The organism is Corynebacterium sp. LaCa_205 (assembly GCF_057458085.1).
Genome location: NZ_CP190931.1, coordinates 2,223,990 through 2,452,300 on the forward strand (window position 1 = coordinate 2,223,990; position 228,311 = coordinate 2,452,300).

The following is a 228,311-nucleotide window of genomic DNA, read 5'->3' on the forward strand; positions in this document are numbered from 1 at the left end:
CGCCCTGGCTAGCTAGCTCCTTGAACTGCTCCGGGAAGCGAATGTCATAGCAGGTGGCCGCGCCCACTACAAGGTCATCAACATCAAAGGCAACCAGCGATTCGCCGGCCAAGACAGTATCCGATTCGTGGTAATCGAAGGCGTCATAGGTATGAATCTTGTCGTACCCACCTAACACGCCAGGCCCTGCAATAAGCGCTGTATTGCTAACCCGATTGATGGTCTTGCCATCGCGCTCAACGGTATCGGCGGGGCAAAACATGCCGGCTACGACGGTAACCTCGAGTTCTTCCGCCAGAGCTTGGATTGCCGTGGCAAACGGACCTTCGAGTGATTGCGCCTGCTCATCAAGACGCCCGGAGCGGAAATTCTGTGACGTGGCCTCTGGCAGCACGATAAGTCGCGCCCCATTTCCAGCGGCTTCACGGATCTTAGTTAGGGCTATCTCTTGGTTTTCGGTGATATTTCCGGTGGATGTTAACTGCACTGCTGCTACCTTCATGCCTCCCAAAGTAATGAAGCGGAACCGAGTTATCCACAGGCTGCCTCTGTGCCCATAGCGCCGAACTGCGATGTCCATCAGGCTAAAGGGCATGAACTATGTAGAAATTCCCACGCACTTACCCGATTATGTCCGTTCCCTGCTCTCACGGCCTCCGCTGCCATCGCCGACGGCCGCGCTCGATACCGCCTGCAGAACCGCGGACGCGCTGGGGCGAGCCCGGTCTGCTTGGTCCAGCGCCGTGTCCGCAACTGAGGATGCCACGGCCGAGCAATTGCGCTCTGTCGCGGACTTCCTCAGCACCGCCGCCGGGGTGGATTCCCGGCTAGGCCAAACCCTAGGAGCTGCTCGATGACCCTTTCTGCGGCTTTAAGAAATAGCGCTAGCCAACTGCGCACAGAACGCTCTGAACTGAATCTTCGTTTTATAGATTCGCACCATGATTGGCTTGATCTATCGCTGGGAGGGCCTGCTGGCGACGCCGCTCGGACCAGCTTGGCAGGCTATACCGACTGGCTGGCACCGTCGTTGCATCAGATGGAGCATGTTGCCGCCACCCTTGACCGCCACGCCAACCTGCAGGCCCGCCGTGAGGAACTAGAAGACCGCATCATCGCATTCCTAGGCCAGATAGACGAGCGCAATGTCGCGGCGGCCCGCGCCGCTGGGCTCCTATTAAATCAGGTACGAGCATTGGGCGATTCCCTCGATTGGCTCTGTTCCCAAGAAATTGATGCCCTGTGTACGCCTGCTGGTGTTTCTCCTCCCGTCCGGTTTGAAGAATTTTCCGATCTACCTGTGGACACCATTCACGAGATTAACCTAGCCCAAGCCAACGAGCACGTGGCTCAGCTGGCCACGAAAAACCCAGATATGAAGGTATTAGAAGCAAGTGACGGACGGCTGGTTGCCATGGTGGATCCAGGCGAATTCCGGACCACGCCGGCATCGCTCACCACATTTGTCGAAGGAGTTCACTCCTCCGATCCAGAAACCTGGCAGCGCGCGGTGGACCGGGGCCGCAACTTAGCTAAAGCCAGCGGTGGGCCGGCCGTGGTGTGGTTAGGCTACCAGGCGCCATCTTCCCTGCCTCGGGCGATTCATGCTGATCCCGCGCGCACCGCCGGCTCGGAGCTCGTCCGGTTTCAGCGCGCGCTTGGTGCGCGTTATCCGCAGGCCAAGCGCACCGTAGTGGGATATTCCTATGGTTCAGTAGTCACCGGGCACGCCGCTAAGGAGGACAAGATTGCTGATGACGTAGTGCTCGTCGGCAGCCCCGGAACCGGCGCTAGCCACTCCTCAGAACTCCATGGCCGCATCTGGGCAGCTACCAACGCGCACGACCCCATCGCCATTGCGACGGGGCCGCACGGCGGCATCCATGGCCCCGATCCCACCACGGATGCCTTTGGTGCCACTCCCCTTCCCGGCGCAGATGGCCTCCCTGGTGACCACGGCACCTATTGGGAGGACCCACGGTTCCTGCGCGGCCTAGGCCAAGTGGCACGGGCGCGCTAGGCCGCACGACATTGTGGAACCGCCTGCACAGATTTACCCGCGGGAGGTGTTTTAGAACAGGCCGGCCGGCTGTTCCGAGTAGGAGACCAACATATTCTTAGTCTCCTGATAGTGGCCCAGCATCATCAAGTGGTTCTCACGGCCAAGGCCGGATTCCTTGTAGCCGCCGAAGGCGCTGTGCGCCGGGTAGTCATGGTAGTGGTTTACCCATACGCGGCCGGCCTGAATATCGCGGCCGGCGCGGTAGCAAATGTTTTGACTACGCGACCATACGCCTGCACCGAGGCCAAAGTTAGTAGCGTTAGCGATGGCAATCGCGTCGTCATAATCTTTGAACGTGGCTACAGAGAGTACTGGGCCGAAGATCTCCTCCTGGAAGATGCGCATGTCATTATTGCCCTTAAACACGGTGGGCTCAATGTAGTAGCCCTTTTCCAAGCCTTCTACCTTGTTCACGTGGCCACCGATGAGGGTCTCCGCGCCTTCCTGCGGGCCGATCTCCAGGTATTGCTTAATCTTGTCCATCTGCTCCTCGGAAGCCTGCGCGCCCATCATGGTTTCCGTATCAAGTGGGTGACCGATCTTGATCTTCTTCACGCGCTCAATGGCCAGCTCCAAGAATTTATCCGCAATGTCCTCGTGCACCAGGGCGCGGGATGGACAGGTGCAGACCTCACCTTGGTTGAGGGCGAACATAACGAAGCCTTCAACGCACTTTTCCAGGTAGGAATCATCTTCATCCATGATGTCTTTGAAGAAGATAGATGGGGATTTACCACCCAGTTCCAGGGTGACGGGGATGACCTTGTCTGCGGCGGCTTTGTTGATGATCTTGCCCACTGGAGTAGAGCCGGTGAAGGCAATCTTGGCAATGCGGTCCGAGCCGGAGAGTGCCGCGCCTGCCTCCTCACCTAGTCCGTTGACGATATTGAGCACGCCAGCAGGAAGGAGGTCACCGATAATATCCATGAGAAGCAGGATTGAGGCAGGGGTTTGCTCCGCTGGCTTCATAACAATGCAGTTACCTGCAGCCAGTGCGGGCGCGATCTTCCAAGCGGCCATGAGCAACGGGAAGTTCCACGGGATAATCTGGCCCACTACTCCGAGCGGCTCATGGTAGTGGTAGGCCACGGTGTCCTGGTTGAGCTGGGATAGGCGGCCTTCTTGGGCGCGGATGGCGCCGGCGAAGTAGCGGAAGTGATCTACGGCGAGCGGAATATCGGCGGCAAGGGTTTCGCGCACAGCCTTACCGTTCTCCCAGGTTTCAGCGACCGCGATCTTTTCCAGATTTTCCTCGATGCGGTCCGCTATGCGGTGCAGGAGCAATGCGCGCTCGGCTGGAGTGGTTTTGCCGAAGGTCTCGAAGGCTTTTTCCGCGGCGTCGATAGCCAGGTTGATATCGGCTTCTTTGCCGCGAGCTACTTGGCAGAATACCTCGCCGTTGACCGGACTGATGTTGTCCATATATTCGCCGTCGACGGGTGCTACCCACTGGCCGCCAATGTAGTTGTCATAGCGTTCGCGGTAATCGACGATGGAGCCTTCGGTTCCCGGAGCTGCGTACAGGGTCATGGTGCGTGTCCTTTCCTGGAGAATACGAGGATCATCGGTGGTACATGACACTCGTTATAGTTTATGTGCCATAGGTCACCTTTGTGTTGAATATACTAACCCCAAACTTTGCAACGCGCACTGATTGCAGCTATCCCCTTTGCAAGCCTTAACATCACACCGTCACTGTGCAGGCAGAAGAAAACCCCGCAGCCAGCGGCGACGCTGGCTGCGGGGCGGGATGTACTCGTCTGCAGAGTAAGAATTAGTCCTGACCGTTACCACGGCCGCGGGCGCGTTTACGCTCGCGCGCGGTACGCGGACTCCACATCACCACGGAGGTAGACCGAGGGACATGGACAAGTTCGCCGCTGCGCTGCGGGCGGCGCCCGGCGGCCTGTTCGCGCAGGGTCCGAACCTCTTCAGCTAGGGCGTCGCGCTCGGCTTCAAGGCGATCGCGTTCCTCGGTCAGCTCGATGATGGACTTGATTCCGGCAAGATTGACGCCATCGTCTTGGGATAGCGCTTGAATCTTGCGCAGCAGCTCGATATCGCGGTCGGAGTAGCGGCGGCCGCCGCCACGGGTGCGAGCCGGGGAAACCAAGCCCATGCGGTCATAGGTTCGCAGGGTCTGGGCGTGCATTCCGGATAGTTCCGCGGCCACGGAAATCACATATACCGCGGTGCCGGAATCTTCTGCCTTTCCAGTGCTCATTCCTTAACACACCTCCTACCCTAAGCCTTCTCGGCGCCGGCCCAACCCGCACGCGGGTTGAAACCGGAGTCCTTTTCCGCTTGAGCATAGGTACGCAGGGCACTGGAGGCGGCGGCATCGAGCTTGGTGGGCACGGTGACCTGAACGGTAACCAAAAGGTCACCGGAGTTGCCCCCGCGCTTGGCGATGCCCCTTCCGCGCACCCTCAGCGTTCGCCCATCCGGCGTGCCGGCGGGGATCTTCACGCGTACCGGGTTATCCAAGGTAGGAACTGCGATGGTATCGCCCAAGGCCAGCTCCGTGAAGGAGACCGGGACGGTAACGTGCAGGTCATCGCCTTCTCGAGTGAAGACCTTGTCCGGTTTGACGGTTACCGCCACGAAGAGGTCACCGGCTGGAGTGCCGTTCGGGCCGGCTTCGCCCTGACCAGCAAGGCGAACCTTTTGGCCGTCAATGACGCCGGCAGGGATGCGCACGGTGATATTGCGGGTGCGATGAACCGTGCCGGTACCGTGGCAGTCCTTGCACGGGTCCGTGATGCGGCGGCCGGTGCCATCGCAATCCTTGCAGGGGGCGGAAAAGCCGAAGGCGCCGCGGTTTTCAGAGGTAAAACCGGTGCCACTGCAGGTGCCACAGGTAGAGGTCTTGCCGGATGCAGAACCCGAGCCGTGGCACGTGGTACACGGAGCATTTCCGCTCAGCGCTAGGGGGATGGTGGTTCCCTTGGCGGCCTCGCGGAACTCGAGGGTTATTTCCGTTTCGACGTCGGCCCCCCGCGACGGTTTAGCTGAGTGGCCAGCACCACCGCCGCGGTTGAAAACGCTACCGAAGATATCCCCAACACCGCCGCCCTGAGCCGCTCCTCCAGCGGATCCTCCGAAGAGGTCCGAGAGGTCGAATTCTTGCGCACCTTGTCCACCCATGCGCGTGGATCGAAACCCGCCGGGAAATCCGGCGCCTCCCATCCGTCCAAAGCCCCCACCGTTACGGAGCATGGCCTTGAACTGGTCGTATTCCTTGCGCTCAGAGGCATCGGAAAGCACGTCGTAGGCTTCCGCCACCTTTTTGAACCTTTCCGCTGCTGCGGGGTCGTCGGGGTGGGTATCGGGGTGGTTTTCGCGTGCTAGCTTGCGGTAGGCACGCTTAATTTCATTCTGTTCTGCGGACGAGGAGACCCCCAGATCCGCATAATAATCTTTGTCTGCCCATTCGGGTTTAGCGCTCACTGGGCATCTCCTCCTTTCAAAGAGAATCGATAAAGTTAAGTAAAAGGGCGCCGCGGGAAGGTCAATCGTCAGTTCCCAGGGCGCCCTTTATGTTATTTACTCGGAATCTTCCGAGCCGCTGGACTCATCGCTGGGGTCCGCGATGATGACCAGGGCATTGCGGACGAGCCTGTCGCCCACACGGTAGCCCTTGCGCAACACGGTGCCCAGCACCTGCTCATCGCCTGAAGACAAGTCCTGCACGGCCTCGTGAACCTCCGGGTCGAAGGCGTCGCCTTCTTCGCCAAAGGCGGCAAGCTCGTGCTTTTCCAGCGTGCTGTGGAGCTTATCCGCAAAAGCCTTGAGCGGGCCTTCCAAGTCACCGTGTTCATCGGCCAGTTCCAGGTCATCAAGGACAGGCAGAAAATCTGCGATGACCTTGGCCTTGGCGGTCTCGATTACGGCTTGGCGGTCGCGCTCGGTGCGGCGGCGGTAGTTGGTGTATTCCGCATTCAGACGCTGTAGGTCTTCCGTGCGTTCTGCCAACTGTGCTTCCACATCGCTGACGCCGTTGCCAGCGGGCTCTTCACCCGCGGCCTCGGCCTCTACCTCATCAGCGTTGACGTCTGCCAGCGCTTCTTCAAGGTCAGCATCGAGAGTGGGATCCAGCTCGGCTTCTTCGGTGGCATCAGCCTGCGCTTCCTGCGCGGCCTGGGCCTCCTCAGCCTGCTCGGCAGCAGCCTCAGCGCGGTCAGCCGAGGTAGCCTCCGGATCCGTGTTTTCCGGGTCGCCTGGGTTATGCGGCATTCCGCTGTCCTGAGTCATTACTTATTGCCATCCTTATTCTCATCCTCGTCAACTACCTCAGCGTCGACGACGTTCGGGTCACCCTGAGCAGCGCCAGCATCAGCCGCGCCCTCAGCACCAGCCTCAGCAGCCTGTGCTTCGTAGATCTGCTTGCCCATCTCCTGGGATTCGGTGGACAGCTTCTCCACTGCGGACTTGATGGCCTCGAGGTCATCGCCCTTCAGAGCCTCATCAACGGCGTCAGCAGCCTCGGTAACCTTGGTCTTAACATCCTCGGATACCTTGTCAGCATTGTCGTCCAAGAACTTGCGGGTCTGGTAGGAGGTGGACTCTGCGTTATTGCGCAGCTCCTGCTCCTCGCGGCGCTTCTTGTCCTCTTCGGCGTGCTGCTCAGCATCCTTGACCATGCGGTCGATTTCTTCCTGGGACAGGCCGGAACCATCCTGAATCTTGATGGTGTTTTCCTTGCCGGTGCCCTTGTCCTTTGCAGTCACGTGGACGATGCCGTTGGCATCGATATCGAAGGTGACCTCAATCTGCGGAACACCGCGCGGTGCCGGAGCAATGCCGCCGAGCTCGAAGGAGCCGAGGAGCTTATTGGCAGTAGCCATCTCGCGCTCACCCTGGAAGACCTGAATCTGCACGGAAGGCTGGTTGTCTTCTGCGGTGGTAAAGGTCTCGGACTTCTTGGTCGGAATGGTGGTGTTGCGCTCGATGAGCTTGGTCATCACTCCACCCTTGGTCTCAATGCCGAGGGACAACGGGGTGACGTCAAGAAGCAGCACGTCCTTGACCTCGCCGCGCAGAACGCCTGCCTGCAGGGCAGCGCCTACGGCAACAACCTCGTCCGGGTTAACGCCCTTGTTGGCATCCTTACCGGTGAGTTCCTTGACCAGGTCCGATACGGCCGGCATACGGGTGGAGCCACCAACGAGAACAACGTGGTCAATATCGCCGACGGAAAGGTCAGCATCCTTGATGACCTGGTTGAACGGAGCCTTGGTGCGATCCAGCAGATCCTGGGTGATCTTCTGGAACTCGGTGCGGGTCAGGGTCTCGTCCAAGAACAGTGGGTTCTTATCGGAGTCAACCGTGATGTACGGCAGGTTGATATTGGCCTGCTGGGAGGAGGACAGCTCAATCTTTGCCTTCTCTGCAGCCTCGCGCAGACGCTGCACGGCGCGCTTATCCTTGGTCAGGTCAACGCCCTGGGAGGTCTTGAAGCGGTCTACCAGCCAGTCAACGATGCGCTGATCCCAGTCATCGCCACCCAGCTCGTTATCGCCGGCAGTTGCCATAACCTCAACCACGCCATCGCCGATTTCCAGCAAGGAGACGTCGAAGGTGCCGCCACCCAGGTCAAATACCAGGATGGTCTGCTCCTGCTCGCCCTTTTCCAGGCCATAAGCCAAAGCGGCTGCGGTTGGCTCGTTGACAATACGGAGCACGTTCAGGCCTGCAATCTGGCCAGCTTCCTTGGTGGCCTGGCGCTGTGCGTCCTCGAAGTATGCAGGAACGGTGATAACGGCGTCAGTAACATCCTCGCCAAGGTAAGCCTCCGCGTCGCGCTTCAGCTTCATCAGTGTGCGGGCGGAGATCTCCTGGGAGGTGTAGTCCTTATCGTCAATGTTGATCTTCCAGTCAGAGCCGATGTGGCGCTTGACGGAACGAATGGTGCGATCAACGTTGGTTACCGCCTGGTTCTTGGCGGACTGGCCCACCAGAATTTCGCCGTTCTTTGCAAAGGCAACGACGGAAGGCGTGGTGCGAGAGCCCTCGGAGTTAGCGATAACGGTGGACTCGCCACCTTCCAGTACGGAAACGACGGAGTTCGTCGTACCAAGGTCAATACCTACTGCGCGTCCCATGATTTCTTCTCCTTTTATCTTGGGGTAATTAATAAAGTTGACTGTCAGTGACTCAACTTCTCGTTGTGTCCGAGCGCTACTGTAACAGAACTTTCACACCCAGTCACACAACCTTGAGCCTGTGTCACTCAATCTCTACAACGGGCAGCCTACAAAAGTTATTCCCCAAGACTCAACTTTTTCTCAAATGTCCCACTTTTACCAGCTCACCGCCGCTCTTTCCGACGCCCACTTTCCCACCCCTGCCCATTAACCCCCTCCCCCACACAGCCTCATACCCAAACGGAGATCCTTAAACATCTCTAAGAGGATCCAAAAGTTACCTCAGAAAAGATCCAAAAGAGGATTGGCGGCGCGCCCCCACTGCCGCATACTAGGAATCACAGCAGTTAAGAGCTGCTACCCCAGAGAGAGATTGTAGTTTTACTCCGCCTATCCGAAAGGAATGTATATGTTCGATTCCCTAGTAGACCTCAGCTCCGCCATCGACTTCGAGGCACTCGTCAAGGGCATCAAGGGCCTCGTCGAGGCTTCCTCCGAGTCCAACACCGACTCCGAGGGCCTGGCCTCCGTATTCGAGGGCCTGTCCTCCAAGGATGACGCAGAGGCTGCTGCAGAAGCTAAGTAATTAGCACTCTGCACTCCTTCATGAAGACCAGCTAAACCCCCTCACCTTCTACCTCCGCACGGAACCCACCACAAGGAACCGTGCACGAAGGTGCGGGGGTTTCGCTGTTTTCAATCGCTGTTTCACGTTCGCTGTACCTACACTAGGGAGATAAACCCCATTGAGCCTTAGCATCCAGGAAGCGTGGACAGCACCGTGTCGAAACCTTCACAGCCGCCCCTTCACCAACGCATCCGCGCGGCCATGACCCTGCAGCGAACAGCCGCCCTAACCGCGGTGATTTGTGTAGCACTGACACTACTTGGCGCATTCCTTACCTCCACTGAATATCAATTGTCCGCAGCAGTCTTGGGACTGGCCCTTACAGCCATTGCTACGTCTGCTTACCGCTGGCCGTTGAGCATGAGCGCCGCGTTCGTCATCACTTGGGCGATCGCCACGCTTCTCGCCAGAACCCCTCTTGTTAGCTCAATATTTCTCGCTCCTGTGTTTCTTGCAGTAGTGGCGTATCACGGAAAGCACATACGCACGATCGCAATAGGTTTGGTTCTGTGGCTTTGTGGACTAGTCGATCCTGTGGAGCTCACTTTAAGCTTGCACCCTGCACCAGCCCTTACGTGGGGAATGCTTATTGGAGTCGGCGGCGTTATTGGAGCAATATTCGCGCACTCAGCTGATCGCTACAGATCCGCAATGATGGAGTGGAACGATGACGTGAAGCGTCGTCAATCTGATCTCGCTGAAACCTTGCACAACTCGGTAGTTTCTAATCTGACCGTAAATACGATGCAGTTGGAGGCTCTCAGCCTTGAATACTCCAAACAGCCGGAGCTAGTCCGAAAGCTCGATGCACTCAGTGATTCCATGCGCTCATCAATGTCCGAGGTTCGCGCACTAACAAAGGTCCTGCGCAACAACATTGATGGGGTAAACGATGGCATGAGTTTTGGCACCACGACAAAACCCACGAGTTTTGCTCAACTCATCTCAGAGGAAGAAGAGCGCCTTCAGCGCCTCAACCGGGCGCCCGTAGTAGAAGTACGCGGTGAGGAGTTTGCGCCGGAATTCCCACAGGAGATCCTCGACCCCATCGCGGCTATCACTACGGAAGCATGCCTTAACGCCGTGAAGTATTCACCTCCGGGCGCAGAAATTACGATTTCTGTCCGCCCGCATGTGGGTTGGACTGTCGTAACCATTACAAATCCCATTGCAAAACCCACGAGCAAGACCACCGATATGTCCTCCGGTATTGGAATGTCCTCGATGACTCGGATCGCTGCTACGATCGACGCACGCTTAGAGACAAACTTGGAATCGGAAAGATGGGAGTTGACTCTTTCTCTGCCACCCAGTCTCCATAAGCGGCGTTAGTTCCACCACGTTGTATAGCAAGCGTTTAATTCTTGCACTAAGCTGTCGCTTGTTTCTGGCAAATACAAATCTTTAAAAAGGAGCGCCCTCATGCAGGCCGCACTCGCTAGCTTTCTCGCCCCACTGATGTTGTCTTCTTCCATCTTCGGCGCTGGCCTTACACCCGGCGAGCTGCCGCAAACTACGAAATACGAATCTCCTGTTGATATCGCTTTCGGCTGCCCTGCACCATGGTGCGGGAGGTAAAAACATCCCTCTTGGTCGTCGATGACGACCCACTTGTCCTTGAGGCCTTGGGGCGCTATTTTGCCTCGGCTGAGGACATGGAGGTGCGCGCCACCGCAGAAAATGGCAAGGTCGCCCTCGATATATTGCAAGAGCAAGACTTTGACGTCATTGTCGCGGACATCCATATGCCCGAGATGGATGGCACTACCCTCTTGCGCGAGGTCAACAAGATGGAAGCCCCGCCGGTCTTTGTCGCGATGACCGCGATGGACAATGATGAGACCCTCAAAGAGGTCATGTCCAATAAGGCTGCAGCCTATATTTTGAAAAGCTCCAAGCCGGTCTACATCTTGGATACCGTGCGCGAGGCTGTACGCGGCGGCACGGTTGTCACCCCGCAATCCCTCACCCGCTTATTTGAGCAACTTCCCGATTGGAACACTGAGGGAAGCGATGCTGATGTGGCCGCCGCAACCGCAAGAATTAAGGACAACCACCATATCTCGCCTGCTTTAGAGCAGGTTCTGGACCTGGTCTGCCAAGGCAAGTCCAATGAAGAAATTGCCAAGAGCACACACTACGCACCGGGCACGGTGAAGAAATATGTATCTACCCTGCTCAGTGAATTCCACGCCAAGTCCCGCCTCGAACTGGCGGTGAAGGCGCTCAAGGCTGGCTACGGTTCTTAGACCCCGATTGTTGGACAATCCGGGGGTGGAATACCCCCGGATGTGTCAATACCCCCTCTAAACCCCACATGCTGGGGTTTATTTTTTGTTTTTCTACCCCCGTCCGTCATTTCCCAAAGGAGACTAGCATCACGTTTGTCGCTTCCCTATAATTACGGCAACACCAAACTTCATAGTATTTCCTAGGCAACAATAGGAACCTGAACCTGCAGGGTTGCCGCACGTCAGAGCGCTATACCGCTCACGTTTCTTCCTCTGCCCCTATAGTCACGTCATAGAAAGCAGGTGAGTGTTGAACACCAACCTGGCGCGCGTTCGTCGCAGCAGCGATAGGCCTCCCGTCCGCATTCGGCCCGCATAAAGGCCCGCTGAACATCGCATTTCACCACGAATCTCTGCGACCCTCACATTGCGCCGCGCGCACCCGCGTGTTCGCTCCTCACCCAGCTGCACCCTGCAGCACCACATAGCTCACCGCTCACCATCCAGACGCCGTATCGCCCAGCAATTCCAGACCGGCGCAGATACATCTACCTTCACTCCCGTGTGAAGGGTGGTGTCTAGGATGTGACCCGTTTGAAATAGAGGTAGAACCCATATGACTTCTTCTGCTAACACCCGCTTGCCCATCTCTGATGATGTGGAAGCAGTCCTGCCCGCAGCGATTAGCCGCGCCCACGACTGGTTGAAGTCCACTGCGGACGAAGAAGATAAGGCCACCGAACAGCTCGCGGACCTACTGCGCGATGAGGACGGAGTGAAGTTCACCATGGACTTCGTCGACCGCGTCATGCGCCCAGAAGATGACAAGGTTGCCGCACACGCGCTGAAGGATATTTCCTCCCACTATGACCCGTCGTTCCTGGGCAGCATCAATGGTGCGCTCGTTGGTGCCGGTGGCTTCTTCGGCCCAATCCTGCCCAACCTGGTCATGCCGGTGGCCCGCCTGTACATGCGCAAGATGGTTGGCCACCTCGTTCTGGACGCCGAGTCTGATGCACTCAACAAGATTCTGGACAAGGCCGCCGAATCCGGCGAACAGCTCAACCTCAACCTGCTGGGTGAGGCCGTGCTCGGTGAGGAAGAGGCTAAGTCCCGCGCGCAGCGCACCCTCAAGCTCATCCAGAACCCACGCGTAACCTACGTTTCGGTCAAGGCTTCCTCCATGGTGGCCCAGCTCAATCACTGGGATATCGATGGCTCGGTAGAGCGCCTCAAGGAGCGCCTGCGCCCGCTGTATCAGGCTGCGGCCGACCGCACCGACAAGGTCTTTATCAACATGGACATGGAGGAGTACCACGATCTCCACCTGACCATCCGCCTGTTCAAGGAGCTGCTCAGCGAGCCGGAGTTCCTCACCCTAGATGCCGGCATCGTGCTGCAGGCTTACCTGCCAGATACCTTCGATGCGCTCAAGGATGTCGCTGACTTTGCCAAGGAGCGCGTGGCCAAGGGCGGCGGCAAGGTCAAGGTGCGCATTGTAAAGGGCGCGAACCTATCCATGGAAACCGTGCAGGGCGAGGTCCACGATTGGCCGCTGGCTACCTACACCAACAAGCTCGACGTAGACGCCAACTACTACCGCCTACTGGATTTCATCCTGCGCGAAGAGTACGCCGATAGCGTCCGCATCGGTGTAGCAACCCACAACCTCTACACCGCAGCTATGGCCTATGAGCTGGGCAAGAAGCGCGGCGTACTACACATGATGGATTCGGAGATGCTGCAGGGTATGTCCCCAGCGCAGCAGGCAGCGGTGCGCAAGGTCTTTGACGGCCGCCAGATCCTCTATACCCCGGTGGTTCATGCAGACGACTTCGACGTCGCCGTGTCCTACCTGGTGCGCCGACTAGAGGAGAACTCTGCGCCGCAGAACTTCCTCTACGCTCTCTTCGCCCCAGGCGAGGAGCCGCTTGCGGACCAGGAAGAGACGTTCCGTCGGGCCGTCGCCAAGCGCTGGGACACCTTCGCTGGCGCCCGCCGCACCCAGAACCGCCTCGAGGAGGATGGCCGCCAGGCACCGCGCACCGGCCGCTTTACCAACGAGGCTGATACTGACCCGGCTCTCGCCCCGAACCGCCAGTGGGCGCAGGAAGCGCTCAAGCGCAACCCAGGTGAGCACGGCATCGCGGAGGTCACCGACCCAGCCGCGGTAGAAAGCCACATCGCCCGTGCCAAGGAGCTCGGCACCGAGTGGGGTAAGCGTCCTGCCGCCGAGCGCGCCGCGGCCCTCGAGGCAGTCGCGGACGAGATTGCTTCCCAGCGCGGCAAGTTCATCTCCGTGGCCGCATATGAGGCTAATAAGACCGTTACTCAGACCGACCCTGAGGTCTCTGAGGCGATTGATTTCTGCACCTACTACGGCCAGTCCGCGCGCCTGCTGGAGGAGTCTTACTCCCAGTTCACCCCGCACACCGTCACCGTGGTAACTCCGCCATGGAACTTCCCCATCGCCATTCCCACCGGCGGCATTGCGGCATCCTTGGCGGCCGGCTCGGCGGTCATCGTCAAGCCAGCCCCGCAGGTGGTTCACTGTGGCAAGCTCGTGGTGGAAGCCTTCCGCACCGCCCTCGAGGCGCAGGGCCTCGACCCGGATCTGGTGCAGCTGGTGCTTACTGATGAAGCCGAGGCCGGCAAGGCGCTGCTCTCCCACGATGATGTAGACAATGTCATCCTCACCGGTGCGTCCGATACCGGTGCGCTCTTCCGTTCCTGGAAGCCCAAGATGAACATCATGGCAGAGACTTCCGGCAAGAACGCGCTCATCATCACCCCAGCGGCAGACCCCGACTTGGCCATCGATGACCTCTATAACTCCGCTTTCGGCCACTCCGGACAGAAGTGCTCGGCGGCCTCCCTGGTTATCTTCGTCGGCGCGGCCGGCAAGTCCGAGCGTCTGCGCACCCAGCTATTGGATGCCGTTAAGACCCTGAAGCCGGGCCCGGGCTTTGATATCACCACGACCATGAACGGCTTGGCCGAGGAACCGAGCGAGAAGCTCCTGCGCGGCCTCACCCAGCTCGAACCGGGTGAGAAGTGGCTACTCAAGCCGGAAAAGCTCAACCAGGAAGGCACCCTGTGGTCCCCAGGCATTCGCGATAATGTGCAGCCGGGCTCCTGGTACCACAAGAACGAGTGCTTCGGCCCCATCCTCGGCATCATGTATGCCGATACTTTGGAAGAGGCTATTGCCTGGCAAAACGACACCGGCTACGGCTTGACCGGTGGCATCCACTCGCTTGACGACGCCGAGATTGAGTACTGGATCGACAACGTTGAGGTGGGCAACGCCTACGTCAACCGCGGCATTACCGGTGCGATTGTGCAGCGCCAGTCCTTCGGCGGTTGGAAGAAGTCCGTCATGGGCCCGGGTGCTAAGGCCGGCGGCCCGAACTACGTGGCACAAATGGGTGAGTGGGCCGATGGCGAGCTCAAGCCGCGCAACGTGGATATCGCTCCAGCTAGCCTCGCCGCGCTGCACCGCCTGCGCGATAACCTCTCCGGCAAGCTCACCGAGGACGACATCACTTGGCTGTGGCGCGCCGCTGAGCTGGACCAGTTGGCTTGGCAGGAGGAGTTCGGCCGCAACCACGACCGCACCGGTTTGGTCTCTGAGGCCAATATCTTCCGCTACCGTCAGCTACTGACCAAACTGCGCGTGCGTGTGGGCGAGGGCTATGCGCTGCGCGAGGTTGCTCGCCAGGTGCTGGCCGCCGCCATCACCGGTACCGCAACGGAAATCTCCGCCACCCCGGAGGTTGCCACCCAGCTGCAGGACCTCGGTTTCGATGTCAAGGCCATTACCGACGAGGCTTTTGCCACCGACGTGGCCAATGACCCCTCCTCCCGCGTGCGCGCCTTGGGCACCGTGCCGGATTCCATCTACGAGGCCGCAGTGCGCTCCAACTCCGTGGTGCTGGACCAGCCCGTGCTTGCCGACGGCCGCCGTGAGCTCATTCCTTACCTCCTTGAGCAGGCAGTCTCTGTAACCATGCACCGCTTCGGCATCATCCGCAACGTAGGCAACCTGCGCGAGGAGTAATCTCCCGCCGCATTTAAGGCATTCCCTGGAGGTAGCGTCCCGCCCGTGGGCCGCTACCTCCTTTTTCGTATATGCGCTGCACGTTTTATGTGGCATAGTGGTAAGCAATGTCTACGTCACATAATTCATCTTCCCGCGACGAGGCCCAGCGCCCGTCTGCGCAGGAACAAGGCACCGCAACGCAAATCCAGAAGCCAGGCGAGGAAGATTCGCATACCCTCGTCGCTTATGATGATGCGCATCTCGGTGCAGAAGCCGCCAGCGAGCACCCCGCCGAGCGCGATGATAAATCTGCCATCCTGGCCAAGGACTTCCGCACCATGGCCAAGGTCTCGGTGGTCTTTATCCTCATCGTCGCCGGCCTGGCCCTGGCGGGCTATTTGCTCAAGTTCATCTGGGTAGGCCTGCTCCCTGTCCTGCTCGCCATCCTTGTCTCCACGGTGCTTTACCCAGTCAGCGCCTGGCTGCGCGGCAAGGGATTCCCGCGCTCACTCGCGGCCGTGAGCACCTTGCTCGGCCTCATCATCATCTTCTGCGGCGTCTTTGCCGCCATGGCCCCGGTTGTCACCAGCCAGAGCCAGACGCTCATTGACCAAGCCGAAGATGGCATTAACCAGCTGACAGAGATGGTGGAAAAATCCCCCATCGATATCCAAAGTGACCAGCTGCAATCCGTGCTCCAAGACGTGGTCAAGTTTGCCAAGGGCCAAGCCTCCACTATCGCCACCGGCGTTATCTCCGGCTTTTCCATGGCCAGCTCCATCGTTGTGGCCGCGCTGATTATGCTCTTTGTCACCTTCTTCATCATCAAAGACGGCGACAAGTTCCTGCCTTGGCTGCGCAAATACACCGGCAACTCCACCGGCTGGCACGTTACCGAGCTCGGCGCGCGCATCTGGAAGACCCTGTCCGGCTTTATCCAGGCGCAGGCCGCGGTGGCCATGGTGGACGCAGTTCTCATCGGCCTTGGCCTATGGGCTCTGCAAGTTCCGCTAGCACTCGTCATCGCGGTGGTGACTTTCTTCGCCAGCTTCATCCCCATCATCGGTGCCGTAACCGCCGGTGCTTTGGCAGTTATTATCGCTCTGGTATCCAATGGACTAACCAACGCGCTTCTTGCTTTGGCAGTTATCATCATCGTTCAGCAAGTAGAAGGCAACGTCCTCCAACCATTGCTGCAGTCCAAGGCCATGGGCCTGCACGCCACGGTCGTCCTACTCTCTGTGACCGTTGGTTCCACCCTGGCCGGCATTGTAGGCGCATTCCTCGCCGTCCCCGTGGCCGCAACCATTGCCGTTGTCGTGCGCTACCACGCCGAAATGGCTGCACTGCGCTCCGGGGAGGTCGATCCTTCAGATATAGACATCATCACCGGCTCCAAGGATGATCCTGAAGACTTCAGCGACGTCACCTACGAACACGACGAGACTCCACGCGATAAGGTAGAGCAGCTCTACCAGTCCATGAGCCCGCTGAGCTAAGACTCAGCCGCAAGCGCGCCGGCCCTCCGCCGGCGCGCTTTAGTATTTAGCGCAGAAAGCCTAGATCCGTAGCGGCCGAGGCGAGCTGGCGCGCGCCTCGGTCGAGGACGTTGGCCCACGTGCCCTTGGACTCCTCATTCGCGGAATCGGAGACCTGCTTGAGCAAGGTGCAGGGCACGTCGAAGCGCTGGCATACTGCGGCAATGGAATAGCCTTCCATGTCGCAGAGCTGGGATTTTTTGGCCAGCTCAGTGCGCAGGGCGGTATCGGAGACAAACATATCGCCCGTGGCCAAACCGCGAACCGGCAAGCGGCCGGAGGTTTCCAGCTCGATGACCTCTGGCAGCAGGTAGCGGTTGATATCGGTAAGCACCTCGAGCTTGAAGTCGTGTTTGGTGACCTTGCCTACTTCGAAGACGCCAGCCATGCCGTCGACAAGCGCGCCGGCCGTGCCGATATTGACCACGCGCTCGGGAAGGGCGCCATTAGCGCGGGCGTCGGCAAGAGCCTCCGTTAAGGCAATGGCCGCTGGAACCGTGCCGATTCCAGTAATGAGCAGGGGCTCGCCCTCCGGAATGTGCGCGGCCTCCGCATCGACAGCGGCGACGAAAAGGGTACGTCCGTTGAGATTCTCCATGCCTGTGAGAATACCTGCCCTCCCTAATCGAAGTTCAACGTGCGGTTCTTCTGGCGCAGGCGAATCGTAATATTCTTCTGGCCAGCACCGAGTGCGATAATTTTCCCGCTGAGCACGCGCGCGACCGCCAGGTCGGCCTCCGTGGGGGCTTCGGCGGCCACCTGTGCCGTGGGTAGCCAGGCGTCGTGCGGATCAGGCGCGCCAAGGTGAATGAGCCGCTCGCGCTCCACGTCAATCCAATAGCCTTCAGTGGCCATAAAGCGATCGTGGCTCCCGTCAAAGGAATCGCGGCGCCACCCGCCCTCGGCCACCCGAAAGACATACGGGCAATAGCCAAAGCGCGAGGGCACGATATAACGCGTCTGAGGGCTAACGCGCCAATGGCCGCGCGCGGAGCTCCAAACTTGCCGGTAGGTATCAGCCAGGCTCATACCCAGCCGCAGGCGCTGTTGTCTGTCCTCGTCTAGCCCCGCATCTTCTACCTGCGTATTTAGCTCACCCAGGCGCGTAGCATCTGCCACGTACATGCCCAGCCATGCCTCTTCCGGCGTCGTATACGGCCCGGTGATATCGCGGTGAAAGGACCCCGGAATTGCCTTGTGCGCGTCCTGGGGCAGGCGCTGGCGCGCGGCAAAAGCCCACAGCCGCGGATGCCCCATGCGGTAGAGCATCACCGTCGCCCGTGGCAGGCGGTCATGCACCTGTTGGCGCGTCAAGTAATCACCAGCACTGATGCGCCGCAGCAGCTGCTTGGCGACGTCCCCCTCCACCTTCTGCTCCACTCCCGGCGCGACCTCCATATCCGGCAGTTGGCTAAGCAGCATCAGATCGATGATGTCTCCCAAATCAAAGACCTGGTTCAATTCCGACTGTGCTTCGGAGCCGAAGGCCTCGATAGCGTCATAGCCTAGGGCACCACCCAAGCGACGGATGAGATCCGGGGACACACTCACCCGGTTGCGAGTTGCGTGCAATTCCGCGGCGTTGAGATTGCGGTCCAGCCCCACGAGGGCTCCTTCCTCCCCCTCATCGGGGATTTATTTCTTGGTCATGCTTGGGCTTAAGCCGGACATTGTCCACCGTGCAGGATGGACCCAACCGTTCTGTGTATAGCCTGAATGTTTCCTAGCAAGGTTGTGTAGGCATTTTCCATATCCCAAACTCGCCTCGGTGACTTTTATAGGTCATTTAGATTCATCCATTTATGTCTAGCTTAATCCATTCGGGTTACATTTACTACCATCCGAACTGACTAAACTTACCCCTTCAGGACACCTTTTAGAAGAATTTATGCAACTCCTGTGCCTATAGTATGACGCGGATTGATTCTTAGCTTTCCATTCTCTTTCACTTTCCTATTTCACCCAACGCACATAGGAGTCCAGCCCTTGACTGATAACAATGCTTGGGGCCGACCGGAACCTTCCTCCTCAAACCCTGGTTCCTCGGGCAACACTCAAACTTGGGGTACACCCTCCTCCCCTGCCTCCCCTACACAGGAGCCAGAGGCAAAATCCACCGGCAAAGGCAAGCGACTAACCATAATCGTGGTTGCGGTTCTCGCCGTACTCGCGCTTGTAGGCGCTGGTGCATGGGCCTTGCTAAATAAACAAGATTCCGGAGACGACCAAGGGGCCGCGACAATGGCCACAACGTCTTCACCTTCAGATTCAGCAACCTCTGAAAAGTCTTCTTCGACCGATTCCGATGAAGATGCGGAAAAGAAGACAGAGGGCAAGGCTAACAACGCCGCTTCGGCGAATGCTCCCACCAAATACGAAAAATGCAATGACTTCGCAGATGAGAAGCTCAGCTCGTGGACAAGACCAATTAAGCAGTACTGCGATGACTCATGGCTTTTTGTCGGTCAGGACGGAACTGCAAACTTCTCCTTGTACTATTGGACCGACAATGCTTGGCACAAATACGATACGGATGGAAGAGCATGGCCTTCCGATATCGGATGCTATGACCAAGACAAGCTTAAAGACGCAGGAGCACCGCTTCCCCTCCTTGACAAGGTCACGCTCTGCACCGATGAAGGCGACACTTCAACAGAAGCTGAAGAAGACGACGAGGAACCAGCAGCAGACGAGTTTGCTTGGGCCGGTAAGTGGAACGGCAAGTGCGATGGTCGCTATATCCTCATTGTCGAATCCGCGCTCATCAGCGGCCCAGAGCCTTATACTGAGACCTCTCGAATTCAAGATAAGTACCCCGGCTCCAAGATTCTTTATGGCGGGGCCTGCAGCTCCCTTCGCAATACGGTGGACGGAAAATCCGTCTACGCCATCTACTACGACGCTGGCTACAGCGTGGACAAAGTCTGTTCCCTCAAAGCACAATATGGCGGCAACGCTCGTTCCCTAAACGATGATGGGGACTTCTCCGACCCTTGCTAGTCCCCCAATATTCCTTCCCTATCACTCTCCTTCCCACATCTGTCACCTCCGATTTACACCTGAAAGGATTCCCTCGTGGCTCACTACAACCTCTACGATTCTCTCTCCCTCGACCCCACCGCAGACTCTTCTCAGCTGGTAGCTGATATCGACGCCAAGCTGGCACAACTAAGCCCAGAAAATGCGGCAGCTCACGACGAGCTCACCACCGCTCGAGAGATCTTCTCTGTTAAAAACCGCCGGACGAAGTACGACGAGGAAATCGCCAACCCCACCGGCCCAGAAGTAGATATCGCGCGCATTCGCAATATCGCTGCTCTACCTCCTGCAAGTGCTACTGATTCCACTAGCCCTGCAGCCAAGCACGAAGCACCATCCCCAGAAGCAACCGGCACCTACACTCCTGCACCCGGATACACCGCCGCACATACACGGCAACCACAACAGGGATGGCCTGCCCACACCGCTAGCCAGCAGGCTTCCTCCAACAACACCGGTTTCAGTAGCTCCAAAAAGCAATTCACCGTCGACTTCAGCAATATGGCCTTCCCGGTCGCCCCCGCCCGCCAACGCTGCCAGTCCATCATGTGGTGCGTAATTTGGGGAATCTTGCTGCTGATGTGGCTGATAGCCGGTATTCGCGGCCTTTCCTTAGCCAACACTGCTGGCGACGCCACCGCGATGAGCCTGCTTTTTGATTCTTCAAATCTCGAAGCGAGAACCGCTGACTTCGCTGCCTCGATAATTAAGACCCTTATCGCGACTCCGCTCCTACTCGTACTGGGCGAGTTCATTTGGTCTATTCGCAAAACCATGGGCCTTAAGGCAGCGGACGATGCCTAAGCGTCCGCTAACGGTATGCAGCTTGCTTGCAGGCCTTGTCCTCACCGCTTGTACTGCAGAATCTCCAGACTCCACGCCACAGGAGCCCTCGATGGCCACTGCGACGACGTCAACAACAAAAGAAGACACAGATGCCCAGCAGGAAGAAACATCCTCTCCCCCTGCTGCGAAGGAAGAAAACTCCACTCGCCCGGTGCCACCTAATGTCCTCTTAGACGACGAAGAACCCGCTTCCAAACCGGAAGCCGCACCAGAGTCCGACACGTCTTGCGGTTCTGGTGATGCACAGTCCGCCTTTTCTCAGGGCGTATCGCAGGTGCCCCTGTGGGGCACCATTGGCTGGGAGCTTTTCGACTCCTCCGGCTACGACCCCTGCGCTTCCCTATCGTGGGAGACTCTGATGATTGAAGGAGGAAGCAGTTCCTCACCTTTCCATATCATGCTGTTTAACCACGGCGAATACTTGGGCACAGCAACGGCTAAGCCCTATGGCTTCGCCCCCACCATTGAGCGGGTGAGTGATTCCGAAATCGCGGTGACCTACCACTGGCCGCGTGAGGGCGAAGGAAGTGCCAACCGCTCGGGGACTACCCAAGCGGGCTTCCGCTGGGATGAAGGTGCGCAAAAAGTGATTATGTCTGGAGATGTCCCGCCCACGGGATAGAAGGAAGCTCACAACGGCATTTCGGCGTTTCTTGATGGGAGCTGTTGCTACTCTCGGGAGTAACACAGCTCCCTACGATTAGCTCCGTGGAAGGAAGCCAGATCATGCTGAATACCCGCCCCCGCTTCATACGTCATTCGCGCTCCGCCGCAACATTAGCTAGCGTCGGCGTCCTCTGCCTTTCTTTAGCAGCTTGTGGAAGCGGTTCCGGAGATTCAGGGGATTCACCAACCTTCTCTGCCGCGAGGGAAGCCACTTCAGAAGCGGATGGAGCTACTTCTTCTGCTAACGAAAAGACCGAAGAAAAGCCCTCCCGAAAGACCACTACCGTCACGGAAGTTCCTCCAGAGGAGGAGCAGGAAGAGAGCACGCCGCGTCGAGGTAAGGGCAACGACGGGTCTTCTGAGTGCGGCTCAGATACTGCCGAGACCGCCTATGAAAAGGCTATACCGCAGGTAGAGCCTTATCCGGGACTTGATGCCCCGTGGGGTCCTTTTTCCTCTCAATACGATCCATGTGCAGCTCTTTCATGGATTACTGTAACGCTTGAAGGGGCAACTGTTTCCTCGCCGTATCACATCCTGCTTTTCCACAATGGTGAGTATCTGGGAACGGCAACAGCTAAGGCATATGGCTTTTCTCCGCGAATTAGCCGAGTAAATGATTCCGAAATTGCAGTTACCTACCGCTGGCCAAAAGATGGTGAGAGCAACGCTGCAGCATCAGGGAAGAGCCAAGCCGGTTTCCGCTGGGATGAAGGCGCGCAAAAGGTAATTATGTCTGGGGACGTACCACCGTACTAGGCCGAGGCGAAGCGTGCTTGTTTAAGTCCAAGAGCGGCCAGCGTTATGTTGATGCGAAGCCTCCACGGGTGTGCGAGCCCATTGAGTGGACACGTTATGGGCTTTCGCGGAAAGCTGGCGGTAGTTAGCGTGGCCGTTTTGTGGCGGAAGGAGAGGTAGGAATGAAGGAGATGACGTTTCAACAGAAATTTGGAGTCTTCGCGCTGGTGGCGGCGGTTCTTCTGCTGATCGTGAACCTAGTCGTAGTGGGGACTACGGTGTTCGGTATCTCCACGCCGCTACTGCTCGGAGTCACGGGCATCATTATGATGCGCGGTGACAGAAGTGAGAGCAGCAGCGGCACGAAGAACAACTAACGCAGGCGGTGGCCCACGAATCCGGCGGCGAGGGTGTTGCCGGAAGATTGGTCGATGAGCAGGAAGTTGCCCACCGCGCCGCGGGCGGCGTAGTCCTCGACGGGGAGCTCGGCTTGGGTCTGGATGGTGATGTGGGCGATGTCGTTCATGGCGACGGACTCGGGGTTCTCAAAATCGGAAACGCCATCGAGGTCCAGGGTGCGAGTGATGGCGGCGATGCGGGCTTTGACCAGGGAGGATCCGTAGCGCAGCTTGAGCATCTGTCCGGGCTTGATGTCCTTTTCGGTCAGGCCAACGACTGTGGCATCGAATTCGCGGGTGGCTGCGGGGCGTTGGGACCCGGCGATGAGATCGCCGCGGGCGAGATCGATGTCGTCGGCAAGCAGGAGCGTCACGGAGTCGCCGGTGGCGGCGGAGTCGGCGGGGCCGTCGGCAGTGTCAATCTGGGTGACGGTGCTGGTGCGGCCTTCGGGAAGGCCAATCTCATCGCCCACGGAGATGGAGCCTGCCTTCACGCGGCCGGCGTAGCCGCGGTAATCGGAGGCGTGCTCGCGGATGACGTACTGGATGGGGAAACGGAAATCCAGCTCATCGGCGCGGCCAGTGGCCACGGGGACGGTCTCGAGCACCTCGAGGACGGTCGGTCCGGTATACCAGGGCATATTAGAGGAACGCTCAACCACGTTATCGCCCTTGAGCGCGGAAATCGGCACCACGGTGGTATCGGTGATGTCTAAGCGCGCGGCGATCTGGTTGAACTCGGACTCAATATCGCGAAAGACCTGCTCGTCATAGTCCACGAGGTCAATCTTGTTCACCGCGAGGACCACGTGGCGCACACCAAGGAGGGCGGCGACGTTGAGGTGGCGGCGGGTTTGTTCGACGACGCCATGGCGGGCGTCGATAAGAAGCACCACTACCTGGGAGGTAGACATGCCGGTGACCGTATTGCGGGTGTACTGCACGTGCCCCGGGGTATCGGCGAGGATAAAGGTGCGCTTATCCGTAGCGAAGTAGCGATAAGCCACGTCGATGGTAATTCCCTGCTCACGCTCGGCCCGCAGGCCGTCGACAAGCAAGGAAAGGTCCATGCCGTCGAAACCGCGGTCAGTGGAGGTGCGCTCCATAGACTCGACCTGGTCCGCGAGCACGGACTTGGTGTCATAGAGCAGGCGGCCGACGAAGGTGGACTTGCCGTCATCGACGGAGCCGGCGGTGCACAGGCGCAGGGTATCGCGCTGCTTGAGGGCGCCGACATTCGGCGCGAGGGTAGTCGTCATCAGAAGTAGCCTTCCTTCTTGCGGTCCTCCATGGCGGACTCGGAGAGTTTGTCATCGGCGCGGGTGGCGCCGCGCTCAGAAAGGGTGGAAATGGAAATCTCCGCGAGCACCTCATCCGGCGTCGATGCGGTAGATTCCACGGCGCCGGTGCAGGACATATCGCCCACGGTGCGGTAGCGCACGGTGCGGGTTTCCAGCTCCTCCCCCTCGGCCGGGCCGCCCCATTCACCAGGGGCTAGCCACATACCATTGCGCTTGAATACCTCGCGCTCATGCGAATAGTAAATGGAGGGCAGCTCCAGTTCGCGGGCGCCGATGTATTCCCAAATATCGGACTCGGTCCAGTTGGAAATGGGGAATACGCGAACGTTTTCGCCGGCCATTTTGCCGCCGTTATACAGATCCCAGAGCTCGGGGCGCTGGCGGCGAGGATCCCAGCCGCCAAAGGAATCGCGGATGGAGAAGATGCGCTCCTTGGCGCGGGCGCGCTCCTCATCGCGGCGGGCGCCACCACATACGGCGTCATACTCGCGCTCGGCGATGGTCTCTACCAGCGGCACGGACTGCAGCGGGTTGCGGGTACCATCGGGACGCTCCTGGAGGTCGCCGCGGTCGATCCAATCCTGGACGCGGGCGACGTGCAGGCGGGCACCGGATTCTTCCACGAGGCGGTCGCGGAAATCAATAACCTCGGGGAAGTTATGCCCGGTATCGACGTGGAGGAGCTCGAACGGAACCGTGGCCGGAGCGAAGGCGCGGCGGACCAGCTCGAAGACAACGACGGAGTCCTTGCCTCCCGAAAAGAGGATGCCTACCTTGTCGAATTGGCCGGCCACCTCACGCAGGATGTGAATGGACTCGTTTTCAAGGTCTTTGAGGTGTGGGGAAAGTGTGCTCATTATTCGTGTAACCCGCATTCTGTCTTGCCGTCTGCAAATACGCGTCCGGATCGGGCATCTTCGCCTTCTCCAACTGGGAAGGTCAGCGGGGCGCAGCCGATGGAGCGGTATCCCTGCAGGGTCAGTGGGTGGATGATGAGGTCGTTGTCCTCGATATAGCGGTCCGTATCGTCTAGATCCCAGGTGATGATGGGCGAGATCTTCAACCGCCCGGTGCGATCCAAGCTCAGCGCCGGGGCGCTAGCGCGGTGCTCAGAGTCGGCGCGGCGCAGGCCGGTAACCCAGCCGGCATACGGGTCCATCGCCATATTTAGCGGTTCCACCTTGCGCATGCGGTTATAGGCCGCGGTATCGCGGGCATACAGGCGCGGGCCGTAGACCTCGTCTTGTTCTTCTGGGCTCAATAGCGGCAGCACCCGCACTAGGGGCAGGTCCGGGTAGCGCTTTTCTACCTCATCGGCCACCTGGAGGGTTTCCGGGAAGTGCCAGCCGGTATCGATGAACAGCAGATCCGCATCGAGCCCGGCGCGGTGGGCGAGCTCGGCCAAGACCGTATTTTCCATGGACATGGTCACCGCAAGGCGGCCGGGAGCGTGCTCGGCGGCCCATTCGGTGATGGTTTCGGCAGAGGCATCGTGCAGCTTATCCGCCCACTGGTCTACCAATTGCTGGTTGCGCGCGGCTACCTCGGCGTCCAGCGGCGCGGTATCCCGCGTGCCTTCCGGGGAGATGCTGGGGTCACGGTAGTTCTTGCCACCGTCCAGCAGGTTCGTTGTTGGGTTCATGCCGTCACACATTAGGCAAAACCCCAAGGCGGTGCAGGAGATTATGCGCGAAAAGCCGCTGAGCTTGGCGGGAGCTGCGAATAAAAAGTTTCCAATCCGTACCAAGCGGACTAGATTTACAGACAAGACAGTCTATTGCGGGCTATCCACGCCCCACACAAGGAGGCACTTCCATGCAGCGTATAGCCATCATCGGGGAAGGACCGGCCACCCTATCCACCCCGAAAAGCTTATCAGCGCTGGCATGTGTGTGGACCTCATTACTCAACGTACCGCACCATTCGGTCTACTTCGACGCTTTGCCGGCCTCGCAGGCGTGCTTGCCGACGCCGTCTCAGGATCCCACTGCGGCCCCGGCACCACTCCCCGGCTCCGTCTCATCGGCAACGTGCGCGTAGGGCCCGACGGCGATATCACCCATAACGAAATCCACCGCCTTTCTGCCGCCGGCGACCGCGATCTGCTCGTTCTCGAGCTCAAGGCCCGCGGCGTGGCCGTCACCACTTGGGAAGGTTTGTGCACTCCCCTCGAAGACTTCGAGGATTGGAACAGTGTCATCACCCGCGCCCAGCTGGCGCATGTGGGGATTTAAAGGAAGACTCAGACTAGCGCCCCGCTCACCCTGGATATAAACTTGCACGGCTACCCAGCCACGGCAAGGAAAGGGGCGCGAGTCTATGGATCTGGTTCGCATTCTCATTACACGGTCGGCGCCGTATACGCCGTATTTCATCGCGGTACTTGTCCTGCAGGCCTTGTCAACAGCTGCCACGCTGTACCTCCCATCGCTGAATGCCAAGATCATTGATGAAGGCGTGGCCCAAGGCGATGTGGATTTCATTTGGCACACCGGTGGGATCATGCTTGCCGTTGCTTTTGCCCAAGTCATCACCGCCATTGGCGCCGTATGGTGCGGCAGCCGCACCGCCATGGGCGTAGGCAGAGATTTACGCAGCCAAGTTTTTCGCCACGTTAATTCCCTATCTACTGAGGACATGAGCCGCTTTGGCACGCCTACGCTTATCACCCGTGGCACCAATGACGTCCAGCAGGTGCAAATGGTCTATATGATGATGCTCAACTTCATGGTGACCGCGCCTATCATGTCCATCGGCGGCATCATCATGGCCATGCGCGAAGACGCCGGGCTGTCCTGGCTGGTGTGGGTGTCCGTGGCAGTATTGCTCGGCACGATTTCCGTCATCATTGCCCGTCTCATGCCACTCTTTCGCATCATGCAGGACAAGCTGGATGCCATCAATGGCACCCTGCGCGAGCAAATTACCGGCATTCGCGTGGTGCGCGCCTTCGTGCGTGAGGCCTATGAAACCGAGCGATTTACCCAAGCCAATAAGGAAATTACCCGCCTGTCCCTGAACATTGGCCGCCTTTTCGTGGTGATGTTCCCGCTCATTACGGTGATCCTCAACGTGGCCACGGGCGCGGTGCTGTGGTTTGGCGGTCACCGCGTGGATGACGGGCTAGTCAACGTCGGCTCGCTCACGGCGTTCTTGCAATATTTGCTCCAGATCCTGGCCGCAGTCATGATGGGTACCTTCATGGCGATGATGCTGCCCCGCGCCATTATCTGTGCACGCCGCATTACCGAGGTCCTCAAACACGAACCATCCATTACTCCGCCTAGCACTACAACTACCCCGGACACGGCCACGGGCACGGTGGAATTCCGCAACGTGGGCTTTTCCTATTCTGGTGCGGATGCGCCAGTGCTAGAAAATATTTCCTTTACCGCCCAGCCCGGCACCACTACGGCCATCATCGGTTCGACCGGCTCGGGCAAAACCACCCTCATTTCCCTGATCCCGCGCCTATACGTTCCGACGGAAGGCCAGGTGCTTATCGACGCCACCCCTACCACCTCTCTGGCTCGCCAGGACATCGTCCAGCGCGTGTCCCTAGTCCCGCAAAAGGCCTACCTGTTTAGTGGGACGGTGGCCTCGAACCTGCGCCTTGGCCGCCCCGAAGCCACCGATGAGGAGCTCTGGGAGTCGCTGCGCGTAGCCCAGGCTGATTTCGTGGAGGACCTAGACATGCTTATCGCTCAAGGCGGCACCAATGTCTCCGGCGGCCAGCGCCAACGCCTATCCATCGCACGCATGTTAGTTGCCCGCCCGCTGGTTTACCTCTTTGATGATTCCTTTTCCGCGCTGGACGTGGCTACCGACGCCAAGGTACGCGCCGCAATGCAGGCTTCCTTCGCTAAGCGTGAGCAACCGGTGACCAGCATAATCGTCGCCCAGCGCGTGGCATCCATTCGCGATGCCGACCAAATCCTGGTACTCGATGCCGGCCGCATTGTTGACCGCGGCACGCACGAGGAGCTCCTTGGGCGTTGCGCCGTTTACCAAGAAATTGTTGATTCCCAAGAAACCGCCGCTGCTGCAGGAGGCGCGAACTAATGGCTGAAAATACCGCCTCCACCGCCGAGTCCACGGAGCACTCCACCGGCCCCATGGGCGAATCTGCTCCGCGCCAAGCCAAGAATTTTTGGCCCTCCATCAAGCGCCTTTTTTCCTTGCTTGCCCCATACAAGCGTCGCCTGTGGGCCGTAGCAGCGATGAATATTGTCTGTATCTTTTTGGCAGTTGTGGCACCCAAGGTCATGGGCAAGGCCATGGATGTCATCTTCGCCGGAGTTATCTCCCGTAACCTTCCCGCCGATATAACCGCCCAACAAGCTATCGATGGCATGCGTGCGCAAGGACAGGACCGCTTCGCAGACATGGCCTCCGCCATGGATTTCATCCCGGGCGAAGGCATTGACTTTCACCGCTTGGGTACGCTCATCATTGTCGTTATCGCAATGTATATCGTCTCTTCCGGCTTCCAATGGTGGCAGGGGGCCATTCTCAACAAAGTGAGCATGGATACCGTATTTGACCTGCGTGAGCGCGTTGAAGCGAAGGTGAACACGCTGCCGCTGAACTACTTTGATTCCCAGCAACGCGGCGATATCCTCTCGCGCACCACTAATGACATCGACAACGTACAGCAGGCCCTGCAGCAAGCACTCTCGCAACTGTTTTATAACGCGCTTTTGGTCATTGGCATCACCATCATGATGTTTAGTGTTTCCTGGCAGCTCGCGCTGGTTGCTCTCCTAGCTCTGCCGCTTACCGCACTAGTCATCGGGGTCATCGGCGGCCGCTCACAGCGCCAATTCAAAACGCAATGGCGCTCTACCGGACAGCTCAATGGCCAGGTAGAGGAATCCTTCTCCGGCCATGACCTTGCCATCGTCTTCGGCCGCACAGAAGCAATGACGGAGGAATTTGATAAGCGCAACGAAGAGCTTTACCGCTCCGCGGCAAAAGCACAATTCCTCTCCGGCAGCATGATGCCAATCATGCAGTTCCTGTCCTATCTGTCCTACGTTGCCATCGCGGTCTTGGGTGGCCTGCGCGTGGCTAATGGCCACATGACTTTGGGCGCAGCCACTGCTTTCATCCAGTATTCTCGCGAGTTCAACCAGCCGCTGGGCCAGCTTGGTGGCATGATGCAGCAGGTCCAATCCGGCGTGGCCTCGGCCGAACGCGTCTTTGAGCTTCTCGACGCCGAAGAACAAGCCCCTGACACCACCGACGAGGACCTCCCCGGCCGCGCCCACGGACTCGTTGAGTTCCAAGACGTTGATTTCTCCTACTCGGAGGATAAAGAACTCATCACCGGCCTCAACCTGCGCGTGGAGCCCGGCCAGACCGCGGCCATTGTCGGCCCCACCGGAGCCGGCAAAACAACCTTGGTCAACCTGCTGATGCGCTTTTATGAAGTAGACGGCGGTCAGATTCTCATTGACGGGCACGACATCGCCCGCATGCCCCGCCAGACGCTGCGCTCCCAGGTGGGCATGGTGCTCCAGGACGCCGTGCTTTTCAAAGGGTCGATCATGGACAACATTCGCTACGGCCGCTTGGACGCGACGGATGAGGAAGTCATCGCCGCAGCTAAAGCGACTTATGTGGACCGCTTCGTCCACGCGCTGCCCGAGGGCTACGACACCATTATCGATCAAGACGGCGGCGCCATCTCGGCCGGCGAGCGCCAGCTCATCACCATTGCCCGTGCGTTTTTGGCCCAGCCCGCGCTGCTCATTCTCGACGAAGCCACCTCTTCGGTCGATACCCGCACTGAGGTACTCGTCCAAGAAGCGATGAACGCACTGCGCGCAGATCGCACCTCCTTCGTCATCGCCCACCGCTTGTCTACTATTCGCGATGCCGATCTCATCCTCGTCATGGAAAACGGCACCATCGTTGAACAGGGCTCGCACGACGATCTGCTCAATGCCCAGGGGGCGTACTGGCGCCTGCATCAATCCCAGTTCGCCCAAGGCTAAAGGCTGCGAGCTGCTACCCGCCTATATTCAATTGAACTCGGGGAGCGTTGAACTTATGGCCGGTGAGGTTCACCAGCTCCATGGTGACGTCCTCGAGCGCAATGTGATCCATGAGGGGGTCAGGAATGTTAGCGTCCGGAACTGAGTGTGGCTTGGGCACCCCCAGTTGGTCGAGCACATCGTTGACGTTTTCGGCCCCTAGATCAATGTCCACCGGAATTGTTGGCGTATTTTCAACAGCAGGGGTGGCCCTCAGTCCCGAAGCGAGAACCGTGACCGGACCATCCGTCACGGTTGTCTCGGCGTCGCCAGTAGTCAATTTTCCCTGCCCCGTAGCGCCAGGAAGAGTCAAAGAAAGTCCGCGTGCCACCAACTTGTCACCCACGAGTTTCAAGGCTCGCTCTTCACCATTCACGGAAGGCACAGTCACAAGCGAAGCGCGTACGTTGCCAGTCAGTGTGACCTTGTCTGCGGTGACGATGCTGTGCTCCGACTGGGCTAAAGCCAAAGCTTCTTGGGCACTGGATTCCTCCGGGTCGCTTACGGCGCACACAACTGCTGCGGAGCACACCACAACGGCCGCGCTAGTCTTTAGAGCAAGCGACGAATGGGACAACAACTGTTTGAAAGATTGGGTGCCCATACTCAGCCCTTTACCCTTCCCCGTTCTCTAGGCTGCCAAGCAAAGGTGAGTGCGCCGCCGATTATCCCCAAGAGCGAGCCGATAACAAACCCTCCAATATTGGAGGTCGGCAAAGCAACGATTGCAACTAGAATTCCCAGCACGCCAACGTAGGTTGCCGTTTCCTGCCTAAACCAAGCCCCTAAACCAAACATGATAAGTAGGGCACCGATGAGCAGGGTAGAAACACCGGAAACGGTAGAGATCATCACCAGTAGATCCGAAATATGGATCGTTATATAGGCAGGGGCGGCGATAACTACCCCGGAAAGAATTAATAAAAGCCCGCCAGCGAAAGGACGTTTTTTCCGCCAAATTTTAAAGCGCTCCCACCTTCCACGCTTTTCCTCGCCAAGATTTCCTTCTTCCACGGTCTCTTCTTGCAATCCAGATTGGACATCACTGTCAGAGACCTTGTCTTTGTCCTCTACCACCGGCATGCTGAGGGTTTCTTCTTGCGAAGAACTAGCAGCCATTCTCGTGTCCTCTCTTTACATCCACGTTTACGCCCTTTGCAGAAAGCTTTTCAGCCCCCACGGAGGTGGTGCGGATGTCATCTGCGCTCAATACCACCTTTTCGGAGTTCAGTCCCCACGCGCCAGGTGCTGCGCGATCATTTACTTGGTGCGCATCAATACCCACGTTGGCATTGGTCAGATCTAGTTGACCCTTGATGTCCGTTGCCCCAACCAGCAGGTTTCGCACCTCAACACTGTTATCACCTTCGGCTCGCAACGCAAGAGTGGTCTCGCCGACGCCAGGAACGTCTGGAATCGTCGCCGACAAGCAAAGATTTGAAGCCAAGGCATGCTCGAACTTCAAACGCGCTGCAGGAACTGTTTCCTTAGCCATATCGTCCTTGTCCACAAAGATAGACAGCCCCTCGCCTTCCAAGTGACTCATGGAGACTTTAAAAAAAGTACCTGAAAGGGCCAGGTTTGCAGTCAAACCACCTTGCGCTACCGCAAATCCGGTTACACCAAAAGCCGCCAACCCAGCAGTCAGCGCCACCGCAAATTTTGGAATGCTTATTCTGCCCATGAAGGGACCTTTCTCTAACAAAAATAACCTATGCAGAGCTAAGGCTTCCCGCCGCTCTCGCTGCTCTGAAGATCTCCATTGTGCCAAGAAGCCACGTGACCATTAAGACAATCACACAGCTAGCTCAAAATTGCCTTTACTAGTAATTTTTCACATTCTAACACAAGCTGAGACGTGGGACACAATCTTGCGCTCCCAATTACATAATTCACCAAACCATCTAATAAATAAGCACGCCCCTTCGCTTTCGGAACTTTGAAACGGAAGCGAGATCGGTCGCAATAAACCCCCAGCTCGGAAGAGCACACCCCCACAGGTCTCGTCCACCCCAATAACATGCCCCTCGGTACCAGTTTGTGCTTCACGCAACATGGAACCCTCTGTGTGTGATACGCTACACAACATTCCATAGTTAACATTTAGAGAGGGCTTTCCAATGTCTAACTTGCCTGATTCCAAAAATTCTCCTGAAATTAGTCAATCTAGCCAGGACACTGCTAACAACGAATCTAAGCGCAAGCTGCGCCGTGCCCCATTAGGTCCTGACTCCCTGCTTTGGAAATGGGGCTCAGACAACCGCCTACAGCTCTTGCGCGGGTACACCGGAATTTTGCAGAATATGCACCCGGCCATCGGACAATCACTGCTCGACCACTCCAAGTTTTTTGACGAGCCCTTCGCACGCCTTCAACGCTCCACACCGCAAATCATTCAGTCCATCTACGACGATGGAGACTTAGCCGAGCGCATCCGCGATTATCACGTGACTATCAAAGGAACCCTGCAAAGCGGCGAGCGATACCACTCCCTCAATCCGGAAACTTACTGGTGGGCTCACGCCACCTTTGTCTATCGCGTTATTTATGCACAGGATCTATTTGGCACGCCTTTCACCAAGGCTGAGCGCGATCAACTGGTCCGCGAAGGCGTGACGTGGTGGGATAAGTACGGCATGTCTGAGCGCCCAGTCATTGACAACTATGACGATCTCGTCGCCTATATGGATGACATGGTTGAAAACGTGCTTGAGCGCAACGAGACGGTCGACTTCGCGCTGCGCACAGCTCGTGTAGAACCAGTCAAGGCCCCCGATGGTGTCCCGCCTCGGTTGTGGAAAATTATCTGGAAGCCGATCATGCGCAGCACTATCTGGCTCACTATTGGCACCCTGCCAGAAAAGTATCGCCGGATTCTAGATCTGGAATGGACCTCGCGAGACCAAAAGCGCTTCGATCGCATAGCTAAGGCTATTCGAAAGGTTTTCACTCTCCTCCCCGAGGACAAGCGCTTCATGGAACCGGGCCGCTCACTAATGATCAAAAACGGCATGATCGAGGGCAAATACAAGGAGCCTAAGACCATTCAGGCCTACCAGCCCAAGAATGAAGCCGCCGAGGCTTCCGATACGGCTAAACCGAATGCCGAAGGCGATTCTAATGACGCAGTTGCAGCGCGCCGCGCTGCAGGCTGCCCGTTCTAATTCATCCACACCGGGTTCGTGAGCAGACCAGCTCACGAACCTTTAGCTTTCTGGAGTAGCTTTTCATGCCATTACCACACCGCCTGGAAGAACGACCCTTACCTCAGGACCTTTTATCGGAGCTGCAGCAACTATCTACAAACTTCGCTACCGGCTCCTTAGATAGCAGTGAACACCATGCCGTTAACTCGCCGCTCTTTGATGAAGAACTTGGCTGGGTTGGAACGGGAACCGACGCAGATGTTGATGAAGCCTTTCTGCGTGCCCGCAAAGCTCAAAAAGGTTGGGCAGAACTTGACGTCAAAGACCGAGTGAAGATTTTCCGGCGATTCCACCGCCTTGTGGGAAAGCACCGAGAACTCCTTGCGGATTTCATCCAGCTAGAAACTGGCAAGGATCGCACCGCTGCATACGACGAGGTGCTCGACGTGCTTAACAATGCACGCTACTACGCCAACATTGCCCCTAAACTGCTACCGACCGTTAAGCGGCCGGGGGCGTTCCCCCTAATTACCAGCACTTCTCTACAAAGGCTCCCCAAGGGAGTCGTGGGCCAGATTAGCCCTTGGAACTATCCTCTCGCCCTAGGGATTTCTGATGCCATTGCAGCCCTAATTGCAGGAAACGCAGTGGTAGCGAAACCAGATTGGTCCACGCCCTTTTCAAATCTCATTTCTCTCCGCCTACTCCAAGAGGCGGGTCTTCCCCATGATGTTCTACAAATCGTCACGGGCTCTGGGGAAGTTGTAGGTGGTGCCATCTCACAGAAGTGCGATTACCTCATGTTCACAGGCTCTACCCAAACCGGCAAGATTTTAGGAAAAACGGTGGGTGAGCGGCTCGTAGGGTACTCCGCTGAACTTGGCGGTAAAAACCCGATGATTATTGCTCCCGATGCAGACATCGAAAAGCATATTGACACCATAGCCACGGCCTGCTTTTCCAATTCTGGACAACTCTGTGTATCCATCGAGCGAATATATGTTCCTGAGTCCATCTATGATGAATTCTTAAGAGCCTTTCAAAGAGCCACGGAATCCATCGTCTTAGGCAAGGGACTGAATTGGGGTTACACTATGGGCTCTTTGATCGGTCCGGAGCAACTGGACCGAGTGCAAGGATTGGTTGATGATGCAAGAGCAAAAGGAGCAACTGTCCTTACAGGCGGAAAGCCCCGACCAGACATCGGTCCATATCATTTCGAACCCACTGTTCTGACCAATGTGGGCGCGGACATCAAATTGGCAACCCAGGAAGTCTTTGGACCAGTAGTTTTTGTCCAACGAGTTCGTGACATCGATGAGGCAATTTTCCTGGCAAATGAAACCTCGTATGGACTAAACGCATCCGTGTTTGGCAAGCCGGAGACTGCGCGCGACATCGCAGAACGAATAGACGCCGGAGGTGTCACCATTAATGACGGTTACGCCGCGACGTGGGCATCAATTTCTACCCCACTGGGAGGAGTAAAAGAATCCGGTGTAGCTCGCCGCCATGGTGAAGAAGGCCTGACAAAGTACACAGAGGCCAAGAACATTTCCGCCCAGCGAATTATGCCGATGCGAGATCCGCGGTGGCTACCACGCCGGTTCTACGGCAGCCTTATGACCGCTGCCCTTCGCCTAGGTAGGTTTCTCCGTTTTCTTCCCTAGCATCCCAAGACATCACACAACTACACATTTTGTGTGCTGCGCTTCACATCAACAATAAATGTGTGTATCATCACATATCATCCCGCGATAGTTTAACCCCCCAAATCCACTACTCGATACGAAAGGTTCCGCACCCTACCGTTGCAACCTCGAAAGGAACAGTAATGTTCAAGCCCTACCGTCGACCAACCGTTGCCGTGATTGGAGCCGGGGTGACAGGATGCGCTGCCGCCTCTGAGTGCGCATTCGCCGGATTCGACACGACACTTTTTGATAAGAACTCGGAGATCGGAGGTCAGTTCACCTCGCCTAATGCGCCAAGGGTCTCTCGGTCTTTTCATTTTCGCACCCCGTACCTTCGACTGACCAGAACCGATGGGTCACCGGCGTCGATTTCGCAGCACCTCGAAGCTGCCGTCGAAGCGAGCGGTGCCATATTCCGCGGCTCAACAGAGGTAACGGCAGCAGAATTCGATGCTGAAGAAGGTCACTGGACCGTTTCCTACAGTGGAGAATCGGGACTTGAATCCCGATCTTTTGATGTTCTTATCCGAGCTACCGGAGAAAGTTCACCATGGATTTCAGTTCCAGGACGGCCGCATACCAAGATCGATGACTTATATCTTCATCACGGAATTGAGGTACTGGGGCTTCCCAATACTTTATTCGTTGATGGGCCAGTGCCACAGGATTCTTACTTGAAGCGGCATCCACTCGCAGCAGTAGAAGCGCGCGCTGATCACTGCCGTCGATACGTACGCCAATTGGAGATTCGCGGTCCAGGCGCACTGACTGTAAAGCACGATAAGTGGCTAGTTCAGCCGGGTACCGTCCGCGGCATACGAACTACCCTTGCAGGATTCGACGCCGGCGCGCACGCATTTACAACTGCTAGCAACTATGACGCCCAGACCGTCTCTTCCACTACCTAACAGCGCAATAAAGCTACCGCCCTCAAGGAGGCATGATGACTAACCTGAGCAATCCCACCAGCACTACTTTCGTTGACTCCACGGCCCATCCAAGCCAGCCGGAACTCCCAGAGCTTGGTCCAGATTCTTTACTGTGGCAGCGTTTTGGTGATTGGCGTTCCGCTTTCGTCGCTCTGTCCGCCGGACTTCTCCAAATTGCACACCGCGACATTAGCCGTTCCCTGGTCCAGCACTCCAATGTCTTTGACAATGAGGTAGCCCGCTTGGTCCGCTCTGCGTTCCCAATTATTCGAACAGTTTATGAGGGCCCAGAAGTTGGCATCATGATTCGTGATTTTCACAAAGACATTAAGGGAACTCACCCCGATGGAAGTCGCTACCACCCTCTAAACCCTGAGGTCTATTACTGGGCGCACGCCACTTTCGCTGCTATGCCATATGCCTTGGCGGGCAATTTCATGAACCCTCTGAGCAGCGAGGAGCGCGAGCGTTTATTCCAGGAGACTCGGACTTGGTACAGCTTCTATGGCGTCGCTGAACCCGATGATGCACCTAAGTCATATGCCGAGTATGAAAAATACATGGATCGCATGATCGATGAGCTCTCAATAAGCGAAACCATTGAGCGTTCTCGCATTATCAATGGGTTGACACTAGACAGCCCTGATCCCAAAGTCCCTAACTGGCTGTGGCGCCCTATTTCTCCATATGCTTCACGCCTCTTGTTGTGGGTAGCTATTGGTCTCATTCCTGACAAGCTGCGAAACAAACTGGGTTGGGAGTGGACTAAGAAGGACGCGCGCAGGCTCAAGCTTTTCTCTCGCAGCGTCAGAGTCGCATTCTCAGTACTGCCCCGAAAGCTGCGTATGGTGCCTATCGCTTCTCGTGCGTTCGATCGCGCAGAGGCTGAGGGCGGCTTTCGTTATTAGGACGTCACGCCTCCGCACTGAATGCAGACTCTCTGATTTCCAGCCCTAGGCTTTAAGGTAGAGAGAAACGTGGAGCATCAGTTTTAAAGGAGCACGCATGACCACCGTGTTCGGTTGGATCGCTATAGCCGCATCGATTCCGGTGTGGTTGTACTTTTTCACCCGCGTATGGGCCCTCTTCAAGTTCATCCGCTCGGGCGGGCCTACCCAGCTCAAACGCACCGATAATATAGGCAAGCGTTTATGGCGCGTGATTGCAGAGGTCTTTGGCCACTCCCATTTCAAGGGAAAACCTCTAGTCAATGCCGCCCACTGGCTGGTGATGGTGGGCTTCCTTTTCGGCATCCTGGTGTGGTTCGAGGCCTATATCCAAACCTTCGCACCGAATAAGGGCTGGCCGTGGCTCAGCCACTGGCCGGTCTACCACTTTGTGGAAGAAGTCTTGGGCATCGCGACGGTGCTCGGCATTGGCTTCCTCATCGGTGTGCGCCTCAAGCTCGGCGATACCGAGCGTGGCAGCCGCTTCTTCAACTCCCAGACCGCCTCCGCACGCTGGGTAGAGTTCATCGTCTTTTCCGAGGGCCTCGGCATGATCTTGGTGAAGTCCACCAAGATCGCCACCTACGGCGGCGGTTCCGCCTGGGCGGATTTCTTGAGTATCCACTTGGCCAAGCTCTTCCCCGAGTCACCGGCCCTGGTGAGCTTCTTCGCCCTGTTCAAGCTGCTGTCCGGCATGCTGTTTATCGTCTTTATCTCCCGCAATTTCCAGTGGGGCGTCATGTGGCACCGCTTCACCAGCTTTTTCAATATTTTCTTCCAACGCAATGCCACCGGTGAAAAGGCACTGCAGTCCTTGCCCACCCCGGATTTGGAAGAGGACATCACACCAGGCAGCTGGAAGATGCTGCTGGATTCCACTTCATGTACCGAGTGTGGTCGCTGCCAGGAGCTATGCCCAGCCTGGAATACCGAGAAGCCACTGAGCCCCAAAAAGCTCATGATGGACCTGCGCCAGGGAGCGCTGGATAACTACAACCCGCACGAGGGCTTGGATGTACTGTCCATGGCCGGCGTTATCGATGATGATGTGCTGTGGTCTTGTACCAACTGTGGTGCGTGCGTGGATCAGTGTCCTACCGATATTGAGCACATCGACCACATCGCAGACCTGCGCCGCTTCAAGGTGCTCGCTGAATCTGACTTCCCATCTGAGCTCACCGGCCTATTCAAGAACATGGAAAACAAGGGCAACCCGTGGGGCCGGAATAATTCTGAGCGCCGCGCCTGGATCGATGAGGCCCGCGCCGATGGCATCGACGTGCCCATCATCGGTGAGGACGAGGCCGATTTCTCCGATATGGAATACCTGCTCTGGGTGGGCTGCGCCGGCGCCTATGATGACGACGGCCGCCGCACCACCCGTGCGGTCGTAGACCTGCTGCATACCGCGGGCGTGAAGTTTGGTGTCCTCTCCACCGGCGAGACCTGTACGGGCGATCCTGCCCGCCGCGCTGGCAACGAGTTCCTTTTCCAGATGATGGCGCAGCAAAACGTGGAGACCCTCAACAACGCCTTCGACGGCGTACCGGAGGGCCAGCGCAAGATCATCACCACTTGCCCGCACTGCTTTAACACCATCCGCAACGAGTACCCAGACTTTGACGGGCATTTCGACGTCTTCCACCACACCCAGCTGCTCAACCGCCTGGTACGCGAAAGCCTGCTCAAGCCGGTGCCGCGTACGCCGGAAAACCGCAAGCCGATTACCTACCACGACCCTTGCTTCCTCGGCCGCCACAACAAGGTCTTCGATCCCCCACGCGAGCTGCTCGAGGCCACCGGCGTGGAACTGCGCGAGATGGACAAGAACCGCGACGAGGCCTTCTGCTGTGGCGCCGGCGGTGCCCGCATGTTCATGGAAGAAAAGCTTGGCACCCGCATCAATGACTTCCGCACCGAACAGGCTTTGGAAACCGGCGCGGAAGAAATTGCCACCGGCTGCCCCTTCTGTAATGTCATGATGACCGGCGGCGTGAAGTCCTTGGCGCAGGATTCTGCCCCCACCACCAAGGTCAATGACGTGGCAGTTATGCTGCGCAATTCCATTTCCCTCGACAAGACCGGCACCCTGCCTGAGCCCCACCCCAAGGCCTTCCTTGCCACTCCGGTGCGCCACCAGAAGTCCACCGGCACCAATGATGCCCCGCTTGCCGACGCTCCTAACGCTCCCGCCCCCTCCGCCTCGGCCCCGGCAGCTCCCAGCGCACCCGCGGCACCAAGCGCGCCCGCCGCCCCTGCGGCACCGGCTGCGCCTGCGCCAAGTGCACCTTCTACTCCATCAGCGCCAACGCCTCCAGCTGCACCGCAAACTCCCCAAGCACCGGCAGCTCCCGCAGCACCGACCGCGCCTACCCCACCGAGTGTCCCGGCAGCACCTGCACCACAAGCACCAGCCGCTCCAACACCACCAAGCGCTCCAACGCCGCCGAACGCACCCGCAGCGCCCGCGGCACCTGCTGCGCCTGCACCAAGTGCACCTTCTGCTCCATCAGCACCGACAACGCCAGCTGCACCGCAAGCTCCCCAAGCACCGGCAACTCCCGCAGCACCGACCGCGCCTACCCCACCGAGTGCCCCAGCAGCACCTGCACCGAAAGCACCAGCCGCTCCAACACCGCCGAACGCACCCGCGGCACCGGCAGCTCCAAGCGCACCGGCTGCGCCTGCACCAAGTGCACCTTCTGCTCCGTCGGCACCGACGCCACCTGCAGCCCCGAAGCCCACACAAGCTGCGCCGCCGGCTCCGCCTGCAGCTCCGGCACCGCCGGCGTCGGAAAGCGCGCCACAGCCGCCTGAATCTGAGTAGGCGCGCAGGGGCATGGGTGCGTACGCTGTAGTCCATGCATTTTAATGCGGGACTCCCCACCGATGCCCTACTGCTAGCAGCAGGCGCGACCGAAAATACACACTCCCTCGTCTCCTTCGCTTGGATCATGGCCGCGGCCCTGCTGGCGCCGCTGGTCTCCTATATGTTGGGCCACCGTCTTCCATCGGTAGCCCTCTTGCTGATTTTCGGCATGATTATTGGCCCTTCGGTGCTTGAACTAGCCGCCGAGGACGAAGGCATCGAAATGCTCAAGGAGCTCGGCGTGGGAGCGTTATTTCTCCTCGCGGGCTTTGAAATTCAAATCTCCACCCTCAAAACAAAGGAAGCCGGAACGGCGTTATCCACTTGGGCAATCTGTGCCCTCGCCTGTGGAGTGGGCGCCTACTTCCTAGTAGATAACGTGCCAGGAGCCATCGTGGTCGCCTTGGCACTGACCTCAACGGCGCTGGGCACGCTCACGCCGATGCTGAAGCAGGACCGCATTCTGGGCACCAAGGTGGGCAACTCTGTGATGATTCACGGTGCCATTGGTGAGGTCGCCCCCATTACCGCAATGGCACTATTGCTGGGTACTCGTTCCACGCTGACGACGATGATCATTTTGTTGTTCTTCATCATCATCGCCGTTGCCGTCGCCATCATGCCGGCGGCTATCGCATCAACGATCCCTTGGGTAAAGACCGCTTTTATCTCTGGTGCGGGCTCAACCAACCAAACGATTCTGCGTCTTATCATCCTTATTCTGGCCATTCTTATGGCCGTTACCGCAGTCTTTGAACTCGATATTGTGCTCGGTGCTTTTGCTGCCGGCATCATTTTGAACCGTATTATCCCGGATGAATTCCACCGCCGCCTAGAACACCGCCTCGATGTGGTGTTTTATTCGATGCTTATTCCGGTCTTCTTTGTGGTCTCTGGCATGAGCATTAGCTGGGATACCATCGCTCATAATCCGTGGAAGGTACTGGGCATTCCGGCTCTCATCTTAGTGACGCGTGGCCTGCCCGTCTTCTTGCGCGAAAATGTTGGGCATACCGGATCTGATATTGAAACCTTCCGCGAGCGCCTCCAAGTAGGTTTGTATTCCGCTACCGGTCTGCCAATCATCGTGGCGGTAACGTCCCTGGCGGTCAATTCCGGAATCATGGAGGCCGAGAATGCCTCGATCTTCGTCTCCGGTGGAGCGCTTACCGTCGCCATCTTCCCATTCTTGGCCAGCCTGGTGGGCGGAAACCAGCAAGAAAAGAAGGACGAGAAGACCCCTGACGCTGAATCCAAGGAACTATAGGCTGCGTTCGCTGAGAGCACGTCCCTGGAAGGGCAGAATTTTCCTAGACTGGAAAACGTGAGTAATAACTTTGGTTCTTCCCCTGTCAATCGGACTCTGCGCCTGTCCGATTCCGAGCGCAACGATGCCATCAATGACCTCGCCCGCGCCGTGGGTGAAGGCCGGTTAACCATGGAGGAGTTCGAGGACCGCTCGGACGATGTCATGCGCGCCAGCACCCACCAAGACCTCGTGCCCGTCTTCCAAGACATTCCGGCGCGTGGTTCCCACGAGGTCAAGATCTATTCTCGGGGAGAAGTCACGCGCGCCCATAATGCAGGCAAGAAACCGAAGTTTGCGACTGCTCTCTCCGGCTCTGTGGTGCTTGCAGTAGCAAGCCCCACGCTGATCTTCTTGAGCGCTACCATGAGCAACCCATGGCTACTGTTAGGTGGCGTCACGGCAGCCGCACTCATCCCTATCCTGTGGATCATGCTCTACGTCGCCAAGGTCGGCCCCTCCTCGTGGCACGCCCCATCCGTGCGCCAGGTTGAGCGGCAGCAGCTGCGCGAGATTCGCGCTCTCACGGCGCATGAGCGCGCGCAGCAAAAAATGATCGAGGAAAAGATGTGGGCCGATCGCCGTATGCAAGCTGGCGAAATTACCGGCCAAGCCATGGATCTGGCCAAGCGGAAGTTCAGCGAGTGGAGTAAAAAATAGTCATCGCCGGTGTTGAAGCATTTTGTGCAGCTGTGAATCGTGGCACAATATTCCCATGACTTCTCCCAAACACCGCATCTTTGACCAATCCGACAAACTCAAGGGCGTCGCGTATGACATCCGCGGCGAGGTCTCTGCGGAAGCGGAACGCATGGAGCTCGATGGTCACACCATCTTGAAACTCAACACCGGTAACCCGGCCGTCTTCGGCTTCGAAGCACCCGATGTCATCATGCGCGATATGATCGCCGCCCTGCCTACTTCCCAGGGCTATTCCACCTCCAAAGGAATCATTCCTGCCCGTCGATCCATCGTTACCCGCTACGAGCTGGAGGATTTCCCACCCTTCGATATCAACGATGTCTTCTTGGGCAATGGCGTCTCCGAGCTCATCAGCATGACCACTCAAGCGCTGCTTAATAACGGCGATGAGGTTCTCATCCCGGCACCGGATTATCCATTGTGGACCGCTGCTACGTCCCTGGCAGGTGGCACCCCAGTGCATTACCTGTGTGATGAGGAGGATGATTGGAATCCATCCATCGAGGACATCGAGTCCAAGATTACGGATAAGACCAAAGCCATCGTGGTCATTAACCCGAATAACCCAACGGGTGCGGTCTACTCGCGCGAAGTACTGCAGAAGATTGTCAGCATCGCCCGCGAGCATAACCTGCTCATCTTGGCCGATGAGATCTATGACCGCATTCTTTATGACGGCGCGCAGCACATCTCCATCGCTTCCCTAGCCCCTGACCTACTCACCATCACATTTAACGGTCTCTCCAAGGCCTACCGCGTGTGCGGCTACCGCGCCGGCTGGATGGTACTTACCGGCCCTAAGCACCACGCCCGTGGCTTCATCGAAGGCCTTGAGCTTCTGGCCGGAACTCGCCTGTGCCCGAACGTACCGGCGCAGCACGCTATCCAGGTGGCGCTGGGTGGCCGGCAGTCCATCTTTGAGCTCACCGGTACCGGCGGGCGTCTTTTACGCCAGCGCAATATCGCCTACGAGAAGCTCAATGAGATTCCCGGCGTTTCCGCGGTAAAACCCATGGGCTCGCTCTACCTCTTCCCGCGCCTGGATCCGAATGTGTATGAAATCCATGATGATGCCAAGCTCATGCTGGATATTTTGAAGGCGGAAAAGATCCTCATGGTTCAGGGAACCGGCTTCAACTGGCCGAACCCAGATCACTTCCGCGTAGTCACGCTGCCGTGGGCATCCCAGATCGAAAACGCCATTGAGCGCCTTGGCAACTTCCTGGTGAGCTATAAGCAGTAGCTTTCTTCCCCGCCAGTTGCTAATGATAGTAATAATCCATAACAATATGGTGCATGGGAAGACATTCTGCGGCACCTAAGCCTCAGCCGACTCGAAGTTCATGGGGTCGGCTCTCTACTTCGTTAGCTCACCATCCATGGCGGTTAGCCTTGCTCGGCGTGCTCGTCACAGCGCTTATAGCCACCATTGCGGGCATGGCATTGCTGTGGCCTCAGAGTCCAGCTTCCGAGCACACCTCCACCGATTTTCAGCAAACCTATGCCCTCAACCACCCACAGGTCGAGGGCACGGTCGACACGACAGATCACTCTGCTTGCCAATCGGAACTTACTGGACAGGCCTTTGATAAACCGCCGCTCATTCCTGGGTCTGAGGAAGTGCAGTGCGACCGCGCCTTAGTCAATATCACCTCCGGCGAGGACGAAGGACGCATGACCCAATTGGTCACCTACGGCAATGCCGGCGATCCGCAGCTTAAACCGGGCGACAAGATTGTTCTTTCTAAGGCAGATGACCCTTCCGGCGCTGTGTCCTATGCTTTTGCTGATTATCAGCGCACCGGAAGCCTAGCTCTGTGGGCGGTTATCGTCGCCGTCGTCATTATCGCTTTTGCGGCGTGGCATGGCGTACGCGCCCTTATCGGCTTAGCGCTCAGCCTAGGCGTGATCTTTGCGTTCCTCGTCCCCGCTCTTATCGACGCTCATAATCCCCTGTGGTCCGCCCTTGTAGCCTGCTCTGCCATCATTCTGCTGGCCGTTCCTCTCGTCCACGGCATGAATTGGAAATCGGCATCGGCGGTGGGTGGTTCCCTCACCGCTCTCATTCTCGCAGCGGTGCTGGCATGGGCCACTATCGATGGTTCGCAGTTGCAGGGCTACAGTTCTGAGGACAACCTCAAGCTACTTCTTTATATGCCTGATGTATCCATCGTGGGCGTGCTCTTGTGCGGCTTTGTAGTTGGCGCCTTGGGCAGCCTTGCCGACGCCGCCGTGGCCCAAGCATCCACCATTACCGAACTCCACGAAGCGGATCCTGATGCCCGCCCTACACAGCTTTTCCTCTCCGCAATGAAGGTGGGCCGCGACCATATTGCCTCCATGGTCTATACGCTGATTCTCACCTATACCGGCGCGACCTTGCCGCTGCTCATGCTGATTACCGCAGCAGAACGCCCTGCCGGACAGATTTTGAGCAGCGATCTCGTCGCTACTGAGCTGCTGCGTTCTGGAGTGGGCGCGATGGCATTGACCCTCGCGGTTCCCATCACTACGGCCATTGCGGCCTTCACGGTGCCAAAGCGTACAAAAGCTTAAGCCTAAGCGGAAGGCTGAGCCAGCATCGACGCTGCTCAGCCTTTCGTATCTAGGCAGTTGAGAACCTAGAGGGTGCGGCCTAGGGCCTCAACCTTCCAGCCTGCCTGCTGCCAATCCGCGACAGGCAGCACATTGCGGCCGTCGATAATGTGTTTATTGTCCACGAGCTGGCCCGCTTGCTGCGGATCCAATTCCTTGAATTGCTTCCACTCGGTAGCCAAAATCACCAGCTCGGCCTCGCTCAGGGCGTCATCAGTGTCTGCGGCGTAATCCAAGGTGGGGAATACCTTTTTGGCGTTGTCCATACCCTCTGGGTCATAGACGGTTACTGCCGCACCGGCCAAGGACAAGGAACCGGCCACGGAAAGGGCGGGCGAATCGCGCACGTCATCGGAATTTGGCTTAAACGCGCAGCCCAGCACGGTCACGCGGTGACCAAGCAGAGAACCATTGAAGGCTTCCTTGGCAAGGTCTACCACGCGGTCGCGGCGGCGCATATTGATAGCGTCTACCTCGCGCAGGAAGGTCAGCGCCTGGTCGGCGCCAAGTTCGCCGGCGCGGGCCATGAAGGCGCGAATATCCTTGGGCAAGCAACCGCCACCAAAGCCGAGACCGGCGCCTAAGAACTTGCGGCCGATGCGTTCGTCGAGCCCAATGGCGTCGGCAAGCGCGGTCACGTCCGCGCCCGCAATCTCGCAGATTTCGGAGACTGCGTTGATAAAGGAAATCTTGGTGGCTAGAAATGCGTTAGCGGAGACTTTGACCAGCTCCGCGGTCTGCCAGTCCGTGACAATAAATGGGGTGTCTTGCGAGAGCGGCTGGGCATAGACTTCACGCGCGACCTCTTCAGCTCGACTTTCATTGTTGGTTTCACCAACGCCGAGCACGATGCGGTCTGGGGTGATGGTGTCCTTGACGGCATAGCCCTCGCGCAGGAACTCCGGGTTCCAGGCAATTTCCACGGTGGTGCCTTCTGGGGCAAGCTCATTGGCTAGCTCTTGGAGCTCCGCGGCGGTGCCGACCGGGACGGTAGATTTACCGAAGATGATGTGATCGCCCTTGAGTTTGGGCACCAGGTCCGTAATAACGGCCTTAACGTAGGTCATATCCGCTGCATAGGAACCACGGCGCTGCGGAGTACCGACGCCCAAAAAGTGCAGGTTGCCGAACTCGGCTGCTTCTTCGTAGTCCGTGCTGAAATCGAGGCGGCCGGCCTCGATATTGCGCTCCAGAACCTCGGGCAAGCCCGGTTCATAGAATGGAACCTGGCCCGATTTGAGAGCGGAAATCTTATTTTCATCTACGTCCACGCCTAGTACTTCATGGCCGAGCTCGGCCATGCAGGCAGCATGGGTTGCACCCAGGTATCCGGTGCCGATTACAGTCATACGCATAAGGCCTTATCTTAAAGGCCTTATGTGAATACCGGTTTAAGCCTATCGAAAATTCAGGTAAGACTTCGATGGCGTCGGGCCACGCTGGCCTTGGTACTTCGACCCCAGCGAACCCGTGCCATAAGGGCTTTCAGCTGCTGAAGTCATCTTGAAAATCGCCAGCTGCCCCACCTTCATGCCCGGCCACAAGGCAATGGGTAGGTTGGCGGTATTAGAAAGCTCGAGCGTAATGTGACCGGAAAAGCCTGGGTCAATAAAGCCCGCGGTGGAGTGGGTCAACAATCCTAGGCGACCGAGGGAAGACTTGCCCTCCAAGCGGCCAGCCAAGTTCGCAGGCAGGGTGAACTTTTCCAACGTAGCACCGAGCACGAACTCGCCTGGGTGCAGGATGAAGGACTGATCTTCTTCTACCTCCACCAAGGTGGTGAGATCCGGCATTTCCTCTTTGGGGTCAATATGCGTATACCGCGAGTTATTGAATACACGGAAATATTTATCCAAGCGCACGTCTACCGAGGAGGGCTGGATAAGCTCGCTGTCGAAGGGCTCGATGCCCAACTCTTCGGCGTCGATGGCGGAACGGATATCACGATCTGAAAGAAGCACGGCCCCAATTCTACTCATGCCGAAGGCCAAGGTGTATAGTAGGCCGGAGCGCATCAACGCGCAGTGCCGACGTAGTTTAATGGTAGAACTGCAGCTTCCCAAGCTGCTAGCGCGGGTTCGATTCCCGTCGTCGGCTCCAATTTTCGGGGGGAATTTTCTTGCTAGTCTGTGGCGCTTAACCACTGGGCAAGTTCTTTTTGTGTCCGCTCTACCCCGCCTGGATAGTGCGCCTCTAGTTCTGCGGCGGCCGGCTTCAAGAATCTCTCCACAAGCTCGGCCATATCACGCTGAGGCACGGTGCCACGGATATTATCCAGCGGGGCACGGAACGTCACTCCCAGGTCAGTCCGGAGCTGATATCCGCGCCAATCTTCGCTGTAAACGCGCAGCTCTGCCCCGCGCAGGTTCGATTCGATAACCACATTGCCAAAGATGAGCGTTGTCAGAGTTCTCTCTTCCATGGCTCCGAGCCTACTAGCCGCAGCGGACGATGGGCTGCGGGTCGTAGACCGTGGTGGTGGTCTCGCGGGAGAGCTCTTTGCCGCCGAGGTCCTTGATGATGCGGGTATCAGACGTCGTAAAGCCTGGCGCACCAGAGGAAGGCGAGCAGTCGCTGCCTGGCACAGACATCGGCTGTGGGTCGGTATTGGCCCAGCGGCCATTGTTCACAGACTCAACGTCAACGGTCTTGGTGCCCTTCAAACGCACGGTAATCTTGCCGCCCCCGAAGTCGGTCTCAATGCGGACCGGGGTGTTGAAGGTATTGGTGAACTGCAGGTCGATGGCGCCTTCGTAAACGGTGGCCTCGCGGCCGGCGGGGTAGCGCGAAATATAGTACGAGTGCGGGGTGTGGGCGGTATCTTCCATGCCCGCAAAGTAGGCAGCGTTGTACAAGGTAGTGGCGAATTGGGAGATGCCACCGCCGACGGCGGAACCGGAGTGGCCATCAATAATGATGCCGGATTCCACATAGCCCTGGGCAGTGCCGCGCGGGCCGGTGTAGCCATTGAGGGAGAAGGTCTCGCCGGGGTTGACTACAGCGCCGTTGACCTCTTGGGCCACCAGCTCGATGTTCTTGCCCGAGGCAGCGGAATAGCCCTCGGTTGTGAACTCGCCAACGGTATCGTTAAAGGTCGCCTTCTTGGCGTCTTCGGTGGTGAACTCGGCAGGGTCCGGCTTATAAGTAGCGTCCCACTCGCGGTCGTCACCGGTCACACGCTTGTCAAAGTCCTTCATGGTCGGCTCCCAGTCGATGATTTCGCCATCTTCGGACGGGGTGACCTGCTTGTCGTTGCCGTTGAAGGAAATCTTGGCATTCACACCGGGCACATCGGCGCCCTCAGAGCGCTCCGCCAACAGCTCCTGCGCGCGGTTGGTATCCACGGCGAGCTTGAGCTTGCCGTCCTTCTTTTCAATGCTGGTGAATTGGGAGATTTCCGGCTTATTCAGGGTAGCCGTGACATTATTTTTAGCCTTCAAGGTAATCGGATTATCCAGCGCCTTAGCGGCGTCGCCGGTGCGCATGGCCTCGATGGCCGCATCATTGATGGCCGGTTCTACCTCTTCTGGGTCCACGTCCACGCCCTCGGAATCGAGCCAGTTTTCTGTGACCGCGTTGTGCAAGGAGCCGGCATCCACGGTTTGGCCAAGCTTCGGGTCGGTGACCTTGAGCTCGCCGTTGTTAAGCTCCAACATGCCATCGACAGGGTCGGTGGAAAGGTTTTTCTTCACCCGCTCCAAGGCAGGCTGCAGCTGGGCTTCATCTACGTTGGTCTCTACCGGAATATCCCGGGTGGAACGGAAGAAGCTATACAGGCGGGTGAAAGGGTTGAGGGAAGGCTCCTTAATATTGTCCACGGCCCGCTGGTTATCCAGGGCAAGGCCCGATTCGGAAGGGACGAGTTCTGTGTGAAGGTCACCGGAGGTGACGGAAACGGGTTCGGTCTCTACGCCCGCAAGCTCATCTTCGAGCTTCTCCACGGCGGCAGTGCGATCCATGGCGGAGATGTCCACGCCGTTGACGGAAACGGCGCGCGGAATCTTGTCCTGGTTTGCCGCGACATCCCAGGCATAAGCAATACCCGCGATCAGGACAAGGCCGACAAATACACCGAGCGCGATGAGCCAGCCTTTAGCACCGTTTTTTCCTTCTGCCTTTTTCACGCCTTAAAGGTTAACGGTTTTAGTGGTATTTTTCCTAGTCCTGTGCGGCCTCGGCTGCAACGTCGGCCGGTGGAACGCTGACATGGCGGGCCGCGTCCTCGAGACGCTCGCGCGGCAGGCGCCCCTCGTCCACGGCACCGACAACGGCATCGATTACCGCATTGATATCGCCCTCGGTGGACCACAGGGGCATATCGGCACCGGCATTGAGGGAGGTCACGACGGCGTCGGCAAGCGGGAGCGAATCCGCAATCGCCTTCATGCCACCGATGTCATCGGTATAAATAGGGCCGTCGTACTGCAGGGTCTCGCGAGCCAAGCCATAAGCCTCCGGCAGCATAGAAGCAGGAGTCTGGCCATCGCCCAAACCGGGCACGGCGAGGTGGCCCATCATGAGCGCGGCATTCGGCGCTTGAGGGAGGGCGGTTTTAAAAGGAATGAACTCGTGTCCCTCCAGCTCTTCCAGCGGCGGGGTAACGGCCTCGGCCAGGTGGGTATCGCCAGAAGCACGGCCGTGTCCCGGGAAATGCTTGAATACGGCCTTGACCCCAGCGGAATCCAACCCGCGGGCAAAGGCGGCGCCGTATTCACCCGCCTGTGCGGGGTCGGTGGAAAAGGACCGATCGCCCACCACCTCTAGGCCATTGCCATCGACGTCGAGCACCGGCGCAAAGTCCACGTTGATGCCATGAGCCTTGAGGCTCGTGCCAATCTCGTGGGCCAGCTGTTCCACCTCTTGCGGGGAACGCTCGGCTGCCATTTGTTGCGGTGCGGGATACTCGCCCAAGATCTCTGAGAAACGCTGCACGCGCCCGCCTTCAAAATCGATGGAGACTTCAAAGTCGCGGCCTACCTCTTGGCGCAGGGCATTAATATCGCGGCCCTCTTCCTGCAGCAGGTTGGGATCCGCCCAGCTGGGAATAAAGATTCCGCCCACGCCAGCATCCAGTTTGGCCTTAGCATCGTCGTAATTGGTGACCGGGGGCATCAACACAGAGGCGGCCATGGCGCGGATGTCCTGCTGCGGGGCTGCTTCCTGCGAAGTCTCTTCTTGCGTCTCTTGCGTCGCGGCCGGTGAGCTCGATGCCGCTGGGGTTGTGGAGTCCTGACTCTCGGCGTCCTCCTGAGGGGAGGTGGAGCAGGCGCCCAAGGCCGTCACGAGGGCAAGGCTGGCGAGAATGCGCGGAGTTTTCATGCCTTCCAGTGTGCAATATTCCTCGCCTTCTGTCTGAAACGGTGGGTAGACTAGCCACATGAGTAACGGCGAGACAATGCTAATTGCCTACGATGGCACCGAACGAGCCGGCCGCGCCCTCGAGCACGCGGCCCAGCTGCTGCGGCCCACCACGGTGGAAATCCTCACCGCTTGGGAACCCGTAGCCCGGCAGACCGCCCGCGCCGTCAGCCGCACTGGAATGCACCAGTCCACCGTCTCCCCGGACGGCGTCGAAGAGGATCCGGCCTACGAGGAAGCGTTGAAAATCTGCCGCCAGGGCATCGAACTAGCCGAAAGCCTGGGCTTGGCTGGCCGCGCCCACTTGGTGGAATCCGCCACCACTATTTCCTCCGCCATCATTGATGCAGCACACGAGCTGGACGTGGATGTCATCGTGACCGGCACCCGCGCCCTGACAGGTTTCCGCGCCTGGTGGACCAACTCCACCGCCGATCAGATTGTGCGCAATGCCGGCCTTCCCGTCTTTATCGTGCCGCAGGAAAACGAGGAAGACGCGGACGATGATGAGGCAGAATACTTCTAAATAGCTGCTAGTATTTTTAGCCATGGCTCTGGAAACCGATTCTTTGAACAAGCGCACCCTTGGCCCCGCCATCGGTAGCGCTGTTGTGGGCATCGCGCTCGGCGTCATCACCATCATCGGCATCGCGCAGTTCTCCGGCACCGATACCGTGCCAGAAGGCAATGCGGTTTCTGCTTCCGATGCGGTTTTGGGCGGCCCTGAGTACGGATCCCGCAACTAGGTGTGCGTACCCTCCGCGGGCGGCTTGCCCGCCCCTACCCGCTGGGGATCTTTGCCCTAGCGCTCATCCTCCTCGTGCAGCCGTGGGGGCTGACAGCTGCCGATACCAAGCATGATCTGGCCGCCAATCCGCTGCATTTTCTCCGCGGGGCACTGAGCGCCTATACGGATACCTTTACCCTGGGACAACTACAAAATCAGGCCTATGGCTATCTTTTTCCCCAAGGGCCCTTCTTCGTTTTAACCCAGCCACTGCCCGATTGGCTGGCCCAGCGCCTGTGGTGGCTGGTGGTCTTAAGCGTTGGCTTCATCGGCTTTCATAAGCTCGCCTGCAAGGTAGGCCTGCGCGGCGGGTGGGTCTGGGTGGCGGCGATGCTCTACGCACTTTCCCCTCGCGCGCTTTCTACCCTGACCGCCATTTCTTCCGAGACCTGGCCGGTCATGCTCGCCCCCTGGGTCATCCTGCCCTTCCTCAATGCCAAGCTCACGTGGCGCGACGCCGCCGCAGCCACCATCCCCGTAGCGCTCATGGGTGCGGTCAATGCCACCGCCACCATCGCCGCCTGCACCCCGGCCGCGGTAATTGTGCTTTACCGCCGCGCATTCAAACCCGGCGCGGCCTGGCTTCTAGGGTGCCTAACAGTATCGGCCTGGTGGATCGGCCCGCTTATCGTACTTGGCCGCTACGCCCCGCCGTTTACGGAATTCATCGAATCCGCTCGCGTGACCACGCGCTGGCTCAACCTGCCAGAAATCCTGCGCGGGACCACGAGCTGGACACCGTTTGTAGATACCGAGCGCGTGGCGGGCAATGCACTGGCTACCGAATCCTTCTTCGTGCTGGTCACCATGGGCATCGCGGCCGTGGGCATCTACGGGCTCACCAAACTGCCGCGTGTGTGGGCCGTTGTCCTAGTGGTGGGCATCGCGGTGCTGGGCTGCCAGGCGGGGTGGTACCTCGATGCTCTCGATGGCCCGCTGGCCGCGCTGCGCAACCTGCATAAATTCGATCCGCTGGTGCGCATCCCGCTGCTTTTAGGCGTCGCGCGCGCCTGCGCGCACCTGCCGCTACCGCACAGCTTGCGGCCTACCAAGAAGCAGACGGTAGGCGCGCTCACGCTACTGCTGTGCATCGCGGTCATCTCCCCGGCATGGTCACAGCGCTTGCTGCCACTGGGGGCGTATAAGGAGGTTCCCTCCTACTGGCACGAGGCCACGGACTTTATCAATACCCATGCCGCCGATACCCGCACCCTTATCTACCCAGAGGCGTCTTTTGCCCGGCAGACCTGGGGGTGGACGCGCGATGAGCCGGCCCAGCCGCTGCTCGATGTCCCTTGGGCCGTGCGCGATGCCATTCCGCTCGTGCCACCAGAGGCCATCCGCGGGCTCGACGGCGTCATGGCCGCACTGAAGGAGGACCCAGCCACCGGCGTGCGCTCCCTTCAGCGCCTGGGCATCGGCGCGGTCATGGTGCGCCACGATCTCTTCACCGGTGAGGACGAGGCCCTAGCCAGTAAATTTGGCGGCGAGGTCCACCGCTTCGGCGAGGTCGATGTCATCTTGCTCAACCACGCCGGCATGTCCTTAGGGCCCACAGACCCAGTCCGCGTGGCCGGCGGCGGGGAAGCCTTGGCGCTTCTCGACGCCCACCATGGCCCCACCACCCGCCAGCTCGTCGATCGCGACGCCGATATCGTCACCGATACCCCGACGCTCACGGACCGCAACTACGGCACCCTCGACGGCCCCATCTCCGCGCCCCTGGCTTCAGACGACCCCAGCCACGTAAATAACCGCCTGCGCGATTATCCCTCCGCGGGGCCTCTTAGCCAGGTCGAGACTCACGGCGGTTCCGTGGCGGTTTCTTCCTCTGCGGCCGATGCCACGGCCTTCGGTGGCGCCCAACCGCACAAGTCCGCCACGGCCGCGGTGGATGGGGAAAATTCCACCGCGTGGTGGCCCGCGCCGGGCGATGACTCCGGGTGGATTGAGCTGCGCGGTCATTTCACCCAACCGCGCCTAAAGCTCATGGCCACCAGCGCCACCACGGTTACGGTGCGCTCCGGCAGCGCCGCAGTAGACGTGGACTTACAGCCCTTCCGCTCACAGGAGGTACGCGTTCCCGGCGGCGATACCGAGGCCATTCGCGTGGAGCTGTCTCACCGCACCGGCATCGCGGAACTAGGGGTAGAGGGCCAGCCGGTCGAGCGCGTAGTGACCGTGCCGGATACCTCCCCCGATGTGCACCAATTCTTCTTCCAGCAGATGCTGCAAGATACCGGTGTGCTCATCCGCGACTTCACGGCGCCGCGCCCCATGCGGGTAAAGGTAGATTCCACCAAGCCGGTGCTTATCGACGCCCACCGCTACTCCCCCGGCGATTCCCTCACCCTGAGCCCCGGCACGCACCGTGTGCGCACCACTGGACCGTGGGTGAGCCTTCGCGAGGTGGGCTGGCGCCCGCCGGAGCCCTCGGAGCCCACTGGATACTCGATTAAAGCCAGCGAGGAAGACCGCCTCTTGGTCACCGGACGCGCCTTTAATAAGGGCCTGCGCGGGTATTTGGACAATGAAGAGCTCACCCCGCGCGAGATCGACGCCGCCACCCAGGCTTTTGTCATTCCGGCCGGCCGTTCCGGCGACTTCCATATGTCCTTCACCGCCCAGCCGGTTTATCGCGCCACCCTCCTCTTGGGCGGCTCCTTGGGATTGCTGACGCTCGGCCTGTGCCTCCTGGCGGCCGCGCGCCGCCCGTCCCAGCCCGCCTGGCACGCACCGCGTGGGGGCGCTGCCTCAGCCGCCGTGGCACTTGGTGCACTGGCCCTTACCGGCTGGCCGGCCGCAGTGGCGGCCGTGGCCGCGTGGTTGGTAGTGCGCTGGACCACCATCCCGCGCGCCTATCTCGCCCCCGGCGTAGTCGCTGCGGCTGGAGCCATCCTCGCCCGCGCGCCGTGGACGTCTGGTTCCTATGCGGGTGATTCGCTCTTGCTTAGCTGCTTGTGTGCCGCGGGCGTGGCCTGTCTTTTCGCCGCCGACCGAGGAGAAGATCCCGGCCGGGACGCTCGATGAGCGTATAGCTAGCGGCCGAAACCACCACGGTGCCCACCACAGTCACGGCCAGAATGACCCAAAAGTCCAGGGGTTTCCCGCTAAAAAGCGGCACCCCGGTAAGGGGAAAGGCCAGGCCCAAGATAGCCACATGCCACAAGAAGATGGAATAGGACCATGTACCCAGTGCCTGCATGAGTGGGCTGGTCAGCCAAGATTTCTCCCGCGGAGCTAGAGCCACCGGTACCACCACGACTGCGGCAAAGGCCGCTCCCGCCATGATCCGGCGGGAAAATTCCGCGGGTTCGGGATGGATAAGCCCCTGCGGCCCAAACCACTCGCGACTGGCACCCCACAGCACCACCGCCGCCGCAAGCCACCACGCCCAGCGCGGCCGCAGTACCCGCTGCACTCGCCGACTGATGCCGGCTTCTTCGAATTCGGCGGCCAGCATTCCCACGGCAAACCACGAGGCATACGCGGGCGGCCAGATCTGCGAGTTGACCTGGTCCTTGGCGTAATCGGCTACAAAGGGCACGAATCCCCACGCCCAGCTGAGCACTCCTGCCAAGATAATGGCGGCAATGCGCCAGCGCCGCGGCAGCGTTCCAAGCAGCCACACCAGCACAGGCAAGAAGAGATAAAAGAAGAACTCCACGCACAGCGACCACAGATGGGTAAGACCTGGGGCCAACCCGTCGACCACATAAATTTGCGTGGAAGTCAGGTTGCTCAGCAATTGGGTGAGGGTGAGTGAGTGGGCGTCGGGAAGCAGGAGCATCACCGCCACCACGCAGGCATAATAGGCCGGCAACAGACGTGCCACGCGCGAGCGCGCATAGCCGGCTAAGCTGTGCAAGCCGCGGCGGCGCCACAAGAGGAACGCGCTGAGTGCAAAGAAAACGGCGACGAAAAAATCGAAGCGCCCGGCAAACCCCCACCCAGTTCCGGTCTGAAAAGACACGTGGGTGACAATGATTCCAAGGGAGGCGACCGCGCGTAGACCGTCTAGCTCCGGCAGATGCTGGGGTACGCTTTTCACAGATGCCTGCGGCTGCACGCTTGCTCCTAACCCCGGATCGACCTGAAACTGATTGGACATATTACTGCAATGAAACGCTACCTTTGGCCACGCTCGCCACTGGCGTGGGTTGTCATTGCCGCCGTCATTTTCTTAGTGCTGGGCACTGTGGTGCCACCGCTATATAACAATCAGACCCGGCCCCTCGCCTTCGACCAAAACATCAACACTGTCACTGCACCGTCCGCCGGCGTGTGGATGGATGCGCCCGCCTTTATCGCCGGCGCCAAGGCCACAGGCGATAGCAAGAATCCGCAGTGCCAAGAAAAGAAGGCACCCATCTGGTGTTACCTGCACCATGACCTGCTGACCATCGAGCGCAACACCACGACCGCTGAGGTGGCAGAAGACGATGCGCTCGCTCACTCTGATTCTTTATCGCGCCTGCTAGCCGGCGAGACTCCGCTCGCCCAAATTACCGAGCACTCTGTGTTGAACCGAGAATCCACCTACCCGGTGGCTGCCCCTAAGGATAAATGGGAATTCCTCCTGCCGGCAGTGGATACGGGAATGGCCCGCACAGATTTCGAACGAGATGGCATCAACTACTTTTTCCCCTCCGGGACCGAGCAGCGCTCCTATCCCTTTTTCGATCTGGCCTCACAATCCTCCACGGCGGTGGACTTCACCACTACGGAAAAGCTAGATGGTATCCCTACCTATTCCTTCCACCACGATATTCAGCCCATTTCCCTGGCCGATATGCGCAGAAACATCACCACCGAGGCGGTCGATTCCGGCAGCGGCGAAAAGCAGCTGGCCGCTAAGGACTTCCGCATCTCTGGTCCGGCGAAGCGGTTCTATGACGAAGACTCGCGCAAGCTCCTCGGCCTAGATCCCACTGACCGGGTCACGGTGGAACCTTTTTATACCGTCGGCCGGGATATCTCCGTGGAACCCACCACCGGCACCATGGTGGATCTGCGGGAAAATATCAAGATTTTCTTCGCTGCCGACGAACAGCAAGCCGGCACCATGGTGGCCAATAACGATACGGAGGATCGCTCCATCTTCGCTGCCGATATGCGCTGGTCCGATGACACTCGCGCGGAGCGCCTCGACGAGGTGCGTCCGGTCATTCGCACCATTCGTGCCTTGATGGTCGTCGGCTGGGCGGGCAAAGCCATCGGCGTCGGCCTATTGCTCTGTGCTGCCTATATGTACATGCGCCGCCACCGTGAAGGCTAAGCGTCTTTTACTCCTCGCCTGGGGCTTCATCCTCGTTGCCGCGGTGTGCTGGCCCTTCGCCCTGCCCGGTGAGTTCCTGTGGCGCGATATGGCGCTGCTTGGCCATCCGGCGCTTTCCCCTTCGGCTTTCGGCGGCGGAAGTTTGCCTGCCCGCAATGCCCCGCAAGACGGCTTCTTGGCTGTAGTAGGCGGCGCGTGGGCGGCGCGGGTGCTCATTTTTGCCGCCGCCGCGTCCTCCGCGCTCACCGCGGCGCGCTGGGCGCGCTCCACAGCCTCCGCGGTGAGCGCGATGGGGGTGGCGGTGGCCAATCCTTTCGTTATCGAGCGCCTCCTGCAGGGTCAGTGGTCCCTTGCGGTGGCCGCGTGGCTGCTACCGGTCATCGCGTGGGCAGGAAAACAGCGCAGCTGGGTGGCGTGGCTGGCTATGTGGGGTGCTTCATTTACCCCTACGGGTGGACTCTTTGCCGTGGTGACCGCGGCGGTGACCTGCCGCAAGCGGGTAGCACTTGGCGGCGTGGTCTTGTGCTTGCCGTGGGCCATTCCGGGCATGTTCTATCCCGCTGCGCCCGGCGATACCGCTGCGGCGGTGGCTGCGTTTGCCCCGCGAGCCGAAGAGCACGTCGGCACCGGGGGCGCGCTGCTGCGCTTGGGCGGCATCTGGAATGCACAAGCAGCCATCGGGTTTGCGATATGCGGTGTCATCGTGGCGATCATCGCCCTGCTCGGGGCGTGGCGGGTTCCCGTTCGGCTGAGCATACTGGCAGTTATTGGTCTTGGCGGGGCGATGTTTTTCTGGCTGGTTCCCGGCGCGTTGGTGTGGTTCATCGATCACGTTCCAGGGGCGGCGCTACTGCGCGATAGCGGAAAGCTGACCATGCTGGCATTGCCGCTTTATGTGGCCTCGCTGGGTGCGCTGCCGAACCTGCCGGCGGCACTAGCCACCGTGGCCGCGGCCGTGCAGCTGATTCCGGTTCCGGGGCGGCTAGGGGTGCTCACGCCGCGGGATACGGGGGTAGATAAGCAGCTGGTGCGCGAGATTGACGGCCGGGTGGCTTTCTTTCCAGAGCGCGCCAACCTTGTAGAGGTGCCTGGCGGTGTGGCGGTAGATCCCTATTCCAAGGCGCTGGCCATGGTGGAATCCGGGGAATTGAGCGTGGACGGGACCGTGGTGGATCAGGCTTCGCCGCAGTATCGGGCGGCGCTGCGCGCGTGGGAGGCACACGATATGAAGCAGCTGGCCCGGATCGGTGTCGGCGTCGTTGTCGTAGACGGTGCTATAGCCGCGGAGACGGACGCACCACGGCCACAGGTTCCATGGGCGTTTACGGCGTTGTGGATGGCTTGTCCGCTACTAGCCCTTGCAGCAATTCCGCGAATTGCTCGCCGGTCTTCTCCCACGAGAAGCTAGCGGCAAAATCGCGCGCGTTGGAGCCGAGGGTGCGGCGTAAGGGGGCGTCAGCAAGCAGCTGCTTGGTGGCCGCCACGAAGTCTTCCTCGCGCTCTACCAGGATGCCGGTCTCACCGTTAATAACACTGTCACGCAGGCCAAACGTATAGCCAACAGTGGGGACCCCATGTTGGGCTGCCTCCATTACTGCCAAGCCCCACCCCTCTTTGCGGGAGGGCATAAGCAGGGCATCGGCACGGGCGAGCAAGGCATGCTTATAGTCCTCGGTTACCTGACCGCGAAAGCGCACGCGATCGCTGACACCATGCTCCTCGGCATAGGCACGCAGGTTAGCCTCCCACCAACCGGAGCCTATGACATCCAGGACCGCGCCCGGGGTCTGCGCCACAGTATCCATGGCATGCTCAATCTGCTTATGCGGCACCAGGCGCGAGAGCGTTACCAAGTGCACGTCGGCCTCTCGTTCCAGGGAAGGCACATGGTCCGGAACCGGGTCCAGACCATTGGCAATGATGTGCGCACCCTTAATTCCCAGTGCCTCTAGATCCTCGCGGGAAGCCTCAGAAACGGTGACATAAGGAGCCCCGCGATACACACGCGGAGCCACCCGGGACTCAAGGAACCAGCCGAGGCGGCCCAGGAGGGGACCTGCCACCGGCCACTGCTCGCGATGGCAATGGTGGGTAAGCAGCACCGTCGGCGCCCCAGATACCAAGCGGGCGAAGAAAGGAATGCCGTTTTGGGTATCGATTACCGCATCCACGCCGCGCAGGTCACCCAGCCCCAAACGGCCGGCCAGCATCGCGGCCCACGCGCGTGGATATACGCCAAACTTGGCGCCGCCGCGGCTGTAGCGCACACCGTCGCGCACCTCCCGGCGCGCGGCATTCATGTGCTTGGAGGTGCGAAAAACCACCTCGTGGCCCTGCGCCGCGAGGTATTCGCCCACGCGCTCCAAGTAACGCTCCGAGCCCCCGCCTTGCGGGTGGGTGGAATCGCGCCAGCATAGTAAAAGAATCTTCATTGTGAGGTATTAGCCTAGTGGGTTATGAGACATACCCGTGAGATGGCCACGCTGCGTCGCTCCTTGCAGCTGTTGCGTTCCTTTCGCTTTGAGCAGACGCACCCCGAGATTTTCTACGGTGGGCTAGCGGAAGATACGGCCGCACTGGTAGATAACCTCGGCCGCGACCTGGGCGTGCAGCTTCCCGGGGCGAGGGTACTCGATGTGGGCGGCGGACCGGGCTATTTTGCGGATGCTTTTGCCCGGCGCGGGGCCCACTATGTGGGACTAGAGCCAGATGCCGGCGAAATGTCTGCGGCTGGCATCCACTTGAGCAACTCGGTGCGCGGGGACGGCACCAACCTTCCCTTTGCCGATGACTCTTTTGACGTGGTCTATTCCTCCAACGTGGCTGAGCACATCCCCAATCCTTGGGATATGGGCGAGGAGATGCTGCGCGTGACCCGCCCGGGTGGCCTGACTATCCTGAGCTATACGGTGTGGCTAGGCCCCTTTGGCGGCCACGAGACCGGCTTGTGGGAGCACTATGTGGGCGGCGAGTTTGCCCGCGATCGCTACACCCGCCGCCACGGTCACCCGCCCAAGAATGTCTTTGGCACTTCGCTTTTCGACGTCCCCTGTTCCGCCGGCCTCCACTGGGCACAGCGCACCGGCGCGCTCAAACTCGCCTTCCCCCGTTACCACCCTAGCTGGGCTTGGTGGCTAACTCGCGTGCCAGGTGTGCGGGAATTCGCGGTTTCTAATCTGACGTTGGTGCTGCAAAAATAGCACCCAGCAACAGTGCTGTCGCTGGGTGCTATTGAACTTAGAGCTTAAGAGGCGTTCTCTACGCGCTCCTTTAGAGCGTGGAACTGGTCCCACACCTCAGATGGCACGCGGGAGCCTAGGAAGTTGAGATAGCTGGCGTTATCCTGCATATCGCCTTCCCAGTCCTCTGGGTTGACGGCGAGAGCAGCGCGCACATCCTCGATATCAAAGTCGATGCCCTCGAGGTCGATGTCCTCGGCGCGAGCGGTGTGGCCTACGACGGTCTCCTCAGCCTCAACATTGCCCTCGATGCGGTCAATGATCCACTTGAGTACTCGGGAGTTCTCGCCGAAGCCCGGCCACAGGAAGCGGCCGTCGTCGCCGCGGCGGAACCAGTTAACTAGGAAGATAGACGGCATGCGGTCGCCGCCCTTTTCACCCATGTCAATCCAGTGCTGCAGGTAGTCGCCGGCGTTGTAGCCCATGAACGGAAGCATGGCCATCGGGTCGTGGCGCAGGGTGCCGACGCTGCCCTCTGCGGCAGCGGTCTGGCCGGAAGCCAGCAGGGCACCGATCATGGTGCCGTGGTTCCAGTCAAAGGCCTGGGTTACCAGCGGAACGGTGGTCTTGCGGCGGCCGCCGAAGAGGATGGCGTCGATCTTCACGCCCTGCCAATCGTCGTACTCCGGAGCGGCGCTCGGGCACTGGGAAATCGGGACGCAGTAACGAGAGTTCGGGTGCGCAGCCTTAGTGGAGGAAGACGGAGTCCAGTCCTGACCGGTCCAGTCGATGAGGTGCTCTGGTGTCTCCTTGGACATCTCCTCCCACCAGACATCGCCGTCGTCGGTAAGCGCAACGTTGGTGAAAATGGTGTTACCCGGCTCCATGGTCCGCATGGCAATCGGGTTGGAGTCGTAGTTGGTGCCAGGAGCCACGCCGAAGAAGCCGTTTTCCGGGTTTACGGCGTAGAGACCGTCTTCGCGCAGGTGTAGCCACGCAATGTCATCGCCGACGACCTCAGCCTTCCAGCCCGGAATGGTTGGGGTAATCATGGCCAGGTTGGTCTTGCCACAAGCCGAAGGGAAGGCGGCTGCAACGTGGTACTTCTTGCCTTCTGGGTTGGTCAGCTTCAAGATGAGCATGTGCTCGGCCATCCAGCCCTCTTCCTTGGCCATAACGGAAGCGATGCGCAGCGCGTAGCACTTCTTAGCCAGGATGGCGTTGCCGCCGTAGCCAGAACCGTAGGACCAAATTTCCTTAGTTTCAGGGAACTGGGTGATGTACTTGGTGTCATTGCATGGCCATGCCACGTCTTCCTCACCCGGCTCCAGCGGGGCACCCACGGAGTGCAGGGCGTGGACAAAGTTGCCGTCAGCACCGATTTTCTCCAGGGCTTCAGCACCCATACGGGTCATGATGCGCATGGAGAGCACAACATAGGCGGAGTCAGTCAGCTGCACGCCCAACTTCGGCTCCGGATCGCTAATCGGGCCCATACAGAAGGGAACCACGTACATGGTGCGACCCTTCATGGAACCACGGAAAGCTTCCGTCATCTCTTCCTTCATTGCCGCAGGCGGAGCCCAGTTATTGGTAGGGCCGGCGCCATCTTCGTGCTCGGTACAGATGAAGGTGCGGGATTCCACACGTGCGACGTCGGAAGGGTTGGAACGAGCCAAGTAGGAGTTAGGTCGCTTTTCCTCGTTCAACTTGATAAGCGTGCCTTTTTCCACCAGCTCGCCGGCCAAACGGTCAGCCTCGTCCTGGGAGCCGTCTACAAAGACCACCTGGTCCGGCTGGAAAAGCTCAACATTTTCGCTAATCCAGCCGATAAGCTTTTCATTTTTAGTCGGCAGCTCTCCGACGAGCCCTGGGATAGTGGCGGTCATTAGTAATTCTCCTGAGGGTGGGTGTGAAAATTGGAGCGAAAAGCCCCAACTGTGCCTTCCACCTCAAGATTAACGTGCTCGCCCGAATAATTTGCGCAGAACTTGCCACACCGGTTATATCCACCACGTTAACCAGAACTTCACCAAGCGCATACGAAGGTAATGTGTTAAAAATCGCCTTTTCCACTCCCCCTTTCCGGGGGTTCATTGTCCCACTTTTCCGCCTCGAAACGATCTTCTACCACCCCCAACTGGGCCCACTGGTTATATCCGGGATGTCATCGCCACATGTATCCCTCGGCGCGGCGTATTGCTTGGCGGGGCTAAGCAGGGGAAAATAGGCCGCAATGAATAGCACAGATAATTCTCAAAACACCCGCGCTGGGGAAATGCCCCTTGGCCGCCCGCCACAAACCGACTTCAACGCCGTTTTCCACAACGAGCTTGACTACCCGCGCCTAGGCAACGTCACTTTCCGCCGCGGCACGCTGACCGAAAACCAGCATGAACTTTTTGAAAAGCGCTGGCCGGAGCTCGGACGCGTGCTGGAAGACGAGGTCATTGATCTCGCTTCCTGGTTCGGCCGCAGCGGCGCCAAGACGATCGTGGAAATCGGTTCCGGTACCGGCACCTCCACCGCTGCCATGGCACCGAAAGAAGCCGATACCAACATCATCGCCGTCGAGCTCTACAAACCAGGCCTTGCCAAGCTGCTCGGCCAGATTGAGCGTGAGGGTATCGAAAATATCCGCATGATCCGCGGCGATGGCATCGAAGTCTTGATGCGCATGTTTGAACCGGAATCCCTCGACGGAATCCGCGTCTTCTTCCCGGATCCGTGGCCAAAGGCGCGCCATCACAAGCGCCGCATTATTCAGTCGGGCACCCTAAATCTTTTTGCCTCCCGGTTAAAGAAGGGCGGTGTGCTGCACGTCGCTACCGACCACGCCGGATATGCCGAGTGGATCGATGAACTAGTTGAAGTAGAACCAAGCCTGGATTACAAGGGCTGGCCATGGCCGGAGTGCCCGCAGCTGGTAGATCGTCAGGTCATCACCAAGTTTGAGGGCAAGGGCCTAGATAAAGAACACGTGATTACGGAGTATCTCTGGGAGAAGAAATAAATGAGCACCTATCTGCTTGTCTGGGATGCACCCAATATGGACATGGGCCTAGGCTCCCTGCTGGGCGGTCGGCCTACCGCCGCACACCGCCCGCGCTTCGACGCCATCGGTCGCTGGCTGGTACATCTTGCTCAAGACGTTGATGCTGAACCGCGCGCCGATGTCTTTACTAATGTGACCCCCGGCGGCGCAGATGTCATTCGCCCATGGGTAGAAGCCATCCGCAACGTGGGTTTCGGTGTTTTTGCCAAGCCCAAGATCCACGAAGACGATGACGTAGATCCGGATATGCTCGACCACATCGACAATCTTCGTGCGGATCTGGCCGGTGTCATTGTCGCCTCCGCCGATGGCCAAAACTTCCAAGAGCCTTTGGAGGAGCTCATCGCCGCGGGGATTCCGGTTACGGTCCTGGGATTCCACGAGCACGCCGCTTGGGCCGTCGGCCACGCGGATATCAATTTTGTGGATCTAGAAGACATCGAGGGCGTATTCCGCGAACCGCTACCGCGCGTGAATCTGGATAACCTGCCCGAGGGTGGTGCATGGCTGCAGCCATTCCGTCCCTTGGCGGCCCTGCTTAATAACCGCTAGGAGGCTGCCCCAATGTTTGAGAAATGGGGACGTTTTTCCTATGCGCACCGCCGGCTTATCCCCGCCATCGTTGTCGCTGCCATCCTTGCGCTCTTCGTGGGCTTTGGCTTGCAGCTCGAAGATCGCATGAGCCAAGAGGGCTGGGAGGATCCCAATGCGGCGTCGACAAGCGCGGCCCAGATCGAGGAGGAAACATTCGGCCGCGATAACTCCGGCGATGTCATCTTGCTCTTCCACTCCCCCGATGAGAACTTCGACGCCGCCAAGCAGCACTTGGCGCAGCTGAAAGCAGAGTATCCCGAGCAGATTGATTCGGTGACCAGCTACTTCGATACGAAGAACCCCAACCTAGTCAATGACGATCACTCCCTAGCTTTCGCCGCCATCGGTCTTAAAGGCGATGATGAGCAAACACTCAAGGATTTCCGCACCATCCAAGGCGCGCTTACGGATACCTCCGCCCCAGTGGAAATCGCGGGCGCTACCGCAGTTGCTGATGCCCTAGATAATGGCATGTCCCACGATATCTCCCGCGCCGAAAAGGCCGCGCTTCCTTTGGTGGGCATCCTCCTGCTGGTGGTTTTTGGCTCCGTCGTTGCGGCCTGCATGCCGCTCATCGTCGGCGGCCTCTCCATCCTGGGGTCTTTGGGAATCCTGTCCATCTTGGCGGGATTTTCCCAGGTCAATGTCTTTGCTCAGGCCGTTGTCACGCTGCTGGGCCTCGGCCTAGCCATCGATTACGGTCTCTTTATGGTCTCGCGCTTCCGCGAAGAGCTGGATAAGGGTCGCTCCACCGAGGAGGCCGTTGCTACCACCACCGCGACTGCCGGCCAAACGGTGGTTTTCTCGGCAGCCATGGTCGCCGTCGCACTTTCGGGGCTCTTTCTCTTCCCGCAAGCCTTCCTGAAGTCCGTGGCTTATGGCTCCATTTCCGCCGTGGGTCTAGCAGCGCTGCTTTCGGTCACCGTCCTGCCCTCAATTTTTGGCATGCTCGGCCCCAAGATCGATACCTGGTCTGTGCGCCGCACCTCTCGGACGGCGCGCACCATCGAAGACACCTGGTGGTACAAGCTGCCGCTTTGGGCAATGCGCCATGCCCGCGGGTTGACCATCGCCGTGTGCGGCCTGCTTATCGCACTTACCCTGCCCATCATGAGTATCACCTTCGGCGGCATCAACGAGTCTTACTTACCGCCCAACCAGGAAACCCGTGTGGCGCAGGATAGGTTCAATGAGGAATTCCCTACCTTCCGCACGGAGCCGGTAAAGCTCGTCGTGGAAAATGCGTCTAACCAGCAGCTTGTCGACGTCGTCATGCAAGTCCGTGGCCTCAATGGCCTCACCGAGCCCATGGCGCCGACAACAGCCACCAAGGACGGCACGACAGTTCTTTCCGCCGGCATTAAAGACCGCGATGATTACGCGAAGATTGTCCACGAACTGGAACAAGTAAAGGCACCCGAGGGCGTGAACCTGTACGTGGGAGGCACGCCTGCCATGGAAGTGGAATCCCTTGATGCGCTCTTCCATAAGCTGCCGTGGATGGCACTCTACGTGGTGCTAGCCACGTTCCTGCTCATGGCGTTGGTCTTCGGTTCCTTCGTGCTCCCGCTCAAGGCGATCGTGATGACGCTTTTGACCTTGGGGGCAACGCTGGGCATTTTGACCCTGATGTTCGTCGCTGGCCTTGGCTCGGGCGCCCTCAACTTCACCCCTGGCCCGCTCATGAGCCCCATTTTGGTGCTTATCATCGCCATTGTTTACGGCCTGTCCACCGACTATGAGGTCTTCTTGGTCTCCCGCATGGTGGAGGCACGACGGCGTGGTTCCACCACCGATGAGGCCATTGCGGCCGGCACCGCGCATACGGGTGGGATCATCACTGCGGCGGCGCTCATCATGATCGTGGTCTGTGGCGCTTTCGGCTTCTCCGATATCGTGATGATGAAATACATCGCTTATGGCATGATTTTTGCCCTGCTTATCGACGCCACCATTGTCCGCATGCTCCTTGTCCCCGCCGTCATGCACCTGCTGCGCGAGGATAACTGGTGGGCACCTAGCTGGCTGCGCCACGCCACTACTGCTTTGACTGGTGGCGCTAGACACCGCGGCAAGACTGTTCCCTTCTCTGAGCTCAAACAACGCCTCGGAGGAGATAAATAAGTGAAGAACTGGCTGCGGCTTATCGTCTCGCTCATCGTCCTGCTTATCCTGATTTATGTCTTCCGCGATGAGTTGGACTTCCTGCGCGAAGGCTTCTCGCGGCTGTCTCATTCTGACCCGGCTGCGGTAGCACTGGTGGTCATCGCCTCAATCGTGGCAGTCCTTGCCATGGGCGAGGTTATGCGCCTGCTCATTCGCGCCGGGAGCGTACACGTACCAGCCTCAGAGACGGCCGCCCTCACGCTGGCGGCTAATGCTTGGTCTACCACGCTTCCAGCGGGCCCGGCATTTTCCGCCATCCTCACCTTCTACGTGCAGCGCACGTGGGGTGCTTCCGTCATGCTCTGTGGGTGGTTCTTCGTGCTGTCTTCGGCCATTTCCACCATGTGGCTCGTACTCATCGGCTTGGGCGGCGTGCTCTTCCTCAATGCTGACATGGCATTGTGGTCCCTCATTGGCACCCTGGTGCTCATGCTGGCGCTTTCCGGCGGCCTTTTCTGGCTGACCAATCACCCAGACACCATCATTCGCTGGCTCAACCGCCAGAAACTCGTTAAGGGCTCCAAGCGCGAAGCCATCGTGGACCAGGTAAAGAATCTAGAAGAGGTTCACCTCACCCGCCGCCAATTCGCCTGGGTTTCCTTTTACTCCCTGGCCAACCGCCTCATCGATATGGTCTCGCTGTGGGGCTGTGTGTGGGCCGTGACCGGCCACCTGCCCGCCCTGCACGCGGGAGAGGACACCACGACGATGGCCGGTGTAGCACTGGCTTATCTCACCGCTAAGCTGGCTGGCTCTGCTCAGGTCACGCCGGCCGGCCTCGGTACGGTGGAAGCCGCCATTATCGCCACCCTGGTTGCCACCGGTATGACCGCGGTAGATGCAACCGGCGCGGCAATCATTTATCGTCTGATTTCCTTTGCCCTTATCACCATCATTGGCTGGGTAATCTACTTCTGGCACTATGCTCGCAAGGGCATTACTTACGCCGCCTTGAATCGAAAGGAAAACGCATGAGAATCGCCCCCGTCATCGATATCATCGCCTTGATGCTCTTTGCTGTGGCCGCCCGTCTCGCCCACGGCGGACTAAGTTTTTCCACCTGGGTTGATGCTTTCTGGCCATGGGCCATCGGCGCGCTCATCGGCTGGGCTATCATCCTGGCCGTCAAGGTGCAGGGCAAGTGGAAGGAAGGCGGCGTCGTCTGGCTAAGCACCATCGTGGGCGGCATGGCCCTGTGGATGCTGGTCAATGGTCGGCTACCGCACTGGAGCTTCCTCATCGTGGCAACCGTTATGTCCGCGCTATTCTTCTTCGGCTGGCGGCTTTTCGCCCGCAAATAAAAATAAGGAGGGTTGAACCCTCCTTATTTTTTGCTCGTTTTACTTGGAGCTTACCGGTACGCCTGCTTGATTGAGAATATCGGCTACGAAACCAATGATCTCGCTGATGAGATCCACAGCGCTAGATAGAATCATAAATAACTCCTTGACTAGGATTGGGACTTTATATTCCTATCGCTAATCCAAGCACATGACGTTACATCGGGGCAATGGTGTGCTTCTTCGGCAGGTCGCTTTCCTGCTTCGTTGCCAGCTGCCGCAGCGCTTGGCGGAGAGCCAACCGGGATTGACTCGGCTGAACCATGGCGTCTAAATAGCCGCGCTCAGCCGCAACATAGGGAGCGGTCATGGTCTCATCGTAGAAGTCCATGAACATCTTCTTGGTCATCTCGCGCTGCTCAGGGGTCTCGGCGGCGTCTAGCTGCTTACCGGCGATCATCACCACGGCGGCTGCGGCACCCATAACGGCGATCTGTGCGGTTGGCCACGCCAAGTTGATATCACCGGTCAGGTTCTTCGACCCCATCACGGCATAAGCACCGCCATAGGCCTTGCGCACGATGAGCGAAACCTTGGGCACGGTGGCTTCTACCACGGCGAAAGCAAACTTGGCGCCGCGGTGGATAAGGCCGACCTTTTCTTGCTCTACGCCTGGTAGGTAGCCCGGAGTATCCACCACGAAGACCAACGGAATGTTGTAGGCATCGCAGATGCGGATAAAACGTGCGCCCTTATCGGCGGCGTCCGCATCAATGCAGCCTGCAAGGTGCATGGGATTATTGGCTACAAATCCCACCGTCTTGCCATCGATGCGCCCAAAGGCGGTGATCATATTGGGCGCAAAGTTCTCTTGAATTTCAATGATGTCCTCGTCATCGCCCAATTGGGTCAACAAATCCATCATGTCGTAGCCGGCATTGGTGTCATCCGGCATGAAGGAGTTGAGGTCTTCGTCTTCGGCCACGTCGGCGTCGGAAGGCGCGGCGAATTCCGGGGCCTCATCAAAGCACGTTAGCGGCAGGTGGTCCAAGAGATCGCGCACCATGTCGAAGGCGTCTTCCTCAGAGGGAACGACGGCCGAAACGTTGCCGTTGAGCTCCTGCTGGCGAGCTCCACCCAGCTCGGCGGAGGTAATGTCCTCACCGGTGACCTCACGAATCACGTTGGGGCCAGTGACATACATTTCCGCTTCCTGGTCCACGGCAATCACAAAGTCCGTAGTCACAGGGGCATAGACAGCGCCACCGGCGGATTTACCCATCATGATGGAAATCTGCGGGCTGCGGCCGGACAGCGGCAGCTGGCGGCGGGCGATCTCGGAGTACATGGCCAGCGAGGTCACCGCATCCTGGATACGGGCGCCGCCGGAATCCTGAATGCCAATGACAGGGCAGCCAATCTTGATGGCCATATCCATGACCTCGGTAACCTTCTTGCCAAAGGTCACGCCGACAGATCCACCGTAGACGGTCTTATCGTGAGCGTAGATGCACACTGGGCGGCCGGAGATGCGGCCATAGCCGGTGACCACGCCATCAGAATAGATGGCCTCAGGGTCACCAGGGGTCTTACCCAGAGAACCAGTCTCGACGAAGGAACTCTCATCTAGCAGTTCATTGATGCGCTGGCGAGGCGTGGTGCGTCCAGCCTCGTCGCGGCGCTTGCGCGAGCGCTCACTTCCTGGGTCCTGCGCCTTATCCAGACGCTCACGCAGATCAGCGAGTTTCTCAGCGGTTGTCTGCTTGGCCGCCACGTACCTTCTCCTCGATCCATTCGTTCATATGCTTGCCCACGATGCCGATGGCCGGCTCGTCCGGTACTGCAAGGTGATCGCCTTGCAGCTGCACAATTTCTAGATCCTTAACGATAACTCCCCAACCTCCGTCGGGGTCAATCTCAGCGTAGCGCGGCTCCAGCTCAATCGCACCGTCATGCATGCGCTCGGAGCGGAAAAGCAGAACCGGCACGGTCACATCGGCCCAGCGGTGGAAGTCAATCTTGGCCAGAATCTGGTTATCCACGAAAGAGGCACGCTGGTGCTCTAGCACGCCTGCGGCTAGGCCGTGCTCGGAGGCGTCGGTAGTAGCGAGGAACTCCGCCAACATGGTCATGAGCGCATCCTCGCCCATGGTCTCCAGCATCTCGTACGGCGGCTCGAAGTCCAGTCCGTAGGTTTTCTTGGCAAAGGCCGCGTAGCGCTCCCACCGGGCACGGGTTTCTTCCGGCGTATCCGGAGCCGGGTTCGACGGCTGAGTGGTATCCAGCAGCGCGATGAACGCCACGTCCGCCGAATCCTGGCCGCGCTGGGTGCGCTGATGCAGCTGGTAGGCCACCTCATAGGCCAGCGCGCCGCCGAAGGACCAACCGCCGAGCACGACCTTGCGGCCACGAGCGTAGTGCAGGATGTCCTCGACATATACCTTGGCTCGCTCCTCTAGCGAACCCTCGATGCGCTCGACTCCGTAGACAGCCACATCCTCGGGCAGGCGGCGGGTCAGTGGCTGGTAGACCACCGTGGTGCCACCGGCTGGGTGGAACATGAATACAGCGGGGCCGTCGGCCTCGCGCAGCACGCGGATATTGCCCTCTACCTCGGTCTCTAGTCCCTCACGGACCAAGTCAGCCAGGCTCTCCAAGGACTCAGCCTCGTGGACCTGCTGGGTAGTGACTTCGATGCCTGCACGTTCGGTAAGGCGCTCGGCAATGTTGCTAGCAACCTCGTCGCTTATCTTGGGCAGTGCAGAGGTCACTCCCGCCGCGGCCTTGCCGGTAAAGGTAGCCCACGTGCCAAAGACCATGCGCTCGGAGGCATCGCGCGGGGCAACACCCACGCCCTGGCCCGGCTCATCTTCTTCTGGCGCAGGAGTGTCCTCGGAAGCAATCTCGCTGGTATCTACGTTACCGCCGGCTACGGCCTCTTCCACCATGGCAATGACGTCCGCCAGGGAGGCGTCGCGCAGCGCCTGCACCTGCAGCGGCGGAATCTGGAAGTCATTTTCCACGCGATTCTTAATGCGCATACCCATCAGGGAATCCAGGCCCAGGTCAATGAGCGGCAGCTCTCGCGGCAGGTCAGAGACGTCATAGCCCATGGACTCAGAAACGATGAGCGCGAGACGGTCCTCCACGGTTTCCTCCGTGGGATCCCAGCGCACGGCATCGACTTCTTCCGTCGCTGCAGGCGCGCTTTCGGGCACCTCAGCCACGCCTGGAATAGGCGCCGCCCCCAAATCCAAAGCGGAGGCAAAGCCTTCCGCCACCAGCTCTGTCTGTGCACCACGAACAGCGTAGACAGCCACGGACATACCGCCGATGGACTGATTTACCACCGTGGTGACCTCGCCGTGCGGTGGCAAATCGGCGTGTTCCTCGGTGGCGATGATGCGTGCTCCTGGCTTGACGGCCTCGGCCGCAGCCTCGACGATGGCCAGGGCGGATGGCGCTTGGTCCGCATTGGTGGAGAAAGCAACCTTGCCCTCGGGCAGGTTAACGCGTGCGCCCGGCAGGCCAGAAACGCCAGCCGATGGACGGGCATTGGTCCAGAAGCGCTGGCGGTTGAACTGGGTATAGGGAGCCTCTACGCGTGCGCCAGAGCCAAAGACCGCACCGAAGTCCACCGGCATGCCGGCGACATAGAGCTTGCTGAGCAAGTCGAGGAGAGACTCGGTGGGATCTACCTTGCGCTTTAGGGCATACAGCAGTTGCGCATCGGCCTTGCCTACCGCAAAGGCGGTGGACATGAGCCCCATGAGCGCAACCGGGTTTGGCGAGATTTCTACCAGCTGGTTGTGCCCGGCAGCGAAGGCTGCCTCGGTGGCATCCTGCAGGTAGACCGAGTGGCGGGTCATGCGCAGCCAGTAATCCTCATCATGCACGGTGGTTCCAGGACGATAGACCGTGCCCTTATCGACGGAGGAAAATAGCGGGGTGTGCAGCGGCTTGGCTTCCATACCTGCGATGGCAGCATGCAACTCTCCCAGGATGGGGTCTACGGCCGAAGTGTGCCCGGCCGCCTTCACATTGAGAGCGCGGGCGAATTTGCCTTCGCCATCGAGCTTTTCCACCAAGTCCAGCACCTCTTGGCGCGGGCCGCCCACGGTGGTCATACCTGGACCGGTGTACACGGCAGGCTCGATGTTTCCATCAAGCGCGGCAATATCCTCGGCAGAGAGCTCAACTACGGCCATGGCTCCTTGTTCGGCATCGCTTAGCGACGCCTCACCTTCACCCATCAACCGCGCGCGGTGGCAGGCGATTACCATAGCGTCCTCGGCGGAAATACCGCCCGCGGCATAGGCCGCTGCGATCTCGCCCATGGACATGCCCATCACACCGGCAGGGCGCACACCAAAGGAGGCCAGCAAGTCCGTCACTGCAATCTGGATAGCAGTAATGGCTACCTGAGCAGTCTCGGTGTCATATGTTTGCGCATCATCGTTGACAATGTCCATGATGGACCACCCGGACTCAAAGTCCACGATTTTATCTAGCTCTTCCAAGCGGGCCTTGAACTGTGGCGAGAGCGCAATCATGTCCTTGGCCATCTTGCGGTGCTGAGAGCCAAATCCGGAGTACACAAATACCGGACCCGGCACCTGCGGGGAATCCGCAGCGGCAATTCCCACGGAAACCTTGCCCTCGGCCACCTGGCGCAGGCGCTTGACTGCTTCCTCGGCGGAGCTAGCCACCACGACGGCGCGAGAGCGGGAGTGATTGCGGCGGGCGACGGTACGGGCGACGTCGACAAGCGCGGGCTTTTCCGCCTCAATGAAGTCCGCCAACAGGGCCGCAGCGCGTGCCCGGCGCGATGGCAAGAGGCCAGAGACCGGCAACGCGACCGTGTCGGTGGAAAGCTGCGGCTCGCGCTCGGCCGGGGTGCCGCGGTAATCGGTGAGCACGACGTGCGCATTGGTGCCACCAAAGCCAAAACCGGATACGCCAGCGACCTTGCGGCCGGAGTATTCGGGCCACTCGCGCGGGTCCTCGACTACTTGCAGGCGTTCTGCTTCGAAATCGATATAACGGTTCGGCGCCGAGTAATTGATATTCGCCGGAATCACATCATTGCGCATGGCCTGGATGACCTTGATAAGGCCCACCACGCCCGCAGCGGATTCGGAGTGGCCGATATTGGTTTTGGCAGATCCCAGCAAAATCGGCGCATCCGCGCCACGACCGGCGCCGAGCACCCGCCCCAAAGCGGAAGCTTCGATCGGATCACCCAAGATGGTGCCGGTGCCGTGAGCCTCGATATAGTCCACGTCCTGCGGATTCACGCCCGCATCGGCATAAGCTCGGCGGAGAACATCCTCCTGTGCCTCCGGATTCGGGGCGGTCAAGCCATTGGAGTGCCCATCGGAGTTGACGGCCGAGCCTTTAATGACAGCCAAGATATCGTCGCCGTCCGCCTCCGCGTCCTCCAAACGCTTGAGGACGAGGACACCAGCGGCATCGGCGCGCACGATGCCATCGGCGTCGTCAGAAAAAGCGTGAATGGCACTCGTCGGAGAGGTAACGCCCAATTCAGAAAACGCCGTCGACGCGTGGGGAGCGGCGAGGATATTTATGCCACCGGCCAGCGCCACGTCCGCGCTTCCCGTGCGCAAGTCCTTCACCGCCTGATTGACGGCTACGAGGGAGGAGGAGCAGGCCGTATCCACATTGATGGAAGGGCCGCGGAAATCTAGGGCATAGGAAATGCGATTGGCCACCACAGCCGAAGAAATACCGGTCAGCGCATAAGGATGCATCTCGGCAGAATCGGCGGCGATGAGCATGCCATAGTCATTATTGGTCGAGCCCATGTACACACCAGTCTGCGTGCCGCGCAGCTCGTTGGCAGGAACACCAGCGTCTTCTAGCGCTTCCCACACCAGCTCCAACAGGATGCGCTGCTGGGGGTCCATATTGGCGGCTTCGAGTGGAGAAAGACCAAAGAATTCAGCGTCGAAGGAAGCAATATCCTCGATATAGCCACCATCGGTATTTTGCTGGGCGATCTTCTCGCTCATTACAGGGTCCGCCAAGTACTCGGACCAACGTCCTACCGGCAGTGGACCTGTTCCGGCGCGGGATTCGGCCAGCATGGACCAGAATTCCTGGGCATTTTCTGCACCCGGGAAGCGGCCCGAAAGACCAATAACCGCGACATCGGCTCCATGCGCTATGCGAGGAGAGTGCGCCTCAGGCTGAGGCGCTGGAGCGTTCAACAGGCGATTTGCCAGCAATTCGATGGTTGGGTACTCGTATGCCACGGTGGCATCGAGGCGGGTACCGAGTAGATTTTCCAGTTCGCCAGATAGCACTACAGCATCCCGCGAAGAAAGACCATAGTTTTCCAGGGGCTTGGAATCTAGGATCTCTTCTGGGGAAACACCGGTGGCCTGGGCGACCCAGTCACGCAGCCATGCTCGCAGTTGCTCGATGGTCATAAAAGGTCTTTCATTACGAGAAGTTATTAAATGGCAAGAGGGTATATCGCTATATTTTGTCACTTTGTTAGCGATAAATCAGATCCCTACATAGTTCTTCTTAGCTACACGGCGCGCAATCTTGCCGGAAGAAGTACGGTTGATTTCCCCTGGGGCCTTCCACACGATGTCATCTGGCGTAATTCCATGATGCGAGGTGACGGCGGTGCGGATGACTGCGGACGCCTCTGCATCGCCGGCCGGCTGCGCATCATCGGCGCGCTCAACCAACAATACGAGAGATTCAGAATCCTTGCCTTCCACAGAGAAGGCGGCAACGGAGTCCGGTCGCACCTGCGTGGACGCTGCTTGTACGGTGCTTTCAATATCCTGCGGATAGTGATTGCGCCCAGCGATGACGATGAGGTCCTTCAGGCGGCCAGTGATATAAAGCTCACCATCCACGATGGCGGCTAGGTCACCGGTTGCCATCCAGTAATCGTCTTCTGGCAGGCCGTCCTGCTGGCGCTCACCCAAGGTATTGCGGAAGGTCACGGCGGTTTCCTCAGGCCGATTGAGGTAGCCGGTAGCCATATTGGGACCATGCACCCAGATTTCACCGATTACGCCGTCCTTGACCTCAGCGCGCGTTTCCGGGTCCACGATGGCAAGGTGCTGATGCGGCACGCACTGCCCATTGGACGCATAGGCCACAGTCGCGTCGGACTTATCCTCGATGATGGCGCGTCCCGCGGCCAGTTCGGCACGATTGAAGTGGGAGATGACTGGGCGCTTGTCGGTTTGCGGGGTAGATACAATAAGCGCCGCTTCTGCAAGACCATAGGACGGGCGCAGCACGGAACGATCCACACTGAAGGCATTCAAGAAGGAATCCACGGCTGCCTCCGTTACTGGCTCGGAGCCGATAATGATGCCTGCTACGTGCGAGAAATCAGCGTCCTTGGCATGGCGCGCGGCCAGTTCCAGCGCAAAGTTGGGGATAGCGGAGTACGTAGCTTGCTCCCGGGCGGTCAAACGCCGGATCCAGCGGTCTGGGTGTTGGATGAAATCGCGTGGGGTCATCATCTCGAAGTCCAAGCCCAAAATGGTAACGAGTACGGCCAAAATGATGCCCATATCGTGGTGCATTGGCAGCCAGGAGACGATGCGAGCCGGCATCTGCAATTGCAGTGCTTGGAAGATCTGCGCAACATTGGTGATAATCGCTCGGTTGGTGAGCTCCACGCCGGCCGGGGTCCGAGTGGACCCAGACGTGTACTGCAGGAAAGCGGTGTCCTCCGCGCTTCCCTCCACGGGTGTCCAAGAACCAGCCAAGGAATCAGGAAGAGCGTCGAGGGAAATAATCCGCGGGCGCTCACGCTGGGCAGAGAAGTACTTACGCACAGCGGCGGCAGAAACACGATTCGTCACCACGATAGGCGGTTCGCAATCACCGAATACCGCCTCCAGGTGGTCCGCGTGGCCCGGTTCATTGGGGTCATAAAGCGGAATCGGCACCATACCCGCGTACAGTGCACCCAAGAAGCCAAAGACGTATTCCGGTGAATTACCAGCCAAGATGGCAACGCGGGTGCCCGGATCTGCTACCTGCTGCAGTCGCGCCGCCACCACCTTGATGCGTTTATTGACCTGCGCGCGGCTAAGCTCCCGGCAGGTTTCTTCCTCACCGTAGATCCACTGGCGCATAACCACACGGTCTGGGTCAGTCTCCGCCTGGTAGAGCCTTTCTGCCAGCTGGGCCAAACTGAACTCGGGCGCTAGGAATTGCCCCATCTGCGCTTTCAGATCCATGGAATCTCCTTAAGTGAATGGTTTCTTTAATAAAACTATCGGAGGGTGGGGAATTGCTGTTACGCGGCGTCGATAAGCTGTCGGGCCCAGCCCACTACCCACTGGTTAGCCGTCGTGCCATCAATGACACCACTATTGGAGGCGTACTGCGCATGGACGCCATTCGCGGCAATCAAACCCTGCGCGCGCTCCAGCGCATTAGACACGTTTGGCGGGGCATCACAGACTGAATCATTGGGCGCACAAATCTGGAAGGTCCGATCCGCCAAGCTACCGAACCCATTCGGGCGCGCACCACGCATGGACGCACCCGGAACGATGGGCTGAACTAAACCGGATACCGGCTGGAGGGCAATTTCCGCACCCACGCCGCCGACCTTGCGGCCTGGGTTTTGGCCAACGCCATTTTGGCGGCGACCATCTGCAATAAGGGCCACACCTGCAATGCTTTCCGCCGGCACTGCACCCTGGCCGCCACCGATCTCATCGGCAACGTCACCTGCAATGACCGCCCCCTGAGAAAAGCCACTCACAATGAATTTGGTTGCCGGGCAGCTCTCATGCACACTGCGCAGCTCATCATTCATCTTGGCGGTTCCCTCATTGCGGGAATCGTCGTAGCTCATTTCATGCTGTGCATTGATGTTTTTAAACTGCGCGGTATAAGGAAGGGTCCATACCTTCACGTCCTCCCCGTAGGCCTCCTGCAATGGCTTCGTAATAGACAGCATGAACGAGCGCGGATTGGCAGAAGGATTAAGGGGATCGTCGTCAGCCGCAGATTCCCACGTACCCGGGGCGGAAATGAACTCCACGCGCGGGCACCACTCGGGCTGCTGCGGCGGTGGCGCAGCCTGCTCCGTGGAATGCGGAGCTGGGGAGTCATCCGTTCCACTATTGAGGTAACGCGACGCGCCCACGCCGATAACAGCTAAAACGACGAGGACTGCGACAACGGTAATGGTTTTTCTCATGGATTAGTTGTACCAGGTGAACCTAGCAAATCCCTGTACGTGCGGAATCCGTAATCAGCTTAGAAAGCTCTTCAAAGCCCATCGTGGTGCGCTGTTGCTCAACAAGCTGGCCGGCGACCGCAGAGAGGGTGACATCATTCTCATCACAGGCTGCTTTGCCCGCGCCGAGGAGCTGATCTTCTACGCCATCAACGTTGACGCCGGCGTTTTTTAGCCTGCCTAGGTACTTTGCTTCCGATTCCGGCAGCTCGGCGGTGGGAATTTCAGAGATCTCACGCGCACCGCGGTCTTCCTGCGACTTAGAGGATGTCTCTTCCGCAGAGGTAGGGGCCTCCGACTCCCGCTCGAGGGGCGCGACCTCGGTCTCTTGCGAAGGCTCGCTATCCACCGTGGCAGAACCGCACCCCGCAAGGGTCAAGCACAGCGCCGCGCCCACTACTACTAGCTTGCGCATGACTACTTCTTCTCGGTCCGAACCTGGCCCAGAACCTCGCTGATCTTGCCGTGCTGGAATTCCTGGCTCAAGCCACCAGCGGCAATCTCGGAGTAGTCAGAGGTAGGCCAGCCGAACTCGCCCTGCTCCCAGCCAGCCTGGCCCCAGCGGTCCATAATCTTGCTCTTCAGAATGTAGTGCGCACCAGTCTTCGGGGACCAGTAGATGCTGCCCTTTTCAAAGGTCTGGAAGAAGCCGCCATTGACGGCGTTCTCTCCGGACGTCGGGAAGCCGAGCGCAGACTCCGCGCCGCCCATGTCCTTGTATTTGGCGCCGATAGCACCGTGTACTACCTGGTTGGAGCCATCCGGGTTACGGGTAAGGATTCCGTCCTGGAATTCCTGCATGTAGCCCTCACCGACCTTCTTTACCGAGCCGGTCGGGTACTTCAGGTCGCCCTTTTCGTAGCCATTCTTGCCCCAAGCCTGGAACATATCGCCGGTAATCTCCCAAGCGCCAGTCTCCGGGGACCAGTAGATGGAGCCGTGCTCAAAGTGCACGAAGCGGCCCTTGCCATCTGGCGTCTTGGACTCGCCGGTCTTCGGGAAGCCAAGCCAGGAGGTTGGTCCGCCGATTTCGGCGTAGCGAGCACCAATGCGGCCGAAGAGGGCATGCGCACCGGTGTCTGGGGACCAGTAAGCGGTGCCAGACTCGAAGTCCTGGGCCTTGCCCTTCTTGGCGACGTCGTACTCATTATTCAAGCAAGAGCCAATAACGCCGCTCTTGGTCTCCTTAGCGATGGCTCCGATTGCCTCACAGTCCGCACCGCGGTCGGCCTTGTCCATCTGCAATGCATCCGCGATGTATGGCCATGCCTGCTGCATCTCAAACTGCCAGTATTCCCAGCTGTGCACGCCGGATGGGCGGAACTTAACCACAGGGTCAATCTTGGCGCGCTTCGCATAATCAACATAGGTCTGGGTGGACATACGGGAGATGACCTCCAAGCCCATGCCAGCGAGGTTTGCCTGGCCCTTAGCCACGGAGTTGGCGTTGCCAAAGTCATCCTTGCCCGAACCTGCGGAGACATATACCTTCATGTCCTTCAGGTTTTCAATGCCCAGCTTTGGATCATGGTCGATCCAGTTTTGGGAGCCCGGCTGGCCCCACATCTTGCGGGAATCATAACCGCCGGCATCGCGCTGCGAAGCCATGATGGCTTCCGGCATGCCACGCGTAGTGGTATCGAGGTAGCCGGAGAAAGAACCCACGAAGCTAAACAGGTGCGGGTTGCGCTCAGCCAGGTTCATCGCGGCAGTACCGCCCATGGACAGGCCGGTTACCGCGCGCTTGTGGTTGGAGCGGTACTCATTGTCCAGGATCGGGATCAATTCCTTGGTCAGGAAGGTCTCCCACATATAGTGCTTACCGCGGTCTGCTTGCTCCCAGTCCGAGTAGAAGGAAGACTCGCCGCCTACCGGCATGATCAGGTTGACGTTGCGGTCGGCGTACTGGTTCAAAATATTGGTTTCAATGGTCCAGCCGGACTCATCATCACGAGCACGCAGGCCATCCAGCGCCCATACCTCTGGGAACTTCTTTTCTGGGTGGGAGTACCAGTCACGGGCGAGCTGGATTTGCACCTTCTGCTCTTTATCCGGCATCGCCGCGGACTTGATGTAGACCATCAAGTGGCGGTTGGTTAGGTACTCTACGCGGTTGATCTTCACGCCCTCCGGCAGACCCTTAACATCCGGGTACTCGGTGTTCAGCGGGGTGCGGGCAGGTGGATCCTTGGGTGCGAAATGATCGGACAGGCTGGAATCGCCGCCGATTGCGGAAGAGAGATCGCCTACAGAAGATTGTGCGGTGGCGTTTGGCAGCAGGGCCAAACCCACGGCGATGGCGGTAGGTACTGCGGCCACAGCAAGGCCCTTGCGAGCCTTGCTCGGGGAAGTGCTTTTGCGCATAGGTAAACGTCCTTGAAGATTTGCCGCGGTACCTTTCCGAGGGTTCCCCTCCCCCGGACCGATGCCTACGGCGTGAGCTGTCTATCGTGTACTCAAGTTTAAGTTGAACTTGAGACTTACGCTAGACAGACACGCCGCTACATTGCCGGGGAATTACCCGGATTATCCTGTCCGCTCACGCGGTACAGGTGCTCGTTGACGAACTCGCCTACGCCCCAGCGCGCCAACTCGCGGCCATAGCCGGAGCGATTCACGCCGCCGAATGGCAGGCCTGCTGCGGTTACCGACGCCTCGTTAACAAACGTCATGCCATCGTTGAGCTGGTTGGCTACTTCAAACGCAGCATCCAAGTCAGTGCCCCACACGGAGCTAGACAGACCGTACTCAGAGTTATTGGCAATCTCGATGGCCTCTTCGACGTCCTTGGCCTTGTACACAATCGCCACTGGGCCGAAGATCTCGTTGCAGCCTACGTCGGCGGATGGGTCGACGTCGGTAAGCAGGGCAGGCTCCATGTAGGCGCCCTCGCGATCGATCTTCTTGCCGCCTACGCGAATCTTGGCGTCGCCGTTGGCCGCAGCCTTTTCGAGGCGCTCCACAATCTCATCGCGGGCGCCGATGGAAGACAGCGGACCAATGTCGGCATTCTCGTCATCATAAGTGCCGACCTTCATGTCCCCGATCTTCTTTTCGAGGTACTCAACGGTGCGATCGTAGAAGTCCTCAAGAACGATAAGGCGCTTCGGTGCATTGCAGGCCTGGCCGGTGTTGTACATGCGAATCAGGTTGAACTGATCCAGTACCCACTCCAGATTTTCATCATCGATAACCAGGAATGGGTCATTGCCACCCAGCTCCAGCACGGACTTCTTGTAATTTTCACCAGCGGTCTTAGCAACGGCAGAGCCTGCACCCTCGGAGCCGGTCAAAGAAACGCCCTTGATGCGCTTATCCGCTACAAAAGCATCCATCTGGGAACCGGAAGCATAAATGTTAATATACGCATCCTTCGGCAGACCAGCTTCTTCCAAGATGTCCTGACATGCCTGGGAAGACAGCGGACAGATGGAAGCGTGCTTGAGCACGATGGTGTTACCCAGCAGCAGGTTAGGAGCTGCGAAGCGGGCTACCTGGTAGTACGGGAAGTTCCACGGCATAATGCCCAACAATGGGCCAATCGGCTCCTTGCGTACCACGGTCTTGTGCGCGTTCTGAGCCGGCAGGTACTCATCTGCGAGCAGCTCGTGCGCATGCTCGGCATAGTAGCGATAGATATCGGCAACAATCTGCACTTCAGCCTTCGCCCAACGGGTCAGCTTGCCCATTTCACGACCGATGTGGTCTGCCAACTCATCGATGCGCTCTTCATAAAGGTCTGCAGCGCGGGACAAAACCGCGGCACGCTCCTCGATGCGAGTACTACGCCATGCATCGTAGGCCGCGGTGGAACGGTCTAGGATGTCATCGCGCTGCGAATCATCGATGCGTTCAAACTTGTCTTCACTCTTGCCTGTGCTTGGATTCTCAATAGCGAACATGGGCCCCTGTATAGTCGCGGATCACAACCCACGCAAGCTTATGGAGCGACGAACTCGGCTCTAGATTGGGCTAGTTACGCAGGATTTACAACTCCCCGAAACCCCAGTAAACGAATAATTTAAGGATCGTTTATTTAATGATTATTTGATGCCAAGCGACAGGCCAATGCCCCCCATCCAGATCCAACACCTATGTCCGGCTTGAATGCCACTAAGAAGCAGCCCACGTAGCTTCTCGGAACCTGTACTGACGCAAAAACATATGAGACGTAACTGTTGCACCCTTTTGTAACACCTGTGAACGTACCACCCAGTACTATCCCCACGATTGAAGGAATGGCTATGGCCGTACTGCTTCAAATCAACGAAATCGTTTCTGGTCCCATTAAAGACCTTCTAGTTCACATTTCTGGAGGAAACTTCCCAGAAATTAAGCTCCCGAACATATCTTTGCCGGAAGTAAACCTCCCGGAGCTTCCACCAATGTCGTCTCCGACTTACCCAGAAGAGGTTAACCTTGAGGTTGGCGGTTCCTCTTTCGGCGACTTGGGTTCCTCGAATTTCCTCAACGAGACTGGCTCTTCCGAGCTACTGAACGACTTTCAGTCTTCCGAACTGGATCTCAGCGCACTAGGCAGTGTTTTGGGCGGTTAACCCCCCATTTAACACTCGGCACCTTACCACATGCTAGTGATATTGAAAGCTCCTGCAGCACGGCACTAGTTTAGGCATGCGCCTCCCACCCGCAATCTTTTATCATCTAGTTTTAGGGAAAACGTCCTCTTGATTGGCGTGCTACAGGTTGGGCGCCTATTGCTAGGCCATAGGTTCTTTCAGATCTTATGAAAAGCGAAGCAATCGGTTAGTACAGCATGGACGTAGAAGATTGTCGACTTTAACCAGTTTTCTTTTCCAAAACTCTACTACATGTCGAACTGGATCAAGTCGTTAGACAATCGCGTTTTCGAGGGGAGGCACCATTCGGACAGTCTTCCCTGTCGATCTCCTCCCCAATGCGATGCGTTTGAGCCGCTCTTTAATTCCCCCTCCTCTGACTGGCTGTCAGTGGCCGTACGGCCATCGTTTCGGACGACGGTTGCAAGTCAGCGGAAAACCGGTTTTCTATACGCGACGTTGCAGTATTTCATAGCGTTCGCGCACTCCCGTTGCACCTATTCCCTACCTATTCCCTCTGCTAGTTAAATATACACCGGTGCATCAGCGCCTATTCACGCGTTACTGTTTCAAAACACTTAGGCCGGGAAACTCGCACTTGTCACAAACGGAAAAATGATACTTTCACAGACTCGGATTCAAGAGCCTCTAAGCTCACACGGCTACCAATTTTCACCCCCCATAACAGGAATTACTGCCCCTCAGAGTTGGATATTCTCTGTATAAGCACTACGTTTGTCGGGGTGATGAGCAAACCTCACACACTCCTATTGTTCCCGATCCCTAAGACCATGAAAAATATAAAAAACAGGATAGCTGCCGGCTTCATCGCCCTCACCGCGAGTTTCTCCCTCGCCCAAACTGCCAACGCAAGCCAAGGGCAGGAAATGGTTACCTTCGGTGATTCTATTACCGCCAACGGCGGAGCACCTGGTAGCCGCGCATCTACAAGCCCCTACAAGCCCTACATCCAATTCCACCCCTGCTTTAATGACAAACGGAACTGGGCGCATCAAACCGCCGATAACTTCCATTACACCCTCGCAGATTATTCCTGTAACGGGACCAGCTACTCGGTCGACGCCTACGTAAATGACGCTATTCGTACCGGCAATATCGGACTCAACACTAAAGAAGTCGTTTTCATGTATGGGGGCCTTCAGCCAGACACTCACATAGATGCCCTAGCCAACTCCACCCTCCCAAACATTCCTAAAGGATCCAACTATCGAGCGCTGCTTGGCTTAGAGTTCGGCAAAATCCGCCGAGTTGCCCCCAAAGCGCGGATCACTATGGTCAACTACCTGCCAATGACTGTAAATGACACGCTGTGCGCGATTAACGATGGCATCAGAGTTGTGCCTATCTCCTTCCCAGGTGCTACTAATGCGGAAGCCGAATTCAACCGTGAAATCGGACGCGCAGCACAAGCTTTAGGAGCCAACTTCATCAACCTCTATGACCAGGCCAAGACCCACGACACTTGCCAACCTGACGCCACTCAGCGTTGGACTGTAGCGTTGAAAACTCAAGCGGCACCTTCCGTCATGCCTATGCACCCGACAGATATCGGACACGACGGAATGGCCAGAATCATCACCAGCGAACTTCAAAAGCGTTAACCAGACGACAATCCCAGGAAGAACCTAAGAATGCGACTCCACACTAAAATGGTTGCAACTTCCATCGCAGCCGCAGCTCTCATGGCCGGAAATATCACTGCAACAGCCGCAGTAGCAGGCAACACTGTCCTCACCGGAGACAGCGTGGTAGCAAACCCAACGCTCACCGATTTCTTGCAAAATAAAGCCAAAGTCAAGACAAATACCGGAGTAGGCTGCGTCACCGACGGCTCCATTGCCAATGAAATAGCCATCGCTTCTGGGGGCGCCCACGTGGATCAGTACCAATGCGCAGGCGCCTCTTTCGCAACTGGCGGTATACACATTGAAGACACGCTTCGAACTGCCGCACAACGCGGCGATCTCAACCCACAGACCAAAAACGTAGTCATTGTCGCAGGCGCCAACGATACATACCCATACGGGTCTGATGTTGCTGCTTCGGAACGCGCAATCCGAAGCGGTCTGCGTAACGCCATTAACGTAGCACATCGCCATGCTCCAAATGCTAAAGTCACTGTTGTCGGCTACCCACATGTATCTTTCAATAACATGTCCTGCTACAACAGTGGCTTGGGGTCATCAAACCCACTACCCATCCCAGCCGGTAATACCGCTGGCACCGAACAGCGCCTCCAAAACACACTCCGTGAAGTCACGCAACAAAACAACGCTACCTTCCTCGACGCATGGCCGATGTCCCAAGGACACGACGCCTGCTCCCCAGACCGATGGTGGGTAAATCTCGTCGACATCATGCCACCAGCACCAGGAAACCTGCCTTTCCACCTCAATGCCCACGGCACACACGAATATGGCCGTTTCATTGGGCGAAACATTGCAAAATAGCCCCATGCCGCCAGTTCCGAGTAAACAATCAAAGGCCTAGGCTTTTCTTCCCTAGTACATTGGATAGACTCTTGCACGCCCAAAGAATCACTGCCGCACTTTTAACCGCAATACTTACAACCACGGCCCTAGCACCCTCCGCTCAAGCCCTCCGACCAGGAGACAAATACGTAGCACTCGGGGACTCCTACGCCTCCACGGGCACAATCACACGGCCTGCTCCGGGGAGCACCCCGGCCTGCGTCAGGGACCGAGACAACTACCCCCACCGACTAGCTGAGCTCCTCAACCTCCAGCTCGACGATGCCACCTGCGCTTGGGCGTTTACCTACCAATATGACAACCCTCAACATCACGCTCTGCCTCTCACCGCTCCAAGTCCTCAGAAGCAACATCTCACCCCCGACACAAAAATAGTCACCATTAGTCTCGGGGGAAACGACGCAGGCCTAGCCGCCCTTTTTGCTAGTTGCGCACCCCACGTTCAAATTCCCGGACTACCCGAGTGCGCGCCCCTCGCCGAGCCTGTAACAGATGGAAGTATCTACAACCCCGATTTCACTGGCAGGAATCTTAAACAGCGACTGATCGATATAGCCAACGATGTAAAGAGACGCGCACCGGCAGCCCAAATATTCTTCACAGGTTACTACACAGCCGCGACCCCAGAGCACACGTGCCCAGAAAGTGGCTTTCTCTCCCTAAGCGATCGACGATACATTGAAAGCTTTCTCACTAAGGTGAACTATACGCTTAAACAGGCAGCTTTGGAGTCACACACGACTTACATCAGCCCCCCAAATGACGATGAAGGTTGGTGCAAACCGCCGCATCAACGAAACTCCAACTTCCACGGGCTTCCCGAGGGCAATCTAATCGCTCATCCCACCGCATTAGGCCAACAACACATGGCACAAGAAATCGCCCGCAAGGTTCGCTAACCTCCTGCCCGAGCGGAGCAGTTGAAAATTTCAGTGGCTACTGGCCTAGACAGTCGAGCAATTCGAGCCTTAGGTAGTTCGGAGGCTCGTGATTTCCTCAGATTGTAAACACCGAGCGCGGTTATCTGGTCGTTCATGCGTCTGCCGGAGACCTTTGGTTGCGGTGACTGTTTACAAAACGCGTTAATGCGGCCGCGGCATTCGTGTAGCCAGGCGAGAAAGGATTTTACGGTGCCTAGCTTCACGAAGTCTACACCAATCAACCAACTCGGGTCTCAGAGGTCCTCCTCTAGCGATGGACAGCCAAGTTAGCGAGACCTGGATATTGACAAGCACGCCAAACTTGACGTACCCCGTAAAGAAGTAGCTAAGCTAAACATGAAAAGGGAGTTCTTCTCAAAAACGGCAGCCTACTTCGTCACAAAGCAAAGAAGATAGAACGTTTGGGGATGCGGGCATTTCAGGGCTTTTCAGAGTAGCAGCTTGCATCGGCGTTGATTGATGCTTAGCCCCAAGCGTTCTAGGCTTTCTCATATAGTGATATGAGTACGGGGTCAAAAATACCCCTTTAAGCAATGAATTGTTCAATTTAACAACCAGTGGATAGCAGTCGAAAGAGAAATCCACCGAATCCCCCGTCGAGGAACGGTCCCCACTCAGTTATGTTGAAGAAGTGTAGTTTAGTCGCTCTGGTTAATCTTGGCGGCATCTCGAAAAATTTGAGCAACTTGCTAGATTGCTCGTAGTTTTAGCTGGATGTAGAGTGACCCCACTATATAATTTTCCACCACCCGGGCATTCAGAAGTATTCCCAACTGAAGCCCCCAGCCTTTCCGTATTGTACTGCTCCCCATTACTTCGCCTGAGAAATCAATTACCTACTCTAGTGGGGAGCAGTTGTATTCGCGCACGTAGTTCGTTGTCAGTGGCGCAGCGGGAGAATTGGCGGCCCGAGTTATGGTTACTAGGCTGCAGCTCAACATGTTGGTGTTCGCGTTGATCCAGTCCTTGTTTTGTTTGGTCGAGTCTTGCTCCATGGCAAGCTATGTCTTGTGAAAGGCCTTCAAAGCGTGCGGTTGCCGAGTTTAGGGTTGCAGGCCGCAAAGTGTATTTGTCACCGGTAATGGATCTCTTCGACCGCTGTATTGTCGCTCACACCGTGTCGCCATCACCGTCGATAGAGTTTATCGCCAAATTCATTGACAAAAGCGATTGCGGCTTGTGCGCCGAAGCCTGGGTGGGTGATGCACACCTATACCAAGGCTTCCAATACCAGCAGTCGACCTGGCGTACTTTGATTCACGACAACGGCGGTGTTCAGTCAGTGTCGCGTAAAGCCAACTGTGACGACAACGCAGTAATGGTCAACCTTTCGGACACTTAAAACCGAGATGTACCACGGAGAAGATTTTAGCAACGTCGAGGAACTCACCCATGCTATCGAAGATTACATCCAGTGGTACAAAACCGAACCCATCCAACCACGACTAAAGGGCCTGACCCCGATGCACTATCGGAATCAAGCCCTTGAACGTCTAACCACCTAGAATTAAACCAGCCCAACTTTTGGGGACCAGTTCATATCAGAAGGCAAGCAGAGGGGAGAATAGGCTTAGAAAAATCTCATCCTACACAGACGAATTGAACTCTCTAGGCTGTCGACTTGCCAGGAAGCTCAGGGCGTATAACCTTACCCATTGGGTTGCGAGGAAGATCAGTAACGAAAAACACGTCGCGAGGAGTGTGCGCGTCGGACAAGCCCTCGCGGACTAGCCGGCGAACTTCATCTTCTGTAAGCTCCTCCGAATTCACGCCGTCTTCCCGAATGATGTAGGCACGGAGAGCCTGGCCAAAGTCAGGATCTTGAACGCCGTGTACATGTACCTCTGCGACACGACTGTCTCGGATCAGTAAGTCCTCTAGCTCAGAAGGGAAAATCTTCTCACCATACTGCGTAATTACTAGGTCGTCCGCACGCCCGCCCACGTATAGCTTATTTCCCTTCTTATAGCCGCGATCACCCATACGCAGTAGCCCATTTTGAGTTTTAATATCAATTGATGGATCGGTATATCCGGCAAACATGTCGTAGGCACCGGCGAAAATCTCCCCTACTTCGCCGTCGGGAACCACTTGACCGTCATCGTTTCGTATCTCAATCATTGAGCCTGGGTGAATAGTACCAGTCAACGTTGGGTCTGCCGCCAAGTCTTCGGCTGCCGAAATCGCAAGACCAGAAGTTTCAGTGGAACCGTAGCAATTGTGGAAAATGGGGCCGAACTTTTGATTTACTTTTTGCACCTCGTAAGGGGTGAGGGGGCTACCCGAGGACGTTACAAACTCAAGGCCAGGCACGCGGTCAATACCGTTCTTATCCAAATAACCTATCATCCCGCGAAGCCGAGAGGCGGAGCTGATCCACGCATCCACACCATACCGTTCCACTTGTTCAAGTGCTTTCGCTGAATCGAAATTGCGTTGAGTAATGATCGTCGAACCGGTAAATAAGCACAACAGCATATTACCCCAGCCGTAGAAGTGAAATAGTACGCCTGTAAGAAGGACAGACATATCTCGGCGCCATGGGATAGCGCCCAAAATCGGTCCAATACCCTGAGGCGACTTAAGCTGGCGGCGTACAACTCCCTTCGGCATTCCTGTGGTACCCGAGGTCATCACGACATGCTGAGACTTCGTAGGCTTTTTGGGCAGGAGGTTCAAATTAGGACTGCCGGCTTCTATGACTCCCTCCATAGTAAGGACACCCTCAGGGAGGGAGGAGCTATCCTCCACGTGACCAATAATGATCTGACAGGTCTTCTTAGTAGTCTCAGTAAGCCTTTCATAGAAGCATTGGTCCACGACGAGTGTTTTAACTTCATGGAACTCAAGCACGCGCTCGATCTGGGGGCCAGAGCTATTGGCGTTAATCATAAAAATATGGTAGCCGGCCATCTGACGTGCGCAAAGCGGGAATATTGCTGCACGCCCGTTTAGCGCCATGACGGCTACATTGCTTCCGTCCTCCACCCCGTTTTTGAGAAGTCCGGTTGCTAGTCGAGTCACTTGCTCGAAGCACTCACCAAACGTTAGCTCGCCGTCATCATCAACTAGGCCCAGACGTTCAGGATGACGGCGTGCGGTATTCGCCAATGCGCCACTCTCCAACGTCCCAAACCGTCGAATAGTCTCAAAGTCGGACCTTACTTCCCGTGCCGAACCGAACTCAAAGATATTGTTTTTCCGAATGACGTTAAGAAAGTAAAGGAACTGACGAACAACTTCCTTCCTAGGAACACCATGCTGAGTGTTCGGTTGCAGTGTATATTTTGACATTATTTTCCTTTCACGGCTTAAATGACTTAGTTGCAATTTTATGAAAATGCATCAGTGACATAGGTAAACGATTCTCGTTCCATCTTTCCAACTGCAGCGGCGGCAGCGCTTTCATCTAGGTTGAGATGTTCCCCAACAATCGCTCGCATGACTTCACGCACCGAGGGCGCAACCTTGGTCGCATCTCCGCAAACTAGGACCCTCGCGCCCCTGGAAATATAGTCCATTACCTCGTGACGATTCTCGTATACTTTGTCTTGGACGTACTTCACCTCATTTTGGGAAGAATTCATTTCTGGATGCCTAGAAAAGGCTGTCCTAACGTCGACTAGACCGTCTTTCTCCCAGACTTCCAATTCTTCACGATACAAGTAATCCGAATCTGGTCCGTGGCATCCGAAAAAGAGTAGTACAGGTTCCACAGCACGCGTACTATTCCGTGATTCAATCGCGCGTTCCTCGATGAACGCCCTCAAAGGTGCGATCCCTGTACCCGCACCGATCATCACCACTGGTTTGTCTACCTCATCGGCGCGGAAGTGGGGGTTTCCACCAACAACGGAAACGCAAACCTTTGCCCCTGGTTTTAGTCCAGCTAGATAGTTAGAGGCAACACCGGAAAAAACTCCACTTCCAGACCAAGCTGGAGACTCTAGCCTAGAGAAGGTAAGGGACACCCGATTCGTAGACGCCAACGAGGAGGAGGAAATAGAGTAGCGGCGGGGCTTCAGTGGCTCAAGGAGGGACAAATACTCTTCAAAGCTCAAATCAATTGATGAATACTTCTCAAGGAGGTCTATCAATGAGGTCCTATTCTTCAACAACTGAGCATAAGTGGCCGGTTCAAGGAGCATTTCCAATTCCTTCTTTTCCGGGGGGCACACACAGTTGCGTTGTAGGATGCCGATGTGCTGTTTACTAACTGGAGTTGCAAGCTCAACGTAGTTAGTAAGCAGTTCAGTAAGAGTCATCACTTGGCCGACTGGAAGAATCGTAGATTTGCCGTTCAGCTTTATGCGGGCCTCGCTTGACAGTCTAAATCGATCCAAAACTCGATTTACTGAAACCTCTGGATTTCGCGGTAGTACTTCAAGATAGTCACCTGTAGAATACTTAACTTCTTGAGGTAGCTCTATATCCACCCGGTACTTATCATTGATCGGTCCATCTGCGGCGGTTGAAAGCCTGACAACTCTTTGAACTACGGCCTCAAAAAATTCGCTCTCCGAATCGGTCGACAAGGCATCTGCTCGACCTTCGCTCATGTACTGGATATGAACAGAATTCGCTTCGTCTTGGCTGTCAATTTCTACCGAAAGATGATCTCCAATAGCCTGCCAAAGCTGCTTTTCCCAGTCCGCGAAATCCGAGAGGTAGTCTCCGCGAACATCTACAGCTCCCCTATCGACGAGCCGGTTAGCCCCCGCCGCTTCCATAGCCTGATCGATGACTGACGGCACGCGTTGGAACGTTTCCGCCCATTCGGAATTACCACTACCAATTACGGCAAAGCTTACTTCACCTAAGTCAGGACAGTCCCCAGTGGTCAGCCACTTGAAAAAAGACTTCGCATTCTCCGGCGGCAATCCCTCATAAGAGCTGGTAGCAATTATTACTACGTCTCCAGAGTGCAGGTCATCAACTGCATCATCGAGGTCAGCCACCTCCGTTTCAAAACCTTGCGAATTAGCGAACGCTTCCAGTTTTTTCGCATGATTCCGAGAAGTCCCAGCATTGGATCCGACGAATAGCCGCAGCTTATGCCCGTTTGGCTCGGCAACCGCAACCTTGTCAAACTTTTCCTCGCCGGAAATCGACCCACCTGCTTCGGTCTCAGACTCCCCGCCTCGACCCCGGTACGGGAACTTTTCTCGCGGAGCGATGTTGACCAATAGATCTTTCGGTTTCGAAGTGAGTCCATCCAACATGGTAAGTTCGTATGAAGGATCAGCGAATTCAAGATCGAAGTGTTGGATAATTAAAGCAAGAACCATTGTCGCTTCCTGCATGGCGAATGCACGGCCTAAGCAGGATCGCTCGCCGTTGCCAAACGGCTTCCAGGCGTTGTGCGGAATTTTCTTTGCACTCTCAAATTCAAACCTCTCCGGTCTAAATTCCTCAGGACTATCCCACACAGCCGGATCACGATGCATGTGTCCCAAAAGGACAAGAAGAGTGTCGCCTGGATTAACAGTTACAGGGTCGCCAGCCGTTCCTCCATTTTCGCCGATTGTGGTGGTTTCATAAGGTGTCACAGCATATGCTGGTGCCGTCGGGTATAGTCGCAAGCCTTCACGTAAGATCTGGTCTATGTATCCCAGATTTTTAAGATCTTCATACTTAGGAAAGCGGCCATTCAAAACCTTGTCTGTTAATTTTCGAGCTTTCTGAAGGACTTCCGGATTCTTGATTAACTCATACACCACAAAACTTAGAAGTCCTGAGGTAGTCTCGTGGCCTGCAATCAGAAAAGTAATGAGCTGATAACGAAGGTTCTCATCGCTTAGCTTTTCACCAGTCGACGGATCTTCAGCATTCATCATCACGTCGAGAACATCTTCATCACCCTCAGCGCTGGGATTCCGACGCCGCTCTGAAATCAACTCATCCACCGTATTTTCCATGGTTTTAATGTCCCCCTGGAATCGGTGTTGACCAATAAAGTCAAGCTTTTTTTGAATTTCAAGTGCGTGAGCCTTTCGGCCTGCATGATGTAGGCCTCTTGCCATTGCATTGACAAACGGGTGGAAACCTTCGGTGTAAAACGAGTTAAACCGATAGCTGAACGAGCATAGCGCGATCGTATCGAGAGTCAAACGAGTGAAATCATTAGCAACGTCAACTGCCGCTCCTGAAGAATTTCTGGACCACTTAAGCATTAACTGGTCCGCAATGTCCGTCATTTGACCATACATACTCCGCAACGCTAACGGGTTGAACGCCGGCATGAGAATACGGTGGGCTTTGCCCCACTCCGGATCATCATATTCAGAAGTAAACAGTCCATTCCCCGCAAAATTACGCACTACTTGCAGAGCAGGGTGGACTAATTTATGGAATCGGGATTCATCCGATAGTTCATCCACCAGTGCGAAGGAGCTCACTACATAGAAAGGCTCTGTCCCAGGGATTACCTGTCGATAAAATCGCCCATGTTCTTTAGCAAGCTTAGTTGCGGATTGTACAATGTTATTAGGGTCAACCGAATATGCAGTTCCGACAAACGGGTAAACCTTGGGTCCTGGCAATTCCGCCAAACAAGTTGAGTTATTGTCATTTTTCGAGGCGTTGGTGATAGTGCCAGTCATCTAGATTAGCTCCTTCTTTGAATTCACATCGCAGTAATACGTCTCGGATTGAAGTCCTTGTTGGACTTACAGATAGGAATTTGTACAGCTACGTTAAATGGCTCTTGAAGGCGTACTTCTAGAATAATTGAAGTACTTGTTGAATGCTCGGCCATGCATTCAAGGTTCTGTCCAAGAAATTGTCTAAACGCAATGTACCGGTTAGATGAACCAGCGGCGTCGTGAGCGGATAGTTCTGGACCAGTGTGAATACAAACTCAGGAGTCATATCGTCGTTCTTTCTGTGTCAATGACGAAATTGCCGTCTCTTCTAGTAAAAGTCATAGACAGGAATTAGTGGCTATTTCCATCACCTGCCTGTTGACCCATTTGGATGCCTTAGCGATAAGTTTCGGCAATACGCCTACCATAATATCCGTGCCCGGCATCAGTGAGATGCCCGGCCAACTTATGCGGTGAATCGTCAAAGATCGAGGCACCATAACGTCCAGGATCATTAGAGCACCCATTCTTGCCACTTTGAACGGAAATCTCGGCGACCATATCCAGAAACTCACTTCCCGTATGCAGAGCGGCCAATCGTTGCTGTTCTCGCACTTCATCTTGGTAATAGGCCACAAGTGGGAAATACCAGTGACTGGTAACCCCTAGAAGATTGGAGCCACACGTATGATTGTGCCCATCTGTTTCATCTGGGATTCCCAGAAGAATTACTTTTGCGTTGGGGGCGACGCTTTTCACACGGTTAATAGCACCTGTCATTGCCGCATCGTAACGAGCCATTCGTTGGGGCTGTGTAGTCATTGATGGCAAGTTATTTGGCTGGTAAGTGTCGTTAACTCCAGCACTGATAGTCACCAGCCGCGTATTCGCATCGAGCTTACGATCCGCTATTGCTCGCTCAACCTGCTGACGAACTGTGTCATGTGGGATTGCATCATTTCCGTGCGGTTCGACGTATGCAGTCGCTCCCGGACAAGAATAGTCCTCTAGGCGCAGGCCAGTACGCTTCGCAGCCTGAACTGCAAAGTTGTTAGGATCCTGTGCGCAGGAGCCATTGCGAATGGTTGGCCACTCAAGATTCGGGACGTTCTTTTTAGTCTTGTATACCGCCACGTCTAGTGCTGTAGGGTTGGCCGCTACGGAGTCGCCAAAGCTCAGATAGGTTTCCCGAACGTTTTGGTTCACTTGAGGCTTTGGTTGGAGGTTTATTGGTGCCGCTGGAAGCGGTGGCATTTGCGGCAACGGGGGAAGCGGTGGCATTTGCGGCAACGGGGGAAGCGTCGGCGCTTGTTGAGGTAACGATGGTAAAGAAGGGGCTGCCTGTGCAATTGGCACCCCTGATACCCCGATGGCGAGCGCGACTATTACACCGCAAATTTTTCGTATCTTCATTGGTCCTCTTCTCAAGGTTAAAATTGACTGGCTAATCCTTGAAAGTACCACAGTGGCACTATTTATAGTTCTTCAGCTTTCGTTAAAATGTTACACGTCATCTCAAAGTTCCTCAGGGATATTCTGTATAGCTTGTAACTTTTTTAGAAATCCCTTTCTGCGCTGTATCCAATGTGTCCCCATTACTTGCTAAATCTCCTCGCATTAGAGCACTATATTTGCGCGGATTCCACTACATGCAAACCATAAATGCTTGACCAGCGTTCGGACATTCCTCCGTCTTTTGAGCAGAAGGCGTGTCTAGTTTGTAAGCATGCATTCGAGTTGACACATTGGAATATCGCTTTGGCGGTGCACTGCTCCTTAGTAGGGCCGTTTTTCGTTCAATGCACCGGAATGGCACCTACACGCGCTAACTGACTGCTAGTGCGCTTTACCACTGATACCAAAATTCCCTTGACGCTCTCTTTACGCTGTTCGAATAAAACGGGGGTTGAGGGTCACAATGCATGCCTAAGATCAGGTATTTTTAGATTCTGACCTGTAGGGTTTCGCAGGATATATGCTTCGCGGGCGTATATCTGAGCTTCAGATGCGAAATCCACGATGTGGTAGCCAACCCGTGGTAGTAGGCGGTGGTCTGGTGGCCCAATGCCAAAGGATCGACCACGTTGCCACTGCGGCGGCGATACCAAATGCAAAGGAACTACCCGAAGGCGGTGTAAGGCCTGCGGAGTTTCAGTCAATAAAAGCCGACCAGATGTCACCAAAGCTGCCGCATTGAGCCAGTTCATCGAACATTGCATCTCCACAACTTCACTGGAAGCTTTGGCTACACAAAATGGTGTCCGTGCTTCAACAACGAAACGACGCTTTAGCTGGTGCTGGCTTGTAGATGTTCTCGACCTCATCGTCGGTCATACCGGGCGGATCTATGACCAAGTCTTTATCGACGGCACCTACACCGCCAGCAGATGCTTAATCGTGGCCGGCACCCTAGACCACGTCATTGCCTGCCACTGGTGCAAGCGCGAAACCACCCATGCCTACACACAGTTATTGGAACGAATATCAGCGCCTTCAATCGCCGTCATTGACGGCGAGCAAGGAGCTGCTAGCGCCATCAAACAGTGCTGGCCTACCACTGTCATCCAACGCTGCCTGGTGCATGCTCAGCGTGTGATACGCCGCTATACCACCTCACGTCCACGTACTGATGCTGGGCGCCCCATCTACCAACTGGCACCCAAACTCACACGCATTACCACTATCGACTAAGCCAGCCAATGGGGCGCACAACTGAATGGATTCGCCTCGGTCTACCGCACCTGGTTAGAGGAAAAGACCCTCGTCAAAGACCCCAAACAGTCCATTGAACGCATACGTTGGCCCATGCAAACGTGCGCAAGGCCTACAACAGCCTGGCGTAGCGACCTGCTGCTTGTCTACCTCACCCCGCCTGAAGGAGTCGTTGATACTCACGAATATAAGCCACCACCAATAGTCTCGAAGGCGGAATCAACCCCCAGTTGAAATTACTAGCGAGAACAAACCGCGGACGACGCGGAGAACGCCAACGCCGAATGCTCGAGTGGCGGCTCTATCTAAAAGCAGAACTGCCCGACGAGCCACTACGCATCGCCAAGCAGTCCCACTGGGGCCAGGACCAACTCGCCAAAGTATCCATCCTGACCCACACAGAGAACCAAGCCGACCACGAAACAGGACGACCAGCCCTCTACGACAACGGTATCGACACCGAGTACACCCACTCAATCGGCATCCAAAAAGGCCAAATCCAATCCCAGCGACACGCCGAACCAGACACACATTTTGACCCTTAAGCCAAGTTCTCCTCAAAACATCTCGTATCCCACAGGAAATTTTTATCTGGTACGCACGCTACAAGGCGAAACGGCGGAACTCGTGGTGCTATTACTGCTCCATCAATTTGATGGCTATGACCGCAAACAAAATCGGACTAGTCGCGTAGAACCACACCCGTGTCCACTCAATCAGATGTGGCAAGAGGCGACCCCCGTAGGGCCATTCAGATTCATACCAATTCAATATAGCGAGACCATGATTGTACTGCGATCTTCAACTCTAGCTGTCGGCCTTTAGTTATAAGGACACTGTTCAAACAACCAACTCTAGTAAATGAACTACTGCGCTACCACGCGTTCATCACGTTCAGAACTTGAGGTTTAGAGCGATTAAGCTGATAACCAAATTGTTCCCAGTTGTGCAGGCCTTGGGCTGGGTAGCTTACAGTCGGATTTAGACCTTGCAGCCGCGCAGCACCTTCCCACACGTGAGTAGTCACGTTAGACCCGACCTCTAAGGCTGCCCCAGCGGCTTGATGCTCTGGCAGATAATGGCTGTCCCCAGGACCAGGAATACCAGAGGCCGAAGAAATATATAGATTAGTGTTACGCAATTGAGGGATCAGCAACAGCGGATCGTTTTGGAAACGCTTCGGATTAAACAGCGATCCGTACATTGCATTGATATTGAAGCCACCAGCATCCAACATAGCCAGACGCATGAACGTCTGTGCCCCCGGAACAGTGGTAGTCAAGAAACCGGAAAAAGACAGCGCTTGCCGGAATTGATTCGGGTGCTTCGCTGCCAGGGTTAGCGCGGCACCAGCGCCCATCGACAAACCCGCAATAGAGTTATTGTTACGTGCAACGCCGAAGTTTCGCTCCAGATAGCCTGGGAGTTCGCTGGTCAGAAACGTCTCCCATTTATAATTAACGGGGTTTGATAGATCGTAGGTCGCAGGCCCCTGCCAATCAGCATAGAAGGAAGCGGCACCGCCAACCGGCATAGCCAAGGTAATGTTGTGCGGCTCGTAGGTCCTTGCAGCATTGACGTCGTTTACCCACGCGTTGGTGCGATCGGTGGCACGGAGACCATCAAGCAAATAGAGGGCAGCATTGCCGCCGCGCTTTGCGGGCTGAATCTGTACCGGGATGGTGCGGCCCATGGCCTGGGACCAAACGTCACAGCGCTGGACCCACCAGGCAACCTTGTCCCACTCACACGTACCAGTGGCGTCACGGCGCAGCCAGTCGCGGTTGGCTGCCTCGGCCGGCTGGGAGCCCGCCACGACGGCCAAGCCCAAAGCTACGGCAACTGCCATGATGACTGAAAGGACGCGACCCTTGATGGAAGCAGTCATCTTTCTCCTCCAAACTACTCGGTGATTGTCACTAAGCTTTATCGTCCGAACCCCGTATATCGTTAACGTCACGGATCGATAACAATGTCACAGGTTAGTGTAACTTAGGTTGGCCCTAAAGTCTGCATTTGAAGGAATTAGTGCAGGTAGTCCGAGGGATCCGAGGAGAAGGCTAGGGTCCGCCCGTCTGTCAGGGAGAATTTAATATTTTTCCAGAAACGGTCCCAAGTTAAAGGATCCCTGTAGGTGGCGAAGAGTTTCTGAAAATCGGCGTCGGCAAGAGCGGCGCGAGCCTTGGCAACCTCGTACTTATCAATCCACGCCGGAACCTCGTCAATATCGACGGCAGAGTCTGCCACCTGCCATGACATATCCAAGCTCTTGTCGTGCCCAATGCGTCCACCCACGATGCGTGGCTGGCGCGCCGCCAAAGGATTGCTGAGTCCAATATTGTCCAGCACGCGAATATCCAGCGGTGCATTCATGGAAGAAAGGCCCAAATTGAGCAGGTAAACGGTCGGTGGGTCGGTGCGCGAGGGATCTGCGGGGGCCGCCGTCCACGAGAACCTATCTTCCCCCTTGATATAGCGGAAGGTCATGGCGTCGCCAGCCTCCAGCTCGTCGATGCCCTCTTGGTAGTCCTCCATAAACTTGGCGCCGAGGAATTCTTCGGCCCGCATGGGAGGATCCTCACGCTGGGTCGCGTTGGTCCAGAAATCGCGCTCATCCACGATGGAGATCTCGCCCTCGTAGATGCTGCGGTCCACCGGATGTCCGCGCAGAACGATAACTAGCGCCCATACCGCACAGAACACGGAGGCTATCCATGCTCGAACGCTCACCACAAAAATGGGAAGCAGTGCCGCAAAAAGTGGGAGCAAAAGCATGCGACCATGCATGAAATCTCCACCCACGCGCAGCACGTAGAGCGTGTGAATGAGCGCAGCGCCTTCAAAGAGATAAATAGCGGTGGCAGTAGAGCACACCGCGGTGGGGCGCAGGTTTGCCTTCCATAGACCTGCCACGGCGAGCACGATAAGCGGCAGGAAGAGCCAGTATGGGCCGGCAAAATCCGCCAGGTAGGTAAACCCCTTGCCCCATTCGGAGTCAGCCGCGGACTTAGCCACAGCCGTGTGTGGGGTCAGCAGGCCGTAGTAGCCCATGCGGAAGACCTCATAAGCCAGCGGCAACGGCACCGCGACAGCGATAACTTTCCACGATCGATGAGACACGAGGAGAATGATTCCCACCAGACCGCCGTACAGGGCGAGCTCTGGGCGCACCAGCCAAGACAATCCGGCCCAGAAAGCTAGCCAGTAGGCGTCGCTATTGCTATTGGAATGGCGGGCCGGCCGCGACCAACGCAGCAATAGCGACCAGAGCACAGCTAGATAGAAAATGCAGAGGCCCCACTCCAGTCCCGAGGTGAAGAAGTCCCTGGCCGGCGGAAGGGCCAGATACACCAGCGCACCGGCCGGAAGAACAGCGCCAGAGCGAATGCTTGCCGACGCCCCCGTACCGACCACCATTGCTACTACCGCCAGGATGAGCCCCAAGTAAATGGCGATGCCTTCTAGGTTTGCGTGGGTCACCCAGCGCACCAGGAAAATGAGGTACTGCCACAGCGTGGAGGTATTGGCCTCTACGCGTTCGCCCATATTGAACACGGGCCCATTTCCGGCTTCGAGGTTGCGCACGGTTCGCAGGACAATGAGTCCGTCATCGGAAATCCAGCGGCGCGCAAAACCGCCCCACAAAGATAAAACACCGATCACAAGAACGACCGCCGGGGTACTCCAGCGGGCGATACTCTTGTGGTCGGTGTTAAGCACGGGAAGAAAGTTTATCAGCCCCGAGGAAAATTTCTATATCGATTCAGCTGTGTCTAGAACAACGGCATGATATACACCGCCATGGCGATGCAAGCGAGCCAAGCCAAAGCGAGAACCTGCAAAGTGCGGTCCTCCAGTGCAATCTCATCCGGAGCGCCACCCTGGCCGCGGTCCACATCGGCCGCATAGCGCAAGATGGCGATGGTAAACGGCACCATGGAGACTTGGTACCACACGCCACCGGTCTGGGCATCGTTAGCAAGCTCGAAGCCCCAGAGGGTGTAGCAGATAACCACCGCGGTGGCGGCTAGCGTCCACACGAAGCGCAGGTAGGTAGGCGTATAACCTTCCAGGGACTTGCGGATTTTCGCGCCGGTTTGCTCCACAAGAAGGATCTCCGAGTAGCGCTTGCCTGAGGCCATAAATAGCGAGCCAAAGGCCGCCACCAGCAGGAACCACTGCGAAAGCTCGATGCCTGCAGCCACGCCACCGGCCATGGTGCGCAGCATGAAGCCGGAGGAAACCAGGGCGATATCAATCACCGGCATGTGCTTCCAACCGAAGCAATAGCCCAATTGCAACGCGATATAAATCGCCATCACAATTGCCAGCTGCGGGCCAGCGGTAGCAAGGAAGGATAGCCCGATGGACAAGCAGATGAGCACCACGGCCATGACATAGGCGAGCTTGATGGGCAGCACGCCGGAGGCAATCGGGCGGAAGCGTTTGGTCGGATGCTCCTGATCCTCGCGCCAGTCCTTCGCATCATTGATCAAGTAGATGGAGGAAGCGCCGAGGCAGAAGACGACGAAGGCCAAGAGGACATCGACAAGCACGCGGCCGTGAAATAGGGCATCGGCGCCGGCCGCGGCGGGGGCCGCCAGCACGAGGACGTTTTTGACCCACTGCTTGGGACGCAGGGCCTTAATCATGCCATCGACAAGATTCTTCGGCGGCTTGCGCTTGCGGCCGGTATCTACGCCAGAGGTGTGCGGTTCCGAATGGAAAAAGTGCTGGTTTCCATCATCACTCATGCTTCATTCCTTTCATCACGACCTCTGCGGTAGCAGCGCCGATGGCCGCACCCACTGCCGTATCTGTTGGGTAGTGCACTCCGAGGACCATACGCGATGCCATCATGACTGGCACGCCGAGAAGCGGCGCCTTGCAGCCGGTAAGGCGGCTCGCCGCCACCAGGAATGCAGTAGTCGAGGTCGCGTGCGAACTGGGAAAAGATAGCTTGGAGGGAGTCTTTACCCCCACGCGCACGTACGGATAATCGGGGCGCTTGCGGCGCACGATGCGCTTGAGCACCACGCTAGCGGCGTGCGCGAGAAAAGCAGCAGCGCCCACCCGGATCCAGCCCTCGCGGCGGCGCTTGTCGACGCCCGCCCCTACCGCAGCGCTGCCCATCCAGCCCAGGGCATGCTCGCCCCAGTGGCTCAGCCCGCGGGCGGTGGGAAGCACGCCGGGCACGTCAAAGGCCGCACCCTGGATGGATTCGAGGACGCGCGATTCTGCTACGGAAAGTTTATTGGGCATCAAAGACCTTCTTCCAGGACTCGCGCGAGGTCAGCTCCGGCTGCGCCGCACGGTATTCAGTGCGCAGGTCATCGAAGTTTTCCTCGATCTCCTTCAGTAGCTCGCGGGTCTGCGATACGAGGTCTTTGGCCAAGTCGCGGTCGCGCTTACGGAAGGCCACACCGGTGCCACCTGCGGTAGAGACGGTGGCAGAGTCCACGCGGGAAAGGGTAAACCACCGGGCCTCGTCCGGAGTGAGGTTAAGCTGAGGCGCCTCGTGGTGCGCAGCGTCTTCCTTGCTCACGAGGTGCTTGAGGCCCTTGATGGCCCACGGGATCTTCTTAATCTTGGCTAGGCGGCCGCCGATATTGCGCGTAGGCACACCCGGCGCGCCGGTGGGAGAGGGCAGCTCATCTGCGGATTCCAAAATGACAGCATCGGAATAGTTCTTGCGGATTTCCGCGATGCGCGGCAGCGAGGACTCCAGGATGTCAAAGAGATGGTCCGGCCCCGCTAGGAAGTCGCGCATAGCTTCAATCTGGATGGCCATGGTGGAGTATTCCATGCACATGGTGTGCTTGAGGGTGGACTTGAAGATGGACTTGGTAATGCCCTTGGCCGGTCCCTCGTGGTACATCGCGGCAACGATGAGGCGGTTGCGCAGGTGGAAATAGGCCTGCCAGTCAATGGCATCATCCTTATCGGCCCAAGCCATGTGCCAGATGGCGGCACCTGGCCAGGTCACCGTGGGGAAGCCATTGCGCGCCGCGCGCAGGGAATACTCGGTATCGTCCCACTTGATAAAGAGCGGCAGCGGCTGGCCGTTGGTTTCTGCCACAATGCGCGGGAAGAGGCACATCCACCAGCCGTTGTACTCCACGTCAACGCGGCGGTGCAGCGCGCGGGAATCGTACTTCTTGGGATCTAGGTGAGTTTCGCGGGTACCGATGGCGCGCAGCGGGTACTTGGCAAAGTCGTGGTCGTAGACGGCGTGCGGTGCCGCACCCCACATGAAATCGGCACGGTTGACGCGCTCGCCGGTAGTGCGCAGCTGGGAGCGCTCCTGCAGGTTAAGCATTTGGCCACCGACGATAATCGGCTTGGCAGCGTAACGGGCCGCTTGCACCGCGCGCAGCACGGAATCCGGTTCGATGGCGATGTCATCGTCCATATAAAGGATGAAGGGCGAATCGGTATTTCCCAGCGCCTCGTACATAATGCGGGAGTAGCCACCGGAGCCGCCTAGGTTGCCCTGGCGGAACTCGCGGAAGCGCTCACCAAAGTGAGCGACTGCCTCGTCATAGCCTGGCTCATCGGCAGGGTGCTGGTTGCCTTGGTCCGGCATGAGGACGAAGTCGATGATCTCATCGACTACTGGGTCCTCGGCCAATGCCTTAAGGGCTGCTACGGCATCGGTCGGGCGGTTGAAAGTGGGAATGCCTACCGCCACGCGCTTGTCTTGGGCCGGCTGCTCGGTGCCGTCCGGCAGCACCTGCGGGCCGGGGGCGTGGGGGGAGCACCAGGCGGCGTCGGCAAGCGTGGTGTCCTGCTCGGCGGTGATATCGAACCACAGCCAGCCGCCGTCTTCGAAGTTTTTGAGTGGCAGCTCGAACTCATGGTGGCCGGTGCTTACCAGGTGGTTGGCCACGGAAATGCGCTGGCCATCCTGCTTGGAGCGGTAGAGGGAAATATTTGCCTGGCCCTCAATGTCCAGGCTGAGGATAACGGAGCGCAGCTGGGACCAGCGGCGCCAATAGGAGGCCGGGAAGGCGTTGAAGTAGGTTTCAAAAGAGGCTTCCTCGCCGGCCGGGATGGTTACGGACGTGCGGTTAAACCAGCTGAGGCGTTCGCGGTTTTGCTCGGCCTCGATGAGGTAGAGCATCCGCACATCAAAGGGCTCGCCGCGCTTAGGCAGCAGAATGCGCTGCAGGGGCTCATGGGCCTGGGTGTTGTTGGCAGTCACGATAACTTCGATTCTCCAAACGGTATAAACAGTAGTCAGCGATTTAGCGTAGTTGCTTTTGCATAAGTACTACGGTTTACACGCGGAGCCCGTAAGATGGAACATCATGAGATGGGTTCCTTGCGCGGCAGTAGTAGGTCTTTTTGCTGCAGCTAGCGCACCCGCCGCCCTCGCGGAGGACAAGCCCGCGGTGGATTTTTTGGACCACGCCCAGATTCTAAGCTCTTCGGACGAAGAGGCCGTGAAATCACAAGCGCAGTCCATGCACCTTCCAGATTCCGTGCACGAGGTTGTCTACGCCACGTATCCGAATTCGGGCGAGGATTTTTCCCGCACCCTGTTGCATGACTTGGCGCGCGAGCACCCACAATTCATCAGCAACGGTGAGCTGCAGAAGAATGTACTCGTTATCGCCGTAGGCTTTGAACCCAATAGCATGGCCGTGCGCTGTGGCGCCCAAGTGTGCCGAGACATCAAGATTTATAACGCCGGCCGCGTGGACGGCATCCTGGATCAGATGCGGCCGGCGCTGGAGGACGATGACTATACCGTCGGCATGATCTTGGCCACGCGCGCCGTCGCGGATCCGACCGTGCGCCGGCAATCTGCGCAGGAGGCGCCCACGTGGTCTATGTTCATTGCCACCACGTCAGTGATCGTGGTCCTCGCTGCGGTGGGGCTCATTACTTACTTGCTCACCCGCCGCGCCCGCCTGCGCAAGCGCTTTGACTATATTGCGGGAGTTCGCGATAGCGCCGAGGAGCTCATCGAGCGCACGGAGGCGCGCATTAATGCCCTGCAATCCCCCCTTGGCGGGCGATTCCCTCAAGGCCCAGTGGCGTTTCCTAGTCAATCAGTACACCGATGCGCGGCCGACGCTCAAGGCCTTAGAACACGTCCAGGACTTTTCCTCGCATGCCGCCTCCATCAAGGAGTCCTATAAGGCGCTCAAGCAGATCCATACGGCCGCAGCGCAGATAGATTCCCTGGAAAAATTCTGCGATGGCGATACTGCGGTACGCGCCGGCGAGACGCAATGGCTGCTTAACGACGCCCAAACGGCCCTCTCCCGTCAACCCGACAACGCCAGCCTCCGCCAGATAACGCAGCGCATTAATGAGCTGTCCCAGGATCTGTCGCGGGAAGACTTCGACTCCGCCTTCGCTCGCATCCTCGAGGACTACCACCCCATGGTGGGCGCGCTGCCAGAAAGGCTATATCCACAGCGCGACCGCCAGACTCCCCCGCTCTTGGGCACGCCGGAATGGCGCCCCGGCATGGGCACGCACTATATGCCCTATAGGTTTGCGGGCTTCTGGGTGGCCAACAACAATGTCTCCTCCCAGCTACCGAACCCGTATCGCTTTTAGGCGTTAACCGGCTCAGTGACCGGATCAATGCCCAGCTTATTGAGCATGTAGAGCACGCGGGCTTCGAGGTCATCGGCCAATTCGCGCGCCTGCTCTACGGTATCCGCGGTAGGAATATCCCAGATTTTGATGTCTTTACCTGCCTCATCGCGTTCGACCTCACGGCCTAGGAACACGATATAATCCGGCATCGCTACCGTCCGTACCTCATCGAGGTACTTATTTGGAGCCTCACCCATACCGCGCTCGTTCATAACGTGGGCGAGGTGGCCTTCTGCCTCGTTTTCCGGGTGGGCAACGGCGGTATCCACATAGAGGGCCTCGCCGGCGTGCTTGCGGGTCAGTTCCGCCGCGGCTTGAGCCAACGCATTATTGGTACCGGCGGCAAAGCGGACGTGAAGGCGGTGAGCGCCGAAGTACTCACGCACCTCACGCTCCACCAATAGCGGCACGAATTCTTCGAGCTCCGCCTTCTTGGTGTGCTTGGCAATAACCTCATCGAGCTTGGCATCGATTTCTGCGGCCGTGTACTCATGGCCGTAGTTTTCGTGCAGATCCTGACGCAGGGTTTCAAACTGGTTCATTGTTATCCCCTTTCTCGGGTTATTGTCCCGTTTGCTACGTGTTAACCTGACGTTAACTTTACAGGTTAACGGTGGGTTAAGTCAAACGGTTGGGTTAAACCCAATAGTTTTCTGCGCCGAAAATGCGGGAAGGCCCGCCGGGAGTTCCGGCAGGCCTTCTTGGACTGTTCCTTCTTTTTATCGGGAATGCGCGATGCACGGCTACGCAGTTTTAGATGCTCTTGCAGCCGCTCCGGCGACATTTTCCACATGCGGCGATCAGCCATACCGTCACCTCCTTCCTGTAGAGGTGATCAAGTTTAGTGGCCACGCTCCTGTTCGATAGCCTTGCCCTCGTTCCAGAATGGCGCGAGCTTATTATCAAACATGGACAGCGCAGAACCGATAGCCATGTGCATATCCAGGTACTGGTAGGTGCCCAAGCGGCCGCCAAAAAGAACCCTATTGTCCTTCGACTCCTGGGCGGCGAGCTTGCGATAGGCCTCCAGCTTAGTGCGGTCTTCCGGAGTATTAATCGGGTAATACGGCTCATCGCCTTTATCGGCGAAGCGCGAGTACTCCTTCATGATGACCGTCTTGTCCTTCGGATACTTATCCTTACGCTCCGGGTGGAAGTGGCGGAATTCATGGATGCGGGTGTAGTCCACGTCCGCATCGTTGTAGTTCATCACGGGCGTGCCCTGGAAATCGCCGGTGTCCAGCACCTCCAGATCAAAGTCGAGGGTGCGCCAGCCCAGCTCGCCCTCGGCAAAATCAAAGTAGCGGTCCAATGGGCCCGTGTAGACCACGGGCGCATCCGGAGACTCAGCGCGCAGCTCCTCACGAACCTCGAACCAATCGGTATCCAAACGGACCTCAATATTGTCGTGGTCAGCCATGTTTTCTAGCCATGCCGCGTAGCCGTCAACGGGCAGACCCTCATAGGTGTCATTGAAGTAGCGATTGTTGAAGGTATAGCGCACCGGCAGACGGGTGATATTCGCGGCCGGCAGCTCCTTCGGGTCCGTCTGCCACTGCTTAGCGGTGTAATCGCGAATAAAGGCCTCATACAGCGGGCGACCGATAAGGGAGATGGCCTTTTCCTCTAGGTTTTGCGCTTCTTCCGGTGAGAACTCGCCGGCCTGATCCTTAATGAGCTGGCGGGCCTCATCCGGGGAGTAGTAGCGGCCGAAGAACTGGTTAATAAGACCCAGGCCCATCGGGAATTGGTAGGCGGTGCCATCGTGCATAGCAAAGACGCGGTGCTGGTAATCGGTGAAATCGGTGAACTTATTGCAGTAGTCCCACACGCGCTTATTAGAGGTGTGGAAGAGGTGCGCACCGTACTTGTGCACCTCGATTCCGGTGGTGGGTTCAGCCTCGGAGTAGGCATTGCCGCCGAGGTGGTTGCGGCGCTCCACAATGAGCACCTTCTTATCCAGCTGACTAGCGGCGCGCTCGGCAACCGTGAGGCCAAAAAATCCAGAGCCAACAACGATGAGGTCATAAGAAGTCATGGCCCCCAGTTTATTGCACTTCGGCAACCGACACGGCGCAACGGCGTGTCGCAACAGGTTTCACAGAAGTCACAAACGTACCATCACAATCAATTCTTAACTTTTGGCAACCGTTTTAACAGCTGCACAACCCCAGGGAGATAACAGTGCAACAACGACGTCGACTAGTACCCAACAGGTCCAAGTGGTCCACCCCGGTCATTGCGGCAGTCACCTCTATCGCGCTCGCCGTGACCGCCGCATTCGGCGGCCAGCAGGTACTTAAGACCCAGGACTCCAACAATAGCGGCCCCATTGAGGTCAAAAACGCCTCCACCAGCTTCAGCGATGGCGAATCCATCGTCGTCGATGACCCCGCCGTAGCCGCGCAGGGCGACGGCGAAGGCCGCCGCGCGGTCAAGCAATTCCACCGCGACGAAACCTTCAACATGTTCGCCGTCACGTGGGAGGGCAAGCGCGATATCAACTCCTTCGTGCGCTCCAAGCAGCAGGATGGCTCCTGGAGCGAGTGGTTGCCCATGGATGCGATGAACTACTCCGAGGGCAAGAACGGCACCGAGCTCATCTTCGTAGGCGATACCAACGATGTTCAGGTCTCTATGGCCAACGTTGACCTCGTGACCGGATCCAACCTGGACAAGAAGGAAGACTCCCTCCTGGACAAAGCCGCTAAGGGCGCTGATGCACATCGCCCGGCACCGCTTGCCTACAACGTCGGCGAAATCTCCCCCGTGGCCGATGAGCGCACCCAGGTTGCGGATCTCGACGCCGTGTTTATCGACGGCAATGCCCAAGCCGGCGAAGCTATCGAACCCACCGCGGAAACCGCGGGTATGCCCAAGGTTGTCTCCCGCGCTGGCTGGGGCGCCGACGAGTCCAAACGCTGCCAGCAGCCGACCTACGACGATGGCTTGAAAGCTATGACCCTGCACCACACCGCGGGTACCAATAACTACACCCGCGCGCAGGCAGCGGCACAGGTTCGCGGCGCTTATGAATACCATGCACAGACCCTGGGCTGGTGCGATATCGGCTACAACGTGCTGGTAGATAAGTTCGGCACCATCTATGAGGGCCGCTATGGCGGTTTGGACAAGGCTGTACAGGGTGCCCACGTAGGCGGCTTCAATGCCAATAACTGGGGCATTTCCATGATTGGCAACTACGAGGAAACCGAGCCTTCCCGCGAGATGCTCAACTCCGTGGCCGAGATTGCGGGCTGGAAAGCAGCAATCTCTAACATCGATCCAATGGGCAAGGCTAGCTTGTACTCCGGCGGCTTCTACGGCTCCAAGTTCCCGGCTGGGACCATGGCCACCGTGCCGGCATTCGCGGGTCACAATGATTTCCACAACACCGCCTGCCCGGGTCAGTACACCATGCGCCACTGGGACGAAATCCGTAAGAACACCAAGCGCAAAGCGGATGCCATTAAGTCCGGTAAGAACAGTACGGATCTGAATTGGCAGAAGGCTCCTCAGCCCAATGCCCCCAAGAGCCCGCAGCAGGTGGGTGGGGACATCACCTCCTCGCTAGGCGACGTCGAGGTACCGGTCTCGACTATCTCCGCCCTCGCTGGAATCGCTGCCGCAGTCTTCGGCGTGCTCATCGCCAATGACCGCCTGCAGAAGCCTGATACCGATCAAAAGGTGGCGGGCAACCTGACCACCGGCGATATTCCGGAGATTGTCAATAAGGTCGTACAGGTTTCGAATAACGAAGGCCTCAAGGAGTCCTGGACCTCCGTCCTCAACGCTTTCGGCCCGGTGCTGGGCCTGGCAGTTGGCGGCCCGGATACGACCGATGGCGGCAAGATCCTCTACCAGCTCTTCCAGAATGGCGTGGTGCTCTCCTCTAAGGAGTCCGGTACCAAGGCTCTCACCGGTGAGATTGCCAAAAAGTGGTCCGAGGGCGATAATGCCTCCAAGCTCGGCCTGCCCACGTCCAATGAGGAGAAGAATGGCAAGGAAATCCGCGTGAAATTCCAGGGCGGCGAGATTGTCTACAACACCGAAACGGAAAAGGTAGACATCTTCACCGACTAGAACCAGCGCTCTAGCACCTTTGCCACGCCCGCCTGGTGGTTAGCAACGGTGACCGCATCCGCGGCCGCCTTAACCTCTGGGTGGGCGTTTTCCATGGCCACACCGCAGCCAGCCCAGCGCAGCATCTCAATATCGTTGGGCATATCCCCAAATGCGATCGTCTCCTGCTGGGCGACGCCGGTGTGCTCAGCCAACCATTCCACCCCGCGGCGCTTAGTCACATTGGGCGCGGCAACCTCCAGAATCCCTTCCTGCATGGAATACGTCAGGTGCGCGAGCTCCGGATCGATATGGGGCGCGATGAGCTCATACAGCTTCGGAGCGGAGTAGTCCGTATTGCGGATAAGAAATTTCACGGCAGGCTGCCCCACAAGCTCGCCCATGCTGACCACCCCGAAGCCTTCAAAGAGGGCGTTTTCGGAGTAGTGGCGTTCGACTACGAAGAGGTCCTCGACGGCGTCGCCAAGCGAGCCTCCTGCCCGCTCCGCTCCAAAGCCCACGGTACCCAACACCGTCTGGGCCACATCCACCACTTCTGCCAACGCTGCGGGTGAAAGCTCGTGGGCGGACATCACGCGGTCCTCCGCGGAATCGTAGAGCACCGCCCCATTCGAAGTCACACACACCGGGCGGACGGGAAGCTGCTCCAACACGGGCGCTATCCACCGGAACGGCCGGCCAGTGGAAAGCGCAAAATAGGCACCCTGTTGGACCGCCCGCGCCACAGCGTCACGATTGCGACGCGGGACACGGTGGTTGCGGTCCAGCAGGGTGCCGTCAATATCGCTCGCGATGAGGCGAGGAGCGCGGGCAGGGAAATTCTCCATACCCGCGAGTTTACTTCAGGACTTAGAAGTCCAGATCCTCGTCCTCGTTATCTTCCCAGTCCAAGGAACGCTTAATAGCGCGCTTCCAGTCGCGGTAGAGAGCCTCTACCTCTTCCTTCTCGCGCTTCGGCTTAAACACCTTCATGTCTCCTGTCTGGCTACCCAAAACGCTCAGGTCATCCCAGAAGCCATTGTCCAAACCTGCCGCGAAGGCCGCGCCGGTCGCGGTGGTCTCGATATTCTTCGGACGGTGTACCTCCACGCCGAGCATGTCCGCTTGGAACTGCATCAGAAGTTCGTTCATGGTCATGCCGCCGTCCACGCGCAGCTCGGTGATCTCCACACCGGAGTCTGCCACCATCGCATCGGCCACGTCTCGGGTCTGGTATGCAGTGGACTCGAGCACGGCGCGGGCCAGGTGCTTACGGTTGGCAAAGCGGGTTAGACCCACGATGACGCCACGAGCATCCGGGCGCCAGTACGGAGCGAAGAGGCCAGAGAAGGCAGGCACGATGTAGACGCCGCCGTTGTCTTTAACTTCCCGCGCCAGGTTCTCGATGGATGCAGCATTCGGGATAATCTGCAGGTTATCGCGCAGCCACTGCACTAGGGAACCGCCCATGGATACGGAGCCCTCCAACGCGTAGACAGGGCGTTCGCCCTCACGCTGGAAGCACACGGTGGTCAGTAGGCCATTCTCAGAGAACTTCGGGGTGGTGCCCGTGTTCAGCAGGAGGAACAGTCCGGTTCCGTAGGTATTCTTTGCAGAGCCGGCCCGGAAGCATCCTTGGCCAAACATCGCAGACTGCTGGTCACCCAGGATGGCGCGGATAGGAACACCGGAGAGCGAACCGCGCTCACGCACGGTACGGAAATCACCGAGGGATGGGCGAATCTCCGGCAGCATGGACATTGGGATGCCCATTTCCTTGCACAGTTCCTCATCCCACTCCAGCTTTTCGATGTCCATGAGCAGGGTGCGGGAGGCGTTGGTGACGTCGGTAGCGTGCAGAGCCTCACGGCCAGCATCGCCCTCGGCTCCGCCGGTGAGGTTCCACAATAGCCAGCTGTCAATGGTGCCGAAGAGCAGATCGCCGGCCTCGGCGCGCTCGCGTGCGCCCTCGACGTTATCGAGGATCCACTTCACCTTCGGGCCGGCCGGGTAGGAGTTAATGAAAAGACCGGTGCGGCGGCGCCACTTTTCCGGGCCTTCCTCTCCCGAGAGCTCCTTACAGATGGCGGTAGTGCGGGTATCTTGCCAGACAATAGCGTTGTAGACCGGCTTGCCGGTGTGCTTATCCCACACCACGGTGGTCTCTCGCTGATTGGTGATACCTACCGAGTCAATGTCTTCCACAGTGATATCGCCATTGGCAAGAGCCTCACCGACGGCGCGACGGGTATTGCTCCAGATTTCTTCCGGGTCGTGTTCTACCCAGCCCTTTTCGGGAAAGATCTGCTCGTGTTCGAGCTGACCAACGGCAACCTGCTCGCCATCGTGGTTAAAGATAATGCAGCGCGTCGACGTAGTTCCCTGGTCGATAGCGGCGACGTATTTCTTGTTAGTCATGTGTCTAGTCTCCTATACGAAGATGGAATTAGAGCGCAACGGACAACAGGCCAACGGCTACGGCCGCGACCAATGGGGCCACGATGGGGACCCAAGCATAGCCCCAGTTCGCGCTGCCTTTGTCCTGGATGGGCAAGATGAATGCATAAGCAATTCGCGGGCCCAGATCACGGACCGGATTGATGGCATAACCCGTAGGGGTACCCAGGGACAGGCCGATCGCCACCACAACGAAAGCAACGGCAAAGTAGCTCATTGGGCCAAGCTCGCCGCCGGTGGGGCCGAAGGCAATGAACATCAACAGCACGCAGGTGGCGATGAACTCCGTCACCGCATTCCAGCCGTTCTTAGGATGTGCCGGCTTGGTAAAGAAGATACCGTTCGTGTCCTTATTGGCGCCGGTGACGTTTCCGGCGTCGTCGTAATTATTGGCGTCGAAAAGCTGCTTGAAGGCAGCCCATGCCAGGATGGCACCGAGGATAGCGCCGAGGATCTGGCCCAGGAAGTAGTACGGCACCAGAGACCACTCGAGCGAGCCGTTGACGGCCAACATTACGGTGACGGCGGGGTTAAGGTGCCCGCCCGTGGGATCGGCCACACTGGCACCGACGAAGACACCCATACCCCAACCCAGGGCGATAACGACCCAATCGGAGCCGCGCGCGCCAGAGGTGCGCAGGTTTACCAGCGCACATACGCCGTTTCCTAGAAGGAGCAGCAACGCAGTGCCGATAAACTCCCACAGGAATGCATCAAATCCGGTCATAACTTATACCTCGTTTTGGGTGGGTCGGGCGGATCCTGCGCGTACCAAAATGTCATTGGCCTCACGGTCAGTTACCGCAGCTTCTGCTTCAAGTTCGGCCTGGGTGTGGGCCTTGAATTGGGATACCTCGCGCTCCTTGTCGGCGTCGCTCCAGCCCAGCAGCGGTGCTACAAAATCAGCAACGGCCGGGGCGGCATTTACGCCGCGGTCACCAAACTCGATGGCGATACGCAGACGGCGGGACAGGATGTCCTCCAAGTGCAATGCACCCTCGTGGGTGACGGCGTAGCGGACCTCGGCCCACAGGTAGGACTCTGCACCTGGCACTGGCTCGAGCAGGGAGGCGTCCTCAGTAGCTGGCGCTAGGACCTCGCCCAGCAAAGAGCCATAGCGGCCGAGCAGGTGCTCAATGAACTTCTCGCTCAGGTTGTAGCGACGGGCCAGAGATGGGACTTGGTTAGCTAGAGCATGGTAGCCAGCGGCACCCAGGATCGGGGTTTGCTCGGTGATGGACTCTGGGACCTTGGTACCCAGTTCCTTCACCGCCAGGTCCACGGCATCCTTACCGATGACGCGGTACGTGGTGTACTTACCGCCGGCGACAGAGACCATGCCTGGGGCCACGCGTGCGACGGCGTGGTTGCGGGAAAGGTTGGTGGTGGAATCGGACTTGCCGGACAGCAGCGGGCGCAGGCCGGAGTAGACACCCACGATGTCATCGCGGGTGATCTGGCGGCGTACGCGCTGGTTTACCTGGTCCAGAATGTAGTCAATATCGGACTTGGTTGGTGCCGGATCTGGCAAGGAGAGACCCTTTTCCCAATCGGTATCGGTGGTACCGATAATCCAGTACTCGCCCCACGGGATAACGAAGAGGACGGACTTTTCGGTGACGAAGCACAGGGCTGCCTCTGCATCGAGCGCATCCTTCGGTACGACGATGTGCACGCCCTTCGAGGCGTGCACGGTGAACTTGCCCTCCACGCCGGCCATCTCTTGAATCTTGTCATTCCACACACCGGTGGCATTGATAAAGACCTTGCCGCGCACGGTGGTCTCGCGGCCGGTGGCGGTATCGCGAACCTTCGCGCCTACGATGCGGCCGCCGCGGTCCTTGTCAAAGCCAATGACCTCGGTATTGGTACGTACATCGGCACCATACTCGGCGGCGGTACGCAGCACGGTCATGGTATGGCGGGCGTCATCCACGAGGGTGTCGTAGTAGCGCACGCCGCCCACAATGGCATCATCCTTCAGGCCCGGGGTCACCTTCAGCACGCCCTTACGGGTCAAGTGCTTCTGCATTGGCACGCTCTTCGATCCGCCCATGAGGTCATAGAGCGTAAATCCACCGAACATCATGACGCGCTCCCATACATGGTGGGTCAGCGGGAAGATGAACTTCAACGGCTTCACCAGGTGAGGTGCCAGGGTAGACATGTTGAGCTCGCGCTCCTTGAGGGACTCTGCCACGAGGCGGAAGTCAAACATTGCCAGGTAGCGCAGGCCACCGTGGAACATCTTGGAGGAGCGGGAAGAGGTACCTGCGGCGAAGTCGCGTGCCTCAATGACGGCGGTCTTCAGACCGCGGGTGGCGGCATCCGCTGCCGCACCGGCGCCTACGGAACCGCCACCAATAATGACTACGTCGTAGTCCTCATCTGCGTACCCGTTCCATAGATTTTCAAAGTATTCAGGGTTAAAGGATTGATTGCTTTGCTGGATCATTACTGACCGCATCTCCTTCCTTGGTGCTTGCATGTGCCTGGGCCATTGGTCCGTGAATGAGATGGCATAAGCACAGCTAAAAGCAGGTAATTATGGGTTCGGTGGAAAGTATCGCACCGGGGCTACAGAGACTTCATCTCCTAAAATATATGTTAGGGGCCACCGACTTGAGTTACACATGTGGTTACTCACACGTAAGTTTCAGGCCCGTAAGCAGTCAGTTTCCTTAAAATACTTAGACTTCCAAAAAGAAAACCACCCCCTCGCGGGGGTGTAAAGCGGACGAAAAACTGTCGCTATTTCTTCGCTAAACGTGCCATCGCCTCGAGTACCTCTGACATTCCGGCCTTTTCTGCCGAGTAGGTTACCGCTTGAGCACCCTTAACCACCTCTATCGGGGCAGTTTCCAAAGCCACCACCGGCATCCACTCAAGGAAGTCCTCATCCCCCGGCTCATTTGCAAAGACTAGAGTCTCTTCCGGCTCATCCTGCAGATCCTCTAGGATGCGCTCCACGCCTTGTGCCGCACTGGCGGCAGTAACGGACATTGCTGCAGCATCGAGGCGTGGCTGTGCAACATCCTCATCAATGACAATGGTCCACACGGCTTGCGGGACATCCACATCGCCCGCGGGCGATACCACTATGAGAACTTCGGCCGCCGGGTAGATATCCGCAAAAGCCTTGCGCAACCGCGGGGTCAGTGCCCCATCCTCCCAATTCAGCGCACTACTGTGCGCTACCACCACACGCGGGATGGAGGAGAATTGAGCCTTCATGCGGTGCGGCAGGCGCGAGACGATAAGCCGGGATTGGGTAGCTGCTGCCAAAAGGCCCTGCTCAGCTTTAGAACCGGCCCAAATCTCTTTGCTGCTGGCGGTAATGGAAGCCTGGGTTTGCGCCACATCAGATTTCAGTTGCGCCATAACATCCGCGACCTTATCGCGGCCTTCATCCAAACCACGTGTTGCCTCTTCCACCACGGCGTTCAGATTGGCTTTGATCCAATCCAAAGTCTCTGGGGCGGTGCGCGCCTTAGTCTTGGGCGCATCCTCTTCATCCCCCTTGGCGGCGGCCATGCGGTTGCGCACTAGGTCAACCGTGGTGACGGATACGCGTTCTTTAAGCCCCACCAGATCATCACGTAGCCGGCGTACGCGGTGGCGCTCAGTTTCTACTTCAGCATCCCGCTCCTCCGCTTCTTCGAGGGTGGGAGCGCCGCCGCCCTTGCGGGCGGGCACCCAATAATCGCCCGCTGGCATGGGGCCAAATTCAGCTTCGTACTGTTCCCATAGCCCTTCCAAAGCCTCTTGCATTCGGCGCCTAATCTCCGCGGTATCGGCTTCCGCATCACCAGTGGGATAGTACGGTTCTAGGGCAGTGATAAAGACTGGAGTCTTCGTCCGTCCCAGATTCTTTTTATGCCCCTTGGTCCACAGGCGCTGGGAGCCGAAGATGACCTGCGGGATTACCGGCACCCCAGCCTCATAGGCGATACGGGAGGCACCACTTTTCATGCTGCGGATTTCGAAGCTGCGGGAAATCGTGCCTTCAGAAAACACCCCGACAAGTTCGCCCTCTTTAGCGAGCCGAACCGCCTGCCGCATTGAGGCATTGCCATCGATGCGATCAACTGGCACATGGTGCATGGCCTTGAGCAAGGGACCCGCTAGTGGGGCTTTAAAGATGCCAGCCTTTGCCAAGAAGCGCACGAGGCGCTTTTTGCGGTAAGCCAAAAAGGCCCCGAAGAGGAAGTCCATGTAGCCGGTGTGGTTACAGACCAACACCGCGCCGCCTTCATCGGGGATATTTTCTTCACCCGAAAGGCGCATTTTTAATCCCTGCGCCAGAGTCACCCCCCTACCAATGTGAGTGATCTGGCGATACAGGAAATTCGTCGCAGCGTTCATAACTCTCCAGGACGACGGCGGACTTACTGCGGGGTGAGGACATCCTTGCCCACGAAGGGGCGCAGGGCCTCAGGGACAACGACAGAGCCGTCGGCCTGCTGGTGGTTTTCCAAGATAGCAACTAGCCAGCGAGTAGTCGCCAGGGTGCCGTTCAAGGTAGCTGCGGTCTGGGTCTTGCCATTCTCGTCACGGTAACGGGTGGACAGGCGGCGAGCCTGGAAGGTGGTGCAGTTCGAGGTGGAAGTCAGCTCGCGGTAGGTGCCTTGGGTAGGAACCCAAGCCTCATTGTCGAACTTGCGGGCCGCCGAAGAACCGAGATCGCCACCGGCAATGTCGATGGTGCGGTAGGGCAGCTCCATGGCTTCAAGCATGTCCTTTTCCATGGATAGAAGGCGCTGGTGCATTTCCTCCGCATCTTCAGGCTTGCAGTAAACGAACATCTCCAGCTTGTCGAATTGGTGGACGCGCAGGATGCCGCGAGTGTCCTTACCGTGGGAGCCGGCCTCGCGGCGGAAGCAGGAGGACCAGCCAGCGTACTGCAGCGGACCGTTAGAAAGGTCGATAATCTCATCCTTGTGGTAGCCGGCAAGGGCCACCTCAGAGGTACCGACTAGGTACATATCATCGGCTGGGAGGTAGTACACCTCATCGGAGTGCTGTCCCAGGAACCCGGTGCCGGACATAATGTCTGGGCGAACTAGAACTGGCGGAATCATTAGCTTGAAACCAGCTTCGCGCGCCTTCTGTGCTGCAAGCATAAGCATTCCCAACTGGAGGAAGGCACCGTCACCAGTGAGGTAGTAGAAGCGAGCTCCACCTACCTTAGCGCCACGCTTGACATCGATAAGGCCCAGGGACTCGCCCAGCTCAAGGTGATCTTTCGGTTCGAAGTCGAACTCAGGAATCTGGCCGACCTCTTCCATCACCACGAAGTCATCTTCGCCGCCGGCTGGGGCGCCTTCAACCACGTTATCCAGCTTGTACTGCAGCTCTTCCACCTTGGCCTCAGCGGCAGACTGTGCCTCTTCCGCTTCCTTGACCTTGGCCTTCAGCTCATTGGAGCCCTCTAGCAAAGCCGGGCGCTCTTCCGGGGAGGCCTGGCCGATCTTCTTGCCAAAAGCCTTCTGCTCGGAGCGCAGTTCGTCGGCCTTTTGAATAGCAGCACGGCGCTGCTCATCAGCTTCCAAGAGCTGGTCTACGAGGGAGGGATCCTCACCTCGATTCACCTGGGAAGCACGGACAACGTCAGGGTTTTCGCGGAGTAGCTTGAGATCAATCACGAATGTAAGTTTAGCGTATTGACAACACCTTGCGGTGGTAATAACCAGCGAATTACCATGGAGTTATGTCCGCCGTTCAGCTCCCCGCCCGCACTATTACGGACGGCCCCGTTCCAAAACACGCCCAATTGCACGATATCCTCGAAGAATTGTGCCGCACGACCCTCAAACCCGGCGATACCCTCCCCGGCGAAAGGCTCCTTGAAGAGACCTACGGGGTGTCACGTATCACAGTACGCCGCGCCATCGGTGATCTCGTCGCGGCCGGAAAATTGCGCCGCATCCGCGGTAAGGGCACCTTCGTGGCCCCCAATCCCCTAGTCTCCCGGCTCCACCTGGCCTCATTTTCAGATGAGATGGGCGCCCAAGACGTCACCGCCTCTTCTAAAATCCTTACTAGCGGCCGCAGTAGCGCCCCAGAGGATGCCGCCATCTTTTTTGATACGCCCGCTAACGCCGAACATATTCACCTGCGCCGCCTGCGCTTGGGCGATGGCGAACCGTACTCCATCGACGATGGCTGGTATAACTCCACGTTCGCGCCCAGCCTTTTGGAAAATGACATCTACAACTCGGTCTACGCCATCCTCGATTCTGTCTTTGATGTCCCCATCACCGATGCGGATCAGACGGTCTCTGCAATATCGGCCGATGCGGACACTGCCCCGCTTCTCGACGTCCCCGTGGGCACCCCGCTGCTCCACATTGTGCGCTACTCCCGCTCGGGCGATAGGCCGGTGGAGTGGTGCTCCTCAGTTTATCGCACCGACCGCTATCGCCTGACTACCCGGGTGGCTAGGGAGAACAGTCTCTAGCCAGCATCCAGGTTAAAAGGTAAGATTAGGGGCCTTATGAAGAAATCACCTGCGTGGCGTTCCGCTGTGGCCGTCCAGATTGTCTTGATTGCGGCAATCGCGGCGGCCGTTTTCATGGGCATCTACGGCGTTATCAGCTCCCAGAAATCGGGCAGCGATGAGACCACCGCTGCCCAGCAGCACGATAGCGGGGATAATTCAGAAACCGCTGCCCCTAAACCGGAACCTTTCACCGCCGCGGCCGCTGGTGCCTGCTTGACGTGGGATATCGCGAAAGATGGCTCCGCCACAGGGTTCAAGGAAGTACCTTGTTCCGAACAGCACCGCTTCGAGGTCTCCAAGACCGAAGACTTAAGTGTGTACCCCACCAGCGAATTCGGACCAGATGCTACTCGCCCGGCACTTACCCGCCAACACCAATTGCGCGATGAGCTGTGCGAATCCGCCACCGTGAACTACCTGCACGGCAAGTGGGATCCCAACGGCAAGTACGACGTAGCATCCATTCTCCCGCCGCAGTCTGCCTGGGATCGCGGCGACCGCACCCTACTCTGTGGCCTGCAAACCACCGATGACCACGGCGTACCGCAGCTTAATCACGGCAACGTAGAAGCCTCCGAGCAGGCCAACCTCACCAAGCCGGGCGAATGCTTGGCCATCGATGACAAGCAGGTTCCACACGTCGTTGAATGCGCTAAGCCGCACCAGATGGAAACCGTATCCGTCATTGATGTGGGCAAGCAGTTCCCTGATGGCTACCCGGATGGCAAGGATATGGACAAATTCCTTTCCGATACCTGCACCGCCGCTACCGAGGACTACCTCGGCGGCGAAGAACAGCTCTATCAATCCACGCTGCAACCGTTCTGGGGTTCTATCACCGAGGCCTCATGGAATGGTGGCACCAAGTCCGTCAATTGCTTCCTCGTGCATGCCCGCGCAGGCGGCGGCTTCTCTGCCATCACCGGTTCCGCTACCGGTGGCCGTCAGGCCCTGACTATCGATGGCAAGCCGCCGGAGGAGCGACCTGAGCGCAATCCGCTGCGCGAGGATAAGGACAATAAGCCAGCGCCCGAATCCGCCGCCCCTGCACCAGCCCCAGCACCCTAATGGTGGAGGTTTCGGAAGAGCGCTTCGATGAAATGGTCAACGAGGCGCTGGATCAGGTCCCCGAGGAATTTGTACGTCGCATGCGCAACCTCGTCATCTTGGTCGAAGATGAAAACCCCGATAACCCGATGCTGCTCGGGCTCTATGAAGGCGTGGCACTGCCCCGCCGCACCTTCGACCACACCGGTTTCTTGCCCGATGCGATCTTCATTTACCGGAAGACGCTGCAGCGCTGGTCCGGCAGCGAGGAAGACCTAGCAGAGCAGGTCAAGGTGACGGTATTTCACGAGCTCGGCCACTATTTTGGCCTCGAGGAAGAGGAGCTGCACCGCCTAGGCTGGGGTTAGAGCTCCGTATCTGCCCAACGGGTCAATGCCCACTGCCCAAAATCCTTGCCGCAGGGCTCCATCACCATGAAGCGGCAATTGGGCAGATAGCCGGTATAGGCAAAGTCGGCATCAACCCCCGTGGCATGCTTGGTGACCACGCGGATGGCCGCGCCGTGGCTGACAAGGATGACATCGTGGTCGTCGGCAAGCTGGCCTGCAATGCCCTCCAGCACCGGCTGGTAGCGCGCCAGCACATCCTCCAGGGTCTCGCCGCCTTCCATGCCGGCGTCCTGCTCGCCATCGCACCAGCCGCGCAGGGCCACCATGTGCGAACGGTGGGCATCCTCGCTGCCGTCCATTTCCCAATCGCCGGCAGAAATCTCGTGCACTCCGGAGATCACGTCCACACGCTGAGAAAACTCGGGCATACCGCGCTCTTGTTCAAAGGCGCGTGCCGCCAGCATCGCAGTCTGCTGAGCGCGCAGGGCAATGGAACATTTAAATTCCACCTCGCGCTCGCCCACCAACTGCGCTAGCTCACGGCCAACCTCCGTGGCTTGGTCGCGCCCGTGCTCAGTAAGCTCGGCCCCAGGCGGGCGGGTATCAAGAAGACGAGAAATATTGGAATAGGTCTGACCATGGCGCAGCAGGATGATTCTTCCGGGCATGCCTCTAGATTATTGGCCCCTGCGTGCCCGCGCTACCCATTCATCCGCCGCGGCAAGATCGCGCGGCGGCCTGCCTGCGGGGGTTGCCGCCGGCCAAGAACCAAGGAAGAGCACGTTCTGCGCCCGCAACCACAATGCCCGGAGCGCCTCTGCCACCGGTTGGTCTTCAATATGCCCAATGAGGTCTACATAGAAACGGTATTCCCCAAAGGCCTCCCGCTTAGGACGCGACTCGATCCGGGAAAGGTCCACCCCACGGTGCGCAAAGTCCTGCAGTGCCCCCACCAGGCTGCCCGGCTCATTAGGCAGGGTGAAGATAACACTCGTGCGATCCTGTCCGGTACGCGCGGTTGGTTTTCCCGGGCGCCCCACCAAAACAAACCGTGTTGCCGCGCCCTTTATATCCGCCACCCCCTGGGCGATGGTCTCCAAGCCAAAGATCTCGGCCGCACGCGCTGGCGCCGCCGCGGCATCAGCGTCCCCACGGGCCACAGCCTCGGCCGCAGCCGCATTGGAGCTAGCCGGCACGAACTCAACCTCCGGCAGGTGTTCTTTTACCCACCCGCGGATTTGTTGGAAAGCCACCGGGTGGGTACTGAGCCGTTTAATATCCTCCGCATCCGGCCGGGTCATGATGCTAAAGGCCACGGGGATATCCACCTCGCGGTAAATCTGCACCGGTTCTCCCTCTACAAGGGCATCAAAGGTGGTGGTTACCGCGCCATCGACGGAATTTTCAATAGCTACGCAGGCATACTCGGCCTGCTCGGCGCGCACCGCGGCCACCGCTTCCGATGGAGAGCCAACCGGCATGGTCTCTACTTCCGGCATATGCGCGGCAAACTTGTGCACGGCCGCTTCCGTAAACGTTCCGGCCGGTCCAAGGAAGGCGATGGTGGTAGTCATGCTCGTCACCTTAGCCCACTAGACTGGTGCCCCATGGACTTTTCCGTAGAACAGCTCCGCGCGGACCTGCGCGGCCTTGCCCCAGAGGAGCATGGTTTTACCTACGTGGATCTGGACCGCAAGCCTTCCGCCTACGGCCGGCTAAGCGGCTGGGTCCTGTCCGCTAAGGATCTCTGCGATGTCCGCGGCATGCCCACTACCTTGGGAAACATCGATCGTACCTACTACCCTGAGCGTAGCGATTCCTTCATAGAGGGCTTGGAAAAGCAGGGTGCGCGCATCATCGGCAAGTCCTCCGCTCCGGAACTTGGCCTGCGTGTAGATACGGAACCGGTGGGCCTGCCCCACCCCGATAATCCCCTCTACCCCGGCTGCACCCCGGGTGGTTCTTCGGGTGGCGCGGCGGTGCAAGTCAGACGAGGATTGCTGCGAGCAGCCCACGCCAGCGATGGCGGCGGATCCATCCGCGTGCCGGCCGCGGCCTGCGGCGTCGTGGGTTTCAAACCGGCGGGTGCGGAGCTGGGCGTGCAGGGCTTTATTACCCGGACCGTGGCAGATAATGCGTTTTTGCATGGGCACCGCATGATCACCCCGCGCGCCCGCATCGGTCTGCTACTGGAGCCGTTGTTCTGCGATGCCAGCGTCGCTGCGCACCACCTCCGCGCCGCCCGCGAGGCCGCCCAGCGCCTACAGGCAGCCGGCTTTCAGGTAGTGCCCATTTCCCCCTACCCTCAGGCTCGGGCTACCTTTGCGCATTTCCGGAATATTTTTACCTCCCGCCTAGCGGAGCTTCACCCAGCAGAAGGCTACGCCGAGTGGATTGCCCAGCAGGGGCGGCGCGTCAGCTCTGCTGAGGTGGCCGCGGCGCGGGCACACGTTCGGCAGCTGCCGGACCTACTGGCCCAAGAGTGGGGCGTAGATGCCATCCTCACCCCGATGCTGACCACGGATCCACCGCGCACCGGATATTTCCTGTCTCTGTCCCATGAGGAGAATTTCGCAGCCCAGACCCAGTGGTCCCCGTGGGGTTCGCTGTTTAATATGGCCCAACTTCCCGCCATTTCCGTGCCGTGGACCATTCCCAATCACCCACCGGTGGGAGTACACCTAGGGGGCATTACGCTTTCCGACGCCTCCCTGCTCGGCCTCGCCCACATCCTGCACCCATGACCAAGTCTCTACGCGCCGAACTGCTCATCGTCCTCACCCTCACCTTTGGTATTTCCGGGGTGCGGGCGGTGTTGAACCTCATCAATTCCTTCGCCTCACCGCAGCGGCTCAATGAGCAATCGGTCACGCTCAACTCCAGCCAGTCCTCTTTAGCCTGGGTGGATATGGGCCTGCAGCTGTGCTCGGCCGCTGTACTCTGCTCCTATGGTGCCTTAGCGCTCTTCCTGCTGGCTAAGGACCATATTTTCCCGCGCGCCTACCGCGCCCGCGACTGGCTGAAGGGGGCAGGGCTTGCCGCACTTATTGGAATTCCGGGACTCGCCCTATATTTCACGTCAGTCCACTTCGGGTGGAGCAAAGAGGTTATCCCCGGCGATTTTGCCAATGCTTGGGTGCACATTCCCGTTTCCCTTTTTAAGGCAGCGGCTAATGCCTTTGCGGAGGAAACCGTGGTGGTGATGTGGTTTATGACGCGCTTGCGCCAGGCCCGTTGGTCCCTGCTGACAATACTTGCCGCGAGCTCTGTCTTGCGCGGTTCTTACCACCTCTACCAAGGAGTTTCTGCTGGATGTGGCAATATCATCATGGGGTTCGTTTATGGCTACTACTACCACCGCACGGGGCGAGTATGGCCGTTAGTCATAGCGCATTTTCTTATCGACGCCGTCGCTTTCGTGGGTTATTCCTTCCTGTGAAAATGCCCTTAGGGGGACGTCGCGAAGCGGGCGAAACTCCCCGCACCTTGTAAGGTATAGCGCATGACTGAATCAGGACGAGATCCGCATAGGGAGGCCCGCCGCGCCGGCGACGGTTCCTCCACTGAATTCGTCCTTGGGGCCGATGGGCGTCCCCTCAAGGATCGATACGGCCGCCCCATTCGACGCCGTTCCTCCGCCCGCCCGACGCCGCGGCGCGTCGAACCGGAACAGCAATCCTTCCGCGCTCCGCAGCCACAGCGGCAGCAACAGCCACCGCGCCGCACCCCACCCCCAACGCCGAGCCGCTACCCGAGTCAATACCGAGCGCAGCAACGCCCACCCCGTCGGACCGAACCCCGACCTGCGCCCCGCCAGCGCCCGCATAGCCGCCGCAAGAAGGTCAATCCGGCCAAGCGCGCCCTCGGTTGTATTGGTATGGCGCTTGTTGTCCTCTTGGTATTCAACCTCGTCTTCATGTTTTGGACCGATGCTCGCCTCACCCGTGTCGAAGCGCTTCCAGAAGACCAAGTGTCTAATACCGCCGGCACCAATTGGTTGCTCGTCGGTTCCGATTCTCGTCAGGGCCTCAGCGAGGAACAGCAGGCCGAACTGGGCACCGGCGGCGATGTAGGTGAAGGCCGTACCGATACCATCATGCTGCTGCACATTCCCCGCACCGGCAAGGCCAAGCTCGTGTCCATTCCGCGCGATAGCTACGTAGAGGTCCCCGGTTTTGGCATGGACAAAATCAATGCCGCCTTTACCTACGGTGGACCGCAGCTACTCGCCCAAACCGTTGAAGGGACAACCGGTCTGCACATCGACCACTATGCCGAAATCGGCATGGGTGGCCTGGCCAATGTGGTCGATTCTGTCGGCGGTGTGGACGTGTGCGTGAAAGAACCCATCAATGACCCGCTCGCCGGCATCGATCTCCAAGACGGCTGCCAAAAGCTCAAGGGACGCGATGCCTTGGGCTACGTGCGCACCCGTGCTACTGCCATGGGTGACCTAGACCGCGTGCAGCGCCAGCGCGAATTCTTCTCCGCTTTGCTGGATAAGGTGGCTTCTCCTGCCACCATTATCAACCCATTCCGCGCCTACTCCTTGGTCAACCACACCGCTTCCTCGTTCATCGTGGGCAACGGTGACCACGTCTGGCATCTTGCCCGCGTGGCGCTTGCCATGGGCTCCGGTGTGGAAACAGAAACCGTCCCCATCGGTGGGTTCCAAGACACCGAGGTAGGCAACGTAGTCCTCTGGGACGAGGAAGCAGCCTCTGGGTTGTGGGATTCCCTCAAATAGGGATCAAAAAATGGCACCTCCGCCACAGGAGGTGCCATTTTTTATGTCTTTAACGCAAGGTCACCTGGCGAGACTTGATGTTTTCGAGCTGCTTGCGCTCATCGGCGCTGAGCTGAGCATCATTAGAAATTTCCTCCTCCAGGGCCTTATCCACGCGGGTGAGGTGGTCCTCATAGGAAGCGTGGTCAACCTCTGGATCCAAGTCAAAGACTGGGGCAATAAGGCCGTGGGTGCGGAAGACACCGGCAAACTTGGTATCTTCACCGAGGTTCAGCTCACCGCGGGCGGCTACGCGTGCCAGCGCATTCAAGAATGCGGATTCATCGTCACTCGGGCGGACCCAACGAATATGGGCCTTGCCACCGCCGGCATTTGCCCAGAAAGCAGCGCCGGTGATGTTCTCGCCCACTTCGTGGGATTCGATGACGGAATCATTAGCTGCGCGTAGGGACTGCGCAATCTGCGGGGTGACCTGTGCACCCTCCGGGATCCACCATTCGAAGTCTTGGTGCACCTGCACGTCGAGGGCTGCGGAGGCGTCGATAAGCTCTTCCAGCTTCGGCTCCGAGCCATCAGCCGCAGTGGATTCCAGGGTGGCGCCAGGCTCATTATTCTTCACCCAGTTGAGGGCAAAGGCGAGGTCGCGGCCCGGGTTATGGGTATGCGACTGTACCTGCAAGCCCACGAAGGCATCGCCGCCAAATTCGGCATCACGAATTAGCGCAGCAGAAGCACCCGGCAAGACGGTGGCTACATATACGTTCTTGTCGCAGCCCTTGACCTCAAGCTTGGCAAAAGCGGAGGGGACGAACTCCTGCATGGCGACCAGGCTGGCCTCTGCAGCAAGTCCACCGTAGGGGCGGGGATCCTTTTCTAGGGCAGCGCGCTCCTTGGCGCGGGCGGCGAGCTTTGCCTGGCGGCGGGACATGCCATCAGGCAGCTGTTCCTTGTTCTTTTTCTTCTTGGCCATGCTTCCAAGATACCTGGTTACTAGAGCTCAATGGCATGCAGGGCCACTTCGGGTTGGTTGGTAGCGAGCATATCCACCCCATTGGCCCACGCCCACTTCATATCCTCCGGCTTATCTACGGTCCACAGGTAAGTAGGCAATCCCTGGGCACCGATAATTGCTGGCTGTAGCTTCGCACGCAGCAAGGATACGCCCAGAGCGGTGGGCTTGGACAACATCACATCGGGCCGGTTGACGTGGCGTTCCCAATCGCGGCGGAGATAAATCCGGTCCATATGCGGCGCCAAGTTTTGCATCCGCCGAATGGCATGGTGGGAAAAGGAAATGATGTGGATCCGGGGATCGTCGAAAAGCCCTGCATAACGCAGGCGCAGCACCGTTTGCTCCTCCAGGATGTCGCCCTGCCCGGAGGGGTGCTTGGTCTCGATGTATAGGTGGTGCGGTTTGCCCTCGAGTAGCTCCAAGAGTTCATCGAGAAGCATCATGCGTTGGCCCGAACCGATGTCCACGCCGCGCAATTCTTCCCAGTCCAGCTTGGAAATGCGGCCGGGGCGCCCCGCAGTGCGGTCCAACGTGGGATCGTGTTGGACCACTACCTTTCCATCGCGCGTCAAGCGCACATCGCACTCGACGCCATGAATTGGCAAATCTAAAGCCTTCTCAAAAGCTAGAGGGGATAGCTCTGGATATTTTCCGGAGTATCCCCTGTGGGCGACAATCTTCACTAGCCGAAGAACTCTTCCTTGATGTCATTCAGGGTCTTCGCAGAAGCATCGAAACGCTCCTTTTCGTGCTCATTGAGCTGCAGCTCAATCGCGCGCACGATGCCGGAACGATTGATAATGGCGGCAGTGCCGATGTAGAGATCTTCTACGCCGTACTCGCCCTGCAGATACGCAGACACTGGCAGAGCCACGTCCTGGTTCTGGATGACGGCGGCGGTAATGCGGGCTAGGCCCATGCCGATGCCGAAAGAGGTAGAACCCTTGGCATCAATGATGGAGTAGGCAGCATCGCGGGTATCTTCGAAGATCTTCTCGATGCGCTCAGCGTACTCCGGATCCGTGTCGAACTTCTTGGACAACGGAACACCAGCGATATTGGCAGTAGAGACGGCCGGCAGCTCGGAATCGCCGTGCTCGCCCACGATGTAGGCGTGAACGGACTTCGGGGCAACGCCTTCTAGCTCACCCAACATGTAGCGGAAGCGAGCGGAGTCCAGCACGGTGCCGGAGCCGATGACTCGCTTGTGGTCCAGGCCGGAGGCCTTCCATACGGCGTAGGTCAGGATGTCCACTGGGTTGGAGGCGACAAGGAAGATGCCGTCAAAGTCATTGGCCATGACATCGGAGACGATGCTGTTCATGATCTTGACGTTTTTGCCCACCAGGTCGAGGCGGGGTTCGCCCGGCTTCTGTGCGGCACCGGCGCAGATGACAACCATATCGGCGTCTGCGCAATCGGCGTAGGTGCCCTTGGTGACGCGAGTGCGGGTGGGGGCCCAAACAACGCCGTGATTGAGGTCCATGACGTTGCCCTCTAGCTTCTTTTCATCGATGTCGATGATTGCCAGGTGGTCAACGATGCTTTGGTTGATGAGAGCGAAGGCGTAGGCGACTCCCACGTCGCCGGCGCCGATGAGAACTACCTTGTTTCCTACATGATTTGCCATGACCCCATTGTGCAACTTTTTGGGGGGTTTTGCACGGGCTAGATCTCACCCTGAAATTCCCACCGAAATCTGGGACAATCGGGCATTATGAAACGCGCTCTCCGCCGCGCTGCACTAATCGCTCTTGGCGTAGCCGCGGATCTCACGCCCATCGTCCGTATGACCAGCCGGCAAACCTTACCGCCCAATATGTCGGCTGGAATTTTGGGTGCGGAATTAGCCACGTGGGCAGCAATTTCACCCTCTCTCCTCCCTCGCCCGTGGTGGGTGACTGCCGCCAATGTAGCCATTGGCCAGGGCATCGGACATTTGGGGGCGGCTTCGACAAGCTTCCTACTCAACAGCATTGGTAAGCGCCCCCAGGACCGCCTGGGGCCACAACATCGACAGATCCTGCACCTTGCTATCGGCGCCGGCACCGCCTTTAATGCCGTACTTTCGTTGCGCAACCAGAAAAAGCAGGCGGAGTTAGTAAATAAACAGCTCGTGCGCGGGCCCGTTACGGCGGCGATCGGCTTGGCCGCTGGCACCGCAGGCTATGGCACACTACTGCTTATCGGGGAAGCCACACAGCTGGCCGTTACTAAATTATCGCGCCAGTTGGGACGCTGGGTTCCGGCGCTTATCGCTTGGCCGGTTGTTACCGCAGGACTGAGCCTAACGGCCTTTGCCCTTTCTGATCGCGTGGTTTTTCGGCGCTGGTTGCGCTCACTTTCGCACCAAGCGCAAAGAATCAATAAGCAAATTTTCCCCGGCACCTCCATGCCTTGGGAGCCGGAGCGGTCCGGTAGCCCGTGGTCGCTCGAGCCGTGGTCGGCGCTGGGGCAGCAGGGGCGCCGCTTTGTTTCTAATGGCCCCCGCGCCCGCGATATCCGCATGGCAACGGGAATCAATGCGAAAGAGCCCATCCGCATCTATGCCGGATACATTCCGGGGCGTTCCTTCCGGCAATCCGCAGAGAAAGTTCGCGCCGAACTCGAGCGCACTGGTGCCCTAAGGCGCGAAACTATTGTTATCCAGATGCCTGCGGGTTCGGGATGGATAAATAATTGGGGCGCGTGCTCCTATGAGTTTTTAACCGGCGGTGATTGCGTCACCGTCACCATGCAATATTCCTATCTGCCTTCGGTCTTTGCTTACCTTGTAGATAAAAACGCCCCGAAGCAGGCAGCCCGCGAATTGATTCGGGTGATACAAGAAGAAATAGATAAGCTACCGGAGGAAAACCGCCCTCGGCTCTATTTTGCAGGTGAATCGCTTGGAGCCTACGCCATTATGGATAACTACCATAATGTGGAGGACCTACTTTCTGCCTGCAATGGCGCCGTCTTTTCCGGCCCTCCACGCATGACGCATTTTACCCAGCGTTTGCGCCGAGACATTGGCTCTTTGGAACGTCTGCCCGTTATCGATGGCGGTAAACATGTGCGCTACGCAGCGGCCCCGGACCACACGCTGCACGACGCCTTTGGCAACGACTTCGCCCATACCTGGCGCCGGCCCCGCATGCTCATTGCCCAACACGCTTCCGACGCCATCGTGTGGTGGGACCTGAATCTCCTTGTGCGCAGGCCCACATGGATCCATGAACCGCAGCCGGAGGCCCTGCACGCGGATACCTTCCGGCAGCTGCACTGGGTGCCATTTATTACCTGGTGGCAAATTGGCTTGGACCAAATCAATTCCCTCAACGTCCCCGGCGGGCACGGACACAACTATTTTGAGGAAATGCTCTGGTATTGGGACGAGGTTTTAGGATCCCAATCGCGCCAATCGCTCACCCCAAAGTTGGCTAAGAAGATTGCCCGCTTCATCCGGCGCGACGCTTAATCGCACTTCACCCCGGTGCTGTGGTGCGGGCAGTATCCATTGGGCACCTTATGTAAATACTGCTGATGCTCGTCCTCAGCTAGGTAGTACTCCCCGGAATCTGTATCGGAGAGAAGTTTAACCTCCGTGGTGGTATCTCCGAATCCGAATTCCTTGAGCTTGTTTGCATAGGAATCCACGATGTCCTGGATTTCTGCCCGCTCATCCTCCGTGCGTGGATAGAAGGCAGAGCGATATTGCGTGCCTACATCATTGCCCTGACGGAAGCCCTGGGTGGGATCATGCGCCTCAAGGGCCTGCACCACAAGATCACGCAGGCTGATGCGTTGCGGGTCATAAACCACCTGAACCACCTCGGCATGGTTGGTCAGTCCGCGGCATACCTCGTAATACGTAGGATTCGGGGTAGTGCCACCCGCATAGCCCACCGAGGTGGACTCCACTCCTTCTGTCTCCCAGAACATCTTCTCCGCACCCCAGAAACATCCCAGTGCAATGAGGATGGAGCGCTGCCCTTCTTTCCACGGTCCGGTAATCGGCGTTCCTAAAACAGCATGCGGGGCAGGGGCCAGAATCGGTTCGGCTCGCCCTGACAGGGCTTGGTCTGCGGCAACGAGCTTGGGCTCTGGTTTAAACATCCACATGAGGCATAGCTCCTTCCTTATTCCTTCTTCCCAACGTTGTACTGCGAAAAGCTATTCCACAGCCAGTTAATTTTCGCGCTGGTTCCACAATTCGAATTAATCATGGCGAAATCTTTCAACCGTGCCTATCATCGGGACACGTACCCGAAGAAAGGATTAAATTAATGGCTGTTTACGAACTTCCTGACCTCCCATACGCATTCGACGCACTGGAGCCACACATCTCCGCAGAGATCATGGAGCTCCACCACGATAAGCACCACGCAACCTACGTTGCTGGCGCTAACGCTGCACTCGAGGCGCTCGAGGAAGAGCGCAACGGCGAGGCTAACCCGGATCGTATCCGTGCCCTGTCCAAGAACTTGGCATTTAACCTGGGTGGCCACACCAACCACTCCATCTTCTGGAAGAACCTATCCCCGAATGGTGGCGGCGAGCCAACCGGCGAGCTGGCAGAAGCTATCAACCGCGACTTCGGCTCCTTTGAGAAGTTCAAGGCTCACTTCTCCGCTGCCGCTACCTCCCTGCAGGGCTCTGGCTGGGCAGTTCTGGGCTACGACCACATTGCTGGCCGCCTGATCATCGAGCAGCTGACTGACCAGCAGGGTAATACCTCCATCAACTTCACCCCGCTGCTGATGCTGGATATGTGGGAGCACGCTTTCTACCTGCAGTACAAGAACGTTAAGGCTGATTACGTAAAGGCCGTATGGAACGTCTTCAACTGGGATGACGTTGCTGAGCGCTTCGCTGCAGCCACCAAGTAACTCCTTTTAGTTACACAGGCCGCCCCCTCTGGGGCGGCCTTTTCTATGCCCGGATAAACTCCCGGAATTGCTGCACCGGAGGCGCATCGTCCCCGGCGCGCCACACCAAACCGAGTTCGCGGTACGCCGGCGGCGTAAGGGGAACTAGGCTTCCCACCTGTAGATAAGGATCATCCAGCGGCAAGAGCGCCACCCCAAGGCCGGCCGCTACCAGCCCCGCAACGGTGGTAAGCTCCATCGATTCGAAAACAAGGTGGGGACTAAAGCCGGCATCTTCCGCCAGGGCATCAAGGAGCATGCGCGTGCCATAGCCGGGAAGCATGCCGATGAACGGCTCGGCCGCACATTCCGCAAGATCTACCTCTTGCCGGTGTGCTGCCCAGTGGCCTTCCGGTACCGCAAGACCTAGGCGCTGCACCTTTATCTGGTGCCAGCCCAATGCGGCATTCGGCCGCGGGCCTACCAGCGCGAGGTCGGATTCGCCATTTTCTACTCTGCTCACCAGCTCTTGCGCCGCCCCTTGGTGCAGGCGAATATCCACGTGGGGGTGCAGCTCGCGATAACTTTTGATCAGATCCGGAACCAGCCAGGTGCCGAGCGAGTGCATGAAATCAAGGCGCACGGTACCTCGTTCGGGGTCCATGAGGCGGGCTACATCGTCCCGGCCTGACTCATAGGCGCGGAGCATTTCCCGTCCTGTCGCAGCGAAGACGGTTCCGCGCGAGTTTACATGCAGGGTGTGCCCAGTGCGCTCAAAAAGACGGGCACCGAGGCTTGCTTCTACGCGCTGTACGCGGCGGGTCAGTGCAGATTGGGAAATCCCCAGCTCATCGGCCGCAGCGCCAACCCGACCGTAATCCACCACGGCGAGGAAGCCGCGGATATCTTCAACATTCATGCATGCTCCGCATCGCTTTTTGTAATTTTCCACATTTTACACATGCAGTGCCACAAGGCAGGCTAAATGACATGACTAGAACGCGGCGTGCAACGGTAGCCATGCTCCTAGTGGGCTTGGCCATCTTCTCCAGCCTTTATTCCACCCAAGCTATTCTTCCCACGCTGGTACAAAACATGGGTCTTTCCTCCACCGAGGCGGCCATGACCGTATCGGCCGCTACGGGCGCGCTGGCCCTGTGCGTCGTCCCCGCTTCCATCCTCTCCGAACGCTTCGGCCGCGGCCGTATCCTGCTTATTTCGGCCGTTTCCGCCACCAGCGTGGGGCTCATTGTGCCGCTCGCTGCCGAAGGATGGCATCTTATTTTGCTGCGCGGCCTGCAGGGCGCTCTCCTCTCCGGTGCACCTGCTACCGCGATGGCATGGCTTTCTGAAGAACTCGATGATAAAGCGCTGCCGCGCGCCATGGGGCTCTACATTGCAGGCACCTCCGTCGGCGGCCTTACCGGCCGTCTCATTCCTACCGGGCTGGTAGAGATTTCCACGTGGCGCTGGGCCCTTTTTGGTTCGGCGCTAGTTTCGCTCGCCTTTGCCATCACGTCGTGGCTCCTGCTTCCCGCGCAACGCAATTTCCGGCCGAAATCCATCCATCTCACCAGCGAAAGTCGGGCGCTTTTCGGCCACTGGGCTAACCGGGATTTGGCATTGCTCTTTCTCACCGCGTTCCTCTCTATGGGCACATTTGTCTCCATGTACAACTTCCTGACCTTCCGGCTCATCGATGATTTTGGGTTGGCCCCTTCACTCGCCGGTTTGGCCTTCCTCTTCTATCTTTCCGGCACGTGGTCCTCTGCGCGGGCGGGCTCTCTCGTGGCACGGATCGGGCATGGGAAAACCCTCTGTGCTTCAGCCGCACTTTTTACCCTTGGCATCGCATTATGCGCCGGTAACCTTCCCATGACGCTCCTGGGCATGATCGCCTTTACCGTGGGCTTTTTCGCCGTCCACTCCACTGCCTCCGGGTGGGTAGGCCAGATTGCCACCCATGACCGTGCGGAGGCGTCCTCGATGTACGTATTCTGCTATTATTTCGGCTCTTCTGTGGTGGGAGCGTGTGCAGGCATGCTTTTCGACGCCCTTTCTTGGCCCCTCTTCATTGCCTTCTTCACCGCGGTGGCCCTTAGCCTTAGCGCACTGACTTGGACCAGGATTAAATCCGACTAATATCGGTTTTATGCCTGAGAATAAGTGGTCGGCGCGGACGTGGCACCGAAGGGCCTCTCGGCCCGTATCTCTGTGGATGATGGTCTTCATCCTCGTGGGTGCCACGCATACCCTGGTGCCGAACTACCGATGGGTGCTCATTCACCTGTTCACCCTCGGACTAGTGAGCAATAGCATCATGGTCTGGTCACAGCACCTGACGGAAAAATTCACCCAACAGCGCCTCCCCGATTCCGCCCGGCCCACCCAATTGGGTCGCATCTATGGCCTCAATGCCGGCATCATCATCACGCTACTCGGCCAAGTCCTTATGGAATTCTGGTCCCATCACTGGATAGTCACCCAGGTGGGAGCCACGCTCATTACTCTCATGATGCTTTGGCATGCGGCATCGCTCTTCCGGCAATGGCGCGGCGCCAAAGAAAAGCGCTTCCGGCCGGTGGTGGGCGCCTATGCACTTTCCGCCCTCTGCCTGCCGGTAGGCGCCATGTTTGGCGCACTGCTAGCGGTCCACCCCGGCCACCCTACGCTGCTGCTCGCCCATATCGCCGCCAATATCGGCGGTTTCATCGGCTTGGCAGCGGCCGGCTCCCTCACCATCCTTTTCCCCTCCATTTGGCGCACCCAAGGTATCAATCGCCACATGCGTTCCTCCTTTGCCCTGCTCGCCGTCGGCGTGGCCGCCACCATCATTGGGGCCTTCCTCGGATTCCCCCAGTTGGGCCTAATCATGTACTGCTGCGGTTGGGTACTGAGTCTGCAGCAGTGGCTCGACAACGTGCTCACAGTGGCTAAAGACCCGCGCGATCGCATTACTTTCGCCTCGGTCTCCGTCCTTATGGCCTCGTTATGGCTGGTGCTGTCTTTGGCGTATTACACCGTCCAGCACTTTTTCACCCCTGAACCGGCACTGCCTTCCCTCGCCTTGCTGGTGGGGTTTGCCGGTCAGCTCCTCATCGGCGTCATGAGTTACCTCTTGCCCACCACCATGGGTGGCGGCCCCTCTGCCGTCCGAGCGGGCCTACAGCAGCTAGACAAACTCGGCTTATTGCGTGCCACATTCGTCAATGGCGGGCTACTCATCTGGATCGGTACCGATGTTTCCCTGCTCAAGGTGGCCGCCTCCCTTCTGTGCATCCTTTCTCTGGCTGTCTACCCCGTGCTCATCGCCCGAGCGGTCAAAGCCCAGAAACAGGTCTTAATGAAAAAGGCGGAGGGCCCAGATCCCAAGCCGGGACCTGAATGGAACCAGGTATATATGGGCATAGCGATCCTCGCGGTCGTGTACGCCCTATTTACAGCGCTTTAACCCCCGGTGCTCCGGCATCCATCCACTCGCGTACCGCGCGGGTGGCCTGTACATCGCCGGAGTTATAGTCCAGCAAACGCTGCCGCGCCACGAGGTCCCCGGCTAGCGCCTCGCGCCGCGCATTCACGGATTCTTCGCCGTCGAAATCCTCTTCTGGCCACGTAAACCCAGCCTCAGGCGCAACAACCTTCAGGCCCAGGCCAAAGGGGCCGGCGAAGGATCTTTTAACGTGGGCAAACATATCCACCCACTCGGGCGAGGAGATGAACTCTTCTACCTCCCGCTCATCCACCTCGTGGAAACGCCGCGCGGACATACGCATCCAGTGATTCTCGCCATGGGCAGAGTAGCAATAAGCAGCAAAGGTTTTACCCTGCGCATGCGCCTGCGCCCGCAGATCCATCAGCCAGCGCCAGAAGGCCGCAAAATTTTCCGCCTCGGCGCGCCCTCCCAACGGCTCCCAGGTCACGAAAGGGACATACTCGCCGTCGTACCACGCTCCCCATAGATACGCGCCCTGGTCCAGGTAGGCTTCCATATCCACGTCTACTTCCACGTCCGCCCGCGGAACGTTCACGTCACCGCGGCGCAACAATACTTCCCCGGCGCGCCAGGCGGCTGCAAGGCGGGAGGGTTCGCCCAGGTCGGCGTCGATAAGCGCCTGCACGGAAGTAATACCTCGCTCGCGGTAAGGCTTAGCGCGGTCGCCGGATAAAAAGAGCGAAATATCATCCGCCGCCACCAACTCTGGTTCACACAAAGACCAGAAGCGGCAGCTAGCGCACTCTTTAACCCGTACCGGCGCAGTAGGCAGCGGCTGATTCCACGCGCGTTCCAGATCAAACCTGGCCGTGTCAGTAAAAAATGCTCGCGTGCGATCCTGTCCAATGGCTCCGCCCCGGCCCGAATCAAGCCCTAGATCCTGCAAAGCACGAGCGGCAAAAGCTAAGCGGTAGCCATCCACCGCATGGTGGCGCAGCTTATACGGGGCTTCGAGCGGCTCGCTCAGCCCCAACCTGTGGGTGGGCACCGCCAGCGTCGTCTTCGTGTCATTCTTGCGGGCCACACGATGATTGGAGACGATGATCGGGGTGTATTTATCGCCCTCACGCAGCAGCACATCCACGTGCACCATCCACTCCTCGGTAGCAAAGACCGCATTGGTGATGTGCGTATATCCGGAAACCACAGCCTCAAGGGTGCGCATGGAGCGCTCCCACTCATCGCCTTCTAAATCGATGCGGCGGAAACGACCGGAACCCCTGCGCGGAAGCATCTGCATGACCGCCTCCACGGCGGCGGCGTGGCGCTCCGCCCGGGCAATCGAGGCATGGGTACGCGGCATCTCGGGGTGCGCACGCCGCTGCACTAAGCGGTAACGGCATCCCACAAGGTCCGAAGCAACAACCACATCCTCCACACCGGGTGAGCTTAATAGAATGGCAAGGTAAAGTTGAATCCAGACTCGATCAAACGTGAGGGAAATTAAATGAGCATTCTGAAGAAAATTAAAAAGGCCCGCCAAGAAGCACGCGCACAGGCAAAGGCTGCCAAGACCCGCGCTAAGGCAGAGGTAAAGGCCCAGTCTAAAGACCGCCGTCGCCAGCAAAAGCTCCTGGCCAAGCAGGAAAAGCACCTCATCAAGTCTGAGGAAAAGGGGCTAAAGAAGCGCCGCAAGCACGAGGAGAAGATGGCCAAGAATGAACTGGCCAAGCTCAAGGCCGGCCGTTTTAATTCCGATAACGTCAAGCGCTACGCCGGTGCACTGCGCACCGCCGCTCCCCTGCTGCTGCCACTTCTCTACCGCGGCTACGTAGGCTTGAAAACCGAAGGCGAAAAGCGAAAGGCCGCCAAAGCCGGCGTAACTTCAGACCAGATGGCTTCCTTTTCCGGCTACGGTGCCCCGCTCAAGGCCCGCACCGCAGGTATCCGCAATTCCCTCGATAACACGGATATCCCGGCCGGATTCAAGCGCGATGTGCGCGACCGCCTCCAGGAAGTAGACTCCGCCATCGACAATGCTGAGTTTATGACTAAGCAGCAGCGCCGCCGCGCACACAAGACCATTAGCTCGGAGATTGACTCCATTACTGCGGAAATCCAGCAGCGTCTGGCCCAGTAAAATCATTTATGCCACCACCGAATAGGGGGCGGTGGTGGCATATATTTATTTTCCATAAAGTTCCGGAATTTTTCGGGGAAAGTCTTTTCAGCCAGAAAAAGATGCGGATAATCTTCTAATCGCCCTATCCCTGAAACACCATTAATGCTCTCTTTGCTTGGTGTGCATTTAGAAAATTGGAGGCAAAATGTCCCGCCGTGAAGTGACCCAATTTTACGACGACTTGGACCACACCCTAATTCCCGAAGACCAGCTAGAAGTCATTCACTTCAGCGTGAACGGTCAAAACTACCTTATCGATCTCTCCACGGATAACGCGCGTCGCTTCCATAATCTTCTCGCCCCCTACGTGGATGCCGCCCGCGTTGCCCCGGACATCAATGCACAGCGCGCCAATCCGAGTCAGATCCGCGCATGGGCACGCACCCAAGGGCTGCCAGTGGCGCACCGGGGCAAGATCCCGCAGGACGTCATCGAGGCCTACAACGCTGCCAACTAGAGCACGCCCTGCTCGCGCGCAGCCGCCACGGCGGAGGTGCGCGAACGCACACCCAACTTGTCATAAATGTGCACAAGGTGGGACTTCACGGTGGCCTCAGACAACATAAGATCTTGTCCAATCTGGCGGTTTGAAGCACCGGCTGCCACCAGCTGCAATACTTCTAACTCGCGCGGTGTAAGGGAAGTACGCGGCGTGCGTACGCGAGTCATTAGCCTATCGGCCACGATAGGAGAAAGCGCCGAATCGCCCTCCGCAGTCGAGCGTACCGCCGCGAGCAACTCCTGCGGTGGTGCATCCTTGAGGAGATAGCCCACGGCGCCGGCCTCAATCGCGCCGAGAATATCCGCATCGGTGTCATAGTTAGTGACCACCAGAACCTTGGGCGGGGTGGCCATGGCGGATCGAATCTGCGCGGTAGCCTCCGCACCACCCATAACGCGGGTCCCTTCCACGCCGGCGCCAAAGCGCAGGTCCATCAAGATGACATCGATGCCGCCCGCCTGCGCAGCCGAAACCGCAGCTTCGGCCGTAGCGACCTCCCCTACGACGTCGATATCTTCTGCGCCCTCCAGCACGGAGCGCAAGCCTAGCCGGACGATTTCGTGGTCATCTGCTAATAGGACCCGAATCACGACATTCCTCCTATCGATGTCATTGTCAACCAAAAGTTTAATCTACTCGGCTGTTTAAGGGCATACTAGCTGACACAGCAGTGCCCTCCCCCGGCGCGGATTCAATAATGACCTCCCCGCCTAGCTCCTGCGCGCGGCGCCTGATTGCGGCCAGCCCAATATGTCCCAGCCCTGCAGGGGTACTCTCCACCGCGGCCGGATCAAAGCCCTTGCCATTATCCACCACGTCCAGGCGCACCTCATCGCCCTCATAGGTCACCGTAATCCGGGCGCGGCTCGCCCCTGCATGCTTGACGACGTTCCCCACAGCCCCCTGCGCAATCCGCAATAACGCCGCCTCTACCTTCATGGGCAACTGTTGTACTTCACCTTCGGATTCCACCTCTACGTGGATGTCTCCAGTAGCACCAAAGTTCTCCGCCATGCGGGTCAACGCCGCCTCAAGGGAAGCCTCATTGAGCGTTGGCGGCTGCAAGGCCGCAATCATCGCCCGAGCCTCGTGTAGATTATCCGCGGCCGTCCTTCGGGCCAATTCGATGCGCTCTCGCGCCTTGTCCACGTCCTGCTTATCCAAATCGCGGTCCGCCGAATGCAAAAGCATTTGAATAGAAGACAGCCCTTGGGCAAGGGTGTCATGAATCTCGTGCGCAATGCGCTGACGCTCGGCCACCATGCCAGCATCGCGCTCCGTGGCCGCTAGCTGCGAACGAGTTTCTATCAGCTCCTTATTCATCCGTGACAGCGTACGGAAAGCGTAGGTAATCGCTATCGTCACCAGCGCCGAAACTGCCGGTCCCATCACCCCGCCAAAGGTCAGCCCCTGCGGTATCTGCACCGCCACGGTGATGATTGAGGCTCCAATAACGCAGACTATGCCCGCCGCCATATCCAGCACCGTGAGGTACAGGAAGAACATCGCGAAGACCAAATAGATTGCCGCTGGAGCCACAGAAAGGTCCGCTATCCACAGCACCGATAGGATGCATAGCCATAGGTAGCGCACCGGCCTAGCCCAGTTCTCCCCGTACACCGAGCCCGCGAAATATACCGCCGCAAAACCCACCAAGAGCAGCAGGTTAATAATCGCTTGGGAAAGCGGCATCCGCGCCGAGGTGAAAATGCCGACCACCAGCAGGCCAGCGGTGAGGATATGGATGCCGGTGCGGAGTGCATCGGTATCCCGGTCTATTGTGGAGTTCATGCGCAAAAGCCTACTTCCCCTTTTCACCCTAGCCGCTTTTGGGATCGCCGGCTGCGATTCATCCACGCCCGCCCCTGCGCCAAACACCCCGGTAACCCCAGAATCATCGCAAGCACCCGAGGTTAACGTCTCTCAGACCGCGGAGGTCAATGACTGGAGCGATTGCCCCTATATCGGCCCCGGCTGGCTAGAAAAAACCAATGGCCAGCGCCTGACCAAACAGGGCATCGACACGCGCTTTCCCACCCCAGCCTGCGTATTCTGGTCTTATCAGGACGATCCACAAGCCACCGTCATCGTGCGGGATATGCCCACGGCCGAAGACGCTCGCGCCGCAGTGGATTGGGCCGCACCTATCGACGCCACCGAACCCGCCTCTTTTGACGGTTGGGAAGGCGGCCGGGGCGTGGTCGATGAACACGCCGTATACGCCGTGCAGAAGGACACGCACGCGGTGCTGGTCTGGAGCAACCAGCAACAAACGGTTAAATCAGAGCAGATCGCCCACGAGGCGATTGCGAACTTAGGCCTTTAGACCGCGACATCGTTATACGGCATCATTGGCGACAGCCACGGGAATACAACCTCCATCAGCAGGAAGAAAACTCCCACCGCAATGGCGATGGCCAAGATGACTTTCACCGGTGTCGGCCCCGGCAAAAAATTCCATAAAGCGCGATACATTATTTCTCCTCTTTTTCTACTTCCATAGCGTGCACAATCATGCGCTCCGCATTGGAAAATTGCGGGTGGCACGTGGTCAGGGTAAGGATCTCGCGATTCGGCGCGGCGTCAGACTCTGGTACTGGGTTGGTCACTGAGACATCGCCAGGCGTTGTAATATGCCGGCCAACCACGTGGGAATACTCCGGCGGTATTCCGTTAAAGCAATCCACCTGCTCTCCATCAATGGGCAGTACGCGATAGGTGATTCGCTCCGTTTGCGTCTCCACCACGATGTCATCGCAGGTCTCCAGCTTGCCTAGATCATTAAAGGGAGCCCCCTTGCCCACGCGGTGGCCGGCAACGGCAAAGTTTCCCATCTCCCCCGGCATCTGGGAATCTACGTAGCGACCAGGACCGCGGAGCAGATCATCTTCATTGGTGCCCTCAATGATGGCGAAGTGATAGTCAGAACCAAAGGTGGGAATGTAGAGCTGGGCGAATGCCTCGCCCAATTCCGGCTCCATCTTCTGGCGTGGGTTCCTCCATTGCTCTTCAAGATCGGCACTCGCCTCTTCTTGCAACTGCCCGGATTCTACATTTGTCCAATAGGCTTCATAGAATGCAAAGAGTAAAAGAACCACGCCAATGGTTAGCATGAGTTCCCCAAGAACTTTAGTCATGCCTTAGACCATACTGCCCATGAAAGGTTAAGTATGTACGAAGTCTTCATGTACCCGGTTTCTGGAATCATGAAATTCTGGCACTGGATCGTCAGCAGCTTCGTCAGTGAATCCACGGCTTGGCTGATCTCGATCATTCTGCTCGTTATCACCGTGCGTGGCGTCGTTGTCCCCCTGAACTGGATTTCCGTACGTTCCGCCCGTATCGGCGCACTCATCCGCCCAGAAAACAACCGCATCAAAAAGCAGATGAACAACGCCACCACTACCGAGGAAATGGTGGAGCTCATGCAAGAGGAAAAGAACCTCATGAAGAGCTACAACTATAACCCTGCAGCGGGCTGTTTTCCCCCACTCATCATGATCCCGGCCTTCATCGGCCTCTACCAGGTGCTCCTGCGCATGTCTAATATCGAGCGCGGCTCCACCACCGTGGGAATGCTGAATGCCTCCGATGTGTCGGCCTTCCGCCAAACTACCTTCTACGGCGCCCCGTTGACGGATTTCGCCCGCGAACACGGCGACCTCATCAACCCCATCTTGATAGCCGCTATTACCTTTACCATGGCTAATTCTGTTATTTCTCTGGTGCGCAGCTTCCGCACCACTCAGTTTGATCAAAAGGTCAACCGTCGCGTCTTCATCATCATGGGCTTTTTGCTCTTAGTCATCCCATTCTTCCTATGGCACTTGGCCCAAACCGGACCAATCCCGGTAGCAATCATTCTCTACTGGGGCTGCGCGTATCTCTTCACGCTGATCCAAACCGCCATGTTTGAGATCATTTTGCACCGCGACTACCCACTTACTGAGGACGTTCATACTATGCGCCGAGACAGCATTCGCCGCTGGCGCAAGCGCGAAAAAGAACCCGCCCTCTCCAAGGAAGAGAAGAAGCGGGTCAACCGGCTACGTATGGAGGCACGAAAGTACCTTAAATCGAATAATCAGCAGGGGGAGCAGAAAGCATCTGAGTAGCCAGTTCGCGAGCCGTCTGCAGCGGCCCAATCTCCTTGGTGAGCCGAGCGCCGGCGCGACCACCATCCAAGAAGATCAAAAGCTGGCTCGCCTGCGAAGAGGATGGGTACCCATTGCGCTCAGTCAACAATGCCGTCAAGGTAGAGTGCACCCAGTTACGGTGCTCAATACATGCGGCCACGATCCCGTGCTCAGCTTCAGTTTCTGGTCGCGGGTATTCTCCGGCCGCATTCAAAAAGTGGGATCCGCGGAAATCCTGCTTGGGTTCTTCCTCAATCGCTTTATCAAAAAAGGCCAGGATCTTTTGATCCGGATCCGTCATCTCCGCAGTGCGCTGCTCCCAATCCTGGCGGAACTTCTCGTCCAAAGCTTCCACATAGGCGATTACGAGCGCATCCTTGGAACCAAATAAGGAGTACAAAGAAGCCTTAGCTACATCCGCCTCACGCAGGATACGGTCAATTCCGATGACACGAATGCCCTCGGTAGTAAAGAGCTTGGTCGCCGATTCCAGCAGCCGACTACGCGGGCTGGGCCGATTACGACGCGACTTCTTTTCTGCCATGGTTTCCTCTCTAAAACGACAAAGCCGGTTCATCTATACCTTATAGACAAACCGGTTTGTACGCGAATTAGATTCGGGCTACTTCTTAATGAGCCCCACGATCCACAACAGGATACAAGCACCACCGGTAGCAGCAATCAAGGAGAAGATCCATCCGCCTTCCTCAATGTTCAGGAAGTGGATAATCATTCCGCCGATAATGCCGCCCAGCACACCAACAATAAGGTTGGTCAACAAGCCATGGTCGCGCTTCATAATCTTTTCTGCCAGCCAGCCAGCAATAATACCGATAACAATCGAGCTAAAAAGCCCCAAACCCAAATTCATGCAATCCTCCTAAATTAACGGGTACACTCCAACGTACACGAGCGAACCGGCCCTAGGGGGGTACGCAACAACAAAGGTGCTCCGCCTACATGGGCGGAGCACCTTATACGCAGTAGCTTTTAGTTGTCCTCATCCGGGCGAACAACCATCATCGGGCATGGTGCAGACTGCAGCAATGCGCGAGAGGTCGAGCCCAAGAGCATACCCTTAAAGCCGCCGCGGCCATGGGAGCCCACAACCAGAAGCTGCGCACCTTCTGCGGCTTCGGTCAAAGCGCTCACTGGACGATCCCGGGTGATAAGCTGCTTGACCTCTACGTCTGGGTACTCCTCGCGCGGCTCCTTGAGGTTTTCAGCCAACAGCTCGCTCTGCTCCTTCTCGATATCAGCCCACTCAGACTGGGCGGCCGAAAGACCAGCCAAGGAAGCCTGTACCTGCATATCCATCCAGGTGTGAACCGCAATCAAAGCGGCGCCACGAGCCTGCGCCTCACGGAATGCATAAGCAGTGGCCTTCTGCGAGACCTCAGAGCCATCCACACCGACCACAACAGGACCGTACTTGGTGGATTCCGTAACGTGATTATCTTCGCGAACGACAACCACTGGGCAAGAAGCGTGGGAGACAACCGAAGCGGAGACAGAGCCCATCACCATGCCAGACAAGCCACCCATGCCGCGGGAACCCATGACGATCATGGTGACATCATGCGACATTTCCAGCAGCATATCGATCGGGGAGCCCTCAGCCACCGTATGACCAATCTTCAGCTCTGGGGCAACCTCATGAGCGATAGCGCGAGCCTCTTCGATCTTTTCCAGCGTCTCGGCCTGCAAGTCATCGAAAAGTTCCTTCGGCGGAACCATGCCCTCTGCGTACAAGAACTGCGGCATGGTGTAGCTCGATGCAATTCGAAGAGGAATCTCGCGCTTCATAGCCGTATTTGCGGCCCAGCGGACTGCATTCTTGGATGCTTCCGAACCGTCAACGGCAACGACTACAATGTCTTCCTTGGCCATGATGTGTCCTTTCCGTGGTTATACCTTAATTGTAGTACGGATTAGGCTTGAGGGTTGATGGTTGCGGCCTCAGAATTCGACGGGAACATAACGGTGTAAACAAATTCCAAGACGGTGCGAATTACGGCGCCGATACCTTCAGAGAAAAAGGCAACAACCGGTTCAATGAGAGAGTTAAAATCCATGGACAAAACCTTAGTACATCGCAGAAAAGGTTTCACGCCTTTACCGATTAAAGACGGCCTAAACCCAACCCGCGTGCGCACCCCTGAGGCAAACATAACCGCCTGGGATTTTCTTAGTGCAGTAATCTCGGCACAACGCCACCGGCATCCTCACGATGACGCCGCCGCGCTCCAAGCGCGCTTTGACTCCGGCGAGGTGGTCCTACGCGACCAAACCCAGCTCCGACCGGAATCCGTCTTGCGCCAAGATGAGGACGTCTTTTTCTACCGCATGCCGGCACCCGAGATACCGGTGCCTTATGACATCCCCGTTCTCTATGAAGATGAACACATTCTCATCGCCGATAAGCCACCGTTCATGGCCACCATGCCACGGGCGCGACATATCGTACAGACCGCTACAGTCCAGCTGCGGCGAATGACCGGAAATAGCGAACTAGCACCAGCACACCGTCTAGACAGACTTACATCCGGAATCTTGCTATTTACCAAACACCGTGAGGTGCGCGGTGCCTACCAAACCCTTTTCGCTGAAAAGAAAGTCGCAAAAACCTATCAAGCGATCGCCAAATACCGGCGCTTTCCGACGCCCCTCCAATGGTCCTCGCACCTCACCAAGACCCCCGGCGAAATCCAGGGCCGAATTGGCGACGGTCCCCCTAATGCGTTCACTACCCTCGCTTCAGTCGACCGCATAGACAATGCCCCTTATGAAAAACTACACGGCCACCTGCCAGAATTAGGAATTTACTCATTAAACCCCACCACGGGTAAGACCCATCAATTGCGTCTCCATATGTGGCAAGCAGGCGTACCTATCCTGGGTGACCCAGTCTATCCAGAAATCTTTCCCGAAGAAGCAGAGGATATGCGTATCCCCATGCACCTAACGGCCACGCGCATCGAATTTACTGATCCCCTGAGTGAAAAGCCGCGCGAGTTTGAGTCCGCCCTGCCGCTATACACACACCGTCTCATCGATTTTCAGTAGCACAAGCCCGGTACGCCGAGCCTCGTGCTAGCGGCTTCTCGATGGCCTATGTTGAAACCGATGGCTGCTACAGGATAGGCAGTGTGGTGGTAGTAAAAATAGCTCAATAGCCCGAGACTGCATAGACAGCTCGGGGCACCCTTGCAACGTTGTGGGCCGGTGACAAGATGTGAGTCCGCCCAGACTCTCCCCTCCATAGCCTTCAGCCGTACTCTTGGCTTTGCAGATGAGGCCTTCCACCGGCCGGGAGGGCTGGTAAAACGCAAAAAGAAGAGGGCGGTGGTATACCGTCCTCTTCTTCTTTGTTGTATTTTGTTGTGTTTGTTGTTTGGTGTCGGCGGTGACTTACTCTCCCACAACCTCCCGGTTGCAGTACCATCAGCGTGTGCAGGCTTAGCTTCCGGGTTCGGAATGGGACCGGGCGTTTCCCTGCAGCTATTGACCACCGACAAACCTTCAGAACATCTACCCTCTTTTTAATGGGTGTTCGGGTGTTGTGTCAGATACTGCATAGTGGACGCGGTCACGACAGTGACAAATTTGTTGTTTCTTGTTTTTGTTGTTTTGCCAGCACACATAGTGTGTGTTGGTGTTTGTTGTGGTCAATTAGTACCAGTAGCCTTCACACCTTACAGTGCGTCCAGGTCTGGCCTATCTACCCTATCGTCTTTAGGGGACCTTAACGAAACCTCATCTTAAAACAGGCTTCCCGCTTAGATGCTTTCAGCGGTTATCCCTTCCGTACGTAGCCAACCAGCGATACCCCTGGCGGGATAACTGGCACACTAGAGGTACGTCCGTCCCGGTCCTCTCGTACTAGGGACAGCTTTCTTCAAGTTTCAACGCGCGCGGCGGATAGAGACCGAACTGTCTCACGACGTTCTGAACCCAGCTCGCGTGCCGCTTTAATGGGCGAACAGCCCAACCCTTGGGACCTACTCCAGCCCCAGGATGCGACGAGCCGACATCGAGGTGCCAAACCATCCCGTCGATATGGACTCTTGGGGAAGATCAGCCTGTTATCCCCGGGGTACCTTTTATCCGTTGAGCGACACCACATCCACAAGTAGGTGCCGGATCACTAGTCCCGACTTTCGTCCCTGCTCGACATGTCTGTCTCACAGTCAAGCTCCCTTGTGCACTTACACTCACCACCTGATTGCCAACCAGGCTGAGGGAACCTTTGGGCGCCTCCGTTACATTTTGGGAGGCAACCGCCCCAGTTAAACTACCCACCAGGCACTGTCCCCAACCCAGATCATGGGCCAAGGTTAGATGCTCAATCCGATCAGAGTGGTATTTCAACAACGACTCCACCACCACTAGCGTGATAGCTTCCAAGTCTCCCACCTATCCTACACAAACCGAACCAAACACCAATACCAAGCTATAGTGAAGGTCCCGGGGTCTTTTCGTCCTGCCGCGCGTAACGAGCATCTTTACTCGTAGTGCAATTTCACCGGGCCTGTGGTTGAGACAGCAGAGAAGTCGTTACGCCATTCGTGCAGGTCGGAACTTACCCGACAAGGAATTTCGCTACCTTAGGATGGTTATAGTTACCACCGCCGTTTACTGGGGCTTAAATTCTCAGCTTCGCCAACAACGTTGACTAACCGGTCCTCTTAACCTTCCAGCACCGGGCAGGCGTCAGTCCATATACATCAACTTAACGTCTTCGCATGGACCTGTGTTTTTGATAAACAGTCGCTTCCCTCTATTCTCTGCGACCCCACAACGCTTAACACCGCAAGGATGCTCACATCGTAGGGCCCCCCTTCTCCCGAAGTTACGGGGGCATTTTGCCGAATTCCTTAACCACAGTTCACCCGAACGCCTTAGTATTTTCAACCTGACCACCTGTGTCGGTTTAGGGTACGGGCCATACACACACATCGCTAGAGGCTTTTCTCGACAGTACAGGATCACCACCATCAACCCCAATGGGTCTACGCATCACGCCTCAACCAAAATGTGCGGCGGATTTACCTACCACACGGTCTGCACGCTTACACCACCAATCCAATAAGTGGCGTGGCTACCTCACTGCGTCACCCCATCACTTGAACCACACATCAGGCCCCACGACATCAACACCACCAGACTTCAAAGAAGACCAGCAATGCATCCGCGGTGGTTAGTATCAGTGCTTTATCATGGGCGCGCATGTACGGGTACCAGAATATCAACTGGTTATCCATCGACTACGCCTGTCGGCCTCGCCTTAGGTCCCGACTCACCCTGGGAAGACGAACTTGACCCAGGAACCCTTAGTCATCCGGCGGATAGGATTCTCACCTATCAATTCGTTACTCATGCCTGCATTCTCACTCGCACACAGTCCACGCCTCCTTACGGTAACGCTTCAACCCATGCACGACGCTCCCCTACCCAACAAAAAATTGTTGCCGCGGCTTCGGCGGTGTACTTGAGCCCCACTACATTGTCGGCGCAGAACCACTCGACCAGTGAGCTATTACGCACTCTTTCAAGGATGGCTGCTTCTAAGCCAACCTCCTGGCTGTCTTCGCGATCCCACATCCTTTTCCACTTAGTACACCCTTAGGGGCCTTAACCGGCGATCTGGGCTGTTTCCCTCTCGACTATGAAGCTTATCCCCCACAGTCTCACTGCCGTACAACACAATTAGTGGCATTCGGAGTTTGGCTGACATTGCTAAGATTGTAGTCCCGCTCAACCAACCAGTCGCTCTACCTCCACCAAGCTATAATACGACGCTGCACCTAAATGCATTTCGGGGAGAACCAGCTATCACGGAGTTTGATTGGCCTTTCACCCCTACCCACAGCTCATCCCCGCAGTTTTCAACCTACGTGGGTTCGCGCCTCCACAACCTCTTACAGCTGCTTCACACTGGCCATGGGTAGATCACCCCGCTTCGGGTCCAGGACATGCCACTTGACACCCCATTAGGATTCGGTTTCCCTACGGCTACCCCACACGGGTTAACCTCGCGACATGCCGCTGACTCGCAGGCTCATTCTTCAAAAGGCACGCCATCACACACACACGGTGCTCTGACGGATTGTAAGCACATGGTTTCAGGAACTATTTCACTCCCCTCCCGGGGTACTTTTCACCATTCCCTCACGGTACTCATACACTATCGGTCACACTGAGTATTTAGGCTTACCGGGTGGTCCCGGCAGATTCACAGCAGATTCCACGAGCCCGCTGCTACTCGGGCAACCCAACAACCCACACATCATCATCTTCAGCTACAGGACTCTCACCTACTCCGGCAGGCCATTCCAAACCACTTCACCTAACAACAATGCGAGGGCGCGGCAATGGTAGTCACCGCACATCAGGGCCCACAACACCGCACACACAACCCCTACCAGGTATCACATGCACACGGTTTAGCCTCATCCACGTTCGTTCGCCACTACTAGCAGAATCATTATTATTTTCTTCTCCTACGGGTACTGAGATGTTTCACTTCCCCGCGTAAACCCCCACAACAGCTATGAATTCACTGAAGGGTAACCCCACATAACCAGGGCCAGGTTTCCCCATTCGGACATCCTCGGATCAACGCTTAATTGACAACTCCCCGAGGCTTAACGCAGCCTTTCACGTCCTTCATCGGCTCAGCATGCCAAGGCATCCACCATGCGCCCTTAATAACGAACACACAAACCACCACACACAAAAAGCGCGGGCGGCCACACAAGTGAACTTGACAAAATAAACACAAAAAAGAAATCACACAAACACACACAACACACCACACAAAAGCGCAGCCTGCCATACGTGTTTAATGCTCGCGTCCACTATACAGTTCTCACACAACACCCCAACCACAAACCAGCACACACACTGTGTCCACCAGTCATATGGTCAGGCACCACAAAAAGGGGATAATGCCCCAGACACCCAACAATGCACCAACATACAAACAAATACTTTTTTCAAACTGTGCACGACACTGTGTGTCACAAAGCGCCATTCAAACACTCGGTCTTTGTCTTAAAGGTGTATCTTCCACCCGGAAATTTTCAAACAAACAACGTTGGCAGCATGACACTCGCACACTCAACCAACACCCACCACAAAGTGGCAGGACAAGGCACAACTGTGCCCAAATAATAAAGCTCCTTAGAAAGGAGGTGATCCACCCGCACCTTCCGGTACGGGTACCTTGTTACGACTTCGTCCCAATCGCCGATCCCACCTTCGACGGCTCCCTAACAAGTTTGGGCCACCGGCTTCGGGTGTTACCAACTTTCATGACGTGACGGGCGGTGTGTACAAGGCCCGGGAACGTATTCACCGCAGCGTTGCTGATCTGCGATTACTAGCGACTCCGACTTCATGGGGTCGAGTTGCAGACCCCAATCCGAACTAAGGCCGGCTTTCAGCGATTCGCTCCACCTCACAGTGTCGCTGCGCGTTGTACCGACCATTGTAGCATGTGTGAAGCCCTGGACATAAGGGGCATGATGATTTGACGTCATCCCCACCTTCCTCCGAGTTGACCCCGGCAGTCTCTCATGAGTCCCCAACCAAATGCTGGCAACATAAGACAAGGGTTGCGCTCGTTGCGGGACTTAACCCAACATCTCACGACACGAGCTGACGACAACCATGCACCACCTGTACACCAGCCACAAAGGGAAAGACTATCTCTAGCCCGATCCGGTGTATGTCAAGCCCAGGTAAGGTTCTTCGCGTTGCATCGAATTAATCCACATGCTCCGCCGCTTGTGCGGGCCCCCGTCAATTCCTTTGAGTTTTAGCCTTGCGGCCGTACTCCCCAGGCGGGGCGCTTAATGCGTTAGCTACGGCACGAAAGTCGTGAAAAGACCCTCACACCTAGCGCCCACCGTTTACGGCATGGACTACCAGGGTATCTAATCCTGTTCGCTACCCATGCTTTCGCTCCTCAGCGTCAGTAACTGCCCAGTAACCTGCCTTCGCCATCGGTGTTCCTCCTGATATCTGCGCATTTCACCGCTACACCAGGAATTCCAGTTACCCCTACAGTACTCAAGTTATGCCCGTATCGCCTGCACGCCCGGAGTTAAGCCCCGGAATTTCACAGACGACGCGACAAACCACCTACGAGCCCTTTACGCCCAGTAATTCCGGACAACGCTCGCACCCTACGTATTACCGCGGCTGCTGGCACGTAGTTAGCCGGTGCTTCTTATCTAGGTACCGTCACAAAAGCTTCGTCCCTAGCGAAAGGAGTTTACAACCCGAAGGCCGTCATCCCCCACGCGGCGTCGCTGCATCAGGCTTGCGCCCATTGTGCAATATTCCCCACTGCTGCCTCCCGTAGGAGTCTGGGCCGTATCTCAGTCCCAATGTGGCCGTCCACCCTCTCAGGCCGGCTACCCGTCGCCGCCTTGGTAGGCCATTACCCCACCAACAAGCTGATAGGCCGCGAGCTCATCCTACACCGAAAAAACTTTCCAACCATCACACTAAAAATGGCTCCTATCCGGTATTAGACCCAGTTTCCCAGGCTTATCCCGAAGTGCAGGGCAGATCACCCACGTGTTACTCACCCGTTCGCCACTCGAGTACCCTGCAAGCAGGGCCTTTCCGTTCGACTTGCATGTGTTAAGCACGCCGCCAGCGTTCGTCCTGAGCCAGGATCAAACTCTCCACAAAAAAATTTCAGAACAAATCCGAAACAGGCCGTGAAAAGCCCGAAACCCAACAAAAGAACAAACCACCACAAACCACACAAAATGCAGCTCATGCTGGCGTCCAAAAAATTACTACAAAGAAAAAATAAACAGTCCCCTCAACCCGACGGGGTCAAAAAGAGGAAACCAAAAAGGTAAACACAATCACATGCCAACCAATCCATCTCAATGCAGCCGAAACACCAAACAGCATTCAAAAAGGTACGTGTTCCACATACCCAACCGGCACACACCAACCAACAAACCACTAAGCCTGCTGGCAGACAAACCAATCAACACACAACCATGCACACAAAAAATAAAAAGTACATTGGCACACTATTGAGTTCTCAAACATCACCACCACACAACAACGACACACTTGCGTGTGTAGCTCGTCGTGAGCGAAAAATTTATTTTGTCAGGGCCTGTTTTCCTATCGCCGCTTCAGCCAGGAACTTTCTTGTTCCTGTGGGGCGCTGTCGGTCGCGCTGACTCGTATTAAGTTACACAGCGACTCAAACAAACACAAATCCCCAGGACAATTACTATTTTGGGAGCTTTAAGATACGCCCATCCAACGACTCATTCCGCCGCCGTGAACATTCGCTCGGCGAATGTAGCTGGGGAGGGTCAATGCCCATACTGCATAGAAGGCCACCGCCAAGAAGAACTTGGCAATTGCGGGGATGGGGGTCTGGACGTAAATGACGACTATTCCGGCTATGAGGACCGCATAGAGGATGAATAGGTACCAGTTCTTCTTTCCCAGAAATTCCAGCGTGACCAAAACCGGGGCACAGGTCGCACTAAGCAATGCGATGGCCGTAACGAGTTCACTGTCATTCGTCAGTGCTGCGCTGATACTGATGGCTGCGAGGACAGGTATCAGGCCGAGCACTGCAGTATGCAGGGCCCAATCTCTACGACTTCCTCCCATAACCGTGTATTCGCGGAGGGATTTTCTTAAGCTGCCCAAGACCGCCCCGAGCAGCACAACAGTCAGTACCCAGATGAAGATGCCGAGGAATTCGAGCACTGAAGCCGCGTCCTCATACTGGTAGAGAACTAAGCCAATCATCTGCGCCAAACACGCCCCACACCAAGCTTTGGCCTGCGGGCGATAGATCGTTTGCCCGGCCAAGGTGCGGGGGAACCAACCAAATCCGCTCGAAGGTTGCACGCCAACAGTGGTGTACCCGGAGCGTTTCGGAGTGGCGCTGCGATACATGGCCCATAGCGTCGCGACTGCATAAACAGGCAATGCCCACCACAGCTGCACAGTGAGAGCGCCCACGGCTGCCGCTAGTGCGAGTAGCGCGACGAGAATGCGACGATGTTCGTTCCAGATTTTCGATCCCAAGCCCACTAGTTGATATTTCTGAAAGTCAGGCTGCAGGGAGAGCACGAGCCCCAAGGAAGCGATTACGGGGAGCACGCTCCATGTTCCCTCTGCCATGACTGGCATGACCAATAATGCGAACAGGAAAAAGGTCCAGAGCCACCAATCGCCTAGGTACCACAGTAGTTTCATGCTCTCTCCTCTAATGCCAGCACCGCACGCTCTAAAGAGACCTCATTGACACGCAGGCCGTTGGCCTGGGCAATGCGAAAAATGGGATCGGTCGAAGCGGAGCGGGCGTCGATAAGCACGCGATCCCCTAAGGACGTGGTTGTCCTAGTCAGCTCAGGAAGGCCCAGCTCCTCGGCCGCTGCGGTGAGAGACTCGGATGGACCAGTGAGCTCCAGAATCCCCTCGATGAAGTCATCGATTGGACCGGAAATTGGATTATCTCCCATGAGAGAAACGGTATCGAGAAGGCCCGCCACCTCATTGAGGTGATGGGTGGAAATGACCATGGTGCGGCCGTGTTCCTCTCGCAGCACCTGATAAAAGAGCTCCCGGCGCTGTGCATCGAGGCCGAGATAGGGTTCGTCGAGAAGCATGACTTCGCAGCCAGATGCAACGGCGAAGATGAAGCCCACCGCAGACTTTTGCCCGCGGGAAAGGGAAGAATAAGCCTTGGCCGGAACATCAAAGCGAACCAGCAGCTCATTAAACCGCTCATCGTCCCATCGCGGCCACCGTGCCTTTCCTATGACGCCCAGCTTTCCGATGCCCCAGGAATCCGGTAGCGGGTTATCAATCCCCATCAAAATGACTCGGTTGAGAACCGATTGATTATCAAAAGGGTTCTCCCCGAAGACCGTTATCCCGCCTGATTGGATTTGGCCGGCGATCTTGCGCAGGAGCGTGGTTTTGCCTATGCCGTTGGGGCCAACTAGGCCGTGCGTCAGGCCATCGGCAAAGGTGAAATCTCGTGTCTTAATCATGAGTACATTCCTCGGCTTTCTGCAACGCGATCAAATAGGTCATGGAGTTGGGCGCGGTGGTACCCCAGCCGCACAGCTTCATCCACAAGCGGGGCCATGTATTCCGCCGCAAAATCGGCCCTGCGGCGCTCGCGGATTTTCGCCAGGGCACCGTCTGCGACAAACATGCCGATGCCGCGACGCTTATCCAGCACACCAATATCCACTAGGAGGCTTATCCCCTTGCGAGCGGTGGCCGGGTTGATGTTGTGGAAGTCAGCAAGCTCATTAGTGGACGGAGCCCGGTCCCCCTCGCCCAGGGTTCCGTCCACAATGGCGTCTTCCACCAAGGAAGCAATCTGGCGGAAGAGTGGTTGGGTGGAATTATCCATTAACCCTCGGTTCGTTGGTTAGCTACTTGTGTAACCAACCATATCGGCAACAGTCCACCGCTGCAATACTTCCGAAGAGAAAACTTTTTTGCCCCTACTGCGCTGGGATTTTGTCCAATGTTATCGACGTTTTGTGACTAATGGGGCACACTGGAAACCACAAAGAATTTTATTTAGAACAATTAGAACGGAACTTAGGAGCCATGCTTGAACGCACACTTGTCTTTGTCGATACCTCATACTTGCTCGCAAGCTTTTATAACTCATGGGACACCGGAGCTCGCGCGCAACTAGAAATCGATCTACCCGAGGTGGTCAGCACGATGGGCGGGATGATCGAGAACCAACTGGGAACCCCGATCCAACGCCAATACTGGTATGACGGCATTCCCGATACCGGCCCGCACCGCTACCAACGGGCGTTGCGCACCTGCGAAGGCGTACAACTACGCACTGGCCAGCTCATCGAGTGGGGTGAGCGCCGCACCCAAAAGGCCGTGGATACCCGGTTGGTGGCGGATATGGTCATCGCCGCCATGAAGGGTCAATTCACTGATTTTGTTCTCGTCAGCGGCGATGCAGACATGATTCCCGGTGCCCAGGCAGCCGTGGACAATGGCATCCGCGTGCATCTTTATGGATTTGGCTGGGACTCCATGTCCTCCGCCCTGCGCCATGCGTGCGATTCCACCACCATTTTGGACCCGCGCGAGGACTTCGCCGATGCTATGGAATTGCAGGTATTGGAAGGCCCGCTTCCGCCAGTGGTGCGCGAAAACGCGCACAAGGACAGCGAGGAAATGCCGGAGCCGGACGAATGCGGCGAGCCTTCGGAGGTGGAAGCAGCCTTCGGTGCTACCGAAAAGCCCACCCCGGCCCCAACGCCCAAGCCGGCTCCGCCCAAGGTGGATGCTGCAGAGGATTCCCCCGCCGAGGAGGACTCTCCCGCGGAGAAACCAGCACCAAAGCCATCCATGATGGCTCCTCGCCGCAAACTGCGCTCTAAATATGTTCCGCTGCCAGAAGAAGTGTGGAGCTCGGCTGGATTCCAGTCCCCCTTTGACGTGGGCCAGCAATACGCCTCGTGGTGGTTCGATAACGCTGCTAGCACCGAGCAGCGCGACCAGGCACACCTGCTTTCGGGCGGCGGGCTTCCCCCGGAGATCGACCGCCCATTACTGCAATTTGCCTGCGAAACCCTGCACGAATACACCCTGACCGAAACTCAGCGCGTGAACCTGCGCGATGGTTTCCACTCGGGGATTCGTGGGGTTTTAATTAACGTTCGCCGGCAGAATTAATCGCCGGACTCGAGCTCTTTCTTCTTCTTAATATCCGCCCGGATGGCATCAAGGCGCGCAGTCGCCTTCATGTCATTGCCGGCCGCTTTAATCTCACTAATGCGATCACCGCCGGTAGCATGCTGCAATTCTTGCGCGCCCAGGGCATCGGCGTAGCGCTTTTCAATCTTGGCGCGCACAGAATCAAGAGTAGGCACGGAATCATCCGGGTTTAGCTGATTCATGGATTCAATGGCCTGAGCGTTCTTTTCTTGCATCGCTGCTTGATCCGCTTGGGCCTCCAGCTGGCTAACCTGGGCTAGCTGCTCCTTCAAGCGCGCCTCAGACTGCTGCTGCTGGCTCTTGGCCTGCGCGGCAGCTTGCTCTGCGGCAGCGTACTGCTGCTTGACGTCTTCCAGTTCCTGCTCCACTGCAACCAGCTGAGAAGCAACAACTTCCGCAGCCTGGTTATATTCGGCAGCCTTTTGCGGATCCTCCGCCGCATCTGCCAGTTCCAATGCACGCTGGGTTTGAGATTGGTAGTCCTGCTGGGACTTCACCAGGCGGTCCATCTGCATTTCCAGCTGAGACTTATGGCCGATGATTTCTGCGGCGTACTCAGAAATCTGCTGGTGCTGCTCCTTGGATGCCTGAACAGCCTGCTGGATCTGCACCTTCGGATCAGCGTTCTCATCAATCTTCTGATCGAAGGAACTCATCATGTACTTCCAACCTTTGCTGAAAGGGTTAGCCATTATCTTCTCCTATCTTCTCCTTTGGAAATAAAAAAGACGCTTTCTAGCGAGTTTAGCGATACTCACCAGAAAGCGCCGAGGAAGCTAGTAGGTATTAGCCCTGCGCATTTTGCTCTTCTACCTGGCGGCGGACCTCTGCCATGTCGAGTTCCTTAACCTGCTTGAGTAGGTCTTCCAATGCTGCAGGGGGCAGCGCGCCAGCCTCACGGAATACCAAGATGCCATCGCGGAAAATCATCAGCGTTGGAATGGACTGAATCTCCAGTGCGGATGCGAGGCCTTGGTTAGCCTCGGTATCCAGCTTGGCAAAGGTAGCATCCGTGTGCTCTTCGGAGGCCTTTTCAAAAACCGGCGCAAAGCGCTTGCACGGTCCGCACCAATCGGCCCAAGCGTCTACGAGCGTAATGCCTTCGCCGGTAACGGTTTCTTCAAAGTTTTCTTCGGTGACATCGATAGTAGCCATGCTTGATCTAACTCCTTTACGTATCGCTTTATTCCCCCAACGTACCTGAATCATCCTTGTCACATACCCCTAGGGGGTATAAAATCGGTACAGAAATCAACCCAAAGGAAGGATCATTATGAGCACCAAGAACTACACCGTAGAGGGCATGACCTGCGGACATTGCGAAATGTCAGTAAAGGAAGAAGTCGGCGAAATCTCCGGCGTTAGCGAAGTCACTGCAGACCACACCACCGGCGCGGTTACGGTTAGTGGCACCGATTTCACCGATGAACAGGTAGCGGCCGCTGTAACTGAGGCCGGCTACACGTTGAAGTAGGCACCGCCATGTCCCACTTGGACCTTGGCGTCACGGGCATGACGTGCACTTCCTGCTCCTCCCGCGTCGAGCGCAAACTCAACAAGCTTGACGGGGTAAGCGCCAGCGTCAACTTTGCCACCGAGGCAGCGGCCATCGAGTATGACTCCCAGACGGTTAGTCCGCAGGAGCTCATTTCGGTGGTAGAGGGCGCAGGTTACGGCGCTTTCGACATGGCCGAGACGAAGGCGGAGGATCCCCAGCCTAAGAAGGATGATGGCGACGCGTTGCTGCGCCGCACCATTGTCGCCGGAGCTTTATCGCTGCCGCTCATGATGGTATCGATGTCGCCGGCCCTGCAATTTCCCAATTGGCAGTGGGCCTGCGCCATCATCGCTACCATCGTCTACATCTTTGGTGGCGCACCTTTCCACACCGCCACGTGGACGAACCTTAAGCACGGTTCTTTCACCATGGACACGCTCATCACCATGGGAACTTCGGCGGCCTACTTCTGGTCGCTGTGGGCACTGTTTGTCGGCAACGCGGGCGAACCGGGCATGAAGATGCACATGTCGCTGGATGCAAACGCGGCACAAATGGACCACATCTATTTTGAATCCGTAGGCATGGTCATTACGTTCCTGCTGCTCGGCCGCTGGTTCGAGGCGCGGGCCAAAGGCCAGTCTTCGGAGGCGCTGCGGGAGCTGCTCTCCTTAGGAGCTAAGGAAGCCTCGGTACTTACCGCACAGGGCGAGCGGCGCATCCCTATTGCACAGCTGCAGGTAGGCGATGTCTTCGTAGTCCGCCCAGGCGAAAAGATCGCCACCGATGGCATCGTGAAGGCGGGCAACTCGGCCGTCGATACGTCCATGATTACCGGCGAGCCAGTACCCGTTGAGGTGAGTACCGGCGATGCGGTCACTGGTGCAACCATCAACGCTTCGGGCCGCATTGAGGTGCGAGCCACCAAGGTGGGCGAGGATACGGTACTGGCCCAGATGGCCCAGCTCGTCACAGATGCCCAAACCTCCAAGGCACCAGTGCAGCGCCTCGTGGACCGCATCGCGCAGGTCTTCGTCCCTGTGGTGATTGCGGTAGCTGCGCTTACGCTGATTGTTCACCTCTTCTTCGGCGGGATAGCCCCGGCCTTTATCGCCGCCGTATCCGTTCTCATTGTGGCCTGCCCATGCGCCATGGGCTTGGCGACGCCCACCGCTATCCTCGTCGGCACCGGCCGCGGGGCACAGCTCGGGCTTGTCATTAAGGGCCCGGAAATCTTGGAGTCTACGCGCCAAATCGACACCATTGTGATGGATAAAACCGGCACGGTCACGGCTGGAGAGATGTCCGTTACCGCCGTCCACGGTGACGTGCTCGAGCTGGCCGCGGCCGTCGAGCACAATTCCGAACACCCCATCGCCCGTGCCATTGCCCAGGAATGCAGCGTGGAACCGGCTACCGAATTCGCAGTAGTTCCAGGCGGCGTGGAAGGAACTGTAGAGGGGGTCCGAGTGGGCGTCGGCAAGCCGCAAGGCCCCTTGGGGGACTTAGAAGCACCATTCCGCGAGGCACAAGACTCTGGTGCCACGCCGGTGGTTGTCTCCGTGGACGGCCAACCTGCCGGAATCATTGAGGTCCGCGATACCATCAAGCCCAGCTCTGCCGCCGCAGTGGCACAGATGAAGGAACTTGGGCTTACCCCTTACCTGCTAACCGGTGATAACGCTGGAGCCGCCCACGCCGTGGCCGCCGAGGTAGGAATCGAGCACGTCAGAGCCGAAGTCCTCCCAGAAGACAAGGTAGATAGCATCAAGGAACTGCAACGCTCCGGGCATACCGTGGCGATGGTCGGCGACGGCATTAACGACGCCGCCGCCCTTGCCCAGGCGGACCTTGGGCTCGCCATGGGCGCGGGTACCGACGTGGCAATTGAAGCCTCTGATATCACCCTGATGAACGGCGATCTACGCTGCGCTGCTGATGCCATTCGGCTCTCGCGCCGCACGCTAGCAATTATCAAGGGCAACCTTTTCTGGGCCTTTGCCTATAACGTCATACTCATTCCTGTTGCCGCGCTTGGCCTGCTCAACCCATTATTTTCCGGCCTCGCGATGGCACTGAGCTCGGTTTTTGTGGTTACCAACTCACTACGCCTGAAAGGTTTTTCTGTTCAGCGATAGTATTATCGCATGCTCAGCCGCACCGAACGTCTCGATCGCCTTCCCGTCACCTCTAAGCACAAGCGCCTACTCTTAGGTTCCGGCCTTGGATGGGCGCTTGATGCTATGGATGTCGGGTTAATCTCCTTCATCATGGCCGCCCTTGCCGTTCACTGGGATCTAGGTGCCAGCCAGACCTCCTGGTTGGCCTCGGCAGGCTTCCTTGGCATGGCGCTCGGTGCAACCTTTGGCGGATTGCTGGCAGATAAATTCGGCCGCCGCAATGTCTTTTCTCTCACCTTGCTTGTCTACGGCTTGGCAACAGGGGCATCCGCGCTAGCTGGGGGACTTACGGTTCTCATCTTCTTCCGATTCATCGTTGGGTTGGGCCTCGGAGCCGAGCTACCAGTTGCCTCCACGCTCATATCCGAATTCGCGCCTCGGCGGGTCCGCGGAAGGATGGTAGTCATTCTCGAGGCATTCTGGGCCTTGGGATGGATCCTTGCGGCCATCATCGGCACTTTCGTGGTGAGCACATCTGAATCCGGTTGGCGCTGGGCCCTGGCCCTTGGCATGCTGCCAGCCGCGTATTCAATCTATGTGCGCCGCGGTCTACCAGAATCTGTGCGTTTCCTTGAATCCAAAGGCCGCCATGATGAGGCCGAAGCTATCGTTGCCAGTTTCGAAGCCGCGGCGGAAAATCGCCCGCTGGACGATGCCCTCCCAGAGCCCACACCTTCCCCCGCAGCGTCTATCTGGAGTCCGCAGCTACGAAGGAGGACCGCGGCGTTGTGGACCATTTGGTTCTGTGTAAACCTCTCCTACTATGGCGCCTTCATCTGGATTCCCTCTCTGCTAGTAGCCGACGGTTTCTCCCTAGTGAAGTCTTTTAGTTTTACCCTCATTATCACCCTTGCCCAGCTGCCTGGCTACGCGGTGGCAGCTTGGCTCATCGAGCTCTGGGGCAGGCGGGTAACCCTCGCGGTATTCCTGCTCGGCTCGGCAGCAGCAGCCGGCCTATATGGAGCAGCAGCTACGGAAGCATTGATCATCCTGGCTGGTTGTCTGCTCTCCTTCTTCAACCTCGGCGCCTGGGGAGCCCTCTATGCCATCGGTCCGGAGCTGTATCCCACTTCATTGCGAGGGCGTGGTACGGGAGCGGCAGCAGGCTTCGGTAGGCTAGCATCTATTGCGGCCCCACTAATCGTCCCGCCACTGCTTGCTGCGGGTGGGACGGCCTGGTTATTTATTGTATTCGCCGCAGCATTTGGCATTGCGGCTGCCGCCGCCTTCAGTCTGCCCGAGCAGAAAGGAATAGCGCTTGCTCAGTAGGCTCTCCCTCGCCGCGTGGACGGCCGTTATGGTCGCATTGACCACGCTCAAGCCTTTCTACCAAATCGGCTATTTGTGGAAACCGGAAAATCAGCGTGCGCGAGAACTGCGCTGGGTGCCGCTGGATGAATTCTGCGGCGGCAGCTGGTTTGGTCCGCTATTTGAGTACGCGGGAAACACGGCCTTCTTTATCCCGTTTGGAATGCTGGTGTTTAGTCTGTGCCGTTCCATTAAAACCACTGTGGCGTGGGGATTTGGCCTGAGCCTAGTGCTGGAGGTGTGCCAATATGCGTTTGCCCTTGGGCGAACGGATATTGATGACCTCATATTTAACACCGTGGGCGCACTCATCGGTGCGGCGTTCGCCCGCCTATGTGGCGAACGCTTCTTCCCCGTCTGGCGCTGGTTAGCGCTTGCCGCAGCTGCGGTTTTCCTGGTGTTGGTTATCCTCGGCCCACGATTGGGCGATCCCAATGCGGTGGTCGACCTGTAATTTATCCGTGGGCCATATTGACGAACTTGGAGTAGTGCAGCTGGTGTGCCACCTGCACGGTATCGATTGGACCGCCACGGTGCTTGGCTAGGATAATATCCGCCTCGCCGGCGCGCTCATTATCGCGATCCTGGGAGTCAGGACGGTACAGCAGCATGACCATATCGGCGTCCTGCTCCAAGGAGCCGGACTCACGGAGGTCAGCAAGCTGCGGCTTTTTATCAGTACGCGCCTCGGGTCCACGGTTCAGCTGCGAAATTGCGATGAGAGGAACCTCTAGCTCCTTGGCCAAAAGCTTGAGCTGGCGGGAGAATTCGGAAACCTCTTGCTGGCGGGACTCAACCTTTTTACCCGAAGACATCAGCTGCAGGTAGTCCAAGACGATCAAATCCAGCCCGTGCTGCTGCTTTAGGCGGCGAGCCTTGGAACGAATCTCCATCATCGTCAGGTTTGGAGAGTCATCAATAAACAGCGGGGCGTCTTGCACTCGGTTGAGGGTCTCATCAATTTTCGCCCAGTCCTCGGTGGAGACACGGCCGCCGCGCATATCGGCCAGCTTGACTTCTGATTCCGCCGAGAGCAGGCGCATGACAATCTCCGAGGCTGACATCTCGAGGGAGAAGATTACCGAGGACTTACCATGCTGCAAGGAGCAGGACCGCATGAAATCCATGGCTAGGGTCGATTTACCCACACCGGGACGAGCAGCGACGATGACCATCTGGCCCGCGTGGAGACCGTTAGTCAGCTTATCTAGATCGATAAAACCAGTTGGCACGCCTAGTTCCACACCGCCGGCTTGCTGCAGTGCTGCCAGCTCATCAATGGTGGGGTCAATGAGGTCACCCAAGACTCGGTAATCTTCCGCAGTTTTGCGCTGGGCGACGGCGAAGACTTCCTGCTGGGCGCGGTCCAGGACGGACTCGATCTCTGCATCCTCGGTGCCGGAAAATCCTAGCTGTACTACGCGGGTGCCGGCATCAACCAGCTTGCGCAACACGGCCTTCTCCGCCACGATCTCTGCGTAATAGCGGGCATTTGCCGCCGTCGGCACCGTGGCCAGCAGCGTGTGCAGATAGGGGGCGCCACCAACGCGTTCGAGGTTATTAAAGCGATCCAGCTGAGAGGCCAAAATGACAGCATCGACGTCTTTACCCTCAGAATAAAGGTCCAGCATGGCGCGGTAGATCAGGGTATGGGCCGGATAGTAAAAGTCCTCCGGTTCCAGTTCCTCAATGACTTCCATCACCGTATGGGGACTCAGCAGCATTGCGCCTAGGACGCCCTGCTCCGCCTCCCGGTCTGCGGGGGGCTGGCGGAATTCTCCATAGCGCTTTGGCTCTTCCTGCTGAAAGCGACGGCGTGGGGCCGGTTCCTCCTCGGGCGGCGGCTCCGGCGGCAGGTGTTCATCGTCAAAGCTGGCGTTGGTCATGTCTTCCCCCTTGTAGCTATTCGAGCGAGCGTAACGGAATTTCAGTTTAGTCTAGCGCCGGGACACTACCCCCTGGGTATAAAGCCGGAAGTTATCCACAGGATGGTGTGGAAATTGCTGGTCGCGGCATACTCGGGCCGCAATTGCCCTGCATATGCTTGTGGATAACTCAAAACCTCCATGACCTGCACACATCATATCCCCTGCTCACGACGGGTTTTCGCAGATGTGAAAAGTGGCACATTAACAGTGGATAAGGGCCCTGACCTGCGGGTTAATAAAGCAACCGAGGTGTAAACGCAAAGTTAATGAGCTGGAGAGTTATCCACAGATTTCCACAGTTATCCACAAGCCGGTGAAAACGCGCTAAAGGCCCCAAGAGCCTGCCACCTCACATAGCAGGAACTTGAGGCCTAAAGCGTTGCTGTTGTCTTTGGGTCTATATGGACCGTCGTGCGCCTAGTTAGGCAGCAACGACCGAGAAGTTCACCTTGCCGATAACATCAGCGTGCAGCTTCAGCTCGACCTGGTAGTTGCCGGTCTTCTTGACCAGGCCCTTTGGAAGCACAACAATGCGCTTATCCAGCTTTGGGCCACCGGCCTTGGAGACGGCGTTGACAATGTCTTCTGCTTTAACGGAACCGAAGAGCTTACCGGATTCGGAGGTCTTAACCTCTACCTTGACATCCGTCAGCTGCTCGAGCTGGTTGCGGACCTCACGTGCGTGATCCAGGTCGCGAATCTCGCGAGCTTCCTGGGCGCGCTTGATGCCCTCAATCTGCTTCTCTGCGCCGCGGGTAGCCACGATAGCCAGGCCGCGAGGAAGCAGGTAGTTACGTCCGTAGCCGTCCTTAACCTCAACAATTTCGCCAGCGGCGCCGAGGTTCTCAACGGCAGCGGTGAGGATCAGCTTCATGATCCCTGCCTTTCAATTGAGTTAGTTGAATAGTTGCGGGTGACAGACTTAGAACGGAGGTTCAGAATCAGCGCCTCCGAAACCACCAGCTGGTGGCGCGGAGTTCCACGGATCCTCAGAAGGAGCCTGGTTCTGCTGCTGCGGCTGCTGTTGCTGGCCGCCTCCAAAACCGCCCTGATTATTGTTATTCGAGCGCTGCTGGCCGCCGCTAAAGTTATTGCCGCCCTCACGTGGATTGCGGTTTACCTGTGCGGTGGCGTAGCGCAGAGACGGGCCGACTTCGTCGACGTCAATCTCGAATACGGTGCGGTTTTCACCCTCGCGGGTCTGAAAGGAACGCTGCTTCAAGCGTCCGGTAACGATGACGCGCATGCCCTTAGACAGGGTTTCGGCGACGTTTTCTGCCGCCTGACGCCATACGTTGCAGGTCAGGAACATAGCTTCGCCGTCTTCCCACTGGTTCGTCTGCGAGTTATAGCGACGAGGGGTGGAGGCGACGCGGAAGTTAGCTACTGCCGCACCCGCCGGGGTGAAGCGCAGCTCGGGGTCAGCAACGATGTTGCCTACCACCGTGATATTGGTATCTCCCTGTGCCATGTCTTTACTCCTTATCGGTTACGTGGATTGTGCTTGATCCCAGTATCCGTTACTTGCTGTCGGTGCGCAGAACCTTGGTACGCAGGATGGTGTCGTTCAGGTTCAGACGGCGGTCGAGCTCGGCAACCGAAGTGTGCTCGCACTCCAGGTTGACGACGGCATAAATGCCCTCTTCCTTCTTGTTGATGGGGTATGCAAGACGACGCTTGCCCCATACATCAAGGTTCTCAACCTTGCCGCCATCCTGGCGGACGATTTCGAGGAACTTATCCAGGGACGGGGTTACGGTGCGCTCATCCTGATTAGGATCCAGAATGATCATGACTTCGTAGTGACGCACGGACCTCATCACCTCCTATGGTCTAGTAGTTTTCGGCTGCATCACCTTTGCGGATGCAGCAGGAGGGTACGTTGCGTCAAGCAACCCCACTACAGTACCGCAAGTGACCGGCGAAAAGAAATCTAACCGGTGGTAGTTGCGGCGAAAAACACAGCGGCTGTCGCCGGAATGATGGTGAGGAAAAGGATAGCCAAGATCCCTAAAACGATGGGCCCGCGCCGATCCTCGCGGTTATGAAACAGCCAAAAGGCACCCATCACGCAGAGAAAGCCTAAGAAGATGGAGGCCATCCCGATATAGGTAACAATCATGCGAATGCTCCTGCCAAAGGATCACTGCTACCATGCGCATCGCGCACCTTATCCGTGACCTTCCCACACATCTGGCGAATGATAAATACAGCCATGGCGATAATGAGGGCATCGCGGGAAATAACGGCGACGTCGAGAAGCTCGTGCGGAATGCCCTTATTGTCCGTGCCCAGCATGTGCCACATCAATAGCGGCCATACCAGGGCGTCGACAAGCGCCCAGCTAAAGACCAGACGCCAGCGCGGCAACGCCAGAGCTGCGGGGACCACCAGCCACAGCGAATACTGCGGCGACCACACCTTGTTGACCAATAAAAAGGCAGCCACGATGAGGTAGACCAGCTCTGCCATGCGCGGGGTTCGCGCGCTGCGCAGACCCAGCACCGCAATTGCTGCGCAAAGAGCCAAAAAAGCCACCAAGCTGAAGGTATTGAGAAACTCTGGGCTAAAACTCATGCCGGTATTGCGGCTGAGCACTGAGTAGATGGTGGTCCACTCCGCACCGCGCTCTTGGTTGAGGCGGAAAAATTCTCGCCACGCATCCGGGTATTTCATTGCCACCGGCGCGTTGACCGCAATCCAAGCTACGGACGCGCCAAGTAAGGCTAGGAAAAATTGCGACCAACGGCGGTTGCGCACCGCCAAGACCAAGAATGCCCCCAAGATGAAGACCGGCCATAGCTTGAAAGAGGCGCCAAGGCCGATAAGGACACCTGCTACCACCGGCCGCTTGCGCGCGGCGGCCAGAAGCGCGCCTACGGCAAAGGCGATGGAGGGGATATCCCAGTTGCTAAAGGCGTGAATGATGATAAGGGGGCTGGCCGCTACGAGGATGGTGTCCCACGTGCGATTGCCTACCAACAGGTAGACCATATAAAGCACGCCGACCCAGATACAGGACATGACCAGGGCGGTGAGGCCGAAGTACCAACCGGCCTCCGGGATTCCGGCCCACTCCACAAGGGAATAGGTATTGCGGGCGATCCACCCCATCATTCCTTGGAATAAGCCCGCGAGGACCGGGTATTCCATATAGCGGGTCAGGTCGCCCTCCTGCCAAGAATAGGCATAGGGGAAGCCGCCTTCATCGAGGCCACGGCCGCCGTAGAGCGGGATGATGTCGTTATAGCAGAAAGAGGTGTACTGGCGGTTTGCTGCCCAATTCAAGCTAATAACCCCGTCATCACCGCGGGTACCGCCGGCACAATTGGCTTTGGAGAGGAATCCGCAAGCCAGAAATACCCAACCGACGGCGATGATGGCGCGCAGCGGGGTCCACCATTGAGTGGGGCGAACGCCGGCAAAACGGCCCATTGGCCCGCCGAGGAATTCAATTACTCCGCGGGCCAACGGCTCTGAGGAGACGGGAATGCGCTGGTGCGAATTCACTGTCACTGCCGCCTACCCTAGAAGGTCTGCCAGGTCGCTATTCGGACCAATGAGGTCATCTAAGGACGGAGCCTCTTGCTGGGCCGGTGCTTGGTTGTTGTTGCCATTGTTGCCATTGTTGCCACGGTTGCCACGCTGTGGACTTGGCGCTGGCTTCGGGCTCTCCGGCTTCTCTTGTGGCTGGACCGGCTTGGTCTCTTCTTCCGGCGCAGCCTGCTGCTCTGGAGCCTCGTAGTTTTGCGTATCGCCAGCGCCGCTATCCCAGCTCGGGTCATAGGCCGGGGCGGCCGTTCCGGCGCCCATATTGCCGAATCCCAGTGGATAGGCGGCCGGGAAGTTTTGGAATTCGGAGTTGGCCAGGGAGTTATCCAGCACGGCCTTCCAAATCTTGGTCGGCGCGCCCGCGCCGTACATGATGCCACCGTACTGATCGAAAATGGCGGAGGTGTTATCTGCGGTACCTACCCACACGGCAGTGGCCAGCTGCGGGGTGGCACCAACCATCCAGGCATCCTTGTTATTTCCGGTATCGCCCATCTGGGTCGTACCGGTCTTAGAGGCAGAAGCGCGGCCGCCCGCAAGGGCGCCATTGGACCACGCGGCTACCGGCTCCATGGCCTCGAGGACGTTATTGGCCACATTGGACGATACGCGGCGCTCGCCTTCATCTTCAGGGTGCTCGTACAGCACTTCGCCGGCGGCGTTTTCTACGCGCTGCACAAAGTGGGGATTATGCCACACACCCTGGTTAGCCAGGGTGGACATCGCGGTAGCCATATCGAGCGGGCGGGACTGGTACTGACCCAGGACGATGCCCTCGAATGGCTGCTTGCCCTTTTCCGTCAGCGTCTTCTCAATGCCCGGCAGGGACTTAGCCACACCCAGGGCATGCGCCATATCCGCGGTGTCCTGCGTACCGTTCTTCAGGTCCGCCTGCAGGCGCAGGAAGGAGGTATTCAGGGACTGCTTGGTAGCCTCGCGCAGGTTGCATACGCCGCAGCCACCGCCCACGTTGGTAACCACATCGGATCCCGGCAGCTGATAAGGAGCAGAAGAGTAATTAGTATCCAGGCTAATTCCCTGCTGCAGGGCAGCTGCTAGGGCCATGATCTTGAAAGTCGAACCGGTCTGCAGCGGGGAGTTGGCGTAATCCCAACCATTGGAATCGTGGCCACCGAAGTACCCGCGGACCGCACCGGTCTTTGGGTCGATGGTGACGGAAGCCGCACGTGCATCTTCCTGCAGGGGAGCCATCTGCTCATCGACTGCCTGGATGGTGTTGTTCTGCACGTTCATATCAATGGTGGTGGTAATGCGCAGACCACCGGTGGACACCTCGTTTTCGGTGATGCCTACCTCTTCCAGCTCACGGATGACCTGATCTTTGATGTGACCGTTGGCGCCCGGGGCCTCAGTATAAGCCGAGTACTCGGTTGGGTCGCGGGTCTCCGGGAAAGTCATCCCATCGCGCTGTTCTTGGGTGAGGTCACCCATGCCCACGAGGCCATCTAGGACGTAGTTCCAGCGGTCCTCGGAGCCCTCTTGGTTCACGCGGGGGTCGAGTCCGGACGGGGACTGGATGAGGCCGGCGAGCATGGCGCCTTCCTCCGGGGTGAGGTCCTTGGCGTCCTTATTAAAGTAGGCGTTGGATGCGGCCTGAATGCCGTAGGCATTGCGTCCGAAGTACACGGTGTTGAGGTAGGCGTTGAGAATATCCTTCTTTTCCCACTCATTGGTCATTTTCACCGAGTAGATAAGCTCGCGAATCTTGCGCACATAGGAGTACTCATTACCCACCAGCGTGTTCTTCACATACTGCTGGGTAATGGTGGAACCGCCACCAGCATCAGCGTTGCCGGTTACCTTACCCACCACGGCGCGGCCGAGGCCGGTGAAGGAGAAGCCGGAGTTATCCCAGAAATCGCGGTCCTCCGCGGCAAGCACGGAGTCCTGCACATAGTCCGGGATCTCATCCAGGTTTACGTGGGTACGGTTGCCTTCCGGCGGCACCAAACGGGCGAGCTGGGTCTGGTTATCGCCCGCGTAAATGGTGGAGACTTGGTTATTGGCCAGGTCCTTGGGCTCCGGAACGGTGTATTGCGAGTACGCATAGGCAAAAAGTCCTGCGGGCAATGCCACAAAGACCAGTAGGAACGCCAAAACGACCCACGGCCAGATGCGGCGTTTCTTCTTCGCCTGCTTTTTGCTGGGGCGAGCCACCTTAGTGGACTTGCCGGTAGATTCCTTCTCGGTCACTGATTCGTGTCCTCATTCATCCCTGATCACAAACTAAATAATTGCAGCTTACTGCCTAAGGCGGTGCGCCGGAAACTAACACGCGTTAAAAGCAGTAGCAGAACGCAACAAGTGGTTCCACCGGCACTGGCGACATACCTCCACCTCGTGCACCGTAAACTCCAAGCCCTCGGCTACAAATTCCGCTATTTCTTTATCACTACGGGCGCTCCCAGCACGCCGGCCGAGGTTCTCTCCATAGACCCAGCGGGTAAGCCGCAAAGGCTCGCCGCACACTGGGCATTCTTTATCCATGGTGCGCCCGTGGTGCTCAGCTGCGGCGCGCAGCAGAAAATCGGCATCGCATACCTCTTCCCGTGTGAGCTGCCCAGCGCGAAATTCGCGCAGATGGTGGGCGCGTTCCCACTCGTGGGAGAGCACATGCTTATAGGCAACGGAATTCACCCGGATCATCCTAATTACCTCTTCTTGATCGATCCACATGGTGTTATGCCACCGCAGGGCATAATTTTCGGCTTAGTCTTGCGTAGTCACTGACAACCACAATTCATGGATATAAAAGGAGTAAACCTTGTCCGAGAAGGTAAAGGTCGCCATCGTGGGCGTCGGCAATTGCGCCACGTCCCTCATTGAAGGCGTGGAGTTTTATCGCAACGCCGCTGCCGATGCAGATATTCCCGGTTTGATGCACACCCAGTTTGGCCCGTATCACGTCGGCGACGTGGAATTTGTTGCCGCTTTCGACGTGGATGCGGACAAAGTGGGCAAGGACCTTGCGGAGGCCACGCGCAGCTCCCGCAATTGCACCATTTCTATTACCGACGTCCCGAACCTGGGCGTTACCGTGCAGCGCGGGCCTACCCTGGATGGCTTGGGCCGTTACTACCAAGAGTCCATTGCGGAATCAGAAGCCCCGCTTGCCGACGTCCCCGCTGTCCTTCGCGAATCCGGCGCCGACGTCGTAGTTTCCTACCTGCCGGTGGGCTCCGAAGATGCGGATAAGTTCTACGCGCAAGCGGCCATCGATGCCGGTTGCGCCTTCGTCAATGCCCTGCCGGTCTTTATTGCCTCTGATCCAGAATGGGCGAAGAAGTTTGAAGACGCCGGGCTGCCCATTGTGGGCGATGATATTAAATCCCAGGTAGGTGCCACCATTACGCACCGCGTCATGGCAAAACTCTTCGAGGACCGCGGCGTGCGCTTGGAGCGCACCATGCAGCTCAATGTGGGCGGCAATATGGACTTTAAGAATATGCTCGAACGCGAGCGCCTCGAATCAAAGAAGATTTCCAAAACGCAGGCCGTCACCTCTAACCTGCACAACTCGCCTATCGCCGGCAAGCGCGAGGACCGCAATGTTCACATCGGCCCTTCGGATTATGTGGAATGGCTCGATGACCGCAAATGGGCCTATGTCCGTTTGGAAGGATCTGCCTTCGGCGAAGTCCCGCTGAACTTGGAGTACAAGCTGGAGGTCTGGGACTCACCTAACTCTGCCGGCATCATCATTGATGCTGTGCGCGCCGCCAAGATTGCCCTCGACCGCGGGGTTGCCGGCCCAGTACTGCCTGCCTCGTCCTACCTGATGAAGTCCCCGCCGGTGCAAAAGGCCGATGACGTGGCACGCGCCGAGCTGGAAGATTTTATTGCCGGAAGCTAACTTTTTAACTTCCAAACTACCGCGCAGAGAAAACGAGCTATACAATCGTTTTCTATGACGCAGCAACATGAGGAGAAGGGCCCCGCTCAATCCCCGTCTACATACGAGGATGCCGTCGAGGTCGCGCGTTCCATCCAACCGGCGCTCAATAAGCTCATCCTTATTTTCCAGCGCACGGCAGAGGGCTCTTCTTTGACCACCTCCCAGGTATCCATCATGAACCAGCTGCGTATGCGGGGTCCATCACGCGTATCCACCATCGCGCAGGCAGAGCTTATCCGCATGCCCACCGCCTCTAACGCGCTCTATCAGCTAGAGCGCCACGGCTACGTAGAACGCCACCGCGATGAGGAAGACCGCCGCGGTGTCCTGGTAGCGCTGACGCAATTGGGCGAATCTGAACTCGCCATCGTTTCACAGCAGCGCGCCTCGGCCTTGGCAGAAATCATGCGGTGGCTAGAGCCTGAAGATTTGGATACCGCGAATGAAGTAGCCACTGTCATCTCCAAGCTTGCAGATGTCTATCGCCCCACAATGAACGGCGAACAGCGCTAGTTTTGCCCGCGGTGATTTCATTTTTCTCCGGCTTAACGTGATAATTGAGGGAAGCGAAATAACCGTAATCGTTCACTAGTTCATATCGTATGGCAACTGATATTTCCGATGGGCATCTCCCAGCCTTGAGCAAAGGCTCGGCCGAAAAGCCACTTCGCATCCTTATTTCTTGGAGCCCCGCTTCCTCCGGCACCGAGGCACTCGAGTGTGCCGCGTGGCTTTCCCGTACCGCTGATATCCAGGTACGCGTCATCTCTACCGTATTCCAGCCGTGGACTACTACTTCCCTCAGCAAACTAGGCGGAAAATATAAAAAATGGTTTAAAGAACAAAAGGAGGCTTGTGCCGCCGCTACCCGTGCCGCCCTCGATGAGGCCGGCGTGCCGCGTAGCTGCTGGGATGAGAAACCCTCCCTATTGGTCGACGGCCCTTCGCGCCCCCAGCTGCTGACGGAAATGGCCAAGAAGTTCGAGGCAGACCTCATCATTTTGGGGCCCAACCAGGCCGCGCCCAAGGGGCGTTTCTTCGCCGGCTCTACGGCCGATACCTTGCTGCATTATTCTCCTCAACCATTGGGCTTGGTGCCTCGCAAGGTAAAGCTATCCAAGCACGGCGTCACCCGCTTTAACTTTGCCATTACTGAACGCAGCCCGCGCGAAGATCATGAGATGCTCGCCGCAGCCGAGCTTGCCAATCGCTGGAACCTGCCGCTGCGCCTGCTGGCTTTCTCGGCAAAGGGCTTGCTCAGTACCCCGTCGAAGGATAAGCACGATATGGCGCTCGAGCTGGCGGCGGAGTGGCTCGAGGATTCCCTTGCCATGCTGGATCGCGCCCGCGATTGCATCCAGGAGAAATTCCCAGAGCTGGATGTCACCTCTGAAATTGGTTCCGGTGCCGGCTGGGGCGGCGCAGTGGATTCGCTCAAGTGGAAAAAGGGCGATCTCATGCTTATGGCCTCCACCCCGCAAGGCCCCATCGCCCGCGTTTTCTTGGGTTCTACTGCCACGGAGCTGCTGCCGCATATTCGGGTGCCCATCTTGGTCCACCCAGCCTGCGGTTAGGATTGGGGTATGAGCCAGCGACCAGAGCATCCCGAAAACGATCTGACATCCGATGCTGACTATGCCAATCTGCGCCGCCCAGAACCGCAGAGTTTCGATGAGCTGGCCGATGAGCCGGATCCTTTAGAGATTGCCGCTGCTAACCGCCGCTCTACCCGGCAAGCCGTCTGGTACATGCTCGCAGTCCTTGTCATCTCCGCGCTCTATGGCTTCGCGGTCGCGCTCGCCGCTAGGCTTTTGGGCGGTCCTTTATGCGAAGATGGCACCGCTACGTGGCTCTGCACCGATGGGCAGCGCACCTTCTTTAGCCTGACCACCCCGATCATTCCCTTCTTCGGCATGATTGGCTGCGCCATCATCATGGTGCGCAAGCTACACCGCTATCTGCGCTGGCGGAGTTGGATGGCCATTTTCTGGGTGATGGCCTGCAATTTCATGCTCTGGACCATTACCGATATCCAGCTATTTCTCATGGACTCGGCTGCCGCCTAGAAAACTTCCCCCCCTCCCGATGATCCTCCTGCTTGATAATTACGATTCTTATACCTTCAACCTGGCTCACCTCATTGCAGAGGTAGACGGCCGTCACCCACTCGTTATTGCTGCCGGCGAGGCGGAAGGTCTGGCCGAGCGCGTCCGTGCCGGCGAATTTTCTCATGTGGTGATTTCTCCTGGTCCGGGCACGCCTGAGCGGGAGGAGGACTTCGGTGCTGCCCGAGCCATCATCACCGCCGCAGCAGCGGCCGAGATTCCGGTGCTGGGCGTATGCCTCGGCCACCAAGGGCTGGGCCTGTTGGCCGGCGCTCAGGTTTCTCGTGCGCCACAACCGCGCCACGGTTTTGTCTCCACTATTAGCCACTCGGGCGAGGGCATCTTTGCCGGAATCCCGCAAAATTTCGAGGTAGTGCGCTACCACTCCTTGCAGATTGACGAGGTCCCCGGTATCACCGTTCATGCCCGTAGCGAGGATGGCGTCATTCAAGCGCTCAAGGTCGATGGTTTGCCTCACTGGGGCGTGCAATTCCACCCGGAGTCGGTGCTTACCCAGCACGGCCGGGATATTATGCGCAACTTCCTGGGTGGGTTCCGCCTGATCCACCGCGAGGTGCCCGGCGCGGTGGACTGCCCGCGGGTCTTTGCTACCCTGCGCGCCGAAGGAAAAGATGCCTTCTTCCTCGACTCCGCGGATCCGCGCGGGCGCTACTCCATCCTCGGAGATACTGCCGGCACGTTGAGTCGTTCTTTCCGCTATCGGCTTGGTGACGCCCCCGATATCCTTGCCCTCTTGGACCGCGAGCTCGCTACCCGCGTCGCCAACGCCCCAGAACTTCCTTTCACCGGCGGGCTCATCGGCTACCTAGGCTATGAGTGCGCCCAGCTCACCCTGCCCATTGAGTCAAGCCACCGCTCCCCTTACCCAGATGCTTATTTTGTGCGGCCGCAGTCTTTTATGGTCTATGACCACCGGGAAGAAACAGCGCATCTGTGCTGCCTGGCTGGCGACGGCGCCGAGCAACTGCTGGACCGATTAGAAGCCGCCTTGAGTGCGGATGAACCACAGGAGACTGGGGAGGGCAGCGGGGCGTCGCTAAGCGCAGGCGCCTGGCGCAGCCCCGGCTACCTGGAGCGGATTAAGCGCGCTCAGGAGTTCCTGCACGCCGGGGAGAGCTACGAAGTCTGCCTGACCGATACCTACTCGGCCGGGGCCGAGGGGGAGCTTTATTCCCAACTGCGCTCACACAATCCCGCTCCCTATGCCGCGCACCTCGTCTTCGATGGCGTGGAAGTCTGCAGCACCTCGCCTGAGCGCTTCCTCACCGTGCGCGGCCGTGAGGTGGAAGCCAAGCCGATTAAGGGCACTATCTCCGCCGACCAGGATCCGACGTTGCTGACCACGGACCCGAAGACGCGCGCCGAAAACCTCATGATCGTCGACCTGCTGCGCAATGACCTTTCCCGGGTATGCGAGCCCGGCAGCGTGCGCGTACCGAAGTTGATGCAGGTAGAAAGCTATGCCACGGTTCATCAATTGGTGTCCACCATTACCGGAGCGCTGCGCGCCAATGCCACTGCGGTCGATGCCCTCCGCGCCACCTTTCCTCCCGGCTCGATGACGGGCGCGCCAAAGCTGCGCACCTGCGAAATCATCGATCAGCTCGAGACCGGCCCGCGCGGGGTCTACTCCGGCGTGGTGGGCTACTTGGGCTTCGATGGGCAAGCCGATCTCAGCGTGGTCATCCGCACGGCCGTACGCGCGAGCGGTGAGGTCACTATCGGGTCCGGCGGGGCCATCGTTTTGGATTCGGATCCGGCCGCCGAGCTAGAAGAGCGCAACCTTAAGGCGCAGTCCGTATTAGGGGCATGGCAGTGAGTACCTATCTCTGGCACGAGGGCGGCTTTATTCCCAGCCAACCCCATCCCGGTCCCTTTGACGTTGCGGATTCTTGGCGGATGCTTGGCGACGCCCACTCAAGCGCCCTTCGCCTTCACCTCCGGCGCTTCGAGTCGGTGGCGGGGCCGCTTCCCGCTGGGTTCGTGCCTGCGATGCTACAGCGCTTCGCCCCCGGCGATCTTTTTCCCCGCATCTCGCTAGCTGCAGGACAACTGCGCCTCGATATTCGCCCCGCACCCCCTGCACGCCCAGTCACCCGGCTAACCTATGCGCAGGCACCCGACCCGCGCTCGCAGCCTTTTGTTAAGGGCCCCGATTTCCCGGCACTGGCACGCTACCGCGCCGAATACCAGGACGACGGTGCCGATGACACCGTCATTGTGGATTCCTCCGGTGCCATGGTGGAGACCACCACCGGCGCGCTCGTCGCCTGGGAGGAGGAGACGCTTATTCTCTCCACCGGGACGGCGCTGCCCAGCATCACGCTGCACCAGGTCACCCAGCGCGCCGCGGCCCTAGGCATACGGACCGAAACACGCCCGCTCACCCCGGAGCTCGCCACCGAATGCCCCCTGTGGTTCCTCAACTCGCTGCACGGAATCAGCCCGGTGACCGAACTATACACACCTACCGGCATCATCTATCCGCCCTGCAACCAGCACACCGCCACCTGGCAACAGTGGTGGTGGGACTCCTTCCACAAGGAAACGGCGCGCGACTAGCTCTCCTGCTTGGCTAGCTGGGCTGCCAACTGCGTTTGCACTGCATGTTGACCGTAACCAGTCATGGGTACTGACTCTCTAAGTCGACTGTCCTCTACAAACACCTAACCACCCAGTCAGTAAGCACGAGAGCGGCCCCGCCTACTATGTTCGATAGGTAGACGAGGCCGCCGGAGAAAAGACTCAAAATCCTAAGCTGTTTGCTTTGAATTAACTTTCAACTTTCGAGCTATCAAGGTACAAAGGGTCGACATCACTAGTCCCGCACCAAATACCCAAACAAGGGCCGGCGAGAAGATCGCAGTTTGCCCATCATTTTTTAAACCGATTAACAGACCGACTGCAATGGCAATGATGCCGATGATCATTCCTGTCAACTGAACTTTCGCGGACTGTTTCGAGAGAATTAACGTGGTAATTGCGGAAACCGCAGATAGAATAATGACCACAGTGCCGATCCAACCGATTCTGACTGGGGCCATAAGAACGAGAGCCACCCCTAAGACGGCCGCCACCAATTCAGGCCAAAGCGGACGGAGGTTTCCACTTGCCATAGTTACTCTCCTTTGCTTCTCTTATCCCGAAATCGTAGGGTTCCACTGGCTAGGATGAACTGCAGTCACAAAAGCAAAATAGGTTCCTGCAGTAGAAAGACAGCCTCCCCTACGCGGATCGGCAGCATTTGGATAAACGCTCTTGCAAATATGAACCATGTCCTTATTTAGTTGAATATTGCAGCCCACACGCTCACCGGGATCCTGATGGGCTCCGTAGCACATGTCGTGCTTTGCGCATGCGCCAGAGAAATCAGCATTGTCGCCAGGAGCGGGGAACTGATCGGGAGAATTCGTACAATAGTCATTCAGATTTCCCTTTGAAGGGTCATACACATAACCCGGTGGGGGTTCAACCCCTGCTCGGTTGAACATTACAATGTGCTTATCAGCAAGAGCCTTTTGAGTCTCGGTAGATGTAGTTACAGGTTCCTCTTCAAATTCGGCATCGAGATCAAGATTCTGAGATGCTGCCCACTCATCCAATTGCTTAGCAACCTCGGGAGGCAATTCTTTTCCAACAGCATCATTAACCGCGTTCACCGTCTCATCAGTTTGTTCAGCCGCAACGGCGGACGGAACTGCAACAGAAATCGCACCTAGGGCAACGAGTGCAGCCGCGGCAACGCGCCCCCCTTCATCTTAAAATTGGGCATAAACTAAACTCCTCAAGTCAAATGTGAAAACCTTAGGCCCGCCTGCCACCGATGCGTACGATCTTTGCAGCGCAACGGCCAAAGCTGGACCTATAAAAATCAACATACTTGAAAATACTATGCAGCAAGTAAAATGGCAGTAAAATCTTATTAATACTTTGGTTAACACTCAGCCCACGCAAAGACGAAGCAAAGCATCTGCTGGGCGCTGCATCTAGCGATCTCGCGCCTGTTTTAAAGTACCTAGCAATTTCTAATCAAGCCTTGGAATCTTGGTCGACGAATTTTGCTGCTACCTCGGCGCAATCTGGCCGGCCGCAGTGTTGGGTTTCTACGTGCTGGATGCAGTCATCACATATAAGCACCTGCTGGCGGCAGGTATCTTCATTGATGCAATTGTGGAAGGTATTCGTGCCTTTGCCACAGTGCACGCAATGGCCCAGCTGGATAAAGCCTGGGTCCTGGAGTCCTTGGCCAAACTCATGGTGCATGCGCTTATCAAAGACGTACATTGAGCCTTCCCACAGGCCATCATTGCCGTACTTTTCGCCATAGCGCACGATGCCACCATCGATCTGGTAGACCTCTTTGAAACCACGATTCTTCATCAACGAAGACAGGATCTCGCAGCGAATACCGCCGGTGCAATAGGACACCACCGGCTTATCTTTCATCCAGTCGTACTTGCCGGACTCAATTTCTTCGATGAAGTCATGCGTGGTTTTCACATCGGGCACGACGGCATTTTTAAACTTGCCAATCTCTGCCTCCATGGCGTTGCGCCCATCAAAGAAGACGACTTCCTCGCCACGTTCTTCTACTAGTTTATTAACCTCTTCTGGCTTGAGGTGCACGCCGCCACCGACGACGCCGTTTTCATCCACCTTCAGCTCGCCCGGCGCGCCAAAGGCCACGATTTCATCGCGCACCTTGACCGAAAGGCGCGGGAAGTCATCCGCTCCGCCCTCGGACCACTTGAACTGCATGCGCTTAAAGCCTGGGTATTCCTTGGTCTGGCGGACGTAGCGCTTGCAGGCTTCCATATCGCCACCTACGGTGCCGTTGATGCCGTGCTCAGAGATGAGGATGCGGCCCTTGAGACCCAGGGACTCGCACAGGGTGCGCTGCCACAGCATGATTGCGGTGGGATCTTCGATGGGGGTAAAGCAGTAATACAGGAGAACTTTGCCAATAGTCACGCCCCAATCTTAGGCCCGCAGCTGGGTAGATCCCCAATCTTGTAGTTGTTCTTTATAAGACTGCGGCCCCTCCAGCACGGGCTGAAAGGGCCGACCCTCTACTACGCAGAACCTAGCGCTTCTGGTACAGCGCTTTCTTGCGGGCAAAGACGGGATCAGAGGTCACGAGCACGCCCAAATTGCGGAAGATTCCCTCATCCACCGAACCCAGGATGGTGGTGGTGTGAACGTCGCACCCGGCAAGCTCCTTGATCTGTTCCAGCGCCTTTCGGGCATTGTCATCCTTAGCTGCAGACACGGACAGGGCGATGAGCACCTCGTCGGTATGCAGGCGTGGATTCTTGGAACCCAGGTGCTTGGTCTTAAGCGTTTGAATCGGCTCGATGGATTCGGGCGAAAGCAGATGGATATCGTCATCGATGCCGGCCAGGTGCTTCAGGGCGTTGAGCAGCATCGCGGCCGAGCAGCCCAGCAGAGGCGCGGTACGGCCGGTGATCATGGTGCCGTCGTGCAGCTGCATAGCAGAGGCAGGCTCGCCGGTTTCTTCCGCACGTTGGCGCGCGGGCGCCACCACGGGGCGATCTTCTACCTTGATGCCGGCCTTAGCCATGATGACCGCGGCACGCTCAGATTGTTCGGTACCCAAGCCAGCGCGGGCCTCTTCCACCTGAGCCTTAAAGTAGCGGCGGATGATTTCTTGCTGGGCGGCGGCGCGGCACACGGCGTCATCAGTAATGCAGAACCCAGCCATGTTCACGCCCATGTCCGTGGGAGACTCATACGGGGTGGTGCCGGTGAGCTTTTCCAACAAGGTGCGCAGCAGCGGGAATGCTTCCACATCACGGTTATAGTTCACGGTGGATTCACCGTGGGCGGACAGATGGAAGTGGTCAATAATATTGGAATCGTTGAGGTCCACCGTGGCGGCCTCATAGGCCAAGTTCACGGGGTGTTCAAGGGGGAGATTCCAGATAGGGAAAGTTTCAAACTTAGCGTAGCCAGCATTATTGCCGCGCTGGTGCTCGTGGTAAACCTGCGAGAGCGCAGTGGCCAGCTTGCCGGAGCCAGGGCCCGGCGCGGTGACAACGACAAGATCGCGGGAGGTTTCCGCAAACTCATTGCGGCCAAAACCCTCTTCGGACACGATTAGGTCCGTATTGGTGGGGTACCCAGGGATAACGCGGTGTCGGGCCACCTTGAGGCCAAGGCGCTCTGCCTTTTCGATGAAGGCCTCGGCTTGGGAGTTTCCCTCCTCCAGCTGGGTCATGACGATGTTTTCCACCAAGAATCCGCGGCTGCGGAATACATCTACAAGGCGCAGCAGGTCATCTTCGTAGAGGATGCCTAGGTCGGCGCGCACCTTCTGGCGGGAGATGTCCTTGGCATTGATGCAAATGAGGATTTCTACGTCCTCTTTGATGCGCTCCAGCATCGCGATTTTATTGTCCGGGGTGAAACCCGGCAGCACGCGGGAGGCATGCATATCGTCAAAAAGTTTGCCGCCCATCTCCAAATAGAGTTTGCCGCCGATTTCCTCGCGGCGGGCGTGAATGTGCTTTGACTGCAGCTCGATATATTTCTCGCGGTCAAAGCCGATTTTGTGCGTCATGATTTGAAAGCCTTCCCCTGAGTTAAATCATTCCGCATTTCGAGTTTACGCTATTGTCACCTCCCAAATAAGTGGGCTGGTTAGCGGCAGGTTTGGCCGAAAATTCTTCCCGATTAGACTGGCTTCTATGCCTGAAGGTCACGTCATCCACCGCCTAGCCAATAAATTCAACGCGGATTATCGCGGCATGCCGCTGCGCGTGACCAGCCCGCAGGGGCGCTTCGCGGCGGAGGCAGAGATTCTCGATGGCGAGCGCATCGAGCTGGCCGAGACCTACGGTAAGCATCTTTTTGTACACCTCACCGCTCCGGATCCGCGCCATATCCTCTATATTCACTTAGGGCTCATCGGCAAGCTGCGCTTCGAGCCCCGCGAGGAGACCGGCGGACAGATTCGGGTGCGCATTGATAATGGCACCGAGGCCGCCAACCTGCGCGGACCACAGTTTTGCCGCTTGCTTACAGAAGAGGAGTACCGCGCACAACTGGCCAAGGTAGGCCAGGATCCGCTGCGCCCAGACGCCGATGTGGAGGCCTTATGGGCCAAGGTGCACAAATCGCGGCGCAGCATTGGCTCGCTCATGATGGACCAGCATCTCTATGCCGGCGTGGGCAATATCTACCGTGCAGAAACCCTCTTTCGCCATGGCCTCTCCCCTTTCCTGCCTGGCCGCGACGTTTCCCGTGAAACCTTTGACGCCACGTGGACCGACCTAGTGGATCTGATGGAGTACGGGGTGGAACACGGCCGCATCGATACGGTACGGCCCGAGCATTCTCCCGAAGCCATGGGGCGCGAACCGCGTAAAGACGACCATGGCGGGGAGGTATACGTCTACCGCCGCGCCGGTTTGCCCTGCTATGTGTGCGGCACCCCAGTGACGGAAAAGGTCATGGAGGGACGCAACCTATTCTGGTGTCCGACCTGCCAGCCGGCTCCTTAAAGGCCTATTCTGGCGGGCATGCGATATGCCTATAGCGTTGCTGCCGTCCGTGCGGCGGAGCATTCCCTTCTAGCCCAGCAAAACGTTGACGATGAGCTCATGCGCTTGGCCGCGCGCGGCGTAGCAGCCACGGCCGCAGCCATGCTCGGCCCTGGGCGGCGAGTGAGTATCCTCGTCGGCCCAGGCGGCAATGGCGGCGATGGCCTCTACGCTGGCGCTTTCCTGGCGGAAGATGGTTATTCAGTCGAGGCCATCCTCGCGGCGGATAGCGCCCACGAACCCGCACTGCAGGCGTTTACCGCGGCCGGCGGGGCCATTGTGCACAGTCTGGAGGATGCCGATCTGCTTATCGACGCCGTCGCCGGCCTCTCCTCCACCCGCGGCCTTTCCGGTGCCCCGCTCAGCGCCTATGCCGAAGCCAAAAAGCGTGGAGTTCCAGTATTAGCGGTGGATATTCCCTCCGGAATTAACGCCGATACCGGTGTGGCTGCGACCGATGCGGTGGAAGCGGACGTGACCATTAGCTTTGGCTGGGCCCGCGCCGGACACGTCTGTGCCCCAGAATGCGGCGCGGTGGTGCTCTGCGATCTCCTCTTGCCAGGCGCGCCGCGCTCTTTTGCAGAAGAGCTGTCTGCCACCGCAGAACCGGTGGGCCATATCGCCAATGAACCCACCATCCCCTTGCCCTATCAGTGGCCAACCGAGCCGGTACTCACGGGTGACCAAGGCCTGGTTACCGCCCCAAAGCCGGTGGGCTGCACGGGGCCAATTCTGGATCCGACGCCGGGGGCAAAAAGCACCAAGTACACCGGTGGGGTTACCGCGGTATGCGCTGGCAGCACTACCTTTCCCGGCGCGGGCATACTCGCCGCCACGGGCGCGGTGCGGGCCACCCCCTCCATGGTCCGCGTCGTAGGAAATGACTCTGTGGTCGCAAGCCTGCCGGAGGTAGTGCCCCATGCAAGCGCCGAAGAAAAGGTCCATGCTCAAGCCTGGGTAGTAGGCCCAGGGCGAGGCACCGGGCCGAAAGCGGAAGCGGAATTGCGAAGCGTGTTAGCACGCAAGCTTCCTACAGTTATCGATGCGGATGCGCTCACGGTGCTCGCAACAAATGAGGATCTGCGCGAACTTGTGCGCGATCATCCTTGCACGGTTCTTACCCCGCATGCCGGGGAATTTGAGCGGCTCTATACGGCTACGCTTGGCCGCGCACTCGATCTTTCGGAGGGCTTAGGCGTACGCCTACAGGAGCTTGCCGCGTCGCTCGACTGCTTTATCCTGCACAAAGGCCGGATCACCACGGTCACGGCTCCCGGGCAGGAAATTTATGGCATGAACGCGGGGCACTCCTATGCAGCTACCGCCGGATCCGGTGACGTGCTTTCTGGCATCCTCGGCGCCACGCTAGCCCAGCTGAATTTTGCTGAGGTAGATGCGAAGGGGATCATTGCGGAGATTTTGCACGCCGCAGCCATACACCAACACGCTGCCGCTATTGCCGCCCATACCCCAGACGGCTTTGGGATTTGCTCTGCCTCCCAGATTGCCGCGGCGGTGCCCCAAGCAATCGCACGGTTGCTAGTGATGCGACGCTAGCTGAGCGCGGAAACCTTCTCCTGCTCAGAAACGTGGCCGTCTTTGACCTCGACCACGCGGTCAGCGAAGGTCAGCAGGGAGCGGTCGTGGGTCACCAGCACGGTAGCGGTCTTCATCTCCTGGGTGACATCGCGCAAAAGGCGGATGATCTCCTGGGAAAGGTGAGAATCGAGCGCAGAGGTAGGCTCATCCGCCAGCAGCAGGTCTGGCTGCTCCATGAGCGCACGAGCGATATTGACGCGCTGGCGCTGGCCGCCAGACATCTGGCCCATGCGGCGGTTTCCCATACCTGCCAGGCCCACAAAGTCCAATAGCTCATCGGCACGCTGTGGGCGCAGCTTGCGGCCAGCGATGTGATCCATAATCAATAGTTGGTCGCGCACATTGAGCGAGGACAGCAAGTTGGCCTGCTGAAAGATGATGGACCGGGTGCCATCTACCTGTACGAAACCAGAATCCGGGGTAATAAGCCCAGCGGCTACGGATAACAGAGTGGACTTGCCGGAGCCAGACTCGCCCACGATGGCGGTCAGGCTATTGGATTCGGCCTTGAGGGAGGCGTCGGCAAGCGCAGTAGTGGTTGTCTCGCCGTCCTGGTAGGTCACGGTGGCATTGCGAATATCAAGAATGGTGGACATGTTAAGCGTTTCCTCCAAGTGCATCGAGTGGGTTGGCTTTAGCTACGCGGCGGGTAGCGACGAGGGCGCCGGCCATACCGAGGACCCAAATACCAACCGCAGGAACGGCAATGCTGCGCAAAGAGACATCGAAAGGAACGGTGCCGGAGGCGAGCGCGCCGAGCGCCCACCCAACGACAGCGCCCAGGATGGTGCCGGCAGCCAAGATGATGGCGGCTTGTGCCAGGGCATCGCGCAGCAGGTAGCGCACGGTGGCGCCCAGCGCGCGCAAAATGGACAGCTCTCGGGTGCGCTGAATGGTCCATACGGTCAAGAAAGCGACGGTGACTAGCGCGGAGATGCCGTACAAGAAGCCCTGCATGGTAAGCAGCGAGCCGCGTTCAGACTGATAGCCCGCCAGACCGGTGAAGGACTTGGAAACCTTGACGGAGCCGGGAACCTCATGCTTATACAGTGCGGCGGTGCTCACCACGCCCTTCGGGGCGTGGCTAATCTGCTGCCAAGACTCGGTGGAAGCCCATACCACCGCAGAGTGGGAGTACATGGTCTCCGGAACAGTGCCCTCCACCGAGAAATCGGTGCCGCCTAGGGTGACGGTTTCGGCCGCATCGATGGAATCTGGCAGGAGCACGCCCTGCTCTGGGATGGTCTTATCGGTGCCCGGAACCTGGGTGCCGGCTGGCAAGCTGAGGACGGCAACGCCGCCGTGACCCTCCAGCTTGGTCTGCGCCGCGCCGAGGGGAATACCGTCGCTGGCGATATCGCCGGCATGCATCGCGGACTCGCTGAAGGAGGGGTCCTCGGTAGAGAAGGAAATATACGGGTACTCCTTTTCCAGGGACTCCAAAGCGGAAGTATTTTGCTTGGAAAGGCCCTCCGTTAGGCCGGAGAGCATCACCAGCAAAAGGGTGATGAGCGCAACCGTGCCGCCGATAAGCGCGAAGCGGCCGCGCGCTGTGGTGATTTCTCTGATTGCTAGGAACATACTTCTATATTCGCTTTATGCAGGTCAGAAGTAATCGGCCAGCTCGCTGAACCTCTAGTCAACCAAGTGGTTGATTCACTGTCCACCCTTGCGCGGATATCCTGGGTGGTTGTGTTTAAAGGACAGAAATTATGGGTCTATGGTTTGCACGCCATGTTCGCGTTTCTGCTGGTCTTCGGCGTAGCGCGTGCCTACGTGGACGGCCGGCTCGATGCCCGCGTTATTGGCCTAGCCATCGCACTCGCCGTGGTGTATGCCGCACAACGCTGGTTGCCCACGTGGCTTTGGCTGGGTGGACTTTGCCTCCTCTGGCTGGGCTTGATGGTCCATGCGCAGGATTTCATGTGGCTGGAATTCCCGCTTATTTTTGTCTTTCTGCGCGCCTTGCCCACCGTTCCTGGGTTGGTATCCATCGCCATATTGTGGGCGGCTGCCGCTTTCATCCCCGCCTGGCTACATCCTGAGGGCTGGTCCATCGCTGCGGCGGTAGGACCGCTTATCGGTACCGCCTTTGCGGCCACGGTCTTTTTCATCCAGCGGCGACTGCAGGCGGAGGCGGCGCACCACAGGGACATCGCTAGGCAGCTGCGCGAAACCCAGGCCGAGCTAGCCGCAAGCGAGCACCAAGCCGGCCGGCTGGAGGAGCGCGAGCGGCTCTCTCGCGAGATTCATGACACCGTCGCACAAGGTCTTAGTTCTATTCTGCTGCTCTCCCGTGCGGCCCGCGGCACCACTGATCCAGCAACCAAAGAAGAACAGCTGGAAATTATCGAGGAAGTCGCCAGCGAGAATCTCGCCGAGGCCCGCCGCTTTGTCCGAGAGCTCGCCGGCCCCGATGAGCGGCTGGAAACCCAGCTCAATTCCCTGCTATCCCAAATGCGCAGCCGCGTGAAAGCCTTGGGCGAAGATACCACCTTTGAACTGGTGGTCTCCGGCAGCGGCAAGGTGCCTGCCCAAATCAAAAAGGTCATTGTGCGGGCCGCGCAGGAGGGTCTCAATAACGTCATCAAACACGCCCACGCCTCGCGCGCGGTGGTCACGCTCGGACTTTTCGAAGATGCTGTCACCCTGGACGTTGTTGATAATGGAGGCGGCGTAACCGCCTCCCCTAGCAGGGATAATAAGGATCATGGCTTCGGGCTTACCGGCCTGCGCGACCGCGTGGAGAGCGTGGGCGGCACTATGAACCTAGAATCGGGCGAAGGCACCGCCCTGGCCGCCCGTATCCCGCTGAAGGAGCGAAGCAATGGTTAATGTCATGCTGATTGATGATCACCCAGTGGTCCGCGCCGGCCTGCGCGCCATCCTCAATACCTTCTCCGATGTCGAGGTAGTAATGGAGGGCTCCACCGGCGCGGATGTGGATAAGCTTTTTACTGCAGATGCCCCGCAGGTAGACGCTGTAGTCTGCGATATCCAGATGCCCGACGTGGATGGCATCGCAGCCACCAAGCGCGTAGTAGACGCCGGCGGCCCGCCCGTGCTCATCTTGACCACCTATGACACGCAGGCCGATATCCTCGCCGCCGTGGAAGCCGGCGCGATGGGCTACCTGCTCAAGGACTCCCCCGAGCAGGCGTTGCACGAAGCCGTGCTCAATACCGCCGCGCACCGCCGCACCCTAGCGCCGGAGGTTGTGGATCTCCTCGCCCAGCGTGTGGGCCGACCGCAAGAATCACTGTCCACCCGCGAGCTGGAAATCTTGCGGGCGTTATCTAGCGGTTCCTCTAATAAGGAGCTAGCCAAGCAGCTGTTCATTTCCGAGGCCACGGTCAAGACCCACCTCATCCATATTTTCCAAAAGTTGGGCGTGGAAACCCGCACCGCCGCGGTGACCGTGGCACGAGAGAGAAAGCTCATTTGATGCTGGACTGCATAGTCATTGGTGCCGGCCAGGCAGGCCTCGCGGTGGGTTATTACCTGCGCAAGAAGGGCCTAGATTTTGTCCTTCTGGATGCAGAATCCGGTCCTGGCGCAGCCTGGCGCCATACCTGGCCCTCCCTGACGCTTTTTAGCAATGCGGCCTCTTCCAACCTGCCAGGATGGCCCATGCCCCACTACGAGGGCTTTCCACCGGCCAGCCATGTTATTGATTATTTTGCACGCTATGAGCAGCGTTATGAACTGCCCATTCGTCGGCCAGTCACAGTGGATGAGGTGACCCATGACGGCGCGTACTTCCACGTTTATGCGGGGGAAGAGAAACTCACCTCGCGCACGGTCGTAGCGGCAACGGGAACGTGGTCCGCACCTTTTATTCCCTACTACCCCGGCAACTTTGGCGGAAGGCAATGGCATTCCGCCTTCTATCCAGGCCCCGCGGACTTTGCCGAATCTACCGTGGCGGTCGTGGGCGCGGCCAATTCCGGTGCCCAAATCGCGGCCGAGCTCCTACTCTCCGGCGTAGAGACAACCTGGTACACCCGCAGCTCCCCGCGGTGGATGCCCGATGATGTTGATGGTCGAGTCCTGTTTCAGCGCAATCGCGCCCGCCTCAACGCAATGCTGCGCGGCGAACCAGACCCCGGCGCGGATTCGAACCTGGGCGATATCGTGATGGTCCCACCTGTCTTGCGGGCGCGGGATTCCGGGCTCTTGCAGGCCACTCCAATGTTTTCATCCCTCGATGAGGTCAACACAGACCACCTCATCTGGTGTACCGGCTTCCGGCCTGCTCTCCGGCCCATCCGCAGGCTCCTTGCGGGCACCTCCCCCACCGTCGACGGTCTCTTCCTCGTAGGCTACGGCACCTGGACCGGCCCCGGCTCCGCCACCATTACTGGGGTAAGCCCCTTTGCTAAACAGACTGCACAAGCCGTTGCGAATATATGTGACTAAAGCTATAGGGTGCTCCCCACCTATTCGACTAAACTGCCTCCTCACAAGCAGTGCCAAACGATAAGGAAAAGCTGGTTTATTCATGTCCGCCTGGGATCTCTACGATGACCTCATCGATGCCATTCCCCGTGACATAGTGGTCTCCCGCGCCGCCCAAAACCCGCGGTGGACCCGCGTTTACACCGAAAGTCCTAGCTGCGGCGTGGCCATGACCATGTCAGCTACCTCCCGCCCCGCCCAGATGAGCGCCGAATACTCCGGCGTTCCCTTGCGCGCCATCGCACAACTGGCCAAGAGTTGGAATTTCTCAGAGGCATCCTTCGGCATGGCTGCGCTCAATTCCTATTACTCCACACCTTCCGTGGCCGATGAACATGGCTTTGCGCTTGCCGATGCCCCCTGGCCCCACATCTTCGATCCCTTCCGCGAAGCCGTCGCGGGTAAGAAGGTCGCCGTCATTGGCCACTTCCCTTTTGCGCCTAAGGCGCTCAACCAGGCGGCGGATTTTTATATGCTAGAGCGTTCACTCAATGAGGGCGACTACCCCGATTCCGCCGCCGAGTACATACTGCCCGAGTGCGATTATGTCTTCATTACCGGCTCCGCCTTTGTGAATAAGACCGCGCCCCGCTTGCTCGAGCTCTCCCGCGAGTCCATCAATGTAATCTTGGGGCCCTCAACGCCTCTGGCCCCTATTCTCCTTCAGGACTACGGGGTATCACAGGTAACCGGCATAGTTCCCACCGACGCCGCCGGTATGTTTGAGTGCCTCGAAGAGGGAGATTCCCTCGATATGTTTAATTTCGGGCACCGCGTCAGCCTGGGTACTTAGACAATTACTCCGGCCACAATCGCAGCGGCGAGGGCACCCAAGCCCAATGCGGCCATCCAGCCGATAGCGCGGACGGCTCGCAGCTGCGCCTGTGCGCTCTTGCGGCTAACTAGGAACGCGCCCAAGGACGCTCCAAGGGTATTGAAAACCACATCGTCGACATCGCTAAAGCCCAGTGAGAATACATATTGGGTAGTTTCGATGCCCAAGCTGAGCGCCATCGCTAGAAGGATGGTTCCGCCACGGCCAAAGCGGACGTGGCGCGAATTTTGCCCCATCACTACCAAGCACGCGCCAAGTGGGAAAAAGAGCGCTATATTGCCCAAGGTATTGGTCCACGGCCCCCACCACGGATGAGGGTTATTAAAGCCGTTGAACATTTGCAGATCCAGGCTGCGGCGGGCATGTGCAGAGGCATCGAGCACGCCGGGAATATCAATAAACGGCTTGCCCACTGTAGCTACGGCAATAGCCACCACAACGACCACGCAGGCAACGCCAGCACTGCGCCACAACGTGCGCTTGGAAGGCGCGCCTTGCGCCCTTACCTGGTGCGAAGTGCGGGTGGATCCAGTGGTCGTCGTCATAATGCCCAAGTTAACAAGCCTGTCTGAAAAATTCCCGGGAGATTCGCTGTCGAATCCCTGCATCACATTTAACGTACGATGGTGAGCATGAGCACGCTACTAGTAACTCGCAACGAAGACAAAACCGTCACGACCTCCTTTGAAGAGGGAGAGTTCCTCAGCGAGGGTGACCTTACCGTTGATGTTTCTTATTCTTCCCTGAATTACAAGGACGCCATGGCAATCGCGGGCGACCGCGGTGTGATGCGCACCAGCCCCTTGGTTCCAGGCATCGACGTGGTCGGCACCGTTGCCGAGTCCAGCGTAGAGCGTCTACCGGTGGGTACCTTGGTCGCCTCCTTCGGTGATGGCCTTGGCGAGTTCCGCCACGGCGGCTACACCCCGAAGCAGCGCGTTAACTCCCAGGCCACCGTCGCGCTCCCCGCAGACTTCACCGCAGAACAGGCAGCCGCTGTCGGCACCGCGGGTTATACCGCTGCACTGTGCGTCAACTCTTTGCGCGGGCTTCCCGATGGCCCCGTTTTGGTCACCGGCGCAACTGGCGGTGTCGGCTCCATCGCCGTGAACCTCCTGTCCAATGCCGGGTACGAGGTCCACGCCATGACCGGCCGTCCAGATGACTATTCCCAGTATCTTCACGAGCTCGGTGCCCACACCATTGTGGACCGCGCCGAGTTCGCCGAGGCCGGAAAACCCTTGCAGAAGGCTACCTATGCCGGTGCTGTCGATACCTCCGGTTCCCATGTCTTGGCCAATGTATTGGCTCGCACGGTTTGGGGCGGTACCGTCGCCTCCACCGGTATGGCCGCCGGCCCGGATCTTCCCACCACCGTGCTGCCATTCATTCTGCGCAATGTGCACTTGGCAGGCGTCAATTCCGTAGACGCCCCACTGCACTACCGCCAGAACGCTTGGCAGCTCTTGGCCCGCAAGCTAGACCGTTCCATTCTTGAGTCCCTGACCACAACGATTCCACTTTCGGACGTGGTCGAGGAATCCAAGTCTCTTCTAGAGGGCACCCACCACGGACGCACCGTCCTCAAGATTTCCTAGGCCGCGCCCTAGGTAAAATTCCCCGGCACCCGCCGTCATGGCGGGTGCCTTTTGCATACGCGGTTAGGCTTCAGAAGCGAGCTCTCCAGCGCCCTGCTCATCAATCCCACGCAACAACTTCCGAGAAATTTCCCCCAAAGTTTGTAGGTCTTCGTCACTAAGGGTGCTCACCACGATTTCATCAACTGCGGCGGTGTGGCGCGCTATTGCCGCACCGAAGGCGGCACTTCCCTTTTCCGTCACAGTGACTTCAATGGCTCGAGGCCCAAGTTCCGGTGCTTCCCGCCTGGAGACTAATTTTCGTGATTCCATGCGCACCAGCTGTCGATGCAGGCGCGATTTTTCCCATCGTAGTTCCGTCCCCAATTCGTGCGGACGGGTATGAATTTTGCGGCGGCGATGCAACACCGCCAAGACCGCATAGTCCGCTTCGCTTAGACTAGAGTCTCTCTGCAACTGTGCAGAAAGTCGCGCATGCAGCACCTCTTGCATAGTGACAAAATCTCCCCATGCCGCACTCTGCTCCACACGCATGGCTATCCTCCTTCGATTGCCGTTATTTAACAGCTTAAACAGCGCAGTTGATCTAGCAACCCATTAGGCGATCGGGAGTTGATACAACAACTCCTACTACGTTAATACGGCGGGCGTATAGCATGTCAACAATTTAATGCCCCTACATCTTTAGGGCCAAAGTCATAATTGCTTTGCTTTTGGAACACTATTGGCCGGGTTATCCAAATATTTAATCCGTTATGTTATTGCCGCAAAAATTAAATAGTTAAACAAAAAGTCTTAGTAGCGATCCGTCCGCTGGAACAAACGGCGTCTCGGGAGAAGCGACCGAAGTGTTTAAAATGGCGAGCATGGATAAGCTATTTAGCACATGTGGTTTTGATCTAATGGATATAGAAGAGCTCATCGCAGAGCTACCCACAAGCCGCGAAATATGGGATGCACCTGGATTTGATCGAGTCCTTTTTCACGCAGATCCGTCCGATATGGCGGTCACCGCGATGGAGTACGAAGGGGAGTGGGCCGCAGTTCCTTCGTATCGGGGAGGGGAACAGGCCCTAGGAACGATTTATCGCGCAACGCCCTATATCGGCATTGTGGAGACGGGGGATTTACGGTTCGCAGCACTGGCGGATGCACCCTTTGCCCTGCCAGCGGGAAACCCCGTCGGAGGCGAAAAGCTAGAGGGACAGGTCCAGCCGGCGGTTGTGGCCTTGCGGTACGAGGTGGGGGAGCCGGAGGAATTTTCTTTGAATTCTCCTGCTACCGAGCGCTTTTATCGGAACTTAAAGCCCAGCATGCTCAACCCGCAGGTAGAGGTGGCGGGAACCATCGGGCACATCGCCAAGCACAGCAATGAGCTGGGCATGGGGGAGTTTTGGGTATGCGACCTCGACGGCCTGCCGCTCATTGTGAACGAGAAACTGGAGGTCGGCCAGGGAATCCGGGCACACGGCATAGCGCTGTGCGCCACGGAGTTTTGGGAGGAGTGACTACTTGACGACGAGGTTGACCATGCGGCCCGGCACGTAGATCTTCTTCACTACGTTCTTTCCACTAGTCAGTTCGGCGATCTTGGCATCGGCCAGAACAACCTCGAAGACCGCCTCCTGGTCCGCATCGGCAGCCACGTTGATGCGGGCTTTGACCTTGCCGTTGATCTGTACGGGCACCTCGATTTCATCATCTACCAGGTACTTTTCCTCAAAGGTGGGGAAGGGCTGATAGGTAATGGTCTCGTCGTGGCCAAAGCGCTGCCACAGTTCTTCCGCGATATGCGGGGCGATGGGGGAGACCAACTGGGCGATTGGTTCGACGGCGGCGCGCGGTGCCTCGGTGCGATAGGTTTTGGTCAGGTAGTTGACGTACTCGATGAGCTTGGCCACCACGGTATTGAGCCGCAGGTTCTCATAATCATCGCGCACGCCTGCGATGGTGCGGTGCAGCTGCTTGAGATCACCCTCGCTCAAATTGGCGTCGGTAGTGGCCAGCTCTCCGGTGTCCTCATTGACGGCAAGGCGCCACAGGCGCTGCAGGAAGCGCTGGGAGCCGACGACGTCCTTGGTAGCCCACGGGCGGGAGGTGTCCAACGGTCCCATGGACATTTCGTACACACGCAGGGTATCGGCACCAAAGTCGCGGCAGATATCGTCCGGAGCTACAGCATTCTTCAGGGACTTGCCCATCTTGCCGTATTCCTGGTTGACCTCTTCTCCGTTGTAGTAGAACTTGCCGTCCTTTTCTTCTACCTCAGCAGCTGGCACGTACACGCCGCGGGAATCGGTGTAGGCATAGGCCTGGATATATCCCTGGTTGTACAGGCGACGGTAGGGCTCTTGAGAGCTGACAAATCCCAGGTCAAAGAGCACCTTATGCCAGAAGCGGGAGTAAAGCAGGTGCAGTACGGCATGCTCGACACCGCCGACATAGAGGTCGACACCGCCCGGATCCTGTGGGCCATGCTGGTCCGGTCGCGGGCCCGTCCAATAACGCTCGTTTTCAATATCGCAGAATGCCTCATCGTTGCGGGGATCGATGTAGCGCAGTTGGTACCAGGAAGAACCTGCCCACTGCGGCATTACGTTGGTATCGCGGAAGTAGGTCTGCGGGCCGTCACCCAAGTCAAGTTCTACCTCGACCCAGTCGCGCACCTTAGCTAGCGGGGGTTGTGGTTCGGAATCCTTATCCTCTGGATCAAAAGAAACCGGCTTATAATCTTCTACCTCTGGAAGCTCCACTGGCAGCATGGATTCTGGCAGGGCGTGGGCAAAGCCATCCTTGTCATAGACGATGGGGAAGGGTTCGCCCCAGTAGCGCTGGCGGGCGAAGAGCCAATCCCGCAGCTTATACTGCACCTTTTCCCGGCCAGAGCCGTCCTTTTCCAGCCATTCAATGGCCTTGGCAATAGCCTCGGCCTTATTCAGGCCGTTGAGATCTAGGCCCTTGTCATTGGCAGAATTAACCAGGGCACCGTCCTCGGTCCAGGCTTCTTCGTCCACGTTGCCGCCAGAAACAACCTCCGTAACGGGCAGGCCGAAGGTCTTGGCAAACTCGTAGTCACGGGTATCGTGCGCTGGAACTGCCATGATGGCGCCGGTGCCGTAGCCGGTCAGCACGTAGTCCGCGATAAAGATCGGGACCTTTTTCCCAGAGACCGGGTTGGTGGCATAGGTGCCAAGGAAGACGCCGGTCTTTTCCTTGTTTTCCTGCCGCTCTAGATCAGATTTGGCGGCAATATCGGTGCGGTAGGACTCCACGGCCTCCTTGGGATCATCGTGACCGTAGGTCCAACGCTCGTCTACGTCATCGTCATAAGGGATGGGGGAGAGGAGGGCGTCGACAAGCTCATGCTCTGGGGCCAGCACCACGTACTCGGCGCCGAAGAGCGTATCCGGGCGGGTGGTAAAGACCTCGATCTCGTAGCCCTCAGCGGGGAAGGAAACCTCCGCGCCGCGGGAACGCCCAATCCAATTGCGCTGCATAGACTTGACCTTCTCCGGCCAATCCAAAAGCTCTAGATCATCGAGCAGACGATCGGAATAGGCGGTAATGCGCATCATCCACTGGGACAAATTCTTGCGAAATACGGGGAAGTTGCCGCGCTCGGACTTGCCCTCTGCGGTGACCTCCTCGTTTGCCAGCACGGTACCCAAGCCTGGGCACCAGTTCACCGTGGAATTAGACAGGTAAACTAGGCGGAATTCATCAATTGCTGCGGCCTTTTCCTCTTCGGTGAGGTCCTCGTAATAGCGGCCGTCCTTAGTGGTGCGCTTATTGGCTTCTAGTTCTTTGATGAGCTCCGCAATGGGGCGAGCCTTTTGCTGCTCCTCATCGAACCAGGAGTTATAAATCTGCAGGAAAATCCACTGCGTCCACTTGAAAAACTCCGGATCCGTAGATTCTACGGAGCGGCGCGGATCGTGGCCGAGTCCCAACATGCCCAACTGGCGGCGCATGTTTTCAATATTCGCCTCGGTGGTGGTGCGCGGGTGGGTACCGGTCTGGATGGCGTACTGCTCGGCCGGCAGGCCGAAGGCATCGTAGCCCAAAGTGTGCAGCACGTTCTTGCCCAGCATGCGGTTATAGCGAGCATAGGTATCGGTAGCGATATAGCCCAGCGGGTGTCCCACGTGCAGGCCCGCACCGGAGGGGTAGGGGAACATATCCTGCACATTGAGCTTTTCCTTAGGCAGCTCGCCCGCATCGGTGGCGAGCTCGCCTACCGGGTTCGGGGCGTTGAAAGTGCCATTGTCTTTCCAGTACTGCTGCCAGGTCTTCTCGATCTGGTTCGCCAGCTCCGGGGTATAGCGGTACGAGGTGGAATCGCTCTGGGTATTCATAATCACACAGTGTAATAGCCGCGTGCCGGTGCGGTGTAGTTCGCTGCGCATTCCGCGACCTGCTGGGCACGCGCTCCCAAATTCTCCGCTGGACTCACCCCCGGCTTTCGGGTCATTTCCCCCGCTCGCAGCCAAAATGCAGATCTGCATGAAAATGATCTAGGCTGGGGTAAATGAGCCAGGAGAAGTTTCGCAGCCAGCTTTCATCTTTTGCAGACGCAGCGGTATTTCAGGGGATTCCGCACCTGCGCCTCTCCCCAGCCACCCACACTTTGGAGCTGTACCTACCAGCCTTAACCGCAGGTTATGAGCCAGAGGATCCCCAGTGGACCGTGTCCGCTCAGCTGCTCAATGACAGCGAGGACACTCGTAAGTTCTACTACGTGGAGGGCGAGGAGCCCGGGCTGTGGATCAGCATGCCCCACCCCTTTAGCCACCTGAGCGTCTCCTTTGAGGAGCACACCTTGGAATTCGCTGGTGTGGCCAATGGCGGCTTAGTGCTGGATTCCACCCATCGGCCGCTCGATACCACCGCAGCGATACCTAAGGGCTCATATACCTTCATCGCCCCTGCTGGCACGGAATTCACCAAGGCTAAGGCCGGCGAGGCTCGCTCACACGGCGCCTGGGAAGGTTGGTCCATCTTCCCACTAGAGGTGAGCCAGTCCTTCACGGTGGAAGCACCGCAACAAGAGCCCGCCACCATCAAGGTGTCTGGCAGCCCTGACTTTGCCTGGGATATGGCCGTCAAGTCGCTGCCCAATGCCCACGGGCTGGATGGCGAGCTGGTCTATACCCAGTCACCTCGCGTCATCGCGAACACTGAGCTCAGCATGGAATTGACCTATGTCCCCATCGGTGGGGAAGAAGAGGCCGTGCTGGAGGATGAGCTACCGGAGGGCATCCACGAGGTGCTCCCGGCAGATGCCTTCGAAGATCCCTGGGTAGGTCGTTACCGCTTTAGCTTGTACAAGGATGAGGAACTGGTGGATATCCAGTACCTTAACTTCGCGGAAACACTGCATATGCGCGCCAAAAACGAGGGCCCGCGCGGCACTAACTTCCGCTTCATCGACGCCCTGGGCAATCTTTCACCGTTTAGCTATGCCTTGGCTTCTGCGCCGAGCAAGCCCATCCAGATGGAAAAAGGCCAGCGCGTCTTTGGTGAGGACGAGAGCGTGCGCGAGGAGACCATCGGCAGCGAAGCCGGCTATGAGCTGACCTTCCAGGTGGAACCGGCGACGATTCGTACCCGGGTCAAGCGCACCGCGGCCGAACCAGTCGATTACCTCGATAAACAAGTCATCCTGGCAGATCAGCTCGATGCCGATGCCCTCTTTACCATCCACTCGCCGGAGCCATTACCGCTGGCAAAATTCGTGGTCATTGATAAAAACCAAAAGATCAGGGACCTCGTCACCGCCAATGGCTCTACGGAGGCGGCTACCAGCCTATCCGTGCCGAATCGCGCGCTGAAATCTGCACTGACGAAAAAGACCTCGCTGGAGCTTTATCTCTTGTGGTCCACGCTCTCCTATGAGGAGTATCTCGAGGGCCTGCCGGAAAAGGAGCGCGCAGCGCACCAAAAGCGCAGCTTTGACCGGCGCGTTATGGAATATGAAGCCACGGCGGCCAGCGACCTCATCTATGCCGCCATCGCCACCGTGCGCAAAGCTCCGTTGATCTCCCGCGCCACCATCGAGGATGGCATCCTCGTCCCCGAGCAGCCACACGAGGAAGAGGTGGAGCTGCTGGCATGGGCTTGGCCACTGGGCAATCCCGCAGGCGAGCCGATGCCACTGGACCCCACCGAGGAAGGCTTCGAGCTGCCCGAGGAGCTGCTGGATGCCGGCCACCTCATCGTGGATTTCCGGGAGGACGAACCGGCCAGCGACTTGGCCGCGCCGCAGTACCCGCCGGCGAGCGCGCTTATCATCTTCCAGGACGGTGAAACCGCAAACACCGAAGGGTTGTGGCCCACCTACGCGGCTATGCGCCGCCTAGCGCCCAAGGCCAAGGAAACTTTCGAGGCGATCATCAAGGAGATTGAGGCCGATCCGCGTGCCAGCATGGATGCCCTCATGGCGGCGGATTTTGAGCCGGGCCAGCGCATGCGCGCCTTTGTCCGCACCGGCTTGGTCTCCCGCAATTTCCGCCGCGAGGAGCCGGCCGAAAAGCCTTCCTCACTGCTGGCCGCGCTTGCCGACGCCGCCCATGACTACATCGAAGCCCACGGCTCCGCCGCGCTCGCGCGCGTGCCGTCCACCGGCGTCGACGATGTCACCCGCCCAATGCTGCTGATGAGCGCCACAGGTGAGGCGCCCACACCATCGACGGCCAACGATCAGCTCTGCGACGATGCTCACCGAATCGCTGCACTGCGCGAATGCTTTGCCAACGACCTCGCGCTCACCCGCCTGGGCACCATCTCCAACCTGCGCAGCACCGCCCTGCAGCTGCGGGTAACGCTGCAGCAGCTAGGTGTGGATAAGTCCGTACTGCACACCTTGCTCGCGCTCGATGCCTTTGGTGATGGCAATTCGGAGCTCGGCGATTCCGCCTGGATGCCGTTTATCTCCTACGTCTTTGCCATCACGGCGCGCGGCGTGGCCAATGGCAAGCTGGCTGATCCCGCTTTCGCCGCCGCGCTTGACGGCGCCCTCCCGCAGCTAGCCGAGGCCGTCTCCCTCGCTCCGCAGCTGTTTTACCGCGATATTCTCACCGCGGAGGCGCTCACGCTCAGCTAGTGTGGCAGGCATGCAGGTCATTTCCACCAATGTCGCCGTCCGCCGGCCAGACCCGAGCGGGCGGCACGAGTTTTCGGGCATCGATAAGCAGCCGCAATCCTTCATCGATGTGGCTGCGCCCGGTCCCCATTATGGCGACGGTTCCGGCGTGCGCGGCGATATAATTGGTGATACCCAACATCATGGCGGCAATGATAAAGCCATCTACGCCTACGCCCGCGAAGAGTTGGACTACTGGCAATCCGAGCTTTCCCGCCCGCTGGCGTCTGGCTGCTTTGGTGAAAACCTCACCACCCAAGGCGTCGATCTGTCCGCTCTACTCATTAACCAACGCCTAAGAATCGGCACCGCTGTACTTGAGGTATCCGTTCCCCGCCAACCCTGTTCCACCTTTGCCGGCTGGCTAGGGGAGCGCGGGTGGCTCAAGCGTTGGACCGCCCGTGGCGATTGCGGTACTTATCTGCGCATTATTTCTCCCGGCCGCATCCAACCCGGCGACTGCATCACAATGGATGCGCCACCCAACCATGACATCACTATGCGCATCGCCTTTGCCGCCAAAATGGGCAACCGTACCCTTGCCCAGCGCGTAATCGAGGCTGGCTGCTTGCCCCCTCACCAGAACAACAGTCTGCGCGCCTAGCCCTACACCCTGGACTCTTATTCGGCGAGTTTTCCGTTCCTGCGCTGCGCGCGACCCCCAGCCTCCGGACCCTCAAACTACAACCGCACGGTCTACCTAAAGCGAAAGCACACCAACCTCGGTGGCTGGTGTGCTTTTAATGCTTCAGGCTAACAGGGGAGTGCCGTGTTACTTACCTTCGTCGAAGTGTAGATGGTGCCCCTTGGCCTTGGGGAAGCGACCGTGCACAAAGAAGTAGTAGATGGCTGCGATGACTACGAGGGCCGCAAGGATGAGGTACATGGTGTCAAAGCCGGTTGCCCCAACAATGGGGCCTAGGCCGAACGGAGCCAGGCCAATGCCTAGGTCCATCAGGAGGAACATGGTGGAGATGCCCGCGCCCATCTGTGCGGCGGGTACCGAGCGCACAGAGATAGCCTGGCAGGCGGGGCTGAGGGTACCGAAACCTAGGCCGGTGCAGGCTCCTGCAACCACCAGCATGACGTCGTTGGTGGGGAAGCCCATGAGGAGCAGGGCGATAACAAAGGCTGCCAGGCCGAGGTACATCACGGCGTTATCGCCCTTGTGGTCTTGGATGCGGCCCAAAACAAAGCGCATGATAAGCATGGTTACTGCGTAACCAATAAAGAACAGACCTGCACCGGTAACAAGGTCTTCCTTGCGCGCATAAGCGTTGAGATAGGTGACCACACCGGAGTAGGCGATTCCGACCAGCAACATAAACAGACCGATGGGAACCACGTTGGGGTGCACTGCATTGCGCAGCGTAAAGGCCGGCTTCTCGGCAGAAACCTCAGCTGGGTAGCGCAGCACCAAGGCCAGGACCAAAGACACGACATTAGCGCCTAGCGCTACAGCAAAGAGCGTGTTGTAGCCAATGTTATTAGCCAAGAAGAGGCCGAGTGCTGGGCCGAAGGCCGTTGCCAAGGTAGTACCGAGGGCGAAGTAGCCAGTACCCTCCGCGCGGCGCTCGTGCGGAATGACGGACTGTGCCACTGCCATAAGCGCGGTGGAGGTCAAAGCATAACCCGTGCCGTGCAGGAAACGGACGATAATAAGAACGGCGACGTTCTGTGCAAAAAAATACGCCACAGCAACGACTGTGACGAAGACTAGGGAGGTCAGGGCGGCCTTCTTGTGGCCTACGCGGTCCACGAGCCAGCCGGAGAATACGCGCATGCACGTCGCACCGAGAACAAAGGCGCTGGAGGCAAAACCACCCACGGTATCCGATGCCCCGAAGCTCTCTACCGCGTAGAGGGCCATGGTGGTCACGGACAGGTAGAAGACCAAAAACTGACAGAAATTAGCCACCCACGCGAGAACGAACGTGGGCGTAATCAGCTGCGGCTTAGCCGCTGCAGATTCAGTAGACGTCATATACTCACTCCAAATAACAAAAAGAAAATTCCCTCTCCACGAGCAGGCCATGAGGCCACACTGCGCGGGCGAAGGAGATACGAATTAAATTATACGGAGAGGAACTATACGCCCCGCAAGCTTCAATGGTTAATCAAAAAACCCTCTTGGTCTTGTTCGGCCTCACTTTTTGCCGCCCAATGCAAACAATATTGACGGTTTGAGCAGGATAAATGCTTTAGGTCGGGGAGGCAGACTCATTTTCAATGAATGTTTACATTATTAGGCCGCAGCCGGGCCCCGAAAGGGAGCCCGGCTGGCCTGTGTGTCTTTTCAGACGCTTGCGTTTCTAAACATTGGCATAAGGGTCACGGATGCCCAGGTATTGAACTGAGGTATATTCCTCAATACCTTCGGCGCCACCTTCGCGGCCCAAACCGGATTGCTTGACGCCGCCGAATGGGGCAGCGGCGTTGGAGATGACGCCGGCATTGAATCCCATCAGGCCAAATTCGAGACCATCGGCCACGCGCCACAGGCGGTCTGAGTTTTCCGTAAAAATATAGGACGCAAGACCATATTCCGTCTCGTTTGCTAACTCTAGGGCTTCCGCCTCCTCGCTGAAGGTAAAGATAGGTGCAACTGGGCCGAAAATTTCCTCCTGGGCCACGCGGGTTTCACGTGAAACATTGCTCAAGATCGTGGGGGCATAAAAGTAACCCTCACCTTCGCCACGCTTGCCACCGGTAACAACGGTGGCACCCTTTTCCACTGCGTCATCCACTAAGGCGGCAATATTGTCGAGCGCCTTGGCCTCAATGAGGGGACCGCAGGTAACGCCTTCGTCCAGGCCATTGCCCACGACGAGTTTGTTAAACTCCCCCGCCAACTTCTGCGTAAACTCTTCCGCCACGGACTCGTGCACTATGAAACGGTTGGCCGCAGTGCAGGCCTCACCAATATTGCGCATCTTCGCACCCATGGCCCCTGCTACGGCCTGATCGATATCCGCATCCTCAAAGACGATGAACGGAGCATTGCCGCCCAGCTCCATGGAGGTGCGCAGCACATTATCCGCGGCACCCTTCAGTAGAGTCTTGCCCACTGGGGTGGAGCCGGTGAAGGAAAGCTTGCGCAGGCGATCGTCGGCAAGCAAAGGCTCCGAAATGGCTGAGGCAGAGCTTCCGGAAACCACATTGAGCACACCCTTGGGCAGGCCGGCATCGAGCATGGTTTGCGCAAAGTACTGCGTAGTCAGTGGGGTGAGCTTGGCCGGTTTCAGAACCATGGTGCAGCCTGCCGCAACAGCAGGCGCAACCTTGCGCGTGGCCATCGCGAGGGGAAAGTTCCATGGGGTAATTAGCAGGCATGGCCCGACCGGCTTGCGGCGTGTGACCATACGCAAAGTGCCCTCCGGAACGGGGGAATAGCGGCCATAATCGCGCGTTGCCTCTTCGCTAAACCAGCGCAGGTACTCAGCACCATAGGTGACCTCACCTTGAGACTCGGCAAAAGGCTTTCCCATTTCAAGTGTCATCAGCGTCGCGAACTCATCGGCGCGCTCGTGTACCAGCTCGAAGGCCCGGCGGAGGATATTCGCCCGCTCGCGCGGAGTGGTTCGTGCCCACTCATCTTGCACCGCACAAGCAGCATCTAGAGCGGCTACCGCATCAGCGGAATTAGCAGAATCGAGCGTAGCAATGGTCTCTCCGGTGGCGGGATTTTCCACCGTGAAAGTCTCGCCGGAAGATGCCTTTCGCCACTCGCCTCCAATCAAAAGTTGGGTAGGAACCTTTGCCACTACCTCATTAGGACTCATAGTCATTTACATCACCTTTCTTCCCTTTGTTAATGCACCCAACAGTACCCCACTCGTTTCTTTAAAGTCTTTAAAGTCCCGAATACGGCTTCTTCTGCGAGAAAGCCAGCTCGGGCTGTGAGAATATTTATCGGCAATATCTTCCGAGTTATAGAAATTTGGGTTAAAGTAGCTGCCATGAAGAACATGACTACTGCTTGGTGGTGGCGCGCGTAACCCGCGGGCCATCTTTCGCAAGCTATTTTCAGGCTCGCATTCTGCGGGCCTTTTGGCGTTTTTGTGCCTGTGCTCGTGGAAGTTTAATTTTCGTTTCCCATACCCACCCTCTCCGAAAGGGCACTGCAATGCCATACACGGCTACCCGCGACATACCCTACGACAGCGATGCGGCCGCCACATTTGACGCGCTCGCGCAACCGCACGACTCCCTGTTGCTCGAAAGCGCAGACATCGAGACTAAGAAAAACCTCAACTGTCTCGCCATCCTCAAGGCAGCACTCAGAGTCACGTGCCATGGCCACAGGGTGGAGGTGCGGGCCCTCACCAACGCGGGGGAGGTGCTCCTTCCTCCTCTCCGAGACCGGTTCCGCCACCGCCTAGTTTCACGTGAAACTACTACCGCTGTATTCGAATTCCCGCCTTCTGCCGAACCCGACGAGCGGCAGCGACTCCTTGCTGAATCAACCGCTGACATTCTGCGATTCTTCCAATTAGAGGCCACCTATTCCTCTCCGCTACTACCATTTCTAGGGGGCGGGTTCGCTTATGACTACCTGGCCACCTTCGAAGATCTCCCCGAGGTTAAACCGGGGCCGAATTCCTACCCAGACTATGAGTTCTTGGTGGCTCAAACGGTCCTGGAGGTAGACCACCTGCAAAGAACTGCGCGCCTAGAGGGCTGGGATATCGACGAAGACCACCTTAAAGCGGAACTTGATTCCCTAGCCACGCGGCCGGAGACCCCACGCCCCACGGCACCACAGAGAAGCAAGATCCGTGCGGTGGCTGATGCGGATGACGCAACGTTTCGCGCAGACGTGGAAAAGCTCCAACGCAAGATTCACGCCGGCGATATCTACCAAGTAGTGCCCGCGCGTTCCTTCGCGCTGGAATGTCCAAGCGCCCTCGCGGCCTACCGGACGTTACGAGACACTAACCCTTCGCCCTATATGTTTTACGTTCGTGGCGACGGCTATGAGCTATTTGGCGCGTCGCCAGAATCCAATCTCAGGTTCACGCCGGAAGATAGGGGAGTGCAGCTCTATCCCATCGCTGGCACTCGGCCGCGCGGGCTGCGCCCGGATGGGAGCATCAGCCATGAGCTTGATATCCGCAATGAATTAGAGATGCGTACTGACCACAAAGAGATTGCGGAACACACGATGCTGGTAGACCTAGCACGCAATGATCTCGCGCGGGTGGCCGTTCCTCGTAGCCGCCAGGTGGCAGAGCTATTGCAGGTGGACCGCTACTCCCGTGTGATGCATTTGGTCTCCCGAGTCACGGCGAAGCTCCACTCAGATTTCGATGCGCTCGATGCCTATCGAGCCTGTATGAACATGGGCACCCTGACGGGTGCACCCAAGCTTCGTGCCACCGAGCTGGTGCGGCAAACGGAAGGGACACGCCGCGGATCCTACGGCGGGGCAGTAGGTTACTTGCGCGGCGATGGCGCCATGGATAACTGCATTGTCATCCGCTCCGCCTACGTCCAAGACGGCACCGCAGTAGTGCAAGCCGGTGCCGGTGTTGTCAAAGATTCCGTCCCACAGGCCGAGGCCGATGAAACGGTGCATAAGGCCTACGCCGTGCTCAATGCCATTGCCGTAGCACACGGTGCCGACTTGGAGGTGCAGCGATGAGTTCGCCACACATTGTCCTTCTGGATAACCACGATTCTTTTGTCTATAACCTCGTCGATGCCCTAGCTGGGTTCGATACCACAGTATTTCGTAACACCGTTGCGGTCGATGAAGTATTGGGGGCGCGGCCCGACGTAATTGTGCTTTCCCCCGGCCCCGGCCATCCACGGTCGGCCGGCTGCATGATGGAGCTTATCGACGCCACCCTGGGCACCACTCCCATTCTCGGCGTCTGCCTCGGCTTCCAAGCGCTTCTTGAATACCACGGTGGGGCAGTTGCGCCCTGCGGCCCGGTACACGGGAAATCCGTTCCGATGACTCTCACGCCAGCCGGGGTTCAGCATCCCGTATTCCAAGGGCTTGCCACCGATACCGAACCTGATCAACCAAATAGTCTCGGCACACAGATTCCGGTGGCACGCTACCACTCGCTCGGCTGTACGGATATCCCGCACGAGATGCGCTGCCTAGCACACACTTCCTCAGATATCGGCGAAGTAGTGATGGCCGCGGAGACAAAAGACGGTATGGGGCTAGGTCTGCAATTCCACCCAGAATCCGTCCTCACACCCACTGGACCCGTAATGCTCCAACGCTGCATTCACCAACTATCTACCCACACCACTATGGAGAAGGAAAACTAAAATGAGCCGAACACCACTGCGGACCTTTCAGGCCTATCTAAGCAATCCACAACCCACCATCGAAGAAGCCACGGAGGTATTTACCCCCTTGGCCGTGGGCGCCTACGACGATATCCATATCGCGGCATTGCTCGCTCATATCCGGGCTCGGGGCGAGACTTTCGCGGACGTTGCCGGCGCCGCCAAGGCTTTCTTAAAGGTGGGCTATCCCTTCCCCATCACCGGAAAAGGCCTTATGGATTCGGCCGGCACTGGGGGCGATGGCGCAAATACCATCAATATCACGACGGGGGCCTCGCTCGTCGCCGCTGCAGGGGGAGTGAAGATGATCAAGCACGGCAACCGCTCGGTCTCTTCCAAGTCCGGATCTGCGGATGTACTCGAGGCTCTTAATATCCCGCTCGACTTAGACGCCGCCCGAGCGGTCCGCCAATTTGAGGCCTCGAACTTTACGTTTCTTTTCGCCCCCGCCTACAACCCAGCCATCGCCCACGTCCAACCGGTGCGCAAGGCACTGGGCATCTCAACCATATTTAATACCCTCGGCCCGCTCTTGTCCCCAGGACACCCATCACTCCAAATCATGGGCATTGCAAACCCAGATCAAGGCCAACTCATTGCAGAGGTCTTTCGAGAACTTGGCCGCGAGCGCGCCTTAGTCGTCCATGGAGCCGGCACGGATGAGATTGCCACTCATGGCACCACGCAGGCTTGGGAGCTCAGGAACGGCGACATTATCACCTACCAGCTCACCCCTGAAGAGCTCGGTATCGAGCGCCACGAGCTCGCGGAGCTTGCCGGTGGGGATGGCGCTGCAAATGCCTTAGCCCTACGCGCGGTATTTGCCGGCCGAGGTAAGCCCGCACACGTGGACGCCATCGCTGCCACCGCCGGAGCCATGTTTTACCTCAACGGGACCACGAGGAGTATCGCAGCAGGAGTCTCTCACGCTAAGGATCTGATTAATAGCGGCGCTGTCGAAAAGTGGCTCCATATCCACGAAAGCGCCAACTATGCGGTAGGGGAGAAGAACTAATGACGGCGAAGGAATTGCCAACCGTGCTACAAGAGATCGTCGCCCAGCGCCGCACTCATCTGCCGGCCATTCGCGACAGGTTGTCCTACGTGGACCTCGCTAGCGTACCGCCTTCGGAGCGTTCGCTTGTCGAAGCCCTCGATGGCGCCAATCGCTTCATCATGGAATGTAAGTCTGCCTCGCCATCCCTGGGGTTGATTCGCGCGGACTACCGTCCGGGCGATATCGCTCGCATCTACTCACGCTATGCCTCCGCCATTTCGGTGCTGTGCGAGCCTGCGCGCTTTGGCGGCGACTATGACCATCTGCAAACCGTCGCCCAATCTACCCACCTGCCGGTGCTGTGCAAAGACTTCATTGTTGACCCCATTCAGGTTTACGCCGCGCGACACTACGGAGCCGATGCCATCTTGCTCATGATGTCCATCGTGGATGATGACACCTACGTTAAACTCAAGGCGCTGGCTGATGAACTGGGGTTAGACGTCCTGACTGAAGCCATCACCGAGGAAGAGGTGGAACGAGCGCTGCAATTAGGTGGCGACATCATCGGTATCAATAACCGCAACCTCCACGATCTCAGCATCGACCTAGAACGAACCGAGCGCCTCGCTAGCCATATCCCTGAAGGAAAAACGATCGTCTCGGAATCCGGAATCCGCGACAATGCCACCGTCCGCCGGCTGGGCTCTCACGTGCACGCATTCCTTGTAGGCTCACAACTCAGCCGCCAAGAGGATATCGATCGCGCCGCTCGCGATCTTGTCTACGGTGGCAATAAAGTATGCGGGCTTAACTCTGCCTCCGCTGCGCAAGCGGCGCGTGCTGCAGGGGCCCGCTACGGAGGACTTATCTTCGTACGGGAATCGCCGCGCACTGTTTCACGTGAAACCGCGCGTGACATCATCTCCGCAGAGCCGGGTCTGGACTACGTGGCCGTGACACGTTCTTCGGATATCGAAGAGCTACAGAGACTTTCTGAGCTCCCAGGACTCAAGGCACTTCAGCTCCACACCCCATTCCAAGGAAGTGGGGAAGCGGAAAGAGAATTCCTACGCCAGGTACGCAGCGTCGCGGGCGGATTATCCGTCTGGCGTGCCGTCGATATGCTCAGCCCCGATTTCGCAGGACTGGCAACTGACCTTGTCCCAGAAGTAGAAGCGCTAGTCCTGGACTCCGGAAGCGGCGGGTCAGGAAGCTCATTCGAGTGGAGCACTATCCCCCCTGAAGTTAAGGATAAATCCTTCCTCGCCGGTGGCCTCCGGTTAGACAACCTCGAAGAGGCTCTGTCGATCGGCACGATGGGGCTCGATCTCAATTCGGGTCTAGAGTACGCACCCGGCCGCAAGGATTCCTCGCTTGTGTCCCAAGCCTTCCACATCATCCGACGCTATACACACCCATAGAAAGGACACGATCATGACCGTTTCACGTGAAACACTCCTTCCAGCATACTTTGGTGAATTCGGTGGACAGTTCGTCCCAGAATCCCTTATCCCCGCCCTCGACCAACTTGAGAAGGCTTTTGTAGAAGCACAGAATGACCCGTCCTTTCGCGAAGAGCTCAGCGGCCTTCTGCGTGACTACCTTGGCCGGCCCACGCCACTGACAGAGGCAAAAAATTTAGGCGGTAAGGCGAGGATCTTCCTCAAACGTGAGGACCTCGTACACGGTGGCGCGCACAAGACGAACCAAGTCCTCGGACAGGCCCTCCTCGCCAAACGTATGGGAAAGACTCGCATCATTGCAGAAACGGGAGCGGGCCAGCACGGCACCGCCACCGCACTGGCTTGCGCACTCTTAGGGCTCGAGTGTGTGGTCTATATGGGGGCAAAAGACGTCGCGCGGCAGCAGCCCAATGTCTTCCGTATGGAGCTAATGAACGCGAAAGTCGTAGCCGTTGATACCGGGTCCGGAACGCTTAAGGACGCGGTGAATGAAGCGCTCCGCGATTGGACCGCTACGTTCCATGAATCCCACTATCTCCTCGGCACTGCGGCTGGGCCACACCCTTTCCCGACTATCGTCCGGGAGTTCCATAAGGTCATTTCCGAAGAAGCTAAGCAGCAGATGCTTGAGCGTACCGGCGGCCTGCCGGATGTAGTCGTCGCCTGTGTCGGAGGCGGTTCCAATGCAATCGGTATGTTCGCAGACTTCATTGCGGAGGAAAAAGTGGAACTCGTCGGCACTGAACCGGGCGGTGAAGGACTGGACTCCGGCAAGCACGGTGCCACCATCAACAACGGGACCGTAGGAATACTCCACGGCGCACGCAGCTACCTCATGAGGAACGCAGACGGCCAAGTGGAAGAGTCATACTCCATTTCCGCCGGACTCGACTACCCGGGAGTCGGTCCACAGCATGCTTACCTTCACTCCAGCGGCCGAGCACAATACGTTGGCATTACAGACGCCGAGGCATTGGAAGCGTTCCAACTGCTATCCCAGCGGGAAGGGATCATTCCCGCCCTTGAGTCTTCCCATGCTCTTGCTTATGCCTTGAAACGGAAGGATGAGGACATCACCATTGTGGTCTCTTTGTCTGGTCGCGGCGATAAAGATATCGACCATGTTCGCCGCGCACTTGAGGCCCACCCAGAATTTAAACTGCAGGAGAAGCACTAATGAGCAATCGATACGAGAACCTATTCCGATCACTGCGCGAAAGGGGAGAGGGCGCGTTCGTCCCCTTCCTCATGTTGGGCGATCCCACCCCGGAGGACACGCTGGACATTGTACGAACCGTTGTCGCGGCCGGTGCAGATGCACTAGAACTTGGCGTCCCATTTTCTGATCCCGTGGCCGATGGACCGACCATTCAGGCGTCTCACCTTAGGGCGCTAGCGGCTGGCGCCACCGTAGATTCCGCTCTAGAACAGGTGCGGACGATTCGCTCAGAATTCCCTGAGCTTCCCATTGGCATGTTGATCTATGGCAACGTGGCTTTCACGCGCGGCTCCGAGCGCTTCTATTCCGAATTCGCTAAGGCAGGCGCGGATAGCATCTTGCTTCCCGACGTCCCCGTACGCGAAGGCGCTCCATTCATCGCTGCAGCAGAAAAGGCCGGTATAGATCCGATCTTCATCGCCCCGGCTCGTGCCACCGCGAGCACCCTCGAAGGCGTCGCTCACAGCTCGCGGGGTTATATCTATGCCATTTCGCGCGACGGTGTGACAGGTACCGAAAGAGAATCTAAAACCATCGGGCTTGAAGAAGTCGTAGCAAACATCAATAGATTCGATGGCCCGCCGGTACTGCTCGGCTTCGGCATTTCAGCACCCGAGCATGTGCGCGATGCCGTGGCAGCCGGAGCGGAGGGGGCTATTACTGGCTCGGCCATTACTAAAATCATTGATCGCCACGTTTCACGTGAAACCGCTGCAGAGCGGACCCAAATCGAAGGGACCTCAGGCCGCGCTCGCGTGGACCCCGCGCTGCACAAAGAACTCGCTAAGTTTGTCACCCGCATGAAGGCGGCGACCCGAAAATAGTCCCACAACGCATTAAACCCCTCGTCAGCTCTCGACAGCTGAACGAGGGGTGTGGTTTTGGTGAGCCTCTACGCGGTTGCTTCTGCAGATTCCTCTTCGGAGGGGTCATTCTTGTCGCCTGCGAATTTGTCTACGATCATCGCAATAGCACCGTCGCCGGTGACATTGGCGGCAGTGCCGACCGAGTCGATGGCAATGTAGGCGGCGATCATGAGCGCCACCATGCCATCATCAAAGCCCATCATGTCTGCCAGAAGGCCGGCCGCCACCATGACGGCACCGCCCGGAACGCCCGGAGCAGCAATCATCATGATTCCCAACAAGAAGATGAAGCCAAGTCCGGTACCGGTGCTAATATCAAGGTTTGCCATATACACGATTGCGAAGGCATAGAGCGTCAGCTTAATCATCGAACCGGACAAGTGGATGGTCGCGCACAGCGGGATAACAAAGCTTGCCACCGGCTTTGAAATGCCATTCTTAAGCGTAGACTCCAAGGACACTGGGATAGTCGCGGCAGAAGAGGAGGTTCCCAAAGCCGTGAAATAAGCCGGCAGCATATTGCGAAGCGCCTTGAAGGGATTCTTCCCGGTAATCGCACCAGCAATGATGTATTGCAAGACCAAGTAAACCAGGGTCATGACAACCGCCAAAATCAAAACCTTGGCAAAGGCCGAAAGTACCGAGCCCAGATTGCCATTCATGCCCAATCCCAAGAACATGCCAAAGATATAGAAGGGCAAAATCGGCACAACAAAGCCCCAGATTACCTTAACTACTACGTTCTCCAATTCCTTGGTGACAGCATACAAAGTATCGGACTTCACGGTAGTCATAGCTACACCAATGCAGAACGACAACAAGAGGGCAGTCATAACCTCAAAAGGCGGCGCCATCTCCACCTCGAAGTAGGGAGAGAGTGCACCCTCATCAATATCGGAGACATTAGTAATCAGATTCTGACCACTAAGCATGGTGGGGTAGAGCCAGTGGGCAAGCACATAGGCAAGAAGACCGGCGACAATAGTGGAGCCATAGGAAATCCCCGCTGTAACCCCCAGCCACTTACCGGCACCACGCCCGAGACCCGCAATGGACGGAGCGATCAGCGCGAAAATAAGGACCGGGATAAAGAAGTTGAGGAAGTTGCTAAATAGTCCATTGAAGGTGGCGAATACGCGACCAAACCATTCTGGCGCGAATCGGCTGACCACCACGCCAAAGATGATGGCAACGATAATGCGGAACAACAAAGATTCCGAGAGTTTCTTGAGATTCATATACTTACAATCAGATCGGGTGCTCTACCTCTAGGACTAAACGACCGAGGCGAAACAGCGCAGTGCGGAGGCCAAGGTCGATTCAATATCTATCAATCGACCTTAAATGCATACTACCTGAGCGCACACAGCGACAGAGCACTCGGCCTAGGCGCAATTTTTATCTCAGCACTACAAGGCTAAACTGAATACATGATCGCAGTGGGAATCATCTTCTTCATCCTCGCCGTCTTCCTCATCGTTGTAGGTACCATGGCCTCAACCAAGCGCCTACCCGGAAATAACTACATTGGCTTGCGACTGCAAGAAATCCGCAAGTCTCGCGAAGCGTGGGATAACGCCCATCGCATCGCTGGTCCATTCTGGATCCTCAGCGGTGTCTGCCTAATTTTCGGTGGAATCGTCGCGCTTAGCGCTGAGGGCTGGATGTGGCTCCTTCCGGTTCTTACCTTTGTGGCGGCAGTTCTCGCCCTATCTGTAGGTTCCAACCTCGGCTCGCGTGCCGCGTTCCTCTACGAACAGGCACACGCTAGTGAAGAAGGTTGTGGGGATTCCTGCAATTGTGGCTCCGACGGTTGCGGTGGGGAAGAGGCTGCCGCGGCTTCTGCACCGCAGGTCGATGTCGACGCACTCCGTCACGCCGCACGAGAATCTGACAGATAGCAGCGCCTGCTGCACAACCGCCCCCCTCTGGATAAGAATTACGCCTCATCCAGAGGGGGAATTTTTGTAGCTATTTCCTCTCGCTTGAATAGCTCATTGGATGTTTCCCGACAGTCACAGTGACGTTATAGGTCAGGCTCGTTACATCTTCTTGTTCCGTCACTTACGATATCCCGTCACTCTTTCAATATATTGGTCACTTCAACGCTAGGCTACGTTAATAATTGGATTACCGTACTTTTCGCCTTACTGCCAATAACGATGGAGATTGCGTAAAGCTTCCGGGGAACCCAGAAAGTAAAGAGCATCAGAGGCCTCCGCTGGGCAAAATGATACATATGAAGAAAAGCACCGCCCTCGCAGCCATCGCCGCTTCGACCTTTGCCATTGGCGCTTATAACGAGCAAGGCCACAAAGAGGCAACATCCACACCGGTAGCGGAGGGGCAGCAGTCGGCCCATAGCATCGTCGATGATTTAGGCATTGAATCTGGCACCTATGAACTCACTCCTACACCCACTGGCTCCCCTGAAACATGGGAGGGCTATCTGGTTAGTTAACTTCTGTGTTTCACGTGAAACTCTAAATTCGCTCAGCTACACGGCTGAGTCACAAGGCACCATCATCACCAGCTAGACTAAGGGCATGAATAAGTGCTCTCGCCGAATCTTCTTGCTCGGTACCGCTACCACTTTCGCAGGTGCCTACCTAACAGCCTGTGGTTCTTCTCCGTCCGCAGAAATCGCAGCTACGGAAATTCCAGTCGGATCCGCGAAGATTGTAGATGGCGTCATTTTTACTCAGCCGAAAGAAGGTGAGTTCAAGGCCTATTCCCAGACCTGTCCGCACCAGCACAATCCGATCACCGAGATCGATGGCATGACGGCCACCTGCACCGCACATAACACCTCCTATGACCTCAGCGATGGAAGCGTAATATCCGGACCGGGCCGCGACCCCTTGGAAGGATACGAAGTTAAGCAAGACGGCTCTAATGTCACTACAGCCTAGGGTGCATTCCTCCCTCTGTGGTTTCACGTGAAACCAAAGAGGGCATATTTTTGGCCCGAGTATTTCCGGGGAAGAAGGAGCGGTAGGGTTTAAACTTTTAGAATGCTGCAGAGTTTAAAGAAGCCCGACCCCCTCATAGTGCTCATCATCTTGGCGGTCATCCTTGCGGTCATTGCACCAGCCCGTGGGGATTTTGCCGAGACATTCGGCCAGCTAACAAATGTTGCGATCGCTTTCCTCTTCTTTTTGTACGGCGCTAGGCTCTCCACTCAAGAGGCCCTCAATGGGCTTAAGCATTGGCGCCTACACCTAACGATCCTGGCCTTCACCTTTGTGGTCTACCCGCTCATAGGTATAGCGCTACGACCGCTTACCGCTTTCATTTCGCACGATATGTACCTGGGGATCTTGTTTCTCACGCTGGTACCGTCCACCGTGCAATCTTCGGTTGCCTTTACCTCCATTGCGAAGGGAAACGTTGCAGGCGCAATCGTGTCAGCATCTACTTCTAACTTGGTCGGAGTATTTATTACCCCTTCGCTGGTTATGCTCCTGATGGGAACCGGGGGAGGGGTCCACATCGACACTTCCGTATTTAGAGAAATCGCGCTCTTGCTGCTGGCTCCCTTTATCCTGGGTCAGCTGACTCGGCGCTGGGTTGGCAAATTCGCCCAAAGCAAGGCCACCAAAGTGGTAGACCGCGGCTCTATTGCCATGGTGGTGTATTCTGCCTTTTCCAAAGGCGTAGTAGACGGAATTTGGTCCTCCATCTCCATATGGGAGTTGGCCTTCCTTGTCGCCTTCGCAGCGATCTTCGTTGCTTTCATGCTGTGGCTCACCAAGAAGGTAAGTGAGAAATTGGGATTCAAGCGCGCCGATACAGTCGCAATCGAGTTCTGTGGATCGAAGAAGTCACTAGCCACGGGCCTACCCATGGCCTCGGTTATCTTTGCTTCTGGGGGAACGTCTCTTGGTCTACTTATCCTGCCGTTGATGATTTACCACCAGGTGCAGTTAATGATGTGTTCGTGGCTGGCATCCCGCTACGCCCAGCGTGCCACCACGTAGCTACACTTAGGTCCTATGGCGAATTATCTATACGTACGAACTGAACTAACCGTGCCCGGCGTAGGCTCGGCCATCCATATGGCGGAAATGGAGGAGCAAGATGCGCGCAGCTGTCGAATGGTCCGCATGATCGCCCTGGATCCCTCAGATGCCATAGTTGGTGTGGCTACCCCGACCAGTTCCACGGGAAACGTAGATCAGCCGCAAGAGGTTGTCCCGCACCCGGATACCTACGATGAGTTTCCAGACATTAGCGCCCACTACGTGGACCAATCTCATTTCGACGCCCTATGGTCCGAAGCTACCGCCAAGTTCGGCCTTTAGGGTTCAAACACGGTGCCTACAAGACAACGTTAACGAGGAGCATATAAAAGGCGGTTCCTCCGAAGATGGACAGCGCTGATTCACGCTTCCACAGGTGGAGCAGGAAGGTTACTACCACGCCGAGGAGAGCCGCCCAGATGCCCCCAGGGGCACCAGCCTGCCCGTAGACGGTATAAACCACCAAAATGGTCATCACACCTACCGGCATCATCATGCCCAGCAATGAAAAGAACTGGCTATCCTTCATCCATTTCACAAAGGAAAAGGGAAGCTGGCGCAGCACTACGGTAATAAGGCCGACGGGGACCAACACTGCGGCGATGGAAGCAAGCGTAACTCCAGCGGGCATTAGCGTTCCTCCCGGAATCTCGTAGACTCGCCGCGTCTACGCAAGCCAATAGCGGCATCGATGCGGGGAGATGCGTAGCGGATAATAAGCAGAATGAAGTAGGCACTCAGCGCCACCATGAGCAGTTGTCCTGGGGCGAAGGCTGCAGCAAGGATTCCCACCACCACAGCACTTAACGGCAATGAAAAGTCCTGGTTATTGCGGAAGGAATCCATTGCCAGCACGACAAAAAGGGCAACCAGAGCGAATTCCATTCCCTGCACAGAAGAGGGAATCACTCGGCCGGCGAGGGCACCGACGATGCCGCCGCCTACCCACAAGACCTGACAAAAGATTTGGATGGTGAGTATTCGGTTCCCACTCGGGCGCTCCTCGGCGGGGAGGGAGGAGACGATGGCATAGGTTTCGTCGGTAAGCGCATATGTGGAATAAGCCCGGCCCACCCGTGAACGAATGTGGTGCCGGGGAAAGGTGAGGCCATAGAAAATATGGCGGAAATTCACCATGAATCCGGTAACCAACGAAGCAAAGGCGGAAGCCCCACCGGTAACCATGGAAATGGCCAAGAATTCCATAGAGCCGGCGTAGATGACGAGGGAGAAAATCGGCGTCCACCACCAGCTGAAACCGGATTGGACCATGAGTAAGCCGAAGGCTAGGCCGAGGGGAATAAGGCCGATCGCGGCGGCCCAGGTATCTCTTAATCCTTGAGAAATATCCGCGCGCATGCGGGCTAGTCTAGCCCATTGCCTGCAGCGCGATAGGAATTAATTATCTTCCACGTTGACTGGATATGTGGAATAGAGCGGCAACGGCATGGGCTGACGTTTCATAACATCGGCCCAGAGGTCGGCTGGGCCTGGAGTAATAACGTCTTGGGCAAGGGCCGGAGAGACGAACCATTCGCCGGCCTCGATTTCCTCCTCCAGCTGGCCCGGCCCCCATTCGGCATAGCCGGCAAACATACGCATGCCAGAAACTAGTGGCTCGATCTCTTCTGGGTCCGCGCGCAGATCCACATGTGCCAGGCGCGGTGCGAGGCGGGTGAGTCGATCTTGCTTGTCCACATCGACGCCCTGTTTAGTCTGCGCGAGCCCAACAACGGATTGTTGGTTGAGCGGACCGCCGATATACAGCGCCTGCGGTTTAGCCACCACGGGAAGCCATTCCGGCAGCACATTGAAAATAGCTACCTCAGAGCGCTTAGTCAGATCCACGCCAAAGGTCATCATGTCATTGTGCTCAATGACGAGGATGACGGAGCGGGCGAATTCCGGCGAAAGCATGCCCGGAGCAGCGATGAGAAGCTGGCCGGGGGCGGGGTCATTGCGCTCGAGGGCGTTAAATAATCTATCGGCAAACATCACTGTTTAGAATCCCACCACTCGCGCAACTTCGCAATCGCTTCCTCGCGCTCGAGGGGGCCGTGCTCTAGGCGCAGCTCCTTGAGATAAGACCATGCCTGGCCCACCTCAGGGCCGGGCTGAAGACCGAGGATTTCCATAATCTCGTTGCCGTCAAGGTCCGGGCGTACGCGAGCCAGGTCCTCCTTGCGGCCGATCTCCTCGATGCGCTCCTCAAGCTGATCATAGGTGCGCTGGAGTCGACGGGCCTTTTTAGCATTGCGGGTGGTGCAATCGGCGCGCACCAGCTTATGCAGACGGGGGAGGAGGTCGCCGGCGTCAGTAACATAGCGGCGCACGGCAGAATCGGTCCACTGATTTTCCCCGAACCCGTGGAAGCGCATGTGCAGGTACACCAGCTGGCCGATGGCCTCCGTGGTGGCCTTGGGGTACTTCAACTTGCGCAGGCGCTTGCGGGCAAGCTTGGCGCCTACCACCTCGTGGTGGTGAAAGGAGACCTTGCCATCGGTGTTATCAAAGGTATCCGGTTTGCCAATATCGTGTAGAAGCGCCGCCCAGCGCAGGACAAGGTCTGGGCCATCTTCTTCTTGGTCCATGGCCTGACTTAGCACCTTCAGCGAGTGAGCATAAACGTCCTTGTGCTGCGCGTGTTCATCCGCGGTCATGCGCAATGCCGGGATTTCCGGAAAGATATAGTCCGCGATTCCGGTGGAAACCAGCAGGTCAATGCCGTCCCACGGCGCCGTGCCGCAGATAAGCTTATCCAGCTCCACCTGTACGCGCTCTACGGTGATGCGCTGGATCTCGCCGGCCATATCCCGCATGGCATCCACCACGCGGTCGGCCACGCGAAATTCCAGTTGGGACGCAAAACGCGCCGCCCGCAGCATGCGGAGCGGATCATCGTGGAAGGAGATTTCCGGCTTGTCCGGGGTATCGAGCACCCGGTCGGCCACATCCTGGAGGCCGTGGAGGGGATCGTGGAAGGTAAAAGAGGCGTCGGCAAGCAGCTCGATGGCCATCGCATTGACCTTAAAGTCACGCCGCACTAGGTCACCTTCCAAGGTGTCACCATAGACCACCTCAGGGTTGCGGGACTGGCCATCATAAGAATCGGAACGGAAGGTGGTGATCTCAATCTGCTGGCCCTTATAGGCCGCGGAGACGGTACCGAAGTCGATGCCGGTATCCCATACAGTCTCGGCCCACTCATCCAAGATCTCTTTAACCACGTCCGGGCGGGCCGGGGTGGTAAAGTCCAGGTCATTTCCCAAGCGGCCCAAAAGCGCATCGCGCACAGAGCCGCCCACAAGGTAGAGCGAGTAGCCACGGGCGGCAAATTTCTCCACCAAACCGCCCAGCAGGTCGCTGAGGGAGGAGACGGTGGATTCCGCGCGGGCAAGAACGCCAATTAGCTGAGTGTCCTGAAAATTCACGGGTGAGAGTCTACTACGATTGGCAGGGATGACTAACCAAGAACAGGGCCCCTCTAAGGGAGGCGGCCGCAACCGTAACCGGTCCCGGCGCAGGCGGCGCCGCCGGCCGGATAATCGCGCGCGCCGCAGCACTCAGCAGCGCAGGCCCTACCGCGGTGGCAATGGCCAATCCACGGCCATGGAAACCCGCGATGAAACCTCCGCCGGCGGCCTTGTTGTCTCTGGTTTGGCGGAGTGCGTCGATGCCACTGGCGAGGTAGATCTTTCCCGGCTTTATGTGGCGCTCATCGGCCGCCTCGACCGTCGCGGACGCCTGCTGTGGTCCATGCCCAAAGGCCACGTAGAAAATGGCGAGGCCAAGGAAGTCACCGCAGAGCGCGAGGTATGGGAAGAAACCGGCATTTCCGGTGAGGTTTTTGCAGACCTCGGCATGATTGATTATTGGTTCGTCTCTGATGGGGTGCGTATCCATAAGACAGTGCACCATCACTTGCTGCGCTTTGTAGACGGCATCATGAACGATGAGGATCCGGAGGTCACCGAGGTCTCATGGATTCCCGTGTCTGAACTCATCGAGCATTTGGCCTACGCCGACGAGCGCAAATTGGCGCGCATCGCGCATGATCTCCTTCCCGATCTCGCACGAAAGGAAGCCGCCGCGGGGAAAGTGACCCCACGGTAATGCGCCAACGCCTGAAGTCTTGGGCCGCCGTGGGCGGCTGCCTGGCGGTAGCGGGGTGGGGATTGTGCCTGCCGCTGCCAGAGGCCGCCGCGCAGATGGATTCGACTGCGGGAAAACAGCAGGATATCCAGGCATGGTTGGGCGCGCGCGGACCAGAGCGGGCCACTCTCGACCTCATCGCGGCCGAACCCTTCACCGTGGGCAAGGAACTGAAACTGACCTTCCAGGTGCACAATCCCACCGATGAAGCCATGGAAGACCTCCAGCTCACCAGCCGCCGCGGCGATGCCGTAGAGGGTACCGCGCAGGCCCGCACGCAGCTGGCCACCGGCGAATTCCCGTATTACGGTCCCAGCACCACCACCGCGCCCCTGCAGCCGGGTGAAACCCGGGAGGTTACCTTCCAGGTTCCCACCTCCTTACACGGCGAGCAGACCCTAGCCATCGAAGACGCCGGTGCCTATCCGCTGCTATTTACCCTCACCGGCACTGTTGGCGGCGAGGCGGTCAGCTTTGCGGAAGAACGCCTCATAGGCCAGGTGCAGGGAAAGAAGCAGGCGCTTGGCGATGCCCCCTCGGATTCCAAGCCCCACGATCTCACCGTGGTCTATCCCATCAGCGCCGATATCGACTCGGTACCAGGCGGCGCTGGGGGAGAAGACCTTATTCTCGCCTCCGACGAGCTAGCCACCGAGCTGGCTGAGGGCGGCCGGCTCGATCGCTTGGTGAGCACCTATGCGGACCACGATCTGCGCGGGGCAGGCTGCGTAGCCATCGATCCCGCCCTCTTGGATACGGTCAACCGCATGGCGGAGGGCTATAAGGTGGGCTCTGCCCGCCCAGCTCAAGCCGAGCGCCCTAAGCGCCTGCGTGATTCGTGGTTCAATAACAACGACGATGTGCACCTCGAACCCGGCACTGGCAAAGAGGATGCCGCCCGCTGGCTCAAGCGCCTGCGTGAACTCGATTGCTTTATGTCTATGCCGTGGGCAAACGCTAATGCCTCATCCGTGGCCAAGGCGAATAATCCCTTCCTTACCTACGAGGGTCTGCAGCGCGGCAACCGCACCATCGAGCGAATCCTCGGCACTAAGCCAGCCACCTCTGTCCTCGCGGTTGGCTCCGGCTATGTGGATCAACAACTGCCCCTGCCCGCACTAGTGGCTGATAATACTTCGTGGCCTGGCCGCGCCGTGACTTTCGACGCCTCCCTGGGCGCCCTTTTAGCCCAAACCGGCTCCAAGCCACAGACGGTGGGCTATTCCAACCCGGAGCTACGCTACGACTACTCGCTCGATTCCGAACTTTCCCGCGCCATCACCGGCGGCGCCGCGTTGAGTTTGGCCGCTAGCGACGACACCGTGGCGCGTTTGCCCAATTACTTGGATCCCAGCGCTGCCGAATACGCGCTTGACTCCGCCGAAGCGCTCATCGATTCCGGCCAGTCCCATGCGCGTACCGTCGGCAGCCTCAAGCAGGAAACCGCCGTTCCGGGGTCACTGCCTGGCAGCCCCTTTAGTGATCCCGCCGCCTTCGCCGAATCCGATATCGTCCGCGTGGAGCAGCAGGCCCGCTATACCGATGAGCTGATGAATATCATGGTCGATGATCCAGATATCGCACTGACTCCCTATGAATTCGTCCTGCCTTTGCGCCGGGATTTGCTGGCCGCGCTCTCGCTGACCAACCGCGATAGCTTGGGCAGCAATGCTGAAGCGCGACGAAGGTTCACCCACACGATGGATGTGCATTCGAATACTTTGCGCGATCTGCGATCTTCTGTGGCGCTTATCCCACCGGGCAATGTTTATACCCGCGTATCCGAGTCATCGCCGCTGCTCATCGTGGCAGAAAATGGGCTTCCGCTACCGGTAGAGGCCAAGCTGCAATACGATGCCCCCGATGGCGCGCGCCTCAACACGCCCAAGAGTGTCCGTATTCCGGCCAAGGGCTCTATTACTGTATCCATGACCGCCGATATGCCTAAGGACGTCGATCGCACAGACATTGGCCTGTGGCTTGCCACCCCAGAAAAGCAAACCATCTCGGAGCCGATCAGTATCGCTGTGCAAACGCGTGCCGGTATCGTAAGCGTGTATGGCGTCGGCATAGCCGGCGCTCTTGCGCTGGTCCTAGCCACTCTCTTCCGGCTAGGCCGCCATCGGCGCAAAAAATCACAAAGGCTTAAAAAGTAAGTTGAAGTTGTATCCTCTATGACTGATAAAACTGGCCGCGAGGCCGAACACGTGGAGAAGTCACCTGCGGGTGTAGTTGACCCGAAGGATGCCGCCGTGCCGGCAGAGCACCCCGCCCCAGCGGGTGCCCGCGGCCGCATCGTCCGCGCCTCTCCTCCCGCTCCGGTGCCAGAAAAGCGCCCCACGCCCGCGGTGCAGGACACCACCGTTCCTCCCGAGAAGGACAAGTCCGCGCTCACCGGACGCAACGCGGAAAACGAATCATCCAATCAGGACGTCATCCGCGCGACGGGCACGATGGCCATCGCGACACTGCTGTCCCGCGTCACCGGCTTCCTGCGCCAGATGCTCATCGGTGCCACCCTCGGCGCCACGGTGGGCACCGCGTTTAGTAGCGCCAACCAGATCCCCAACCTCGTCACCGAGATCGTATTGGGTGCCGTGCTGACCTCTCTGGTCGTGCCCGTCCTCGTACGCGCCGAAAAAGAAGACACGGACCGCGGCGAGACCTTTGTCCGGCGGCTATTTACCCTGGCCTTTTCCATCCTGGGCATAGTCACCATCGCCTCCGTGGTGCTCGCACCCTTCTTAACGAGGATGATGCTGCCGGAAGATTCCAAGGCCAATGCCGTGCAGGCAACCTCCTTGGCCTTCTTATTGCTGCCGCAGATCCTCTTCTACGGCCTCTTCGCCCTCTTCCAGGCCGTTCTTAATACTAAGAATATCTTTGGTCCAGGTGCGTGGGCGCCGGTAGTCAATAACGTCATCTCCATTAGCGTGCTGCTGGCTTATCGCTTCCTGCCCGGCCAGCTCGACCCGCACGAGCCCACCCCGGTGGCCGATCCCCACGTCATGCTATTGGGCTTGGGCACCACCACGGCGGTGATGGTGCAATGCCTCATCTTGTTGCCGTACCTCAAAAAGGCCGGCATTAACCTGCGCCCCAAGTGGGGCTTGGATGCCCGCATCAAGCAATTCGGTGGCATGGCTCTGGCCATCATCACCTATGTGGCTATCTCCCAGTTGGGCTACGTGATCACCTCCCGCGTAGCCGCCTATGCGGATGCCGGCGCCCCACTGGTCTATCAGAATGCTTGGCTCATGCTGCAGGTGCCCTATGGCGTAATCGGCGTGACGCTGCTGACGGCCATCATGCCGCGCCTGTCCCGCAACGCCGCCGACGGCGATGTTGATGCCGTAGTCCGCGATCTGACCTTGGGCTCAAAGCTGACCTTCATCGCGCTTATCCCCATCGTCATTTTCATGACCGGCTTTGGTGTACCGATTGCCCGAGCCCTCTTCCAATACGGTGCGTACGGCGCCGAGAGCGCCGAGCAGCTTGGCCTGACCATCAGCTTCTCCGCCTTCACGCTCATCCCGTATGCCTTAGTGCTGCTGCACCTGCGCGTGTTCTATGCCCGCGAGGAAGCCTGGACGCCGACCTTCATCATCGCCGGCATCACGCTGACCAAGATCGTCCTTACGCTTTTGGCCCCGTTGATGACGTCCAACCCGGACCGCGTGGTGATTTTGCTCGGTACGGCCAATGGCTTTGGCTTCGTCTCCGGTGCGGTCATCGGTGGCTTCTTGCTCAAGCGCAAGCTCGGCAGCCTCGGCGGCAAAGCCGTCACGCAGACCGTGCTGTGGGCTTCTGGTGCCGGTCTCGTAGGCTTGGTTGTCTCCTGGGTGCTGTACTGGGGCGTGAATTACCTCCTTCCAGAGAATTTGCCCTCCATCGTCTCGCTGATCAAGGTCGCGGTGCTTGGAGTCATCTTCCTCATCGCCACCGGCCTGGTGCTCTCTAAGTCCTCCTTGCCGGAGGTCCAGAACCTGGCCCGCGCCTTGCAGCGCATCCCGGGCATGTCCCGCTTCATCAAGGTCGATTCCTCCAAGGCTATCGAGCTGGAGGAGCCCGACGTGCCGGAAATCCGGCCGGTATTCACCCAGGATGCATTCAATGCCACCCTGGTACCGCCACCAATGTCCGCCGGTATCGTCCGCGGCCCACGCCTCGTGCCGGGCGCCCCGGTATCGGATGGTCGCTTCCGCTTGCTCCAAGATCACGGTGCGGTCACCGGTGCACAGTTCTGGCAAGCACGCGAGCAGTCCACCGGCCGCCTAGTCGCGTTGACGTTCGTCGATACCAATAGCCTGGCACCGATTGCGCCATCGACTCCGGGAGTTGCCGCCCGCCGCTCCGCCGAGATTTCGCGCAATACCCGCCGCCTTGCCGAGCTGGAGCTCGATACCGTGGCGGATAATATCCAAGTCCTGTCCTACCGCACCGGCTGCCTGGTGGTGGCGGATTGGTTTGAGGGCACCTCCCTCAAGCAGGTAGCTGAGGCCGATAACCTCGACCCCCATTCTGTGGCTCGTGCTACTGCGCCGCTATTTGCTGACGCCGCCGCTGCCCACGATGCCGGCCTCATCCTCGGAGTGGAACACCGCGACCGCTTCCGCGTTTCTACCGACGGTGTAGTCAAGGTGGCCTTCCCCGCCGTACTGGATGGCACCTCCGCCGCCACCGACCGCGAGGCTCTCAGCTCCGCCCTGGAGCTGCTCGTGGAGTCCACGGAGCCTTCGCCGAAGAAGCTGCGCGATATTTCTGAAGATGCCAACCTCTCGGCCGACGAGGCCGCCCAGCGCGTCGAGGACGCGCACTTTGCCCTCGATAGTGCTGATGAGGACAGCCGCGAGGAAAAGATGGAACAGCTGCAGGAGGCAAAAGCGCTGACCTTGGCCGGCATCGCCCAGCGCCTGCACGACTTCGCACCGGAGGAAGCACCCGAGGCCTTGCCGGTAAAGGCAGAAGAAGAACCGGCCCAAGAGGATGACCCGGCCCAAGAGCCTGGCTTCGGCGGCCGCGGTTATTCCGGTTCCGGCGTCATCGTCATCGGTATCTTCGCCACCATCTTCGTCGTAGCGATGGCTGCATTGACCACCTGGATCATGTCCTTGCTCAGCGATGTAAAGGCGTCTAATCCGGTCAGCGAAACCATCCACGGCAGCACGGACATTCCGGATACCCCGCCGGTGCGTCTCCAGCCTTCCTCTGCGGTTACCGTTCCTGATAACAAGGACGACGCTGCGCTTATCGACGGCAAAACGGCCACCACCTGGTCTACCGAAGAGGAGGACACCGGCATCCTCGTCACTGTCGATTCGCCAACGCACTTCGCAGTCTTGCCGGTGGTGCAATCCAATTCGACTGGGGCGAAATATGCCGTCTATGGCGTTAATCGTGACCGCTTCAACCCAGAGAACCCACAGGCCGGCTCTCTGTACCAACTGGCAAGAGGCAAGTTCAAAAACGGCAAGGAAGACATCGAGCTGGAGAAAACCCCCGAGCAATTCGACGGCCTGCTGCTCATGATCACCGAGCTACCCAAGTCCAATAAGGCAACCATCGCAGACATTGGGCTCGTTGGACAGCCCTAGGAAAACTTCGGATACATGAACCCACATTGCGGTCCATGAAATGACGGCCGAACTGAAGAAAATCGCCTTCAGTTCGGCCTTAGTTTTTATTTTTCTTCAACACAAAACTTCATGAGCTGCGCCTTCTAAACTTTTTTACTTCAAGTATTGACTATTTAGGAGTAGTGCGTACACTGTGGGGTGTAACGCAAGCAACAATTTTAGGAGTATTCACTATGTCCCTCGCAGCAGGTACCTACGCACTCGATCCAGCCCACACCGTTATCGGATTCGTAGCCAAGCACGCAATGGTCACCAAGGTCCGCGGCAACTTCGCAGATTTTGAAGGCACCATTACCGTGGCCGAGAACATCGCTGAGTCCAACGCTCAGGCCACCATCCGCACCGCATCCATCTCCACTGGCAACGATGACCGCGATGCCCACGTAAAGAACGAGGACTTCTTCGCGGTAGAGCAGTACCCGGAGATCACCTTCAAGGCCACCAACCTCAACGTTGATGAGAATGGCAACGGCACCGTCACCGGTGACCTCACCATCAAGGGCACCACCAAGTCCGTCGACCTCGATGTGGAAGATGTTGCTACCGCTGAGGACCCCTTTGGTAATACCCGCCTGGGCTTCGAGGCAACAACCAAGATCAACCGCAAGGACTTCGGCATTGACTTCAACGCTCCACTGAAGACCGGCGGCGTGCTGGTCTCCGAGGAGATCAAGATTGAGCTCGAGGTCTCCGCTATCAAGCAGTAGACCCGTGCCCCAGACGCACTAGAAGCATTAAGCTTCTCCAAGCCCGCAGCCACCTTCTGGCCGCGGGCTTTTCCTACGTCTTCCGGTATTGCGGTACAGCCACTCCTTAACCCTGGGAAGGCATTTCAGCGTGAACATGAAGACATAAAAAGTAATTTTCATGGAAAATATGGTGCTGCGTGGAGGACGGTAAGTGCGTCACCGTTGAAATGAAGTACATGGAGGTACCAATCACGGATACTTTCTATGGCGTTGACCTTAATCGTCACCCCGCCGAGACCGCACAGGAGAGCACTGAACGAGTCGCACAAGAGCTACAACGCCAAGGAATCCGCACCGAGACAAATAATTTCCTCATCTTATTGCCTGACCACTTAATCGCAATCGAAGTCAACGAAGGCGTTGCTTGGTTCGATCCTGACTATTGGAGTCTCGAGGACTTTCTTGAAACATCGTTCCTTGCCTAGTGAAAAGTAATCCTCAGTTGTCAGCGAACGAGGTGGCGGCATGGTTCAACGGAAAATAGTTAGAATGCACACCAACTGTGATGACGGTTTCAGTTTCCCACTTTGTACTGCGATATGGGCCTAAGGGCGTTGTGCTCGTAAAGCGGAGACTCTGGAATTGTTCTTGATCCATGTTGCTGCATGAGGATCAATGAAACCCGCTATTTCTTGGATAGCGTTATCAACGGAGTCGAGATGTGCGACTTCACGGGCTCTATCGCGCTGCTGAACGATTGATTCGTGGTGAGAGCACCTATTTCTCATTTCATAAACAATGACTACAAGCTCTTCGAACTGCTGTCTGCTGTCAGGGGGTTTCTTCAACGCCCTCTTTACCTGAGGCCAGATGCTTGCTTGATAGTGGTTACTTAAGAGATAACGCCAGAAGTCGAAGCTGAGTTCAGCAATGATTTTTCCCGGTAACGCCCCTCCTCCTCCAGCTCGTCTTTTCGCTTTGCGGATATTCTTCTTTGCTGCAAGGTTGAAAGGTATTCGATCGTCATCAAACCATCGGTCACCGTACCTTCTGGTTAGGGCACTGTGAATGCAGTTTCGAAGAAGTACTTCAACATGCTCAATGTCAGCGAGATAGGTCTTCGTGAGGTGAGTATTCCAAAGGTATAGCGCCTCTGGTGTGGGGTGATCGGCGTACCGGCTCATCCGCGCGGATGAAAACCATTGCGATAGCGGTACGGGGGTCGATCTTGGATTACTCATTATGGAAATGCTAATCTCTATCTTGAAAGCCTCGGAACGATCCCTGCACTACGAAAGTAGGAGTAAATCGCCGAGGTTATTGATTTTTCCGGACGATTAATTTCTTGCACGTCTTTAGATTTAGTCGTGAGGCCCACCATACTGTGTACCTGAGGCGGCAACTAGGTTCTTTCGCAAATCTTGCGTGCTGAGATGAGATCGCCCACCTCCGCGCGCGGTTGCGTCCTCTAGTGTGGTGTAACGCTTGCAGATGGTCACTGACACCTTGCGCCACTTGAAGAGTGTGGACCGGGCAAAACTGATCCAACAGGTCCACAGCGAGATCCCGATACCCGCTGGGTATTTTGCTCCTAAAAGGCAGCGGAACTTAGGACCCCAACCCCGTACCCTACGTGACGGAGGTAACTATAGTTCCTAAGTATGACCGCACCACAAAATAAGACGCAGCACGAGTTGCTCCAAGAACGCGCAGCAGCGGTGGACCTGCTCGCCTATCACCTCCACCTTGATCTTTCGGAGGTACTCGATAGACCCACCTACCGCGTGACTACCCGCCTCGAGCTCACCAGCAATGAGCCCGAGCTCTTCCTGGATTACCTGGGAGAATCGGTCGCGGAGTTAAAGGTCAATGGCACCCCGCAGGAGGTGGACTTTGATGGCAGCATCATCCGGCTACACGGCGTGCCAGTAGGGGAGGAGCTGACCATCGAGGTCACCAGCCACTCCCGTTATTCGCGCACCGGCCAAGGCCTGCACCGCATGCACGATCAAGCCGATGACGCGACCTACCTGTACTCACACCTCGAGCCTTCCGATGCTCGCCGCATCTTCCCCTGCCTCGAGCAGCCGGATCTCAAGGCCGTCTTCCACGTGCGCATGACCGCACCGAAGCAGTGGCAAATCCTCTCTAACCAACCGGAAGTCGAGCGCAGTGAGGATGGTGACCTCGCCACTGTTACCTTCGCGCCGACACCGCCGCTGTCGACCTACCTGACTTCCTTCGCGGCAGGCCCTTACCAGTATCAAGAGCGCACGTGGACCGCCCCGGATGGCAGCCACTCGGCACAGTTGCGCGCCTTTGCTCGCGCGTCCATGTTTGAGTACCTCGACGAGGAAATCTTGGACCTTACTGCCCAGGGCATGGACTTTTTCCACCAGAACTTTGGCTATCCCTACCCGTGGGGCAAGTACGATTCCATCTTTGTTCCCGAATACAATCTCGGCGCGATGGAAAACCCTGGTCTCGTCACCTTCACGGAGAACTACATTTTCCGCTCCCACGCCACCCGCGCGCAGCATGCCGGCCGCGCGAATACCATCCTGCACGAGATGTCCCATATGTGGTTCGGCGACTTGGTTACACCACAGTGGTGGGATGATCTATGGCTCAAGGAGTCATTCGCGGAGTTCATGGGCGCGGACTCTTCCGTGCACGGCACCGAGTACACCGAGGCCTGGTCCAACTTTGCCGGCGCCCGCAAAAATTGGGCCTACCTGCAGGATCAGCTGCCCACCACGCACCCAATTAAGGCGGAGATCCCGGACGTAGATGCCGCGCGCCAAAATTTCGACGGCATCACCTATGCCAAGGGCGCGGCGGTGCTCAAGCAACTGGTGCACTATGTCGGTCGCGATAATTTCTACGCTGGGGCGCGCGACTACTTCCAGGAGCACGCCTTTGCCGCCGCCACCTTTGATGACCTCCTGAAGGCGCTAAAAAAGCACACAGACCGCGATCTTGATGCTTGGTCGCAGGCCTGGCTGCGTACGTGGGGTCCAGATACGCTCATCCCGGAGCTGCACACCGAAGGCGAGAAGATTGCGGAGCTGGCCATCCTTGCAGAAGCCGAGGACGTCTGCCGGCCACACCGCCTGACCGCCTCGCTTTTTGATGCCGACTTACACAAGTATCGCGAGATCGACATCGATCTCCCCGCCGGCGATGACACCACCCGCACCATTATCGATGAGGCGGCCGGCCTTCCGGCCCCAGAATTGCTACTGCTTAACGACGCCGACCATACCTACGCCAAAATCCGCTTCGACGACACCTCCCTAGAAACGGCAGGGAACCGCCTGACCGAAATCGAAGATGATCTCACCCGCGCTATCATCTGGACCGCACTATGGAACCTCACCCGCGATGGGGAAATGTCGGCGATTGATTATGTGGGGGTCGTCGTCAAGCACGAAGCCTACGAGACCAACACGACGCTGCTGGCTACTGCCTGCGCAAATGCCAATTTTGCGATTGCCCATTATGTTTCGGAAGCCGACCGCGAGCAGGTCCGCACCGACTATGCCGAGGCAATCTGGGGCCATCTGGACGAGGCCGAACCAGCCTCGGACGCCCAGCTTGTACTCGCTCGCGCCGCCATCCGCGCACTCGCCGCAACGCCGGAGGAATCAGGCACCGCGCGCCTTAAGGCCCTGCTCTCCGGTGACATTGCCGGCCTTCGCTTGGACCCCGAAATCCGCTGGTCCATCCTGCGCGCACTCGCCGCCCGAAATGCCGTAGAACTAGACGAGTTGGAGAAAGAAAAACAGCGCGATAATACGCTGACCGGCGCTACGGAATTCCTCGGCGCCAGCCACGCTTTCCCCACACCAGAGACCAAGCGTGCCGCGTTCGATAGGGCGCTCACGCCTGGCGCCTACTCCAATGCCGAGGTAGACGCGCTGGTCGCCGGATTCAATGCCCCACGCTCAGCTGCACTGCAGGAGGCCTTTGCGGAGGAATTCTTCTCCCGCGTGGAAGAGATCTGGGCCGCGCACCCGATTGAGATTGCCAACCGCCTCATCCGCGGCTTCTATCCACAGCTGCCCATGGCCGACGACGCCACCACCCGTCTGCTGCACCGTGAGCTGCCAGGAGCACTGCGCCGCGTACTGCTCGAGTGTCGCGATAATCTGCGGCGCACGCTTCGCGTGCGGGCTGGTCAATAGACTGTACTGTCCAGCGCTCGCGCTCTGCTTCCCCTCGGGTCACACTGTGGTTAACAGTTGTTGATCCGGGGGGAATCTACATATGACACTGAGTCATGACCGCAGTGACGAAGAATTAGTTGATGCTTTCATTGAAGGTGATAATAAGGCCTTTTCCACCATCGTGGAACGCCACCGCACGCGGCTGACCACCGTGGCACGCCGCTACACCAAAAACGATCACGATGCCCAAGATGTGGTCCAGGAAGCCTTCTTGCGCGCCAGCTGCAACCTGCACTCCTATCGCCGCGAATCCGCGCTATCAACCTGGCTACACCGGCTGGTGAAAAATTCTGGCTATGACTACCTCAACCATCGCTCGAATAGGGAAAATGCCTCATTAGATACGGAGGACTTCGACGACGATCGCAACCCGCTGCTCGCGCATAATCCTTCCGAAAACCTAGCGGAGCAGCTGGCGGTGCGCGAAGCCATGCAGTTGCTGCGCGAGGATCAACGCGAAGCGCTGGTGCTTACCGACGTCGCCGGGTTCCGCGTCGGAGAAGTTGCCACTGCTCAAGGAGTAAAGCCCGGCACCATTAAATCCCGCTGCGCCCGAGCGAGGGAAGTCCTACGCGCGGCCATTGGGTGAGTTTGCTAATACCGACGTTTGTCAGTGTGGCGGGTAGACTCATGGCGTTACGCGAAACCACACTCTGATTTAAGGGAGTTAGCAATGACCGTCCACGATGTTGCCATCGTAGGTTCCGGCCCTGCCGGTTATACCGCCGCTCTGTACGCGGCACGCGCCGAGCTCAACCCGATTGTCTTCGAAGGCTTCGAGTACGGCGGCGAGCTTATGAATACTACCGAGGTAGAAAATTACCCCGGCTTCCAAAAGGGCATCATGGGCCCTGAGCTGATGGAGGAAATGCGCGCCCAGGCCATCCGCTTCGGTGCGGATTTGCGCATGGAAGTCGTTGACTCGATAGAGCTAGAAGGCGATATTAAGAAGCTGCACGTGGGTGACGAGTTCTTCGAGGCCCGCGCCGTCATCCTCGCCACCGGTGCCGCCCCGCGCCACCTTGGCGTTCCAGGTGAGGAAGAACTTACCGGCCGCGGCGTTTCTACCTGCGCTACGTGCGATGGCTTCTTCTTCAAGGACCACAATATTGCGGTTATCGGCGGCGGCGACTCCGCCATGGAGGAAGCAACCTTCCTCACCAAGTTCGCGGACTCCGTCACCATTGTGAACCGCTCCGAGAACTTCCGCGCCTCTAAAATCATGCTGGAGCGCGCCCAGGCCAATGAGAAGATTAAATGGGAGACTAATAAGGTCGTCGAAGAGGTCATTGAAGCCGACGGCAAAGTTGGCGGTCTCAAGCTCAAGGACGTGACCAACGGCGAGACCTCTACCTTGGACGTGACTGCCATGTTCGTAGCAATTGGCCATGATCCGCGCTCTTCCTTCCTCAATGGTCAGGTCGAGCTAAATGACAATGGCTATGTTGTAGTTGAACAACCCACCACCAAGACCTCCCAGCCTGGCGTTTTTGCCTGCGGTGATTTGGTGGATGACCACTACCAGCAGGCAATTACCGCGGCCGGCTCCGGTTGCCGCGCGGCAATTGATGCGGAACATTTCCTCGCAGAAAGCCGTTAATTCAGTATGAGCAACGTCAAGAAAGTAACCACCGATACCTTCCGCAAGGACGTCATCGAGTCCGATAAGCCCGTCGTCGTCGACTTCTGGGCCGAATGGTGCGGCCCCTGCAAGAAGCTATCCCCCATCTTGGAAGAGGTAGCAGAGGAGCTAGACGGCGAGGTCACCATCGCCAAAGTCAACGTCGATGAAGAGCGCAACCTAGGTGCCATGTTCCAGATCATGTCCATCCCTAACGTGCTGATTTTCAACCACGGCGAGAAGGTAGACGAATTTGTTGGTCTGCGTTCTAAAGATGACATCGTGGCGCAAGTGAAAAAGCAACTTTAACTGTTAATCTAATTCCTATTAGATTAAGCGTGTAGAAATTCTGAAATGCGGCCCCTAAACACGGGCTGTGAAAGGGGTAAAAGACGTGAACCGCGTTCTTCGAGTCGGCGATACAAGCGTGCGTGTAGCTGAGGCTCGCGCCACCTTGGCCCGTCTCGGCCTCTTGTCAGATTTCAAGGGGGAACTTTCTGCGTGGAAAAAGCAGAAGTACTCCGAGAGCGACAAGAGCTTTGATGCCAATTTGTCTGAGGTCCTCAAGGCCTTCCAGCAATCGCGCGGCATCGTGCCCACGGGAGAGATCGATGATCTCACCCTGCGCGAACTGCGCCAGGCCTCGTATACGCTCGGCAGCCGTGTACTTGCCTACGAGCCCGCAAATGAGCTCGTGGGTGATGATATCTCGCAGCTCCAGCAACAGCTGCAGGAGCTGGGCTTTTACCAGCAGCGCGTAGACGGCCATTTTGGCACCAATACCTACGCGGCGCTCAAGGAATACCAACACAACTGTGGCTTGCAAGAAGATGGTGTATGCGGTCCCGCCACCATCCGCGCCCTCAGTCTGCTTGGCCGCCGTATCACCGGCGGATCCGCGCACAATATCCAAGAGCGCGAGCGCGTGCGCAACGCCGGTCCTAAACTGGCGGGCAAGCGCGTTGTGATCGATCCCGCCTTGAGCGGCGGCGACGCCGGCCAACAGGTCAAGGGACGCTTTGGTGATATTTCTGAGCAAGAGATCCTGTGGGACCTCACCCAACGCATCGAGGGACGCATGATTGCCGCCGGCATGGAGACCATCATCTCCCGTCCTCGGACCTCCGATGCGGACGTGAAGTCCCGCGCGGAGTTAGCCAACGCCTTCGATGCGGACATTGTCATCTCTTTGGCTTGTGATTCCTATCCCAATGAGAAGGCCAATGGTGTTGCCACCTTCTATTTCGGTTCCGAATCCGGCAATTCCTCGCTTATTGGTGAGACCCTATCCGGCTTTATCCAGCGTGAGATTGTCGCACGCACCGAGCTGCTGGACTGCGGCAACCACGGCCGCACCTGGGATCTGCTTCGCCTGACCCAAATGCCGGTCATCCAGATCGTGCTGGGCTACCTCACCAACCCAGAAGACATAAAGATCCTCACCAATCCGTCCCGCCGCGACGATATTGCTGAGGCCATCGTCATCGCGGTAAAGCGTATGTATCTCATGGATCAGGATACAGTTGTGACAGGTACCTATAAATTTTCTGAACTCCTTCAAGCTGAGCAGTCCTAAGTCAACGAGATCTGCCCACAAATCTTGGTTCGAAGCGAATCATTCGATTAGTATCTACTGATAATCTTCATTTCTACTATTTGAATGGATCTTCATGATGGATGCTTCGAGCCCCTCCGCGATCTCTCCCAAGGAAATGGGACGTGTAGTAGCTGCAACCACAATCGGTACGGCGATTGAATGGTACGACTATTTTCTATACGCTGCAGTAGCCGGACTCGTTTTTAACCAAGTAATGTTTTCTCCCTTAACCGGAAGTTTGGCCAGCATCGTGTCTTTCGCTTCTGTGGGCCTATCGTTTTTGTTTCGGCCCCTCGGTGCGTTTTTAGCCGGCTACTATGGAGATCGCTACGGTCGACGAATCGTCCTCATGGTCACACTTTTCTCCATGGGGGGCGCAACCACTTTAATCGGCCTCTTACCTACTTACGAAACGGTAGGTCTATGGGCTCCCATTATGCTCATTTTTCTCCGCATTATTCAAGGCGTATCCGCTGGAGGGGAGTGGGGATCAGCGGTATTGCTAGCGGTTGAACATGCTCCGAACCAGAAGCGTGGCCTTTACGGTGCCGGACCCCAAATTGGAGTTCCCATCGGTCTTCTCATGTCCTCGGGAATTTTATCCATTATGAATAGAATTGCGCCCGGAGATGCATTCTTTCAATGGGGTTGGCGCGTCCCCTTCTTACTTTCCTTCGTGTTGGTTATCGTGGGCTACTTAGTAAGAATCGGCGTCGATGAATCGCCGGTTTTCAAAGTTATAGCGGGCAACAAAAGTCATGAGGGCCCGAATCCCATTGGAGTTCTCTTCAAACAGCATCTACCTCTTGTATTTGTCGCCGCACTGGTATTTGCAGGCAACGGAGCTGTAGGTTATATGACAGCAGGAGGCTATATTCAAAATTATGCCACCAATCCAGAAGGACCCATTTCCTTTGAGCGCGGTGATGTGCTCAACGCAGTTACTTTGTCTGCCGTAACTTGGTTAATATTCACGCTATTCGCCGGCTGGGTGTCGGACTATATCGGTCGACGAAGGACTTATCTCATTGGATTTGTCGTACAGGCAATTGGAGCTGGAATACTCTTCCCACTGGTCAACTCAGCTTCACTGGGCCTTCTTTATGTCGCGCTTATCTTTCTAACTGTAGGCCTAGGACTAACTTATGGTGCCCAGTCCGCCATGTATGCTGAGCTCTACCCTGCATCCGTTCGTGCATCAGGGGTATCGATATCTTATGCCATTGGATCAATTCTCGGCGGCGCATTTGCACCTATGATCGCTGCATCTTTAGTAGATGCAACAGGCACAACAGTTGCGGTTACAATCTATCTAGTAACTGCAAGCCTCGTAGGTTTTACTGCTATCTTGCTTCTCCAAGAAAGAAAAGGTATCCCTCTTAGCCCTGATTTTGAAACGGAACAATCTAAAAGTCCGTTTATTTTTGGTAAGTAACCTAAACAACAGTAGAACTGAGCCATCCGATTCCAATAATCTTCACTGTGACTATTTTATGGTCAATTCGTGGAGTTTCGGACAAATGATCCGAGTCGAACACGCTCTGCTTGACAGGCTGTAGCTGTCATTGAACGATTCTGAATCAGAATAGGAGAGTAACGCCAACGTCCCTCTCTGACGGCCTTTCAACCCGAGCAGATCAGAAGTGCAATTCAGGGGTGTACCAATTACTTCTTCTACTTTTCACTTTGACAAAGAGTAACGATTTCCTTGCAAGTGAATTGTAAAACTTCACAGAGAGGTATTTAACTACATAAAGCAAATTCGGCAGCAATGCAATAATTGCAAATAATTCATCATCCCAAAGTTAGCAACATTCTATTGAACGACACAAGAACCCCCCTTTAGGAGATTCTACGTCCGTATCAAATCTAAATACCTGGAGACGTCAATCGAAAGTTCAGAAAGCCATTAGCCTGACTTTAGGAGTTAAATAATCAGTGCTGCTACTAAAGCCTGCCTTGGGATTAAAAGATCGAATATCTTAAGTGACCGCAAAATAGCATTTGTTTAAACTTTCCATCTTTCGAAAGTTATCCACCTGGCTGCATTAGTGCCATGATGCGCTCAAAATCTTCTTGGTCACCAAATTCCACGACCATCTTGCCCTTGCGTTTGCCCATGGTCACGGTGACTTTGGTGTCAAAGCGATCAGATAGGCGCTCGGCAGAATCGGTGAAGTACTGCGGCTGTGGTGCCGGCTGCTTCTTTTTTGATTCGGCCGGCTTGCCATCGCGCTTATAAAGGGTGACTGCCTCCTCAGTGGCGCGGACGGACAGGCCCTCCGCGATGATGCGGTTGGCAATATATTCCATCGCCTCCGTGTCATCCAAAGACAGAAGCGCACGCGCGTGGCCGGCGGATAGGGTACCAGCGGCTACCCGTTTTTGTACCTCTACCGGCAGCTTAAGCAGGCGCAGCATATTGGTCACCTGTGGGCGCGAGCGGCCAATGCGGTCCGCCAGCTCGTTCTGGGTAACGCCAAACTCTTCCAATAGCTGCTGATAGGCGTGTGCCTCTTCCAGAGGGTTGAGCTGCACGCGGTGGATGTTTTCCAGCAGGGCATCGCGCAGAAGGTTGTCATCCTTGGTATCGCGCACGATGGCTGGAATAGTAGCCAGACCCGCCTTGGAAGAAGCGCGCCAACGGCGCTCACCCATGATGAGCTCGAAGCCACCCTCCTCGGAAGGGCGAACAACGATGGGCTGCAAGAGGCCAAACTCGCGGATCGAGTGAACGAGCTCGCCCAGCTCATCCTCGTCGAAGACGGTGCGTGGCTGCTTCGGATTAGGGATGATATCCCCAATGGAAATCTCGCGGTAGGTCGCACCGATGGGAGCCGGGGTGGCCTGACGCTTCTTCGAAGATTGTGAGCCAGAACCCTGTTGAATGGTGGGCGCGCCCTTTACACGCTTGCCGTCGCCGCCCTTGCGGCCAGGCTGCGGGGTGGCATTTCCCAAGATGATATCCGCCGCGGAATCTCCCAGCCGCGGCTTGCGGGTAGGGGCATCAGGGCCGGATGGGATGAGTGCGGCGAGACCCTTGCCGAGTCCACCTTGCTTCTGTTCTGCCATGAGTTCCTATCCTTCCAATTCCGCGTAAATCTCTGGGCTCACGCCAATCGCCCCGGTGGTCGGGTGCGGGCGATAATCGCCGCGCCGGTTAAGCTCGCGCGCCGCCGCAAGGTAGGCGCGGGCACCGGTGGACGAAGGAGCGTAATCAATAACCGTAGTACCGTATCCCGGCGCCTCCGAAACGCGCACGGAGCGCGGGATAACATTGCCCAACACCACGGCACCAAATTGCTCGCGAACGTTATCTGCCACATCTTCTGCCAAGCGCGTGCGGGCGTCATACATGGTCAACAGCACGGCAGAGATATGCAGATCCTCGTTGAGGTGTTCACGGATCATGGAAATATTTCCCAGCAACTGGCCCACACCCTCGAGGGCGTAGTACTCGCATTGAATCGGGATGATGACCTCTTCCGCGCACGTCATCGCATTGATGGTAAGCAAACCTAGCGATGGCGGGCAGTCAATGAAAACGTATTCGAAGCCATGCTCCTCGAGGAAGCCGTTATGCAGGGCGTCATAAAGCCGAAATTCGCGGCGTACCAAGGACACCATTTCGATCTCCGCGCCAGCCAAATCAATGGTGGCGGGGATGCAGAAAAGGTTCTCGTTGTGCGAAGAAGGCTGCATAGCCTTCTCGGCACTGCAGTCCCCGAGGAGCACCTCATAGCTGGAATCGGTGCCGGAATTATGTTCCGCACCCATGGCCGTGGAAGCATTTCCCTGCGGGTCAAGATCGATCACCAGCACTTTCTTGCCCTCTGCGGCAAGCGCTGCGGCCAAGTTGGCGGCGGAGGTGGTTTTGCCTACGCCGCCTTTCTGGTTAGCAATGGTGATAAGGCGCGGATTAGTCATGCCGTCTACTTTAGTTCACGCGCGGGACACGAATGATCGTGGTTCCCTCGATGGTTCTGACCTCGGCCTTTCCACCGCCGGCCTTCTTGATGTCAGCGGCATCGCGTTCTAGTTCCTCATGTACCGAAGAGCCCTTCAGTGCGATCATCTCGCCCCCCTTGCGCACTAGCGGCAGCGACCACTTCGCAAGCTTACCCAAGGGCGCGACGGCGCGCGAGGTCACCACATCGGCCCCCGCCACGGCCTTTTTAATCGGGCCTTCCTCAGCGCGGCCACGCAGGACCGTCACATTGTCGAGCCCTAGTTCTTCTACCACCTCGTTGAGGTAGTTATAGCGCTTCAACAGCGGCTCAATCAGGGTTATCCGCAGGTCTGGGCGCGCAATGGCCAGCGGAATGCCAGGCAGTCCGGCACCCGAGCCTACATCGATGACCGTGGTGCCCTCGGGGATTGCCTGCTTGACGACGGCGCAGTTAATAATGTGCCTGTCCCACAAACGCGGCACCTCCCGGGGGCCTATAAAACCACGAGTGGACCCGTCTGTAGCGAGCGAATCATGGTAAGCCTGCGCGAGGGGCAAGCGGGAGCCGAATACTACTGACGGGTCCATCTTGGACACGATGGGGTTCTCCTCCGTGTTTATTTGTTTTTGCGCTGTTTCTTGGTGCGGTTGTCCTTCTTGCGGGCACCCGGCTTAGGTGCGGAAGTCCGCTTGGCCTCAGCCTTCGCGGCTTCCTCTTCTTCTTCCTCGCGGTCCATCTTGGCATAGACGATGCGGGTTTGGAAGAAGGTCCAGACCGTATTGGCCATCATGTAGAACAGCAAACCGATTGGCCAGATGAAGCCGGAGAAGATCAGCATAGCTGGCATGACCCAGAGCATCATCTTGGACATCATGGCCATTTGCTGTTGCATCATTTCCGCATTCTGGCCCTGTGGCGCTTGGGTCTTACCGGCGGCGCGGCGCTGTTCCTGGCGGTTTAGGCTCATGCGGGCGTTGAAGTGCGTCATAACCGCAATCACGGCGATCATCGGAACGATGATAACGGCGGCCTGGCTGGTGGTTACGCCCTCCACAGTCGGCGAGTTCAAGCGCAGGTTGGTCACCAGCGGGACATCGAAAATCTTGGCATCCAAGAACTGCTGGACCAGCTCCGGCTTAAAAATGTAGTTGGCAGTATTTGCGTTGTCCTCAACGGACATTGGATCGCCACTGGGGTGGCCAATGCCACCGGCTACGGCGACGGTGCGGTCGAAGGAGCGCAGTACGTGGAACAAACCAACGAACATTGGAATCTGCACGAATACCGGCAGGCAGCCGGCCATCGGACGAACGCCGGATTCCTTGTAGACCTTCTGCATTTCCTGCGCGGCCTTGGTCTGATCGTTGCCGTACTTCGCACGGATTTCCTGCACCTTAGGCTGGATTTCCTGCATCTTGCGCGAGGAACGAATCTGGCTGATGGTCGGCTTGACCATTAGCGCCTTAAGCGTCCAGGTCAACAGCACAATGGCCAGAATCCACGTAATGCCCCAGGATGGGTCCATCACGAGGGAAAGCAGCCAGTGCCAGAACCATAAAACGGCCGAAATTGGCCAGTAGATGAAATTAAGCACGAGTGTTTAATCCTCAGTTGTTGTTGGGGTCCGGAACCGGATCAAATCCGCCCGGATGCCAGGGGCCACATTTGCAGACCCTGGCAATTGCCATCGCCGTACCCTTGAATGCGCCATGTTTGGATAGCGCTTCAAGAGCATAAGCACTGCATGTCGGTTCAAACCGACAGGTCGATACCATCTTAAGGCCAGAGACATGTTTTTGGTAGAAACGAACCACTTTGACCATTGGTGTGGCCAATCCTCTGGCTGGGGGAATCTCCTCCCCGCGGGAATTTAGATATCCCATTGCTTGCGCAGTGCTTTAGCAAGATCTTTTTCTAATTGCTCACTGCTAGCAGTGGCGCTAGCGGGCAATGCACGAATGACCACATCCACGCTGGCGGGCAGCTTGGGAATGAAAGTCATGCACACATGGCGAAGCCGCCGGGAGGTGCGGTGGCGAACCACTGCATTCCCGACGGCTTTAGAAACAATTAAGCCAAAGCGCGGCCCAGTGGCTGCGATTTCGGCCTCCTTGTCCGTACCTGCGTTATCGCGCGCATGCACGACTACCGTACGAGTGCCCGCCCGGCGACTGCCCTTCATCGTGCGCCGAAACTGTGTCGGCGATGTGAGCTTGTGCTGGGCCGGAAGCATAACTTACGCAGTCAGCTTTGCGCGGCCCTTCTTGCGACGAGCCGCAACGATTGCGCGACCTGCACGAGTGCTCATGCGGGTGCGGAAACCGTGCTTACGAGCACGACGACGGTTGTTCGGCTGGAACGTGCGCTTACCCTTTGCCACGTTAATTCTCCTTGAAGTTGTGCGTAGGCACACCACCGCTAACAGCGGCGCACCCACTGATGATTAGATTCCATGAACCTGACGCATCACAGTCTCTCCGGTGCACGGCGAGCCGACGGGCCCAGCCAGTGCGAGGTGACGCTGTCACTTTCACGCGCAACTCTTTGTTGCAATAGACCATGCCAGATTACGTGATTTCTGCCGCTAGAAACAAATCGACACCCGGGTACACCCGAAATTACATAAATGTTTTTTCCTGCAGCTAGGCGGCCAGATTCCGGGCTCTTACTGCGCCGAATCCACCGCACTGGAGGACCTATCCAGATCGGCGTCCAGGGGGTGAATTTTTCTCACTAGACACACCCGCCGCTTCGGCGGTACAACAGAAGAATCAAATTCCACAGCCAAGCCTGGCATGTGGATAACTCTAAATCAACGCTTGAGACTTTTGCAGTTTCCGCAGCTTAACGCCATAAACCGGCCAATGAAGAGTTATCCACAGCCATGAACTAAGCTGTGAATAACTCTTTCATCCACACCTGTGGATAACTCTGTGGAGATCGAGGTGACTCGATAAAAACCACTGTGAAAACCACGGTGGAATCCACGGTGAAAATTGTTATTCAATGTCCACCCGTTCCCGACTGAATTCCACAAAGGTAGCCTGTT

The 228,311-nt window shown here is 57.7% G+C and carries 199 protein-coding genes, 1 tRNA gene, 3 rRNA genes and 3 pseudogenes (1 of these 206 only partly in view); 104 read left to right on the forward strand and 102 right to left on the reverse strand.

Annotated elements, in window-relative coordinates:
• Nucleotides 1-502, reverse strand: partial view of a carbon-nitrogen hydrolase family protein gene (locus ACP8J1_RS10675; RefSeq protein ID WP_034655549.1) — the 5' portion only. The gene continues 314 nt to the left of window position 1, outside the view; only the first 502 of its 816 coding nucleotides appear in the window; its start codon is at nt 500-502; its stop codon lies beyond the left edge, outside the window.
• Nucleotides 503-593: 91 nt separating this feature from the next.
• Here ACP8J1_RS10675 and ACP8J1_RS10680 point away from each other — a divergent pair, with 91 nt between their 5' ends.
• Nucleotides 594-857: a hypothetical protein gene (locus ACP8J1_RS10680; RefSeq protein WP_034656015.1), complete on the forward strand. Its 264-nt coding sequence runs from the start codon at nt 594-596 to the stop codon at nt 855-857.
• A complete protein-coding gene (locus ACP8J1_RS10685; protein ID WP_023020002.1) occupies nt 854-2,020 on the forward strand; it encodes an alpha/beta hydrolase in 1,167 nt (388 codons plus the stop codon). The genes ACP8J1_RS10680 and ACP8J1_RS10685 overlap by 4 nt, the downstream gene beginning before the upstream one ends.
• A gap of 51 nt (nt 2,021-2,071) precedes the next feature.
• Here the strand turns inward: ACP8J1_RS10685 and exaC are convergent, their stop codons facing one another.
• The 5 genes from exaC to dnaK all read right to left on the reverse strand — a co-directional run bounded on the left by exaC (nt 2,072) and on the right by dnaK (nt 8,166).
• Nucleotides 2,072-3,592 (reverse strand): acetaldehyde dehydrogenase ExaC, encoded by a 1,521-nt coding sequence (gene exaC / locus ACP8J1_RS10690; RefSeq protein WP_023020003.1) that lies wholly within the window; start codon nt 3,590-3,592, stop codon nt 2,072-2,074.
• Nucleotides 3,593-3,836: 244 nt separating this feature from the next.
• On the reverse strand, nt 3,837-4,286 hold the full coding sequence (locus ACP8J1_RS10695) for a heat shock protein transcriptional repressor HspR (RefSeq protein WP_023020004.1): 450 nt from the start codon (nt 4,284-4,286) through the stop codon (nt 3,837-3,839).
• A gap of 20 nt (nt 4,287-4,306) precedes the next feature.
• Nucleotides 4,307-5,512, reverse strand: coding sequence for a molecular chaperone DnaJ (dnaJ, locus tag ACP8J1_RS10700; protein ID WP_023020005.1), 1,206 nt, complete (start codon nt 5,510-5,512; stop codon nt 4,307-4,309).
• 96 nt (nt 5,513-5,608) lie between these two features.
• Nucleotides 5,609-6,316, reverse strand: a complete 708-nt coding sequence (gene grpE, locus ACP8J1_RS10705) for a nucleotide exchange factor GrpE (protein WP_034655552.1) — start codon at nt 6,314-6,316, stop codon at nt 5,609-5,611.
• Complete coding sequence (gene dnaK / locus ACP8J1_RS10710; RefSeq protein ID WP_023020007.1) at nt 6,316-8,166, reverse strand: molecular chaperone DnaK; 1,851 nt, start codon at nt 8,164-8,166, stop codon at nt 6,316-6,318. The genes grpE and dnaK overlap by 1 nt, the downstream gene beginning before the upstream one ends.
• Before the next feature lie 451 nt (nt 8,167-8,617).
• On the opposite strand from dnaK, the gene ACP8J1_RS10715 reads away from it, so the two are divergent.
• The 6 genes from ACP8J1_RS10715 (at nt 8,618) to ACP8J1_RS10740 (ending at nt 16,608) form a co-directional block, all read left to right on the forward strand.
• Nucleotides 8,618-8,794, forward strand: a complete 177-nt coding sequence (locus ACP8J1_RS10715) for a hypothetical protein (RefSeq protein ID WP_023020008.1) — start codon at nt 8,618-8,620, stop codon at nt 8,792-8,794.
• A gap of 693 nt (nt 8,795-9,487) precedes the next feature.
• Nucleotides 9,488-10,168 (forward strand): sensor histidine kinase, encoded by a 681-nt coding sequence (locus ACP8J1_RS10720; RefSeq protein ID WP_232212556.1) that lies wholly within the window; start codon nt 9,488-9,490, stop codon nt 10,166-10,168.
• A gap of 90 nt (nt 10,169-10,258) precedes the next feature.
• Nucleotides 10,259-10,414: a hypothetical protein gene (locus tag ACP8J1_RS10725; RefSeq protein WP_023020010.1), complete on the forward strand. Its 156-nt coding sequence runs from the start codon at nt 10,259-10,261 to the stop codon at nt 10,412-10,414.
• 11 nt (nt 10,415-10,425) lie between these two features.
• Nucleotides 10,426-11,085 (forward strand): response regulator transcription factor, encoded by a 660-nt coding sequence (locus ACP8J1_RS10730; protein WP_232212557.1) that lies wholly within the window; start codon nt 10,426-10,428, stop codon nt 11,083-11,085.
• Between the two features lie 598 nt (nt 11,086-11,683).
• On the forward strand, nt 11,684-15,127 hold the full coding sequence (locus ACP8J1_RS10735) for a bifunctional proline dehydrogenase/L-glutamate gamma-semialdehyde dehydrogenase (RefSeq protein WP_023020012.1): 3,444 nt from the start codon (nt 11,684-11,686) through the stop codon (nt 15,125-15,127).
• 107 nt (nt 15,128-15,234) lie between these two features.
• Nucleotides 15,235-16,608, forward strand: coding sequence for an AI-2E family transporter (locus ACP8J1_RS10740; protein WP_023020013.1), 1,374 nt, complete (start codon nt 15,235-15,237; stop codon nt 16,606-16,608).
• A gap of 46 nt (nt 16,609-16,654) precedes the next feature.
• Here ACP8J1_RS10740 and ACP8J1_RS10745 read toward each other — a convergent pair whose 3' ends face one another.
• Both ACP8J1_RS10745 and ACP8J1_RS10750 read right to left on the reverse strand, forming a co-directional pair.
• Nucleotides 16,655-17,245: a nucleosidase gene (locus tag ACP8J1_RS10745; protein WP_023020014.1), complete on the reverse strand. Its 591-nt coding sequence runs from the start codon at nt 17,243-17,245 to the stop codon at nt 16,655-16,657.
• A 23-nt stretch (nt 17,246-17,268) separates the two neighbouring features.
• Nucleotides 17,269-18,252: a hypothetical protein gene (locus ACP8J1_RS10750; protein ID WP_023020015.1), complete on the reverse strand. Its 984-nt coding sequence runs from the start codon at nt 18,250-18,252 to the stop codon at nt 17,269-17,271.
• Nucleotides 18,253-18,633: 381 nt separating this feature from the next.
• On the opposite strand from ACP8J1_RS10750, the gene ACP8J1_RS10755 reads away from it, so the two are divergent.
• From ACP8J1_RS10755 to ACP8J1_RS10775, 5 genes are all read left to right on the forward strand, one after another.
• The gene (locus ACP8J1_RS10755; RefSeq protein WP_023020016.1) at nt 18,634-19,647 is read left to right on the forward strand and encodes a hypothetical protein; all 1,014 of its coding nucleotides are present in this window, start codon (nt 18,634-18,636) and stop codon (nt 19,645-19,647) included.
• A 75-nt stretch (nt 19,648-19,722) separates the two neighbouring features.
• A complete protein-coding gene (locus tag ACP8J1_RS10760) occupies nt 19,723-20,490 on the forward strand; it encodes a hypothetical protein (protein ID WP_023020017.1) in 768 nt (255 codons plus the stop codon).
• A complete protein-coding gene (locus tag ACP8J1_RS10765; protein WP_232212558.1) occupies nt 20,483-21,154 on the forward strand; it encodes an LppP/LprE family lipoprotein in 672 nt (223 codons plus the stop codon). The genes ACP8J1_RS10760 and ACP8J1_RS10765 overlap by 8 nt, the downstream gene beginning before the upstream one ends.
• Nucleotides 21,155-21,258: 104 nt before the next feature.
• Nucleotides 21,259-21,957 (forward strand): LppP/LprE family lipoprotein, encoded by a 699-nt coding sequence (locus ACP8J1_RS10770; RefSeq protein WP_023020019.1) that lies wholly within the window; start codon nt 21,259-21,261, stop codon nt 21,955-21,957.
• Nucleotides 21,958-22,118: 161 nt separating this feature from the next.
• The gene (locus ACP8J1_RS10775) at nt 22,119-22,313 is read left to right on the forward strand and encodes a hypothetical protein (protein WP_023020020.1); all 195 of its coding nucleotides are present in this window, start codon (nt 22,119-22,121) and stop codon (nt 22,311-22,313) included.
• On the opposite strand, the gene ACP8J1_RS10780 is transcribed toward ACP8J1_RS10775, so the two are convergent.
• Genes ACP8J1_RS10780 through ACP8J1_RS10790 form a run of 3 tightly spaced genes read right to left on the reverse strand, consistent with a single transcriptional unit; the run spans nt 22,310 to nt 25,277 of the window.
• Nucleotides 22,310-23,593 (reverse strand): sulfate adenylyltransferase subunit 1, encoded by a 1,284-nt coding sequence (locus ACP8J1_RS10780; protein ID WP_023020021.1) that lies wholly within the window; start codon nt 23,591-23,593, stop codon nt 22,310-22,312. The genes ACP8J1_RS10775 and ACP8J1_RS10780 overlap by 4 nt on opposite strands.
• A complete protein-coding gene (gene cysD, locus ACP8J1_RS10785) occupies nt 23,593-24,492 on the reverse strand; it encodes a sulfate adenylyltransferase subunit CysD (RefSeq protein WP_023020022.1) in 900 nt (299 codons plus the stop codon). Before cysD ends, ACP8J1_RS10780 begins: the two co-directional genes overlap by 1 nt.
• Nucleotides 24,492-25,277, reverse strand: a complete 786-nt coding sequence (locus ACP8J1_RS10790; protein ID WP_034656025.1) for a phosphoadenylyl-sulfate reductase — start codon at nt 25,275-25,277, stop codon at nt 24,492-24,494. Before ACP8J1_RS10790 ends, cysD begins: the two co-directional genes overlap by 1 nt.
• A 244-nt stretch (nt 25,278-25,521) precedes the next feature.
• Between ACP8J1_RS10790 and ACP8J1_RS10795 the strand changes: the two genes are divergently transcribed.
• The 3 genes from ACP8J1_RS10795 (at nt 25,522) to ACP8J1_RS10805 (ending at nt 29,634) form a co-directional block, all read left to right on the forward strand.
• Nucleotides 25,522-25,869 carry a hypothetical protein gene (locus tag ACP8J1_RS10795; RefSeq protein ID WP_023020024.1) on the forward strand — a complete coding sequence of 116 codons (348 nt, stop codon included), beginning with the start codon at nt 25,522-25,524 and terminating at the stop codon, nt 25,867-25,869.
• Between the two features lie 85 nt (nt 25,870-25,954).
• Nucleotides 25,955-27,697: an ABC transporter ATP-binding protein gene (locus ACP8J1_RS10800; protein ID WP_023020025.1), complete on the forward strand. Its 1,743-nt coding sequence runs from the start codon at nt 25,955-25,957 to the stop codon at nt 27,695-27,697.
• Nucleotides 27,697-29,634, forward strand: a complete 1,938-nt coding sequence (locus tag ACP8J1_RS10805; protein WP_486696699.1) for an ABC transporter ATP-binding protein — start codon at nt 27,697-27,699, stop codon at nt 29,632-29,634. Before ACP8J1_RS10800 ends, ACP8J1_RS10805 begins: the two co-directional genes overlap by 1 nt.
• 13 nt (nt 29,635-29,647) lie before the next feature.
• On the opposite strand, the gene ACP8J1_RS10810 is transcribed toward ACP8J1_RS10805, so the two are convergent.
• The 3 genes from ACP8J1_RS10810 to ACP8J1_RS10820 are packed head-to-tail and all read right to left on the reverse strand — an operon-like array spanning nt 29,648 to nt 31,357.
• The gene (locus tag ACP8J1_RS10810; RefSeq protein WP_023020027.1) at nt 29,648-30,277 is read right to left on the reverse strand and encodes a hypothetical protein; all 630 of its coding nucleotides are present in this window, start codon (nt 30,275-30,277) and stop codon (nt 29,648-29,650) included.
• A gap of 2 nt (nt 30,278-30,279) precedes the next feature.
• Nucleotides 30,280-30,792 carry a DUF6114 domain-containing protein gene (locus ACP8J1_RS10815; protein ID WP_023020028.1) on the reverse strand — a complete coding sequence of 171 codons (513 nt, stop codon included), beginning with the start codon at nt 30,790-30,792 and terminating at the stop codon, nt 30,280-30,282.
• Nucleotides 30,782-31,357 (reverse strand): DUF6230 family protein, encoded by a 576-nt coding sequence (locus ACP8J1_RS10820; protein ID WP_023020029.1) that lies wholly within the window; start codon nt 31,355-31,357, stop codon nt 30,782-30,784. The genes ACP8J1_RS10815 and ACP8J1_RS10820 overlap by 11 nt, the downstream gene beginning before the upstream one ends.
• 436 nt (nt 31,358-31,793) lie before the next feature.
• On the opposite strand from ACP8J1_RS10820, the gene ACP8J1_RS10825 reads away from it, so the two are divergent.
• The 10 genes and pseudogenes from ACP8J1_RS10825 to ACP8J1_RS10870 all read left to right on the forward strand — a co-directional run bounded on the left by ACP8J1_RS10825 (nt 31,794) and on the right by ACP8J1_RS10870 (nt 43,822).
• Complete coding sequence (locus ACP8J1_RS10825; RefSeq protein WP_023020030.1) at nt 31,794-32,837, forward strand: oxygenase MpaB family protein; 1,044 nt, start codon at nt 31,794-31,796, stop codon at nt 32,835-32,837.
• A gap of 65 nt (nt 32,838-32,902) precedes the next feature.
• The gene (locus ACP8J1_RS10830) at nt 32,903-34,489 is read left to right on the forward strand and encodes a succinic semialdehyde dehydrogenase (RefSeq protein WP_302517599.1); all 1,587 of its coding nucleotides are present in this window, start codon (nt 32,903-32,905) and stop codon (nt 34,487-34,489) included.
• A 164-nt stretch (nt 34,490-34,653) separates the two neighbouring features.
• Nucleotides 34,654-34,800, forward strand: a pseudogene (locus ACP8J1_RS10835) (FAD-dependent oxidoreductase); the annotation flags it as partial.
• A 387-nt stretch (nt 34,801-35,187) separates the two neighbouring features.
• Nucleotides 35,188-35,421 carry a hypothetical protein gene (locus tag ACP8J1_RS10840; protein WP_232212560.1) on the forward strand — a complete coding sequence of 78 codons (234 nt, stop codon included), beginning with the start codon at nt 35,188-35,190 and terminating at the stop codon, nt 35,419-35,421.
• A 32-nt stretch (nt 35,422-35,453) separates the two neighbouring features.
• Nucleotides 35,454-36,350 (forward strand): oxygenase MpaB family protein, encoded by an 897-nt coding sequence (locus tag ACP8J1_RS10845; RefSeq protein ID WP_051138306.1) that lies wholly within the window; start codon nt 35,454-35,456, stop codon nt 36,348-36,350.
• A gap of 97 nt (nt 36,351-36,447) precedes the next feature.
• Nucleotides 36,448-39,216: a (Fe-S)-binding protein gene (locus ACP8J1_RS10850; protein WP_023020034.1), complete on the forward strand. Its 2,769-nt coding sequence runs from the start codon at nt 36,448-36,450 to the stop codon at nt 39,214-39,216.
• A 34-nt stretch (nt 39,217-39,250) separates the two neighbouring features.
• Nucleotides 39,251-40,525, forward strand: coding sequence for a cation:proton antiporter (locus ACP8J1_RS10855; protein ID WP_023020035.1), 1,275 nt, complete (start codon nt 39,251-39,253; stop codon nt 40,523-40,525).
• Nucleotides 40,526-40,621: 96 nt separating this feature from the next.
• Nucleotides 40,622-41,224 (forward strand): DUF1707 SHOCT-like domain-containing protein, encoded by a 603-nt coding sequence (locus ACP8J1_RS10860; RefSeq protein ID WP_034656035.1) that lies wholly within the window; start codon nt 40,622-40,624, stop codon nt 41,222-41,224.
• Nucleotides 41,225-41,279: 55 nt separating this feature from the next.
• Complete coding sequence (locus tag ACP8J1_RS10865; protein ID WP_023020037.1) at nt 41,280-42,509, forward strand: pyridoxal phosphate-dependent aminotransferase; 1,230 nt, start codon at nt 41,280-41,282, stop codon at nt 42,507-42,509.
• 149 nt (nt 42,510-42,658) lie between these two features.
• Entirely contained in the window at nt 42,659-43,822 is a 1,164-nt protein-coding gene (locus ACP8J1_RS10870; RefSeq protein WP_156900709.1) for a YibE/F family protein, read from the forward strand.
• 65 nt (nt 43,823-43,887) lie between these two features.
• On the opposite strand, the gene ACP8J1_RS10875 is transcribed toward ACP8J1_RS10870, so the two are convergent.
• Both ACP8J1_RS10875 and dcd read right to left on the reverse strand, forming a co-directional pair.
• Nucleotides 43,888-45,216 carry a UDP-glucose dehydrogenase family protein gene (locus ACP8J1_RS10875; protein ID WP_034655559.1) on the reverse strand — a complete coding sequence of 443 codons (1,329 nt, stop codon included), beginning with the start codon at nt 45,214-45,216 and terminating at the stop codon, nt 43,888-43,890.
• A gap of 42 nt (nt 45,217-45,258) precedes the next feature.
• Complete coding sequence (gene dcd / locus ACP8J1_RS10880) at nt 45,259-45,822, reverse strand: dCTP deaminase (RefSeq protein ID WP_034656041.1); 564 nt, start codon at nt 45,820-45,822, stop codon at nt 45,259-45,261.
• Nucleotides 45,823-45,887: 65 nt separating this feature from the next.
• On the opposite strand from dcd, the gene ACP8J1_RS10885 reads away from it, so the two are divergent.
• Nucleotides 45,888-45,961 (forward strand) — tRNA-Gly (locus tag ACP8J1_RS10885).
• Nucleotides 45,962-45,983: 22 nt separating this feature from the next.
• Here the strand turns inward: ACP8J1_RS10885 and ACP8J1_RS10890 are convergent.
• The 3 genes from ACP8J1_RS10890 to ACP8J1_RS10900 are packed head-to-tail and all read right to left on the reverse strand — an operon-like array spanning nt 45,984 to nt 49,180.
• Nucleotides 45,984-46,283 (reverse strand): hypothetical protein, encoded by a 300-nt coding sequence (locus tag ACP8J1_RS10890; RefSeq protein WP_023020041.1) that lies wholly within the window; start codon nt 46,281-46,283, stop codon nt 45,984-45,986.
• A gap of 13 nt (nt 46,284-46,296) precedes the next feature.
• The gene (locus ACP8J1_RS10895; RefSeq protein WP_023020042.1) at nt 46,297-47,985 is read right to left on the reverse strand and encodes a VanW family protein; all 1,689 of its coding nucleotides are present in this window, start codon (nt 47,983-47,985) and stop codon (nt 46,297-46,299) included.
• A 34-nt stretch (nt 47,986-48,019) separates the two neighbouring features.
• On the reverse strand, nt 48,020-49,180 hold the full coding sequence (locus ACP8J1_RS10900) for a glycoside hydrolase family 3 N-terminal domain-containing protein (RefSeq protein WP_034656046.1): 1,161 nt from the start codon (nt 49,178-49,180) through the stop codon (nt 48,020-48,022).
• A 58-nt stretch (nt 49,181-49,238) separates the two neighbouring features.
• Here ACP8J1_RS10900 and ACP8J1_RS10905 point away from each other — a divergent pair, with 58 nt between their 5' ends.
• From ACP8J1_RS10905 to ACP8J1_RS10915, 3 genes are read left to right on the forward strand one after another with little or no spacing between them, the layout of a single operon-like run.
• On the forward strand, nt 49,239-49,745 hold the full coding sequence (locus ACP8J1_RS10905; RefSeq protein ID WP_034655562.1) for a universal stress protein: 507 nt from the start codon (nt 49,239-49,241) through the stop codon (nt 49,743-49,745).
• 22 nt (nt 49,746-49,767) lie between these two features.
• Nucleotides 49,768-49,965, forward strand: coding sequence for a DUF2613 domain-containing protein (locus ACP8J1_RS10910; protein WP_005325448.1), 198 nt, complete (start codon nt 49,768-49,770; stop codon nt 49,963-49,965).
• A gap of 2 nt (nt 49,966-49,967) precedes the next feature.
• The gene (locus ACP8J1_RS10915) at nt 49,968-53,036 is read left to right on the forward strand and encodes an alpha-(1->3)-arabinofuranosyltransferase domain-containing protein (RefSeq protein ID WP_023020045.1); all 3,069 of its coding nucleotides are present in this window, start codon (nt 49,968-49,970) and stop codon (nt 53,034-53,036) included.
• Here ACP8J1_RS10915 and ACP8J1_RS10920 read toward each other — a convergent pair.
• Complete coding sequence (locus ACP8J1_RS10920; protein WP_051138308.1) at nt 52,957-54,117, reverse strand: acyltransferase family protein; 1,161 nt, start codon at nt 54,115-54,117, stop codon at nt 52,957-52,959. The genes ACP8J1_RS10915 and ACP8J1_RS10920 overlap by 80 nt on opposite strands.
• Nucleotides 54,118-54,126: 9 nt before the next feature.
• Between ACP8J1_RS10920 and ACP8J1_RS10925 the strand changes: the two genes are divergently transcribed.
• Entirely contained in the window at nt 54,127-55,284 is a 1,158-nt protein-coding gene (locus ACP8J1_RS10925; RefSeq protein WP_023020047.1) for a PorA family protein, read from the forward strand.
• Nucleotides 55,274-56,692: an MmpA family trehalose lipid delivery protein gene (locus ACP8J1_RS10930; RefSeq protein WP_023020048.1), complete on the forward strand. Its 1,419-nt coding sequence runs from the start codon at nt 55,274-55,276 to the stop codon at nt 56,690-56,692. The genes ACP8J1_RS10925 and ACP8J1_RS10930 overlap by 11 nt, the downstream gene beginning before the upstream one ends.
• Here ACP8J1_RS10930 and ACP8J1_RS10935 read toward each other — a convergent pair.
• Nucleotides 56,607-57,716, reverse strand: a complete 1,110-nt coding sequence (locus ACP8J1_RS10935; protein ID WP_023020049.1) for a glycosyltransferase family 4 protein — start codon at nt 57,714-57,716, stop codon at nt 56,607-56,609. The genes ACP8J1_RS10930 and ACP8J1_RS10935 overlap by 86 nt on opposite strands.
• A 24-nt stretch (nt 57,717-57,740) precedes the next feature.
• Here ACP8J1_RS10935 and ACP8J1_RS10940 point away from each other — a divergent pair, with 24 nt between their 5' ends.
• Nucleotides 57,741-58,484, forward strand: coding sequence for a class I SAM-dependent methyltransferase (locus tag ACP8J1_RS10940; RefSeq protein WP_023020050.1), 744 nt, complete (start codon nt 57,741-57,743; stop codon nt 58,482-58,484).
• Between the two features lie 44 nt (nt 58,485-58,528).
• On the opposite strand, the gene ACP8J1_RS10945 is transcribed toward ACP8J1_RS10940, so the two are convergent.
• On the reverse strand, nt 58,529-60,352 hold the full coding sequence (locus ACP8J1_RS10945; protein ID WP_023020051.1) for a phosphoenolpyruvate carboxykinase (GTP): 1,824 nt from the start codon (nt 60,350-60,352) through the stop codon (nt 58,529-58,531).
• Between the two features lie 347 nt (nt 60,353-60,699).
• Between ACP8J1_RS10945 and trmB the strand changes: the two genes are divergently transcribed.
• Genes trmB through ACP8J1_RS10970 form a run of 5 tightly spaced genes read left to right on the forward strand, consistent with a single transcriptional unit; the run spans nt 60,700 to nt 65,579 of the window.
• On the forward strand, nt 60,700-61,476 hold the full coding sequence (gene trmB / locus ACP8J1_RS10950; protein ID WP_023020052.1) for a tRNA (guanosine(46)-N7)-methyltransferase TrmB: 777 nt from the start codon (nt 60,700-60,702) through the stop codon (nt 61,474-61,476).
• Nucleotides 61,477-62,070 carry an NYN domain-containing protein gene (locus tag ACP8J1_RS10955; RefSeq protein WP_023020053.1) on the forward strand — a complete coding sequence of 198 codons (594 nt, stop codon included), beginning with the start codon at nt 61,477-61,479 and terminating at the stop codon, nt 62,068-62,070.
• A gap of 12 nt (nt 62,071-62,082) precedes the next feature.
• Complete coding sequence (locus tag ACP8J1_RS10960) at nt 62,083-64,236, forward strand: MMPL family transporter (RefSeq protein ID WP_486696710.1); 2,154 nt, start codon at nt 62,083-62,085, stop codon at nt 64,234-64,236.
• Nucleotides 64,237-65,253, forward strand: a complete 1,017-nt coding sequence (locus tag ACP8J1_RS10965; RefSeq protein ID WP_486696712.1) for a lysylphosphatidylglycerol synthase transmembrane domain-containing protein — start codon at nt 64,237-64,239, stop codon at nt 65,251-65,253. It begins immediately after the preceding gene.
• On the forward strand, nt 65,250-65,579 hold the full coding sequence (locus ACP8J1_RS10970; RefSeq protein ID WP_023020056.1) for a DUF3054 domain-containing protein: 330 nt from the start codon (nt 65,250-65,252) through the stop codon (nt 65,577-65,579). Before ACP8J1_RS10965 ends, ACP8J1_RS10970 begins: the two co-directional genes overlap by 4 nt.
• A 196-nt stretch (nt 65,580-65,775) precedes the next feature.
• On the opposite strand, the gene ACP8J1_RS10975 is transcribed toward ACP8J1_RS10970, so the two are convergent.
• The 7 genes from ACP8J1_RS10975 to ACP8J1_RS11005 all read right to left on the reverse strand — a co-directional run bounded on the left by ACP8J1_RS10975 (nt 65,776) and on the right by ACP8J1_RS11005 (nt 78,716).
• Nucleotides 65,776-67,332, reverse strand: coding sequence for an acyl-CoA carboxylase subunit beta (locus tag ACP8J1_RS10975; protein WP_023020058.1), 1,557 nt, complete (start codon nt 67,330-67,332; stop codon nt 65,776-65,778).
• Nucleotides 67,307-72,010 (reverse strand): type I polyketide synthase, encoded by a 4,704-nt coding sequence (locus ACP8J1_RS10980; RefSeq protein ID WP_023020059.1) that lies wholly within the window; start codon nt 72,008-72,010, stop codon nt 67,307-67,309. Before ACP8J1_RS10980 ends, ACP8J1_RS10975 begins: the two co-directional genes overlap by 26 nt.
• Before the next feature lie 78 nt (nt 72,011-72,088).
• A complete protein-coding gene (locus ACP8J1_RS10985) occupies nt 72,089-73,801 on the reverse strand; it encodes an AMP-binding protein (RefSeq protein ID WP_023020060.1) in 1,713 nt (570 codons plus the stop codon).
• 59 nt (nt 73,802-73,860) lie between these two features.
• Entirely contained in the window at nt 73,861-74,775 is a 915-nt protein-coding gene (locus tag ACP8J1_RS10990; RefSeq protein ID WP_023020061.1) for a cutinase family protein, read from the reverse strand.
• Between the two features lie 22 nt (nt 74,776-74,797).
• Nucleotides 74,798-75,229, reverse strand: a complete 432-nt coding sequence (locus ACP8J1_RS10995) for a hypothetical protein (RefSeq protein ID WP_023020062.1) — start codon at nt 75,227-75,229, stop codon at nt 74,798-74,800.
• 2 nt (nt 75,230-75,231) lie between these two features.
• On the reverse strand, nt 75,232-77,178 hold the full coding sequence (locus tag ACP8J1_RS11000; protein ID WP_023027781.1) for an alpha/beta hydrolase-fold protein: 1,947 nt from the start codon (nt 77,176-77,178) through the stop codon (nt 75,232-75,234).
• Between the two features lie 137 nt (nt 77,179-77,315).
• On the reverse strand, nt 77,316-78,716 hold the full coding sequence (locus tag ACP8J1_RS11005) for an NAD-dependent succinate-semialdehyde dehydrogenase (protein WP_023020064.1): 1,401 nt from the start codon (nt 78,714-78,716) through the stop codon (nt 77,316-77,318).
• Nucleotides 78,717-79,058: 342 nt separating this feature from the next.
• Here ACP8J1_RS11005 and ACP8J1_RS11010 point away from each other — a divergent pair, with 342 nt between their 5' ends.
• The 5 genes from ACP8J1_RS11010 to ACP8J1_RS11030 all read left to right on the forward strand — a co-directional run bounded on the left by ACP8J1_RS11010 (nt 79,059) and on the right by ACP8J1_RS11030 (nt 84,350).
• Nucleotides 79,059-79,370 carry a hypothetical protein gene (locus ACP8J1_RS11010; protein ID WP_023020065.1) on the forward strand — a complete coding sequence of 104 codons (312 nt, stop codon included), beginning with the start codon at nt 79,059-79,061 and terminating at the stop codon, nt 79,368-79,370.
• An 812-nt stretch (nt 79,371-80,182) separates the two neighbouring features.
• The gene (locus tag ACP8J1_RS11015) at nt 80,183-81,013 is read left to right on the forward strand and encodes a GDSL-type esterase/lipase family protein (RefSeq protein ID WP_198010438.1); all 831 of its coding nucleotides are present in this window, start codon (nt 80,183-80,185) and stop codon (nt 81,011-81,013) included.
• Nucleotides 81,014-81,061: 48 nt separating this feature from the next.
• On the forward strand, nt 81,062-81,862 hold the full coding sequence (locus ACP8J1_RS11020) for a GDSL-type esterase/lipase family protein (RefSeq protein WP_232212561.1): 801 nt from the start codon (nt 81,062-81,064) through the stop codon (nt 81,860-81,862).
• On the forward strand, nt 81,745-82,803 hold the full coding sequence (locus ACP8J1_RS11025) for an SGNH/GDSL hydrolase family protein (protein WP_084278981.1): 1,059 nt from the start codon (nt 81,745-81,747) through the stop codon (nt 82,801-82,803). Before ACP8J1_RS11020 ends, ACP8J1_RS11025 begins: the two co-directional genes overlap by 118 nt.
• Nucleotides 82,804-84,194: 1,391 nt before the next feature.
• Entirely contained in the window at nt 84,195-84,350 is a 156-nt protein-coding gene (locus ACP8J1_RS11030; protein ID WP_023020071.1) for an IS3 family transposase, read from the forward strand.
• A 103-nt stretch (nt 84,351-84,453) separates the two neighbouring features.
• Here the strand turns inward: ACP8J1_RS11030 and ACP8J1_RS11035 are convergent, their stop codons facing one another.
• The 3 genes from ACP8J1_RS11035 to ACP8J1_RS11045 form a co-directional block, all read right to left on the reverse strand.
• Entirely contained in the window at nt 84,454-86,139 is a 1,686-nt protein-coding gene (locus tag ACP8J1_RS11035; RefSeq protein ID WP_023020072.1) for an AMP-binding protein, read from the reverse strand.
• A 38-nt stretch (nt 86,140-86,177) separates the two neighbouring features.
• Nucleotides 86,178-89,447, reverse strand: a complete 3,270-nt coding sequence (locus ACP8J1_RS11040) for a cytochrome P450 (RefSeq protein ID WP_023020073.1) — start codon at nt 89,445-89,447, stop codon at nt 86,178-86,180.
• Between the two features lie 378 nt (nt 89,448-89,825).
• Complete coding sequence (locus tag ACP8J1_RS11045) at nt 89,826-90,635, reverse strand: GDSL-type esterase/lipase family protein (RefSeq protein WP_198010439.1); 810 nt, start codon at nt 90,633-90,635, stop codon at nt 89,826-89,828.
• Nucleotides 90,636-91,493: 858 nt separating this feature from the next.
• On the opposite strand from ACP8J1_RS11045, the pseudogene ACP8J1_RS11050 reads away from it, so the two are divergent.
• Nucleotides 91,494-92,686: pseudogene (locus tag ACP8J1_RS11050) on the forward strand (IS1249 family transposase).
• Nucleotides 92,687-93,015: 329 nt separating this feature from the next.
• Here ACP8J1_RS11050 and ACP8J1_RS11055 read toward each other — a convergent pair.
• From ACP8J1_RS11055 to ACP8J1_RS11075, 5 genes are all read right to left on the reverse strand, one after another.
• On the reverse strand, nt 93,016-94,029 hold the full coding sequence (locus ACP8J1_RS11055) for an alpha/beta hydrolase (RefSeq protein WP_023020077.1): 1,014 nt from the start codon (nt 94,027-94,029) through the stop codon (nt 93,016-93,018).
• A gap of 137 nt (nt 94,030-94,166) precedes the next feature.
• Nucleotides 94,167-95,861 (reverse strand): arabinofuranosyltransferase AftB family protein, encoded by a 1,695-nt coding sequence (locus ACP8J1_RS11060; protein ID WP_023020078.1) that lies wholly within the window; start codon nt 95,859-95,861, stop codon nt 94,167-94,169.
• 53 nt (nt 95,862-95,914) lie between these two features.
• Nucleotides 95,915-96,895 (reverse strand): decaprenyl-phosphate phosphoribosyltransferase, encoded by a 981-nt coding sequence (locus tag ACP8J1_RS11065; RefSeq protein ID WP_023020079.1) that lies wholly within the window; start codon nt 96,893-96,895, stop codon nt 95,915-95,917.
• Nucleotides 96,888-97,403 carry a phosphatase PAP2 family protein gene (locus ACP8J1_RS11070; RefSeq protein WP_023020080.1) on the reverse strand — a complete coding sequence of 172 codons (516 nt, stop codon included), beginning with the start codon at nt 97,401-97,403 and terminating at the stop codon, nt 96,888-96,890. Before ACP8J1_RS11070 ends, ACP8J1_RS11065 begins: the two co-directional genes overlap by 8 nt.
• Nucleotides 97,393-99,345: a glycosyltransferase gene (locus tag ACP8J1_RS11075; protein WP_023020081.1), complete on the reverse strand. Its 1,953-nt coding sequence runs from the start codon at nt 99,343-99,345 to the stop codon at nt 97,393-97,395. The genes ACP8J1_RS11070 and ACP8J1_RS11075 overlap by 11 nt, the downstream gene beginning before the upstream one ends.
• 106 nt (nt 99,346-99,451) lie before the next feature.
• Between ACP8J1_RS11075 and ACP8J1_RS11080 the strand changes: the two genes are divergently transcribed.
• On the forward strand, nt 99,452-100,288 hold the full coding sequence (locus ACP8J1_RS11080; RefSeq protein ID WP_486696722.1) for a TPM domain-containing protein: 837 nt from the start codon (nt 99,452-99,454) through the stop codon (nt 100,286-100,288).
• 423 nt (nt 100,289-100,711) lie between these two features.
• Here the strand turns inward: ACP8J1_RS11080 and ACP8J1_RS11085 are convergent, their stop codons facing one another.
• The 3 genes from ACP8J1_RS11085 to glf form a co-directional block, all read right to left on the reverse strand.
• Complete coding sequence (locus tag ACP8J1_RS11085) at nt 100,712-101,299, reverse strand: three-helix bundle dimerization domain-containing protein (RefSeq protein WP_023020083.1); 588 nt, start codon at nt 101,297-101,299, stop codon at nt 100,712-100,714.
• A gap of 65 nt (nt 101,300-101,364) precedes the next feature.
• Entirely contained in the window at nt 101,365-101,565 is a 201-nt protein-coding gene (locus ACP8J1_RS11090; protein ID WP_023020084.1) for a hypothetical protein, read from the reverse strand.
• A 33-nt stretch (nt 101,566-101,598) separates the two neighbouring features.
• Nucleotides 101,599-102,795 (reverse strand): UDP-galactopyranose mutase, encoded by a 1,197-nt coding sequence (gene glf, locus ACP8J1_RS11095; protein WP_023020085.1) that lies wholly within the window; start codon nt 102,793-102,795, stop codon nt 101,599-101,601.
• 146 nt (nt 102,796-102,941) lie between these two features.
• On the opposite strand from glf, the gene ACP8J1_RS11100 reads away from it, so the two are divergent.
• Nucleotides 102,942-104,840 (forward strand): N-acetylmuramoyl-L-alanine amidase, encoded by a 1,899-nt coding sequence (locus ACP8J1_RS11100; protein ID WP_023020086.1) that lies wholly within the window; start codon nt 102,942-102,944, stop codon nt 104,838-104,840.
• Here ACP8J1_RS11100 and ACP8J1_RS11105 read toward each other — a convergent pair.
• The 6 genes from ACP8J1_RS11105 to serS all read right to left on the reverse strand — a co-directional run bounded on the left by ACP8J1_RS11105 (nt 104,837) and on the right by serS (nt 112,921).
• Nucleotides 104,837-105,667 carry a Cof-type HAD-IIB family hydrolase gene (locus tag ACP8J1_RS11105; protein ID WP_023020087.1) on the reverse strand — a complete coding sequence of 277 codons (831 nt, stop codon included), beginning with the start codon at nt 105,665-105,667 and terminating at the stop codon, nt 104,837-104,839. The two genes, ACP8J1_RS11100 and ACP8J1_RS11105, sit on opposite strands and share 4 nt — an antisense overlap.
• Nucleotides 105,668-105,689: 22 nt before the next feature.
• Entirely contained in the window at nt 105,690-107,237 is a 1,548-nt protein-coding gene (gene glpK, locus ACP8J1_RS11110; protein WP_023020088.1) for a glycerol kinase GlpK, read from the reverse strand.
• Between the two features lie 28 nt (nt 107,238-107,265).
• Nucleotides 107,266-108,003, reverse strand: coding sequence for an MIP/aquaporin family protein (locus ACP8J1_RS11115; RefSeq protein ID WP_023020089.1), 738 nt, complete (start codon nt 108,001-108,003; stop codon nt 107,266-107,268).
• Nucleotides 108,004-108,006: 3 nt separating this feature from the next.
• Nucleotides 108,007-109,731: a glycerol-3-phosphate dehydrogenase/oxidase gene (locus ACP8J1_RS11120; protein WP_034655573.1), complete on the reverse strand. Its 1,725-nt coding sequence runs from the start codon at nt 109,729-109,731 to the stop codon at nt 108,007-108,009.
• Nucleotides 109,732-110,027: 296 nt separating this feature from the next.
• Nucleotides 110,028-111,563: a lysophospholipid acyltransferase family protein gene (locus ACP8J1_RS11125; protein ID WP_232212563.1), complete on the reverse strand. Its 1,536-nt coding sequence runs from the start codon at nt 111,561-111,563 to the stop codon at nt 110,028-110,030.
• Between the two features lie 101 nt (nt 111,564-111,664).
• A complete protein-coding gene (serS, locus tag ACP8J1_RS11130) occupies nt 111,665-112,921 on the reverse strand; it encodes a serine--tRNA ligase (protein WP_023020092.1) in 1,257 nt (418 codons plus the stop codon).
• Nucleotides 112,922-112,986: 65 nt separating this feature from the next.
• On the opposite strand from serS, the gene ACP8J1_RS11135 reads away from it, so the two are divergent.
• From ACP8J1_RS11135 to ACP8J1_RS11145, 3 genes are read left to right on the forward strand one after another with little or no spacing between them, the layout of a single operon-like run.
• Nucleotides 112,987-113,736, forward strand: coding sequence for a GntR family transcriptional regulator (locus tag ACP8J1_RS11135; protein WP_023020093.1), 750 nt, complete (start codon nt 112,987-112,989; stop codon nt 113,734-113,736).
• 36 nt (nt 113,737-113,772) lie between these two features.
• Nucleotides 113,773-114,846, forward strand: a complete 1,074-nt coding sequence (locus ACP8J1_RS11140; protein WP_023020094.1) for a septum formation family protein — start codon at nt 113,773-113,775, stop codon at nt 114,844-114,846.
• Complete coding sequence (locus ACP8J1_RS11145; protein WP_023020095.1) at nt 114,846-115,193, forward strand: metallopeptidase family protein; 348 nt, start codon at nt 114,846-114,848, stop codon at nt 115,191-115,193. Before ACP8J1_RS11140 ends, ACP8J1_RS11145 begins: the two co-directional genes overlap by 1 nt.
• On the opposite strand, the gene ACP8J1_RS11150 is transcribed toward ACP8J1_RS11145, so the two are convergent.
• Both ACP8J1_RS11150 and pheA read right to left on the reverse strand, forming a co-directional pair.
• Nucleotides 115,190-115,843, reverse strand: coding sequence for a histidine phosphatase family protein (locus ACP8J1_RS11150; protein ID WP_023020096.1), 654 nt, complete (start codon nt 115,841-115,843; stop codon nt 115,190-115,192). The two genes, ACP8J1_RS11145 and ACP8J1_RS11150, sit on opposite strands and share 4 nt — an antisense overlap.
• Nucleotides 115,844-115,852: 9 nt before the next feature.
• A complete protein-coding gene (gene pheA, locus ACP8J1_RS11155) occupies nt 115,853-116,749 on the reverse strand; it encodes a prephenate dehydratase (protein WP_023020097.1) in 897 nt (298 codons plus the stop codon).
• 33 nt (nt 116,750-116,782) lie between these two features.
• On the opposite strand from pheA, the gene ACP8J1_RS11160 reads away from it, so the two are divergent.
• The 3 genes from ACP8J1_RS11160 to ACP8J1_RS11170 all read left to right on the forward strand — a co-directional run bounded on the left by ACP8J1_RS11160 (nt 116,783) and on the right by ACP8J1_RS11170 (nt 119,922).
• Nucleotides 116,783-117,919 (forward strand): amidase, encoded by a 1,137-nt coding sequence (locus ACP8J1_RS11160; protein WP_023020098.1) that lies wholly within the window; start codon nt 116,783-116,785, stop codon nt 117,917-117,919.
• Complete coding sequence (locus ACP8J1_RS11165) at nt 117,916-118,614, forward strand: CPBP family intramembrane glutamic endopeptidase (RefSeq protein WP_486696729.1); 699 nt, start codon at nt 117,916-117,918, stop codon at nt 118,612-118,614. Before ACP8J1_RS11160 ends, ACP8J1_RS11165 begins: the two co-directional genes overlap by 4 nt.
• A 63-nt stretch (nt 118,615-118,677) precedes the next feature.
• Nucleotides 118,678-119,922 carry an LCP family protein gene (locus ACP8J1_RS11170; protein WP_023020100.1) on the forward strand — a complete coding sequence of 415 codons (1,245 nt, stop codon included), beginning with the start codon at nt 118,678-118,680 and terminating at the stop codon, nt 119,920-119,922.
• A gap of 49 nt (nt 119,923-119,971) precedes the next feature.
• On the opposite strand, the gene ACP8J1_RS11175 is transcribed toward ACP8J1_RS11170, so the two are convergent.
• Genes ACP8J1_RS11175 through ACP8J1_RS11185 form a run of 3 tightly spaced genes read right to left on the reverse strand, consistent with a single transcriptional unit; the run spans nt 119,972 to nt 122,564 of the window.
• On the reverse strand, nt 119,972-120,892 hold the full coding sequence (locus ACP8J1_RS11175) for a DUF5926 family protein (RefSeq protein WP_023020101.1): 921 nt from the start codon (nt 120,890-120,892) through the stop codon (nt 119,972-119,974).
• A 20-nt stretch (nt 120,893-120,912) separates the two neighbouring features.
• Nucleotides 120,913-121,617, reverse strand: a complete 705-nt coding sequence (locus tag ACP8J1_RS11180) for a glycerophosphodiester phosphodiesterase family protein (protein WP_023020102.1) — start codon at nt 121,615-121,617, stop codon at nt 120,913-120,915.
• Nucleotides 121,617-122,564 carry an L-lactate dehydrogenase gene (locus ACP8J1_RS11185; RefSeq protein ID WP_486696734.1) on the reverse strand — a complete coding sequence of 316 codons (948 nt, stop codon included), beginning with the start codon at nt 122,562-122,564 and terminating at the stop codon, nt 121,617-121,619. The genes ACP8J1_RS11180 and ACP8J1_RS11185 overlap by 1 nt, the downstream gene beginning before the upstream one ends.
• 87 nt (nt 122,565-122,651) lie before the next feature.
• On the opposite strand from ACP8J1_RS11185, the gene ACP8J1_RS11190 reads away from it, so the two are divergent.
• Complete coding sequence (locus ACP8J1_RS11190; protein ID WP_023020104.1) at nt 122,652-124,394, forward strand: alpha/beta-hydrolase family protein; 1,743 nt, start codon at nt 122,652-122,654, stop codon at nt 124,392-124,394.
• On the opposite strand, the gene msrA is transcribed toward ACP8J1_RS11190, so the two are convergent.
• Nucleotides 124,391-125,038, reverse strand: a complete 648-nt coding sequence (gene msrA, locus ACP8J1_RS11195; protein WP_023020105.1) for a peptide-methionine (S)-S-oxide reductase MsrA — start codon at nt 125,036-125,038, stop codon at nt 124,391-124,393. The genes ACP8J1_RS11190 and msrA overlap by 4 nt on opposite strands.
• A gap of 164 nt (nt 125,039-125,202) precedes the next feature.
• Here msrA and ACP8J1_RS11200 point away from each other — a divergent pair, with 164 nt between their 5' ends.
• Nucleotides 125,203-125,805: a superoxide dismutase gene (locus ACP8J1_RS11200; protein ID WP_005325362.1), complete on the forward strand. Its 603-nt coding sequence runs from the start codon at nt 125,203-125,205 to the stop codon at nt 125,803-125,805.
• A 43-nt stretch (nt 125,806-125,848) separates the two neighbouring features.
• Here the strand turns inward: ACP8J1_RS11200 and ACP8J1_RS11205 are convergent, their stop codons facing one another.
• On the reverse strand, nt 125,849-126,703 hold the full coding sequence (locus tag ACP8J1_RS11205) for a LysR family transcriptional regulator (RefSeq protein ID WP_023020106.1): 855 nt from the start codon (nt 126,701-126,703) through the stop codon (nt 125,849-125,851).
• 71 nt (nt 126,704-126,774) lie between these two features.
• On the opposite strand from ACP8J1_RS11205, the gene ACP8J1_RS11210 reads away from it, so the two are divergent.
• Nucleotides 126,775-127,926 carry an MFS transporter gene (locus ACP8J1_RS11210; RefSeq protein WP_023020107.1) on the forward strand — a complete coding sequence of 384 codons (1,152 nt, stop codon included), beginning with the start codon at nt 126,775-126,777 and terminating at the stop codon, nt 127,924-127,926.
• Nucleotides 127,927-127,936: 10 nt separating this feature from the next.
• Complete coding sequence (locus ACP8J1_RS11215) at nt 127,937-129,235, forward strand: hypothetical protein (RefSeq protein WP_023020108.1); 1,299 nt, start codon at nt 127,937-127,939, stop codon at nt 129,233-129,235.
• On the opposite strand, the gene ACP8J1_RS11220 is transcribed toward ACP8J1_RS11215, so the two are convergent.
• Nucleotides 129,222-130,655 carry a TM0106 family RecB-like putative nuclease gene (locus ACP8J1_RS11220; protein WP_023020109.1) on the reverse strand — a complete coding sequence of 478 codons (1,434 nt, stop codon included), beginning with the start codon at nt 130,653-130,655 and terminating at the stop codon, nt 129,222-129,224. The genes ACP8J1_RS11215 and ACP8J1_RS11220 overlap by 14 nt on opposite strands.
• Nucleotides 130,656-130,724: 69 nt before the next feature.
• Here ACP8J1_RS11220 and ACP8J1_RS11225 point away from each other — a divergent pair, with 69 nt between their 5' ends.
• Both ACP8J1_RS11225 and ACP8J1_RS11230 read left to right on the forward strand, forming a co-directional pair.
• Nucleotides 130,725-131,357, forward strand: coding sequence for a DUF6474 family protein (locus ACP8J1_RS11225; protein ID WP_023020110.1), 633 nt, complete (start codon nt 130,725-130,727; stop codon nt 131,355-131,357).
• Nucleotides 131,358-131,544: 187 nt separating this feature from the next.
• Complete coding sequence (locus ACP8J1_RS11230; protein WP_023020111.1) at nt 131,545-131,856, forward strand: histone-like nucleoid-structuring protein Lsr2; 312 nt, start codon at nt 131,545-131,547, stop codon at nt 131,854-131,856.
• On the opposite strand, the gene ACP8J1_RS11235 is transcribed toward ACP8J1_RS11230, so the two are convergent.
• Entirely contained in the window at nt 131,853-132,491 is a 639-nt protein-coding gene (locus tag ACP8J1_RS11235; protein ID WP_023020112.1) for a LuxR C-terminal-related transcriptional regulator, read from the reverse strand. The genes ACP8J1_RS11230 and ACP8J1_RS11235 overlap by 4 nt on opposite strands.
• Before the next feature lie 37 nt (nt 132,492-132,528).
• Nucleotides 132,529-133,692 (reverse strand): sensor histidine kinase, encoded by a 1,164-nt coding sequence (locus ACP8J1_RS11240; protein ID WP_034655582.1) that lies wholly within the window; start codon nt 133,690-133,692, stop codon nt 132,529-132,531.
• On the opposite strand from ACP8J1_RS11240, the gene ACP8J1_RS11245 reads away from it, so the two are divergent.
• Nucleotides 133,691-134,227, forward strand: coding sequence for a DUF2020 domain-containing protein (locus tag ACP8J1_RS11245; RefSeq protein WP_034655585.1), 537 nt, complete (start codon nt 133,691-133,693; stop codon nt 134,225-134,227). The genes ACP8J1_RS11240 and ACP8J1_RS11245 overlap by 2 nt on opposite strands.
• On the opposite strand, the gene ACP8J1_RS11250 is transcribed toward ACP8J1_RS11245, so the two are convergent.
• Together ACP8J1_RS11250 and ACP8J1_RS11255 are read right to left on the reverse strand one after the other, a co-directional pair.
• The gene (locus ACP8J1_RS11250) at nt 134,224-134,376 is read right to left on the reverse strand and encodes a hypothetical protein (protein WP_023020115.1); all 153 of its coding nucleotides are present in this window, start codon (nt 134,374-134,376) and stop codon (nt 134,224-134,226) included. The genes ACP8J1_RS11245 and ACP8J1_RS11250 overlap by 4 nt on opposite strands.
• Nucleotides 134,376-135,038, reverse strand: coding sequence for a class E sortase (locus ACP8J1_RS11255; protein ID WP_023031188.1), 663 nt, complete (start codon nt 135,036-135,038; stop codon nt 134,376-134,378). The genes ACP8J1_RS11250 and ACP8J1_RS11255 overlap by 1 nt, the downstream gene beginning before the upstream one ends.
• Nucleotides 135,039-135,071: 33 nt before the next feature.
• Between ACP8J1_RS11255 and yidC (ACP8J1_RS11260) the strand changes: the two genes are divergently transcribed.
• A complete protein-coding gene (gene yidC, locus ACP8J1_RS11260; protein ID WP_023020117.1) occupies nt 135,072-136,016 on the forward strand; it encodes a membrane protein insertase YidC in 945 nt (314 codons plus the stop codon).
• Here yidC (ACP8J1_RS11260) and ACP8J1_RS11265 read toward each other — a convergent pair.
• The 4 genes from ACP8J1_RS11265 to ACP8J1_RS11280 all read right to left on the reverse strand — a co-directional run bounded on the left by ACP8J1_RS11265 (nt 135,973) and on the right by ACP8J1_RS11280 (nt 138,112).
• The gene (locus ACP8J1_RS11265) at nt 135,973-136,581 is read right to left on the reverse strand and encodes a TetR/AcrR family transcriptional regulator (protein WP_023020118.1); all 609 of its coding nucleotides are present in this window, start codon (nt 136,579-136,581) and stop codon (nt 135,973-135,975) included. The genes yidC (ACP8J1_RS11260) and ACP8J1_RS11265 overlap by 44 nt on opposite strands.
• 78 nt (nt 136,582-136,659) lie before the next feature.
• The gene (locus ACP8J1_RS11270) at nt 136,660-136,908 is read right to left on the reverse strand and encodes a GlsB/YeaQ/YmgE family stress response membrane protein (RefSeq protein WP_005325340.1); all 249 of its coding nucleotides are present in this window, start codon (nt 136,906-136,908) and stop codon (nt 136,660-136,662) included.
• A gap of 119 nt (nt 136,909-137,027) precedes the next feature.
• A complete protein-coding gene (locus ACP8J1_RS11275; RefSeq protein ID WP_023020119.1) occupies nt 137,028-137,927 on the reverse strand; it encodes a universal stress protein in 900 nt (299 codons plus the stop codon).
• 41 nt (nt 137,928-137,968) lie between these two features.
• Nucleotides 137,969-138,112 (reverse strand): hypothetical protein, encoded by a 144-nt coding sequence (locus ACP8J1_RS11280; protein WP_023020120.1) that lies wholly within the window; start codon nt 138,110-138,112, stop codon nt 137,969-137,971.
• On the opposite strand from ACP8J1_RS11280, the gene ACP8J1_RS11285 reads away from it, so the two are divergent.
• Nucleotides 138,093-139,103 carry a pseudouridine synthase gene (locus ACP8J1_RS11285; protein ID WP_084278933.1) on the forward strand — a complete coding sequence of 337 codons (1,011 nt, stop codon included), beginning with the start codon at nt 138,093-138,095 and terminating at the stop codon, nt 139,101-139,103. The genes ACP8J1_RS11280 and ACP8J1_RS11285 overlap by 20 nt on opposite strands.
• Before the next feature lie 332 nt (nt 139,104-139,435).
• Here ACP8J1_RS11285 and rrf read toward each other — a convergent pair.
• The 6 genes from rrf to ACP8J1_RS11315 all read right to left on the reverse strand — a co-directional run bounded on the left by rrf (nt 139,436) and on the right by ACP8J1_RS11315 (nt 147,465).
• A 5S ribosomal RNA gene (gene rrf, locus ACP8J1_RS11290) occupies nt 139,436-139,553 on the reverse strand.
• A gap of 137 nt (nt 139,554-139,690) precedes the next feature.
• Nucleotides 139,691-142,758, reverse strand: a 23S ribosomal RNA gene (locus ACP8J1_RS11295).
• 468 nt (nt 142,759-143,226) lie between these two features.
• A 16S ribosomal RNA gene (locus tag ACP8J1_RS11300) occupies nt 143,227-144,743 on the reverse strand.
• The 16S, 23S and 5S rRNA genes sit together here, the layout of an rRNA operon.
• Before the next feature lie 579 nt (nt 144,744-145,322).
• The gene (locus ACP8J1_RS11305) at nt 145,323-146,294 is read right to left on the reverse strand and encodes a hypothetical protein (RefSeq protein ID WP_023020122.1); all 972 of its coding nucleotides are present in this window, start codon (nt 146,292-146,294) and stop codon (nt 145,323-145,325) included.
• Nucleotides 146,291-147,094, reverse strand: a complete 804-nt coding sequence (locus ACP8J1_RS11310) for an AAA family ATPase (RefSeq protein ID WP_023020123.1) — start codon at nt 147,092-147,094, stop codon at nt 146,291-146,293. The genes ACP8J1_RS11305 and ACP8J1_RS11310 overlap by 4 nt, the downstream gene beginning before the upstream one ends.
• A complete protein-coding gene (locus ACP8J1_RS11315) occupies nt 147,091-147,465 on the reverse strand; it encodes a GntR family transcriptional regulator (RefSeq protein ID WP_023020124.1) in 375 nt (124 codons plus the stop codon). The genes ACP8J1_RS11310 and ACP8J1_RS11315 overlap by 4 nt, the downstream gene beginning before the upstream one ends.
• Before the next feature lie 203 nt (nt 147,466-147,668).
• Between ACP8J1_RS11315 and ACP8J1_RS11320 the strand changes: the two genes are divergently transcribed.
• Nucleotides 147,669-148,766, forward strand: a complete 1,098-nt coding sequence (locus ACP8J1_RS11320; protein ID WP_023020125.1) for an NYN domain-containing protein — start codon at nt 147,669-147,671, stop codon at nt 148,764-148,766.
• On the opposite strand, the gene ACP8J1_RS11325 is transcribed toward ACP8J1_RS11320, so the two are convergent.
• Entirely contained in the window at nt 148,763-149,500 is a 738-nt protein-coding gene (locus tag ACP8J1_RS11325) for a PspA/IM30 family protein (protein ID WP_023020126.1), read from the reverse strand. The genes ACP8J1_RS11320 and ACP8J1_RS11325 overlap by 4 nt on opposite strands.
• 94 nt (nt 149,501-149,594) lie before the next feature.
• Nucleotides 149,595-149,963, reverse strand: a complete 369-nt coding sequence (gene trxA, locus ACP8J1_RS11330; protein WP_005325956.1) for a thioredoxin — start codon at nt 149,961-149,963, stop codon at nt 149,595-149,597.
• 118 nt (nt 149,964-150,081) lie between these two features.
• Between trxA (ACP8J1_RS11330) and ACP8J1_RS11335 the strand changes: the two genes are divergently transcribed.
• From ACP8J1_RS11335 to ACP8J1_RS11350, 4 genes are read left to right on the forward strand one after another with little or no spacing between them, the layout of a single operon-like run.
• Nucleotides 150,082-150,282 carry a heavy-metal-associated domain-containing protein gene (locus ACP8J1_RS11335; protein ID WP_023020127.1) on the forward strand — a complete coding sequence of 67 codons (201 nt, stop codon included), beginning with the start codon at nt 150,082-150,084 and terminating at the stop codon, nt 150,280-150,282.
• 8 nt (nt 150,283-150,290) lie between these two features.
• Entirely contained in the window at nt 150,291-152,444 is a 2,154-nt protein-coding gene (locus tag ACP8J1_RS11340) for a heavy metal translocating P-type ATPase (RefSeq protein ID WP_023020128.1), read from the forward strand.
• 9 nt (nt 152,445-152,453) lie between these two features.
• On the forward strand, nt 152,454-153,755 hold the full coding sequence (locus tag ACP8J1_RS11345; protein WP_023020129.1) for an MFS transporter: 1,302 nt from the start codon (nt 152,454-152,456) through the stop codon (nt 153,753-153,755).
• The gene (locus tag ACP8J1_RS11350) at nt 153,745-154,248 is read left to right on the forward strand and encodes a VanZ family protein (protein ID WP_023029499.1); all 504 of its coding nucleotides are present in this window, start codon (nt 153,745-153,747) and stop codon (nt 154,246-154,248) included. The genes ACP8J1_RS11345 and ACP8J1_RS11350 overlap by 11 nt, the downstream gene beginning before the upstream one ends.
• Nucleotide 154,249: 1 nt before the next feature.
• Here ACP8J1_RS11350 and dnaB read toward each other — a convergent pair whose 3' ends face one another.
• From dnaB to ACP8J1_RS11390, 8 genes are all read right to left on the reverse strand, one after another.
• Complete coding sequence (gene dnaB / locus ACP8J1_RS11355; protein ID WP_023020131.1) at nt 154,250-155,680, reverse strand: replicative DNA helicase; 1,431 nt, start codon at nt 155,678-155,680, stop codon at nt 154,250-154,252.
• A 463-nt stretch (nt 155,681-156,143) separates the two neighbouring features.
• Nucleotides 156,144-156,596, reverse strand: coding sequence for a 50S ribosomal protein L9 (gene rplI / locus ACP8J1_RS11360; RefSeq protein WP_023020132.1), 453 nt, complete (start codon nt 156,594-156,596; stop codon nt 156,144-156,146).
• A 48-nt stretch (nt 156,597-156,644) separates the two neighbouring features.
• Entirely contained in the window at nt 156,645-157,193 is a 549-nt protein-coding gene (locus ACP8J1_RS11365; RefSeq protein ID WP_023020133.1) for a single-stranded DNA-binding protein, read from the reverse strand.
• Nucleotides 157,194-157,242: 49 nt separating this feature from the next.
• A complete protein-coding gene (gene rpsF, locus ACP8J1_RS11370; RefSeq protein WP_023020134.1) occupies nt 157,243-157,533 on the reverse strand; it encodes a 30S ribosomal protein S6 in 291 nt (96 codons plus the stop codon).
• 122 nt (nt 157,534-157,655) lie between these two features.
• Nucleotides 157,656-157,844 (reverse strand): hypothetical protein, encoded by a 189-nt coding sequence (locus ACP8J1_RS11375; protein ID WP_023020135.1) that lies wholly within the window; start codon nt 157,842-157,844, stop codon nt 157,656-157,658.
• The gene (locus ACP8J1_RS11380) at nt 157,841-159,238 is read right to left on the reverse strand and encodes a glycosyltransferase family 87 protein (RefSeq protein WP_034655600.1); all 1,398 of its coding nucleotides are present in this window, start codon (nt 159,236-159,238) and stop codon (nt 157,841-157,843) included. Before ACP8J1_RS11380 ends, ACP8J1_RS11375 begins: the two co-directional genes overlap by 4 nt.
• Before the next feature lie 6 nt (nt 159,239-159,244).
• Nucleotides 159,245-161,488: a transglycosylase domain-containing protein gene (locus ACP8J1_RS11385; protein WP_023020137.1), complete on the reverse strand. Its 2,244-nt coding sequence runs from the start codon at nt 161,486-161,488 to the stop codon at nt 159,245-159,247.
• 75 nt (nt 161,489-161,563) lie between these two features.
• Nucleotides 161,564-161,941, reverse strand: coding sequence for a DUF5318 family protein (locus tag ACP8J1_RS11390; protein WP_034655603.1), 378 nt, complete (start codon nt 161,939-161,941; stop codon nt 161,564-161,566).
• A 118-nt stretch (nt 161,942-162,059) separates the two neighbouring features.
• Between ACP8J1_RS11390 and ACP8J1_RS11395 the strand changes: the two genes are divergently transcribed.
• From ACP8J1_RS11395 to ACP8J1_RS11420, 6 genes are all read left to right on the forward strand, one after another.
• Entirely contained in the window at nt 162,060-163,148 is a 1,089-nt protein-coding gene (locus tag ACP8J1_RS11395) for an inositol-3-phosphate synthase (protein ID WP_023020139.1), read from the forward strand.
• Between the two features lie 54 nt (nt 163,149-163,202).
• Nucleotides 163,203-163,703: a MarR family winged helix-turn-helix transcriptional regulator gene (locus tag ACP8J1_RS11400; protein ID WP_023020140.1), complete on the forward strand. Its 501-nt coding sequence runs from the start codon at nt 163,203-163,205 to the stop codon at nt 163,701-163,703.
• 89 nt (nt 163,704-163,792) lie between these two features.
• On the forward strand, nt 163,793-164,764 hold the full coding sequence (locus ACP8J1_RS11405) for a universal stress protein (protein ID WP_023020141.1): 972 nt from the start codon (nt 163,793-163,795) through the stop codon (nt 164,762-164,764).
• A gap of 9 nt (nt 164,765-164,773) precedes the next feature.
• Nucleotides 164,774-165,256 carry a hypothetical protein gene (locus tag ACP8J1_RS11410; RefSeq protein ID WP_023020142.1) on the forward strand — a complete coding sequence of 161 codons (483 nt, stop codon included), beginning with the start codon at nt 164,774-164,776 and terminating at the stop codon, nt 165,254-165,256.
• 19 nt (nt 165,257-165,275) lie between these two features.
• Entirely contained in the window at nt 165,276-167,135 is a 1,860-nt protein-coding gene (locus tag ACP8J1_RS11415) for a chorismate-binding protein (RefSeq protein WP_023020143.1), read from the forward strand.
• On the forward strand, nt 167,126-167,878 hold the full coding sequence (locus tag ACP8J1_RS11420; RefSeq protein ID WP_023020144.1) for an aminotransferase class IV: 753 nt from the start codon (nt 167,126-167,128) through the stop codon (nt 167,876-167,878). The genes ACP8J1_RS11415 and ACP8J1_RS11420 overlap by 10 nt, the downstream gene beginning before the upstream one ends.
• 191 nt (nt 167,879-168,069) lie before the next feature.
• Here ACP8J1_RS11420 and ACP8J1_RS11425 read toward each other — a convergent pair whose 3' ends face one another.
• The 4 genes from ACP8J1_RS11425 to ACP8J1_RS11440 form a co-directional block, all read right to left on the reverse strand.
• The gene (locus ACP8J1_RS11425; RefSeq protein ID WP_023020145.1) at nt 168,070-168,432 is read right to left on the reverse strand and encodes a hypothetical protein; all 363 of its coding nucleotides are present in this window, start codon (nt 168,430-168,432) and stop codon (nt 168,070-168,072) included.
• A gap of 21 nt (nt 168,433-168,453) precedes the next feature.
• Entirely contained in the window at nt 168,454-168,975 is a 522-nt protein-coding gene (locus ACP8J1_RS11430) for a phospholipase A2 family protein (protein WP_152687310.1), read from the reverse strand.
• A gap of 370 nt (nt 168,976-169,345) precedes the next feature.
• Entirely contained in the window at nt 169,346-170,287 is a 942-nt protein-coding gene (trhO, locus tag ACP8J1_RS11435) for an oxygen-dependent tRNA uridine(34) hydroxylase TrhO (protein ID WP_023020146.1), read from the reverse strand.
• 112 nt (nt 170,288-170,399) lie between these two features.
• On the reverse strand, nt 170,400-171,896 hold the full coding sequence (locus ACP8J1_RS11440; protein WP_023020147.1) for a DUF1846 domain-containing protein: 1,497 nt from the start codon (nt 171,894-171,896) through the stop codon (nt 170,400-170,402).
• 127 nt (nt 171,897-172,023) lie between these two features.
• Between ACP8J1_RS11440 and ACP8J1_RS11445 the strand changes: the two genes are divergently transcribed.
• Together ACP8J1_RS11445 and ACP8J1_RS11450 are read left to right on the forward strand one after the other, a co-directional pair.
• Entirely contained in the window at nt 172,024-172,839 is an 816-nt protein-coding gene (locus tag ACP8J1_RS11445; protein WP_023020148.1) for an Fpg/Nei family DNA glycosylase, read from the forward strand.
• A gap of 18 nt (nt 172,840-172,857) precedes the next feature.
• Nucleotides 172,858-174,435 (forward strand): bifunctional ADP-dependent NAD(P)H-hydrate dehydratase/NAD(P)H-hydrate epimerase, encoded by a 1,578-nt coding sequence (locus tag ACP8J1_RS11450; RefSeq protein ID WP_023020149.1) that lies wholly within the window; start codon nt 172,858-172,860, stop codon nt 174,433-174,435.
• On the opposite strand, the gene ACP8J1_RS11455 is transcribed toward ACP8J1_RS11450, so the two are convergent.
• A complete protein-coding gene (locus ACP8J1_RS11455; protein ID WP_023020150.1) occupies nt 174,432-175,073 on the reverse strand; it encodes an ABC transporter ATP-binding protein in 642 nt (213 codons plus the stop codon). The genes ACP8J1_RS11450 and ACP8J1_RS11455 overlap by 4 nt on opposite strands.
• Nucleotide 175,074: 1 nt before the next feature.
• Nucleotides 175,075-176,058: an ABC transporter permease gene (locus ACP8J1_RS11460; protein WP_023020151.1), complete on the reverse strand. Its 984-nt coding sequence runs from the start codon at nt 176,056-176,058 to the stop codon at nt 175,075-175,077.
• 153 nt (nt 176,059-176,211) lie between these two features.
• Between ACP8J1_RS11460 and ACP8J1_RS11465 the strand changes: the two genes are divergently transcribed.
• From ACP8J1_RS11465 to ACP8J1_RS11480, 4 genes are all read left to right on the forward strand, one after another.
• Nucleotides 176,212-177,312, forward strand: coding sequence for a sensor histidine kinase (locus tag ACP8J1_RS11465; protein WP_232212564.1), 1,101 nt, complete (start codon nt 176,212-176,214; stop codon nt 177,310-177,312).
• Nucleotides 177,305-177,922 carry a response regulator gene (locus tag ACP8J1_RS11470; RefSeq protein ID WP_023020153.1) on the forward strand — a complete coding sequence of 206 codons (618 nt, stop codon included), beginning with the start codon at nt 177,305-177,307 and terminating at the stop codon, nt 177,920-177,922. The genes ACP8J1_RS11465 and ACP8J1_RS11470 overlap by 8 nt, the downstream gene beginning before the upstream one ends.
• The gene (locus ACP8J1_RS11475) at nt 177,922-178,896 is read left to right on the forward strand and encodes an NAD(P)-binding domain-containing protein (RefSeq protein ID WP_023020154.1); all 975 of its coding nucleotides are present in this window, start codon (nt 177,922-177,924) and stop codon (nt 178,894-178,896) included. The genes ACP8J1_RS11470 and ACP8J1_RS11475 overlap by 1 nt, the downstream gene beginning before the upstream one ends.
• Before the next feature lie 82 nt (nt 178,897-178,978).
• A complete protein-coding gene (locus ACP8J1_RS11480) occupies nt 178,979-179,728 on the forward strand; it encodes a DUF364 domain-containing protein (protein WP_023020155.1) in 750 nt (249 codons plus the stop codon).
• Here ACP8J1_RS11480 and ACP8J1_RS11485 read toward each other — a convergent pair.
• Complete coding sequence (locus tag ACP8J1_RS11485) at nt 179,725-180,315, reverse strand: VanZ family protein (protein ID WP_232212565.1); 591 nt, start codon at nt 180,313-180,315, stop codon at nt 179,725-179,727. The genes ACP8J1_RS11480 and ACP8J1_RS11485 overlap by 4 nt on opposite strands.
• A 78-nt stretch (nt 180,316-180,393) precedes the next feature.
• Here ACP8J1_RS11485 and ACP8J1_RS11490 point away from each other — a divergent pair, with 78 nt between their 5' ends.
• A complete protein-coding gene (locus ACP8J1_RS11490; protein WP_034655607.1) occupies nt 180,394-181,368 on the forward strand; it encodes an MDR family oxidoreductase in 975 nt (324 codons plus the stop codon).
• Nucleotides 181,369-181,431: 63 nt separating this feature from the next.
• On the opposite strand, the gene ACP8J1_RS11495 is transcribed toward ACP8J1_RS11490, so the two are convergent.
• A complete protein-coding gene (locus ACP8J1_RS11495) occupies nt 181,432-181,902 on the reverse strand; it encodes a MarR family winged helix-turn-helix transcriptional regulator (RefSeq protein WP_486696761.1) in 471 nt (156 codons plus the stop codon).
• A gap of 332 nt (nt 181,903-182,234) precedes the next feature.
• Here ACP8J1_RS11495 and ACP8J1_RS11500 point away from each other — a divergent pair, with 332 nt between their 5' ends.
• Complete coding sequence (locus ACP8J1_RS11500; protein ID WP_232212566.1) at nt 182,235-182,876, forward strand: hypothetical protein; 642 nt, start codon at nt 182,235-182,237, stop codon at nt 182,874-182,876.
• Here ACP8J1_RS11500 and leuS read toward each other — a convergent pair whose 3' ends face one another.
• Nucleotides 182,877-185,723 (reverse strand): leucine--tRNA ligase, encoded by a 2,847-nt coding sequence (leuS, locus tag ACP8J1_RS11505; RefSeq protein ID WP_034656067.1) that lies wholly within the window; start codon nt 185,721-185,723, stop codon nt 182,877-182,879.
• A 173-nt stretch (nt 185,724-185,896) separates the two neighbouring features.
• Here leuS and ACP8J1_RS11510 point away from each other — a divergent pair, with 173 nt between their 5' ends.
• Together ACP8J1_RS11510 and ACP8J1_RS11515 are read left to right on the forward strand one after the other, a co-directional pair.
• Nucleotides 185,897-188,470 (forward strand): hypothetical protein, encoded by a 2,574-nt coding sequence (locus ACP8J1_RS11510; RefSeq protein WP_023020161.1) that lies wholly within the window; start codon nt 185,897-185,899, stop codon nt 188,468-188,470.
• Between the two features lie 10 nt (nt 188,471-188,480).
• Nucleotides 188,481-189,113, forward strand: a complete 633-nt coding sequence (locus tag ACP8J1_RS11515) for an MOSC domain-containing protein (protein ID WP_023020162.1) — start codon at nt 188,481-188,483, stop codon at nt 189,111-189,113.
• 168 nt (nt 189,114-189,281) lie between these two features.
• Here the strand turns inward: ACP8J1_RS11515 and ACP8J1_RS11520 are convergent, their stop codons facing one another.
• Together ACP8J1_RS11520 and ACP8J1_RS11525 are read right to left on the reverse strand one after the other, a co-directional pair.
• Nucleotides 189,282-190,493 (reverse strand): MFS transporter, encoded by a 1,212-nt coding sequence (locus ACP8J1_RS11520; RefSeq protein WP_023020163.1) that lies wholly within the window; start codon nt 190,491-190,493, stop codon nt 189,282-189,284.
• Between the two features lie 328 nt (nt 190,494-190,821).
• Nucleotides 190,822-192,297 carry an NAD-dependent succinate-semialdehyde dehydrogenase gene (locus ACP8J1_RS11525; protein ID WP_302517741.1) on the reverse strand — a complete coding sequence of 492 codons (1,476 nt, stop codon included), beginning with the start codon at nt 192,295-192,297 and terminating at the stop codon, nt 190,822-190,824.
• A gap of 338 nt (nt 192,298-192,635) precedes the next feature.
• Here ACP8J1_RS11525 and ACP8J1_RS11530 point away from each other — a divergent pair, with 338 nt between their 5' ends.
• The 6 genes from ACP8J1_RS11530 to trpA are packed head-to-tail and all read left to right on the forward strand — an operon-like array spanning nt 192,636 to nt 199,324.
• On the forward strand, nt 192,636-194,153 hold the full coding sequence (locus ACP8J1_RS11530) for an anthranilate synthase component 1 (protein ID WP_023020165.1): 1,518 nt from the start codon (nt 192,636-192,638) through the stop codon (nt 194,151-194,153).
• On the forward strand, nt 194,150-194,797 hold the full coding sequence (locus ACP8J1_RS11535) for an anthranilate synthase component II (protein WP_023020166.1): 648 nt from the start codon (nt 194,150-194,152) through the stop codon (nt 194,795-194,797). The genes ACP8J1_RS11530 and ACP8J1_RS11535 overlap by 4 nt, the downstream gene beginning before the upstream one ends.
• A gap of 1 nt (nt 194,798) precedes the next feature.
• On the forward strand, nt 194,799-195,833 hold the full coding sequence (gene trpD, locus ACP8J1_RS11540) for an anthranilate phosphoribosyltransferase (RefSeq protein WP_023020167.1): 1,035 nt from the start codon (nt 194,799-194,801) through the stop codon (nt 195,831-195,833).
• On the forward strand, nt 195,833-197,239 hold the full coding sequence (trpCF, locus tag ACP8J1_RS11545; protein ID WP_023020168.1) for a bifunctional indole-3-glycerol-phosphate synthase TrpC/phosphoribosylanthranilate isomerase TrpF: 1,407 nt from the start codon (nt 195,833-195,835) through the stop codon (nt 197,237-197,239). The genes trpD and trpCF overlap by 1 nt, the downstream gene beginning before the upstream one ends.
• Before the next feature lie 13 nt (nt 197,240-197,252).
• Nucleotides 197,253-198,458, forward strand: coding sequence for a tryptophan synthase subunit beta (trpB, locus tag ACP8J1_RS11550; RefSeq protein WP_023020169.1), 1,206 nt, complete (start codon nt 197,253-197,255; stop codon nt 198,456-198,458).
• Nucleotides 198,458-199,324 (forward strand): tryptophan synthase subunit alpha, encoded by an 867-nt coding sequence (trpA, locus tag ACP8J1_RS11555; protein ID WP_023020170.1) that lies wholly within the window; start codon nt 198,458-198,460, stop codon nt 199,322-199,324. Before trpB ends, trpA begins: the two co-directional genes overlap by 1 nt.
• 68 nt (nt 199,325-199,392) lie before the next feature.
• Here the strand turns inward: trpA and ACP8J1_RS11560 are convergent, their stop codons facing one another.
• Entirely contained in the window at nt 199,393-200,604 is a 1,212-nt protein-coding gene (locus ACP8J1_RS11560) for a dicarboxylate/amino acid:cation symporter (protein ID WP_023020171.1), read from the reverse strand.
• A gap of 192 nt (nt 200,605-200,796) precedes the next feature.
• On the opposite strand from ACP8J1_RS11560, the gene ACP8J1_RS11565 reads away from it, so the two are divergent.
• The 5 genes from ACP8J1_RS11565 (at nt 200,797) to ACP8J1_RS11585 (ending at nt 203,670) form a co-directional block, all read left to right on the forward strand.
• A complete protein-coding gene (locus ACP8J1_RS11565; protein WP_023020172.1) occupies nt 200,797-201,267 on the forward strand; it encodes an SdpI family protein in 471 nt (156 codons plus the stop codon).
• 338 nt (nt 201,268-201,605) lie between these two features.
• Nucleotides 201,606-201,827, forward strand: a complete 222-nt coding sequence (locus ACP8J1_RS11570) for a hypothetical protein (RefSeq protein ID WP_084278937.1) — start codon at nt 201,606-201,608, stop codon at nt 201,825-201,827.
• Nucleotides 201,828-201,912: 85 nt separating this feature from the next.
• Nucleotides 201,913-202,278, forward strand: a complete 366-nt coding sequence (locus ACP8J1_RS11575) for a Rieske (2Fe-2S) protein (protein ID WP_023020174.1) — start codon at nt 201,913-201,915, stop codon at nt 202,276-202,278.
• A gap of 102 nt (nt 202,279-202,380) precedes the next feature.
• The gene (locus ACP8J1_RS11580) at nt 202,381-203,346 is read left to right on the forward strand and encodes a bile acid:sodium symporter family protein (RefSeq protein WP_023020175.1); all 966 of its coding nucleotides are present in this window, start codon (nt 202,381-202,383) and stop codon (nt 203,344-203,346) included.
• A gap of 15 nt (nt 203,347-203,361) precedes the next feature.
• Nucleotides 203,362-203,670, forward strand: coding sequence for a hypothetical protein (locus tag ACP8J1_RS11585; RefSeq protein WP_023020176.1), 309 nt, complete (start codon nt 203,362-203,364; stop codon nt 203,668-203,670).
• 16 nt (nt 203,671-203,686) lie between these two features.
• On the opposite strand, the gene ACP8J1_RS11590 is transcribed toward ACP8J1_RS11585, so the two are convergent.
• Genes ACP8J1_RS11590 through ACP8J1_RS11605 form a run of 4 tightly spaced genes read right to left on the reverse strand, consistent with a single transcriptional unit; the run spans nt 203,687 to nt 206,819 of the window.
• The gene (locus tag ACP8J1_RS11590; RefSeq protein WP_023020177.1) at nt 203,687-204,019 is read right to left on the reverse strand and encodes a branched-chain amino acid transporter permease; all 333 of its coding nucleotides are present in this window, start codon (nt 204,017-204,019) and stop codon (nt 203,687-203,689) included.
• Nucleotides 204,019-204,747 (reverse strand): AzlC family ABC transporter permease, encoded by a 729-nt coding sequence (locus ACP8J1_RS11595; RefSeq protein ID WP_023020178.1) that lies wholly within the window; start codon nt 204,745-204,747, stop codon nt 204,019-204,021. The genes ACP8J1_RS11590 and ACP8J1_RS11595 overlap by 1 nt, the downstream gene beginning before the upstream one ends.
• Nucleotides 204,748-204,786: 39 nt before the next feature.
• Nucleotides 204,787-205,383, reverse strand: a complete 597-nt coding sequence (locus tag ACP8J1_RS11600; protein ID WP_023020179.1) for a YqgE/AlgH family protein — start codon at nt 205,381-205,383, stop codon at nt 204,787-204,789.
• A complete protein-coding gene (locus ACP8J1_RS11605; RefSeq protein ID WP_023020180.1) occupies nt 205,383-206,819 on the reverse strand; it encodes a CCA tRNA nucleotidyltransferase in 1,437 nt (478 codons plus the stop codon). Before ACP8J1_RS11605 ends, ACP8J1_RS11600 begins: the two co-directional genes overlap by 1 nt.
• Nucleotides 206,820-206,907: 88 nt before the next feature.
• On the opposite strand from ACP8J1_RS11605, the pseudogene ACP8J1_RS11610 reads away from it, so the two are divergent.
• The 5 genes and pseudogenes from ACP8J1_RS11610 to ACP8J1_RS11630 all read left to right on the forward strand — a co-directional run.
• Nucleotides 206,908-207,501: pseudogene (locus tag ACP8J1_RS11610) on the forward strand (NUDIX hydrolase); the annotation flags it as partial.
• A complete protein-coding gene (locus ACP8J1_RS11615) occupies nt 207,501-209,696 on the forward strand; it encodes a DUF6049 family protein (protein WP_023020182.1) in 2,196 nt (731 codons plus the stop codon). The pseudogene ACP8J1_RS11610 and the gene ACP8J1_RS11615, both read left to right, overlap by 1 nt.
• Nucleotides 209,697-209,714: 18 nt before the next feature.
• Nucleotides 209,715-213,134 carry a murein biosynthesis integral membrane protein MurJ gene (gene murJ, locus ACP8J1_RS11620; RefSeq protein WP_023020183.1) on the forward strand — a complete coding sequence of 1,140 codons (3,420 nt, stop codon included), beginning with the start codon at nt 209,715-209,717 and terminating at the stop codon, nt 213,132-213,134.
• 215 nt (nt 213,135-213,349) lie between these two features.
• Nucleotides 213,350-213,883 (forward strand): YceI family protein, encoded by a 534-nt coding sequence (locus ACP8J1_RS11625; RefSeq protein ID WP_023020184.1) that lies wholly within the window; start codon nt 213,350-213,352, stop codon nt 213,881-213,883.
• A gap of 179 nt (nt 213,884-214,062) precedes the next feature.
• The gene (locus ACP8J1_RS11630) at nt 214,063-214,350 is read left to right on the forward strand and encodes a hypothetical protein (protein WP_023020185.1); all 288 of its coding nucleotides are present in this window, start codon (nt 214,063-214,065) and stop codon (nt 214,348-214,350) included.
• A gap of 120 nt (nt 214,351-214,470) precedes the next feature.
• Here ACP8J1_RS11630 and ACP8J1_RS11635 read toward each other — a convergent pair whose 3' ends face one another.
• On the reverse strand, nt 214,471-215,106 hold the full coding sequence (locus ACP8J1_RS11635) for a hypothetical protein (RefSeq protein ID WP_023020186.1): 636 nt from the start codon (nt 215,104-215,106) through the stop codon (nt 214,471-214,473).
• Nucleotides 215,107-215,526: 420 nt separating this feature from the next.
• Here ACP8J1_RS11635 and pepN point away from each other — a divergent pair, with 420 nt between their 5' ends.
• From pepN to ACP8J1_RS11665, 6 genes are all read left to right on the forward strand, one after another.
• The gene (pepN, locus tag ACP8J1_RS11640; protein WP_023020187.1) at nt 215,527-218,052 is read left to right on the forward strand and encodes an aminopeptidase N; all 2,526 of its coding nucleotides are present in this window, start codon (nt 215,527-215,529) and stop codon (nt 218,050-218,052) included.
• A gap of 82 nt (nt 218,053-218,134) precedes the next feature.
• Entirely contained in the window at nt 218,135-218,683 is a 549-nt protein-coding gene (locus ACP8J1_RS11645) for an RNA polymerase sigma factor (protein WP_023020188.1), read from the forward strand.
• Between the two features lie 84 nt (nt 218,684-218,767).
• Entirely contained in the window at nt 218,768-219,694 is a 927-nt protein-coding gene (trxB, locus tag ACP8J1_RS11650; protein ID WP_023020189.1) for a thioredoxin-disulfide reductase, read from the forward strand.
• A gap of 6 nt (nt 219,695-219,700) precedes the next feature.
• Nucleotides 219,701-220,024 carry a thioredoxin gene (gene trxA, locus ACP8J1_RS11655; protein ID WP_023020190.1) on the forward strand — a complete coding sequence of 108 codons (324 nt, stop codon included), beginning with the start codon at nt 219,701-219,703 and terminating at the stop codon, nt 220,022-220,024.
• 85 nt (nt 220,025-220,109) lie between these two features.
• Entirely contained in the window at nt 220,110-221,291 is a 1,182-nt protein-coding gene (locus ACP8J1_RS11660; RefSeq protein ID WP_023020191.1) for an N-acetylmuramoyl-L-alanine amidase, read from the forward strand.
• Between the two features lie 94 nt (nt 221,292-221,385).
• Nucleotides 221,386-222,747, forward strand: a complete 1,362-nt coding sequence (locus ACP8J1_RS11665) for an MFS transporter (RefSeq protein ID WP_023020192.1) — start codon at nt 221,386-221,388, stop codon at nt 222,745-222,747.
• Nucleotides 222,748-223,343: 596 nt separating this feature from the next.
• On the opposite strand, the gene ACP8J1_RS11670 is transcribed toward ACP8J1_RS11665, so the two are convergent.
• Genes ACP8J1_RS11670 through rpmH form a run of 7 tightly spaced genes read right to left on the reverse strand, consistent with a single transcriptional unit; the run spans nt 223,344 to nt 227,642 of the window.
• Nucleotides 223,344-224,384 carry a ParB/RepB/Spo0J family partition protein gene (locus ACP8J1_RS11670; protein WP_023020193.1) on the reverse strand — a complete coding sequence of 347 codons (1,041 nt, stop codon included), beginning with the start codon at nt 224,382-224,384 and terminating at the stop codon, nt 223,344-223,346.
• Between the two features lie 6 nt (nt 224,385-224,390).
• The gene (locus tag ACP8J1_RS11675; RefSeq protein ID WP_023020194.1) at nt 224,391-225,239 is read right to left on the reverse strand and encodes a ParA family protein; all 849 of its coding nucleotides are present in this window, start codon (nt 225,237-225,239) and stop codon (nt 224,391-224,393) included.
• Nucleotides 225,240-225,249: 10 nt separating this feature from the next.
• Nucleotides 225,250-225,849 carry a 16S rRNA (guanine(527)-N(7))-methyltransferase RsmG gene (rsmG, locus tag ACP8J1_RS11680; RefSeq protein ID WP_034656078.1) on the reverse strand — a complete coding sequence of 200 codons (600 nt, stop codon included), beginning with the start codon at nt 225,847-225,849 and terminating at the stop codon, nt 225,250-225,252.
• 29 nt (nt 225,850-225,878) lie between these two features.
• Entirely contained in the window at nt 225,879-226,856 is a 978-nt protein-coding gene (gene yidC, locus ACP8J1_RS11685) for a membrane protein insertase YidC (protein WP_023020196.1), read from the reverse strand.
• Nucleotides 226,857-226,869: 13 nt separating this feature from the next.
• A complete protein-coding gene (gene yidD, locus ACP8J1_RS11690) occupies nt 226,870-227,085 on the reverse strand; it encodes a membrane protein insertion efficiency factor YidD (protein WP_080971176.1) in 216 nt (71 codons plus the stop codon).
• A gap of 47 nt (nt 227,086-227,132) precedes the next feature.
• A complete protein-coding gene (rnpA, locus tag ACP8J1_RS11695; RefSeq protein ID WP_023020197.1) occupies nt 227,133-227,495 on the reverse strand; it encodes a ribonuclease P protein component in 363 nt (120 codons plus the stop codon).
• Between the two features lie 3 nt (nt 227,496-227,498).
• Complete coding sequence (gene rpmH / locus ACP8J1_RS11700) at nt 227,499-227,642, reverse strand: 50S ribosomal protein L34 (protein ID WP_003847033.1); 144 nt, start codon at nt 227,640-227,642, stop codon at nt 227,499-227,501.
• Nucleotides 227,643-228,311 lie beyond the last annotated feature (669 nt).

Coding starts and splice junctions, on each gene's coding strand:
- ACP8J1_RS10790 (WP_034656025.1), bottom strand. CDS start 25,277: ATGAACCCAACAACGAACCTGCTGGACGGTGGCAAGAACTACCGTGAC.
- ACP8J1_RS10725 (WP_023020010.1), top strand. CDS start 10,259: ATGCAGGCCGCACTCGCTAGCTTTCTCGCCCCACTGATGTTGTCTTCT.
- ACP8J1_RS11485 (WP_232212565.1), bottom strand. CDS start 180,315: ATGACGACGACCACTGGATCCACCCGCACTTCGCACCAGGTAAGGGCG.
- glpK (WP_023020088.1), bottom strand. CDS start 107,237: ATGACTAACAAGAAATACGTCGCCGCTATCGACCAGGGAACTACGTCG.
- ACP8J1_RS10945 (WP_023020051.1), bottom strand. CDS start 60,352: ATGACCGCCACTATCCCAGGGCTCGTCGGAGAGCTGCCGACTAAAAAT.
- ACP8J1_RS11425 (WP_023020145.1), bottom strand. CDS start 168,432: ATGGCAAGTGGAAACCTCCGTCCGCTTTGGCCTGAATTGGTGGCGGCC.
- ACP8J1_RS11135 (WP_023020093.1), top strand. CDS start 112,987: ATGTCCGCCGTTCAGCTCCCCGCCCGCACTATTACGGACGGCCCCGTT.
- ACP8J1_RS11525 (WP_302517741.1), bottom strand. CDS start 192,297: ATGACTATGAGTCCTAATGAGGTAGTGGCAAAGGTTCCTACCCAACTT.
- ACP8J1_RS11335 (WP_023020127.1), top strand. CDS start 150,082: ATGAGCACCAAGAACTACACCGTAGAGGGCATGACCTGCGGACATTGC.
- ACP8J1_RS11040 (WP_023020073.1), bottom strand. CDS start 89,447: ATGACTGGCACTATCACCAACGCCTCGAAAAATGACAATAACTCAACT.
- ACP8J1_RS11445 (WP_023020148.1), top strand. CDS start 172,024: ATGCCTGAAGGTCACGTCATCCACCGCCTAGCCAATAAATTCAACGCG.
- ACP8J1_RS11025 (WP_084278981.1), top strand. CDS start 81,745: ATGGTGGGTAAATCTCGTCGACATCATGCCACCAGCACCAGGAAACCT.
- ACP8J1_RS10920 (WP_051138308.1), bottom strand. CDS start 54,117: ATGTCCAATCAGTTTCAGGTCGATCCGGGGTTAGGAGCAAGCGTGCAG.
- ACP8J1_RS11580 (WP_023020175.1), top strand. CDS start 202,381: ATGCTGCAGAGTTTAAAGAAGCCCGACCCCCTCATAGTGCTCATCATC.
- ACP8J1_RS11310 (WP_023020123.1), bottom strand. CDS start 147,094: ATGATTAAGACACGAGATTTCACCTTTGCCGATGGCCTGACGCACGGC.
- ACP8J1_RS11595 (WP_023020178.1), bottom strand. CDS start 204,747: ATGCGCGCGGATATTTCTCAAGGATTAAGAGATACCTGGGCCGCCGCG.
- ACP8J1_RS10825 (WP_023020030.1), top strand. CDS start 31,794: ATGTCTAACTTGCCTGATTCCAAAAATTCTCCTGAAATTAGTCAATCT.
- ACP8J1_RS10780 (WP_023020021.1), bottom strand. CDS start 23,593: ATGACGACTACCCTCGCGCCGAATGTCGGCGCCCTCAAGCAGCGCGAT.
- ACP8J1_RS10970 (WP_023020056.1), top strand. CDS start 65,250: ATGAGAATCGCCCCCGTCATCGATATCATCGCCTTGATGCTCTTTGCT.
- ACP8J1_RS10980 (WP_023020059.1), bottom strand. CDS start 72,010: ATGACCATCGAGCAACTGCGAGCATGGCTGCGTGACTGGGTCGCCCAG.
- ACP8J1_RS11675 (WP_023020194.1), bottom strand. CDS start 225,239: ATGACTAATCCGCGCCTTATCACCATTGCTAACCAGAAAGGCGGCGTA.
- ACP8J1_RS11475 (WP_023020154.1), top strand. CDS start 177,922: ATGCTGGACTGCATAGTCATTGGTGCCGGCCAGGCAGGCCTCGCGGTG.
- ACP8J1_RS10830 (WP_302517599.1), top strand. CDS start 32,903: ATGCCATTACCACACCGCCTGGAAGAACGACCCTTACCTCAGGACCTT.
- ACP8J1_RS11530 (WP_023020165.1), top strand. CDS start 192,636: ATGCCATACACGGCTACCCGCGACATACCCTACGACAGCGATGCGGCC.
- trxB (WP_023020189.1), top strand. CDS start 218,768: ATGACCGTCCACGATGTTGCCATCGTAGGTTCCGGCCCTGCCGGTTAT.
- ACP8J1_RS11665 (WP_023020192.1), top strand. CDS start 221,386: ATGATGGATGCTTCGAGCCCCTCCGCGATCTCTCCCAAGGAAATGGGA.
- ACP8J1_RS11470 (WP_023020153.1), top strand. CDS start 177,305: ATGGTTAATGTCATGCTGATTGATGATCACCCAGTGGTCCGCGCCGGC.
- ACP8J1_RS11415 (WP_023020143.1), top strand. CDS start 165,276: ATGATCCTCCTGCTTGATAATTACGATTCTTATACCTTCAACCTGGCT.
- ACP8J1_RS11080 (WP_486696722.1), top strand. CDS start 99,452: ATGAGATGGGTTCCTTGCGCGGCAGTAGTAGGTCTTTTTGCTGCAGCT.
- leuS (WP_034656067.1), bottom strand. CDS start 185,723: ATGAATACCCAGAGCGATTCCACCTCGTACCGCTATACCCCGGAGCTG.
- ACP8J1_RS10845 (WP_051138306.1), top strand. CDS start 35,454: ATGATGACTAACCTGAGCAATCCCACCAGCACTACTTTCGTTGACTCC.
- rsmG (WP_034656078.1), bottom strand. CDS start 225,849: ATGGACCCGTCAGTAGTATTCGGCTCCCGCTTGCCCCTCGCGCAGGCT.
- ACP8J1_RS11375 (WP_023020135.1), bottom strand. CDS start 157,844: ATGATTGTTACCTATATCGGGATGGCCTCCATCTTCTTAGGCTTTCTC.
- ACP8J1_RS10910 (WP_005325448.1), top strand. CDS start 49,768: ATGGCTCTGGAAACCGATTCTTTGAACAAGCGCACCCTTGGCCCCGCC.
- ACP8J1_RS11520 (WP_023020163.1), bottom strand. CDS start 190,493: ATGACGTCTACTGAATCTGCAGCGGCTAAGCCGCAGCTGATTACGCCC.
- ACP8J1_RS11020 (WP_232212561.1), top strand. CDS start 81,062: ATGGTTGCAACTTCCATCGCAGCCGCAGCTCTCATGGCCGGAAATATC.
- ACP8J1_RS11465 (WP_232212564.1), top strand. CDS start 176,212: ATGTTCGCGTTTCTGCTGGTCTTCGGCGTAGCGCGTGCCTACGTGGAC.
- ACP8J1_RS10805 (WP_486696699.1), top strand. CDS start 27,697: ATGGCTGAAAATACCGCCTCCACCGCCGAGTCCACGGAGCACTCCACC.
- ACP8J1_RS10955 (WP_023020053.1), top strand. CDS start 61,477: ATGAGCACCTATCTGCTTGTCTGGGATGCACCCAATATGGACATGGGC.
- ACP8J1_RS10745 (WP_023020014.1), bottom strand. CDS start 17,245: ATGGAGAATCTCAACGGACGTACCCTTTTCGTCGCCGCTGTCGATGCG.
- dnaB (WP_023020131.1), bottom strand. CDS start 155,680: ATGACCAACGCCAGCTTTGACGATGAACACCTGCCGCCGGAGCCGCCG.
- ACP8J1_RS10940 (WP_023020050.1), top strand. CDS start 57,741: ATGAGACATACCCGTGAGATGGCCACGCTGCGTCGCTCCTTGCAGCTG.
- ACP8J1_RS11085 (WP_023020083.1), bottom strand. CDS start 101,299: ATGAACCAGTTTGAAACCCTGCGTCAGGATCTGCACGAAAACTACGGC.
- yidC (WP_023020117.1), top strand. CDS start 135,072: ATGTACGAAGTCTTCATGTACCCGGTTTCTGGAATCATGAAATTCTGG.
- trmB (WP_023020052.1), top strand. CDS start 60,700: ATGAATAGCACAGATAATTCTCAAAACACCCGCGCTGGGGAAATGCCC.
- ACP8J1_RS11410 (WP_023020142.1), top strand. CDS start 164,774: ATGAGCCAGCGACCAGAGCATCCCGAAAACGATCTGACATCCGATGCT.
- ACP8J1_RS10925 (WP_023020047.1), top strand. CDS start 54,127: ATGAAACGCTACCTTTGGCCACGCTCGCCACTGGCGTGGGTTGTCATT.
- ACP8J1_RS10685 (WP_023020002.1), top strand. CDS start 854: ATGACCCTTTCTGCGGCTTTAAGAAATAGCGCTAGCCAACTGCGCACA.
- trpA (WP_023020170.1), top strand. CDS start 198,458: ATGAGCAATCGATACGAGAACCTATTCCGATCACTGCGCGAAAGGGGA.
- ACP8J1_RS10995 (WP_023020062.1), bottom strand. CDS start 75,229: ATGCGCAAGCTAGTAGTAGTGGGCGCGGCGCTGTGCTTGACCCTTGCG.
- ACP8J1_RS10735 (WP_023020012.1), top strand. CDS start 11,684: ATGACTTCTTCTGCTAACACCCGCTTGCCCATCTCTGATGATGTGGAA.
- trpCF (WP_023020168.1), top strand. CDS start 195,833: ATGACGGCGAAGGAATTGCCAACCGTGCTACAAGAGATCGTCGCCCAG.
- cysD (WP_023020022.1), bottom strand. CDS start 24,492: ATGAGCACACTTTCCCCACACCTCAAAGACCTTGAAAACGAGTCCATT.
- ACP8J1_RS10770 (WP_023020019.1), top strand. CDS start 21,259: ATGCTGAATACCCGCCCCCGCTTCATACGTCATTCGCGCTCCGCCGCA.
- grpE (WP_034655552.1), bottom strand. CDS start 6,316: ATGACTCAGGACAGCGGAATGCCGCATAACCCAGGCGACCCGGAAAAC.
- ACP8J1_RS10855 (WP_023020035.1), top strand. CDS start 39,251: ATGCATTTTAATGCGGGACTCCCCACCGATGCCCTACTGCTAGCAGCA.
- ACP8J1_RS11280 (WP_023020120.1), bottom strand. CDS start 138,112: ATGGATTTTAACTCTCTCATTGAACCGGTTGTTGCCTTTTTCTCTGAA.
- ACP8J1_RS11460 (WP_023020151.1), bottom strand. CDS start 176,058: ATGTTCCTAGCAATCAGAGAAATCACCACAGCGCGCGGCCGCTTCGCG.
- ACP8J1_RS10740 (WP_023020013.1), top strand. CDS start 15,235: ATGTCTACGTCACATAATTCATCTTCCCGCGACGAGGCCCAGCGCCCG.
- ACP8J1_RS11090 (WP_023020084.1), bottom strand. CDS start 101,565: ATGGCTGATCGCCGCATGTGGAAAATGTCGCCGGAGCGGCTGCAAGAG.
- ACP8J1_RS11390 (WP_034655603.1), bottom strand. CDS start 161,941: ATGATCCGGGTGAATTCCGTTGCCTATAAGCATGTGCTCTCCCACGAG.
- ACP8J1_RS11065 (WP_023020079.1), bottom strand. CDS start 96,895: ATGAGTGATGATGGAAACCAGCACTTTTTCCATTCGGAACCGCACACC.
- ACP8J1_RS11305 (WP_023020122.1), bottom strand. CDS start 146,294: ATGAAACTACTGTGGTACCTAGGCGATTGGTGGCTCTGGACCTTTTTC.
- ACP8J1_RS11450 (WP_023020149.1), top strand. CDS start 172,858: ATGCGATATGCCTATAGCGTTGCTGCCGTCCGTGCGGCGGAGCATTCC.
- ACP8J1_RS11160 (WP_023020098.1), top strand. CDS start 116,783: ATGGACTTTTCCGTAGAACAGCTCCGCGCGGACCTGCGCGGCCTTGCC.
- ACP8J1_RS11635 (WP_023020186.1), bottom strand. CDS start 215,106: ATGAGTAATCCAAGATCGACCCCCGTACCGCTATCGCAATGGTTTTCA.
- ACP8J1_RS10815 (WP_023020028.1), bottom strand. CDS start 30,792: ATGGCTGCTAGTTCTTCGCAAGAAGAAACCCTCAGCATGCCGGTGGTA.
- ACP8J1_RS11340 (WP_023020128.1), top strand. CDS start 150,291: ATGTCCCACTTGGACCTTGGCGTCACGGGCATGACGTGCACTTCCTGC.
- ACP8J1_RS11320 (WP_023020125.1), top strand. CDS start 147,669: ATGCTTGAACGCACACTTGTCTTTGTCGATACCTCATACTTGCTCGCA.
- ACP8J1_RS11420 (WP_023020144.1), top strand. CDS start 167,126: ATGGCAGTGAGTACCTATCTCTGGCACGAGGGCGGCTTTATTCCCAGC.
- ACP8J1_RS11265 (WP_023020118.1), bottom strand. CDS start 136,581: ATGGCAGAAAAGAAGTCGCGTCGTAATCGGCCCAGCCCGCGTAGTCGG.
- ACP8J1_RS11125 (WP_232212563.1), bottom strand. CDS start 111,563: ATGCGCCTTTCGGGTGAAGAAAATATCCCCGATGAAGGCGGCGCGGTG.
- ACP8J1_RS10695 (WP_023020004.1), bottom strand. CDS start 4,286: ATGAGCACTGGAAAGGCAGAAGATTCCGGCACCGCGGTATATGTGATT.
- ACP8J1_RS10765 (WP_232212558.1), top strand. CDS start 20,483: ATGCCTAAGCGTCCGCTAACGGTATGCAGCTTGCTTGCAGGCCTTGTC.
- ACP8J1_RS11145 (WP_023020095.1), top strand. CDS start 114,846: ATGGTGGAGGTTTCGGAAGAGCGCTTCGATGAAATGGTCAACGAGGCG.
- ACP8J1_RS11400 (WP_023020140.1), top strand. CDS start 163,203: ATGACGCAGCAACATGAGGAGAAGGGCCCCGCTCAATCCCCGTCTACA.
- ACP8J1_RS11190 (WP_023020104.1), top strand. CDS start 122,652: ATGAAACGCGCTCTCCGCCGCGCTGCACTAATCGCTCTTGGCGTAGCC.
- ACP8J1_RS10900 (WP_034656046.1), bottom strand. CDS start 49,180: ATGAAAACTCCGCGCATTCTCGCCAGCCTTGCCCTCGTGACGGCCTTG.
- ACP8J1_RS11515 (WP_023020162.1), top strand. CDS start 188,481: ATGCAGGTCATTTCCACCAATGTCGCCGTCCGCCGGCCAGACCCGAGC.
- ACP8J1_RS11500 (WP_232212566.1), top strand. CDS start 182,235: ATGGATAAGCTATTTAGCACATGTGGTTTTGATCTAATGGATATAGAA.
- ACP8J1_RS10715 (WP_023020008.1), top strand. CDS start 8,618: ATGTTCGATTCCCTAGTAGACCTCAGCTCCGCCATCGACTTCGAGGCA.
- ACP8J1_RS11585 (WP_023020176.1), top strand. CDS start 203,362: ATGGCGAATTATCTATACGTACGAACTGAACTAACCGTGCCCGGCGTA.
- ACP8J1_RS10775 (WP_023020020.1), top strand. CDS start 22,119: ATGAAGGAGATGACGTTTCAACAGAAATTTGGAGTCTTCGCGCTGGTG.
- rplI (WP_023020132.1), bottom strand. CDS start 156,596: ATGAAGCTGATCCTCACCGCTGCCGTTGAGAACCTCGGCGCCGCTGGC.
- ACP8J1_RS11115 (WP_023020089.1), bottom strand. CDS start 108,003: ATGACCGGATTTGATGCATTCCTGTGGGAGTTTATCGGCACTGCGTTG.
- ACP8J1_RS10680 (WP_034656015.1), top strand. CDS start 594: ATGAACTATGTAGAAATTCCCACGCACTTACCCGATTATGTCCGTTCC.
- ACP8J1_RS11005 (WP_023020064.1), bottom strand. CDS start 78,716: ATGTTCGCTATTGAGAATCCAAGCACAGGCAAGAGTGAAGACAAGTTT.
- dnaK (WP_023020007.1), bottom strand. CDS start 8,166: ATGGGACGCGCAGTAGGTATTGACCTTGGTACGACGAACTCCGTCGTT.
- ACP8J1_RS11170 (WP_023020100.1), top strand. CDS start 118,678: ATGACTGAATCAGGACGAGATCCGCATAGGGAGGCCCGCCGCGCCGGC.
- ACP8J1_RS11120 (WP_034655573.1), bottom strand. CDS start 109,731: ATGATCCAGCAAAGCAATCAATCCTTTAACCCTGAATACTTTGAAAAT.
- ACP8J1_RS11035 (WP_023020072.1), bottom strand. CDS start 86,139: ATGTCAAAATATACACTGCAACCGAACACTCAGCATGGTGTTCCTAGG.
- ACP8J1_RS11150 (WP_023020096.1), bottom strand. CDS start 115,843: ATGCCCGGAAGAATCATCCTGCTGCGCCATGGTCAGACCTATTCCAAT.
- glf (WP_023020085.1), bottom strand. CDS start 102,795: ATGACTTCTTATGACCTCATCGTTGTTGGCTCTGGATTTTTTGGCCTC.
- ACP8J1_RS11490 (WP_034655607.1), top strand. CDS start 180,394: ATGGTGAGCATGAGCACGCTACTAGTAACTCGCAACGAAGACAAAACC.
- ACP8J1_RS11000 (WP_023027781.1), bottom strand. CDS start 77,178: ATGCGCAAAAGCACTTCCCCGAGCAAGGCTCGCAAGGGCCTTGCTGTG.
- trpB (WP_023020169.1), top strand. CDS start 197,253: ATGACCGTTTCACGTGAAACACTCCTTCCAGCATACTTTGGTGAATTC.
- ACP8J1_RS11670 (WP_023020193.1), bottom strand. CDS start 224,384: ATGGCAGAACAGAAGCAAGGTGGACTCGGCAAGGGTCTCGCCGCACTC.
- ACP8J1_RS11590 (WP_023020177.1), bottom strand. CDS start 204,019: ATGCCCGCTGGAGTTACGCTTGCTTCCATCGCCGCAGTGTTGGTCCCC.
- ACP8J1_RS11560 (WP_023020171.1), bottom strand. CDS start 200,604: ATGAATCTCAAGAAACTCTCGGAATCTTTGTTGTTCCGCATTATCGTT.
- ACP8J1_RS10875 (WP_034655559.1), bottom strand. CDS start 45,216: ATGCGTATGACTGTAATCGGCACCGGATACCTGGGTGCAACCCATGCT.
- ACP8J1_RS10985 (WP_023020060.1), bottom strand. CDS start 73,801: ATGGATCTGAAAGCGCAGATGGGGCAATTCCTAGCGCCCGAGTTCAGT.
- ACP8J1_RS11325 (WP_023020126.1), bottom strand. CDS start 149,500: ATGGCTAACCCTTTCAGCAAAGGTTGGAAGTACATGATGAGTTCCTTC.
- ACP8J1_RS11200 (WP_005325362.1), top strand. CDS start 125,203: ATGGCTGTTTACGAACTTCCTGACCTCCCATACGCATTCGACGCACTG.
- ACP8J1_RS11455 (WP_023020150.1), bottom strand. CDS start 175,073: ATGTCCACCATTCTTGATATTCGCAATGCCACCGTGACCTACCAGGAC.
- yidD (WP_080971176.1), bottom strand. CDS start 227,085: ATGGTCAAAGTGGTTCGTTTCTACCAAAAACATGTCTCTGGCCTTAAG.
- ACP8J1_RS10810 (WP_023020027.1), bottom strand. CDS start 30,277: ATGGGCACCCAATCTTTCAAACAGTTGTTGTCCCATTCGTCGCTTGCT.
- ACP8J1_RS11535 (WP_023020166.1), top strand. CDS start 194,150: ATGAGTTCGCCACACATTGTCCTTCTGGATAACCACGATTCTTTTGTC.
- ACP8J1_RS11405 (WP_023020141.1), top strand. CDS start 163,793: ATGGCAACTGATATTTCCGATGGGCATCTCCCAGCCTTGAGCAAAGGC.
- pheA (WP_023020097.1), bottom strand. CDS start 116,749: ATGACTACCACCATCGCCTTCCTTGGACCGGCCGGAACGTTTACGGAA.
- ACP8J1_RS11240 (WP_034655582.1), bottom strand. CDS start 133,692: ATGAACTCCACAATAGACCGGGATACCGATGCACTCCGCACCGGCATC.
- ACP8J1_RS11510 (WP_023020161.1), top strand. CDS start 185,897: ATGAGCCAGGAGAAGTTTCGCAGCCAGCTTTCATCTTTTGCAGACGCA.
- ACP8J1_RS11495 (WP_486696761.1), bottom strand. CDS start 181,902: ATGCGTGTGGAGCAGAGTGCGGCATGGGGAGATTTTGTCACTATGCAA.
- ACP8J1_RS11345 (WP_023020129.1), top strand. CDS start 152,454: ATGCTCAGCCGCACCGAACGTCTCGATCGCCTTCCCGTCACCTCTAAG.
- ACP8J1_RS10800 (WP_023020025.1), top strand. CDS start 25,955: ATGGATCTGGTTCGCATTCTCATTACACGGTCGGCGCCGTATACGCCG.
- ACP8J1_RS11010 (WP_023020065.1), top strand. CDS start 79,059: ATGGCCGTACTGCTTCAAATCAACGAAATCGTTTCTGGTCCCATTAAA.
- ACP8J1_RS11225 (WP_023020110.1), top strand. CDS start 130,725: ATGAGCATTCTGAAGAAAATTAAAAAGGCCCGCCAAGAAGCACGCGCA.
- ACP8J1_RS11230 (WP_023020111.1), top strand. CDS start 131,545: ATGTCCCGCCGTGAAGTGACCCAATTTTACGACGACTTGGACCACACC.
- ACP8J1_RS10795 (WP_023020024.1), top strand. CDS start 25,522: ATGTGTGTGGACCTCATTACTCAACGTACCGCACCATTCGGTCTACTT.
- ACP8J1_RS11570 (WP_084278937.1), top strand. CDS start 201,606: ATGAAGAAAAGCACCGCCCTCGCAGCCATCGCCGCTTCGACCTTTGCC.
- trpD (WP_023020167.1), top strand. CDS start 194,799: ATGAGCCGAACACCACTGCGGACCTTTCAGGCCTATCTAAGCAATCCA.
- rnpA (WP_023020197.1), bottom strand. CDS start 227,495: ATGCTTCCGGCCCAGCACAAGCTCACATCGCCGACACAGTTTCGGCGC.
- ACP8J1_RS10820 (WP_023020029.1), bottom strand. CDS start 31,357: ATGGGCAGAATAAGCATTCCAAAATTTGCGGTGGCGCTGACTGCTGGG.
- ACP8J1_RS11245 (WP_034655585.1), top strand. CDS start 133,691: ATGCGCAAAAGCCTACTTCCCCTTTTCACCCTAGCCGCTTTTGGGATC.
- trxA (WP_005325956.1), bottom strand. CDS start 149,963: ATGGCTACTATCGATGTCACCGAAGAAAACTTTGAAGAAACCGTTACC.
- ACP8J1_RS11270 (WP_005325340.1), bottom strand. CDS start 136,908: ATGAATTTGGGTTTGGGGCTTTTTAGCTCGATTGTTATCGGTATTATT.
- ACP8J1_RS11215 (WP_023020108.1), top strand. CDS start 127,937: ATGCCTGAGAATAAGTGGTCGGCGCGGACGTGGCACCGAAGGGCCTCT.
- ACP8J1_RS11600 (WP_023020179.1), bottom strand. CDS start 205,383: ATGTTTGCCGATAGATTATTTAACGCCCTCGAGCGCAATGACCCCGCC.
- ACP8J1_RS11205 (WP_023020106.1), bottom strand. CDS start 126,703: ATGAATGTTGAAGATATCCGCGGCTTCCTCGCCGTGGTGGATTACGGT.
- ACP8J1_RS11275 (WP_023020119.1), bottom strand. CDS start 137,927: ATGGCCAAGGAAGACATTGTAGTCGTTGCCGTTGACGGTTCGGAAGCA.
- ACP8J1_RS10865 (WP_023020037.1), top strand. CDS start 41,280: ATGACTTCTCCCAAACACCGCATCTTTGACCAATCCGACAAACTCAAG.
- ACP8J1_RS11365 (WP_023020133.1), bottom strand. CDS start 157,193: ATGGCACAGGGAGATACCAATATCACGGTGGTAGGCAACATCGTTGCT.
- ACP8J1_RS11140 (WP_023020094.1), top strand. CDS start 113,773: ATGAAGAAATCACCTGCGTGGCGTTCCGCTGTGGCCGTCCAGATTGTC.
- ACP8J1_RS11645 (WP_023020188.1), top strand. CDS start 218,135: ATGACACTGAGTCATGACCGCAGTGACGAAGAATTAGTTGATGCTTTC.
- ACP8J1_RS11185 (WP_486696734.1), bottom strand. CDS start 122,564: ATGGCAAATCATGTAGGAAACAAGGTAGTTCTCATCGGCGCCGGCGAC.
- ACP8J1_RS11175 (WP_023020101.1), bottom strand. CDS start 120,892: ATGGCCAAGAAGAAAAAGAACAAGGAACAGCTGCCTGATGGCATGTCC.
- ACP8J1_RS11480 (WP_023020155.1), top strand. CDS start 178,979: ATGTCCGCCTGGGATCTCTACGATGACCTCATCGATGCCATTCCCCGT.
- msrA (WP_023020105.1), bottom strand. CDS start 125,038: ATGTGGATGTTTAAACCAGAGCCCAAGCTCGTTGCCGCAGACCAAGCC.
- ACP8J1_RS10960 (WP_486696710.1), top strand. CDS start 62,083: ATGTTTGAGAAATGGGGACGTTTTTCCTATGCGCACCGCCGGCTTATC.
- ACP8J1_RS11440 (WP_023020147.1), bottom strand. CDS start 171,896: ATGACGCACAAAATCGGCTTTGACCGCGAGAAATATATCGAGCTGCAG.
- ACP8J1_RS10850 (WP_023020034.1), top strand. CDS start 36,448: ATGACCACCGTGTTCGGTTGGATCGCTATAGCCGCATCGATTCCGGTG.
- ACP8J1_RS11030 (WP_023020071.1), top strand. CDS start 84,195: ATGTACCACGGAGAAGATTTTAGCAACGTCGAGGAACTCACCCATGCT.
- ACP8J1_RS11625 (WP_023020184.1), top strand. CDS start 213,350: ATGTCCCTCGCAGCAGGTACCTACGCACTCGATCCAGCCCACACCGTT.
- ACP8J1_RS11255 (WP_023031188.1), bottom strand. CDS start 135,038: ATGACTAAAGTTCTTGGGGAACTCATGCTAACCATTGGCGTGGTTCTT.
- ACP8J1_RS11575 (WP_023020174.1), top strand. CDS start 201,913: ATGAATAAGTGCTCTCGCCGAATCTTCTTGCTCGGTACCGCTACCACT.
- ACP8J1_RS11165 (WP_486696729.1), top strand. CDS start 117,916: ATGACCAAGTCTCTACGCGCCGAACTGCTCATCGTCCTCACCCTCACC.
- ACP8J1_RS10720 (WP_232212556.1), top strand. CDS start 9,488: ATGATGGAGTGGAACGATGACGTGAAGCGTCGTCAATCTGATCTCGCT.
- pepN (WP_023020187.1), top strand. CDS start 215,527: ATGACCGCACCACAAAATAAGACGCAGCACGAGTTGCTCCAAGAACGC.
- ACP8J1_RS10935 (WP_023020049.1), bottom strand. CDS start 57,716: ATGAAGATTCTTTTACTATGCTGGCGCGATTCCACCCACCCGCAAGGC.
- ACP8J1_RS11250 (WP_023020115.1), bottom strand. CDS start 134,376: ATGTATCGCGCTTTATGGAATTTTTTGCCGGGGCCGACACCGGTGAAA.
- ACP8J1_RS10905 (WP_034655562.1), top strand. CDS start 49,239: ATGAGTAACGGCGAGACAATGCTAATTGCCTACGATGGCACCGAACGA.
- ACP8J1_RS11285 (WP_084278933.1), top strand. CDS start 138,093: ATGAGAGAGTTAAAATCCATGGACAAAACCTTAGTACATCGCAGAAAA.
- exaC (WP_023020003.1), bottom strand. CDS start 3,592: ATGACCCTGTACGCAGCTCCGGGAACCGAAGGCTCCATCGTCGATTAC.
- ACP8J1_RS11210 (WP_023020107.1), top strand. CDS start 126,775: ATGACTAGAACGCGGCGTGCAACGGTAGCCATGCTCCTAGTGGGCTTG.
- ACP8J1_RS10890 (WP_023020041.1), bottom strand. CDS start 46,283: ATGGAAGAGAGAACTCTGACAACGCTCATCTTTGGCAATGTGGTTATC.
- ACP8J1_RS11615 (WP_023020182.1), top strand. CDS start 207,501: ATGCGCCAACGCCTGAAGTCTTGGGCCGCCGTGGGCGGCTGCCTGGCG.
- ACP8J1_RS11070 (WP_023020080.1), bottom strand. CDS start 97,403: ATGCCCAATAAACTTTCCGTAGCAGAATCGCGCGTCCTCGAATCCATC.
- ACP8J1_RS11105 (WP_023020087.1), bottom strand. CDS start 105,667: ATGGAGAATTTCCCTGCCCGCGCTCCTCGCCTCATCGCGAGCGATATT.
- murJ (WP_023020183.1), top strand. CDS start 209,715: ATGACTGATAAAACTGGCCGCGAGGCCGAACACGTGGAGAAGTCACCT.
- trxA (WP_023020190.1), top strand. CDS start 219,701: ATGAGCAACGTCAAGAAAGTAACCACCGATACCTTCCGCAAGGACGTC.
- ACP8J1_RS11315 (WP_023020124.1), bottom strand. CDS start 147,465: ATGGATAATTCCACCCAACCACTCTTCCGCCAGATTGCTTCCTTGGTG.
- ACP8J1_RS11015 (WP_198010438.1), top strand. CDS start 80,183: ATGAAAAATATAAAAAACAGGATAGCTGCCGGCTTCATCGCCCTCACC.
- ACP8J1_RS10990 (WP_023020061.1), bottom strand. CDS start 74,775: ATGAGAAAAACCATTACCGTTGTCGCAGTCCTCGTCGTTTTAGCTGTT.
- ACP8J1_RS11055 (WP_023020077.1), bottom strand. CDS start 94,029: ATGACTGCTTCCATCAAGGGTCGCGTCCTTTCAGTCATCATGGCAGTT.
- ACP8J1_RS11565 (WP_023020172.1), top strand. CDS start 200,797: ATGATCGCAGTGGGAATCATCTTCTTCATCCTCGCCGTCTTCCTCATC.